Consider the following 162,613-nt stretch of genomic DNA (forward strand, 5'->3'; position numbering starts at 1 on the left):
CACCGGCATCACCGGGGTCCGGCCCGCGGTCGTCCTGTCCGACGAGGCGGGCGGCTCGGACCGGATCGCGGAGTTCTCCCGCTCCACCGAGCGGTGGATGGTCGCGGTCCGGATGGTGTCCGAGGGTGTCGACGTGCCGCGCCTGGCCGTCGGCGTCTACGCCACCAGCGCCTCCACCCCGCTGTACTTCGCCCAGGCGATCGGCCGGTTCGTGCGGTCGCGGCGGCAGGGCGAGACCGCGTCGGTGTTCGTCCCCAGCGTCCCGGTGCTGCTCGGCCTGGCCAGCGAGCTGGAGGCCCAGCGCGACCACGTCCTCGGCAAGCCGCAGCGGCCCGAGGAGGTCTGGAACGACGCCGAGCTCAACGAGGCCAACAAGGTCAAGGACGAGCCCGGCGAGCAGGAGAAGGCGTTCACCTCCCTCGGCGCCGACGCCGAGCTGGACCAGCTGATCTACGAGGGCGCCACCTACTCCGCCGACGAGGAGGACTACCTCGGGCTGCCCGGGCTGCTGGAGCCCGACCAGGTGCGCACCCTGCTGTCCCAGCGGCAGGCCGACTGGATCGCGAAGGGCTCGCCGCGCACCGGCGCCCAGGCCCGCGCCACCCCGGCGACCGAGCCCACCCCGCCGCCGGCCGCCGAGCGCGGGCAGAGCGTGCGGGAGCGGCTGCAGACGCTGCGCAAGGAGCTCAACACCCTGGTCGCGCTGCACAACCACAAGACCCGCAAGCCGCACGGGAAGATCCACAACGAGCTGCGGGCGCACTGCGGCGGCCCGCCGGTGGCGATGGCGACCATCGAGCAGCTCGAGGAACGCATCGCGACCCTGCGGTCCTGGCGCTGAGAGCCGCCGTGGCGGGCCGCCGTGTCGCCGTCGGGCCCGTTCCTGGCCCTGTCCTGCCCGGAGGCCGTCGCGGCCCGTGCGGGCGCGGCGGGGTCGGCCCGCCACCGCCGCGACGACCACGACATCGGCGTGGCGACGGCGACGACGGCGCGTCGGGCCACCCGGTGATCCGTTCCGCGCGCGCAGATCCGCTCGGCGCGCGCGTCCGGACACGCGCGCCGAGCGGATCTGCGCGCGAACTGCGGATCTGCGCGCGGACGTGGCACCGGCCGAGCGGTCAGGACGGGGCGGACCGGTCCCGGGCGGACGTGGCGGGGACGGGGACGGGTTCGTCGCCGTCGCGGGACCGCAGGGCCACCGCGGCGACGACCAGCGCGATCCCCACGGCCTCCAGCGGCCCCGGGAGCTGACCGAGCACGACGAGCCCGACCAGCGTCGCGGTGGCGGGCAGCAGCGCCAGCAGGACCGCGAACCGGGCCTGCCCGACCCGGCGCAGCACGACCTGGTCCAGCACGTAGGGGACCACCGAGCTGAGCACACCCAGCCCGACGGACAGGCCGAGCACCACCGGATCGGCGAGCGGCGCGAGGTTCGCGACGCCGAACCCGGTCGCGGCACCCGCACCCCCGGTGAACAGCAGCGGGACCAGGACGACGGCGGCCACGGTGAACCCGGTCGCCAGGTCGTCGATGCCGGAACCGGCCCGCGCGACCCGCTTGCCCAGCACGATGTAGGCCGCCCACATCGCCGCCGCGCCCAGCGCCCACAGCACCCCGGCGGGACTGCCGGACCAGCGGACGTCGGCGATGAGGAGCACGCCCGCCGCGGCCAGGCCGACCGCGCCGACGTCGCGGAACCGGCGCGAGGCGAGCGCCGCGACCAGGACCGGGCCGGTGAACTCGACCGCCACCGCGGTGCCGAGCGGCAGCCGCGCGATCGCCTCGTAGTAGGCGACGTTCATCAGCGCCGTGGCCAGCCCGAACGTCCCCGCGCGGACGAGCCGGACGCCACGCCAGGCGTCGCGGCCGGGACGGCGCCATGCCAGCAGGACCAGCGCGGCACCGATGAGGCGCAGCTCGGCGACCGCCGACGGAGCGAGCCGGTCGAACAGCCCGACGGCCAGCGCGGCCCCCACGTACATCGAGGTCCCACCGGCCAGGAACAGCAACGGAGCGGGAACACGATCGGGCGACGGGCGGGGACTCACCCGGCCAACGTAGACCGCGACACACCGTATTTACCGTGGCGCGCTTGCACGTCGGGCGAGTTGCCCGCATGATTCACACGCAGTCAACTTCATACGCAATCGGTCACCGCGGGTACATCGCGGCGCCACCGAACCGTGCGGCGCACGCCACACGTGACGGACGTCGCGACGCATCCCGGGAACACGTACAGGGGCCTCGAGCGTCTGTACAGGTGTGGGCGAGCCGCTCGTGCGGTCGTCACAGTGATACGGCGGCGAGCGCCCGAAGCCCGCCGCCGCGACGGAGGGAGACCGCTATGCAGCCCGAAACGCTGACCCGGCCCGAACTGACCCTTGCCGACCGTTGCGACCGCTGCGGTGCGGCTGCCAAGGTGCGCGCGATCCTGCCCTCCGGTGGGGAACTCCTGTTCTGCAACCACCACGGCAACGCCCACGCCGCCAAGCTGCGTGAGTCCGGGGTGCAGGTGCAGACCGGGGAGTGACACCCGGGGCGCGACCCGCGTCCCCAACTCAGACCCGCGAACGGGGCGGGGATCCGATCGGATCCCCGCCCCGTTCGGCATGTCCGGGGGTGTTCAGGACACTGGTGCGAGCGGCTCCGGGCCGGTGCCCGGGCCCCCGTGCGCCCCGGCCGGCCGCGACGGCGCCGGGTCGGCGGGCAGCGGGGTGGCGCCGGTGACGATGTCGGCGGCCCGCTCGGCCACCATCACCACCGGGCCGTAGGTGTTGGCGTTGGGCACGTCCGGGAAGATCGACGCGTCGACGACCCGCAGACCCTCGGTGCCGTGCACGCGCAGCGTCGACGGGTCCACGACGGCGTCGGCGTCGGTACCCATCCGCGCGGTGCTGGTCGGGTGCAGCCCGTTCTGGGCGCGCCGGGACACCCAGTCGAGGATCTCGGCGTCGGAGCGGACACCGTCGCCGGGGAAGGTCTCCCCGGCGTCGAGGCCCGCGAACGCCGGCTGGGTGAGGATCTCCCGGGCCAGGCCGACGGCCTCCACCCAGCGACGCCGGTCGCCGTCGGTGACCAGGTAGTTCTGCACCAGGCGCGGCGGGACGGCGGTGTCGCGGGACACCGCCCGCACCGTCCCGCGGACGTCGCCCGCCATCACCGAGACGTGCATCTCGTAGCCGTGCCCGACCGGCGGGACGTCCGGCGCGAAGCGCATCGCGACCGGCGCGAACAGCATCATCACGTCGGGGATGCCCCCGGCCATCGAGGTGGAGGCGAACCCGCCGATCTCGAAGTGGTTGCTGGCCCCGATCCCGGTGCCCGAGACGAGCCAGCGGGCCGCCGCGGCGGGCAGCCGGTGCGGGGCCCGGTGCGGGGCAAGCGAGATGGGCTGGGAGCAGGCGTGCTGCAGGTGCACCGCGAGGTGGTCCTGCAGGTTCGCGCCGACCCCCGGCAGCTCCACCCGGGTCTCGACGCCGATGCCCGCGAGGTGCTCCGGGTCGCCGAAGCCGGACACCTGGAGCAGCTGCGGGGTGGCGATGGAGCCGGCGGCCAGCAGGGTCTCGCCGGCGTCGACGTCGCGGAGGGTGCCGTCGGCGGCGCGGTAACGGACGCCGATGACCCGGGTACCGCGGGCGTCGGTGCGCAGCGCGCGGACCAGGGCGCCGGTGCGGACGGTCAGGTTGGGCCGCGACGCGGCGACCGGGTGCAGCCAGGCGTCGGTCGCCGAGAAGCGGCGCCCGCGCGAGATCGTGCGCTCGGTGCGGGAGAAGCCCTCCTGGACCGGGCCGTTCGTCGAGTCCAGCAGCGCGTGCCCGGCCTGCTGCGCCGCGGCCAGGAACGCCGCGTTCAGCGGGCCCGCGGCCGGGGCGCGCTCGAGGACCTGCGGCCCGTGGCCGCCGTCGGGCAGCGGGGTGCCGTGCTCGGACATCCGCCGCTCCAGGCGGCGGAAGTAGGGCAGCAGGTGGGCCGAGCTCCACTGTCCGCAGCCGGGCAGGCGGGACCAGCGGTCGTAGTCGCCCGGGTGGGCCCGCTGGTAGACCATCCCGTTGATGCTGCTGCTGCCGCCCAGCACCTTCCCGCGCGGGACGGCGATCCGGCGCCCGGCCAGACCGGCCTCGGGCTCGGTGACGTAGCACCAGTCGTAGCGGGGGTTGCCCCACGCCTTCGACAGCGCGGCGGGCATCCGGATGATGGGGTCCCAGCGGTGGTCGGGCCGACCCGCCTCGAGCATCAGCACCCGGCGCGTGGGATCCTCGGTGAGCCGGGCGGCCAGCACCGCCCCCGCGGATCCCCCGCCGACGATGACGACGTCGTACCGGCCCATTGCGCGCCCTCCACACCCACTGTCGGGATTGCCCTGTTCGAGGGAGCAACCCCCCTTGCGTGGATCACGGTACGCCGCGCCCACCGGCCGTCGCCGCCGCCCCCGTAGGCTCGATGGTGTGACGACGACCGAGCGGGACGCCGAGGACGGAGCGCACCTCCGCGACGCCGCCGCGGACGACGCCGACGCCGCGTTGGCCGCCCTCGCCGCCCAGCTGGAGGCGTCGGTCGCCGAGCTGTCCTCGGCCCGTGAACGGGTGGCCGAGCTGCAGGAGCTGCGGTCGCAGGGGTTGAGCTGGCGGGCGATCGTCCCGCGCGAGGCACGGCCGCTGATCGTGGAGACCCTCACCCGCACCCTCGACGGCCTGGGCGCCGTCGGTGGCCGGTTCCGCCGCGAGGAGGCCGTCGCGCTGCACGCCGAGGGCGAGACGATCGCCGGGATCGGCAGGCTGTTCGGGGTCAGCCGCCAGCGCGTGTCGGCCTACCTGCAGGAACACCAGCAGCTCCTCGAACGGTGTGCGGCCCGCCGGGACCGGCCGGAGGCCTGACCCCGGGTCAGCCCTGGTCGTGCCTGCGGTGCCGCGCCTGCCGCTGGGCGGGCACCCGCGGCGCCACCGGCACCACGGGGGAGCGGCGGGCCGCCGGGATCAGCGCGGTGCGGTCGAGCGCGTCGGGCTGTTCCGGCACCGACGGCCGCTCGGCGCGCAGCTGCAGCCGGGCCAGCTCGCGGACGTCGGTGAGCCGGGCCGCCAGCGCGGTCACCACCGGCGCCAGCGCGACGACCAGACGCTCACCGAGCGGGTCGTCGGGCCCGCCGCGGGCGAACAGCTGCAGGGCGCCCGCGGTGCGCCCGGCGACCGGGACCGGCACCGACAGCGAGCGGACCAGGCCGCAGTCGGCCGCGGCGGCGGCCAGCTCGGGCGGTCCGGACCGGGTCAGGTCCGGGGTGGTCAGCGTGCGGTCGCCGCGCTCGGCGGCGGGGCCCGGCCCGGCGTCGGCCCGGCGCTGCAGCTCACCCAGGCGCAGCGCGGCGGTGTCGGAGCCGAACACCCGCCGGGCCTCGGGGTCGCGGGGGTCGGCGGGCTCGCGCAGCAGCAGCGCCGCACCCCCGACCCGGGCGGCGGGCACCAGCGCGACACAGATCCCGGACAGCATCGCGGCGACGTCGGCGTGCGCCACGGAGGTGGCGCCGGCCTGCAACGCGACCCGCACCAGGGCGGGTGCCGGGTCGGGCGTCGGCCGCCCGGTCGTGCCGGAGGTCCAGAGCGAGGCCGCCATCTCGTCCCTTCCGCGTCAGCTCCCGCGAGCGGGTTCGTGACACAGCGTCGCGGGTGTGGTGGCGAGGATAACGATCGTGGTCGCCGCCGCGGACGGCGGCTCGCCCGGCCCGTCCCGACGATCACCGCAGGTGACGGAACCGGAGGCTTCGGTGACCGGGGGTGTCCGGTCGACCGGTGCGACGGAGGTCGCCCCGGCAGGACGGGGTGGGCCGCGTAAGGTTCGGAGGACGTACCGCGGGAGCCCGCGCACCGAGGCTGAGAGGGCGGCAGGACCGGCCGCCGACCGTTCGAACCTGATCCGGGTCACACCGGCGTAGGGAGGCCGCTCCGTGCTGTCACGTGCTCTCCGTCCGCTCGCCGTCGCGCTGGCGCTCGCGCTGGCCCTGTCCGGCTGCGCCGCGGCCGACGGCCCCGCCGGGGGCGGGCCGATCCGCGTCGCCCTGGACTGGACGCCGAACACCAACCACATCGGGCTGTTCGCCGCCCAGCAGGCGGGCTACTTCCGCGACGCCGGCCTCGACGTCGAGTTCCTGCCCTACAACCAGACCTCACCGGACACCCTGGTCGGTTCCGGCGCCGCGGACTTCGGCATCGGCTTCCAGGACTCCTTCACGTTCTCGAAGGCCGCGGGCGCCGACATCACCTCGGTGATGGCGATCCTGCAGCACTGGGCGACCGAGATCGCGGTGCGCTCCGACCGCACCGACATCCGGCGCCCGCGCGACCTCGACGGCAAGGTCTACGCCGGGTTCGGCGGGCCCGGTGAGAACCAGAAGATGCAGGCCGTGATCCGGGCCGACGGCGGTCGCGGCGACTTCCGCACCGAGGTCCTGTCCACCGCGGCCTACGAGGCGCTCTACTCCGGCCAGGCCGACTTCACCGAGCCGTTTGTCAACGTCGAGGGCATCGAGGCGCAGCTGCGGGGCGAGCCGATCCGCACCTTCCGCTACACCGACTACGGCTTCCCGGACTCCTACAACGTGCTGCTGCTGGGCAACTCGACCTGGCTGCGCGACAACCCCGACCGGGCCCGCGCGTTCGTGCAGGCCGTCCAGAAGGGCTACGCGCTGGCCGCGCAGGACCCGTCGACCGCGGCCCGGATGCTGAAGGAGGCCAACCCCGGCGCGTTCACCTCCGACGCGCTGGTCGACCGGGGCGCACAGATGCTCAGCGAGCGCTTCCTGCGCGACACGCAGGGCCGCGTCGGGTTCCAGACCCCGCAGCAGTGGGCCGGGTTCTCCGGATTCCTCTACGACACCGGCACCGTCGCGGGGCCGGACGGCGCCCCGGTGCGGCAGAAGCCGGACTTCTCGACCTGGTTCACCAACGACTACCTGGCACCGTGATCCGCCGGCTGTGGCCGGCCGCGGCGCTGGTCACCGCCCTGCTGGTCGCCTGGCAGGTCGCGGTCACCGTCGCCGGCACCCGCCCCCAGGTGCTGCCCTCGCCGCTGCGGGTGGTCGAGCAGGGCTGGGCGTTCCGGGCCGAGCTGTGGGCGAACACGCTGCCGACGGTCCAGGTGACGCTGATCGGGTTCACTGTCTCGATGGCGCTGGCCTGGGCGGCCGCGGTCGCGGTGGACTTCTCGCCGTGGCTGCGCCGGGCGCTGACCCCGCTGCTGGTGGCCTCGCAGACGCTGCCGGTGGTCGCGATCGCCCCGCTGCTCATCATCTGGTTCGGGTTCGGCCTGCTGCCGAAGGTGCTGGTCATCGCGCTGGTGACGTTCTTCCCGGTGGCGGTCGGGCTGATCGAGGGCTTCGCCGCGACCGACCGGTCCGCGACCGCGCTGCTGCGGTCGATGGGGGCCTCGCGCTGGCAGCGGTTCCGCTACGTGCGGCTGCCCGGGGCGCTGCCGTCGTTCTTCACGGCGCTGCGGATCGCGATCACCTACGCCGTCACCGGGGCGATCTTCGCCGAGTACGTCGGCGCCCGGGCCGGCCTGGGCATCTTCATGCAGCTGCAGAAGAACCAGTTCCGCACCGACCTGGTGCTCGCCGCCGTCGGCGTGACCGCGGTGCTGTCGGTGACGCTGTTCGCGCTGACCTTCCTGCTCCAGCGCCTGGTCACGCCCTGGTACGTGGCCGACCACGACGGGCACGGTGCGCGGTGAAGGTCGTGGTGCGCGATCTGTCGGTCTCCTACGGCGACCTGCCGGTGCTGTCCGGGGTGAGCCTGGACGTCGCGCCGGGGGAGTTCGTGTCGCTCGTCGGGCCGTCGGGATGCGGCAAGTCGACGCTGTTCGGGGCCCTGGCGGGCATCCTCGACGGGGCGACGGTGACCGGCGGGATCGAGGTCGACGGCGGCCCGGTGCGCGGCGCCCCGTTCGGCCTGATGCCCCAGCAGGACCTGCTGTTCCCGTGGCGCACCGTGCTCGACAACACCACCCTCGGGCTGGAGGTCGCCGGCGTGGGGCGCCGCGAGGCCCGCGAGCGTGCCCGCGCGCTGTTCGAGCCGTTCGGGCTCGCGGGCTTCGAGGACGCCCGCCCGGGTGCGCTGTCGGGCGGCATGCGCCAGCGCGCGGCGCTGCTGCGCACCGTCGTCGGGGGGCGCGAGGTGCTGCTGCTCGACGAGCCGTTCGGCGCGCTGGACGCGCTCACCCGGACCGCGATGCAGGACTGGCTGGAGTCGGTGCGCGCCCGCTACGGCTGGACGACGGTCCTGATCACCCACGACGTGCGGGAGGCGGTCCTGCTCTCGGACCGGGTGCTGGTCTTCTCGCCGCGCCCGGCGACCGTGGTGCGGGAGGTCGTCGTCGACGCCGGGCGGCCGCGCAGCCGTACCGACCCGACCCTGGCCGCGGTCGAGGCGGACCTGCTGGAGACCCTGCGCGTCTGAGGCGGGCCCGACCCGGGGGCGGGGGAGCGGTGGTCGCCGTTCGCCACGGCGCGTTCTGGTGCCGTGGCGGCCGTCCGGATCGTGCCGCAGGGCAACAAAGTCGATGTTCGTGACCGGATTGTGATGACAGAACGGGAACTGTCTCGATTCAGAAGGCTGTTGCGGAACCGGTTCCGCCCAATACGTTGGCGCTCGCAACATTCACCCGTTCGTGATCATGCGAGCGGTCCACAACGTGGTGGAGGGAGACCCCGATGGGGGCACGGAACACGGGGCGCGGTCCCCGGCTGCGTCGGGCGGTCGCGGCGGCGGGTCTCGGCCTGCTGCTGGCCGTCGCGGGCTGCGGACAGAACAGCGCCGGCGGCGGCGGGGAGGCCGCCGGCGGCGGGTCCGGCGGGTCCGGCGGCGGGGTGAAGGTCGGGGTGATCCTCCCCGAGACCGACTCCTCGGCCCGCTGGGAGGGCTTCGACAAGCCCATGCTGGACAAGGCGCTGCGCGCCCAGGGCATGGACCCCGACATCCAGAACGCCCAGGGCGACGAGCAGAAGTTCTCCACCCTGGCCGACGGCATGATCTCCAGCGGCGTCAAGGTCATGATCATCGCCTCGATCAGCAGCGACGGCGGCACCGCCGTCGCCCAGAAGGCCAAGGCCCAGGGCATTCCGGTCATCGACTACGACCGGCTCAACCTCGGCGGCGTCAGCGACTACTACGTCTCCTTCGACAACGAGAAGGTCGGCGCCCTGCAGGGCGAGGGCCTGGTCCAGGGCATCGGCGACAAGCCGGGCGCCCAGGTCATCGAGATCGAGGGCGCGCCGACCGACAACAACGCGACCCTGTTCTACAACGGCCAGCAGACCGTGCTGAAGCCCAAGTACGAGTCCGGGGCGCTGAAGCTGGTGCAGAGCCAGAAGATCGACAAGTGGGACAACCAGGTCGGTGGCACCACCTTCGAGCAGATCCTCACCGGCAACGGCGGCAAGGTCGACGGCGTCGTCGCCGCCAACGACGGCCTCGCCGGCGCCATCGTCACGGTGCTGGCCAAGTACGGCCTGAACGGCAAGGTCGTGGTCACCGGCCAGGACGCCACCGCCGACGGGCTCGCCGCGATCCTGCGCGGGGACCAGTACATGACGGTGTTCAAGCCGATCGAGCAGGAGGCCGAGGCCGCCGCGAAGCTCGCCGGTGCCCTGGCCAAGGGCGACACCGCGGCCGCCGACGGCGTCGCCACCCAGACGGTCGAGGACCCGAAGGGCAACCGGGACGTCAAGTCGGTGCTGCTCGAGCCGCAGCTCATCACCAAGGACTCGGTCAAGAAGGTCACCGACGCCGGCTACGTCAAGGCCTCGGAGATCTGCAACGCCGAGACCCAGGCCGCCTGCGGCCAGCTCGGCATCAAGTAGGACCCGCAGCCGGACCGGGCCGCGGCGGAGACCCCGCCGCGGCCCGGCCGACGCCCACGTGGAAGGTGCCCGAAGTGGCCGACCCCATCCTCTCCCTGCGCGGTGTGTCGAAGAGCTTCGGCGCCGTGCAGGTCCTGCACGACGTCGACCTGACCGTGCGCGCCGGCGAGGTCACCGCGCTCGTCGGCGACAACGGCGCGGGTAAGTCCACCCTGGTCAAGTGCGTCGCGGGTATCCACCCGATCGACTCCGGCGAGGTCCTGTTCGAAGGGGCGCCGGTGACCGTCGCCGGGCCGTCGGACGCCTCCCGGCTCGGCATCGAGGTCGTCTACCAGGACCTCGCGCTGGCCGACAACCTCGACATCGTCCAGAACATGTTCCTCGGCCGCGAGCGCGGCCGCTCCTGGATGCTCGACGAGGGCTCGATGGAGCAGGCCGCCCGCGACACCCTCGCGTCGCTCTCGGTCCGCACCGTCACCTCGGTCCGGACCCCGGTCGCGTCGCTGTCCGGCGGGCAGCGCCAGACCGTCGCCATCGCCAAGGCGGTGCTCTGGGACTCGCGCGTCGTGCTGCTCGACGAGCCGACCGCGGCGCTCGGCGTCGCCCAGACCCGCCAGGTGCTCGACCTCGTGCGACGGCTGGCCGAGCAGGGCCTCGGCGTCGTGCTCATCAGCCACAACATGGCCGACGTGTTCGAGGTGTCCGACCGGATCGCCTGCCTCTACCTCGGCCGGATGGTCGCGCAGGTCCCGACCCGCGAGGTCACCCACTCCGACGTCGTCCAGCTCATCACCGCGGGCCGCTCCGGCGAGCTCGGGCTGCCGCGGCCCGAGCAGGCGGTGACCTGATGGCCCCCCACCCCGATCCGTCCGGCCCCGCCGGCCCGGGAGGAGACACCGTGACCGAACGGACGCCCGCGCCCGAGCAGGAGCAGAGCGCGGCCCGCCGGGCGAACCCCGGTAACCGGGCCGCCGACTTCGGTATCGACACCACCGCCCGCACCACCCGCGAGGCGATCACGGCGTACCTGCGCGGCCTGCGTGGCGGTGACCTGGGCTCGCTGCCGGCGCTGCTCGGCCTGGCCGCGCTGTTCGTGCTGTTCAGCGTGCTGGACTCGGGCGGCACCTTCCCGAGCCTGCTCAACCTGGCGAACCTGCTCCAGCAGGGCGCCGGCCCGACCATCATCGCGATGGGCCTGGTGTTCGTGCTGCTCACCGGGGAGATCGACCTGGCCGCCGGTACGGCGTCCGGGCTGGCGGCGGCGCTGATGGCGCTGCACCTGATGAGCGACGGCAACGTGCTCGGCGCCACCGGCACCACCGTGTTCGTGCTGCTCGTGGCGGTGATGCTGGCCGGTGCCGTGCTCGCCGCGCTGGTCCGGGTGTGGGCCGGGTCGGTGATCAGCCTGCTCACCGCGGTCGTGCTCGTGATCGGGGTCCCGGCGAACGCGTTCACCGTGATGGGGCTCGCCGTCGGCGTCGGGGTGGTGATCGGCTGCCTCACCGGGTTCCTCGTGGCCCGGATCGGGATGCCGTCGTTCGTCGTGACGCTGGCGTTGTTCATCACGTGGCAGGGCGTGATCCTGCAGCTCATCGGCGACGGCGGCACCATCGCGCTGCGCGACCCCTTGATCAACGCCGTGGCGAACGGCAATCTCTCGGTCACGGCGTCCTGGGTGCTGTTCGTGGTCGTCGCCGGCGGCTACGCGGCCGTCCAGGTGGTGCGCCTGCGGACCCGGCTCCGCGGCGGGCTGGTCGCGCCGCCGACGGGGCTGGTCGCACTCAAGATCGGAGCGGTGGTGGTGCTCGGCGGGCTGGTGACGTTCGCACTCGTGCAGGACCGCTCGCCCGGCGTCATCGCGATCGCCGGGATCCCCTACGTCGTCCCGGTCGTGCTGGTGCTGCTCGTCGCGGGCACCTGGGTGCTCGACCGGACCCGGTTCGGCCGTCACGTCTACGCCGTCGGCGGCAACCGGGAGGCCGCGCGCCGGGCCGGCATCGACGTCGCCCGCATCCGGGCGTCGGTGTTCGTCATCTCCACCGCCTTCGCCGCGATCGGCGCGATCGTCTACTCGTCGAAGATCGGGTCGGTGAACCCGGCGGCCGGTGGCGGCAACACCCTGCTGTTCGCGGTCGGCGCCGCGGTCATCGGCGGCACGTCGCTGTTCGGCGGCCGCGGCCGCATCAGCAACGCCGTCATCGGCGGCACGGTGCTCGCCACGGTGCAGAACGGTCTGGGCCTGCTCAAGCAGCCCGCCGCCGTCGTGTTCGTGGTGACCGGCCTGGTGCTGCTGCTCGCGGCCGGTGTCGACGTGGCGTCACGGCGCCGGGCGGCGGCCAGCGGCCGGTGACATGACCCAGCCCGGATCGGGGACCCGACCCGACGACGCGCGCCGGCACAACCGGGCCGTCCTGTTGCGCCGGCTGCACGTCGAGGGTCCCTGCACCCGCGCGACGCTGGCCGGCGAGCTCGGCCTCAACCGCAGCACGATCAAGGCGGTGGTGGACGGGCTCGCCGAGGCGGGCGTCGTCACCGAGGCCGTCCCGGCCCAGCGCTCCGGCGCCGGGCGGCCGTCGCTGCTGGTGCTGCCCGACCCGCAGGCGGCGGTGGTGCTCGCCGTCGACATCCGGGTCGAGCAGGTCGCGCTGGCGATGGTCGGCATCGGCGGCCAGATCCTGGGCCGGCACAGCTGGAACCTGCACCGCACCACCCGGCTGCCCGGCGAGGTGATCACCCACCTCGCCGAGTCCGCCGCCCTGCTGCGCGACGAGCTGGGCGTGGCCGAGCAGGCGGTCGGGGTCTCGGTGCCCGGCGTCGTGCGGCGCTCCGACGGCTTCGTGCACGAGGCGCCCAACCTCGGCTGGCGCGACGTCGAGCTGGGGGCCCGGCTCGCCGCCGTCCTCGCCCGGCCGGTGCAGGTCGCCAACGACGCGGAGGCCGGCGCACTCGCCGAGCACCTGCGCGGGATCGGCCGCGACGTCGCCGACATGGTCTACCTCTCGGCCGACGTCGGCGTCGGCGGCGGCGTCGTGTCGGGCGGGCAGCCGCTGCGCGGCACCGGCGGCTACGTCGGCGAGCTCGGCCACCTCATGGTCCGCCCGGACGGGCGGGAGTGTTTCTGCGGCTCGCACGGCTGCTGGGAGACCGAGGTCGGCGAGCCCGCGCTGTGCCGCGCGCTCGGCCTGCCCGAGGACACCCCGCGCGGGGTGCTCGTCGCGGAGCTGCGCGACCTGGCCGTCGTGCCGGGCCGGGCCGACCGGCTGCTGGAGGGCTACGCCGGGTGGATGACCGCCGGGCTGGTCACCGTGGTGAACATGCTGGCCCCCGAGCTCGTCGTGCTGGGCGACCTGTTCGGCGCGCTGCCGCCCTCGGTCGTCGAGCGGATCGGGTCCGAGCTGCGCCGGCGCAGCCTGGTGAGCCGGGCCGCGGGCGGGACCCGGCTCGCGGTCTCCCCGCTCGGCCGCGACGGCGCGCTGGTCGGCGCGGCCGAGATCGCGTTCGAGCCGGTGCTGGCGGCGGTCTGACGGGAGCGGGCCGGACGGCACCGCTCCCGGCGTCCCGCGGGCTCAGGCCAGGTGGCCGGCCAGCTCGGGCAACGCGCCGACGGTGAAGGTCGGTGGGGTGAGGTACCCGGGCCAGGTGTCGCCGTGGCGGTCCAGCCAGGCCGTCGCCATTCCGGCCCGGGCGGCGCCGTGGAGGTCCCACGGGTGCACCGCGACCATCACCGACTCGGCCGCGTCGACCCCGCAGGCCCGCAGCGCGTACGCGTAGGAGGCGGGAGCCGGCTTCCAGATCCCGGCGTCCTCCACCGACAGCACCGCGTCGAACTGCTCGCGCAGGCCGTGGTCGCCGAGCAGCCGCTCGGCCACCGACGCGGCGCCGTTCGACAGCGTCACCAGCCGCAGCCCCGCGGACCGCAGTGCCGCGACCCCGCCGTGGACGTCGTCGTGCACCGGCAGCTCCAGGAACCCGTCGACGACGTGCCGCGCGCCCGCGTCGGGGTCGGCGACGCCGTGCCGGCGCAGCAGCCCGGCCGCGGTCGCCGTCGCCAGCTCGGCGAAGGGCGTCAGCTCCCCACCGGTGGCCTGCGCCATGCCCTCGCGCAGGGTCGCGGCGAACCACAGCGGCCCGAGCCACTCCGGAGCGCCCAGCGCGGCGAACCGGGCCCCCATCGGGGTCAGGTCCGACAGGGTCTCGTTGACGTCGAACACCACGGTCGTGATCGCCATCCCCCTACCCTGACGGGTGTGAGCGCTCCCCGCACGGTGCTGGTCCTCGGCGGTACGACCGAGGGCCGGGCCGCGGCCGCCGCGCTGGCCGGCCGGGACGACGTCCGGGTCGTGTCGTCGCTGGCCGGGGCGGTGCGCAGCCCGGCCCTGCCCGACGGCGAGGTCCGCATCGGCGGCTTCGGCGGTGCCGCGGGGCTGGCCGCGCACCTGCGCGCCGAGCGGGTCGCGGCGGTGCTCGACGCGACCCATCCGTTCGCCTCGACGATGACCGCGAACGCGGCCGCCGCCTGCGCGGGGACCGGGGTGCCGCTGGTCGTGCTGCGCCGGCCGGGCTGGACGCCCGGGCCGGGGGACCGGTGGCACCGGGTCGCCTCGGTCGCCGCCGCCGCGGCCGCGCTGCCCGGCCTGCTCCCCGGTCCGGCCGGGCGGGTCCTGCTGACGACCGGCCGCGGGGGACTGGCGCACTTCGCGGCTGTCGACGCGGCGTTCTGGATCCGCGCGGTCGACCCGCCCGACGGCCCGCTGCCCGCCCGGCACGAGCTGCTGCTCGACCGGGGCCCGTTCGCCCTCGACGACGAGCGCGCCCTGTTCGGGGCCGTGGTCCCGCACGTGCTGGTCACCAAGGACTCCGGCGGCGCGGCGACCGCGCCGAAGCTCACCGCGGCCCGGGAGCGCGGGGTGCCGGTCCTCGTCGTCGACCGGCCGCCGCTGCCCGGCGGGGTCGCGGTGGAGCCCACGGTGGACGCGGCGCTGGCCCGGCTGCTCGGGGACTGATCACCCGGGGACCGGCTGCACCGGGAGGGCCGAGCGGTCCGCGGCCGGGTCCCGGGGCAGGCCGACGAGGATCCCGCCCGGCTCGGGAGCCGCGGCCAGCGCCCCGGCGAGCGCGTCCAGCCCGGTCCGCCGGGTGACCAGCCGGCCCGGGTCGAGCCGCCCGTCGGCGACGAGCGCCATCAGCTCCGGGTAGTCCGCCGCGGCCATGCCGTGGCTGCCGGTGACGGTCAGCTCGTGCGCGATCATCAGCGGCACCGGCACCACCGGCTCCCGGGTGAGCAGACCGACCTGCACCAGCGTCCCGTGCCTGCGCAGCGACCGGACGCCGAGGTCCAGCGCGTCCGCGCGGCCCGCGGCCTCGACCGCGAGGCGGGCGCCGCCGTCGCCGACGGCCCCGCGCACCGCGTCCGGGCCGTCCGCGGTGTCCACCGCCGCGACCGCGCCCAGCTCGACCGCCCGGGCCCGCGCCGCGGGCGAGGGGTCCGCGACGACCGCCTCGGCGCCCAGCGCCGACGCGATCAGCACCGCGGCCAGCCCGACCCCACCCGCTCCGAGCACGAGGACCCGCTCCCCGGAGGTCAGTCCGCCGCGCCCGACGAGCGCCCGGTGCGCGGTGGCGACCCGGCAGCCGAGCAGCGCGGCGCCGGCCGCGTCGGCGTCGTCGGGGACCGGCACCAGGTTGTGGTCGGCGTGGTGCAGCGCGACGAGCTCGGCGAAGGACCCGTCGTGGGTGAACCCGGGCTGCTGCTGGTGCGGGCAGACCTGCGCGCGGCCCGCCCGGCAGTCCGGGCAGGCGCCGCAGCCGCAGACGAACGGCGTCGTCACCCGGTCACCGGCCCGGAACCGGGTGACCCCGGCGCCGGTCGCGACCACGTGCCCGACCAGCTCGTGGCCGGGCACCTGGGGGAGCGTCACGTCGCCGTCGTGCCCGGCCCAGGCGAACCGGTCGCTGGCGCACAGCCCGGTCGCCTCCACCCGCACGACCACCCCACCCACGGGCGGGGTGGGGTCCGGCAGGTCCACGACCTCGGGCGGCGCGCCGAACGCGGTGATCCGTACTGCTCGCATGGGGCGATCCTCCCAGCCGGCCTGACCGGGCTGACGGCCCTGCCGGGGCCCGCCGACGCGGTCAGACCGGTCGGGTCATGACGACCAGCCCCGGACCGGGGTCGCCGTCGGCGACGAACCCGGTGCGGAGGTAGAAGGCGATCGCCCGGGCGTTGCCCGGCTCGACCTTCAGCGACAGGGTGGCCGAGCCGAGCTCGCGCGCGGCCGCGACGACGGCGTCGACGAGCGCGTCGGCCAGCCCGGTCCCGCGCGCGTCGGGATGGACCCACATGCCGTAGAGCTGCCCGTCGCCGTCGTCACCGGTCCGCCAGCAGGCGGTGCCGACCGGCCGGTCGCCGTCGAAGGCGCCGAAGCGGACGTGCTCGGCCAGGACCGCCCGCCAGGCGGCCGGTTCCATGGAGGCCTGCTCGCGGTAGAAGTCGCTGTCCTCACCGAAGCCGTCCCGTATCGAGGCGAGCCGGGCTGCGCGGGCCGGCTCCCAGTCGTCGGGGCCGAAGCGCCGCACCTGCAGTTGCACGGCGTGACGCTAGCGCGGAACCGGCATCCGTCAGGATGTCGACAACCGGCGGATGTGGTCAGTCGGTCGTCGTGCCGCCGGGGCCGTAGTGCCGGGGCGTGAACACGACGGTCGCGCCGCCGCGCTCGACCGCCCGGGTGGTCGACGAGCCGACCACCACCAGGGTGCGCATGTCGACCTGCTCCGGGTCCAGCTCGCCCAGCGTGGTGACGACGATCCGCTGCCCGGCGCCGCCGACGTCGCGGCCCAGCACCACCGGGGTCTCCGGTGCACGGTGCTCCAGCAGCACGTCACGGGCCGCGCCGACCTGCCACGGCCGGGCCTTCGAGCGCGGGTTGTAGATCGCGATCGCCAGGTCCGCCGCGGCCACGGCACGCAGCCGATCCGCGACCACGTCCCACGGCTTGAGCCGGTCGGACAACGAGATCAGGGCGTGGTCGTGCCCCAGCGGGGCACCGACGGCGGCCGCCACGGCCTGCGCCGCGGACATGCCGGGCAGCACCCGGACCGGGACGTCGTGGTACTTCGGCTCCGCCGCCACCTCCAGCACCGCCGTCGCCATCGCGAACACCCCCGGGTCCCCGGCGGAGACGACGGCGACCCGCCGCCCCGACGCGGCCAGGTCCAGCGCGTGCGCCGCCCGCTCGGACTCGACCTTGTTGTCCGAGGCGTGCCGGACCTGACGCGGGTTCGGCGGCACCCGGTCCAGGTAGGGGCCGTAGCCGACGAGGTCGTCCACCTCCGACAGGGCGCGGGCGACCTGCGGGGTCAGCCAGTCCCGCCCGGCGGGACCGGTCCCGACCACGACGACCTCACCCGGCCCGCGCACCGACCGCTCCTCGGCCGCCGCACCTCCGGGCTCCACGACGGACGCGACGGCCTCCTCGGGCACCGAGGCGGCGACCTCACCGGGGACCAGGGCGATCGCGAAGTAGGGCACGTCCGAGGGGTCCACGTCGGACAGCGAGCCGGTCCGCTGGCCCTCCATCGTGGCCCGTTCGACGTAGCGGGCCCGGTCGAGCACGCCGGCGTCGGCCATCGCCCCGCGGACCGTGGTGAAGGTGCGCCCGAGCTTCATCACCGCCGCCGAGTCGGTGCCCGCGAGCCGCCTCGCGAGCTCCTCGCGGGGCAGCGTGCCCGGCAGCACGGTGAGCACCTCGTCGCGCTCCACCAGCGGCTGCCCGATCGCCGCGGCGGCGCCGCTGATCGAGGTGACGCCCGGGACGACCTCGGTCGGGTAGCGCCCGGCCAGCCGCTTGTGCATGTGCATGTAGGAGCCGTAGAAGAGCGGGTCGCCCTCGGCGAGCAGTACGACGTCGCGGCCCGCGTCGAGGTGCGCGGCGAGCCGGGCGGCGGCCTCGGTGTAGAACGCGTCGATCGCACCCTGGTAACCGCCGGGGTGGTCGGTGGCCTCGGTGGTGACCGGGTAGACCAGCGCCTCCTCGATCGCGGTGCCCGACAGGTGCGGTTCGGCGATCCGGCGCGCGATGGAGCGGCCGTGCCGGGCCGAGTGGTAGGCGATCACGTCGGCGTCGCGGACGAGCCGGGCGGCCTTGATCGTGGTCAGCTCGGGGTCGCCCGGGCCGAGGCCGACGCCGTAGAGGGTGCCGGTCACGCCGTGCTGCTGCGCGGCACTCGCACGCTCGTTCACGCGATGATCTCCTGCTCGTGGGCCAACGCGTTCAGCGCCGCCGCGGTGATCGCCGACCCGCCACGCCGGCCGTGGACGACGAGGTGCTCCAGGTCGGTCCGCTCGGCGAGGGCGGCCTTGGACTCGGCGGCGCCGATGAACCCCACCGGGATGCCGATGACCGCGGCCGGGCGGGGTGCGTCGCCGCGGTCGATGAGGTCCAGCACGTGGAACAGCGCGGTCGGGGCGTTCCCGATCGCGAGCACCGCGCCCTCGAAGCGGTCGGCGAGCAGCTCCAGCGCGGCCGCGGACCGGGTGTTGCCGATCCGGCGCGCGTGGTCGGGCACCCGGGCGTCGCGCAGCAGGCAGAGCACCTCGTTGTCCGCGGGCAGCCGGGCGGCGGTCACCCCGGAGGCGACCATCATCGCGTCGCACAGGATCGGGGCACCGGCCCGCAGCGCGGCGCGTGCGGCCGCGACGACGCCGTCGGAGGCGGCGATGTCGTCGACGAGGTCGACCTGGCCGCAGGCGTGGATCATGCGGACGGCGATGTCGTCGACGCCGGGCGGGAGCCCGGAGAGGTCGGTCTCCGCGCGGATCGTCGCGAACGAGCGGCGGTAGATCTCGTTGCCGTCGGTGATGTAGTCGTACCCGCTCAGCGGAGCTCCTCGGTCGTGATCGTGTGTCCGTCGATGACGTAGGTGCCCGGCCCGGTGGCCACGGCGTCGCGGTGCGCGGTGTGCGGGGCGCCGCAGCGGCGGGCGCAGCCGACGACGTGCAGCATGTCCGGCCCCGCGCCCGTCCGCGGGCCGCCTCGGCCGATCAGGTCGAGCGCATGGGCACGCACGTCGGCCAGGGACTTCGCGCAGCCCGACGACCCGGCGCAGGCGCTCACCCGCAGCGCGGGGTGCCCGGGGTCGACGACGAGTCCCGCCCCGGCCAGCCGGTCGGCGGCACCGGCTGCCGGGGCGGGCAGCACGAGGGTGCGCCACGGGGTGACCAGCAGCCCCGGGGCCTCACCGGCCAGCACGTCGAGCTGCGCGGCCGAGAGCTGCCCGAGCAGGGGCGCGACGCCCAGTGCTCCGCCGTCGGACACGCCGACGAGCACGTTCCCGCCCTCCGCACGGCGGGAACGTGCCGATCGACCACCGGTGTCGCCCGCGGACCGGGCTCCGGGTCCCGGCGCGGGCGTCGTCCTGCGGCCGGAGAGCCGGGCCGCGATCCCGGTCGCGGCTCCGGGCAGCTCCGCGGCGCGCCAGGCCCGCGCGGCCGGGTCGGCGCTGTGGGCGGCCCGCAGGTCGAGGAACGCCGCGGCCGCGTCGAGCAGGAGCACGGGGGCCTCGGCGGGGGGACAGGAGAGGCCGGTCGTCTCGCCCGCCACGACCAGCTCGCCCCCGTCGGAGCCCCGCGCCCGCCAGCACAGGTCGGGGCGCTCGGCGGCGACGTCGCCGCGGCCGTCGTCGAGGGCGAACAGGAACCGGCCGGGCAGCGCCGACAGCGTGGGGCGCGCACACAGGCCGCGGTCGAGCACGGTGGCCAGGCCGCGGACGTCGGCGAGGCCGCCGTCGATCCCCGACAAGGGGGAGGCCAGCACGTTGCGGACCCGCTCGTGGGTCCTCGACGGCAGCAGCCCGGCCGCCGTCAGCCGCTCCACCGGGCGCGGGTCGGCCGGGTCGAGGCCGCGCAGCTGCAGGTTCCCGCGCGAGGTCAGGTGGACGGCGCCGTCGCCGGCGTCGCGGGCCAGCGCCGCGACCGCACGCAGCGCCGCCGCGGTGACCGTCCCGCCGGGCAGCCGGACCCGCGCCAGGGCCCCGTCCGCCGCCGCGTGCGGCGACACGACGCCGGGGCAGGCGTCGGCGCGGGTACGGGTGGTCGGCGACGGCACGCCGGACACTGTAGGCATCCACGACCGGTGGGGGGACCCGCCCGGGGCGGCGGTCACACCTCGTCAGGTGTTCAGGTCACGGCAGGTACCGGCGGGCACCGGAGTAGGCCGCGTCGAACCGCACCGGGGTCACCCGGACCGGGGTGGCCGCGTCGAAGGCCTCGATCATCGTGCCGTCGCCGGCGTACATCGCGACGTGCGTCGCGGGGGAGTTCCAGAACAGCAGGTCACCGGGCTGCAGGTCGGCGGGGTCGTCGACCGGGCGCCCGCCGCGGGACTGGTCGGAGGCGTCCCGCCCGACGGTGATGCCGTGCAGGGCGTAGGTCAGCCCGGTCAGCCCCGAGCAGTCCGGGCCGAACCCGGAACGCCCGCCCCACAGGTAGGGGCGGTCCAGGAACAGCCGCGCCGTCGTGACCAGACCCTCCCCGGTCGGGGAGGGCGGGGCCCCTCCGCGCAGCTCACCCGCCGCCAGCCACGCCTGGTCGCCGCCGGGCAGCGCGACCCGGACCGCGTCGCCCGCCTCGCCGACGACCGGCAGCCGGGTGCCCACGCTGACCTCGCGCAGCCGTTCGGTGCGTGCCGGGTCGCGGTACAGCCAGGCCGTCGCGACCCCGTCGACGGTGCCGGTGGGCGCCCCCGCGGCGAGCGCGCCGAACGCGGGGTCGTCGACGAGCTGGGCCGCGGGGACCCAGCCGGGGTAGCCGCGGCCGTCCTTGCCCGACGGCTGGCCGGGCACGACGACCCGCGCCCACCCGTCGCGGCGCTCGGTCACGGTCACCGGGGCGCCGAGCAGCGCCTGGGTCTGGGTCCGCGAGGCGGTGGTGAGCTCGCGGCGGTCCGCGCTGCTCATCGACCCCATCCACGCGGCCGGGTCGGCCGGGGCGGCGACGGCGGCCCGGTCCCGCGGGCGCGGGCTGTCCGGTGAGGTCCACACGGTCGCGACCGACACGGCGACGAACGTGCGCCCCGGTCCGTCGGCGGCCGCGGGCAGGGCGGCCGCGGGCAGGACGGCGCAGCCGAGCACCGCGGCGAACAGGACGGACAGGACACGGGGCACGGCGGGGACTCTCGACAGCCGGATGGGCCGGGGCAAGCAGCCACACCGCCGGGTCACCACGACGGGTGGAGTGGCCCCGCCCACACGGGTGGGTTCTCATGGTGCGGTGCGCCCCCACCGGATCACCGCCGCCGTCGTGACGGTGCTGGCCCTGCTCCTGGCCGGCTGCGGTGCGGGCTCACGCACCCCGGCCGCGACGGCGACGCTCGTGCCGTGCGCGTTCCCGCCGCCCGCGCAGAGCCTCGACGTGCGGGTGCTGGCCTACAACTCCTCGGCCGTCGACCCGTTCACGAACACGATGGTCCGCAGCTGCTCCAGGGATGGCGTGACGCTGCGCCACGAGCCGATCGACTTCGCCGGGCAGACCCAGAAGACCATCGCGACGCTGTCCGGGCGCTACGGCACCTACGACATCGTCGAGACCTACGGGCTGGTCGTGCCGCAGTTCGCCTCGACCGGGAAGCTGCGACCGCTCGACGACCTCGTCGCCCGCTACCGCGAGGAGTACGGCCTGGACCGGCTGAGCCCGGAGATGCTGGCGGCGCTGTCCTACGACGGGAAGCTCTACGGGCTGCCGACCATGGCCCAGCCGTTCACGCTCGTCTACCGCCGCGACGTGTTCGACCGCCTCGGCCTGGCCCCGCCGCGGACCTTCGCCGAGCTGCGCGAGGTCGCGGCCCGGGTGCAGCGCGACGGCGGGATCCGCTACCCGCTGGCGCTGCCGCTGCTCGCGAGCGCCGACATCGCCACCGCCTACGACGCCGCGCTCGGCTCGCTCGGCACCGACTACGTCGACCGCGACACCGGCCGCCCGAACTTCACCACCCCGGCCGCGGCGCGGGCGTTCACCGAGCTGCGGTCGCTGCTGCCGTTCATGGACCCGCAGGTGACGACGTTCGCCCAGCCCGCGGTGCAGCAGCAGATGTACAACGGCTCGGCGGCGATCGCGATCATGTACAGCGGCCGGATGTTCGACCTGGTCCAGGAGCGCAACAGCCGCTTCTCCCGGGAGTTCGCGTTCGCCCCGCCGCCGTCGGTCGCCGGTGGCGACGTGCTCTACAACTCGCTGTCGGTCGACGGCTGGGCGATCCCGGCCAACACCGAGGTCGACCCGGACCTGCTGTTCCGGTTCCTGGCCGCGTCGGTGGGACCGGAGTCGGCGCGCGCGGCGGTGCCGGCGGCGTTCCCGTCGCGGCTGGGCAGCGTGACGCCGGCCAGCAGCCCGTTCGCGCCGGCACAGCTGGAGGCGCTGGGGAAGGCCCCGCCGCCCGAGCCGTTCCCGTGGACCTCGCGCATCTCGGTCGCGACGCGGCCGGTGGTGGCCGACGTGCTGGCCGGGCGGATCCCCGTGGAGCAGGGGCAGCAGCGGATGCAGGACATCGCGACGGCGATCGTCGCCGAGTACCGGGAGGTGGGCTGAGCCGCCCGGACGTCGTCCGGCCCTTGTCAGGTCCGGCCCGCGACTTCTAGTGTATGCGTATGCATCTCACTGAAGCGGACATGCGGCGGATCGGCTCGCCCGTCACCGTGGCGAAGGCGCCGGCCGTCGCCGACAGCGCGGACCTGCGCGACCCGGCCGTGGTCGCCACCGTCTCGGAGATGCTGCGCACCATCTCCGCAGGCGGGATGGACGCGGTGCTGCGCTACGCCCGTGACCTCGACGGGTTCACCGGCTCCGACCTGCTCGTCGGTCCCGCCGAGCTCGCCCGGGCCGGGGACGAGCTGCCCGCGGACCTGCGTTCGGCGCTCGACGCGGGCGCCGACCGGACCCGCCGGTTCGCCGGGATGCAGCGGGCGCGGCTGCAGGACTTCGAGTCCGAGGTGCTGCCCGGGGTCGTGTGCGGACAGCGCCTGGTCCCCGTGCAGAACGTCGGTGCCTACCTCCCCGCGGGCCGGTTCCCGCTGCTGGCCGGCGCGTTCATGACCGTCGGTGTGGCCGGGGTCGCGGGCGTGCCGAACGTCGTCGCGGCCACCCCGCCCTCGCGCGACGGCCGCCCGCACCCGGCCGTGCTGTACGCGGCGCACATCAGCGGTGCCGACGCGGTCTACGCCGTCGGCGGTGTGCAGGCGCTCGCGGCCATGGCGTTCGGGCTGCTCGACGGGACGCCCTCGGACATGATCGTCGGCGCCGGCAACGCCTACGTGGCCGAGGCCAAGCGCCAGCTCTACGGGCAGGTGGGCATCGACGTGCTGGCCGGGCCGTCGGAGGTCGCCGTGATCGCCGACGACACCGCCGACGCCGCGACCGTCGCCGCGGACCTGCTCGCCCAGGCCGAGCACGGGCCCACCTCGCCCGCATCCCTGGTCACGACCTCCGGGCGGCTGGCCGAGGAGGTGCCGCGGGAGATCGAGAAGCAGCTCGCGGGCCTGGCGACCGCCCCGATCGCCGGAGCGGCCTGGCGCGACCACGGCACGGTCTACCTGGCACCGGACCGGGAGACGGTCGCCCGGGTCATGGACGTCCTCGCTCCGGAGCACCTCGAGGTGATCGCCGAGGACCTCGACTGGTGGCTGGGCCGGCTGCGCAACTACGGATCGCTGTTCCTCGGTCCGCACTCGACGGTGGCCTACGCCGACAAGGGCATGTCCGGCACCAACCACGTGTTGCCGACGACCCGGGGCGCGCGTTACACCGGCGGGTTGTCGGTGGCCGGCTTCCTCAAGCAGCTGACCTACCAGCGGGCGACCCGCGAGGCGACGCTCGCCCAGGCCGGGCCGACGGTCACCGTCTCGGACTTCGAGCAGCTCGTCGGGCACCGCGACAGCGCCCGCATCCGACTCGACGCGCTCCGGGACTGATCGCGCATGCGTATGTACGAGCGAGCTTCTTCCGGCGGCCGCGGCGCCCGTCCGCCGATGGTGGCGGTGGTGGTCGCCGTCGTCCTGCTGCTCGCCGGGTGCGGCGCCGGGTCGCGGACACCCGCCGCCACCGCCACGCTCGTCCCGTGCGACTTCCCACCGCCACCATCGTCGGTGGACGTGAACGTCCTGGCCTACAACTCCTCGGCGATCGACCCGTTCACCAACTCGATGGTGCGCAGCTGTTCCAAGGACGGGGTGACCCTGCACCACGAGCCGGTCGACTACGCGGGCCAGTCGCAGAAGACGACGGCCACGCTGGCCGGGCGCTACGGCACCTACGACATCCTCGAGACCTACGGGTTCGTCGTCCCGCAGCAGGCCTCCACCGGCAAGCTGCACCCGCTCGACGACCTGATGAGCCGCTACGGCGCGCAGTTCGGGCTCGACCGGCTCGACCCGCAGATGCGCGCGGCGCTGTCCTACGACGGGAAGCTCTACGGCATCCCGATGCAGGCGCAGACCTTCGTCATGGCCTACCGCCGCGACGTGTTCGACCGCCTCGGCATCACCCCGCCGCGGACCTTCGCCGAGCTGCGCGAGGTCGCGGGCCGCATCCAGCGCGACGGCGGGATCCGCTACCCGCTGGCCCTGCCGCTGCTGGCGAGCTCGGACGTCGCGACGGCCTACGACGCGGCACTGGGCTCGCTGGGCACCGACTACGTCGACCGCGACACCGGCCGCCCGAACTTCGACACCCCGCAGGCCGCGCAGGCCTTCACCGAGCTGCGGTCGCTGCTGCCGTTCATGGACCCGCAGGTCACGACGTTCGCCCAGCCCGCGGTGCAGCAGCAGATGTACAACGGCTCGGCGGCGATCGCGATCATGTTCAGCGGCCGGATGCTCGACCTCACCCAGCCGGCGAACAGCCGGTTCGCGACCGACTTCGCGTTCGCCCCACCGCCGTCGGTCGCCGGCGGGGACGTCCTCTACAACGCCCTGTCGGTGGACGGCTGGGCCATCCCGGAGAACACCGAGGTGGACAAGGACCTGCTGTTCCGGCTGGTCGCCGCGTCGGTGGGGGAGGAGTCGTCGCGGGCCGCGGTACCCGCGGCGTTCCCGGCCCGCGAGGGCATGGTGACCCCGGCGAGCAGCCCGTTCGCCGCCGCCCAGCTCGACGCGATCGGCCGGGCGTCCCCGCCGGAGCCGTTCCCGTGGACCTCACGGATCAGCAACGAGACCCGCCCGGTCGTCGCCGACGTGCTGGCCGGCCGGACGACGATCCCGGACGGTCAGCAGCGGATGCAGGAGATCGCGACCGCGATCGTCGCCGAGTACCGGCGCTGACCCCCTTCCCACCACCCACGAGAGCGAGGTGAGGCGACCATGCGCAGGCGCGAGTTCCTGGGACTGGTCTCCCCGAGCCTGCTGGTGATGCTCGGCCTGCTGCTGTTCCCGCTCTACAAGACCGTGGAGTGGAGCCTGCAGCGGGTCAACTACGGCGAACCCGGCACCTTCCTCGGCCTGGACAACTACGCCCAGGCCCTGTCCGACCCGCGGCTCGGGCGGGCGGTGCTGTTCACCGTCGGCCTGACCGTCGCCGTCGTCGCCGTCCTGCTGGTCGGGGGCTACCTGCTCGCCGTGCTGGTCAACGGGCTCGGCCGGTCCCGCCCCTGGGTGCTCGGCGTGCTCCTGGTGTCCTACGTCGTGCCCAACGTCGTCGGCGCGACGATGTTCTCCTGGCTGTTCGACTCCAACTTCGGCGGCGTCGTCAACTACCTGATCACCGAGCTCACCGGGGCCGAGATCCTCTGGTTCACCGAGCCGTGGGCGAACCGGGTGATGATCGGTCTCAACACGGTCTGGTTCATGCTGCCGTTCGCCATGCTGGTGATCCTCGCCGGGCTGCAGGGCGTCCCGGGGGAGATCGTCGAGGCCGCCCGGATCGACGGCGCCACCGGCTGGCGGGTGCACTGGCACGTGATCGTGCCGAGCATCCGGGGCGTCCTCACCTTCGTCTCGATCATCTCGATCATGGACGTGCTGCGGACGTTCGACCAGCTCGTCCCGCTCTCGCCGCAGGCACCGCAGATCGGCAACGAGTCGATCATGCTCTACATCTACAACATCGCCTTCCAGGACGGCGGCCAGCAGCTGGGGCTCGGCAGCGCGATCAACGTGCTGCTCATCGTCCTGATCGTGCTGCTGCTCTCCCCGTTCATCCGGGACATGGCCAAGGAGGCCCGCCAGTGAGCAGCGTGCAGACCGCCCCGCCGGCCACCACCCCCGGCCCGTCCGACGACACCGGCCCCGCCCCGGCCCGCCGCCGCCCACGCGGGCGGACCGTCCTGGTCGGTGGCCTGCTGCTGGTGATCTGCTGGGTGATGCTGAGCCCGGTGCTGTGGACGGCCATGTCGGTCACCAAGCCGACCGACGTCGCCTTCCTCGACCCGCCGGTGTTCACCTGGGAGCCCACCTTCACCGCGTTCGTCGACCTCTGGCAGACCACCGAGTTCTACCGGTACCTGCTCAACACCCTGGTCGTCGCGCTGATCAGCACGGTCATCGCGCTGCTGATCGGCATCCCCGCCGCGTACGCGCTGTCGCGCTACCCGGGCTGGGTGTCGGTCGCGCTGCTCATCGCGGCGCTGATCTTCCGCGCGCTGCCCCGGTTCGCCGTGGTGCTGCCGATGTACGAGCTGTCGCGTTCGCTGGGGATCTACGACACGACCTTCGCCGTCGCCGCGGCGCTCGTGGCCATCAACCAGCCGTTCTCGATCTGGCTGCTGCGCAACTTCTTCGCCGAGATCCCCAAGGAGCTCGACGAGGCCGCGATGCTCGACGGTTGCAGCCGCTTCCAGATCCTGTGGCGGGTGATGGTGCCGCTGATGGGCCCGGGCATCCTCACCGCCGGGATCTTCATGTTCCTGTTCGCGTTCCAGGAGTACCTGACGGCGAACGTCCTCACCGACGTCGTCGCCCGCACCGTCCCGGTCTTCATCGCCACCCAGCTCGGGCAGACGCTGCCGATGCTGCAGCAGGCCGGCGCCGCCGCGATCCTGCTGACGCTGCCGGTGATCGGGTTCGCCTTCGTCGCCCAGCGGTACCTGGTGGCCGGTCTGGGCGCGGGCTCGGTCAAGGGCTGAGCGGTGCCCGCCGTCCCGTCGTCCCCGCCGCTGGTCCTGCTGCCGGGCATGAACTGCTCGGCCCGGCTGTGGGGCCCGGCGGGGGCCGGGGCGCTGCACCCGGTCCTCGACCGGCCGACCCTCGACGACCAGGTCGAGGCGCTGCTCGACGCGCTGCCCGACCGGTTCGCCCTCGGCGGGCTCAGCCTGGGCGGGATCGTCGCGATGGCGCTGACCCGGCGGGCCCCGGACCGGGTCGCCGGGCTGTGCCTGATGGCGACCAACGCCCGCCCGCCGACGCCCGCGCAGCGCGCCGGCTGGGACGCGGCGCTCACGCGGCTCGACGACGGCGCCCCCGCCCGCGCCCTGCAGCCCCTGGAACTGCTGCTGCACGACCGGTCGCACGACGACACCGCGTTGCGGATGGCCGACGAGGTCGGTGAGCGCCGGCTCGCGGCCCAGCTGCGGCTGCAGGACTCGCGCGTCGACGAGCGCCCGGCCCTGCCCGCCGTCGCGGTGCCGACCCTGGTGCTGGCCGGTGCGCTCGACCGGCTGTGCCCGGTCGAGCGGCACACCGAGATCGCCGGGCTGGTGCCGGACGCCCGGCTGCACGTGCTGCCGGGCGCCGGTCACCTGCTCCCGGTCGAGGTCCCGGACACCGTGGCGACGCTGGTGGCCGGGTGGACGGCCACGGTGCACGCCCGGGAGCGGGCCCGGGCGGCGGACCGGCACTGACCGGGCCGGCTGGTCCCGAGCTGGCGTCCTGATCCCGATCTCGCGTGCTGATCCGGAGCCCGCGCGGTGATCGGCTGTTCGCGCGTGTCGGGACGCGCGCGAGGACCGGCTCTGCGCGCGGACCGCGGATCACCGCGCGCGGGGGAGCCACGATGCCCGAAGGCGGGGACGTGCCGAGCCCCGGCACCGGGGCGTCGCGCCGCCGGGCCGGCCGCACCCGTCCGTGGGCCCGGCGCCGATCGGGCCCGCCACACGAACGGCACGAGCGAGGGTTCCGGTGCCGTCCGTGGCACCGCAACCCTCGCTCGTGGTGGGCATGGCCGGAGCCGCCGCTCCCGGCGACGGCGCTCACCCCGTCGCCGCGGCCAGCTCCCGGAACGACGCCATCATGACCGCGGTCAGGTTGTAGACCACCAGCTGCGCCCCACCCGCGAACGACGCCGCGGCCGCGTCCGCCGAACCCGCGAGGTCGGCCCGTACGGCGTCCCGGACCGCCGGGTCGGCGCGCACCGACTCCAGCATCCCGGCGACGGACGGGTCGGTGCCCGTGCGGGACGCACCCAGGTCCGCGACGCCGACGAGCCAGCCGTCGATCCCGTCCACGCCGACGATCTCCCCGGCGCGCGCGAGGGCGCCGGGCGACTCCAGCATCGCCACGAACAGCACGTCCTCGGCCGCCGCGCGGTGCTCCTCGGCGGTGACGCTGCCGAACCTCCCCGCCCGCGGGTAGGTCGCGAACCCCCGTGTGCCGTGCGGGGGATGACGCAGCGCCCGCACCAGTGCCGTGGCCTGTGCGGCGTCCTCCACGTGCGGGGCGACGATCCCGCGGGCGCCCTGGTCGAGCGCCCGCTGGGCGAGGTGGTGCTCGTCCTCCCCGGGGCGGACGAGGACCGGCAGGCCGTGCGCGTCGGCGAACGCGATGTGGGTGCGCAGCATCGACACGTCGGCCGGCCCGTGCTCGCAGTCGATCAGGACGAAGTCCAGACCGGCGACGGCGAGCATCTCCACGATCTCCTCGCAGGGCATCCGCACCAGCGCCCCGGCGAGCCGTTCCCCGGCGGCGACCCGCGCCCTCACGCGATCATCCCGGCGGACAGGTCGACGTCGGCGCCGGACAGCCCCGGCATGGCGAGCATCGCGACGACGGCCGCGCCCACCTCGTCGGCGGTGATCATCCGGCCGAGCGCGGCCCGCCCGACGAACGCCGCACGCGCCGCGGCGACGTCGGTGCCGGTCCGCTGCGCCTCCAGCGCGAAGTTCCGGTCCATCCGGTCGCCCTCGACGGGGCCGGGGGACAGCGCGTTGACCCGCACCCCGGCCGGGCCCGCCTCGAACGCGAGCGTCGAGGTCAGGCCGAGCACCGCGGTCTTCGACGCGCAGTAGGGCGTGCGCCGGGCCAGCGGGCGCTTCCCCGACACCGAGGCCACGTTGACCACGTCGCCGTCCCCGCGCTCGAGCATCGGCGGCAGGAACGCCCGGCACACCAGGTAGGTGCCGCGCACGTTGACCGCGAACACCTCGTCCCACTCCTGCGGGCTCACCTCGACCAGCGGGGCCACCGGACCGGCGACCCCGGCGTTGTTGACGACGATCGAGACCTCCTCGTCGGCGAGCCGGACCGCCAGGTCCGCGACGGAGTCCGGGTCGGCGACGTCGCACACCTCGGCCCGGGCGGCGGGCCCGATCCGGGCCGCGGTCGCGGTGAGGGCGTCGGCACGCCGCCCGGCCAGCACGACCCGCGCCCCGGCACGGGCCAGGTGCGACGCGATCGCCGCACCCAGCCCGCTGCCGCCGCCGGTCACCAGGGCGGTGCGTCCCGTGACCGGCGTGCTCACGACCCGGCCACCGGTGCCGTGCTCCCGAACGGCGCGATCTCGTCCAGCCAGCCGACGCGGTCCCCGCCGTGCCGCCAGGCCCGCAGGTCCCCGGAGCGGGCGTGCCCCTCGAACTGCTCCACCCGCGACGCGCGCCCGCACACCCGGCCGAGCTCGGCGCTCGTCGCGGGGTCGCGGACCTCCTGGTAGGTGCAGGTCTTGAGGTACTTCCCGACCCACAGCCCGCCCGTGTAGCGCGCGGCGCCGAGCGTGGGGAGCACGTGGTTCGTCCCGATCACCTTGTCCCCGTAGGACACGCAGGTGTTCTCCCCGAGGAACAGCGCACCGTAGTTGCGCATCCGCTCCAGGGCGTCGCGGGGCTCGGCGGTGAGGACCTGGACGTGCTCGGCGGCGAGGTCGTCGGCGACCCGCCACATCTCGTCGGCGTCGTCGCACACGACGATCCGGCCGTGGTCGTGCCACGCGGGCCCGGCCAGGTCGTTCGTGGGCAGGCCCGGCAGCAGCCGCCCGACCAGGTCGAGCACGGCCCGGCCCAGCGCCTCGGAGGTCGTGACGAGCACGGCGGGGGAGTCCGGGCCGTGCTCGGCCTGTGACAGCAGGTCGACGGCGACGGTCAGCGGGTCCGCGGTCCCGTCGGCGACGACGAGGATCTCGGTGGGGCCGGCGAACAGGTCGATGCCGACCTCCCCGAAGAGCTGCCGCTTCGCCTCCGCGACGTAGGCGTTGCCCGGCCCGGCCAGCATGTCGACCGGGGAGACCGACTCGGTGCCCAGCGCCATCGCCGCGACGGCCTGGACCCCGCCGAGGACGTGGATCTCGTCGGCGCCGGCCAGGTGCATCGCCGCCACCGTCGCCGCCGGGACCTCGCCGCGGATCGGGGGCGTGGCCGCGACCACGTGCGGCACTCCCGCGGCCTTCGCGGTCACGATCGTCATGTGCGCCGAGGCGGTCAGCGGGTACCGCCCGCCGGGTACGTACGCGCCCGCCGAGCCGACCGGCACGTGCCGGTGCCCGAGGACCACCCCGGGCAGCGTCTCGACCTCGACGTCGTGCAGGGACTCCCGCTGGACCCGCGCGAAGTTCCGGACCTGGTCCTGCACGAACCGGATGTCGTCGACGACCTGCTGCGGCAGCGACGCGACCAGCTCGTCGACCCGCGCGGGGGTCAGGCGCTCCGGTGCGCGGCCGTCGAACCGGTCCGCGTACTCCCGCACCGCCGCGTCGCCGCGCGTCCGCACGCCGTCCACGATCGCCCGCACCCGTGCGGCGACGCCCTCGTCGCTGCGGCGCGGGGCCGACCCCGTCGCGCTCTTCAGTTCCTGCGACATTCCGTCCTCCCTGGCATAACATACGTATGCGCTACGGCTCCGCAGTGAACGGCGGCGACGCGCCGCTGTCAAGGGTGCGTCCCGGGGCGCACTAGGCTCGGCGCGCGGTCGGGGGAAGGGCGGACATGGTCACCAGTCGCGACGTGGCGAGGCTCGCCGGGGTCTCGCAGCCGACGGTGTCGCGCGCGCTCACCGATCACCCGCGGGTCTCCGAGGCGACCAAGCGCAGGGTCCGTGAGGCGGCCCTGGCGCTGGGCTACTCGACCAACGCGATCGGGCGCGCGCTGTCGGTGGGCCGCTCGAACCGGATCGGGCTGGTCGTCGCCGACCTGGAGAACCAGTTCTACGCGAACATGATCGGCCCGCTGCACCACGAGCTGGAGGCACTCGGCCACGAGCTCGTGCTGATCACCGAGTCGGCCGGGACCGCGCCGCTGCCCGAGCGGGTCGCCGCGCACGGCCTGGCCGGGGTGGTGCTGTCGACGACGACGGTGGACTCCATCCAGCCCGCCCGGCTGCGTGACCGCGGCGTGCCGTTCGTCTACCTGAACCGGACCGCGCCCAGCGTGGCCGCCGACGCGGTGACCGTCGACCCCGAGCAGGGTGTGCGCGAGGTGGTCGCGGAGGCCGTCCGCCTGGGTCACACCCGGATCGGGGCCATCTTCGGGCCGCGCAACACCAGTACCGGTGAGCTGCGCGAGCAGGTCGTCCGCACGGTGCTCGACGAGCACGGGCTGGCGCTCGCCCAGCGCGACGTCCTGCACGGTCCGTTCGACTTCGCGACCGGTCGCGAGGGGTTCCGCACGCTACACGAGCGGGCCGGTGGGCCGACGCTGCTGCTGTGCGGCAACGACGTCGTCGCGCTCGGGGCGCTCGACGCGGCCGCCGAGGCCGGCGTCCCGGTGCCCGGTCACACCTCGGTGGTCGGCTTCGACGACCTGCCCACCTCGCGCTGGGCCCTGGTCCGGCTCAGCACCGTCGCCTACGACCTGGACGAGGTCGCGCGGGAGTCCGCCCGTCTGGTCGTCGCCCGGCTGACCGACCCCGGGGCCGAGCCGCGGCACGTCGTGTACCCGACGCACTACGTCGCCCGCGCCACCGTGGCCGCGCCCCGGGCGTAGCCGCTCCCGTCGCCGGAAATCCCCGCGGGGCCCTTGCCGGGCGGTTGTGCATACGCATACAGTGCGAGGCGCACGGAACCGACGAGGAAGGACCACCATGACGCTCGACCCGGTCGCGTACGAGCCCTACAACGACCCGGACGACTTCATCCGCGAGGTGACCGACCGGATCTGGGTCCAGCGGGACGTGTCCTACATCGTCGACAACTACGAGCCGGACTCGATCGTCCACGGCGGTCTCGGCACCGTGATCGGCCGCGACGGGGTGATCGAGGGCAGCCTGATGCGCATCGCGGGCACCCCGCAGCACGTCGGCCAGGCGGAGGACGTGGTGTGGGAGGCCCGCGGCGACGACGCGTTCCTGAGCTCGCACCTGGTCTTCTCGGCCGACGAGATCCTCGTCGACGGCGTCGTGAAGCGGATCCGCAAGCGCACCATCGCCAACTGCCTCTACCGGCGGGGCCGCATGGTCGAGGAGTGGGTGGTCCGCGACGAGCTCGCCGAGTGCCTGCAGCGGGGCATCGACCCGGCCGAGGCGGCCCGGGGGCAGCGTTTCCGCGGCTACCAGGGCTCGATGACCGAGCAGCCGCCGAAGGACGTGCTCGCCGTCGGCGACAGCGGGCCGCGGCCGGACGACTTCCGGCCCGAGTGCGAGATGGTGCTGGAGTTCCTCGAGGAGGTCTGGAACTCCCGGCGCTACCAGAAGGTCACCGACTACATGCACCGTGACCTGTTCCTGCACACCGTCGGGGACCGGACCGTGGTGCGTCCGGACGGCTACCAGCGCGACCTGCTCGCGCTTGTCGCACCGTTCCCGGACGCCCGGTTCGAGGTCCGCGACGTCCAGACCAACCACGCCGAGCGCTACGCCGGCCTGCGGATCGCGGTGACCTGGGTGATGCGCGGGACCTACCGCGGGACACCGGCGTTCGGTCCGCTCACCGGGGGCGAGGTGGAGTTGCTCGGCGTCTCGCAGTTCCTGGTCCAGGGCGGCCGCATCGTCAAGGAGGTCCGGGTGTTCGACGAGATCGCGCTGCGTGCGCAGATCGACGCCGGCCGGACCGAGGCGTTCACCGACACCAACATCTACTGACCGGAGCACCGACATGCACGACACGGTGGTCAGCGCGGACGAGCTCGTCCGCCGCACCGTCCGGCACGCGGACTGGGTCCCGTGCAGGGCCGCGTTCATCGACTGCCGCACCCCGGGCTCGGACCGCAAGGACAACTACTCCTTCATCGGCCCCGGGGTCACGCAGAACGCGTCCCAGCACGTCAACCTCCGCGAGCCGCACGGCTTCAACCTCGGTGCGGCGGGCATGCCGCACGGCACCACGAACAGCCTGCACCTGCACTTCACCGCCGAGGTCTTCATCAACCTCGACGGCGACTACCAGCTCCGCTGGGGCCCGGACGGCACGCAGGGCACCTACCGCAGCGTCGACGGCGACATCGTCTCGGTCCCGCCGTGGATCTTCCGCGGCTTCACCAACGTCGGCGACGACGACGGCATCCTGCTCACCGTCCTGGGCCGTGACGACACCGGCGGCATCATCTGGGGCCCCACGGTCCTGGCCGAGGCCGCCGGTCACGGCCTGCACCTCACCGCGGACAACCGGCTCATCGACACCGTCGCCGGGGACCCGCTGCCCGAGGACGTCGCGCTGATCCGGCCGATGGACCAGGCCGAGATCGACCGGCTCGACGTCTACACCGCCGAGCAGTTCCGCGGCCGCGTGGTGCACGCCGCCGACCGGCCGTGGGTCGCCGAGCCCTACCTGTGCTCGCGGCTGCCCGGCGGTGGCGCCGAGCTCGCCCCGGTCATCGGCTGGGGCACCGCGGAGAGCCGGGCCGCGGCACCGCGGCTGCTCGACCCGCACGGGTTCGCGCTGGCGTGGCTGCGCGCCCTGCCCGGGGACGGCGTGCTCACCCACCGGCACGACGCGACCCAGGTGCTGACGGTGAAGGCCGGGCACTGGGCGGTCACCCTCAACACCGGCGACGACGCGCGCACCGTCGAGCTCGGCCCGCGGGACACCCTGTCGGTGCCGCCCGGCGCCTGGCGGTCGATGACCGCGCTCGACGCCGACGGCGGCCGGACCGCCACCCCCGGCACCGGTGAGCTGCTGGTCGTCACCGGCGGCGACGGCCGGGTCCGGCACGAGTGGGCGCCCGAGGTCGTGGCCGGTGCCCGTGACCGGGGCCGGGTCCTCGACGCCGACGGCTACCTCGCCCCGGCCGCGGTGCTGGCGTTCGCGGCCGAGGACGACTGAGGCCGGGCCGATGCCGCGGACGGGACCCACGGGGCCGACGGGGGCGGCGCCCGGACCGGTGGTGCCGGGTGCCGCCGGTGCGGTGACGGTGGCGGCGTGCCGGATCCCGGCGCGGATCGACGCCCCGGACCCGGCGGTCGCCGAGGGCGCGGTGCGCGAGGCGGTCGCCGGCGGGGCCCGGCTCGTCGTCCTGCCGGAGCTCACCGTCTGCGGCTACGCCTTCGCCGACGCCGCCGAGGCGCGGGTCGCCGCCGAACCCGCCGACGGTCCCACCGTCGCCCGCTTCGCGGCCCTGTCGGCGGAGCTGCGCTGCGTCGTCGTCGCCGGGTTCGCCGAGCTCGGCGACGACGGCCGCGTGTACAACAGCGCCGTCCTCGTCGAGGACGGGGTGCGCCGCGCGGTCTACCGCAAGGTCCACCTCTGGGACCGCGAGCACACGCTGTTCACCCCCGGCCACGCCGCACCGCCGGTCGTCCCGACCGCGGCCGGCCGGATCGCCCCGATGGTCTGCTACGACCTGGAGTTCCCCGAGTGGGTGCGCCGGGCCGCGCAGGACGGCGCCGAGATCGTCGCCGCGCCGGTGAACTGGCCGTGGCGCCCGACCCCCGGCGGGCAGCACCCGCTGGAGGTGGCGAAGGTGCGCGCCGTCGCCGGGGCGTACCGGGTGCACGTGGTGGCCGCGGACCGCTGCGGCACCGAGCGCGGGGTCGCCTGGTTCGGGGCGCCGGTGATCGCCGGCGCCGACGGGGACCTGCTCGCCGGGCCCGGCGGTCCGCCGCCGGGGGAGCCCGGCGTGCTGCTGGCCACGCTCGACCCGGCCGCCGCCCGCGACAAGCGCCTCACCGCGCACAACCACGTCCTGCGCGACCGCAGGCCACCGCTGTACCGCGAGCCCGATCCCCCACCGGAAGGACCACCACCATGGCCGGCGTGACCTACGACGCGGTGACGCGGCGCTACCCCGGGTCGCCCCGGGCCGCCGTCGACGCCCTGGACCTCGAGATCGCCGACGGCGAGTTCCTCGTGCTGGTCGGGCCGTCGGGCTGCGGCAAGACCACCTCGCTGCGGATGCTCGCCGGTCTGGAGGACGTCGACGGCGGCCGCATCCGCATCGGCGAGCGCGACGTCACCGGCGTCGCCCCCAAGGAACGCGACATCGCGATGGTGTTCCAGAACTACGCCCTCTACCCGCACATGTCGGTCGCCGAGAACATGGGCTTCGCGCTGCGGATGGCGGGGACCGCGAAGGCCGAGATCGCCCACCGGGTCGCCGAGGCCGCGCGCATCCTCGAGCTGGAGGCCTACCTCGAGCGCAAGCCCAAGGCGCTGTCGGGCGGGCAGCGCCAGCGTGTCGCGATGGGACGCGCGATCGTCCGCCAGCCGCAGGTGTTCCTGATGGACGAGCCCCTGTCCAACCTCGACGCCAAGCTGCGCGTGCAGACCCGCACCCAGATCGCCTCGCTGCAGCGCCGGCTCGGGGTCACCACCGTCTACGTCACCCACGACCAGGTCGAGGCCATGACGATGGGTGACCGGGTGGCCGTGCTCAAGGACGGTCTGCTGCAGCAGTGCGCCGCCCCCGGCGAGCTCTACGCCCGCCCGGCCAACGCCTTCGTCGCCGGGTTCATCGGCTCGCCCGCGATGAACCTGCTGAGCCTGCCGGTGGCCGCGGACGGCGTCCGGCTGGGCGGTGTCGACGTCGCGGTGCCGCGCGGGGCGGGGGACACGGTCACCCTCGGGGTCCGCCCCGAGGACCTGCACCTCGCCGACGACGGCATCCCCCTGGAGGTCGACCTGGTCGAGGAGCTCGGCGCGGACGCCTACGTCTACGGCCGCACCCGCCTCGACGGCGTCGAGCACCCGATGGTCGCCCGGGTGGACGGGCGCCGGCCCCCGGCGCGGGGCACCGGGGTGCACCTGGCACCGGACCCGGCGCGTACCCACCTGTTCGCCGCGGACGGCGCCCGGCTGGGCTGACGGCCCGGGCGCCGCCGCCCGGGTCCCTCAGTCCCGGCCCCCGGCGGCGCCCACCCGCCGGTCCCAGCCGGTGCGGACGCCGTCGTCGACGGGGCGGGTCGCGAGCGAGACCGCGACGAACGCGACCAGCCCGCAGCCGAGCCCGGCGAACACCGGCTCGTTGGCGTAGAGGTCCCCCAGCACGAGCATCGTGCCCAGCGTGACCAGGGTGCCGACGCCCATCGCGGCCAGCGCCCCGGCCCGGGTCGCACGCCGCCAGAGCAGCCCGCCCAGGACCGGGACGAGCAGCCCGCCGACGAGGATCCCGTAGGCGAGGGTGAGCGCGGCGACGACGTCGCGCAGCAGGCAGGCGATCCCGATCATGACGACGCCGAACACGGCGACCGCCCACCGGTTCCCGGACAGCTCGTCGCGGGTGCCGTCGCCGTCGCCGCCCCCGTCCGGGCGGGTCGTCCCGGCGCCGCGTGCGTCGCGGCGGCGGCGCAGCGCTGCCAGCAGGTCCTGGTCGAACACGGTCGCCGTCGCCAGCAGCGCGCCGCTGGAGGTCGACATCACCGCCGACAGGGCCGCGGCCAGCACCAGCCCGGCGAGCACCGGGGGCAGCGCCGCCTCGACGACCGCGGCGAAGGCGTCGTCGCGCTCGGCCAGGCCGGGGACGACCACCTGCGCCGCCGTGCCGATCAGGGCGCCGACGACGCCGTAGGCCAGGCAGTACACGCCCGCGCCGAACCCGGCCCAGCGGGCGACGCCCGGGGAGCGCGCGGTGAACACCCGCTGCCAGATGTCCTGGCCGATGAGCAGACCGAAGCCGTAGGTCACGAAGTAGGTGACGATCGTGCCGCCGCCGATGGTGGTGAGCGACAGGGCGTCGGCGGGGACCGCGGCGACCAGCCCGTCCCAGCCCCCGGCCCGCCAGAGCACGACCGGCAGGAGCACCAGGAAGATCCCGACCGTCTTGATCAGGAACTGGACGAAGTCGGTGAGGGTCACCGACCACATCCCGCCCAGCGTCGAGTAGACGACGACGACCGCCCCGCCGATCAGGATCGACGGGATCCGGGGCAGCCCCAGCAGCACACCGAAGATCGTCGCGTAGGCGATGGTCGAGGTGACCGCGAGCATCAGGGTGTAGGCCCACATGACGATCCCGGACGGGGCGCCGAGCCCGGTGCCGTAGCGCAGCTCCAGCATCTGGCCGACGGTGAACACCCCCAACCGCTGGATCCGGCCGGAGAACGCCAGCGACAGCACCAGGATCCCGGAGCCGATCGCGACGACCAGCCACATCCCGGACAGCCCGTACTGGTAGCCGAGCCCGACGCCGCCGATCGTGGAGGCACCACCGAGGACGACGGCGGCCATCGTCCCGGAGTACAGCCACGGCCCGAGCCGGCGCCCGGCCACCAGGAAGTCGGCGCGGTCGACGGTACGGCGGCGGCCCCAGAACCCGAAGGCGATCATGGCGGCCAGGTAGAGCACGACGACGGCGACGTCCATCGCCCTCACCCCTTCCGGTTGGCGGCGAGGACCGACAACAGCTCGTAGGCCACGTGGGCCGCGGCGATCCCGGTGATCTCCGCATGGTCGTAGGCGGGGGAGACCTCGACGACGTCGGCCCCCACCACGTCGACCCCGACCAGCCCGCGCAGGCAGTGCAGCAGCTCCCGGCTGGTCAGGCCGCCCGCCTCGGGGGTCCCGGTACCGGGGGCGTGCGCGGGGTCGAGCACGTCGATGTCGACCGAGACGTAGACCGGGCCGGTCCCGAGCCGGCGCCGCATCCGCTCGACGACGGCGGGGACCCCGTCGGTCTGGAACACATCGGTCTCGATCACCTGGAAGCCGAGGACCTCGTCGTCGGCGAGGTCGTGCTCGCCGTAGAGCGGGCCGCGGATGCCGACGTGCAGGCACCGCCGCGGGTCGAGCAGTCCCTCCCGGGCGGCGTTGCGGAACGGGGTGCCGTGGGTGATGTCGGCGCCGAAGTAGGTGTCCCAGGTGTCGAGGTGGGCGTCGAAGTGGACGACCCCGACGGGCCCGTGCGTGCGCGCCACCGACCGCAGCAGCGGTAGCGCGACGGTGTGGTCACCCCCGAGTGCGAGCAGGGTCGTCCCGTCCGCACGCAGGCGGTCGGCGGCCTGCTCGACGGTGCGGATCGCCTCGTCGATGGAGAACGGGTTGATGCCGAGGTCGCCGGCGTCGGCCACCTGCTGGGCGGCGAACGGCGACACCCCCAGCGGTGGGTGGAAGGGCCGCAGCAGCTTCGACGACGCCCGCACGTGGGCCGGCCCGAACCGGGCGCCGGGACGGTAGGACACCCCGGCGTCGAAGGGGAGGCCGAGTACCGCGACGTCGGCGCGGTCGACCTCGTCGAGACGGGGCAGCCGGGCGAAGGTGGGCGGACCGGCGAAGCGGGGGACGACGGTGGCGTCGACCGGGCCGACGGGCATGGCGGGCCTCCTCGGGACGGGGTGGGCTCACGGTCGGGCACGGAACCGGCGAGGAGAAGTGACGAAACGTCGGACGAGGAGGGAGGCTGATGGACGTGATGTCCATCCCGCCCTCCGGTGTCACGCTGACGACCCTGCTCGGGGACCCCGCCCTGCGGCTCGGCCGCGCCGCGGTCGCCGACGCCGACCTGGGACTCGCGGTGACCGCGGCCGCGGTGTCGGAGCTGACCGAGCCCGGCCCCTGGCTCGAGGGCGGGGAGCTGCTGCTGACCGTCGGGTTCCTGCTGCCGTCCGACGTCGACGGGCTCACCGGCTACTGCCGGCACCTGCGCGAGCACGGGGTGGCCGCACTCGGGATCGGACTGGGGGCCGACCTGCCGCACCGGCGCACCCCCGAGGCGCTGGTCACCGCCGCCCGCCGGGCCGGGCTGGCGCTGCTGGCGGTCCCGGACGGGGTGCCCTTCGTCGCCGTCACCCGCGCGGTGTTCGCCCACCGTGACGCGGCGGAGCGGGCCCGCCTGCAGTGGGCGCTGCGCACCCAGCGGGCCCTGACCGCGGCCGCGGTGGCCCCCGGCGGGCCCGCGGCGGTGCTGACCGCACACGCCGAGGCCACCGGGCGGTCCGCGGTGGTCGTCGACCTGCTCGGGCGGGTGCTCGCCGCGGCACCGCCCGACGGCGCGGACACGCTCGCCGCCGAGCTGTCCGGCACCGTCGCCGCGGTCCGCCGGCGGGGACTGCTCGGTGCCGCGGTGGAGTCCGCCGGGGGTCGTCGGCGGGAGGTGCACCCGCTCGGCTCGCACCGGATCCGGGCGCTGCTGCTGGTGGACGGCCCGGCCCGGGGCGGGCACTCCAACCAGGTCACCGGGGACCTGGTGTCGCTGCTGTCGCTGGACCTGGAGCGCCGCGCCGGCCTCGACGCCGCCGGCCGCCGGGAGCGGGCCCGGCTGCTCACGACCCTGGAACGCGGGGTGGTCGACGACGCCGTCGCCGGGCGCAGGCTGGCCGCCGCCGGGCTCGCCGAGCAGCCGCTGCGGGCCGCGGTGGTCGCGGCGCCCCGTCCCGACGAGCTGGCCGCCGACCTCGCCGCGGTGCTGCCCGACGCCCTGGTCCGGGTGGTCCGCGACGCGCCCGGCGCCCCCGCCGGACGGGTCGAGCTGGCCGCGCCCGCGTCGGCGCCGCTGGACACCGTGCTCGCGACGCTCGCCGCGGGCCGCCCGGCCGGGGTCGGGATCGTGGTGCGGCCCGGTGCCCTGGCGGTGTCGCTGCGCCAGGCCCGGTCGGCGCTGCCGGTGGCCCGGCTGAGCGGGCGCCCCGTGCACGCCGCCGACGTCGCGTCGGCCCGGATGCTGCTCGCCCTGCTCGACCACGAGCGGCTCGGCGGGTTCGCCGACGCCGTCCTCGGCCCGTTCGACGCCGACCCGCGCGGCCCCGAGCTGCTGCGCGCGGTGGCGGCGTTCGTCGAGCACAACGGCCACTGGGAGGCGACGGCGACCGCGCTGGGCGTGCACCGGCACACCGTGCGGAACCGGATCACCGCGGCCGAGCAGGTCAGCGGACGACGCCTGTCCGCGGCCCAGGACCGCCACGAGCTGTGGCTCGCCCTGCAGGCCCGTGACCTCGGGCGGGCCGGTACGGACGGGGTCTCCCCGGGCGGGAACGGCGCCGATCGGCTCTGATGGCGGGGTGCCCACCGCCGGATCCCCCGTCCTGGACCGCTTCGACGGCTGGATCTGCGGGCTGGGCACGACCTCGGGCAGACGGATCGTGGTCGGCCACTGGCCGGACACCCCGCTGGGGTCGTTCACCGACGTCATGACCGAGTCCGCCGACGGGCACCGCACCCTGCTCGCCCCGAGCGAGGAGGTCGCGGAGTTCGTCTCGGCCACCTACACCTTCGACGAGGTCCGGGTCGTCCCGGTGACCCACACCGTCGACGACGACCGTCGCCGGGTCGTGGCGGGCCCGCTGGAGGTGAGCTGGCGGATCGGCGGCCGCCCGCTGCTCGGCAGGCTGCTGCGCGCGGTCCCGGGACCGCTCGCGGTGCACCCCTGGTGGTTGCGGGTGATCGACCCGATCGCCCGCAGGGCCGTGCCCGGGGTACGGACCGTCGGCAGTGCCGGCGGCGGCCGGCGCGAGTACTACGGGGCCCGCGACCTGCACCGGGTCGCCGCCGCCTGGGCCCGCTGGGACGACGGCGACTGCGGCGGGCTGGCCGCGGTCGTCCCGCCGGTCCGGTTCGGCTTCGGCTCGGCCCCCGCCACGCCGTCGCACGTGCGGATCACCACCCTGGTCGAGCGCTCCTTGACGTGACCCGGTGGCGCCACCGATGGTGACTCACGACAACCGAAGACGGCGAGCGGAACCCCAGGAAGCCGGTGCGAGTCCGGCGCGGTCCCGCCACTGTGACCCCTCGCCCCGGCGAGGGGGAGCCAGACACTGCGCCCGTTCGCCGCGCCACCCCACCCGGGACGAGGATCCCGAGGAAGGTACGTCGATGACGCGCGCCCACGCCGCCCCCGGAGCCGTCCGGTGATCCTGCTGCTGTCCACCTCGGACACCGACCTCCTCTCGGCCCGGTCCTCGGGTGCGGACTACCGCCTCGCGAACCCGAACCGGGTCACGCACGACGAGCTGGCGGAGATGGCCGACGCGGCCGACGTCGTCGTCGTCCGCGTCCTCGGCGGGTACCGCTACTTCGAGGAGGGGCTGGACCTGCTGCGGGCCCGCGCGACGCCGCTGGTCTGCCTGGGCGGGGAGATGGCCCCGGACGCGGAGATGATGGAGCTGTCCTCGGTGCCCGCGGGCGTCGCGGCCGAGGCCCACACCTACCTGGCGCAGGGCGGCACCGAGAACCTGGCGCAGCTGCACGCGTTCCTGTCCGACACGGTGCTGCTCACCGGCGAGGGGTTCGCGCCGCCGGTGGAGCTGCCCGAGTGGGGCGAGCTGTCCCTGCCCGGCACGGAGGTCGACGGACCGACGGTGGCGGTGCTGTTCTACCGCGCCCAGTTCCTGGCCGGGAACACCCGCTACATCGAGGCGCTCTGCGAGCAGATCGCGGCGAAGGGCGCCCGCGCGCTGCCGATCTGGTGCGCGTCGCTGCGCCAGGCCCCGGCCGCGCTGCTGGAGCGGCTGCGCGAGGCCGACGCCATGGTCGTCACCGTGCTCGCTGCGGGCGGCACCAAGCCCGCAGGCGCCCAGGCCGGCGGCGAGGACGAGGAGTGGGACGTCACCGAGCTGGCCGCGCTCGACGTCCCGATCCTGCAGGGCCTGTGCCTGACCAGCTCCCGCGCCACCTGGGAGGCCAACGACGACGGGATGTCCCCGCTCGACGTCGCCACCCAGGTCGCCGTGCCGGAGTTCGACGGCCGGCTGATCACCGTCCCGTTCTCGTTCAAGGAGACCGACGCCGACGGCCTGTCGGTCTACGTCCCCGACGACGAGCGGGCCGCCCGGGTCGCCGGGATCGCGGTGAAGCACGCGACGCTGCGCCGTGTCCCGAACGCGGACAAGAAGATCGTGCTGATGCTGTCGGCGTACCCGACCAAGCACGCGCGGATCGGCAACGCGGTCGGGCTGGACACCCCGGCGTCGACGGTGGCGCTGCTGCGGACGATGGCCGCGGCGGGCTACGCGGTCGCCACCGAGGGCGAGGCGGCGTTCCCGGGCGTCGAGGCCGGCGACGGCGACGCGCTCATGCACGCCCTGATCGAGGCCGGCGGGCAGGACCCGGACTGGCTGACCGAGGAGAAGCTGGCCGGCAACCCGGTGCGGATCTCCGCCGCGACGTACCGCAGCTGGTTCGACACGCTGCCCGAGGACTTCCGGTCCGGCGTCGAGGAGCACTGGGGCGAGGCGCCGGGCGAGCACTACGTCGACCGTTCGCAGAACCCGGACGGCGACATCGTCGTCGCGGCTCTGCGCCGCGGCAACGTCACGCTGATCGTGCAGCCGCCCCGCGGGTTCGGGGAGAACCCGGTCGCGATCTACCACGACCCGGACCTGCCGCCGTCGCACCACTACCTCGGTGCCTACCGCTGGCTGGCCGCGCCCGAGTCCGAGGGCGGGTTCGGCGCGCACGCGATCGTGCACATCGGCAAGCACGGCAACCTGGAGTGGCTGCCCGGCAAGACGCTGGGCATGTCGGCCTCCTGCGGCACCGACGCCGTCCTCGGTGACCTGCCGCTGGTCTACCCGTTCCTCGTCAACGACCCGGGGGAGGGCACCCAGGCCAAGCGCCGGGCGCACGCCACCCTGGTCGACCACCTCATCCCGCCGATGGCGCGCGCCGAGTCCTACGGCGACATCGCCCGGCTGGAGCAGCTGCTCGACGAGCACGCGAACATCTCCGCGCTCGACCCGGCGAAGCTGCCCGCGATCCGCCAGCAGATCTGGACGCTGATGACCGCGGCCCAGATGCACCAGGACCTGGGCCTGGAGCAGCGTCCCGACGAGGACGTCTTCGACGACATGCTGATGCACGTCGACGGCTGGCTGTGCGAGATCAAGGACGTCCAGATCCGCGACGGCCTGCACGTGCTGGCCCAGGCACCGGCGGGGGAGCAGCGCGTCGACCTGGTGCTCGCGGTGCTGCGCGCCCGGCAGATGTGGGGCGGCGAGCAGTCCGTGCCGGGTCTGCGCCAGGCGCTCGGGCTGGTCGAGGACGGCTCGGAGTCGAACACCCGCACCGACACCGTCGAGACCGTCGCCCGTGCCCTGTGCTCGGCGATGGAGGCCCGTTCCTGGGACCCCGCCGCCGTCCCCGCGGTGGTCGCCGAGCACCTGGCCCTCGCCCCCGGTGGCCCCCAGGGGAACTCTCGTAGCGCTCTAGGCCACGAGAGTTCCCCCGGGGGCACCGGTGGGGGGCTCCCGGGCGTCGACGTGGACGCGGTCGCGGCCGTGCTGCGCTTCGCCGCCGACGAGGTCGTGCCCCGGCTCGACGCCACCGCGCACGAGCTGGACCGGGTGCTGCACGCCCTCGACGGCGGGTTCATCCCGGCCGGCCCGTCCGGCTCGCCGCTGCGCGGGCTGGTCAACGTGCTCCCGACCGGGCGGAACTTCTACTCCGTCGACCCCAAGGCGGTCCCGTCGAAGCTGGCCTGGGAGACCGGGCAGGCGATGGCCGAGTCGCTGGTCGAGCGCTACCGGGCCGACCACGGCGAGTACCCGCGCAGCGTCGGCCTGTCGGTGTGGGGGACCAGCGCGATGCGGACCTCCGGCGACGACGTCGCCGAGGTGTTCGCCCTGCTCGGTGTCCGCCCGGTGTGGGACGACGCGAGCCGTCGCGTGCGCAGCCTGGAGGTCATCGACCTCGCGGAGCTCGGCCGCCCGCGCGTCGACGTCACGGTCCGCATCTCCGGGTTCTTCCGCGACGCGTTCCCGCACGTCCTGGCCCTGCTCGACGACGCGGTGAAGCTGGTCTCCGAGCTCGACGAGACCCCGGAGCAGAACTACGTCCGCGCCCATGTCGACGCCGACCGCGAGCGCACCGGCGACGACCGTCGCGCCCGCACCCGGATCTTCGGCTCCAAGCCGGGCACCTACGGCGCCGGGCTGCTGCAGCTCGTCGACTCCCGTGACTGGCGCGGTGACGCCGACCTCGCCGAGGTCTACTCCACCTGGGGCGGCTACGCCTACGGCCGCGGCCTCGACGGGGTCCCCGCCCGGGACGACATGGAGAACGCCTACCGGCGGATCGCGGTGGCGGCGAAGAACATCGACACCCGCGAGCACGACATCGCCGACTCCGACGACTACTACCAGTACCACGGCGGCATGGTCGCCACGGTGCGCGCGCTGACCGGTACCGCGCCGGCCGCCTACGTCGGGGACTCGACCCGTCCGGAGGCGGTGCTTACCCGCAGCCTGCACGAGGAGACCGCCCGGGTCTTCCGTGCCCGCGTGGTCAACCCGCGCTGGATCGCCGCGATGCGCCGGCACGGTTACAAGGGCGCGTTCGAGATGGCCGCGACCGTCGACTACCTGTTCGGCTGGGACGCCACCACCGGCGTCATCGCGGACTGGCAGTACGAGACGCTGACCGCCGAGTACGTGCTGGACCCGGACAACCGGAAGTTCCTCGCCGAGTCCAACCCGTGGGCGCTGCACGGCATGGCCGAGCGGCTGCTGGAGGCCGTCGACCGTGGTCTCTGGGAGAGCCCGGAGTCCGCGACGCTGGACGCGCTGCGCCAGGCCTACCTGGAGTCCGAGGGCGACATCGAGGGAGACGGCTGAGCCGCGGGACCCTCCGGCCTTGACATCGATGGTTTCCCAGGAACATATTTCCTGGGAAACCATCGGTCGACCGTCGCCGCTCCCGGAGGATCCCCGTGCCCGAGCCCATCGCCCGGCCCCGCTACGGCCGCGACGAGCCCTACGAGGTCTTCGAGATCGACGACCTCACGCTCGACTGCGGGCGGACGCTGCGCCCGGCCCGGATCGCCTACCGCACCTACGGCGAGCTGAACGCGGCGAAGGACAACGCGATCCTCTACCCGACCTGGTACTCCGGACGGCACTGGGACAACGAGTGGCTGATCGGTGAGGGGATGGCGCTCGACCCGGACCGCTGGTTCGTCATCGTGCCGAACATGCTGGGCAACGGGCTGTCCACCTCGCCGTCGAACGCCCCGGTGCCGCACGACGGCCCGTCGTTCCCACCGGTCCGGGTGCGCGACAACGTCGAGGCCCAGTACAGGCTCGTCACCGAGTGCTTCGGGATCAGCACGCTGCCGCTGGTGCTCGGGTGGTCGATGGGCGCGGGCCAGACCTACCAGTGGGCGGTCAGCCACCCCGAGATGGTGCAGCGCATCCTGCCGTTCTGCGGGTCGCCGCGGACCGCGCCGCACAACCAGGTGTTCCTCGACTCGCTGCGTGCCGCGCTCATGGCCGCGGTGGGGTTCGACGGCGGCCGCTACACGGTCCCGCCGGCGCAGGGGCTGCGCGCGTTCGCCCGGATCTACGCCGGCTGGGGCTTCTCCCAGGCGTTCTACCGCGACGAGGAGTGGCGCCGGCTGGGAAACACCTCGCTGGAGGACTTCGTCGTCGACTTCTGGGAGGGCTTCTTCCTCGACGGTCGTGACCCGAACAACCTGCTGACCATGCTCGACACCTGGTGGCACGGCGATGTCGGCGCGACCCCGGGCGCCGGCTCGACCGAGGAGGCACTGGCCTCGATCCGGGCGACGGCGATCGTCATGCCCGCGGAGAAGGACCTGTACTTCCCGCCCGAGGACGAGGCCTGGGCGGTGTCGCACATGCGGGCCGGCACCGAGCTGCGGGTCATCCCCGGGGTGTGGGGCCACTTCGCCGGCGGCGGGAGGAACCCGGTCGACACGGCCTTCATCGACGCCGCCGTGGCCGAGCTGCTCGCCCGCCCGTCCGGGATCTGAGGCTCAGGGCCCCGGTACCCGCGTCCGCGACGCGGTCAGTGCACCGGCGACCGCGGGCACCGCGACCACGACCAGCAGCACCGGCAGCGCGACGGCCGGTGACGCCAGCGCCACCAGCAGCGCGCCGCCCAGGCCGACGAACGCCGCCGTCGCCAGCTGGTCGAGCAGCTGGGCCGCCGAGGAGTGCGAGCCGACGTCGTGGGCGTCGGAGTGGGCGAGGGTCAGGTAGGCGATCGCGGAGAACGCCACACCCATCCCGAGCCCCGACACGCCCCAGAACCCGACGGCGAGCCAGCCCGGCAGCAGTCCCGCGGCGACCGGGACCAGCGCGAGCTGGCCCGCGGCGATCGTCGCGAACCCCGCGCGCAGCATCACCGAGCGGTCGCTGCCGGGCCGGCGGGCCTGCCAGGCGGCCGCCGCCGACCAGCCCAGCGAGGCGACGATCAGCGGTGTCCCGGCGGCGGTCGGCGACCAGCCGTGCGTCGCGGTGAGCACCAGCGGCAGGAACGACACGACCGGGAAGAACGCCGCGGCGACCAGGCCGCGGGCCGCGACGACCGCGGCGATGCCCGGGCGCGCGAGGACGGTCCCGCGGGGCAGCAGCCTGCGCAGCGAGGGCACCAGCGCCGCGACGGCGACGACGCCGGCCACCGCGCCGCCGGGGTCGAGGTTCTCCAACGCCCAGCTCAGCCCGGCGACGCCGACCGCGGCACCGAGCGCCGCGGGGACCAGGCCCGCCCCGTGGCCGCCCACCGCCGGTCCGGCGGGCGGTCGCAGGACGCGCACCACCGGGGTGACCAGTACCAGGGCCAGCCCCACCACCGGCAGCAGTCCCAGGAAGACCCAGTGCCAGGACAGGTGCTCGGTCACCAGCCCGGCCAGCGGGGGACCGACGAGCGCGGGCAGCACCCACGCCGAGGAGATCAGCCCGAACACCACCGGGCGCGCCCGCGTGGGGTACACCTCGGCGACGAGCACGTACACCGCGACGCCCTGGGCCCCCGCGCCCAGTCCCTGCAGGACCCGGCCGGCGAGCAGCCCGGTCATCGTCGTCGCGAACCCGGCGACCAGCAGGCCCGCCCCGAACAGGACCGGCGCGGCGACGAGCGGCACCCGCGGGCCCCGGACGTCGCACCAGCGGCCGCCGGCGACGGTGCCGAGGACCGCCGCGGCCAGGAACAGCACGAACGGCCAGGCGTAGCGGGCGACCCCGCCCAGGTCGGCGACGACCGCGGGCATCGCGGTCCCGACGCCCATCGCCTCGAACGCGGTCAGGCTGATCAGCAGCAGGATGCCGAAGGTGGTCGGGGCGCGCCCGTGGGACCAGACCCCCGTCCCGTCCGTCCGCGCCTCGACCACGGCGCCACCCTGCTCCCTGAACCCCGGTGCAGGTCAAGTCGATTCAGTGATCACCATTCGTGATCAACAACCACGCTCCGTGTTTCCGGCTCGCGCGATCGGGTATCCCGCGCTATGACCGACATCACAACGATCATCGTCGTCGCCGTGGTGGTGATCGTCGTCGCCGTACTCGCCGTGGCCGCCGCGACGATGCTGCGCCGTCGTCGCTCCGCCGAGCTCCGGGACCAGTTCGGACCCGAGTACGAGCGCACCGTGCGCGACGCGGACGACCCCCGCGACGCGGAGAAGGAACTCGCGCAGCGCCGCAAGCGCCACGACGCGCTGACCTTGCGATCCCTCGACCCGCAGGAGCGCGACGGCTACCGCCGCCGGTGGCAGCAGGTGCAGGAGGGGTTCGTCGACGACCCGTCCCGGGCGGTGCACGACGCCGACGCGCTGGTCGCCGACGTCATGGCGGCCCGCGGATACCCCGCCGAGGACGTCGACCGCCGTGAGGAGGACCTGTCCGTCGCCTACCCGGTGGTCACGCAGCGCTACCGCGAGGCGCGGGCCATCTCCCGTGAGCACTCCGCCGGGCGAGCCGGGACCGAGGACCTCCGGCACGCGGTCACGAGCTACCGCGCGCTGATCGACGCCCTGCTCGACGACGGCGACGGCACCGGTTCCGGTGGCCGTCCCGAGAACGACGGCCGCCACCGCCAGGGCGGACCGGACCAGGACACCCGACGGGAGACCACGGCATGAGCGAGCACCAGGGCAGCAGCAAGGCGGCCCGACTGGCCGACTCGATCAAGGACGCCTTCACCGGCCGCAGCGAGGACGAGCGCGACGCCGGCTGGGAGCGCCGTGAGGCGGCGGGCACCGCCGAGCAGGACGCGGGCGTCCCGGGCCGGCGCCACGGCGACCCGGACGCCCCGCCGCTGGCGGGCCCCGGGGCCGGGCCGGGCGACGCCCCCGGCGGACGACTGGCCGAGGACCGTGCGGCCGGCGGGGACCCGCGTGCCGGTGACCCCCGCGGCGCCGGCCCGCTCGGCACCGACCCGGGTGCCGGTGGGCCCCGCGGCGTGGACCCCCGGGACGGCGACCCGCGCGGCGGGGACCTCCGAGGCGGGGACCCGCGGGGCGGCGACCTGCGCGGTGGCGACCCGCGTGGCGGGGACGTACCGGGCGCGGACCCGCGCGGTGCCGACCCCCGTGGCGGGCACCTGCCCGGTGGCGACCCCCACGGTGGCCCGGGCGCACCGGCTGCCGACCCGCGCGACGCCGGCCCGGCCGGACGGCACGACACCCTCGGCGACCCCGCGGCGGCGGGCGGCCGCGGACCGGCCGACGCGGGCGGGGTCCCGCCCGGCGGCGGTGTCGGGAACGTCGCACCGGGGACGGGCGCACCGCCCCACGACGCGGCGCCCGGCTCCGCGGGCGGTGCCGGGACCGCCGCGGCCGCAGGCGGGACGGCGGCCGGCGTGGCCGCCGCGGCGTCCACCCGTGGCGCACCCGCGCGGGAGGACGGCGCGCCCGGCGGCCGTCACCACGACGCGACACCCGGCCGCGGGCACGACGACCTGCGCGACCCCGGTGACCCGCGGGGCGGCGCGACCGGACCCGGGGCCGACCCGGCGGCGACCGACCCCGCCACCGGCGGCTCGTCGCTGCTCCCGGCCGACCGGGCCCGCGAGTACCAGGACCGCTGGTCGACGCTGAAGGGCGAGTTCGTCGACGAGCCCCGCCGCGCCGTCCACGGGGCGAACGCGCTGGTGGGGGAGATCCTCGACGAGATGGAGTCGCTGTTCCGTCGTCAGCGCGACGACCTGGAGGCCCAGTTCTCCCGCGACGACGCCTCGACCGAGGACCTGCGCCAGGCGCTCACCCGCTACCGCGAGTTCTTCGACCGCCTGCTGTCCCTCTGACGCCGCGCCGCGCGGGTTCCGGGTGCGCCGGCACGGGGAAGAACCCGTGCGGCGCACCGCGGGCCCGCGCGGCGTCCGGCCGCGCGGGCCGGCGCCGACCGGCCGGACGCCGGGGCGAGCCGGACCGTGCGTCCGGCTGCGCCCTCCGGACGAGGGGGCTCAGCCCAGGGCGGGGACGATCGCCTCGACCAGGTGCGGGCCCGGCTCGGCCTGTGCCCTCCGCAGCGCGTCGAGCAGGCCCTCGGTCGTGGTGACCCGCTCGGCGGGCACCCCGAGCCCGGTCGCGAGTGCGGTGAAGTCCGGCGTCGGGTCGGACAGGTCCAGCATCCGGCCCGCCCGCCCGGAGTGCGCCGCCTCCCCGGCCCCCGTGCGGGCCAGCTCCACCCGCAGGATCGAGTACGCCGCGTTGTTGATCAGCACCACGGTGATGTCGAGCCGCTCGCGGGCCATCGTCCACAGCGCCTGGGCGGTGTAGAGCGCGCTGCCGTCGGCCTGCACCGCCACCACCGGACGGTGCGGCGCGGCGACCGCGGCACCCACCGCGGCGGGCAGCCCCATCCCGATCGCGCCACCGGTCAGCGCGATCTGGGTGTGTCGCGGCGCGGTCTGCAACGACATCGCCAGCGACGCCGCCGCCGTCAGCGCCTCGTCGACCACGATCGCGTCCTGCGGCAGCGTCGCGGCGACGGCGGCGCACAGCCCCCGCACGTCGAGCGCCCCCGGCGCGGGCTCCGGCGCCTCGTGCGGCGCGAGCGCGGGGGCCGCGTCGCCGGCGACGGCGTCGGCGAGCGACTCCAGCGCGGCCGTCGCGTCGGTGGCCGGGTCGGCCAGCCCCACCACGGCGGCCCCCTCGGGCACCAGGTCCCCGGGCACGCCCGGGTAGCCGAAGAACGACACCGGCGACCGCGCCCCGGCCAGCACCAGCGACGACGTGCCGTCCAGCTGCGCGATCGCCTGCTCGGCGAAGTAGGCGAGCTTGTCGATGCGGGTCCGGCCGGCGCCGGTCTCCCAGCACCGGGGGAAGGTCTCCACGAGCAGCCGGGCCCCGGTGGCCGCGGCGATCCGCCCGGCGGCGTCGACCCCCGCGGCGCTCAGGGCGGGCCCGCCCAGCAGCAGCGTCGCACCGGGCGCGCGGACGGCGTCGGCGGCCGCGGCGACCCGCGAGGGGTCCGGGGGGAACGGCCCGGCGGCCGGCAGCGGCGGGGCGGGCGACGCGCCCTCCGACCAGGACACGTCGGCCGGGAGCACCAGCGTCGCGACCTGCCCGCCGCGCTCGCCGGTCGCGGCGAGGGCGCGCATCGCGTCGGCGGCGACGTCGCGGACGTCGCCGCTGGTGTGCACCCACCCGGACACGGTCCGCGCCACCGCGGTGATGTCGGACTCCAGCGGCGCGTCGAAGCGGACGTGGTCGGTCGCGTGCCCGCCGACCACGCACAGCAGCGGCGTCCCGGCCCGGCGCGCGTTGTGCAGGTTCGCCAGCCCGTTGCCCAGCCCCGGCCCGAGGTGCAGCAGCACCGCCGCCGGCTTCCCCGCGATGCGCGCGTAGGCGTCGGCGGCACCGGTCGCGACGCCCTCGAACAGGGCCAGCACCCCGCGCATCTCCGGCACCGCGTCGAGCGCCTGCACGAAGTGCATCTCCGAGGTCCCCGGGTTCATGAAGCACACGTCGACCCCGGCCGCGGTGAGCGACCCGACCAGCGCCTCGGCGCCCCTCACGACCGGTTCCCGATCTCTTCGGTCCACATGCCGGTGAGTCCACACGATGTGACGCGTGTCCGCAGGACCCGCGTTCGAGTTGCGGCCCGCATCGCCAGGACGCGGAATGAGGGACTGTGAGCGACGACCGCACCGCGCCCGAGGCGTACACCCCCGACCCGCGACGCTGGCGGGCACTGTCGGTCTGCCTGGTCGCCGGGTTCATGAGCCTGCTCGACGTCAGCATCGTGAACGTCGCGCTGCCCGCCATGCAGGCCGGTCTGCGGGCCTCGGCGGCGCAGCTGTCCTGGATCGTGTCCGGCTACGCGCTGACGTTCGGCCTGGTGCTGGTCGCGTCCGGGCGTCTCGGTGACGACCGCGGCCGCCGCCGCATGTTCGTCACCGGCCTCGCCCTGTTCACCCTGACCAGCGCGGTCGCCGGGTTCGCCCCGAACCCGGAGGTGCTCGTCGCGGTCCGGCTGGTGCAGGGCGTCGCGGCCGGCCTGCTGTCCCCGCAGGTCGTCGGGTTCATCCAGGACCTGTTCCGCGGCCCGGAGCGGGGCACCGCGTTCGGCATGTTCGGCGCCGTCGTCGGGATCTCGACCGCGGTCGGCCCGCTGCTGGGCGGGCTGCTGCTGGCCTGGGCCGGCGACGCCGACGGCTGGCGCTGGGTCTTCTTCGTCAACATCCCGATCGGCGCCGCGGCGCTGGTCGCGGCGTTCCGGCTGCTGCCCGCCGACACCGTGACCACGGGGGAGCGGCGCCCGCTGGACCTGGGCGGCTCGGTGCTGCTCGGCGTCGCCGTCGTCGCGCTGATGCTGCCGCTGGTGCTCGCCGAGCGGGACCCGGCGTCGGCGCCGTGGTGGCTGGTCGCGGTCTCGGTCGCGGCGCTGGTGGCGTTCGTGGCGTGGGAGCGTCGGGCCAAGCGCGTCCACGGGCACCCGCTGATCGACTTCGCGCTGCTGCGGACCCGCAGCTACGCCGTCGGGGCCTCGCTGGGCACCGTCTACTTCGCCGGGTTCACCTCGATCTTCTTCGTGCTCACCCTCTACCTGCAGAACGGGCTGGGCTACACCCCGCTGCAGACCGGGCTGACGATGACGGCGTTCGCGCTCGGCTCGGCCGTCACCTCCGCACTCAGCGGGCGCCTGGTGGCGCGGTTCGGGCAGCCGATGATCGTCGTCGGGCTGGCGACGGTGATGGTCGGGCTCGGCGTCACCGACCTCGTCCTGGCCGCGACCGCGCACAGCCCGTGGACCGGGCTCGCGATCGCCGGGCCGCTGCTGCTCGCCGGGGCGGGCGGAGGGCTGGTGATCGCGCCGAACCAGACCCTCGCGCTGTCGGAGATCCCGCACACCTCCGGCGGCACCGCGGGCGGGGTGCTGCAGACCGGGCAGCGGATCGGGACGGCGATCGGGCTGTCCGCGGTCGGCGCGGTGTTCTTCGGCAGGCTCACCGCGTCCGGCGGGGACTGGGCGGACGCCATCTCGCACGGCCTGCTCATCACCGTCGGGCTGGTGGCGCTGGCCCTCGTGCTCGGGGTCACCGACCTGGTCGCGGCCCGGCGTGCCCGCGGACGGGGCACGCCGGTGACCGCGACCGGCGGACGGTAGGGGTCAGGTCCGGGCGACGGCGGCGGTGTCCTCGCGCAGCCCCGACCGCAGCGTCTCGGTCATCAGCCACGAGCAGACCATCGACACCAGCGCGATCCCGACGACGTAACCGGCGACGGCGTAGAGCGAACCGGTCAGCGCGACGAGCGCGGTGCAGAGCAGTGGCGCGAGACCGCCCAGGATCGACGCGATCTGGTAGGCCAGCGACGCCCCCGAGTACCGCATGCTGGTGGAGAACTGCTCGGCGAAGAACGCCGACTGCGGCCCGTACACCGCCGAGCGCGCCACCTGCACGACCAGCCCGCCCAGCAGGAACAGCCAGATGCTGCCGGTCGACACGAGCCAGAAGTACGGCACCGCGAACACCGCGAGCAGCGCCATCCCACCGACGAACATCGGACGACGCCCGATCCGGTCCGACAGCAGACCGAACGCCATGATCAGCGGGATGTCCGACAGCGACAGCACCGAGTTCGCCGCGAGGATCGTCGTGCGGTCGTAGGACAGGGACTGCGTCGCGTAGGTGACCAGCCAGACCGAGGAGACGTAGAACGTCGAGTTCGTCGCCAGGAACGACCCGGCGGCGAGCAGGATCTCCTTCGGGTAGGTGCGCAGCGCCTCCAGCACCGGCATCCGGTTCGCGGCCTTCTCGTCCATCGCCTTCCGGAACACCGGCGACTCGTGGACGCCGAGCCGGATCCACATCCCGACCCCGATCAGCGCGATGCTGGCGAGGAACGGCACCCGCCAGCCCCACGCCAGGAACTGCTCGTCGGTCAGCGTCGCGGACAGCACCGCGAACGTCGCCGTCCCCAGCACCAGGCCGAGCGGCACGCCGACCTGCGGCCAGCTGCCGTAGAACCCGCGCCGGTGCGACGGGGCGTGCTCGACGGCCATCAGCGCCGCACCGCCCCACTCGCCGCCGACGCCGAACCCCTGCAGGAACCGCAGCGTCACCAGCAGGACCGGAGCCCAGACCCCGAGCGTGTCGTAGCCGGGCAGCAGCCCCATCCCGACGGTCGCCGCGCCCATCAGGAGCAGCGAGTAGACGAGCATCGGTTTCCGGCCGACCCTGTCGCCGAAGTGCGCGAACACCGCCCCGCCGAGCGGGCGGGCGATGAACCCGACGGCGAACGCGCCGAACGCGGACAGGGTTCCGGTGACGGGGTCGACCGACGGGAAGAACACCCGGTTGAACACCAGGGCCGCGGCCGTGCCGAAGATGAAGAAGTCGTACCACTCGATGGTGGTGCCGACCAGGCTGGCGGTGGCGACCTTGCGGGAGGACCGGAGCGCGGGTCCCGGCGACGCCGGCGGGACGGTGGAGGTCATGCGCGGTGACGCTAAGGGGTCGTCCGATTCGTGTCGAGACGCACCGGAGATCCTGTCCGTTCCCGTCGTGATCGTGTCGACCGGCGCTCACATCCGGGCGCGACGACCGGCCAGCACCCCCGCGACGAGCACGACGACCAGCCCGGCCACCGGGACGACCAGCAGCCCGACCCGCAGCGACGTCGCGTCGGCGACCAGCCCGACCACCGGTGGGGACACCAGGAACCCCACCCGCATCAGCCAGGTGACGATCGTCAGCCCGGTCCCCGGGGCCAGCCCCGGCAGGTGATCGGCGGCGGTCATCGCGGCCGGGACGAGCGTCGCCACCCCGAACCCGGCGAGACCGAACCCGGCGACGGTCCCGGGCACCGTCGGGAACGCCAGCGCGAGCCCCATCCCGGCGAGCACCAGCCCACCGCCGGCGCGGGCCACCGCGCGCTGGCCGAACCGGTCGACCATCCGGTCACCGATCAGCCTGCCGACGAACTGGCAGCCCTGCAGCGCCACGAAACCGAGGCCGGCGACGGCCGCGCCGGCCCCGAGCCCCTGCAGGTACACCGCCGCCCAGGTGGCGCCGGAGTCCTCGACCAGGGTGCCGGAGATCGCGACCAGCCCGAACACGGCGAGCAGCGCCACGGTGCGGGGGCCGAGCCCGGTCCACGGCCGCCGCGGCGGTGCACCGCCGGCCGCGTCGGGGGCCGGGCGGTCGTCACCGTCGTCGCCGCGCAGCAGCAGCGGGTACACCGCGACGGCGATCACCACCGACAGCAGCGAGGACAGTCCCAGGTGCACCGGCAGCGCCAGCCCGATCCCGGCGGCGGCCGAGCCCATCAGCCCGCCCGCGACCGCCCCGACCGACCAGAGCGCGTGGAACCCGTTGAGGATCGACCGGCCGTAGCGGCGCTGCACCCGCAGGCCGTGCGCGTTCTGCGCGACGTCGACGACGGCGTCGGACGCCCCGACCAGCAGCATCGCCGTGGCGAACAGCGCCCAGGACGGCGCGAACCCCACCAGCACGACACCGAGCGCGATCACCGCCATCCCGAACGAGGCCACCCTCGCCGAGGTGAACCGGGCGATGAGCGGGCCCGCGGTCAGCCCGGCCAGCAGCGCCGCGAACGGCATCGCGGCCACCGCCAGCCCGAGCTGGGTGTTGGACAGGCCGAGATCGGCCTTGATCTGCGGGAAGCGGGGCAGCAGGTTCGCGTAGACCAGGCCGTTGGTGAGGAAGACCAGGGCCACCGCCGCCCGGGCCCGTCGTTCCGTCCGGCCCGCCTCGACTGCCACCACGGCCCCATCATGCGCCGACCGGCCGGCACCGGCGGGCCGCGGGGTCAGCTGTGGCGTTCGAGCAGACGCAGCACCGCCCGTTCGACGGCGACCCGGCTGCGGTGCTCGTCGGCGCCGCGCGGGATGCGGCGCAGCCCGGCCGCGACCGTGTGGCCCTCCTGGAAGGCCCGCACCACACGCGGGTCGACGTAGCTGCTGCGGGCGACGGCCGGGGTGTTGCCCAGTGCCCGGGCGACCTGGCGCATCGCGGCGGCCTCGGCCCGCTTCAGCGCGGTCGCGGACAGCTCGGCGCCACCGGCGGAGCCGTGCTCGGCGAACGCAACCGCGGCTACGACGGTGGCGTTCCAGGTCCGCAGGTCCTTTGCGGTGTGCGCGGCGTCGGTGAGCGACCGGAAGTGGTCGTTGACGTCGTCGGAGCGGATCTCGCGCCAGCGCCGCCCGTCGCGGTGGACAAGGAAGCGGTCGCCGTCCGGGCGGGCCCGGCGCAGCGCCTGGACCAGGCGGACCAGGCCGTCGTCGCGGATCCGGACGCGCCGGTGGATGCCGCCCTTGGCGGTGTAGGAGAACTCGCACCCGCCGCCGCGCAGCCGGACGTGCTCGCGGCGCAGCGTCGACAGCCCGAAGGTCCCGTTCTCCTCGGCGTACTGCTCGCCGCCGGTGCGGAACACCCCGAGGTCGAGGATGCGCATCGCCCCGCCGAGCACCCGGTCGCGGCCGGTCCCGCGGCCGTCGAGGGCGCGCTGCACGCGCTCACGGAAACGGGGCAGCCTGCGGGCGAGCTCCAGCACGCGGTCGTGCTTCTCGGTGTCGCGGTCGGCCTGCCAGCGCGGGTGGTAGACGTACTGGCGGCGGCCCGCGTCGTCGTAGCCGACGGCCTGGATGTGGTCGCGTTCCCGCTCGGAGATCCACACGTCCCGCCAGGCGGGCGGGATCACCAGCTCCTCGATCCGGGCCCGCACCGGCGCGGCGACGGCGGCGCCGGTCGCGTCGTGGTAGCTGAACCCCCGCCCCCGACGACGACGGGTGAGGCCGCCGCGGTACGGGATCGCCCTGGTCAGTCGCACGCCGGGGGATACCCGCCGCGCGCCGGGATCATCCCCGCAGCGAGTTGATCTTCACCGCGGTCCGCAGCGCCCCGGACATCCCCTTGTAGGCACCGTTGCGGGCGGTGTCGCGGACGTTGCGCAGCTGCGCGCGACGCTCGCGGCCCGCGCTGCTCCAGGCCAGCAGCGACCGGCCCCACGAGTCCTTCGCGAGCTCCTTCGCGCCCGCCTCGCGGGCGAGCAGCGCCCACCGGTCGCCGAAGTCGTCCAGCCCGTCGCGGTAGGCGAACACCGCGGGCCGGACGTAGGCCATGCCCGGGTGCTGGCGGCCCATCCGGGGGGCGTAGTCGGCGATGACCTTGTCCAGGCACTCGAACCGCCGCTGCCGGTTGGAGCTGATCGACCCGGTGCGCATCAGGCGCATGTCGAGCAGCCAGCGGCGGGTGCCCCACATCAGGGGGTAGTTCGAGCCGGCGGCGATCCGCAGCCACATCTCGAAGTCGACCGCGGAGGGCAGCGAGCAGTCGAAGCCGCCGACCTGGTCGAAGCAGGCCCGGCGGATCATCAGCGAGCTGCCGTTGTGCGGCGGGTTGTTCTCCACCAGCTGCTTGTCGATGTCGACCTTGCCCGACGGCTGCCAGCGCAGCGCCACGACCTGCCCGGACTCCAGCATCACGCGGGTGTGGCAGTACGCCATCCCGACCCCGGGCGGGGCGGTGTGCATGGTCTCGAGCATGTGCGACAGGAACTCGGGGTGCCAGCGGTCGTCGCCGTCCAGGAATGCGACGAAGGGGGCGGCGCTCTCGGCCAGGGCGCGGTTGCGCGCGGCACCCGAGCCGCCGTTCTCCACCTGGATCAGTCGCACCCGCGGGTCGCGCTCGGCGCGCGAGCGGACGACGTCGGCGGTGTCGTCGGTCGACCCGTCGTCGACGACGAGGTACTCGAACCGGGACTCGGTCTGCGCGAGCACCGAGTCGATGGCCTCGCCGATCCAGGGACCGACGTTGTAGGCCGGGGTGATCACGGTGACGAGAACGTGGGGGTTCCGCACGATCGGCACAGTCGCCTGCTCCTTCCGGGGTGCGCCGGTCTTCGGCGCCGTCGGCCCCGCCTTCACCGTAAGGGGTGACGCAGAGCATTCGGCACGCCCTCGACCGAGGCCGTGCTGCGGGCATTCCTCGCGAATGGCAACGAGCCTGCGCACTGTTGGTGACGTCCGTGCGGCATCCGTGGTTGCCCCGGTCGGCCGGCCACCCGGTCCGGGGCCGGTGCGCCGGGTGGTGGGAGAGGGTCGCTATCGTCCGGAGAATGTCGTTCGACGCACGGGTGATGCTGTCCCGGCGGCTCCGGTTCCTGCCGCACCGCGCCTTCGCGATCGCCCACCACGCCCTGTTCCAGGGGGAGCTGACGACGTTCCGGCGGCCGCGGACCTGGTCCCAGCTGCTCGCGAAGAAGAACCTCGACGACCAGCCCGAGCTGGTGCACGTCACCGCGGACAAGTACGCCGTCCGGGAACACGTGGCCGAGCGGATCGGGGCCGAGCACCTCATCCCGCTCATCCAGGTGGTCGAGCGGCCCGAGGACCTCGACCTGGAGGCCCCCGCGGGTCCCTACGTCGTCAAGGGCACCCACGGCTGCGACATGACGATCCTGGTGCGCCACCCGGCCGCCGCCGACCACGCGAAGATCCGGTCGACGGTCGCCCGCTGGCTGCGCACCGACTTCTTCACCCACGGCTGGCGCGAGCGCCCCTACGAGGGGCTCACCCCGCGCGCCGTCGTCGAGGAGATGATCGGCGACGGCACCAAGCCGCCCGCCGACTACAAGTTCTTCGTCTTCCACGGCGAGCCCGCGATGGTCGTCATCGACCAGGACCGCTTCGTCGCCCACACCTCGACGATGCTGCACCCGGACTGGGTGCCGTTCCGGATCTCCGGACGCTTCTCCCAGGCCGACGCGCTGCCGGAGAAGCCCGCGTCCTACGAGCGGATGCTGGAGATCGCCCGCGCGCTGGGCAAGGACTTCACCTTCGCCCGCGTCGACCTCTACGACGTCGACGGCCACGTCTACTTCGGCGAGATCACCCACAACCCGGGCGGCGGGCTCGTCCGGCTGCGGCCCCGCGCCTTCGACCGGGCGCTGGGGAACCTGTGGCGCAACGGGACCCCGATCCCGGAGAAGTTCATCCAGCGCTCCTGACCGGGCTCCCGGGCAGCCCCTGGTCCTGCGCCGCCCTCGCCGCGCCACACCCTCCACCCCACCCGTCCGCCGCGCCGAGCCCCGACGACCCCGTGGCGACCCGCCGCCGGCCGCGGCACACCACGCGACGGCCGCCGTACGTCGTCGCGGGTCGCCGCCCCATCCACACCCCTTCGCGGGCGGCCACACCCCCTGCAGCAGGTGTGACCGCCCGCGAAGGGGTGTGGCGTCGGGACGGTGTGCCGCCGACGCCGGTTTCCGAGGTGCTTGTCCTGGCGGTCGTCGGAGTGGAACCGGGATGCGAGCCGCGGAGAGCGTGCGACGACGGCGCCCGCCGCCGATCGATCAGTACCTGGGCGTTGCCGACGCCTGGTCGGACAGCGCTCACGTACTGATCGACAGGTCTGCCCCGCGCGTCGCCCGGTGGGGCGCTCGTCGGAGCGTGGGTGAGGACCACCCTCGTCGCGCGGCGTGCGATTCCGTGGGGTGCGGACGACCGCGGGGTTCGGCAGGGCGCACGCCGCATCACAGCAGCCGACGAGGTCCCCCGCGCGACCTGCCGCACCCCGCACGAGGTCGTCGCACCCCATGCGGCGGGTGCGACGACCTCGTCCGAGGTGCGACAGGACCGCCGGGCCGGGGGCAGGTGTGGGCCCGGGGCCGGCGTGCCGGGCCGGGTCGGGCCGTGCCGGGCCGGGCCGGGCCGTGCCGGGCCGTGCCGGGCCGCGGCGTCGCGGCTGTGGTCGCCCGCGAGTACGAGCGCTGGGTGGCCAGTGCGCGGGGCGGCCGGCGGACCGTGGGCCGGTCTGTCGCCCGGAAGCCCGGAGCTCGCCGGATCGGAGCTCCGGATGCCGGAAGGTCGGGTGAATCGGAGCCCCGGAAGCCGGGAGCTCGGTGGATCCGAGCCCCGGGGCCTCCGGAGCCCGGAGGCTGCGAGGCCCCTGAGCCGGAGGGAGCGCCGGAGCCCGCGGTACCGCGGGTCAGTCGCGGACGCGGGGGAACTCGTGGGTCCGTGCCTCCGGCCCGCCGATGGGCCGGGTGTCGTCGTCCCGGGCGAGGGGATCCGGGACGCCCGGGCCGGCGGGGCCGTCCGGGCCGCCGTCGCCGGGCGGGTGCGGCGGGACCGGCTGGCGCAGCCAGCGCACCACCGACGGCAGGAAGGCGATCGCCAGGACCAGCTCGCCCGCGAGCCACATCCAGCCGACGGCGTCGACCCCGAGCATCGGGGCCAGCAGCGGGATCCCGCCGAGCACGATCGCGCAGTGCACGAGCTGCTGGACGGCCAGGGGGAAGGTGCGGTTCGCCAGACGGGACTTCGTCATCCACATCGTCACGATCACGCGCGGGAACATCGAGGCCATCAGCAGCTGCAGCAGCGTCGTGGAGTTCTCGACGTACTGCGGCCCGTAGAACCACAGCAGCAGCGGCGCGGCCAGCGCGATGACCAGCGACGCGGGCCACACCAGCAGGCAGATCCGCCGCAGCACCGCCCGGGCGAACACGTGCGCGTGCGCCGGGTTCCGGGAGCCCTCCACGACCAGCGCCGAGGTGATCGCCATCGACAGCATGCTCATGGCGAGGAAGACCGTCTGGGCCGGCAGCAGGTAGGCACTGGCCGCCTGGCTGATCGTCATGACCACCAGCACCGGCAGGAACGACGACATGGCCTGGTTGAACACCTGGCCCAGGTAGTCGCCGCCCATGTAGCGGGCGAGCGTGGCGCGGTCCGGGGCGCCCGCGTCGTCGCGGTCCGCGGTCTCGGCGGTGTGCCGGGGGAGCAGCCGCCGCGAGATCAGGAGGGTGAACGGCACCAGCAGCGCGATGACCGGCGCGCTCCAGGAGGTGAACACGCCGTCGGACACCGAGGTGAACGCGACGACCACGAGCAGCCCGAGCTTCACGACGCCGTAGACGCCGTTCTCCAGCACCACCCACATCGCCGAACGCAGCCCGGTGAGGACCTGGTCCTGCAGGTTGAAGATGGACCACGCGGCGGTCGAGACCACGAACCACGCGGCGAAGCCGGGGGAGACGTGCAGCGGGTCGCCGGGGGCGTAGGCGACGTGGCAGTAGGTCATGACCGCGGCCGAGCCGACGACCGCCATGGCGGCGCTAATCCCGTACGCGAGCCGCACCAGCGACCGTGAGTCGCGTCCGGCCGTCGGGAGGAAGCGGATGAGGGCCTGACCGAAGTTCAGCGAGGTCAGGACCGAGATCAGCATCATCAGGTTGACCATGGCGTTGCCACGGCCGACGTCCTCGGTGCTGAACACGCGCGCAGCGAAGACCCAGTAGAGCAACCCGAAGCCGGAGTTGACGACGGTGTTGAGCATCAGGGCGTACGCGTTGCGGTAGAGCGGGTTGCCCATCTCCCGGCGGACCGAGCGGACCCGGCCGGCGACCATCTCCCCGACGCTCATCGCGCGCACCACCGGACGGCGGCGCGGGACGTCCCGCTGAGTGCGTGCACACCACCACGCTAACCAGGGGTCGACCACCCGGGTGCCAGGGGGAGGGGCCCCGGACGGCCCGTCACCGGCCGGGGTCGGACACCCCGGACATACACACCCCGTCGTGGCGCGCAATCGCTGCGCTACGGTGCATCCTTTCCGGTGACTTGATGAACCGAAGGGGGCTCGCGTGCGTATCGCCTGCGCGGGAGGTGGGCCGGCCGGTCTGTACCTGGCGGTCCTCGCCAGGCTCCGATCCGGTGGACGCGACGAGGTCGTCGTGCACGAACGCAACGAGGCGGGGCGGACCCACGGGTTCGCCGTCACCTACGGCGAGGACATGCTCGACGATGCGTTCCGCAACGACCCCGAGGGCGGTGAGGCCCTGCGTCGCGCGTCGCGGCTGTGGAACGCCCAGGAGATCCGGGTCGGCGACCACCGCCCGGTGCACGTCGGCGGCAAGTACGGCTACGCGATCGCCCGCGTCGACCTGCTCGACGTGCTGGCGCGCCGGGCGGAGCAGCTGGGCGTGACGATCGAGTACGGCTCCCCGGTCGACCGCGCGGACCTCGACGCCGACCTGGTCGTCGCCTGCGACGGCGTCGGCAGCCGGATCCGCACCGCGCGCGCCGAGCACTTCGGCACCACCGTCGACGAGGGGACGAACCCCTACGTCTGGCTCGGCGCCGACAGCGACTCCGACACCTTCGTCTGGGACTTCCAGCCGACCGACGCGGGCTGGATGTGGATCCACCTCTACCCCTCGTCGAACGGGGTCAGCACCTGCATCGTCGAGTGCGAGCCCGACACCTGGGAGGCGCTGGGCCTGGACCACATGTCCGGGGCCGAGGCCGTCCGGCTCGTCGAGTCGGTCTTCCACCGCACGCTGGCCGGGCGCCGGCTCATCGAGCCCCTCGGCGGGCTCGGGGACAAGCCCTGGCTGCGCTTCCGCGAGGTCCGCAACCGGACCTGGCGCGACGGCGACCTCGTGCTGGCCGGCGACGCCGCGCACACCACGCACTTCGGGATCGGCTCGGGCACCGTGCTGGCCATGCAGGACTCGATGGGTCTGGTCGATGCCCTCTACGGCGTCGCGGGCCAGACGGCTGCGGCCGACCTGACCTGCCCGAACGGCCGCGGCGCCGCGCTGTCGGCCTACGACGCCCGCCGGCGTGCGGAGATCGGCCCGATCCAGGACGCCGCCCGGCGCAATATGCAGTGGTTCGAGCAGGCCGGACGCCAGCTCGAGCAGGTCACCGACCCCGTCGAGTTCGCGTGGTCGCTCACCGACCGCCGGGGCGACATGAGCCGCATCCACCGCACCCTGCACCGCGCCACCCAGGTGCCCGCGCTGCGTCAGGTGCGGCGCGGTCTGACCACCGCCCGCCGCGTCCGGCGGTCGGCCCTGCGCGGTCGGCAGAGCTGACTTCGGTCGCGACACCGCTCGCCGCCGGCATGCGCACCGTCACCGATCGTGGTCGGACCCGGTGTCCACACAGGTCCGCCACGTTCGTAGGGTCGTTGCGTCCCAGATCGATGACATCCGATGGAGGTCCGGTGTGAAGATCGTGGTCGTCGGTGGTGGACCGGCCGGTCTGTACTTCTCGATCCTGGCCCGGCTGCGGTCGGGCGGGCAGGACGAGGTCGTTCTCGCGGAGCGCAACGGTCCCGGTACGGCCTCCGGCTTCGCGGTCACACTCGGTGAGGACATCCTCGACGAGCTCTTCCGCACCGACCCCCTCGGCGCCGAGAAGGTGCGGGCCGCGGCGCACGTGTGGGACTCCCAGGTCGTGGAGGTCTCCGGGCGCCCGGTGCACCTCGGCGGGCGCTACGGCTACTCCATCGGCCGGGCGCGACTGCTGGAGGTGCTGGCCGAGCGGGCCCGCCAGGTCGGCGTGAAGCTCATGTTCGACACCGCCGTCGCCGCCGACGGCGACACCGCACGCGACCCGCTGACCGCGGACGCGGACGTCGTCGTCGCCGCGGACGGGGTCGGGTCCGCGATCCGCGCCGCCCGGGCCGACGTCTTCGGCACGCGGGTCGCCCACGGCGCCAACCGCTACGTGTGGTTCGGGACGAGCAAGCCGTTCCGGCCGTTCACCTTCGCGTTCGAGAAGACCCACGCCGGCTGGATCTGGTTCCACGCCTACCCCGCGGCGGACTGCGTGAGCACCTGCATCGTGGAGTGCACGCCGGAGACGTGGACGGGCCTGGGGCTCGACACCATGGCGCCCGACGAGGCCATGCGGATGCTCGAGGGCGTCTTCGCCCGCTCGCTCGACGGCCACTCGCTGATCGCCCCGCCCGGCATGGGGTCCTCGCCGTGGCTGCAGTTCCGCGAGGTCCGGAACATGTCCTGGCGCGACGGCAACGTCGTCCTCGCCGGCGACGCGGCGCACACCACGCACTTCGCCATCGGCTCGGGCACCGTGCTCGCGGTCGCCGACTCGATCGCGCTGGCCGAGGAGCTGTACCCGCGGGGGACCCGCGGCACCGACGACGTCGAGGCCGCCCTCGCCGGGTACGACGCGCGCCGCCGCGCCGCGATGGCGCCCATCCAGCGGATGGCCCGGGCCAGCATGGAGTGGTTCGAGACCGTCCCGGAGCGCCTCGAGGGCGCCGACGACGCACTGGCCTTCTCCTGGTCGCTGCTCGACCGCCGGCACGACCAGGGCCGGCTCAACGAGCGTCTGCACCGCGCGACGCAGGTCGAGCCGGTCCGTCAGGTCCGTCGCAGGCTGACCGCGGCCCGCCGGGTCCGCCGCGCGCTGGCCCGCGGGGAGATCACCCCCCGCGAGGCCCTGCAGCGCTGACCCGCGGCCCGGCGGGACCGGCTCAGGCCCGGTCCCGCCCGGCCCCGGAACCCTCCCGTTCCTCGCGCGCGAGGAACGAGTGCTTCCGCCCGTAGACGGCGTAGACGACGAGGCCGAGCAGCAGCCAGCCGACGAACCGGATCCACGTGTCCAGGTTCAGGTTGAGCATCAGGTAGAGGCACGCGATCGCGGTGATCGCCGGCACCACCGGCGAGAACGGCACGGTGAACGGCCGGTCGAGGTCGGGGCGGGTCCGGCGCAGCACCGGCACCGCGATCGCCACGATGATCATCGCCGAGAGCGCGCCGATCGACACCATGTCGGCCAGTGCGGTGATCGGGGTGAACGCCGCGATCACCGCGCAGACGACACCACCGATGATCGTCATGCGGTGCGGGGTGCCCCACTTCGGGTGCGCGGTGCCGATGGCCTCCGGCAGCAGGCCGTCGCGACCCATCGCGAAGCCGATCCGGCCGATGGTCACGAGCTCCACCATCATCACCGAGGTCAGCCCGGTGACCGCGCCGAGAGCGATCAGCGCGCCCACCCACGGCAGCCCGACGCCGGCGAACGCCGACGCCAGCGGGGCGCCGGTGTCGATCTCGGTGTAGGGGACCATCCCGGTGAGCACGATCGAGACGCCGACGTAGAGCACCGCGCAGATGGCGAGCGCGCCGAGCAGGCCGATCTTCAGGTCGCGGTTGGGACGCTTCGCCTCCTCGCCGAGGTTGGCCAGCGCCTCGAACCCGGTGTAGGCGAAGAAGACCACCGCGGCCGCGGTGAGCATGCCGCCCACGCCGAACACGGTCGGTGCGAGCCCGAACACCCCGGAGATGATCGGCTGGGTGAACACCGAGCCGCCGTCCTCGGGTGCCTGCGCCGGCGGGATGAACGGCTGCAGGTTGGCCGGGTCGATGTAGAACACGCCCACGGCCAGGATCAGCACGCAGACCGCGAGCTTCACCAGGACCAGCAGGTTCGTCAGCCGCGCCGACTGCTGGATGCCCGCGACCGCGACGACCGTCAGCAGCGCGATGATCAGCACCGCGCCGACGTTGACCGTCGCGTCCTCGCCGAACCACGCCGTCGGCAGCCCGAACAGCGATGCCAGGTAGCCGGACCAGCTCCGCGAGACGACGGCGAGGCCGAGGCCGAACTCCAGCAGCAGGTCCCAGCCGATGATCCAGGCGAAGACCTCGCCGAGGGTGGCGAAGGCGTAGGTGTAGGCCGAGCCCGCCGTCGGGACCGAGGAGGCCAGCTCGGCGTAGCAGACGGCGGCGAGCCCGGCGACGACCGCACCGATCAGGAACGACAGCGTGACGGCGGGGCCCGCGTGCTGCTGGGCCTCGACCCCGGCGAGGGTGAAGATGCCGGTGCCGATGATGATGCCGACACCGAATCCGACCAGGTCACGGGCCTTCAGCGTGCGCTTGAGCGGCGTCCCGTGCCCGTCGGCACCCCCGTCCCCGTGCTCGCTCCGGGCCAGGATCCGTTCCACCGGCATCGTGCGCGTCCAGCCCACTCCGCCACCCCCACTCGTCGTCGGTCGACCGGTCGTTGCGTGACGGTATGACGCCGGGTGACGACGCGCCGCACGAGGTGCGACGACGATCCTGATAATCCCGTGTGAACGTTCTGTTCTCCCTGTCCGGGTCGGCCACGATCGGGGCACGATGTCGGTCGTGGGCAACCGACCGGGTGCCCACGACCGGAGGAGCCGTGGTGGAGCGGAGGCCGGGACGCCGACGGTCCCGGGCGGCACGGGGAGCGGTGCTCGCCGTCGTCGCCGCGCTCGTGCTGGCTCCGGCCGCCGGGGCCGCCGGGGCCTCCGGGCAGGTGTCGACGGCGCTGGCCGGCCCGGCCGAGACACCCCCGTCCGTCGCCCGGCTGCAGCACGCCCCCGCGGCCGCCGCGGAGCCGCCCGGCACCCTGCGCGAGCTCCTCGCGGCGATCACCGGGTCGGCGACGGCCGACCCGCTCGACCTCGCGCCCGGCACGCTCGCCGTCGACCGGGAGGGTGAGGAGGGGCTCGCCGTGTCCTGGGCGCTGCTGGACACCGGCGACGGCCGCTGGACCGGTTCCGCGGACGCCGCGACCCGCCGCAGCGAGGCCGAGTCGACGATCAAGGCCTGGCTGGCCCTGGACACCCTGCGGGCCGCCGCGCAGCGGGGCCGCCCGGTCCCGCCCGCCGTACGTGCCGACATCGCCGCCGCCGTCCGCGCCTCCGACGACGCCGCCGCCGAACGCCTCTACCGGGCGCTCGGCCGGGACGCGAGCACCGCGCGGCTCGGCCCGGAGTGCGGGGTGACGGTGTCGACGTCGCGGCCCGGGTGGTGGTCGTACACACAGGTCAGCGCGCTCGACGCCGCCCGCGTCCTCGCCTGCGTGCGCGAGCGCGCCCCGGCCCTGCCCGGCGGACCCGAGCTGCTCGCCGACCTCGACGCCGTCACCCCGGACGGGCGGTCCGGGATCCGGCCCGTGCTGCCCGGCGCCGTCGCGGAGAAGAACGGCTGGACCCTGCACGGCGGCGACGGCTGGAACGTGCACTGCGTGCTGGCCTGGGAGGACCGCGCGCTGGCCGTCCTCACCACCTACCCGGGCGGGCTCGGGGTCGAGCACGGCTGGCAGGTCTGCCGCGACGTCGCCGCGGACGTGCTCGCCACCTCCTGAGGCGGACGGTTTCGACGGGCCCGGCACCGGGAAAACGGTCGATCGCCCCGACCCGACGAGAGGTGGACGATGACCGGCTTCTTCGGCCCCGGCGACCCCCGCGGCCCGGTGCACCGGATCGACCTGACGCGGCTCCTGAGCGGCGGTGCCCGCGAGATCATGGCCCGGGCCGCCCAGGAGGCCGCGGAACGCGGTGACACCGACCTCGACGCCACGCACATCCTGCTGGCCTGCGCTCGCACCGACTCCACCCGCGGCTGGATCGCCCGGGCCGGCGGCGACCCGGACACGATCGCCCGCATCCTGGAGGAGCGCCTGCCACGCCCCGGCGGCGGCCACGACGCGGGGCGGCCGCCGTCGCTGACGCCGTCGGCCAAGCGCGCGCTGCTCGACGCGCACCAGATCTCCCGCTCGCTCGGGTCGAGCTACATCGGACCCGAGCACCTGCTGCTCGCGCTCGCCGCCAACGAGGACTCCGCCGCGGGCCGGCTGCTCGCCCGCTCCCGGTTCAGCCCCGGCGCGATGACCCCGCAGGCCCCCGCCGGGCCGGGCGCGACGGGCACCCCGGACCCGGGCGCGGTCGCGGACACCGGCACCCCGACCCTGGACCAGTACGGCCAGGACCTCACCGAGGCCGCCCGCGGCGGTCGGCTGGACCCGGTCATCGGCCGCGCCGACGAGATCGAGCAGACCGTCGAGGTCCTGTCCCGCCGGACCAAGAACAACCCGGTGCTGATCGGGGAGGCCGGGGTCGGGAAGACCGCCGTCGTCGAGGGGATCGCCCAGCGCATCGCCGACGGCGAGGTGCCCGACACCCTGCGCGGACGCCGTGTCGTGCAGCTGGACCTGGCCGGGGTGGTCGCCGGCACCAAGTACCGCGGCGACTTCGAGGAACGCATGCGCACGCTGATCGAGGAGATCCGGTCGCACAGCGACGCGCTGATCGTGTTCATCGACGAGCTGCACACGATGGTCGGCGCGGGCACCGGGGGAGGGGACGGCGGCGCGATGGACGCCGGGAACCTGCTCAAGCCCGCGCTGGCCCGCGGCGAGCTGCACGTCATCGGCGCCACCACGCTCGACGAGTACCGCCGCCACATCGAGTCCGACAGCGCGCTCGCCCGCCGCTTCCAGCCGGTGCTGGTGCCCGAGCCGTCGGTGGAGGACGCCGTCACGATCCTGCGCGGCCTCGCCGACCGCTACGAGGCCCACCACCAGGTCCGCTACACCCCGGACGCGCTGCGCGCGGCGGTGGAGCTGTCCGACCGCTACGTCACCGACCGGTTCCTGCCGGACAAGGCGATCGACCTGCTCGACCAGGCCGGCGCCCGGGTCCGGCTGCGCACCCGCACCCCCACCGTGGACCGGCGGGCCGTCGAGCAGCGCCTCGACGCGCTGCAGCGCGACAAGGACCAGGCCGTCGCGCACGAGGACTACGAGAAGGCCTCCCAGCTGCGCGACGAGATCACCGCCGCCCGCGAGGAGCTGGCCGCCGACCCCACCGACCCCGACGGCCGCGCACCCGTCGTCGGCGTCGAGGAGATCGCCGAGGTCGTCGCGCGCTCCACCGGCATCCCGGTCGCCCAGCTCACCGAGGCCGAGCGGGACCGGCTGCTCAAGCTGGAGGACGAGCTGCACCAGCGCGTCATCGGGCAGGACGCCGCGGTCACCGCCGTGGCCGAGGCCATCCGCCGCTCGCGCTCCGGGCTCGGCGACGAGAACCGCCCGGTGGGCAGCTTCCTGTTCCTCGGCCCCACCGGGGTCGGCAAGACCGAGCTGGCGCGCGCCCTGGCCGTCGCGCTGTTCGGCGAGGAGGACCGCATGGTCCGCCTGGACATGAGCGAGTACGGCGAGAAGCACACCGTCGCGCGGATGGTCGGCGCCCCGCCCGGCTACGTCGGCTACGGCGAGTCCGGCGAGCTGACCGAGGCGGTGCGCCGGCGGCCCTACTCGGTGCTGCTGCTCGACGAGATCGAGAAGGCGCACCCGGACGTGTTCAACACGCTGCTGCAGGTCCTCGACGACGGCCGGCTCACCGACGGCCAGGGCCGCACCGTCGACTTCCGGCACACGGTGATCATCATGACCTCCAACGTGGGGTCGGAGCTGATCACCGGGCACGGCACCACGCTCGGCTTCGGCCCGGCCGCCGGTCCGGGCACCACCCCCGCCGAGCGGGAGGACGCGGTGCTGCGCGACCGGCTGATGCCGCGGCTGCGGGAGGTCTTCCGGCCCGAGTTCCTGAACCGGATCGACGAGACCATCGTCTTCCGCCGGCTCGAGGCCGAGCAGCTCACCCGGATCACCCGGCTGCTGCTCGACGACACCCGCGACCGGCTCGGCCGGATGGACATCGGCTTCGAGATCAGCGACGACGCCGTCGCGCTGCTCGCCGAGCACGGGCACGCCCCCGAGTTCGGGGCGCGTCCGCTGCGCCGCACCATCCGCCGCGAGCTCGACAACCCGCTGTCGTCGATGCTGCTCGACGGGCGGATCGGCGCGGGCAGCACCGCCCGGGTCGGCGTCGAGGACGGGGCGTTGAGCATCGAGTCCGTGGTGGTCCCCACCGGCTGAGCCCGGGCCGCGAACGCTTCACATGCGAATGTATGCATGTATGGTGGCCGCATGGGGCACGGACACGGACACGGCGGCGGGTCGGGCCACGGGCACGCCGGGGCGGGCACCGACCGCCGCCGGCTCGCGACGGCACTGGCCGTCACCCTGGTCACGGCGGTCCTCGGCGCGGCGGGCGCGGTGTACACCGGCTCGCTCGCGCTGCTGGCAGACCTCGGCCACCTGCTGACCGACGCCGGGGCGCTGGTCGCGGCGCTGATCGCCAGCGTGCTCGCCGCCCGCCCGGCGACGACGTCGCGGACCTACGGGATGGGCCGGGCCGAGGTGCTCGTCGCCGCGCTGAACGCGCTGACCCTCGTCGCGGTCGTGGTGTGGGTGGGCGTCGAGGCGGTGCAGCGGCTGTTCGTGCCCGCGGAGATTCCGGGCCTGCCGCTGCTGGTCATCGGCGTGCTCGGCCTGGTCGGCAACCTGGTGTCGCTGGCCGTCCTGGCCGGCGGCGACCGCGGGAACATGAACATGCGCGGTGCCATGCTGCACGTCCTCGGTGACGCCCTCGGCTCGGTGGGCGTGCTCGCCGCCGCCGTCGTCCTGATGACGACCGGCTGGCCCTACGCGGACACGATCGCCTCGCTCGTCATCGTCGCGCTCATCCTCCCGCGCGCCGTGGCGCTGCTGCGCGAGGCCGCGCACGTCCTGCTGGAGGGGGCGCCCAAGGGCATCGACGCCCACGAGGTCAAGGCGGCGCTGCTGGCCGTCGAGGGAGTCGCCGACGTGCACGACCTGCACGTGTGGGCGATCAACGACCGCACCCCCGCGATGTCGGCGCACGTCGTCGTCGACGAGGAGGTCTCCGCGCACTGCGGGGACTCCTCGGTGCTCGACCGCGCCGGGCACGAACTGCGCGAGCGGTTCGGGCTCGACCACTCCACCCTGCAGGTCGAGCACGCCGCGCACACCGGGCACGAGAACCACTGCGGCTGAGCCGCGGTGATCCACCGCCGCCCGGGGTAGTCCGTGGAATGGCGCACCTGTTCAGCCCGTACACGCTCCAGGGCGTGACCCTGCGCAACCGCATCGCGATGTCGCCGATGACCATGTACCGCTCACACGACGGGCACATGGGCGACTTCCACCTCATGCACCTCGGCGCCCGGGCGGCGGGCGGGTTCGGACTCGTCTTCGGCGAGCAGATCGCCGTCTGCGCCGAGGGGCGCACCTCGGTGCACTGCGCCGGGCTCTGGCGCGACGACCAGGTCCCCGGGCACGCCCGCACCGTCGCCATGGTCGAGGCGATGGGCGGGGTCGCAGGGATCCAGCTGGCCCACACCGGCCGCAAGGGCAGCGAGCAGCTCCCCTGGGAGGGCAAGGCCCAGCTCCCGCCCGAGCATCCCGACGGCTGGCTGACCTCCGGACCGTCGCCGGTGCCGTTCGGCGGGCCGAAGCACGACCACGCCGTCCACGAGCTGACCGTCGCCGAGATCCACGGTCTGCACCGCGCGTGGGCCGACGCCGCCCGCCGTGCCGCCGAGGCGGGCTACCGGTGGATGGAGCTGCACTTCGCCCACGGCTACCTCGGGTCGAGCTTCTTCTCGCCGATCTCCAACCGCCGCACCGACGCCTACGGCGGCAGCCTGGAGAACCGCGCGCGGTTCCTGCTGGAGGCGCTCGACGCCGTCCGCGGGGCGTGGCCGGAGGAGTACCCGCTGACCATGCGGCTCGGCGCCGACGACCTGCACCCCGACGGCACCACCTTCGACGACGCCGTCACCGCGATCGGCTGGATGCGCGAGCACGGCCTGGACCTGGCCGACCTGTCCTTCGGCGGGAACACCCCCGACTCGCGCGACGCGATGCGCGGCGAGCAGGGCGCGTGGGTCGATCGGGCCCGGCGGATCCGTGCGGAGATCGGCATCCCGGTCGCGGCGAGCTGGAACCTCGGTGTACCGCAGACCGCCGACGAGGCCGTCCGGTCCGGCGCCCTGGACGTCGTGTTGCTGGGCCGTCCGGCGCTGGCCAACCCGCATTGGCCGGTGTGGGCCGCCCGCGAGCTCGGCCATGACGACCCGTTCTCACTCGTCCCCGACGACTACGCCTGGTGGCTGCGGAACATGCGTGGCCACACCCCGAGCATCGGCTGGCCCGAGCCGCGGGTGGTCCGGTGAGTGCACGGGCCGTCGCACCGGACGGGACCGGAATCGGGTTCGACGTCCGGGGGAGTGGCGAGCCGCTCGTCCTGCTGGCCGGGCAGGCCAACGCGCGGCACTGGTGGAGCTCCGTACGCGAGGGCCTCGCCGGGTACCGCACCGTCGCCGTCGACACCGCCGGCACCGGGACCAGCGACGACGCGGCCGACCACGACTGGAGCACCCGCCGCTTCGCCCGCGACGTCGTCGCCGTCCTCGACGCGGCTGGGATCGGTCGCGCCCACGTCTACGGCACGTCGATGGGCGGCCGGGTCGCGCAGTGGGTGGCCGCCGACCACCCCGACCGGGTCGGCGCGCTGGTGCTCGGCTGCACCACCGCGGGCGGACCCGGCACCGTCGCGCCCGACCCGGACGTACCGCGCCGCCTGGCCGAGCCGGCGACCCACGCCGGCGAGCTGCGCCGCCTCATGGCCGGCCCAGAGATCCTGGACCCGCTGCCCGTCCTCGGCGACGACACGATGAGTCCGGCTGCGCGGGCGGGCCACCGCCGCGCGAGCGCACGGCACGACGCGTGGGACGCGGTCGCCACGATCACCGCCCCGACCCTGGTGCTGCACGGCGGCGACGACGAGCTCACCCCGCCCGACAACGGACTCCGCCTCGCCCGGCGCATCCCCGGCGCCGAACTCGTCGTGCTGCCCGGGGCCCGGCACGCCTACTTCCTGGAGCGGCGCGCGACCGACGAGGTACTGACGTTCCTCGTCCGGCACCCGCTCCCGCCCGGCTGAGCCGGCCGGGCCCGCGGTACCGGGCTCAGCCCGCCAGGTGCGACCACCGCACCGACAGCTCGTCCCAGGTGCCCTCGTCGGCGACCCGCCCGCGGTCCAGCACGACCACCCGGTCCGCCCGGGCCAGCGCCGCCCGCTTCGTGCTCGCGCCGACCACGGTGCTGCCGCGGCGGCGCAGCGCGGCCCACAGCTCGATCTCGGTGCGGACGTCCAGCGCGGAGGACACGTCGTCGGCGACGATGAGCTCGGCGCCGGTCGCCAGCGCCCGGGCCATCGCGACCCGCTGCACCTGCCCGCCCGACAGCCGGATGCCCCGGTGTCCGACGACGGCGTCCGGCCCGCCCGCCGCGGCCACGTCCCGGTCGAGTCGGGCGTCGCCGACCGCGTCCTGCACCGGCCGGTCGTGCCCGAGGGCGATGTTGTCGCCGAACGTGCCCGAGAGCACCCGCGGGACCTGCCCGACGTAGGCGACCTGCCCGGGACGCAGGAACGTCTGCGGATCCTCGACCGCGCGCCCGTTCCACCGGATGACGCCCTCGTGCCCCACGAGCCCGGCCAGGCCCGCGAGCAGGCTGGACTTGCCCGACCCGACCTGGCCGGTGACCAGCACCAGCGAGCCCGCGTCGATGTCGAGGTCCACACCCTCGACGCCGACGGTGCCGTCGTCGTGCACGGCGGCGACCTTCTCCAGGCTCAGTCGCTGCAGCGGCTCGCGCTCCACCGGCCCCGGGGCCGGCGCGGCCCCGGTGGCCAGGTTGACCCCCGGCGGCAGCCGGGTCAGGTCCGCGGGACCCGCGAACGGGGCGACGGCCCGCAGCCAGCGCCGTGCGATCGGGGCCTCGGTGACCGCGGCCGCGCACACCTGCCCGAGGAACCCGGCCCCGTTCAGCGTGGTCGACACCAGCAGCGCCGTCGCCAGCGGCCAGGTCCCGGCCAGGTACAGCGACCAGGTGAGCACCACCGCGCCCTGCAGCAGCACACCGGGGACACCGTCGAGCAGCGTGCGCACCCGGTACTCGCGGACCGTGGCCCGGACCCGGTCGCCGTCGACGGCGCCGAGGTGGGCCCGCAGCGCGCCGGTCGCGGCGGCGAGCTTCACCGTGCGCACCGACTCCAGGACCGACCCCAGCGCGGTGCCGAACCGGGCCCGGGCGTCGGCTGCGATCCGCCCGGAGCGTCCCGCGAACGGCGCCCCGATCGCCGCGACGCCCGCGCAGACCAGCAGGAACCCGCCGATGACGGCGGCCGCCCGCACGTCGGCCGCCACCAGCCCGGCCACCACGACGACGACCACCGAGTTGGTGACGTCGACCCAGCGGTCCACGTAGAGGATCATCCGGTCCGAGTCCAGCGCCCGCGCCACGACCTCGCCCGCGGGGGAGCGCGGACCACGCCGTTGCATGGTCTGCCCGCGCAGCACCCCGAGCCGCAGCCGCAGCGTCGTCGCGGACCACCAGCGCGGGTAGGTGCGGAACGCGACGGCGATCCACACCGGGAACAGCATCAGCACCACCGTCAGCGCGACGGCGGGCCCCCACGGCGTGCCGCCGCCCTCCAGCCCCGCGACGACGAGCCCCCACAGCCAGCCGGTGAGCACACCGGTGGCCGAGCCCAGGGTGGCGAGGGTGAACATCGACCCGCCGGCCAGCCCCCAGCGCGGGTGGGCCAGCGCCAGCCGCAGCACGACCCGCCACAACGGGGGAGCGGGCACCGGGTCCACGGGCGGCACCGCACGCCGGACCGCCCGGTGCAGCAGCGGCGACCCCGGGTCGGCGACGGCGACCGCGTCGTCGCGCCGCGCCGTCGCGGGCCCGGTCCGGACGGCGCCGGCGGCGCCCGTGGCCCCGGGCAGGGACCGGTCCGCGGCGAGCAGGTCGGCGTAGCGGCCCGGCTCGGCGGCCAGCTGCTCCCGCGCACCGTGCTGGACCAGGCGGCCGTCGGACAGCACCGCGACGGCGTCGGCGCGGCGGATCGTCGACAGCCGGTGCGCCACGACGATCCCGGTGCGGCCCGCGAGCAGCGCCCGCGACGCGCGGGTCACCCGCTCCTCGGTGCGCGGGTCCATCCGCGCGGTGGCCTCGTCCAGCACGACGACGGCGACGTCGCGCACCAGCAGCCGGGCGAAGGCCACCAGCTGCTCCTCGCCGGAGGACAGGGCGATCCCGCCGGTGCCGAGGCGGGTGTCCAGGCCGTCGGGCAGGGCCTCGACCCACTCGTCGAGACCCAGCGCGGCCGTCGCGGCCTCGACCGCGCCGCGCGGGACGGCGGGGTCGAACAGGGTGACGTTCTCCGCGAGCGTCGCCGCCAGGATCTCGGTGCGCTGGGTGACGACCCCGACCGCGCGGCGCAGCCCGTCCAGGTCGAGATCGCGCACGTCGACCCCGGCCAGGAACACCTGCCCGCGCGGCGGCTCCACGGCGCGCGAGAGCACCTTGGTGACCGTCGACTTCCCCGAGCCGGTGCGGCCGAGCAGCGCGCACGTCGTCCCGGCCGGGACGGTCAGGTCGATCCCGCCCAGGCGGAACCCGTCGTCGTACCCGGCGGTCAGCCCGCGCAGCTCCACCGCCGCGGGCCCCGGCGGCAGCGGACGGCCGCCCTCGGGCTCCCGCTCGGTCTCCAGCATCGACGACACCCGGGTGAGTGCGCCCAGACCGGCCTGGATGTCGGGCATCCGGTCGACGACCGCGTCGATCTGCCCGACGAACGCGGTGACCAGCAGCCACAGCGTGACCAGCGCGGCGATCCCGCCCGGGTCGCCGGCGACCAGCCACACCCCGCCGAGCGCGAGCGCCCCGAGCAGCGCGTGCGCGACGGTGCCCGTCCGCAGCCCGAGCCGGGTCGCGATCCGGCACACCTCGTGGGTGCGTGCGACGACCGTCGCGGCCCGGCGGGCGAACCCGGCCACCACGTGCGGCTGGCCCAGCGAGGTGCGCACGTCGTCCTGCCCGGCGACCGCCTCCTCCAGCTGCGCCGCGTGGTCCGACCAGGCCGTCTCCTCGGCGACCTTGGCCCGCGCGATCTGCGGCGTCAACGGCCGCGCCACCAGCACGATCACGGCGGCGACCAGCGGGAAGACGACGAACGCCGGCCAGAACACCAGTCCGGCGACGATCCAGGCGACGACCGAACGCAGCAGCGAGCGGCCGGTCTCCCAGCCGATCCGCCGGATGAGCTGGGCGAGCTGGCGGCAGTCGTCGTCGACCCGGTCGAGGAGCTCACCGACCGCCTGGTCCTCCAGCGCGGGCAGCGGCTGCGCCAGCGCGGACCCCACGAGGTCCGACCGGAGCCTTCCCTCCGCGCGCCCGACCACCCCGGAGAACAGGACCCGGCCCAGGGTGTCCAGCAGGGCGGCGCCCAGCAGCAGCGCGGCCAGCACGGCGACCAGGGTGGCCGTCGGCCCGCTCACCACCGCCCCCACCACGGTCGCCGCCGTCGCCTCGGCCACCGCGGCCACCACCGCGGCGCCCACCGCCACGACCGACACCGGTCCACCCAGCCGACGCCAGGACAGCGCGCGCACCTTCGACACCCCCGACGAGACCGCGCTACGGGATCTCCGGCGCCGTCGGTGATCGACGTTAACCGCGACCCCCGACGGAATCGCCCGGTTTTCGGCGGCCCTGCCCCCGATCGGCCGGTCGAAACCGGATCGGGCGGTGCCCCACACGAAGCGGTCGACAACGCCCCGAGGGGGCGCGGCCGGGCCCCCGGTGTCCGCATGCTTGCCCCGCAGCGACGCGTGGAACACGAGGGGGAACCGATGGGACCGTGGTCGACCAGGTGGGCCGGGGGCGCGCTCTGCGCGGTGGCGGCACTGGCACTCACCGCGTCACCGGCGCTGGCCGAGGACGCACCCGTACCGGAGCCCCCCACGTTCACCAGCACGCTCACCGCGACCCTGACCCCGGACGCGGTCCGCGCCGACGACGGCGCACCGGTGCCCGGCCAGCAGGGCGCGAGCGGACAGTTCACCCTGCGCCTGAACAGCCAGCAGGACATCGTCTGCTACGACATCCAGATGACCGGGGTCACCCCGCCGTTCAGCAGCCCCGCGCGGACCGCCACGCACCTGCAGGAGGGGCAGCCGAACGAGTCCGGCAACCCGCGGATGGTCTTCCCGGACCCGCAGGGCCCGCCCGGCGGCCCGATGACCAGCAAGGGCTGCCTGCAGGGGCCGTTCACCACCGGTGTGGTCGTCGGCGGCGTCGACACCGGCACCGGGTTCACGGTCAAGGACCTGGAGGCCAACCCGGCGGCCTGGTTCGTGGACACCCACACCGAGCAGTACCGGACCGGCGCGGTGCGCGGGCAGCTGTCCAAGACGGGCTGACGGCGCTGCCGGGGCCGATGAGTCCGCGGCCCCGGCACGGTCGGTAGGGGGACGGACCCTCGACCCACCGCGGGAGACACCATGACCGGAGCGGCCACCACCCCGTCGCCGACCTCGAGCGGGCACCTGCCGGTCGACGGCCTGGACCTGTACCACGAGGTGTACGGCGAGCTCGGGACGTCGCCGCCGCTGCTCCTGCTGCCGGGTGCGTTCATGGCCGCCGGCTCGATGGCGGCGTGGGCGGCCGGGCTCGCCGGCGACCGCACCGTGGTCGTCGCCGACATGCAGGGCCAGGGCCGGACACCGGACGTGCCCCGTGCGCTGTCCTACGAGCAGTTCGCCGACGACGCCGCGGCGCTGCTCCGCGGCCTGGGCGTCGGCCGGGCGGACGTGATGGGCTACTCGCAGGGCGGCGGCGTGGCGCTGCAGCTCGCGCTCCGGCATCCGGACCTCGTCGGCAAGCTCGTCGTGATGGCCGCGACGTTCCGCCGCGACGGCTGGTACCCCGCCGTGCACGCCGCGATCACGGGGATGGACGCGACGACACTGGCCGGCTCGCCCGTCGAGACGGCCTTCCTGGAGCACACGCCGGACCCCGTCGCGTTCGCGGCGTGGGTGGAGAAGGTGAAGGTCCTCAACGCCGAGGACCAGGAGATCCCCGACGACCGGATGCGTGCGATCACGGCCCGGTCCATGGTGATCGTCGGCGACGCCGACGGCGTGCGGCCCGAGCACGCGGTGGAGATGTTCCGCCTGCTCGGCGGCGGTGACGAACGGGCCGCGGCGACCGGGATGCTGCAGGAGGTCCCCCGTGCGCGCCTGGTGGTGCTGCCCGCGACCTCGCACATCGGCCTGGTGGGGGAGTCGGCGACCCTCGTGCCGGCCGTCACCGCGTTCCTCGACGACGTCGCACCCGCGACGCCGGACCTGTTCTGACCGCGGACGACGAGGGCCCCGCCGGATCGTCCGGCGGGGCCCTCGTCGTGCGACGGGTGGTGCTCAGTCCAGGTAATCGCGCAGCACCTGGGACCGCGACGGGTGCCGCAGCTTCGACATCGTCTTCGACTCGATCTGGCGGATCCGCTCGCGGGTCACGCCGTAGACCTGGCCGATCTCGTCGAGCGTGCGCGGCTGGCCGTCGGTGAGACCGAAGCGCAGCCGGACGACGCCCGCCTCGCGCTCGGACAGCGTCGCCAGCACCGACTGCAGCTGGTCCTGCAGCAGGGTGAAGCTCACCGCGTCGACCGCGACGACGGCCTCGGAGTCCTCGATGAAGTCACCGAGCTGCGAGTCGCCCTCGTCGCCGATGGTCTGGTCCAGGGAGATGGGTTCCCGGGCGTACTGCTGGATCTCCAGCACCTTCTCCGGGGTGATGTCCATTTCCTTGGCGAGCTCCTCGGGAGTGGGCTCGCGCCCGAGATCCTGGAGCAGCTCACGCTGTATGCGGCCGAGCTTGTTGATGACCTCCACCATGTGCACCGGGATGCGGATGGTGCGGGCCTGGTCGGCCATCGCGCGGGTGATGGCCTGCCGGATCCACCACGTGGCGTAGGTCGAGAACTTGTAGCCCTTGGTGTAGTCGAACTTCTCGACCGCACGGATGAGGCCGAGGTTGCCCTCCTGGATCAGGTCCAGGAACGCCATGCCGCGGCCGGTGTAGCGCTTGGCCAGCGAGACCACGAGCCGGAGGTTCGCCTCGAGCAGGTGGTTCTTGGCGCGCTCGCCGTCCCGCACGATCCAGCGCAGGTCGCGCCGCAGCTGCGGGGACAGCTTCTCGTTGGACTCGAAGACCTTGCGGATGCGCTCGGCGCCGTAGAGGCCGGCCTCGATGCGCTTGGCGAGCTCGACCTCCTCCTCGGCGTTGAGGAGCGCGACCTTGCCGATCTGCTTCAAGTACGCGCGGACTGAGTCGGCCGAGGCGGTGAGCTCGGCGTCCTTGCGCGCCTGGCGCAGGGCCTCGGACTCCTCCTCGTCCCAGACGAAGTCCGCCGACTTCTGCTGCGACGCCCGGGTGGTCGGTGCCACCCGGTTCTTGCCGGTGTTGGTCTCGTCGTCGGAGTCGTCGTCATCGTCGTCGTCGGACGACTCGTCGGCGGTCTCCTCCTTCGCGGCCTCGGCCAGATCGGCCTCGATGTCCGAGGCGTCGACCTCGCCGTCCTCGAGGACGACCTCGTCGCCGTCGGCGTCCGGCTCGTCGCCGTCGGCCTTCTTGGTGGAGGCCTTCTTCGGGGCGGCCTTGCGCGGGCCGGTCTTCGGCGCGGCCTTGGTCGCCGTGCCGCCCGCCGCGGCGGGCTTGCGGGTGCGTGCGGCCGGCTTCTTGGCGGTGCCGGTCGTCGCCGACGCGGTGCTCGTGGTGCCGGAAGTACGGCGGCTGCGGGATGCGGTACCCGACGTCGGTTCGACGGTCGAGTCGCTGCGTGCTGCGGAGTCTGCGGCTGCCACCTGGGCCCTCTCGCTACGTGCGCTGGAGTCGTTACGCGGCCCGGTCGCGGCGCGCTCGTCGGGGGAGACGAGGCCACGACGGCCGGGATGTCCTGTCCTGCCACCGCCTCGGTCGCCGGCGTCGATGGTGGTCGCCGCGCGTCCCGGAGACGGGGTACGCGTTCCATTGTAACTGCGTACCGGCCGGGGGGACGCACCTCACGCCGCCCCGCGCGTCCGGGTGGCTCCGCACGTGGTCGGATGGGGTGGTGAGCCCGCACGAGAGCAGCGATCCCGCCACCCTGCGCGCCGTCGCCGAGCAGGTCGCGGCCGAGGCCGCGGAGCACCTGCGCGGCCTGCCCGCACCGCACGACGACGGCGTCACGACGAAGTCCTCGCCGACCGACGTCGTCACCGCCTCCGACGCGTCGGTGGAGCGCTTCGTGCGGGACCGGCTCGCGCAGCTGCGCCCCGGCGAGCCGGTGTACGGGGAGGAGGGCGCGGGCGACGCCGCCGCCGCCCGCTGGGTGGTCGACCCGATCGACGGCACCGTGAACTACCTCTACGGGCTGCCCTGGTACGGGATCTCGATCGCCGCCGTCCTCGACGGGGAGGGCGTCGCCGGTGCCGTGTCCGAGCCCGCCTCCGGACGGCTCTGGTCGGCCGGGCGCGGTCTCGGCGCGACCCTCGACGGGCGCCCCCTGCGCGCCGCGGCGACGACCGAGCTGGGCCAGTCCCTGGTCGGCACCGGGTTCGCCTACCGCGCCGAGCGGCGCACCCGCCAGGCCCGGATGGTCGCGGCGATGCTCCCCGAGGTCCGCGACGTGCGCCGGGCCGGCGCGGCGTCGCTGGACCTGTGCGCGGTCGCGGCCGGCTGGCTCGACGGCTACCTCGAGCACGGCTGCAACTGGTGGGACTGGGCGGCCGGTGCGCTGATCGCGACCGAGGCCGGTGCCGTCGTGCACGTCGCGGGCAGCCCCGGTGTCCGCGGTCCCGTCGACGACGACGCCCTCGGTGCCGACGTCACCCTCGCCGCCGCGCCCGGGGTCGCCGCCGACCTGGCCGCGCTGGCCCGCCGCAGCGGCGCCGACACCGTCTGAGCGGTCCGGACCCCCCGCCCGGACGGTCGCGGCTCAGCAGACCGCGGCGCGGGCCTGGGCCAGCAGGCCCGGGTCCGCCCGGGGACCGCCCTCGGTCCCCGGCGCGGACAGCTGGTCCAGCACGTCGCGGGCCGCGCGGCCCGGTGCGACGTCGGTGAACGCCGACCCGACGACGACGTCGACCACCGCGCCCTGCCGGTCGTCGCGGATCAGCTCGACGCACGGCAGCGCGAGCGCCAGCGTCGACGCGGACGCCGCACCGTCCGGGCCGAACCGCAGCTGTCCGATGCAGTCCAGGTCACCGTCGGGGAACACGGTGTCGTTGCCCGGCGTACCGGCCTCGCCGAACTGCAGGTCCTTCAGCTCGGCCGACACCAGGTTGGCCTGGCCGCGCTGCCCGCCGGCGTTGCGGACCTGGAACCGGACGTCGTCCGGCGCGGTCGGGGCGGCCGACTCCAGCTCCGTGCGGTCGACCTTCGAGCCCGCCAGGGTCCCCGACGACGGCGCCGGGCAGTTCGTCGACGCCGAGCCGTCCGAGGCGGTGCCCAGCACGACCGCCCACGTGGCCACGGCCAGCACGGCCAGCAGCGCGGTGGTGACCAGGATGGGGCGGGTCCGGCGCCGCTCGTAGGGACGGTCGCCGCGGGTACGGGTGGGAAGCATCAGAACGACCCTCCGTCCAGGACGTGGTGCCCCAGCGCGACGAGCGGGCCGACCGACCCGTCGAGGCCCTCGGCCATCTCCTCGGGTACCGACCCGGCCCGGACCCGGGCCAGGATCCCGGCGAGCACGACGGCCAGCTTGAACGCGCCGAACCCGACGTACCAGGGCAGCGGACCGGCGTCGAGGCCGGTCCGCGCGGTGTAGCCCGCGACGAGCTCGCGCCGCGTCGGGAAGCCGGGCAGGCCCGTCGGGCCCGGCAGCGGCTGGGCCGCGGACCAGACGGCGTCGTCGCCGTCCTGCTTCCAGTAGACGAGCAGCAGCCCGAGGTCGGCCAGCGGGTCGCCGAGGGTGGACATCTCCCAGTCCAGCACCGCGCGGATGCGGCCGGGGTCCTCGGCGTCGAACACGCAGTTGTCGAGCCGGTAGTCACCGTGCACGACGGTGTGCCGCTGCGCGGCGGGGACGTCGGCGGCCAGCCGCTCGGACAGCCGGGTGAGCTCGGACTCCTCGTCGGCGTCGACGGGGACCGGGTCGTCGCCGTCGCGGGCGGCGGCCCACTGCTTGCCCCAGCGCCGGATCTGGCGCTCCATGAAGCCGTCCGGGCGACCGAAGTCACCCAGCCCCGCCGCGGCCGGGTCGACGGCGTGCAGCGCGGCCAGCACGTCCACCAGCGCGTCGCCCGCGGCGCGGCGCTGCGCCTCGGTGGACGCCCAGCCCTCGGGCAGGTCGTCCAGCGGCACGACGCCGTCGACGAGCTCCATCACGAAGCAGGGGGCGCCGAGCACGTCGCCGTCGTCGGCGGCCAGCACCGCGGGGACGGGCACGGCGCTCGGCCCGAGAGCGGAGATCACGCGCTGCTCGCGGCCCATGTCGTGGGCGGTCGCGGCGACCTCGCCGACCGGCGGACGACGCAGCACGACGGCGCCGGCGGGGGAGGAGACCCGATAGGTCAGGTTGGACCGCCCGGCGCCGATCGAGGTGAGCTGCGCCTCGCGCCACCGTTCGTCGCCGAGGGCCGTGGACAGCCACGCGCCGACGGTGGCGGGGTCGGCACCGGGCGTGGGCGTGCGGGCGCTCGTCGTCACACCGGGCGACACTAGTGCGCCCGGCGGCGCCCGCGCCCGGGCGACACCCGGCGTGATCGGGGGACTCGCTGCGACGCCCGCCGGACGCTGGGCTACCCTCCCCGCCGCCGGTGCCGGACCGGCCGCGACAGGACGCACGGCGGACGAGCCACCCGGACCACCGGGGCAGGTGAGACCGGCGTCACTCCGGGAGCCGGGCACAAACCCGCTTCCCGCGACGTTCCTCAGCGGCACGCGACGACCAACCGATGCGAAGTACCGCTGTTCGAGGGCCGAATCGAGCAGCACGGACGTAAGGCAAGGGTGAGACCTGATGGCGACCGACTACGACGCCCCACGTCGCAATGAGGCCGACGAGATGGCCGAGGACTCGCTCGACGAGCTCAAGCAGCGCCGCAACGAGGCGCAGTCCGCGGTCGTCGACGTCGAGGAGACCGACACCGCGGAGAGCTACGAGCTCCCGGGCGCGGACCTGTCGGGCGAGGAGCTGACGGTGAACGTCCTGCCGAAGCAGGCGGACGAGTTCACCTGTGCGAGCTGCTTCCTGGTGCACCACCGGAGCCGTCTCGCCAGCACCTCGGGCGGGCAGTTCCTCTGCCGCGACTGCGCGGCCTGACCGGGCCCGCACTGCGGGACCACGACGACGGGCCCCGGCGGACTCCGCCGGGGCCCGTCGTGCGTCCGCGGGGTCAGCTCTGCTGCGGGTGCGGCGCCTGCGCGGCGATCGCCGCCCGCAGCGCGTCGGGACGGCGCGTGCTGAGCACCCAGTAGGGCTCGTCGCGGCCGGTCGCCTGGACCCGCACCAGCGGCCCCACCCACGCCCGGTGCAGCACGTAGGCCTGCGGGTCGAGGTCGGGGCCCATCGCCTGCTGCTTGTCGGCGCGCGCGACGGTGTCGGTGACCCCGGCCGCGGACAGCGGCAGCTCCCGGCCGTTCGAGATCAGCACGCCGTCGCGGACGGTGGTGCGGCTGCGGCCCATCCACCACAGGACGCCGACGCACAGCGGCACCATGACCAGATAGCCCAGCCACGCCCGCAGGCCGGGATAGCCCATGTGGATCTGCGCGCCCATCAGGACACCGAGCCCGACGGCGAGCAGGTACCACCACACCGGGACGGACAACCGCTCGTCGAACGCAGCAGGGCCAGCCGTCGCAGAGTCGGTCTCCGGAACCCGTTCGCTCACGGGGCCCAGGGTAGCGTCGCCCGCCGTGCCCGGTTCCGTGCCCGCTCCCCCGGACCAGCCGCCGGCAGCAGCGTCCGTCGACGTCCTGCTGACGCGGCTCGACCCCGACGTCCCCCACCCCGCGTACGCGCGGCCCGGGGACGCCGGGGCCGACCTCGTGACGACCACCGACGTGGTCCTCCAGCCCGGGCGCCGGGCGCTCGTCGGGACCGGGGTGGCGATCGCGCTGCCCGAGGGCTACGCCGGGTTCGTGCACCCGCGGTCCGGCCTCGCGGCCCGCTGCGGGCTGTCGATCGTCAACGCACCCGGCACCGTGGACGCCGGGTACCGCGGCGAGATCACGGTGTGCCTGGTCAACACCGACCCGGACACGCCGGTGGAGCTGCACCGGGGGGACCGCATCGCGCAGCTGGTGGTGCAGCGGGTCGAGACGGCCCGGTTCGTGGAGGTCACCGCGCTGCCCACGTCGGCACGCGGCGCCGCCGGTCACGGCTCGACCGGCGGGAACGCCGCGCTCGTCGCCGGGGGAGGGGACCAGTAGATGCCGGGACGCGCACGCGGTCGGATGTTCGACATCCGTCCCGAGGACGGGGTCGAGGACACCGGGACGGGTGCCTATCCGGGCTATCCCGGCTACGGCGACTCCGACATCGACGACTTCGACGACTACGCCGACCACTACGCCGAGCAGGACGCCCGTCGCGGGGCGCCGCCGGTGAACGGCGCGGCCCCGCGCAACGGCTCCGGACCCGGTGCGCCGAACGGCAGGCCGCCCGCGCCGGGGCGCAACGGCTCCGTGCCCCCCGCCGGCCCCCGCCCGGCACCGGCGAACGGCCGCCCGGCCGGCCCGCGGACCGGTGCCGTCCCCGCCCCCGACGGCCCCGCCGCGGCGACGACGGCGGTGCGCGCGGTCGGCCGCGACACCACCGGCCGTCCCCCGGCCACCGGCGCCTCCGGGCGCCTGCCCGACCCCGCACCCGCCGCGCACGACGACCGGGTCGCCCCCGACGGCCGCTGGGACGACGAGGAGCCGCCGCTGCTGTCGCACCGGGTCGAGGACGACGAGCTCGCCTACGCCCGCGACCGCACCCCGCAGGGCTTCGACGGCGGCGACCCCGACGACCCGTCCTGGGGCCGGCGCCCCTCCGCGCCGCCGTCCGACGACCTCGACGACGAGTACGACGACGACTACGACGACGAGGACGAGTACGACGAGGACGAGTACGGCGTCGGCGACGCCCCGCTCTCGGTCCCGCCGCCCGGCAGCGGCGGCCGCCCGCTGGGCCCGGCCGACGTCGAGGAGCTCGACCCGTCGATGACCGACGCGCTCGCCCGCGTCGACCTCGGTGCCCTGCAGGTCCCGGTGCCCTACGGCGCCGAGCTGAAGCTGGAGCCCGCGGGTGCCGAGCGCCCCCAGGCCGTGCACCTGCTGCTGGCCGAGGGCCGGATCGCGGTGAGCGCGCTGGCCGCGCCACGGTCGTCCGGTCTGTGGGCGGACCTGTCCGCGGAGATCGAGCAGTCCCTGCGCAAGGGCGGCGCCCGGGTGCGCAACGCCCGCGGCGACTGGGGCCGCGAGCTCCATGCCCGTACCGAGAACGCCGCCTCGGTGTTCGTCGGCTGCGACGGCCCGCGCTGGATGGTCTACGGCGTGGCGACGGCGTCGCTGGAGACCGTCGAGGCCCTCGACGTCGAGCTCCGCCGCGTGCTGCGGGGGATCATCGTCGTCCGCGGGAAGTCGCCGTACCCGCCGCGGACGGTCCTGCCGCTGGAGCTGCCCGAGCACCTGCGCGAGCAGCAGCCCGAGGTCGCGCCCCAGAAGCCCAGCATCACCGTCTCCGTCCCGGCCCCCACCGGCGCGACGGGCGCGACCCCGGTGCCGTCGGGCAGCACCGGCGCGACCCCGGTGCCGTCCGGCCCGGCGACCGGCGCCCGCCCGGTGCCTGCCGCCGCCTCCGCGGAACCGGCGACGCCGGTGGAGCCCGCCCGCCCGGCCGGTCCGCGCCGCACCGCGCCCGCCGCCCCCGCGGCCCGGGCCACGCAGCCCCCCGCGGGGCCGGTGGGCCCCCGCCCGTCGGTCGAGGACGCCGACCCGCGCACCCGCGCGCTGCCGCAGGTCCGCCGCCCCGCCGCGGCGGCTCCGGCCGAGCAGCCCGCGGAGCGCACGGAGCTCACCCCCGCCGTCCGCGCCGACGAGTCGCCCGCCGAGCGCACCGCGCTGACCGGCGGCCCGCTGGTCACCCCCGGGTCCGAGGCGCGGCCCGGCCGCCGTCGCGGACGTCCGGCCCGGCCCGACCGGACCGGCTCGAACCGGCTCGGCGGCGCCCCGGCCGGTGCCGCACCGGCCGGGAGCGTCCCCGGCAGCGCGACCCCGACCGGCGCGATCCCGACGACGGGTGGCGTCGCCCCCGCGGCCGGCCCGGTCCGGCCCGGGGCCGACACCGGTGCGCGCCCGCTGCCCGGCCGTGAGCCGATCCACGCCCCGGCGCCGCTGCACGCACCGGACCCGGCGCCGTCCGCGGCCGTCCCGGTCCGGGCGGCCGAGCCCGAGCCGGTGGAGCCTCCGGCCCGCCGGGACCCGGCGGTGACCGCGCTGTCGGTCGCCGACCTGCTCGCGGGTGCCGAGGACGACCGGTCCGCGACCCCGCTCACCGGTTTCGGCCGGGGCGCGTCGGCCGGCGACATCCTGGACACCGGCACCCCCGTGCCGGCCTCCGTCCTCGACGACGGCCCCTCCCTGTCCGGCACCGCCCTCGACGGCCGTTCGGCTCTCGACCCCGGCACGGCTCCCGGTGGCGGCCCGGCCCTCGGCGGCGGTGCCGGCACCGGGACCGGCCTCGGGACCGGTGACGCCGCGGACGGACGGGAGACCCGCGGCAGCGCGACCACCGCCGGCGGTGCCGCGGGCACGGCCGCACCGGGCACCGGTGGGGCGGGCCGTCGCTCCCGGCGTGACCGCGCCGCCGACGCCACCCGTGTCGACGCCGCGGACCTGCTCGCCGGGCGCACCCGGGACACCCCGGCCGCCACCCCCGAACCGGCGGCGCAGCCCACCGGGGCCATCGAGGACATCCCGCTGTCGGACGTGCCGCTGATGGAGGCCACGCTCGACCGGCTCCCGGCCCCGCCGGAGCCCGCCGCACCCGCGCCCACCCGTCGTCGGCGGGGCACCCGCCCCACCGCGGACGCGCCCGGCCACACGGCACCCGCCGACCCCACCCCGGACGACGACGGCTGGCTGTCCGCCGAGATCGCCGCCAGCCGCCGCTCCGGCCGGCACGGAGCGGGGGCGGGCACCTCGGTGGCCGACCTGCTCGCCGCCGTCGCCCTCGACGCCCCCGCGGGCGGCGGACGACGCCGCGAACCCGACGCCGCCCCCGACGCCGGGAGCGGCACCGCGGGTCCCACGCCCGCCGGCCCCGTGTCGGCGAGCCCCGTGTCGGCGAGCCCCGTGTCGGCGAGCCCCGTGTCGCCGAGCTCCGCGTCGCCGCGCCCGTCCGGCCGGGGAACGGACGACCCGGCGAGACCGGGCCGGCCGGAGTCGGGCCCGGCCGAGCCGGGCACGAACGGTCGGGCCGAGCCCGGCACGGACGGCAGGGCCGAGCCGGGTCCGGGCGGGGACGACCTGTTCCGGGCCGCGGGCGACGCGGGCCGACCCTGGCACGGAGGCTGTCCCACCTCGGCCGACGAGGCACGCAGCGCCCTGCAGGACCTGCTCCGCAGCGCGTCGGCCGACCGCGGACCCGACGCCGACGGGCGGGGGGCCGACCGCAGCAACGGGCACGGCGGCGTCACCGGTCTGGCCGACTACCGGGCCAGCCGGGCCGCCGCCGGACGGGCCGCGGCCCGCGCCGCCGAGGACCCCGCGGACGCGGACCCGGCCCGCACCGGCCCCGCGGACGACGAGACCGACGACGTCCCCGACGCGCTCGACGCCGGCCGTGCCGCGGGCGGGTCCGGGCTCACCGGCCAGTGGTCGTCCGGTCGGCGCGCGGGCGGCACCGGTCCCCGCGACCTCGGACGGCACCGCCGGGACTGAGCCGGAGCGCGGTGGGCGCGGGTGTCCGGTACGCCCGGCCCGCGCCCGCCCGCCGACCACCGGGCGCGGCCCGGGAACCGGTCGGCGGGGCGGTGACCGGGAGGTCAGGGCCGCCACGGGCACAAACCGGAGCGTCCGCGCGTTACGCTCTCGGCGCCACCACGACACCCTGTCGGGTCGCCACGCGAGTGCGGGTCACCGGAGGGTCCGGTGACCCCGGGCCGGTACCGGATGCGGGCCGAGGAGAGACATGGGCAGCACGGATGGCGGGGCGTTCCGCCGGATGCTCCGCAAACTCACCAGCGACGTCGACGAACTCGACGCGCGCGATCTCGCCGAGGACGTCGAGGAGACCGGGGCACGCCCGGCCCGCGACTGCGCCTGCGGCGAGGAGGTCACGATGCTCGGCCGGATCCGCAGCGTCGACCTCTGTCCGCAGAGTGCCGACGCCACGCTGAAGGCCGAGCTGTTCGACGGCACCGACGGCGTCACCCTGGTCTGGATGGGCCGGCGCAGCATTCCCGGCATCGAGGCCGGGCGCACCATGCGGGTCCGCGGCCGGATCTCGGTCCGCGACGGTCGCAAGGTGCTCTACAACCCGTACTACGAGATCTGCCAGGCGCAGTGACCCGCGGGACCCTCGCGGTCTGCTCCTGAGCCGACGGATCGGACCGGCTTGAACGACCACCACGACGCCCCGACCACCCGGATCCCGCGTGTCCCCGACGTGGACCCGCAGGACCGGACCGCGCCCCTCGGCCGGCCGGTGACGGCACCGGCGCACGCCGCCGGGCCCGAGCCGGACCGGACCGGGCCCGCGGCGGCACCGGCGACGGACGCCGGCGGCCGGGCTCCGACCCCCACCCTGCTCGAGCAGATGGGCGGGGTCACCGGGATCGTCGCCTCGACGATCCCGGTCGTGGTGTTCGTCGTCGCCAACGTCCTCGGCGACCTGCGGACCGCGCTGTACGCCGCGCTCGGCGCCGGGGTGCTGGTGCTCCTGTGGCGCCTGGTCCGGCGCGACCCGGTGATGCCGGCCATCTCCGGCCTGCTCGGCGTCGGGGTGTGCGCGCTCGTCGCGAGCCGGACCGGCGAGGCCCGCGGCTTCTACCTGCCCGGTCTGCTCTACAGCGGCGCCCTCGGGATCGTCGCGCTGGTCTCGATCGTCGCCCGCTGGCCGCTGGCCGGGGTGATCTGGCACGGCATCAACGGACACGGCACGGAGTGGCGCCGGGACCCCCACCTGGTCCGCGCCTACGGCTGGGCCACCGCGGTGTGGGCGACGACCTTCCTCGCGAAGGTCGTCGTGCAGGGCGGGCTGTACCTGGCCGACTCCGAGACCTGGCTGGGCGTCGCGCGGCTCGCGATGGGCTACCCGCTCACCGGGGTCGCGATCCTGGCCACGATCCTCATCGTGCGCCGCGCCGAACGCGCCCGCACCGCGACCGCCTGACCCGCACCGGCGCGCGAGGTCCGCGCGCCGGTCCCCGGCGGGGTCACATGAGGGCGGCGCGGATGTCCTCCTCGACCGCCGTCGTCGCCACGAACAGCAGCTCGTCGCCGCCCTCCAGGGCGTCGTCGGGCTGGGGCACGATCACCCGGCCGCCGCGCAGGATCGTCACCAGCGCCGAGTCCGTCGGCAGCTCCAGCACCCGCACCGGCCGTCCGGCCAGCGGGGTGTCCTCGGGCAGCGTCACCTCGACGAGGTTCGCCTGCCCCTGGCGCAGCGTCAGCAGCCGCACCAGGTCACCCACGGCGACGGCCTCCTCGACCAGCGCCGCCAGCAGCCGCGGCGTCGACACCGCGACGTCGACGCCCCAGTTCTCGCCGAACAGCCACTCGTTGCGCGGGTCGTTCACCCGGGCCACCACCCGGCGGACCCCGAACTCGGTCTTCGCCAGCAGCGAGACCACCAGGTTGACCTTGTCGTCGCCGGTCGCGGCGATCACGACGTCGCAACCCTCGATGCCGGCGTCCTCCAGCGAGGACAGCTCGCAGGCGTCGGCGTGCACCCACTCGGCCTCGGGGACGGCGTTCGGGTCGATGTGGGTCAGCTCGCGCTCGATCAGCATGACCCGGTGGTCGGACTCGACCAGCTCCAGCGCGATGGACCGCCCGACGGCGCCCGCCCCCGCGATCGCGACCCGCATCAGTCCTCCTCGGGCGGCGCCGCGGCGGCCGCCGTCACGTCGCTGACCGTGCCCGAGACCGCCGCCACGTAGACGGTGTCCTCGTGCTGCACGGTGGTGTCCTTGGTCGGCAGCACGCCGGTGCCGAACCGCACGATGAACGCGACCCGCGAGCTCGTCGCCCGCTCCAGGTCGCGGATCGGGCGCCCCACCCAGTCCCCGTGCAGCGGCAGCGGCAGGACGGCCACGGTGCCGGTGGGCTCGCGCCAGGCGGTGGCGACGCCGTCGGGCAGCAGCATGCGCAGCAGCCGGTCGGTCGTCCACGGGACCGTCGCGACCGTCGGGATGCCCAGGCGCTCGTACACCGCGGCGCGCTTGGCGTCGTAGATCCGGGCGACGACCTTGCCGACGCCGTAGCTCTCGCGCGCCACCCGGGCGGCGATGATGTTGGAGTTGTCCCCGGAGGAGACGGCGGCGAACGCGTCGGCCGACTCCAGCCCGGCCTCGTCGAGGACGCTGCGGTGGAAGCCGAAACCGACGACCTGGCGCCCGCGGAAGTCCGGGCCGAGCCTGCGGAAGGCCTGCGGGTCGCGGTCGATCACCGCGACCTCGTGGCCGAGCCGCTCCAGGCCCGAGGCCAGGGACGCGCCGACGCGGCCACATCCCATGATCACGACGTGCATGGCGTCAGGGGTCCTTCCGCCGGGTGGGGAGCCCGGGATGTACGATTCGTTCCTTCTGTACGCACGGCGACGCGGACGCCGACGACGCGGAGTGAACGCTATCGCGAAGCGCAACGGAGCGGGGGCATAGGCTGCGCCCCGTGTCCAAGCTCGCCGTCGCTCTCAAGCGGCTCGTGGTCGGACGACCGCAGCGCAGCGACCGCCTGACCAGCACCCTGCTCCCGAAGCGGATCGCCCTCCCGGTGTTCGCCTCCGACGCCATGTCGTCGGTCGCCTACGCCCCCGAGGAGATCTTCCTGACCCTGTCGGTCGCCGGTGTCGCCTCCTACGCGATGTCGCCGTGGATCGGTCTCGCCGTCGTCGTCGTCCTGCTGACGGTCGTCGCCAGCTACCGGCAGAACGTCCACGCCTATCCCTCCGGCGGGGGTGACTACGAGGTCGCGACGGTGAACCTCGGCAAGAACGCCGGGCTGACCGTCGCCAGCGCCCTGCTCGTCGACTACACCCTCACCGTCGCGGTCTCGATCTCCGCGGCCGCGGCCAACATCGGCGCGCTGGTGCCCTTCGTCGCCGAGCACAAGGTGCTGTTCGCCGTCTCGGCGATCGCCGTGCTCACCGCGGTCAACCTGCGCGGCATCCGCGAGTCCGGCGCGGCCTTCGCGGTCCCGGTCTACGCCTTCGTCATCGGCGTCGCGACGATGATCATCTGGGGCCTGACCCGGGTGCTGATCCTCGGCGACTCCGTGCGGGCGGAGAGCGCCGACCTGCACCTGGTCGCCGAGGGCGACGCGTTCACCGGGCTGGCGCTCGTGCTGCTCGTGCTGCGCAGCTTCACCCAGGGCGCCGCCGCGCTGACCGGTGTCGAGGCGATCTCGAACGGCGTGCCCGCCTTCCGCAAGCCGAAGTCGAGGAACGCGGCCACCACGCTGCTGCTGCTCGGCGTGATGTCGGTGTCGCTGTTCATGGGGCTGATCGCCCTGGCCCAGCTCACCCACGTCCAGATCGCCGAGGACCCGGCGCGCCAGTTCCCCGACGCGCCGCCCGGCTACGAGCAGCACACCATGATCGCCCAGCTCGCCGACGCCGTGTTCGACAACTTCCCGCCGGGCTACTTCTTCGTCATCGTCATGACGGCACTGATCCTGGTCCTCGCCGCGAACACCGCGTTCAACGGCTTCCCGGTGCTGGGCTCGATCCTGTCCCAGGACCGCTACCTGCCCCGTCAGCTGCACACCCGCGGCGACCGGCTCGCGTTCTCCAACGGCATCGTCGCGCTCGCGCTGTTCGCGATCCTGCTGGTCGTGGGGTTCCAGGCCGAGGTCACCCGGCTCATCCCGCTCTACACCGTCGGCGTGTTCGTGTCGTTCACGCTGTCCCAGGCCGGGATGGTCCGGCACTGGAACCGGGAGCTCGCGCTGGACCCCTCGGCGTCCGAACGCCGCCGGATGCGCCGCGCCCAGTCGATCAACGGGTTCGGTGCCTGCATGACCGGCGTCGTACTGGTCACGGTGCTCGTCACGAAGTTCGCCCTCGGCGCCTGGATCGCGATCGTCGCGATGGGCGGGTTCTTCGTGCTGATGCGGATGATCCAGCTCCACTACGACCGGGTCGCCGCCGCGCTGGTCGCCGACGAGTCCGACGACGTCCTGCCCTCGCGCAACCACGCCGTCGTCCTGGTCTCGACGCTGCACAAGCCGACCCTGCGGGCGCTGGCCTACGCCCGCGCGACCCGCCCGGACATCCTCGAGGCGGTCACGGTCAACGTCGACGACTCCGAGACCAAGAAGCTCGTCGAGCAGTGGCACAAGCGGAACCTGCCGGTCCCGCTGAAGGTCGTCGAGTCGCCCTACCGGGAGATCACCCGGCCCGTGCTGGACTACGTCAAGCGCATCCGCAGCGACTCCCCGCGCAACGTCGTCACCGTCTACATCCCGGAGTACGTCGTCGGGCACTGGTGGGAGCAGGTGCTGCACAACCAGAGCGCGCTGCGGCTCAAGTCGAGGCTGCTGTTCCAGCCGGGGGTGATGGTGACCAGCGTGCCGTGGCAGCTGCCGTCGTCGTCGCGCACACGGGCGCTGTCGCCGCTGCAGGCGCCGGGGGCGTCCCGGCGCGGCTACCCGGGCATGGAGCAGCTGCCCGGCGAACGCCGCGACGGCGCGGGCGTCGGGACGGGTGGCGGCACCCCGTCCGCACCCCGGGTGACGAGGAAGGAGAACCGGTGAACGCCGACACGGCGACCGACTGGACCGACCGCATGCTGGAGCTGCGGGTCGGCCCCGTCGCGCACGGCGGCCACTGCGTGGCCCGCGACGGAGACGGTGGCCGGGTCGTGTTCGTCCGGCACGCACTGCCCGGCGAGCTGGTCCGTGCGGTGGTCACCGACGACCCGGGCGGGGCGTTCTGCCGCGCCGACGCCGTCGCCGTGCTGGAGGCGTCCCCGGACCGGGTCGAGCCCGCCTGCCCGTGGGCCGGTCCCGGGGGCTGCGGCGGCTGCGACTTCCAGCACACCGACCACGCCACCCAGCGCGCCCTGAAGACGACGGTCCTGCGCGAGCAGCTGGAGCGCCTCGGCGCCGGCGCCGCGGTCGTCGCCACCGCCGACCTCGCCGCCGTCGAGGTCGAGGAGCTCCCCGGCGGTCCGCTCGGCTGGCGCACCCGGGTGCGGCTGGCCGTCGACGACGACGGCGTCCCCGGCCTGCGCGCCCACCGCAGCCACGACGTGTGCGAGATCGGCGACTGCCCGCTCGTCCCGGCCGGCGCGCTGCCGCCGGTGCTGGAGCGCCGCTTCCGGCCCGACTCCGAGCTCGACGTCACCGTCGTCGGCGACGGCGCCGCCCGGGTCGGCTCCGGCGCGACCGTGCACGCCGCGGACCGCACCTGGGAGCTGTCGGCCGGCACGTTCTGGCAGGTCCACCCGGCGCTGCCGGACACCCTCGCGTCCGTCGTGCGCGACTGGGCCGACGCCCCCACCGGCGGCGTCGCCTGGGACCTCTACGGCGGCGTCGGGCTGCTCGGCTCGGTCCTCGCCGGCCAGGTGGGGGAGTCGGGGACCGTGCTGGTCGTCGAGTCCGCCGCGTCCGCGGTCGCCGACGGTGCCTCCGCGCTCGCCGACCTGCCGCAGGTCCAGTTCGTCCGCGGCCGCGCCGAGCGTGAGATCGGCCGGCTCGGCCCCGACCCCGACGTCGTGGTCACCGATCCGCCGCGCGCCGGGCTCGGGAAGGCCGCGGTGCGCGACCTCGCCGCCCGCGCCCCGCAGCGGATCGTGCACATCGCCTGCGACCCGGCCGCGCTGGCCCGGGACCTGTCGCTGTTCGCCGCCGCCGGGTACCGCACCGCCGCGCTGCGGGCGTTCGACGCGTTCCCGATGACCCACCACATGGAGGCGGCCGCCCTGCTGGAGCGGATCCCGCGGTGACCACCGTCGTCCAGCTGTCGGACCTGCACCTCGGCCGCCCGGACACCGACGGCCGGGCCGCCCGCGCCGTCGCGGGGGTCCGTGCGCTGGACCCGGCGCCGGACGTCGTGCTCGTCACCGGCGACCTCGCCGACGACGGCGCCCCCGAGTCCTACGCCTCCGCCGCACTGCTGCTCGACGGCCTCGGTGCGCTGCACGTGCCCGGCAACCACGACGACCGCGCCGCGATGGCCGACGCCGTCGGACCGGTGGGCGACCGGCTGCACCGCACCGGCGGGACCACCGTCGCGCTGCTCGACACCCTCGTCCCCGGGGCGCCGCACGGTGCGCTGTCCGACGCCGCGGTCGCCCTGCTCGCCGAGGCCGTCCGGGACCCCGCGCCGCTGCTGGTCGCCCTGCACCACCCGCCGGTCGCGGTCGGGCACCCGGTCCTCGACGGGATGCGGCTGCTCGAGGCCGGTGTGTTCGAGGCCCTGCTCGCCGCGCGCAGCGACCCGACGCTGGTGGTGTGCGGGCACGTCCACACCCCGCTGGCGACGACGTTCGCCGGGCACCCGCTCGTCGTCGCCCCGTCGGTGGCGCCCGCCCTGCGCTGGCCGGACGTGCCCGGGACCGGGGGGAGCGACCCCGTCCCGGCGCCGGGTGGGGTGCTGCACGTGCTCGGCGACGGGCCGCCGCGCAGCCGGTTCCTGAGCTGGCCGGTGTGAGGCGGGTCGGCTGCCGCGGGTTGCCCGGAACCCGCTAGGATCGGTTCACCACAGAATGCAGTGAATTGCTTTCGCCCTCGTATTCCAACTGGCAGAGAAAGCGGTCTCAAACACCGTACAGTGTGGGTTCGAATCCCACCGGGGGCACCATTCGCCGTTCCGGCCGACGTGTCGGCCCACGGCTCCGGGCACCCGCGTCCCGGGGTGCCTTCGCCGTCTGGCCTGCATGTTCCTCCGGGTGGACGTGGTGGGCACACCCCCCGGTCCGGCTCGGTAAAGGCGGCGCCACACCGTCGACGCCCACTCCGACCGCTTCCCGCGCGGCTTGTCCCCCTTCCGACGACGGTCGCGCCACGAACCGTGTCCGGGGCCGCCGGTCCGACGGTTCCCTGTGCGAGTACGCCACTGTGCGCCGGTTCCTCGACACCACCTCCGACGACGTCGTGCGGCTCGCCGGGGCGGCGGCCCGGGACCGGCCGGGGATCGCACACCGGCCGGCGCACGCGACCTCGCCGTCGGTCGCGTGACGTGACGCCGTCGCCGCGCCGGACGCCGCGATCGGCCCGACGACGTGAGCACCGCCGCTCCTGCCCGATCGGACGGGTAATGCGGTCGGCGGATCGTGTTTCCGCACACGAAAGGCCGAAGTGGTTCGGCTGTGCACCCATACCGCCGGTAGCCTGGGCGCTCCGGACACCCCACTGACCGATGAAGGAGTTCTCCGGTGACCGACAACGTTCCCGCAGAGAAGCCGGCCGAGGACGGCCCGCAGCCCGGGTGGCGGGTGCTGGTCGTCGAGGACGAGGCGCTGATCCGCATGGACCTGGCCGAGATGCTCTCCGAGGAGGGCTACCGCATCGCCGGTGAGGCCGGCGACGGCGAGGCCGCCATCACCCAGGCCCGCGAGCTGAGGCCCGACCTGGTGATCATGGACGTCAAGATGCCCAAGAAGGACGGCATCGAGGCGGCGTCGACCATCGTCGAGGAGAAGATCGCGCCGGTGGTCATGCTGACCGCGTTCAGCCAGCGCGAGCTGATCGAGCGCGCCCGCGACGCCGGCGCCATGGCCTACCTGGTCAAGCCGTTCGCGCGGCACGAGCTGGTCCCGGCCATCGAGCTCGCCGTCTCCCGGTTCGCCGAGAAGAAGGCGCTCGAGGACGAGGTCGCCTCGCTCAACGAGCGGTTCGAGACCCGCAAGGTCGTCGACCGGGCCAAGGGCCTGCTCATGACCGCGCAGAAGATGTCCGAGCCGGAGGCCTTCCGCTGGATCCAGCGGACCGCGATGGACCGCCGGACGACCATGAAGGCCGTCGCCGAGGCGGTCGTCGAGGGGCTGGCCCCGGCCAAGTCCTCCTGAGGCGCGGGCGGCGGTCGACCACCGCCGCCCGGCACCGTCGTTCCGGCCCCGTCGCGCACCGCGCGGCGGGGCCGGCGTCGTCCGTGCCGACCGGCGGGCCACCCTGCCGGGCCCCGAGCGCCGACGGTCCGTCGACGGGACCGGCGCCCCCCGTTCCGATGCATCACGAGACAATTCCGGTCACCGAATGTGGCCGTCCGGGCACCGGAAAAGATCCACTTGTGTCACGCTGGTGTCCGCGGATCACATTCCTGTCACGAGTGGTGACGGTGTCCCCTTTCCTGGTTCGGGCGTACTACTTTTCCGCCATCCTCCCGCGCTGCTTCGGGCGGGCGGAGAACCGAAGGGGATTCGAATGACGCGAACGACGTGGCGACTCGCCGCCCTCGCCGGGGCGGCGTCGCTGGTACTGGCCGGATGCGGTGGCGGGGACACCGGTTCCGGCGGGGCCACCGGCGGCTCGGAGGAGCCCGCCGCCGCGGGGCAGGCATGCACCCCGCCGCAGGCACAGGCCACCGGCAATCCCAGCACCGCGCCGCTGAAGATCGGCTCCCTGCTGCCGGAGACCGGGAGCCTGGCGTTCCTCGGTCCGCCCGAGTTCGCGGGGGTCGACGTGGCGGTCAAGGAGATCAATGCCGCCGGGGGAGTCCTCGGCAACCCGGTCCAGCACCTGCGCGGTGACTCGGGTGACGACACCACCGACATCGCGAACCAGACCGTCGACCGGCAGCTCGGCGCCGGGACGCAGGTCATCGTCGGTGCCGCCGCCTCGGGTGTGTCGAAGCTGGTCATCGACAAGATCACCGGTGCGGGTGTCGTCCAGTTCTCGCCGGCCAACACCTCCGACGAGTTCACCTGCTGGCAGGACCGCGGCCTGTACTTCCGGACCGCGCCGCCGGACGTCCTGCAGGGGCAGGCGCTCGCGCAGCTGATCACCTCCGACGGTGGCCAGCGGGTGGCGCTGCTCGCCCGCAACGACCCGTACGGCTCGGGCCTGGCGGACAGCGCCGAGCGCAACCTGGTCTCCGCCGGCATCCCGCAGGACCAGATCACCAAGATCATCTACGACCCGAACGCGGCGTCGTTCAACCCCGAGATCGACCAGGTCGCCCAGTTCAACCCGGACTCCGTCGCGGTCATCGGCTTCGACGAGTCCAAGCGGATCCTGTCGCGCATGAGCGAGGTGCAGATCGGACCGGCCCAGAAGGCCGTGTACGGCACCGACGGCAACATGGGCAACGCCCTGGGCGAGGGACTGCCCGCGGGCCTGCTGAACGGGATGAAGGGCACCCTGCCGCTCACCGAGCTGTCGGGTGACTTCCGGCAGCGGCTCACCGCGCAGGACCCGAGCCTGACCGACTTCAACTACGCGGCCGAGTCCTACGACGCCGTCGTGGTCTCGGCGCTGGCCGCCGAGGCCGCGAAGTCGACCAACGGCGCGGACATCGCGACCCAGATCAACGGGATCACCAAGGACGGCGAGAAGTGCACCGACTTCGCCGGCTGCAAGGCGATCCTCGACCGGGGCGGTGACGTCGACTACGACGGCGCCACCGGCACGCTCGACTTCACCGACGCCGGTGAGCCGGGATCCGGGTCGTACGGGGTCCAGACCTTCAACGCCCAGAACAAGATCGACGAGGCGGCGACCACCTACGTCCGGGTCGGCGCCCAGGGCTGACACACCGCACCACACGCACCGACACGAGGGGGCGGGCCGCCACGGCCCGCCCCCTCGTCGTCCCCCGGGACCGGCCGGGCCCCACCGGGACGATGCACCGGCCCGGCACCCGGCGCGACGCAGGCCACGACGTCCGGGCGGTGACCGGAGCGCACCGGCGCGGTGGTCCCGGTGGACCGGCGCCGGGAACACGACGGCCCCGCCCCCGTGGGTGGGGGCGGGGCCGTCGCGGGGACCGGCGCGTCAGGTCACTTCTTCTCGCTGCTGCCGGCCAGCGTCCCCAGGTACAGCTCGATGACCTTCGGGTCGTTCAGCAGGTCGCGGCCGCCCGCCGTGTAGGCCGCGCGGCCCTGGTCGAGCACGTAGCCGCGGTCGCAGATCTGCAGGCAGCGACGCGCGTTCTGCTCCACCATGATGACCGAGACCCCGGCCGCGTTGATGCGCTTGCAGCGGACGAACACCTCGTCCTGGAGCATCGGGGACAGGCCCGCCGACGGCTCGTCGAGCAGCAGCACCGACGGTTCCATCATCAGGGCCCGCCCCATCGCGACCATCTGGCGCTCGCCGCCGGACAGCGACCCCGCCTTGATCTTCCGGCGCTGCCCCAGCATCGGGAACAGGTCCGCGACGACGTCGAAGCGGGTCGCGAAGGTCTTCGGCCGCAGGAACACGCCCATCTGCATGTTCTCCTCGATCGAGAGCGAGGGGAACACGTTGTCGCGCTGCGGGACGTAGCCGAGCCCCTTGGTGACCAGGGCGTGCGCCTTGGCCCCGGTGATCTCGGCGTCGCGCAGCCGGACCGTGCCGCTGCGCACGGGGATCAGCCCGAACATGGCCTTGAGCAGCGTCGACTTGCCGGCGCCGTTGGGCCCGATGATGCCGACGATCTCGCCGTCGCGGAGGAAGAAGTCGCTGCCGGTCAGGATGTCGACGCCCGGCACGTACCCGGCGACGAGGGTGTCGACCCGCAGCACGGCGCCCTCGGCGAGCTCGCGGTGGACCTCCGGGGTGGCGGCCTCCTCCGGTGTCATGGCCCGGTCGGCACCGGGTGCCTGCTCGCTCATGTGCGCTTCCCCTCCTGATCCGGGCGGGCCGGACCGGCGCCGTCGTCGGCGAGGGCGCCCTCGATCTCGGCGGCCTCCATCTCGGCGACGATCTCCGCGGTCTGCCCGACCGGGTTGCCGTGCTCGTCGAACTCGAGGACCTGGTCGTGGTGCGAACCGAGGTAGGCGTCGACGACGGCCTGGTTCGACGACAGCGCCGAGGGCGGCCCCTCCGCGATCACCTGCCCCTGGGCCATGACGACGACCCAGTCGGAGATGTCCCGGATGACGTCCATGTCGTGCTCGACGAACACGACGCTCATGCCCTCGTCGCGCAGCGACTTCACGTGCCCCAGCAGGCTCTGGGTGAGCGCCGGGTTCACCCCGGCCATCGGCTCGTCGAGCATGACGACCTTCGGGTCCATCATCAGGGCCCGCGCCATCTCGAGCAGCTTGCGCTGCCCGCCGGACAGCGACCCGGCCAGGTCCTCGGCCTTGGTGTCGAGCTTGAAGCGGGCCAGCAGCTCGCGGGCCTGCTCGGTGATCCGCCGTTCCTGCGCGCCCCAGCCGGTGAACAGCGCGCCGAGGAAGCTCTCGCCGCGCTGCCCGACCGCGCCGAGCTTCATGTTCTCCAGCACCGTCATGCCCGCGAGGGCCTTGGTGAGCTGGAACGTGCGGACGACACCCTTGCGGGCCACCCGGTGCGGCGGCAGCTTCTGCAGCGGGCTGCCCTCGTAGATCCAGGAGCCCGTGTCGGCCCGGTCGAACCCGGTCAGCAGGTTGAACAGGGTCGTCTTCCCGGCGCCGTTGGGGCCGATGAGGCCGGTGATGGCGCCGCGCTGGAACTCCAGGTGGGCGACGTCCACGGCCTTCAGGCCGCCGAACGTGCGGGTCACGCCGTCCACGGTGAGCACCGGGTCCGGCTTGGCGACGCCCGGCTCCGGGGCGACGCCGGTCAGCGTGCGGGCCGGGTCGGTCACGGTCGGGTCGGGGGTCGTGTCCTCAGCGGCCATCGCCCAGCACCTCCCTGCGGCGTCCGAAGATGCCCTGTGGTCGGAACACCATCATGAGCCCCAGGAACAGGCCGACGAGCACGAAGCGGATCGCGCCGACGTCCTGGGAGGAGATGAACGGCAGCAGCGGCGACTCCCCGGCCGTCGCCTGGCGCAGGAACGCGTCGGCGACCGACAGGAGGAACCAGAACGCCATCGCGCCGACCACCGGGCCGAAGACCCGTCCCGCGCCGCCCAGGATGAGCGCGGCGTAGGCGAAGAAGGTCTGCGGCGGCGAGTAGAAGTCCGGCGTCAGCGACTGGGTCGCCAGGGCGAACACGATGCCGCCCAGCGCACCGAACACCCCGCCGAGGGCGAGCGCCTGCATCTTGTAGGCGAAGACGTTCTTGCCCAGCGCGCGGGCGGCGTCCTCGTCCTCCCGGATCGCCTTGAGCACGCGGCCCCACGGGCTGCGCACGAGCAGCCAGGTGAGGAGCACGCACAGCCCGACGACCGTCCAGCCGACGAGGATCGACCAGAGGTCCGGCCCCCGCAGCGACAGCACCCCGAAGTCGTAGGTGCCGGTGCCGAACGGGTTGGCGCGGGCGAAGGAGTCGGCGAACCCGGTGAGGCCCTGGGTGCCGCCGGTGAACCCGGTCTGCGAGGTCGACCGGGTGATCAGGCGCAGGATCTCCGACGCCGCGATCGTGACGATGGCCAGGTAGTCCGCGCGCAGCCGCAGCGTCGGGATGCCGAGCACCAGGGCGAGCGCGACCCCGCAGGCCATGCCGATGAGGACGCCCAGCCAGAGCGGGGCGCCGTAGTTCGCGACCGAGATGCCCATGCCGTAGGCGCCGACCAGCGCGAAGCCGATCTGGCCGAAGTTGAGCAGCCCGGTGTAGCCGAAGTGGATGTTGAGGCCGAGGGCCAGCAGCGCGAAGAAGATGGCCGAGGGGCCGATCAGCTGCGAGAGCCCGACCGTGAGGAGCTGTCCGAAGTCGATCATGTCCGCCCCCTCAGCCGATCCGTGCCCGGGACCCGAGCAGGCCCTGCGGCCGGAACACGAGGATCACGATCAGCACGGCCAGCCCGCCCAGGTACTTGAGATCCAGCGGCAGCACCAGCGTCGACAGCTGCACCAGGACGCCGACGATCAGGCAGCCGAGCAGTGCGCCGTAGGCGGTGCCGAGGCCGCCGAGGATGACGCCGGCGAACATCAGCAGCAGCAGGCGGAAACCCATCTCGTACTGGACGGTGGAGGACAGCTCCGACAGCGCGAACAGCACGCCGCCGAGGGTGGCCAGCGCCCCGCCCAGCATCCAGACGAACAGCACCACGCGGTCGACGTCGATACCCGACGACGCGGCGAGGTCCCGGTTGTCGGACACCGCGCGCATGGCCTTGCCGATCCGGGTCTTCTGGAGCAGGAGCGCGACCGCGACGAGGACGACGATCGCGATCACGATGGCCGACAGGTCCTTGTCGGTCAGCGCGACCGGGCCGTAGTTGCGGACGGTCTGCCCGGTGTAGTCGGCGAAGGACTCCGACCGGCCACCGAAGATGATCAGTACGAGGTAGCGCAGCGCGATCGACAGGCCGATGGAGACGACGAGCTGGGCGATCAGCCCGGCGCCCCGCCGGCGCAGCCGCCGCCAGATGCCGAGCTCGTTCGCGGCGCCCAGCAGGGCGCCGATGAGCATCGCGACGATCGTCGCGGGGATCAGCTGCACGCCGCCGCCGACGTTGATGAACCAGGCGATGACGGCACCGATGGTGACCATCTCGCCGTGTGCGAAGTTCGTCAGGCCGGTGGTGCCGAAGATCAGCGACAAGCCGACCGCCGAGATGCCGATGACCAGACCGAACCGGATGCCGTCGACGAGCAGCCGCAGGAAGGTCGCGAACCCGCCGGTGGCGGTGCCCTCGACCTCGGCGCCGAAGCGGAACACCACGGTGTTCAGCGATCCGGCGGTCACCTCGCGGGTGGTCTCGCCCTGCAGGACCTCGGTGCCGGGCGGCAGCGAGGCCTCGTCGAGCCGGAACAGGTACGAGCCCGCGCCGGGGACCGTCAGGGTCCAGCGGCCGTTGGCCCCGGAACGGGTCTCACCGGCCGGCGCACCGTCGCGCTCGGCGGTGATCCGTACGTTCGGCAGCGGCTGACCGTTCTGGTCCCGCAGCGTGCCGCTGACGTCGATGCCGTCCGCCTGCTGGAACGGGACGACGGCACCGGGGGAGGCCGGTACGGGGCCGGCGGGAGCGGTCGCCGCGGCGGCCGTCCCGGACAGGGCGAGCGCGCCCAGCAGGGTGATGAGCAGGCCCACCAGCCACCGGGCGGTCGTGGGGATCGGGGAGGGCCGGGACGCACCGACGGGCGGGGTGGCCGCGCGGTCGGCGCGCGGTCGGCGCGGGAGCGGGGGTGGTGACAACGTTCGTCCTCGGGGGGTCGTCGGACACGACTCTGTGCGACACCCTGATGGGTGATGGGGGCGAACGTAGCCGAGGAGAGAACTGGTACGGACGTCTCGGACCAGGACGTAGCCGAGACGTAACGCGACGGTGTCGCAGGGCGAGCGTCAGGTCACCGGCGGTCGTGTGTCGCGGTGCAGGCAGGTCAGCTTCGCGGTGCAGACGCGGCGGCCGTCGTCGTCGACGAGGACGATCTCGGTGGTCGAGGTGGACCGCCCGACGTGGATCGGCCGCGCGGTCCCGGTGACCCAGCCGGACGTGGCGGAACGGTGGTGGGTGCAGGCCAGCTCCAGCCCGACCGGGAACCGCTCGGGCAGCGCGTGCATCGCGGACAGGGTCGACCCGAGGGTCTCGGCGAGGACGCCGCTGGCGCCGCCGTGCAGCAGCCCGTAGGGCTGGCGGTTGCCCGCGACCGGCATCCGGCCGACGACCTCGTCGAGGTCGGCCTTGAGGATCTCGATGCCCATCCGGTCGGTGAGCTGCTCGTCGGCGTGCTCGGAGCTCAGCTCCGGCAGCTGGTCGGGGGTGATCGGCACCCGCCGACCCTACGACGCGCCGCGGCCCGCGACGACGTGGCGCCCCGTGGTCCCGGTCGCCGGTGCCCGCCACGACCCGGCCACCGGCCGGGCGGAGTGGCTCGGGACGCTCCGGGCCGCCGGCCGTGCGGGTCTCGTCACACGGGAGGGGTGCAGCGGCGTGCATGCTTGCCCGCGCGGACCCGTTCGCCGATCTTGGTCGGTGAGAAGCCGACCGAGGGAGACCCTATGGCGAACGACAGCAGGCCGACCGCGGCCCAGGCGTGGCAGATGATGCTGGAGGGCAACGGGCGCTGGCAGCGCGACGAGCGCGAGGACCCGCGACGGTCCGCCGAGGAGCGCGCCGCCGCCGTGGCGGGGCAGACGCCGGCCGCGATGATCCTCTCCTGCTCGGACTCCCGCGTCCCGGCGGAGCTGGTGTTCGACCTGGGGCTGGGAGACCTGTTCGTGGTGCGGACGGCCGGTCAGGTCGTCGACGACGCGGTGCTCGGCACGCTGGCCTTCGGCGCCGGGGCGCTGGGCATCCCGCTGCTGGTGGTGCTCGGCCACTCCCAGTGCGGTGCGGTGAAGGCGGCCGTGTCGGTCGCCGCCGGGCAGCCCGCGCCGGCGCCGTCGACGCTGGGCGCGCTGGTCGGCGACATCGTCCCGGTGTGCGAGGGGGAGGGCGAGGGCGCCGTGGCCGGCGCGGTCGACGCCAACGTCCGCCGGGTCGTCGCGCAGCTGACCGCCGACCCGTCGCTGTCGGGGGCGGTCTGCAACAACCACCTCACGATCATCGGTGCCCGCTACGACCTGGAGACCGGCGCGGTCCTCGAGGTCTGACGGCTCAGCCCGGCCGGTGGGTCACGAGGATCGCGGTGCCGGGGAACAGCGCGCCGCGCAGCGGCGACCACTGTCCCCACACCCGCTCGTGGCCCTCCGGCCACTCCGGCTCGACCAGGTCGTCGAGCACCAGGCCGGCGGCGACGACGTCGCGCACCCGGTCGCCGAGCGTGCGGTGGTGCTCGACGTAGGTGGCCCGGCCGTCGCCGTCCACCTCCAGGTACGGGGTCCGGTCGAAGTAGGACTGGACGACGGTGAGCCCCTGCTCGCCGGGGTCGTCGGGGAAGACCCAGCGCATCGGGTGGTTCACCGCGAACACCCAGCGCCCGCCGGGACGCAGCACCCGGTGCACCTCGCGCATGACCCGACCCGGGTCGGCGACGAAGGGGATCGCCCCGAACGCCGAGCAGGCGTGGTCGAACGTGGCGTCGGCGAACGGCAGGTGCTCGGCGCCGGCCTGCACGAGCGGCACCGGCAGCCCGAGCGCGTCGTTCAGCCGGGCCGCGTGACGCAGCATCCCGCCGGAGACGTCGAGCGCGACCGGGTGCGCCCCGCGGCGGGCCAGCCACCGGCTGCACGGGGCGGAGCCCGCGCCCACCTCCAGCACCCGCTTCCCGGCGAGGTCCGCGGGCGGGCCGAGCAGGCCCGCCTCGTCCTCGTGCAGGTTCTCCGGGCACCAGACGAACGCCTCGTCGCCGATGTCGGAACCGTGCTCGGCCAGGTAGTCGTCGGCGTCGGCGTCCCACCAGCGGCGCCCGGCCGCCTCGGACTCTGCGCTGCCGACGCGGCGCCGGGCGACACCGGCGGTCCCCACGGCGTCCTCGGCGGAGAAGTACTCGTCGCGGCTGCTCATGACCACCCGATCGTCGCAAGCCCGTGCGCGCCCGCGGATGGCGGACCCGCATTGCCGGGGGGTTTGCGGGCCGCGTAGCATTCTTCCCGCACCGTGGTCAACGTGTCGGCCGACCGCGCGGCGCCACTCCAGCGCCGGTCTCGCGGACGTCCGTGCACCGATGTTCCCGACCACGGGAATCGACGCCAGAGGGTGACTGTTACAACGTCACAGCTACACGTACCAGAACCGGGGCGCACTGCTGCAGCAGAGCCGACCGGGCCGACCATGCCAGAGAAATCCATCGGAGCACCTCACTACATGTCCACCGACACCACCGCCGCCCCGACCACGCCGCAGGTCGCTATCAACGACATCGGGTCGGAGGAGGACTTCCTCGCCGCCATCGACCAGACGATCAAGTACTTCAACGATGGCGACATCGTCGAGGGCACCATCGTCAAGGTCGACCGTGACGAGGTCCTGCTCGACATCGGCTACAAGACCGAGGGCGTCATCCCCTCGCGCGAGCTGTCGATCAAGCACGACGTCGACCCCGCCGAGGTCGTCGAGGTCGGCGAGTTCGTCGAGGCCCTCGTCCTCCAGAAGGAGGACAAGGAGGGCCGGCTGATCCTGTCCAAGAAGCGCGCGCAGTACGAGCGCGCCTGGGGCACGATCGAGGCGCTCAAGGAGGCCGACGAGCCGGTCGAGGGCACCGTCATCGAGGTCGTCAAGGGCGGCCTGATCCTGGACATCGGGCTCCGCGGCTTCCTCCCGGCCTCGCTGGTCGAGATGCGCCGCGTGCGGGACCTGCAGCCGTACGTCGGCCGCAAGATCGAGGCCAAGATCATCGAGCTGGACAAGAACCGCAACAACGTGGTCCTGTCCCGCCGCGCCTGGCTCGAGCAGACCCAGTCCGAGGTCCGCAGCGAGTTCCTCAACCAGCTGCAGCGCGGTCAGGTCCGCAAGGGCGTCGTCTCCTCGGTGGTCAACTTCGGTGCGTTCGTCGACCTGGGCGGGGTCGACGGCCTGGTGCACGTCTCCGAGCTGTCCTGGAAGCACATCGACCACCCGAGCGAGGTCGTCGAGGTCGGCCAGGAGGTCACCGTCGAGGTCCTCGACGTCGACCTGGACCGCGAGCGCGTCTCCCTGTCGCTGAAGGCGACCCAGGAGGACCCGTGGCGCCTGTACGCCCGGACCCACGCGATCGGCCAGATCGTGCCGGGCAAGGTCACCAAGCTCGTCCCGTTCGGCGCGTTCGTCCGCGTCGAGGAGGGCATCGAGGGCCTGGTCCACATCTCCGAGCTGGCCGAGCGCCACGTCGAGATCCCGGAGCAGGTCGTCCAGGTCGGCGACGACGCGATGGTCAAGGTCATCGACATCGACCTCGACCGCCGTCGCATCTCGCTGTCGCTCAAGCAGGCCAACGAGGGCATGACGGTCGACACCGAGTTCGACCCGACCCGCTACGGCATGGCCGCCGAGTACGACGACCAGGGGAACTACATCTACCCCGAGGGCTTCGACGTCGACTCCGGCGACTGGAAGGAAGGCTTCGACGAGGCCCGCGCGGCCTGGGAGAAGCAGTACGCCGAGGCGCAGGCCCGCTACGACCAGCACATGGCGCAGATCCGCAAGGCCGCCGAGGCCGAGGCGGAGGGCGGCGACGACATCGCGCCGGCGAACTACTCCTCCGGCGGTGACGACGACCGTTCGACCGGCGGTGGCGGTGGCCAGGCCGAGTCGGGTGGCTCGCTCGCCAGCGACGAGCAGCTCGCCGCTCTGCGCGAGAAGCTCTCCGGCGGGGCCTGACGGTCCCGTGCCGGTCCCACGCGGACCGGCGACTGCACCACACCGGGCCCCGGTGACCGTCACGGTCACCGGGGCCCGGCCCGTTTCCGGGGCCCTACGGGTCCCGGTCGACGCCGGTTCACGTCGCCCGGCGTGTCAGAGCGGACACGCCAGGTGCAGATCACGGTTCGGCTGCGGTTGGTCACGGCGCGCGCACCGGTCCGGAGTCGATCTTCGGGTCGGCCTAGATTGGGTGCATGGCCGGCCGTACCGTCCGCCGGACGCGTTCCGGCGAGTCCCTGTCCCACGACCGCACGTTCCTGCGTCGCGGGCGGTCCGCGCTCGCGGGCGTCCTGCTCGCCGCGGTCCTCGCCGGATGCGGCACGGCGTCCGGGGACACCGGGATCGCGGTCCCGACGTTCCCGGCCGAGCAGTCCGGCGCCGCCCAGGCAGGGCGGGCACCGATCCCGATCGCGCTGCCCACCGACTGCGTGCAGCTGATGGACCCCGAGCAGGCCGGAGCGCTGTTCGGGCAGGTCCTGGGGTCGGTGTCGGTCCAGTCGGTCCGCGGCGTCCCCGAGGCGTCGGTGAACCGCACCGAGCGCACCGCCTGCACCTATCGCGCGGGCGGCCAGGCCCAGGCCTTCGGCGGGGCGCGCAACTCCGGCCCGGTGCTGTTCCAGCTCAACATCGGCCGCTACGGCGACACCGCGTCCGCGACCCGTCAGTGGCAGCTCAACACCAACGCCGAGCGCGGCTCGGCCACCGCCTCGCGTGACATCACCGTCGGCTCGGTCCCCGGCGTCCTCGTCGAACGGCCGGACGAGACCACCCTCGCCCTGGTCTACGGCGTCGACACGCTGACGTTCATCCTGCCGGTGGCCGCTCCCGGGCAGACCCGGTCCGCAGCCGAGACCCTGCCCGACCTGGCCCAGCGCATCATCCCGGCGCTGACGCCGACGCAGCCGCCGTCCGCGCGGCCGACGCCCGCCGCGCCGCCGGCGCCCGCCCCGCAGGCCGGCACCGGTGCCGCGGGCAGCGCACGCGGCACCACCTGAGCGCGGCCGGGACGCCCCGGCACGGCCCGCTACGGTGATCACGTGCTGCGGACAGGGCTGACCGGCGGGATCGGTGCGGGCAAGTCGACGGTCGCGACGCGACTGGTCGAACGCGGGGCGGTGCTGGTCGACTCCGACGTGATCGCCCGTGAGGTCGTCGAACCGGGCACCGCGGGGCTGGCGGCGATCGTCGAGGCCTTCGGCCGGGACGTCCTCGACGCCGACGGCCGGCTCGACCGGCCCGCCCTCGCCGCCGTCGTCTTCTCCGACGCCGGGGCACGGCGCACCCTCGACGGCATCGTGCACCCGCTGGTGCGGGCCCGGTCCGACGAGCTCATCGCCGCCGCCCCGGCGGACGCGATCGTCGTGCAGGACATCCCGCTGCTCGTCGAGGGCGGTATGGCTCCGGCGTTCCCGCTGGTCGTCGTGGTCGGGGTGGACGCCGAGGAGCGGGTCCGGCGGCTGGTGTCCGCACGCGGGATGAGCGAGCAGGACGCCCGGGCCCGGATCGCCGCCCAGGCCGATGACGAGCAGCGCCGCGCCGCCGCCGACGTCTGGCTGGACAACTCGGGGGAGCCGGACGACACCAGTCGCCGGGTGGACGCGTTGTGGGACGGACGGCTCGCCGGCTTCGAGGAGAACCTGCGCACGGGCCGCCCGGCCGCGGACGGGCCGCCCCGGCTCGTCGAGCACGACCCGGACTGGGCGGCGCAGGCCCACCGGCTCGCCGAGCGGGTCGCGGTCGCCGCGGGCGGTTCCGGCCGCGGGGTGGACCACGTCGGGTCGACGGCCGTCCCGGGCCTCCCCGCCCGCGACGTGCTCGACCTGCAGCTCGCGGTGGAGTCGCCCGCCGATGCCGGTGCGGTCACCGATGCCCTGGTCGCGGCCGGGTTCCCGGTCGACACCGCCGCCCCGGAGGAGACCACGGGCACGGTGCGGGTGCACCGCTCGGCCGACCCGGGGCGGGCCGCCGTGGTGGCCGTGCGGGTGCACGGCTCGCCCGCCTGGCGGCACGCGATCGAGCTGCGGGACCGGCTGCGCGCCGACGCGATCGCCCGTGCCGGCTACGCCGCGCACAAGCGTGCGGCGGCGGAACGGCACGCCGACGACCCGGACCCGCGTCACTACCGTGCGTACACGGCGGAGTGGCGATCCGACCCGAACGGCTGAGCGTCCCGGGATGCAGATCACGCGGAACGTGACGATCGGGTCGCGCCGAACCCGTTTCTGTAACGCCGCACGCTCGTTGGTCGATCAGGCGGGGCAGAGGGTGCTCCTGCCCGGATCGGCCGCGGTACCTGCGGGTACCCGTCGATCGGGCCGGTCACCGGGGTGATCGGCACCGGACCGCAGGGTCCGGTGACGGCGACGAGAGGACACGGGGTTGAGCACAGTGGCCCAGCGTTTCGGGGCGGACGGCGAGTTCGTCGAGCCCGAGCGCGCGCCCGCGTTCCCCCACACGGACGAGTACGGCGGTGCGCCGGAGCCGGGCGCGCCGGACCACGACGCGTGGACCGGCGCCGAGTACGAGGCCCCGCCGATCAGCGGCGCGGTCGTCCAGCAGCACCGCACGCTCCCGCACGGTGAGCTCCGTGCGGACTTCGGCGCACACCTCGAGACGCACTACCCGCGCCTGGTCGCGCAGCTCTACGCGATCACACTCAACCCGCACGACGCGCACGACGCCGTGCAGGACGCCTACTCGCGGGCCTGGCGGCGCTGGGCCGCGCTGCGCGCCGAGCCCGCGGGCCCGGACCACGAGGACGCGGCCGTCGGCTGGGTCCGGCGGGTCGCGATCCGCACGTCGATGCGGGGGCGGATCCTGCGCCGCCGTCGCCGGCCGTCGCCGGAGGAGACCGACCCGCGCACCGGTGCGCTCCTGGAGGCGCTCGGGAGGCTCGCACCCGTCGACCGCCGGGCCGTGGTGCTGCACCACATGGCCGGCCTGTCGACCGGCGCGGTCGCCGAGCTCGAGCGGGTCACCGAGCACGAGGTGCGGCGCCGGCTCGTCCGCGGTCGCGAGGTCGTGACCGAGGGCATGGCCGAGGTGCTGGAGGAGATCATCGGACCGGCGGGTGGCGCGGTCGGGGGACCGCCGCCGGGTCACGGGGCGCCGCTGTACGACCTGCGTGGCGGGTACCCACCCGCCACCGAGGGGGGACGGGTATGAACGGGTTCGCCGACATCGACCGGGAGTTCCACCGGCTCGACGACGTCCTGGCCGCGGCGGTGCCGCTGCCGGCCGTCGACGACGTGATCTCCCGAGCCGCCGGTGCGCGCCGGGCCACCTCGGCCGCGGCCGCGGCGGTGCTCACCGTCGGGTCGCTGGGCGGGATCACCGCCGTCGCGACCGCGGCGGCACCCGGCGGCAGCTTCGTCGGCCCGCCCTTCGCCATCGCCGCGCCGCAGGAGAGCGGCCCGACCCCGGACCCGGTCCGGACCGGCGACGCCGGTGGCGCGGCGACCGGTGGTCAGGGCGGTCTCCCGCCGGCGTTCGACCCGACCGTCGCGGCGACCCAGGGCGGCGCGCTGCCCGGTGGTGGCGGCTCGCCCGCCGCCCCCGCGCCCGGTCCGGCCCCCGCGCCCGGCACCCCCGGCGCGCCGGTGGTCCCGCCGCCGCCCACCGGCGGCGGTCAGCCGACCCCGCCGCCGCACACGACCCCGCCGCGGCCGACCGACGAGGGTTCGCCGGAGCCGACGACGCCTCCGCCGCCCACCACGACGACGCCGCCGACCACGACGAAGCCGCCGGTGACGACGACTCCACCGCCGGAGACCTCGACGCCGAAGCCGACCGACGAGGGCACCCCGGAGCCGACGACCGACCCGGTCCCGACGACGACCAACTCGGCCGCGCCGACCACGACCTCGCCCGACCCGACGACCACCACCGGGACCACGACGCCGGAGACCTCGACCAGCGCCGTCGGCCTCGGCCCGGCGCAGTCCTCCGCGCTCTGACCCACCCGGGCCGGTCCGGCCACGGCCGGACGGCGCCCCGGGCGCGCCGCACGGACCGGCCGCCGTCACCGGTCGGTGGCGACGGTCAGTCCCGAGCCTCCTCCGGCCGGTCCCGCGGGCCCAGGTCGATCCCCAGGGACGCCAGCCAGGCCACGTGGTCGTGGTCGTGGCGGACCAGCCCCTCGAGCACGGCGTGCGACCGCTCCAGGGCGTACTCGGCCAGGTCGGTCCCGACCAGCCCCTGCGCCACGGCGGCGACGAACTCGTCGACGTCGATGACGTCGGTCCCGCGGCCGCGGCGGACCACGAGGTCCAGGTAGAGGTCGGTCATGTGCAGCCGCCTGCCCTCGCGGGTGATCGCGGCGACGTCGACGTACACGTCCTGGTCGCGTTCGTGCCCCGGCCGCCACCGCCAGTCCGACAGGCACACGCCCAGTTCCGGGAGCACCCAGGTCTCGATCCACCAGGCGTTCGGCCGGGCGACGACGGGCCGGGACAGGTACAGACCCCAGCTCTCCTCGCGCAGTGTGGCGATCTCGCGGTGGGTCCCCTTGGTGTCGATCTGGACGCCCCGTCCGGGGTCGAAGGTCTGCGTCTTGGGCGGGTGCACGGTCGCCCATCCTGCCTCCTCCGGAGGATCCGGCGGGGCGCACGGCGGGAAAGTGTCGGGGGTCGCTCGTACCCTGGTGTCATGGCATTCGCGACCGAGGTCCCGGGCAGCGCGGCGGACTCCCGTGCCCGGGAGGACGAGGCACACCCGGACGCGGGCACCACCCCGGCGGACACCCCGCGTGCGCACTCCGAGCACCGCCCGGTGGGTGCGGTCGAGCGGAGCACGGCCCCGTTCCGGGTGGTCAGCGAGCACGTCCCGGCCGGTGACCAGCCGACCGCGATCGCCGAGCTGGACCGGCGCCTCCGTGCCGGCGAGCAGGACGTCGTCCTGCTGGGCGCCACCGGCACCGGCAAGTCGGCCACCACCGCGTGGCTGATCGAGCAGCAGCAGCGCCCGACGCTGGTGATGGCGCCGAACAAGACCCTGGCCGCGCAGCTGGCGAACGAGCTGCGGGAGATGCTCCCGAACAATGCGGTCGAGTACTTCGTCTCGTACTACGACTACTACCAGCCCGAGGCCTACATCGCGCAGACCGACACCTACATCGAGAAGGACAGCTCGATCAACGACGACGTCGAGCGGCTGCGGCACTCGGCGACGATGAACCTGCTGTCCCGCCGCGACGTCGTCGTGGTCGCCTCGGTGTCGTGCATCTACGGCCTCGGCACCCCGCAGTCCTACCTCGACCGGTCCGTCTCGCTGCGGGTCGGCGAGGAGGTCGAGCGGGACCGGCTGCTGCGGCTGCTGGTCGACGTGCAGTACACCCGCAACGACATGTCCTTCACCCGCGGCACGTTCCGGGTCCGGGGTGACACCGTCGAGATCATCCCCGCCTACCAGGAGCTGGCGCTGCGGATCGAGTTCTTCGGCGACGAGATCGAGGCGCTGTACTACCTCAACCCGCTGACGGGCGAGGAGGTCGAGCAGGTCGACGAGATCAAGGTCTTCCCGGCGACGCACTACGTCGCGGGCCCGGAGGCGATGGAACGCGCCGTACGCGCCATCGAGGCGGAGCTGGAGGAGCGCCTCGCACAGCTGGAGAACCAGGGCAAGCTGCTCGAGGCCCAGCGGCTGCGGATGCGGACCCAGTACGACATCGAGATGATCCGCCAGGTCGGGTTCTGCTCGGGCATCGAGAACTACTCGCGCCACATCGACGGCCGCGGCGCCGGCACCGCGCCGGCCACCCTGATCGACTACTTCCCGGACGACTTCCTGCTGGTCATCGACGAGTCCCACGTGACCGTGCCGCAGATCGGCGGCATGTACGAGGGCGACATGTCCCGCAAGCGCAACCTCGTCGAGTACGGCTTCCGCCTCCCCTCCGCGGTGGACAACCGGCCGCTCACCTGGGAGGAGTTCGCCGACCGGATCGGCCAGACCGTCTACCTGTCCGCGACCCCGGGCCCCTACGAGCTCAACCGCACCGGCGGCGAGTTCGTCGAGCAGGTCATCCGCCCCACCGGCCTGGTCGACCCCGAGGTCGTCGTGAAGCCGACCAAGGGCCAGATCGACGACCTGGTCGCCGAGATCCGGGACCGGACCGCCAAGGACGAACGGGTCCTGGTCACCACGCTGACCAAGAAGATGGCCGAGGACCTCACCGACTACCTGCTCGAGCTCGGGATCAAGGTCCGGTACCTGCACTCCGAGGTCGACACCCTGCGCCGGGTGGAGCTGCTGCGGCAGCTGCGGTCCGGCGAGTACGACGTGCTGGTCGGCATCAACCTGCTCCGCGAGGGTCTCGACCTGCCCGAGGTGTCACTGGTGGCGATCCTCGACGCGGACAAGGAGGGCTTCCTCCGCTCCGGCACGTCACTGATCCAGACCATCGGCCGCGCGGCGCGCAACGTCTCCGGCCAGGTCCACATGTACGCCGACCGGATCACCGACTCGATGCGGTACGCCATCGACGAGACCGACCGGCGCCGCGCCAAGCAGGTCGCCTACAACACCGAGCACGGCATCGACCCGCAGCCGCTGCGCAAGAAGATCGCCGACATCCTCGACCAGGTCTACCGCGAGGCCGAGGACACCGAGGCCGTCCCGGTCGGCGGGTCGGGCCGCAACGCCTCGCGCGGCAAGCGGGCGGCGGGGGAGAAGGGCCGTCCGGCCGCGGCGGGCAGCTCCGGGGTGGCGGCGAAGGACACGGCGGGCATGCCGCGTGCCGAGCTGGCCGACCTCATCCAGCAGATGAACGACCAGATGCTCACCGCCGCACGGGACCTCCAGTTCGAGCTGGCGGCCCGGCTCCGCGACGAGATCGCCGACCTCAAGAAGGAGCTGCGGGGGATGGACGCGGCCGGGGTGTCGTAGGCGGGTCCCGCGGCGGGGCGCGGGGTCGCGCCCCGCTACCGTGGTCCACCGTCGTCCCCAAGCGGCCGCCGGGCTCCGCCCGTCGCGCGGCCCGTACCCGTCCGGCCCGGCCGCACACGGAGGAGCCCGCGTGACCGTCACCCGCACCCCGCACGACCCCGACGTGCCCGCCGCTCGCGGCGGGGCCGCCGCGGTCCTCGTCGGACGGCTGCGGACGGCGGCACTCACCCCCTGGACACTCGTGGTCACGGTGCCGCTGCTGGCCGCGGCGCTGTACTGGTCCTGGTTCCGGCTGCGCGACTACGCACTCGACCTCGACGTCTACCGGATCGGCGTGCAGGTCTGGCTGGACGGCGGTGACATGTACGGTCGGCTCCCGCTGCCCCTGCACGGGCCCGAACTGCCGTTCATCTACCCGACCTTCGCGGCGATCACGATGGTGCCGCTGACCGTGGTGCCCTACGCCGTCGCGTTCACCGCCCAGTTCGTCGCCTCGGTGCTGTCGCTGGCGGTCTGCATCGCGCTCACGATCCGCGTCGCGTGGCCCGCGGGCGGGCGGCGGGCCCCGTTCGTGCTGGGCGTGCCGGTGCTGGCCGCGGCGCTGCTCATGGAGCCGGTCGCGCAGACCTTCGCCTTCGGCCAGATCAACCTCGTGCTGATGCTGCTCGTGCTGGTCGACCTGCTCGCCCCGCGGACCTGGTGGCCGCGCGGGCTGCTGCTCGGCCTGGCCGCGGCGATCAAGCTGACCCCGGGCGGGTTCGTCCTGTACTTCCTGGTGCGGCGGGACTGGAAGGCGGCGGGCGTCGCCGTCGTCACCGGCATCCTCGCGACCGGCCTCGGGTTCGTCGTCGATCTCGACTCCTCGGTGCGGTACTGGTTCGTCGGGGGACCGGCGGCCGGGGTCAGCGGCTCGACGTTCTTCTCCAACGAGACCGTGCAGGCCGTGCTCGCCCGCCAGGAGGTCCCCGACCCCTGGTTCCACATCCTGTGGCTGGGCATCGTCGCGGTCCTGCTGGCGCTGGCCGTGCCGGTCGTCCGGCGCTCCGAGCCGGTGATCGCCATGTCGGCGACGGCCGCCGTCGTGCTGATGGCGACCCCGACCGCCTGGTCGCACCACTGGGTGTGGGTCGTGCCCGCGCTGATCGGGATCGGTGCGCACGCCCTGCGGTACCGCAGCGCCGGGTGGGCCGCGGTCGGCGCGGTGATCGCCGCGATCTTCTACATCGCGCCGTTCCGCTGGATGCCCAACGTGTGGGGCGTCGAGATGAAGTGGAGCCTCTGGGAGCAGTTCCTCGGGGCCAGTTACGTCATCCCCGCCGCGCTGACCCTCGGACTGGGCTGCTGGTACGTCACCCGGGGCCCGGGCCGTCCCGGTGGTCCGCGGGCCCCGCACCCCGAGCGGCGTCACGTCGGGTCCTGACCCTCCGGCGGGGGCCGGCCCGGGCACGACCGCCCGCGACTATGGCGCGGGTCACGGACACCCGCCTACTGTGGGAGCCGGAGGTGCCGGTGGAGCCAGTCGACGACGACCGGAACCGGGCAGGCGTGTGCGCCGTCCGCCCGGGGACCGACCTCGGTCGGCACGCCCGGATGCTGTCCCGGCTGCACGACGCGGTGCTGTCCGGCGACGCGCGCCCCGACGACACGGCGCGCGGACGTCGGCTGGTCACCCGCTCCTGGGACCGGGTCCGGGCCCAGGGCGTGGACCCCGACGCCGGTGAGCCGCCCGGCCCGCTGGACGCCGCCGTCGTCGAGCAGCGTCGCGCGACGTCGCCGCTGGTGCCGGTGCTGCCCGCACTGCGTGCCGCGCTGACCTCGGTCGCCGAGGACGCCCGGCACGTGATGGTCGTCTGCGACGCCGACGGGGTCCTGCTGTGGCGGGAGGGCTCGACCGCCGTCCGCCGCCGCGCCGACGCGCTCGGGTTCACCGAGGGCGCGGAGTGGTCCGAGCAGTCGGTCGGCACCAACGCGATCGGGACCGCGCTCGCCGAGGGCGGGCCGGTGCAGATCTTCTCCGCCGAGCACTTCGTGCGCAGCCACCACGGCTGGACCTGCACCGCGGCCCCCGTGCACGACCCGCGCAGCGGTGAGCTGCTCGGCGTGGTCGACCTGTCCGGGCCCGCCGAGACCATCCACCCGACGACCGTCGCGCTCGTCGACACCGCGGTGCGGCTCGCCGAGGCCGGGCTGTGGCAGCGTCACGAGGCCCGCCTCGACGCGCTGCGCACCATCGGCGCCCCGATGCTCGCCGGCGACACCGGGCCGGGCCTGGTGGTCGACGACCACGGCTGGGTCGCCGCCGCGTCCGGGCTGCCCGGTGTCGAACGGGTCGCCGCACCGGTGCCGGAGCGCCTGATCGCCGTCCACGGGCTGGGGCCGTGCCTGCCCGAGCCGGTGCCCGGCGGCTGGCTGCTGCGCCCGGCGTCCGGCGGGAGCAGACGGATGCGGCTGCGCCTGGACCTGGACGGCCGTCCGCCGCAGGCCGTCATCGAGGGCACGACCCGCTGGGTGCACCCGCTGTCGACCCGGCACGCCGAGGTCCTGGTGCTGCTCGCCCGTGCGGGGGCGAGCGGGCTGGACGCGGCCACGCTGTCCCAGGGGCTCTACGGCGACCGGGCGCACCTGGTCACCGTCCGCGCCGAGATGTCGCGGCTGCGCCGGAACCTGGGCGGGATCCTGCTGGCCCGCCCCTACCGGATCGCCCCCGAGGTCGAGCTGGACCTGACGGGGCTGGCCGGCAGCCGGGTCGTGCGGGAGTCGACCGCGCCGGGCGTGGCCGCGCTGCGTCGCGACTGAGCGACCCCGTCGCTGCAACCCGGCTGCAACGCTGTCCGTGACCCGTGTCACCGGATGGACTGGGGTCGCGGGAACGTCCCGCCGCGGCAGGGACGCCGCCCCCGGCGGCCCGCGCGAGCGAACTGGGAGGCCGACATGGGTGTCGCCGTGGTCACCGGAGCCGGACGCGGGATCGGGCGGGGCATCGCCCTGCGCCTGTCACGGGACGGGCACGCCGTCGCCGTCAACGACCGGGACGCCCACGGCGCCACCGCGGTCGCCGAGGAGATCCGCTCGGCGGGCGGGACCGCGGTGGCCTACCCGGCCGACGTCACCGACCCCGACGCGGTCACCGCGATGGTCGGCCAGGTCGCCGAGGAGCTCGGCGGTCTGGACGTGATGGTCGCGAACGCCGGTATCGCCCAGGTCAAGCCCCTGCTCGAGGTGACACCCGACGACCTGCGCACCATCTTCGACGTCAACGTGTTCGGCGTCGTCTACTGCCTGCAGGCCGCCGCCCGCGTGATGATCGACCGGGGGACCGGCGGCAAGATCGTCAGCGCCGCGTCGATCGCCGGGCACCAGGGCTTCGACCTCCTCGGGCACTACTCGGCGACCAAGTTCGCCGTCCGTGCCCTCACCCAGGCCGCGGCCAAGGAGCTGGCGCCGCACCGGATCACCGTGAACGCGTACTGCCCGGGGATCGTCGGCACCGACATGTGGGACCTGATCGACGAGCAGATGGGCGCCCGCAGCGGCGCGGGGAAGGGCGAGACGCTCACGCAGTACGCGGCCGCCATCCCGCTGGGCCGGGTGCAGACCGCCGACGACGTCGCCGCCTTCGTCTCCTACCTCGCCGGCCCGGACTCCGACTACATGACCGGCCAGGCCGTCATGATCGACGGTGGGGTGGTCATGGTCTGAGGGTCCACCGGGTGCCGGGCCGCGCGGCCGGCCCGGCACCACGGTCAGCTGGTGATGTCCTTGGTGCGGAACCGCCACGCCGCGAGCCCCAGGAATGCGGTGGCGTAGCAGACCGCGGAGAACGTCCCGTAGGTCATGTCCGACCAGTCGACGTCGGTCGCCAGCAGCGCCGACCAGGCGTCGCCGTAGTGGGTCGGGAGGAAGTCCCGGATGATCCCCAGGTCCTCGATCTGGTCGATGATCTGGGAGACGATCGAGGCCATCACCGCGCCGCCGACCGCGCCCAGCGGGGCGTCGGTGCTCACCGACAGCAGCAGCGCCAGCCCGGCCACCCAGCTCAGCTGCACGGTCACGTACAGCGCGCCGAGCATCACCCGCCCGGCCGCGCTCCAGAACGGCAGCGACTCCCCGATCGGCGAGACCAGGTCCCCGGTGCCGTAGGCGACCGCCCCCACCACCAGCGACGCGACCGGGAGCAGCAGCAGCGCCGCCACCGACAGCACCCCCGCGACGACGGCCTTCTGCCGCAGCAGCCGCGCCCGCGGCACCGGGACGGCCAGCAGGTAGCGCAGCGACGACCACGACGCCTCCGAGGCCACCGTGTCGCCGAAGAACAGCGCGACCAGCACCACCAGCAGGAAGCTCGCCGAGGCGAACAGCGTGAACACCGCGAAGTTCGCGGCGCTGCCCGACGCCAGGTCGACCAGGCTCGGGCCACGGGCGCCGGGCTCGTCGTCGCCGAGGGAGAACGCCGCCCACAGGATGATCGGCATCGCCACCACCAGCGCGAACGCGACCTGGGTGCGACGGCGCTGGAGCTGGCGGACCAGCTCGGTGCGCAGCGGCATGGTCCGTCCCGGGACGGCGGGCGGCGCGGCCCGGCCGGTCACGAGGTCGCCGACGTGCCCGCGGCGGGTCGAGAGCTGACGGTCGTCACTCACGAGGTACCTCCGACGTCGCGCCCCTCGGGGCCCACCAGTTCCAGGAACGCGTCCTCCAGCCGCCCGCGCGGCCCGGCCGCGCTGACCGCGACCCCGCCGGACACCAGCGCGGCGACGGCGTCGGCGCGGGCGGTGCCGTCGAGATGGGCGTGCACGACGCCCGGCTGGTCCCCGGTGACGACGTCGGTGACGCCGTCGAGGGCGGCCAGCACGGCCCGGGCCCGGCCGGTGTCGTCCACGGTGAACGACGAGCCGCCCCCGGCCGCCATCAGCTCGGCGACCGTCCCCGCGGCGACGACCGTGCCGCGGTGCATGACCACGACCTCCGAGCAGGTCTGCTCCACCTCCGACAGCAGGTGGCTGGACACGAGCACGGTCCGGCCGCCCGCGGCGTAGCGGCGCAGCAGCTCGCGCATCGCGTGGATCTGGGGCGGGTCGAGCCCGTTGGTGGGCTCGTCGAGGATGAGCAGCTCGGGCAGGCCCAGCATCGCCTGCGCGATCGCGAGGCGCTGCCGCATGCCCTGGGAGTAGGTGCCGACGCGGCGGTGCACCGAGTCGCCGAGCCCGGCGATCTCCAGCGTCTCCTCCATCCGCGCCTGCTCCGGCGGGCGCCCGGTGGCCTCCCAGTAGAGCCGCAGGTTCTCCGCGCCCGACAGGTGCGGCAGGAACCCGGGTCCCTCGACGAACGCGCCGATCCGGGACAGCACCGCCGCGCCCGGACGGATGGGACGGCCGAACGCCGTCATCGTCCCGGCGGTGGGCGCGATCAGGCCCATGAGCATGCGCAGGACGGTCGTCTTGCCGGCGCCGTTCGGGCCGAGCAGGCCGAGCACCGCGCCGCGCGGCACGGTGAACGACACGTCCGACACCGCGGCGAACCCGTTGCGGTAGGTCTTCGCCAGCCCGCCGACGACCAGCGGCGGGGCGTCGCCGGGCACGTCGTCGTCGGAGGGCTCGGTCCGGCGCGACCGCAGCCGCGCCACCAGCCACACCAGGAGTGCCGCGGCCAGCACCGCGGCGATCCCGAGCACCGGCCACAACGGGACGGTCCCCGCCGACTCGGTGCGGCCGGGCACCTGGGGCACCGACAGCGCGGTGTCCCCGGCGAGCCCGACCCGCCACACGGCCGGGTCGGCGCCGGAGTCGTAGCCCTGGTCGGTCGTCGACAGCTGCACCAGCAGGCGGCTGCCCGCCTGCACCGGCGCGACGACGCCGGGCAGCGTCACCGTCGCCTCGGCGGGGGAGCCGTCGGCGGGGACGGCGATCCGCAGCGGCGCGACGGCGTTGCCCAGCAGCGTGCTGCGCCCGTCGGGGGTGAGCGTGGTGAGCGACGCGAACAGCACCGCGGTGTCCGGGGCGGGCTGTCCGGCGACCCGCGCGACGCGCACCGTCACCCGCGGCGCCCCGGAGGGCTGCATCGCGTCGGCGACGGGTGCGGTGAGGAACCGGGCGGACTGGCCCGGCGTCGTCAGGCCGGACAGGCCGCCGAGCGAGCCCAGCGACCCGAGCGCCGAGCCGAGGCCGGGCAGCGACGTGAGCGCCGACGGGTTCCCGCCCGGCGGGTGGACGACGGTCTGCTCGCCGCCGTCCAGGGGCAGCGCGGTCGTCGGAGCGGGTCCGGAGCCCGCGGTCAGACCGGGGTAGGCCCCGGCGAGGACGGTCCGGCCGGTGGGGGTGTCGCCGCGGGTGCGGACGGTGCTGCGGACCTGGTAGGCGAAGGGGGCCTCGGCGAGACCACCGGTGGTGCCCTGCGCCGCGGGCAGGCCCCGCAGGTGCTGGTCGAACCAGTCGGCGATGCGGGCGCGGACCTCGGAGTCGGGGCCGCCGCCGTCGTGGCCGCCCGCGAACCACAGCACCGACACCGGAGTGCCGTTCGCGGCGATCTGGCGGGCGTTCGCGTCGGCCTGGTCGAGGCCGAACAGGGTGTCCTGCTCGCCCTGGACCAGCAGCGTCGGTGCGGTGATCCGGTCGGTGACGGTCGCGGGGGAGGAGCGGCGGAGCAGCTCGGCCAGCTCCGGGGAGACGCGGCCGGTGCGGGCGGCCTCGCCGTAGGCGGCGCAGACGTCGCGGGCGAAGCGTCCGCAGATCGGGTCCGACGCCGGCCGCGACGCGTCCGGTGCCCGGCCGGTGGCCGCGCCGGGCGCCGTCGCGCCTCCCGGACCGGCCGCGGTGCCGGCGGCGGTGCCCGGTCCCGCGGTGCCGGCGCCGTCCGGCCCGGACGCGCCCGCGGTGCCGGTGCCGGTGCCGTCGGAGGAGGACGCCCCGCCCGAGGACGAGCCGAAACCGCCCCCACCGCCGGAGCCGCCGGAACCGGAGCCACCGAGCCCGCCGGAGGAGCCGGCGGCGGCACCCGCCGGGGAGTCCCCGCCCGCGGGCACCCGGCCACCGGAGCCGAAGAACACCCCGGCCCAGCCGCTCTTGAACACCCCGTCGCCGGCACCCGCACCGGCCGCCGGCGTGCCCGGCGGCGTCGCACCGGCCGGGACGGCGTTGTTGGGGAACAGCGACTGGCCCAGGTCGTTCCAGGTGATCACCGGCACGATCGCGTCGATCCGCCGGTCGTAGCCGGCCAGCAGCAGGGCGAGGCCACCGCCGTAGGACCCACCGGTCACACCGACGCGGGGGTCGCCGTCGGCGTCGCGCTGCACGTCGGCGCGCGCGGCGAGACGGTCCACCAGCCGCGACGCGTCGGCCACCTCGCGGTCGGGGTCGTCCAGCCCGATCGAGCCACCGGAGGCGCCGAAACCGCGCGCGGTCCAGGTCTGCACCACGTAGCCGCGGGCGGCGAGCTCGCGGGCGTCGGAGTCGACGGAGTCCTTGCTGCCGCCGAAGCCGTGCGCCACCAGCACCGCGGGCGCGGGGGAGGCCGCGGTCGCCGAGGCGGGGACGTAGAGCGAGGTGTCCAGGTCGATCGTGCCCGGCTGCCCGGGGCCGGCCGGGACGGCGACCTCCTCCTCGGTCACGGCGACCGCGCCGCCGTCGTCGGCCGCCGCCGCGGCGGGCGCCGGCGCGGCGACCGGGACACCGGGTGCGGCCGACGCGGCCGGGGCGAACGCCAGCACCAGGGCGGCAACCGTCGCCGCCACCATCGGGGTACGGACCCACCGGGTCCGGGGGAGCACGTGCACGTCATCGAAACTACGCAGATCGCCGCGACCGCGTCGCCGGTCGGCGGGTGCGTCCCGCCACGCCCGCCGCCCGGCACCGTTCCGGCACGGGAACCGGCACCGGCCCCGGCGAACCGGGCACCCGGGATGAATGCCGCACCAACGGCGCGTGACCCCGGGGTGTCGCCGGGCGTTCACCCGACGTTCCGCCGTGCAACGCCGACCGGAAGCCGCAGCCCGGCACCGTCCCCGGGTGTGAGCGTCAACCCCACCGGAGAGACCCCCGGCGTCGGTGTCCCGCGGGCACTCGCCGTCGACATGACGATCGCCGACCAGCAGGACTGGCTCGCCGCCTTCCTGCGACGCCACCCGGTCAGCCGGCGCACCGCGCTGCGCGGCGGCGCCGGAGTCCTGGCGACCCTCGCGGCGTCCGGGTCGCCGTGGGCCCGCGGGGTGGCCGCGGCCGCCGCACCCGCGCCGGTGACCGTCGTCGGACGGCACCTGGCCTACGGGCCCGACCCGGCCCGCTCGATGTCGTTCTCCGGGGAGCTGACCGCGGCCCCGCCGCCCGGCCGGATGGTCGTCGACGTCGGCACCGACTCCGGGTTCGGGCTCACGCTCCCGGTGCAGGTCCGCCCGCTGGAGAGCCTCGTCCCGCAGGTGGACGGCAGCATCCGCGGCACCCGCCAGTGGTTCGCCCACGCCCGCCCCGACGGCCTCACCCCCGGCAGCCGCTACGTCTACCGGTTCCGCATCGAGGGCCCCGGCGGAACCACGGCGACCACCGCCACCAGCACCTTCCGCACGGCCGCGCCCCGCGGCACCCGGCACCGGTTCACCTTCACCGCCTTCGCCGACCAGGGCGTGAGCACCGGTGGGGAGCCGAACCACTACAAGCCCGACGACACCCACCGCAGCCCGGCGCCCGCGGAGGCGCTGACCGCGCTCGTCGCCGCGGAGGCACCCGCGTTCCACCTGCTCGCCGGCGACATCTGCTACGCCGACCCCTCCGGCGCCGGCCGGCCGGTCCGCAACGGCGCCCCGCAGGACGACGAGGCCCACGACAGCTTCGACCCCACCGTCTGGAGCACCTACTTCGCCGCGATCGAACGCTCGGCCGCGTCGACCCCGTGGATGTTCGCCACCGGCAACCACGACATGGAGGCGCTCTACGACCTGAACCGGGCCGACGGCCCCGCGCACGGCTACGCCGGTCACGCCGCCCGGCTCGCGCTGCCCGGGACCGGCCCCCGCGGCTGCCCCTCGGTGTACGCGTTCACCCACGGCACCGTCGGGGTCGTCAGCGTGGACGCCAACGACCTCTCCACCGAGATCCCGACCAACGCCGGCTACTCCGGCGGGACCCAGCTGACCTGGCTGGAGCGGACCCTGGCCGGCTGGCGCGCCGACCCGGACGTCGAGTGGATCGTGCTGTTCTTCCACCACTGCGCGTTCGCCACCTCGGGCTCGCACGCCTCCGACGCCGGGGTGCGACGGGCGCTGGCGCCGCTGTGCGACCGCTACCGGGTCGACCTGTGCGTGCAGGGCCACAACCACCAGTACGAGCGCACCGACCCCATCCGCGACGGCCGCCCCACCCGTCCGGCGCCGGACCGCTCCACCGTCCACCCGGAGACCGACGGCACCACCTACGTGTGTGTCGGCTCCGGCGGACGGCCCCGCTACCGCTGGCAGCCCGGCGAGACCGACAGCTTCCGCGGCCACGAGACCGAGCAGGCGCCGGTCACGAGCTTCCTGGCCGGTCCCGACGACCAGAAGCAGGCCGAGACCGTCACCTGGTCGCGGACCCGCTACCTCGGCTACGCCTACCTGCGCTGCTCGGTGGTCCCCGGTTCCGGCGGCACCGACTCCCGGCTCGTCGTGCACGCGATCTCCGACCTCGGCGAGGAGATCGACATGGTCCGGCTCAGCCGTCGCGCGCGCCGCTGAACCGGACACACCGGACGACTTCCGGCCCCGACCGGGTGCCCTGGGTCACCCCGACTCGCCATGCAACGGACCAGGGAGGACACTTCACCTACCGCAGGGGAGTATCCCTACCGCGGTGGTGTCGTCAGCACGGTGTCGTCGCGAGCGTGGTTCGCGAGCGGACCCGGCACCACCGGCCACGCTCGGCAGCCGCAGCAAGGTCTGCCGTGGCGGGAGAGACCTCGGGCTGTCTGATGCTGCCCTGGTCTGGAGGAACTTCGTGAACGTACCCCTGTGGGTCTGGCTGGTCACCATCGTCGGGTTCGTGCTGGTGATCGGCGTGGACCTGTGGCTCAACGACCACAAGCCGCACGCCGTGACCCTGGGCGAGGTCACCCGCTGGGTCGTCTTCTACGTGGCGCTGGCCGTCGCGTTCGGCTGCGGGGTCTGGTTCTTCTCCGGGGGCACCTACGCCGGCGAGTTCTTCGCCGGCTACCTGACCGAGTACTCGTTGTCGGTCGACAACCTGTTCGTCTTCCTCATCATCATGTCCGCGTTCAAGGTGCCGGTCCTCCACCAGCACCGGGTGCTGCTGGTCGGCATCGTGATCGCGCTGATCATGCGGAGCATCTTCATCGCCGCGGGCGCGGCGGTCATCGACCGCTTCAGCTGGGTGTTCTTCCTCTTCGCCGCGTTCCTCATCTACACCGCCGTCTCGCTGGTCAAGCAGGCTGCCGGCGGCGACGACGAGGAGTGGAAGGAGGGCCGGGTCCTGCAGTGGGTCCGCAAGGCCTTCCCGGTCACCGACGACTACCACGGTGCCAAGACCACCGTGAAGATCGACGGCAAGCGCTGGCTGACCCCGATGCTGATCGTGATGATCGCCATCGGCGTCACCGACATCATGTTCGCCCTGGACTCGATCCCGGCGATCTTCGGCCTCACCCAGGAGCCCTACCTCGTCTTCACCGCGAACGCGTTCGCGCTGATGGGGCTGCGCCAGCTCTACTTCCTGCTCGGCGGGCTGCTCAACAAGCTGGTCTTCCTGTCCTACGGCCTCGCGGTGCTGCTCGCCTTCATCGGCGTCAAGCTCGCCCTGCACGCCCTGCACGAGAACGAGCTGCCCTTCATCAACGGCGGGGAGCCGGTCCCGGTCCCCGAGGTCGGGATCGGACTCTCGCTCGGCGTCATCGTCGGCGTCCTCGCGCTCACCACGATCGTCAGCCTCGTGGCGGTCCGGATGAAGCCTGAGCTGGCCGAGCAGGGCAGCGGGATCACCGCGCCGCCGCTGGCCCGCACCAAGGAGGAGGCCGCGCAGATCGAGGCCCAGGACGAGCAGGCCGACCATCGGGTGAGCGCGCCCCCGCGCGACTGAGGCCCCCGGCCCGTCGGATCCGCATCGGACACCGGGGCGGGGCCGTGTCGGCCCCGCCCCGCCCGGCGCGCCGCGCCTGTGACCAGGCGAAACGTCCTGCCTGGTGATTGTCAAGTGTTGCTTCGCCACGTGGTCCAGTTCACTATCGGGTGATCCTGGCGTCGTAGCGAGGGGCTGACGCATGATCCCGGTGATCGAGTTCGTCCTGGGCGTCGCCGTGCTGGTCTACAGCGCGGAGAAGCTCATCGGCTACCTGGTCGGGGTGGCGAGTCGCTGGGCGATCTCGCTGTTCCTGATCGCCGTCGTCTTCACCGGGATCGAGTTCGACGACCTCGCGTTCGGGGTCGTGCTGAACATGGAGGACCTCAGCGACGTCGCGCTCGGCACCGTCATCGGCACCACGATCGCGCTGACCGGCATCGTGCTCGCGCTCGCCGCGATCATCGCGCCGACCCGGGTCGAGGTCCCGCGCGACTACCTCGCGCTCTACGTCGCCGCCCCGGTGGTGATGTTCCTGCTCGCGCTCGGCGGGCTGCTCACCGCCGGCACCGGCGTCGTGCTGATCCTGCTGTTCGTCGCCTTCGTCGGCTGGATCGCCTACCGCGAGTACTCCGCCCGTCGGCCCGTCTGGCGCAACGCCGAGGTCTACGAGCAGCTGGAGAAGGCCGGGGTCGCCGCGGGCGGGAGCACGACGGCGACGGTCGCGCCGAACGGCCCGCCCCGGACCGACGCGGCGGCCGGCAGCCCCGGGTTCCGGCTGCCCGAGGACCTGCGCGTCGACGACGGGTTCCTCAAGGCCCGCGCCCAGCCGCCCGGGCGGACCATCCTGTTCGCCGTCATCGCGCTGATCGGGCTGGTCGTCGGCGCACTCATCGCCGGGCAGGGCACCGAGGGCATCCTCGAGACCTGGGCGATCAGCGGGACGGTCTTCGGGGTCACCATCGCGACGCTCGCGCTGTCCCTCGAGGACATCCTGATCACCGTCGAGCCGGCCCGGCGCGGCGCGCCCGAGATCGCCGTCGCGAACGTGCTCGGCAGCGTCGTGTTCTCGGTGACCGGCAAGCTCGGCGTGATCCTGCTGGTCGGCGGGGCGATCGTGGTCGACCCGACGGCCCTGGTCTGGCACCTGCCGGTGCTGCTCGGGCTCACCGTGCTCTCCGCGGTGTTCCTGGGCACCGGACGCATCCGCCGCTGGCACGGCGTGGTGCTGCTGGGGCTCTACGTCGCCTACTTCGTCCTCAGCCTGACCGTCTTCGGCGGCGTCCCCGTCGACGACTGAGCACCTGCAGGGAGACCCGATGCTCACGAAGGACCGGATGGCCGCGGCGCTCGTCGTCGTGGCCGCGCTGGTCGGCCTCGTGCTCGTGTTCGGCACGGGCGAGGGCGCCCGCGACGACGACGACGCCCCGGCGGGCGGCCCGCCGTCGGCCACCCGGGTGGACGACGACGACCGGCGGGCCCCGGCCGCTCCGGCCCCGCAGGACCGGGCGCCGGGGCAGCAGCAACAGCAGCCCGACGACGATGACGACGACGGCTGAGCGGCGTCAGAGGTGGTGCAGCACGACGTCGTCGATCCGGCCGTCGTGCAGGGTCAGCGTCATCCAGGTGTGGGTCGGCATCCGGCGCCGGTCGGTCGGCGACCCCGGGTTGAGCAGGCGCAGCCCGTCCGCCGCGGAGTCCCACGGGATGTGCGAGTGCCCGAACACCAGCAGGTCGGTGTCGGGGTGCGCGGCGAGCGCCCGGCGTTCGCGGCCCTGCTTCGGGCCGGTCTCGTGGGTCACCGCGACCCGGACCCCGTCGAGGGTCGCCCGGGCCGTCTCCGGCAGCCGGGCGCGCAGCTCGTCGCCGTCGTTGTTGCCCCAGCATGCGAGCAGCCGGGCCGCGCGGCCCTCGACCCGGTCGAGCAGCTCCACCGAGCACCAGTCACCGGCGTGCACGACGACGTCGGCGGCGTCGACGGCCTCCCACACCGGCCCGGGGAGCCCACCGGAGTGGGCGGCCCCGCGGCTCGGGTGGTGGGTGTCGGAGATCAGCAGGAGCGCGGTCAGCGCACGCCCACCAGGTCGCAGACGAAGATCAGGGTCTCGTTCGGGGCGATGACGCCGCCCGCGCCGCGGGCGCCGTAGCCCAGGTGCGGCGGGATCACGAGCCGGCGGCGGCCGCCGACCTTCATCCCGGCGACGCCGTTGTCCCAGCCGGAGATGACCTGACCGGCGCCGAGGCCGAACTGCAGCGGCTGGCCGCGGTCGTAGGAGTTGTCGAACTCGCGGCCGGTGGACTGCGAGACCCCGACGTAGTGCACGGCGACGGTGTCACCGGGCTTGGCCTCCGGGCCGTCGCCGACGGTCAGGTCCTCGGTCACGAGGTCGGTGGGCAGCGGGCCGTCGACGATCTCGACGGCGGGCTTCTGCGGTGCGGACACGGACGAGCTCCTCACGGACGGGGACGGCCCGCGGGGGGCGGGCCGTGGGGGTGCGCGACGACCCTGCCAGAACCCGCCGGCGGGTGCGTCCCGGGCCCGCCCGTCGTGGCACGCTGCACACCGTGACCGGTGACCGTGACCTCTCCGGCGGCGCCCCCGACGACGGCGTCGCGACCGACTGGCCCCGCTGGCTCGACGTGCTGGAACGGGCCGGGATCCCGGCCTCGTCCAACCTCCGCGCGCCCGCGGAGCCCGGCGCGGTGGCCGACGCCGAGGCGGTGTTCGGCCGGGAGTTCCCGGCCGCGCTGCGGGCCCTCTACGCGCTCGCCGACGGCCAGCTGGCCGACCACCCGCGCGCCCCCGGCCCGCACCCGGAGGTCGCGACGAGCCTGTTCCCCGCGACCTACCGGTTCGTGCCCCTGGCCGAGGCGACGCGGGAGTACCGCGGCTGGCTCGACGTCGTCGCCGACATGGGGCACGACCACGTGACCGTGCGCGCCGGGGACCCGGTGCTGGCCCACTACTGGGACGCGGGCTGGTGGCCGCTGGCCGTCGACGGCGGCGGGAACGCCCTGGTCGTCGACACCGTCCCGGAGCCCGGTGGCGCCGTCGGGCAGATCGTCGTCGCCGGTCCGGACGAGGACGAGCGCCGCGTGGTCGGGACCGGCGTGGGGGACTACCTGCGCCGGCTGATCGCCGCCGGACCGGAGGTCGACGACGCGGTCGTCGACCCCTCGGACCGGGCCTACCGCTTCTGGGACGCCACGCACCTGCGCTGACCGGGCGCGGCCCGCTGCCGCTCCGGCCTCAGCGGTGCGGCCGGGGCGCCAGCTCCAGGTCCACCCGCGCCGGCCGGTTCGCCTCGGACACCACGTCCTCGACGAGCCCGTGCTCGGGCGACAGGTGGCACACCGGGTCGGTGGCCGCGGCGTCGCCGGTGAGCTGGAACGCCTGGCAGCGGCACCCGCCCAGGTCGATCTCGCGACGGTCGCAGGTCCGGCACGGCTCCTGCATCCAGTCCTCGCCGCGGTAGGCGGTGAACAGCGGCGCCGAGGTCCAGATCTCCTCGAGGCCGCTGTCGCGGACCGAGGCCCGCGGCAGCGGCAGGGTCTGCGCGGCCGGGCAGGGCAGCGCGTCGCCGTTCGGGGCGACGGTGAGCTGACGCTGCGCCCAGCCCCCCATGCACGGCTTGGGGTAGCGGGAGTAGTAGTCGGGCAGCACGTGCACGACCTCCATCGACCCGGCCAGGCGCGCCCGGGCGGCGGTGACGACCTCCTCGGCCCGGTCGAGCTGCTCGCGGGTCGGGAGCAGCGACGACCGGTTGCGCCAGGCCCAGCCGTAGTACTGGGTGTTGGCGAGCTCCACCCGGTCGGCGCCGAGGCGCTCCACGAGGTCGACGATCGCGCCGATCCGCTCGATGTTCTGCCGGTGCAGCACCACGTTGACCGTCAGCGGCCAGCCCAGCTCACGGACGAGCCGGCAGGCCTCCAGCTTCTTGTCGAACGAGCGGATCCCGGCGATCCGGTCGGAGGTGGCGGGCTCGTCGGCCTGCACACTGACCTGCACGTGGTCCAGCCCCGCCGCGCGCAGCGCCTCGGCCCGCGGCCGGGACAGCCCGATCGCACTGGTCACGAGGTTGGTGTACATACCCAGGTCGCAGGCGGTGCGGACCAGCTCGGGCAGGTCCCGCCGCAGCAGCGGCTCCCCGCCGGACAGGTGGCACTGCAGCACGCCCATGGCGGCGGCCTCGCCGAACACGCGCTGCCAGTCGGCGGTGGACAGCTCGTCGTCGTAGCGGGCCAGCTCGATCGGGTTCGAGCAGTAGGCGCACGCCAGCGGGCAACGGTAGGTGAGCTCGGCGAGCAGCCCGAACGGGCGCGGGGCGCTCATCCGAGCGCCACCAGGTTCCGGGCGACGAGCCGGGTCAGGTAGTCGCGCACCTGGTCGCCGACGACCAGCGCGTCGGCCTCGTCGAAGTCCGCGACCAGCGCCGCGACGATGTCGTCGACGCTGCGCTCGCCGTCGCACAGGCGCAGCACCGCGTGCCCGGTCCGGTTCAGTACGACGACGGTCTCCGGCCCGAGCAGCACCCACCCGCCGGTCGGGCGGTCCGGCCGCATCCGCACGTGCCGGCCGAGCCGGGGCCGGGAGTCCCCGGTGACCGCGGGTGTGCGGGCGGCCCGTTCGCCGCGTCGTGGCGCCGGGACCCGTGCCGCGCCGGTGGCGGTCGACCCGTCACGCGTAGGCATGGTCGATCGCATCCATGATCGCCCAGAGCACGTCGCACTTGAACGACAGCGCGGCCTCGGCGGCGTCCTGCTCGGCGGGGGTGCGGCAGTGCGCGACGACGACCTCCAGTGCGTGCTCGGAGTCCCGCGGGGCCTGGAACAGCCGGTTGCGGAAGTACTGGAGCCCGTCCGGGTCGATCCAGGTGTAGTACTTCTCGAACGCCGCCAGCCGCTCGGCCATCAGGTCCGGGGCGAACAGCTCGGTCAGCGACGACGCGACCGCCTCGACCCACGGCCTCGTGCGGGCGAAGCCCACGTAGGCGTCGACGGCGAACCGCACCCCGGGCTGCACGTGCCGGTGGTCGGTGATCTCCGACCGGCTCAGCCCGCACGCCTCGCCGAGCCGCAGCCACGCCTCGATGCCCCCCTGTCCGGAGTTCCCGCTGCCCGCTTCCCGGCCGTCGTGGACTCCATCATGATCAGTGATCCGGCGGATCCACCGCCGCCGGACCCCGACGTCGGGGCAGTTCGACAGGATCGCCGCGTCCTTGACCGGGATGGCCTCCTGGTAGGCGAACCGGTTCGCGACCCAGCCGCGGATCTGGTCCGGGGTGAGGGTGCCGTCGTTCATGCGGACGTGGAACGGGTGCGCCGAGTGGTACTGCGCGGCGTGCGCCCGCAGCCGTCGCACCAGCGCGGTGTCCGGAGCGGTCATGTCAGACCTCCAGTTCCAGTCCGTCGAACCCGACGACGACCCCGGCGGCGGTGACCGCGGCGCGTTCGGCGGAGTCCTCCAGCAGGACGGGGTTGGTGTTGTTGACGTGCACGTAGACGATCCGGGGCACACCGAGGGCGGTGAGCACCTCCAGGCTGCCACCACGACCGCCGACGTGCAGGTGTCCCATGTCGTGCGCCGTCTTCGCGGCCAGCCCGAGCCGGACCAGCTCGTCGTCGTGCCAGGTCGTGCCGTCGACGAGCAGCAGGTCGGCGCCGTCGATCTCGTCCTGCACGGCGGGGGTCAGCTCCTGCACGCCGGGCAGGTACACCGCGTACCGGCCGGACGCGGTGTCGGTGAACCGGTACCCGACCACCCGCCCGGGCAGGCCCTCGGCGACGCCGAACCGGTCGTGCTTGCCCGTCGGCGCCTCGAACGCGCGGTAGACGAGGCCGCCGAGGTCGTGGTCGGCGCCGGGGACGACCTCGGTCCAGGTGACCGGGCAGAACCGCTCCAGGGTGGGCAGCAGCCCGGATCCCTCGCGCAGGGTCCGCTCGGTCGCCGCGGTCGCGTGCAGCGACACCCCGCGGCCCTCGCGCAGCAGCACCAGCCCCAGGGTGTGGTCGATCTCGGCGTCGGTGAGCAGCACACCCTGCAGCGGGGTCGTCCGGTCGCCGGTCGGGTGCAGCGCGGGAGCGTCGGCGAGCTGGGTGCGGACGTCGGGGGAGGCGTTGACCAGCCACCACCGCCGCCCGTCGGGGGAGACGGCGATCGAGGACTGGGTGCGCGGCGTCGCCGGTCGCGACCCGTCGCGCACCGCCCGGCAGCCCGGACAGCCGCAGTTCCACTGCGGGAAGCCACCGCCCGCCGCCGATCCGAGGATCCGGATCCTCATGACACCCCCTGTTCCACGGCGACGGCCGGGGGCGCGCTGTGCGCGCCCCCGGCCGTCGGTCACCTCACGCCTCGGTCCGGGCGATGTACATCGTCACCTCGGGCGCGCAGCCGATCTCCTCGAACTCCGGCGCCTCCCACTCGGTGGTCGACTCCATGCGATCACCTCCCTTCTCACAGCGTTCGGGTCCCCGGGGTCGGCCGGATCTACTGCTCGGGCAACGCGAAGCAGAACAACGCGTCGCCCGCGGCCGCACCGAGCAGGCCCGGCAGGAACCCCTCGACCCAGCCGCCCCACCCGGTCGGCACGGCGATGAACTGCCTGCCGTCGACCTCGAAGGTGGTCGGGCTGGAGTGGTGCCCGCTGCCGCACTGGAACGACCAGAGCTTCTCCCCGGTCGAGGCGTCGAGCGCGACGAACTCACCGGTCGGGGTCCCCTGGAAGACCAGGCCGCCCGCGGTGGTGAGCGTCGAGGCGCACATCGGGTACTCGTTGTTCCAGCGCCACTTCTCCTCGCCGGTGAGCGGGTCGATCGCGGCGACGAACCCGTAGAAGTCCTCGATGTCGACGGCGACGCCGGCGCCCCAGTAGGGGATGGACTCCTTGAACTCACGGCGACGCCGGGTGGCGGTCGCCCCGACCTCCTGGACGGGCACGTACATCAACCCGGTCTGCGGGTTGTAGGACATGTGCGTCCATTCCTTGCCGCCCGCCGGGCCCGGCCAGAAGTGCACCGGGACGCCCTCCTCGTCGGGATAGATCTTCGGCGTCACCTTGCCCTCGGGCGTGATCTCGCCCCAGGTGATCCGGTCGACGAACGGGAACACCCGCACGAGCTCGCCGTTGGTCCGGTCGAGCACGAAGAAGTAGCCGTTCTTGTCTGCGTGGGCGAGCAGCTTGCGCCCGTCCGGCGCGTCGAACAGGACGTTCTCCATCGTGGAGTCGTAGTCCCACAGGTCGTGCGGGGTGAACTGGTAGTGCCACCTGATCTCGCCGGTGTTGACGTCGACCGCGATCGTCGAGTCGGTGTAGAGGTTGTCGCCGGGGCGCACGCCGCCGTCGAAGTCCGGGGCCGGGTTGCCGGTGCCCTGGAACAGCAGCTCCAGCTCCGGGTCGTAGGTGGGCGTCACCCAGCAGTTCGCGCCGCCGCGCTGCCAGGCCTCGCCGTCGTCGGGCCAGGTCTCCGAGCCGGGCTCGCCCGGCTTCGGGACGGTGTAGCAGCGCCAGCGCCGCTCACCGGTCTCCGCGTCGAACGCGTCGAGGTGGCCGCGGACGCCGAACTCCCCGCCGGCGCTGCCGACGATCACCAGGTCCTTGACGATCAGCGGCGCGACCGAGCCGCTCTCCCCGGCGCGGACGTCGCCGTTGACGGTGTCCCACACGACCTTCCCGGTCGTGGCGTCGAGCGCGATGATGTGCGCGTTGAGCGTGTACATGTAGACCTTGCCGTGGCCCACGGCCAGCCCGCGGTTGACGTTGCCGCAGCACAGCGACACGTCGTAGGGCGAGGCGTGCTTGTAGCGCCAGAGCTCCTCGCCGGTCCTCGCGTCGATCGCCCAGGCGCGGCCGTCGGGGCCGGAGACGTACATGACGCCCTCGACGACGATCGGTGACGCCTCGAACGAGTAGGTGGACGCACCGGACTGCATCCCGACGGCGCCGGCCTGGAACACCCAGGCGGGCGACAGTCTGCGGATCGAGTCCTTGTTGATCTGGTCGAGCTCGCTGTAGCGCTGGCCGTCGTAGGTGCCGTAGTAGGTCAGCCAGTTCTGCGGCTCGGAGCGTGCGCCGCGGATCCGGTCGTAGTCCACCGCGGAGGTGGCCGGGGCCTCGCCCCGGACGTTGCTGAGCTGGACGTGCGGGATCGCTTCACCCGCGTCGACGTAGTCCGTCATCTCGGGATCCTTCCTACGGTCGCGGCTGCGGGGGACGGTCGAGCTTGGCGTGGTCGGGTACCTCGCCCCCGATGACGATGGAGCCGGTGAGACCGCGGCCCTCGTCGTTGCCGCTCGCGGAGCCGTAGTAGTACGTGCCCGGCCCGTCGAGGTTGATCTTCGCCGTGCCCTTGGAGTGGTTCACCAGCCAGATGAACTTCGGGTCGCCGTTGCTGGGCAGCACCGCGCAGTGGGTGTTCTTGTCGTCGTTGATGAGGGTCAGCTCGATGTCACCGCCGTGCGGGAGGATGAGCACCCCGGGCTCGTAGCAGATCTCGTCCTCCGGGATCCGGATGGTCGCCCGGAGCACGCCGTCGGGTCCCTCCTCGGCGTAGCCGATGGTCCCGCTGCCGAGCAGCCGACCCAGCGCGAGCCGGTTCTGCCCGTCGAGACCCGCGGCGGCCAGCTGTTCCGCGCGTTCGTCTTCGGTGGTCGTCATTGACACTTTCCTCCCGAGCGCAATTCGTCGGTGGGTACGTGATCACCTTCACACCGCACGGTGGTAAGCGTCAACCCCGTGCGTCCATCAATTCTGCGCCGACGATCATGAACGCGCGAGTTCGAATGCGGAATGATCTCCCGCGAGGGTCCCGGGCTCGGCTCGGACGATCTCCCCGCAGGTCAGGACCGGCTGTACGGGGTCGCCGCGTTGCCCGGAAACGATTTTCCGGGAACCATCGGAACACTTTCTGCGGACCGTGCCGTGGGGTCGTCCGGGAAATGGTGGGAAATGCGGGCGGGCGCCCCGGAAATCGTGGCCGCCGGAGATCGGTGACGTCGGTGCGGCGACAAGCACCGTCGCGGGGGCCGGGGCGGCCGTCCCCGCCGTGACGTGCGACGCCGCGCCCGGGTCGGCGCCGCGGGCTCCGGTGTGGACACCCGCGGTCCCCGCCCGCGGAACCGTCCGTGCCCATTCCGTGCAGGCCACACGGCCGGTCCCGGAGGAATGAAACACATGTTTCCCGAAAGGGCGGCGACCGGCGTGGGGGTGTCACCAGAACTTGATGCCCGCCGCCTTCAGCCGACGGCGGTGCTGCTTCACCGCGAGCGCGATGGCCTCGGGGGTGATGAGCCCGCCCCAGACCTTCGACGCGGTCTCACCCTGTTCGAGCAGCGCGTCGGCCTCCTCGCCACCCAGCTCGGCGCTCTGCACCACCCGCGCGCCGAAGCCGATGTGCCAGCGCTCGTCGCGCAGGACCAGCTCGGTCCCGCGGTGCACGCCCGGCAGCGGGACGGACAGCCGGTCCAGGGTCTGGAGCATCGCGTGCTGCCCGGCCAGCAGCACCACACCCTCGATGACCATGTGGTAGAGCCCGACCGCCCCGGTCAGTCCGGTGTGGTCCTCGGCGAGCCCACGGGCGGTCGCCGGCAGCCGGTGCTCGAACAGGTCGACGAGCTCGGAGCTCACCTCGCGTCGCAGCACGTCCAGCCGGTCGGCCGGGGTGTCGCCGGGGACGCCCAGCACCTGCGCGGCGACCAGGTCGAAGAACCGGGCGTGCCGCGCCTCGTCGCGGGCCTGGGCGCGGAACGCGGCCTGCATGGTGTCGTCGAGCGCCGCCGCCTGGTACGAGCCGAGCTGCCCGGCGACCGAGGCCTCGGCGATGCAGAAGCCGGCGACGAGCCCGCGCACGGTCGCCGCCTCGTCCGGCGCGAGCCGGGCCCACGCGTCGCGGTCCGGGCCCAGGTCGAGGTCGGTCTCGTCCCACTGCAGCGACTCGGCCAGCTGGACGAAGTGGTCGTATCCGGCGATCATGACCATGGTCTCGGTGTCCTCACCCCGGGAACTGTTCTCCCGGCTCCAACGGGCGGAAGTCCGACTTGGCGGCGCCGCAGATCGGGCACATCCAGTCGTCGGGGATGTCCTCGAAGGGCGTGCCAGGCTCGATGCCGCCGTCCGGGTCGCCCTCGTCCGGGTCGTAGACGAACCCGCACGGCTCGCAGATCCACAGGGACCGCGTGGCCTGGTCGGACATCGTCATGCTGCTCCCCACGGCGTCGTCGCCCACGCCCGCCGGTGGCCCGTGACCGGGTCCGGCGGAGGTGTCCCTCCGGCCCAGGGAGCCACAGTGTGAGCGGGGTCGCAAGCGGGCCCGGAGCCCCGTCGCGGGCACCGGTGACCGCCGCGCGTCCGGTCACGCACGGACGCGCGGCGCCCTCACCTGCGACGACGCGGTGTCCGTAGATCAGTTCCGGTCGGCGTCGGTGATCGTCGGAATCGGTGAAACACGTGTTCGCGCTCAGGCGCCGAGCGCGTCCCGGAGGAACCCGACCTGCAGGAGCAGCAGGTTCTCGGCGACGACCTCCTGCGGCGTCATGTGGGTGACGCCCGACAGCGGCAGCACCTGGTGGGCACGCCCGGCCGCGAGCAGCGCCGAGGACAGCCGCAGGGTGTGCGCGGCGACGACGTTGTCGTCGGCGAGGCCGTGCACGACCATCAGCGGGCGGTGCGGCCGGTCCGCGGTCGGCGGGGTCGCGGCGTCGTCGACGATCGACGAGCGGGTGTAGGGCTCGCCGCCCGGCATCCCGAGGTAGCGCTCGGTGTAGTGGGTGTCGTAGAGCGTCCAGTCGGTGACCGGCGCGCCGGCGATGCCCGCGTGGAAGACGTCGGGCCGGCGCAGCACCGCCAGCGCGGACAGGTACCCGCCGAACGACCAGCCGCGGATCCCGACCCGGCCCAGGTCCAGGTCGGGGTAGGCCCGGGCGGCCGCGTGCAGGGCCGCGATCTGGTCCTCCAGCACCGGTCCCGCCAGGTCGCCGTGGATCGCGCGGTCGAACTCCGGGCCGCGGCCGGGGGAGCCACGACCGTCGGTGACCAGCACGGCGAAACCCTGCTCGGCGAACCAGCGGCTGGTCAGGTGCGCGTTGCGGGCCTGCAGCACCCGCTGGGAGTGCGGGCCGCCGTAGGGGTCGAGCAGCACCGGCAGGCGGGTACCGGGCACGTGGCCGGACGGCAGGAACACCGCGGTGCGCAGCTCCCGCTCACCGAAGGAGTGCAGCACCGGGGCCGGGTCGAACCCGGGGTCGACGGCGTGCCCGGCGACCGGGTGCTCGGGCCCGGCGGCGGTGACGAGCACGGCGTGCGGCGCCGTCGCGAGGTCCTGGGACACGCGCACGGTGGTGCCCCCCGCTGCGGCGACGGCGTGCACCCCGGTCGTCGGCGTCACCGCGACCGGCTCGGACCCCGGGGTCACCGACCAGACGGCGACCGAGGTCGGCTCCGTCGAGGCGCGGAACAGGACGGTCTCGCCGTCGATGCCGACGACCCCGCGCACCTGCAGCTCCGGGCCGGTCAGGTAGGCGTCGCCGACGACGAGCCGGCGCGCCCCGCCGGAGTCCTCGGCCCGCACCAGCGCCCCGGACGCGGTGCGCGCCGGGACGCCCGGCACGTTCTCCACCCACACCGGGTCGGTCTGGGAGTGCAGCGTGGTGGTCCGCCCGGTCGCGGGGTCGACGGCCAGGGTGCGGACCTCGCGCTGGTCGCGCGGCTGGACCGACAGCAGCGGGCCGTGTGCGTCCCAGCCCGCGGTGGCGAGGTACTCGTAGGTCTCGTCGTCCCAGGTCACGGGGGTGCGGCTGCCGTCGAGCGCGACGACGACCAGCCCCACCCGGGCGTTCGGGGTGCCGGCGGCGGGGTAGCGGACCGTGGTCGGGACGCGGTCGGGGTGCGCCGGGTCGGCGATGTGCCAGCGTGCGACCGGCGACTCGTCGACCCGGGCGACGAGCAGCGCGCCGCCGTCGGGGGACCACCAGAACCCCCGGTGGCGGTCCATCTCCTCGGCCGCGGCGAAGTCGGGCAGGCCCCAGGAGACGTCGTCGCCGTCGGGGGTGAGCACGGCCGTCGTCGTGCCGGTCGTGAGGTCGTGCAGGTGCAGCGCGCCCGCGGCGACGAAGGCCACCCGGGTCCCGTTCGGGTCGATCCGCGGGTCCACCACGGCCTCGATCCCGCCGACGTCGAGCGGGCGCACGTCCGGCTCCCCGGTCAGCGCGACGGTGAACGGCCGCCCGGACAGTGCGAACACGGCGCGGGTGACCGCGGCGTCGGTGGTGTACCCGACGACGCCGCCCGCCTGCTCCCGGACCCGCTCGCGCCGGGCCCGCTCCGCGGCGGGCAGGTCCTCCTCGCCCGGCAGCCCGGGTACCGACGCCGGGTCCACGAGCAGCCGCTCCGCGCCGGTCGCGGCGTCGACCGACCACAGGCAGGTGACCGGGTCGGTACCGGACCGGCTGCGCAGGAACACCGCCCGCGACCCGTCCGGGGCGACGGTGAACCCGCGGGGGACCCCGAGGGTGAAGCGGCGGGTGCGGGCGTGCAGGCGGGGGAACGAGTCGGCCACGCGGCCGACGCTATCTCCCCGGCGTCACCGCGTGCGGGACGGCCGCTTCCCGGACGCCCGTCCGCCCGCCTCCTCGCAGCCGCGGGCGGCGAGCCGGTCGGCACGCTCGTTCTCCGGGTGCCCGGCGTGCCCCTTCACCCAGAACCAGGTGACGTCGTGGCGGCGGACGGCGGCGTCGAGCTCGCGCCACAGGTCGTCGTTCTTCACCGGCTCCCCGGCGGCGGTCCGCCAGCCGCGGGCCTGCCAGCGCGGCAGCCACTGGGTGATGCCGTTGCGCACGTAGGTGCTGTCGGTGTGCAGGTGGACGACGCTGCGCCGGGTCAGTGCGTCCAGCGCGCGGATCGGGGCGGTCAGCTCCATCCGGTTGTTCGTCGTGCGCTCCGGCTCGCCGCCGTGCAGCTCGCGCTCGTGGCTGCCGTACCGCAGCACCGCGCCCCACCCGCCCGGTCCCGGGTTCGGGACACAGGCTCCATCGGTGAAGATCTCGACGACGACGGACGGGTCGGCGGTGCTCACGGCCGGTGACGCTAGCGGTCGGCTCAGTAGAGCCGGTACGCCGCCCGGGCCGCGGTGAACCCGGCGCCGGTGCGGGCGTCGCGGCACTCGACGCCGGTCCGGGAGCTCACACAGGTGACGTCGCCCTCGGTGAGGTGTGTGCCGTAGTCGAGCACCGCCGCACCGGAGCCGACGGGCGCGCCGCCGCACTCGGTGCGGGCACCCGCCGGCCCGCCGGTGACCAGCGCCGCGTCCGGGCAGTCATCCGCCGACCAGGTGCGGGCGGTGACGTCGCAGCGGACGGCGCCGTCCCCGACACCGCCGGTGATCCGGCAGGAGATGTTGCCGGTCGGTGAGGTGAACGACGCCGGCGACCCGAATGCGGCCGGGTCGGCGGCGGTGGTGCCCGCGACCAGGTCCGCCGGCGCCGCCACCGGCGCAATACCGGTGCCGGACCCCTGCGGCGCACCGGGGTCGCCGGTGCGCTCGGATCCCACGTAGGCGGCGACGACCACCGCCGCGGCCAGCACGAGCGTCGCGGCCACGGCGATCGCCGCGGCCCGGTGCGGGACGGCGCCGCGCAGCCCGCCGTCGGGGAGCCGGGCCGCGGACAGCCGGTCGCGCAGGGCGTCCCAGCGGCCGGCGGGGGTCCCGGACGCGGCGTGGCCGGGCGGGTACACGAGCGGCACGGGCGCGGCGGCGCGCCCACCGCCCCGGACCGGTGCCGCCCGGGGCGCGGTGGGGAAGGGGGCGCGTCCGGGCGCCGGCACCGCGGTCCACGGCGCGTGCGGACCGGCGGCCGAACGGGGCGGGGACGGTGCGGCTCCGCCGGTCCGGTCGCTCCCGGCCCCGCCGGGACCGGTCCGCTGTGCGGGGACCCCGCCCACCGACCGCTCCTCGGCGGGCACGGCGGGCCAGGGCATCGGCGGGGTCCGCGGGCCCGGCCGGTTCCGGACGTCCACCGGCCCGGTCAGCTCGGTGGGCTCCGGTGCGGGCTCCGGCGGCGTCCCGGCGGGGTCGGTGGTCCCGTCCCCGGCGCGCGGGGCGGGGACCGGGCCGGGCGCGGGTGCGGCGGTGCCGGGGGCCGGGTCGCCGTCGGTGGGTGCGGCGCCGGTCAGCAGCGTCGTCGGATGCCCGTTGCGGCGGCCCTCCGGGCGCGCGGGGGTGCGGTCGTCGGCGTGGGGAGCGCTCATCGGTGCGGGACGCTAAGCGGGCCGACCGCCCCCGAACAGCGGCCGTTCGGAGCAGTAACGGCGGCCGGTCGCCTCGTCACGGTGACCGTCCGTGCACGACGACCGTCCGTCGCGCCCCTCCCGGCGGTCCAGCCGGACGCCGCCCGTCCCGTACCGGTCACCGCACGACATCGTTGCGATGTGCAATGGTGAGCAACGCCAACGACGGCGAGGGAGGCGGCGATGACCGAGGCACGGCCCACGACGGCCACGAGGGGACCCGCGGCAGTGCTGGAGTCGCTGCCGCTGTCGGGATGGCACCGGCGACTCGTCGTCCTGGTGGGGATCGGGTCGTTCTTCGACCTGTACGAGGTGTTCCTCGGCGGCGTGCTCGCCCCGATCCTGGCGCGCGAGTGGGCGCTCGGCCCGTTCGGCAAGGCGGCGGTGGTGTCGTCGGGCTTCCTCGGGATGTTCGTCGGCGCGGTCCTGCTGTCGATCGCGGCCGATCGGTTCGGCAGGCGCACCGTGTTCCTGCTGAACCTGCTGACCTACTCGCTGTTCTCGGTGGCGGCGGCGTTCTCGCCGAACCTGGAGACCTTCCTCGTGCTGCGCTTCCTCGCCGGACTCGGGCTGGGTGCCGAGCTGGTGCTCGTCGACACCTACCTGGCGGAGTTCCTGCCCCGGCGGGTGCGCGGCCGCTGGACGGCGTGGGCGTACACCGTCGGCTTCCTCGGGGTGCCGGTGGCCGCGCTGCTCGGCGGCCGGCTCGTCGCGGCGCAGTCGATCGCGGGCGTCGACGGGTGGCGCTGGCTGCTCGTCGCCGGGGGCCTGGGCGCGTTCTTCGTGCTGGTGCTGCGCCGCGTGCTGCCCGAGTCCCCGCGCTGGCTGGTCACCCACGGGCGGCGCGAGGAGGCCGCCGCCGTCGCGGCGGACGTGGCCCGGCGGGCCGGTGCCCCGGTCGACGGGGAGGTGTCGACGGCCGACTCCGGGGAGCCGCGCGCCGGCTCGACCCTCGCGGTGCTGCGGACCGCGTTCAGCGGGGTCCACCGCACCCGCACGGTGATGCTCCTGATCTTCCAGGTGCTCCAGACCGTCGCCTACTACGGTTTCGGCACGCTCGCGCCGCTGGTCCTGGTGGCCAAGGGCTTCGACATCACCGAGTCGCTCGGCTACGCCGCGCTCAGCTTCGCCGGGTACCCGCTCGGCTCGCTCGCCTCGGTCCCGCTGGTCGAACGGTTCGAGCGGAAGTGGCTGATCATCGCCTCGGCGCTGGCGATCGGCGTGCTCGGCATCGTGTTCGCGGCCGGGTCGACACCGCTGGTGATCGTCGGCTCCGGGTTCCTGCTGACCGCGGTGAGCAACGTGTTCTCCAACGCGTTCCACATCTACCAGGCCGAGATCTTCCCGACGACGATCCGCTCCACCGCGGGCGGGATCGCCTACTCGCTGTCCCGGGCGACGTCGGCGTTCCTCCCGTTCGTCGCCGTCCCGCTGCTGGCCACGGCCGGGCCGGTCGCGGTGTTCGGCGGCGCGGCGGGACTCATCGTGCTGCTGTGCCTCGACGTCGGCCTGCTCGGCCCGCGCTCCACCGGACTCGCGCTGGAGGAGCTGGGCTGAGAGGGCATCCTGACCGCGTGAGCCAGGCCCTGTACGAGATCACCGTCAACGCGCTGCTCGACCGCGACCGCCCGCTCACCCGGGCCGACTGGGACGCCGCCGTCGCCCGGGTCGGCGGGCACCGCGTGCCGCAGCTGCTCGCCGAGCTCACCGACGCCGGACTGGTCGGCGCGGACCTGCTGCCCGGGGCCGTCGCCGAGGCGTGGGCGTCCGCCGACCGGCCGCTGGACCGGCTCCCGGCGGCGCGCTGGCGGGAGCTGTTCGACGACGCCGGGCTGGCCCCGCCGGCCGTCACGGATGGGTCGTCGTGCCCTTGAGGACCTTGTCGACGGCGTTGCGCGGACCGTGCAGCGCCACCCCGACCAGGTCGAGCTCCTCGGCCCGGGCCGAGGCGACCACCGCACGGTTGTCGTGGTCGTTGCCGGTGGAGAACATCGCCGCGGTGAACACCGCCACCGGCAGCCCGCGGCCGACCGCCCGGGCCCGGCAGGCCGCGAGCGTCGCCGCGTCCCCGGCGCGGACGAGGACCGGCAGGCCGAGGGTCGGCAGGTAGGCGGTGCCGTCGGCGTCGGCGTAGGGCTCGCCGATCAGCTCGGGGACGCCGGCCGCGACCCCGGCGGCGAGGAACGCGGTCACGTTCGCGACCTGCCAGCCGAGCAGGTCGTCACGCAGCACGACGGCGACCTTGGTGGCGGGGCGTGCGGGGGAGGAGGGGAGCAGGGGGGAGAGGGTCACGTCGTCGATCCTCGACGGCCGGGCGCCCGCACTCTTGTACGTTCCTCACATGAACGGGGCCGGGCCGCGGGCGCCGGGCGAGGCCGTCACCGCCTGGCGGCCGCAGCGCGTGCCGGGCATCGCCGAGGTGCTGCACGCCCGCTTCGTCCGGCACCGGTACCCGCTGCACGCGCACTCCACGTGGACCGTCCTGATCGTCGACGACGGCGCCGTCCGCTACGACCTGGACCGGCGCCCGCACGGGACCGAGGAGGCCCCGGTGACGCTGCTGCCGCCCGGGGTCGCGCACGACGGACGCGCGGCGGGCGGCTCCGGCTTCCGCAAACGGGTCCTCTACCTCGACCCCGCCGCGCTCGACCCGGGGGCGGCCGGGACGGGCGGGCTGGTCGGCCCCGCGGTCGACCGGCCGGGCGTGGCCGACCCGGTCCTGCGCCGCAGGCTCGACGAGCTGCACCGCGCGCTGGTCGTGCCGGGGGAGGAGCTGCACGCCGAGAGCAGGCTCGCGCTCGTCGCCGAACGTCTCGCCCGGCACCTGGACCCGGCCGCCGGACCCGGCCGGGCACCGGCGGACGACCTGGCAGGCCGGCTGCGGGACCTGCTCGACGCCCGGCTGGTCGACGGGGTGACCCTCGCCGAGGCCGGGCGGTTGCTGCACGCCCACCCCGGCCACCTGGTCCGCACCTTCTCGCGGCGCTTCGGGCTGCCGCCGCACCGCTACCTCGACGCCCGCCGCGTCGAACGGGCGCGGTCGCTGCTGCTGGACGGGACCCCGCCGGCGGCGACGGCCGCGGCGGCGGGGTTCCACGACCAGGCACACCTGCACCGCCGGTTCGTCCGGCTGGTCGGGGTCACGCCGGGCCGCTACGCCCGCAGCGGCCCGGCGGTGCGCTGAGGGTCACCAGCCCCGCGAGCGCCACTCCGGGATGCTCGGCCGCTCGGCTCCGAGCGTCGAGTCGTCACCGTGGCCCGGGTAGAACCAGGTGTCGTCGTCGAGCCGGTCGAACACCCGCTCCTCGAGGTCGCCGATGAGCTGTGCGTTGTCCTCCGCCGACCAGGTCTTCCCCGGCCCGCCCGGGAACAGGCTGTCCCCGGTGAACAGGTGCGGCCGGTCCTCCCCGCGGTAGAGCAGCGCCAGCGAGCCCGGCGTGTGCCCGCGCAGGTGGATGACCTCAAGCTCGATCTCGCCGAAGGTGATCGTGTCGCCGTGCTCGACGAACTCGTCCATCGGGGCCGGCAGCTCCGGGGCGTCCTGCGGGTGGGCGATCAGCCGCGGCTCGAACATGCCCGCGATCGCGCCGAGCGCCTGCCAGTGGTCGGCGTGGCGGTGGGTGGTGACCAGGTGGCGCAGGTCCGGGCGCTCGTCGGCGGCGCCGACGAGGTCGGCGATGCGGGTCGGCTCGGCCGCCGCGTCGATCAGCAGCGCCTCGTTGCTCTGCTTGCACACGAGCAGGTAGGCGTTGTTGTCCATCTCGCCGACCGAGACCTTGCTGATGCTCAGGCGCTCGAGGTCGCGGCGGATGGCCGCGCCGCCCGGGTCGGTGTGACCGGTGTAGTTCTCCAGGACGTCCACGAGCGGGAGGGTAGCGGCCCGCACCGACATCCCGCGGTGGGGAGAACCCGCCGGTCGCACCCACGGGGCCGCTGACGGATCGAACGGACGTGCGAGTACCGTGCGCTGCGGACCGACCGGCGCGTCCCGGTGTGCATCCACCGCGCCGGACCGCCTGCGGAGCCGGCTCGACGGGCTCGCTGTCGGTGGGTCGACCTAGCATCGGCGGCGGACGTGGGGACGAACCTCACCGGCCACAGGTGCCCGGTCGCGGAATGTCCCCCAGCCCTGCGGGCGCTACGACGGGGTATCACCCGGACGGCACCGCCACCCCAGGAGGCGCGAAACGTGAGCGACCACAGCACCGACCGCCGCGACGCCGGCACCGCCCTGTCCCCGGGCGCGTCGCCGGTCCCGGACGGGCCGAAGCTGGTCGTGCGTGGCGCGCGCGAGCACAACCTGCAGGGCATCGACATCGACCTGCCCCGCGACAGCATGATCGTCTTCACCGGGCTGTCCGGGTCCGGCAAGTCCAGCCTGGCGTTCGACACGATCTTCGCCGAGGGTCAGCGGCGCTACGTCGAGTCCCTCTCGGCCTACGCGCGCCAGTTCCTCGGGCAGATGGACAAGCCCGACGTCGACTTCATCGAGGGACTGTCCCCGGCGGTCTCGATCGACCAGAAGTCGACCAACCGCAACCCGCGGTCGACGGTCGGCACGATCACCGAGATCCACGACTACCTGCGGCTGCTCTACGCCCGCGCCGGCATCCCGCACTGCCCGACCTGCGGCGAGCGGATCGAGAAGCAGACCCCGCAGCAGATCGTCGACCAGGTCCTGGAGATGGAGCAGGGCAGCCGCTTCCAGGTGCTCGCGCCGGTCGTGCGCACCCGCAAGGGCGAGTTCGTCGACCTGTTCGGGAACCTGCAGGCCCAGGGCTACTCCCGCGTCCTCGTCGACGGCACGGTCCACCCGCTCTCGGACCCCCCGAAGCTGAAGAAGCAGGAGAAGCACGACATCTCCGTCGTCGTCGACCGGCTCTCGGTGAAGGCGACCGCCAAGCAGCGCCTCACCGACTCGGTGGAGACCGCGCTGCGGCTGGCCGACGGCCTGGTCGTGCTGGACTTCGTGGACCTGCCCGACGACGACCCGCAGCGCGAGCGCCGCTTCTCCGAGAAGATGGCCTGCCCGAACGGGCACACCCTCGCCGTCGACGACCTCGAGCCCCGCACGTTCTCCTTCAACTCGCCCTACGGCGCCTGCCCGGCCTGCTCCGGCATCGGCATCAAGAAGGAGGTCGACCCCGAGCTGGTCGTCCCCGACCCGGACCTGTCCCTCGGCGACGGCGCGATCGCGCCCTGGTCGTCCGGGCACAACGCGGAGTACTTCGGCAGGCTGCTGTCCGGCCTGGCCGCCGCGGTCGGGTTCCGGATGGACACCCCCTGGCGCAAGCTGCCCGCCGCCGCCCAGAAGGCGGTCCTGCACGGCAGCGACGACCAGGTCCACGTGCGCTACCGCAACCGCTACGGCCGCGAGCGCTCGTACTACGCGAACTTCGAAGGCGTCATGCCGTTCCTCGAGCGCCGCCTGGAGCAGACCGAGTCCGAGTCGCAGCGGGAGCGCTACGAGGGCTACATGCGCGACATCCCCTGCCCCGCCTGCAACGGCGCCCGGCTGCGCCCCGAGGTGCTGTCGGTGACCCTGCCGCACCGCGACCTGGGGGAGCGGTCGATCGCGCAGGTGTCGAACATGTCGGTCGCCGAGTGCTCGCAGTTCCTGAACGGCATGGTCCTCGACGACCGGCAGGCCATGATCGCCGGCGCGGTGCTCAAGGAGGTGCAGGCCCGGCTGGGCTTCCTGCTCGACGTCGGGCTGGACTACCTGTCGCTGGACCGCGCCGCGGGCACGCTGTCCGGCGGCGAGGCGCAGCGCATCCGGCTGGCCACCCAGATCGGCTCCGGCCTGGTCGGGGTCCTCTACGTGCTCGACGAGCCGTCGATCGGGCTGCACCAGCGCGACAACCGGCGGCTGATCGACACGCTGACCCGGCTCAAGGAGCTGGGCAACACCCTGATCGTCGTCGAGCACGACGAGGACACCATCCGCGCCTCGGACTGGGCGGTCGACATCGGCCCCGGCGCCGGTGAGCACGGCGGGCGCGTCGTGCACTCCGGCACCATCGCCGACCTGGAGTCGCACGACACCTCGCTGACCGGTGCCTACCTGTCCGGGCGCAAGTCGATCCCGCTGCCCGAGCGCCGCGAGCTCGACCACGACCGCAGGCTGACCATCGTCGGCGCCCGCGAGCACAACCTGCGCGGCATCGACGTCGACGTGCCGCTCGGCGGCCTGGTGTCGATCACCGGGGTGTCCGGGTCCGGCAAGTCGACGCTGATCAACGACATCCTCGCCACGGTGCTGGCGAACCGGCTCAACGGCGCCCGCCAGGTGCCGGGCCGGCACACCCGGATCAACGGCATCGACGAGCTCGACAAGCTCGTCCGGGTCGACCAGTCGCCGATCGGGCGGACCCCGCGGTCCAACCCGGCGACCTACACCGGCGTGTGGGACAAGGTCCGCAAGCTGTTCGCCGCGACCACGGAGGCGAAGGTCCGCGGCTACGCCGAGGGCCGCTTCTCCTTCAACGTCAAGGGCGGCCGCTGCGAGGCGTGCACCGGCGACGGCACGATCAAGATCGAGATGAACTTCCTGCCGGACGTCTACGTTCCGTGCGAGGTCTGCAAGGGAGCCCGGTACAACCGGGAGACCCTCGAGGTCCACTACAAGGGCAAGACCGTCGCGGACGTCCTCGACATGCCGATCGAGGAGGCCGCCGAGTTCTTCGAGCCGATCACCTCGATCGCCCGCTACCTGCGGACCCTGGTCGACGTCGGCCTCGGCTACGTCCGGCTCGGGCAGCCCGCGCCGACGCTGTCCGGCGGTGAGGCCCAGCGCGTCAAGCTCGCCAGCGAGCTGCAGAAGCGCAGCAACGGCCGCACCGTCTACATCCTCGACGAGCCGACCACCGGTCTGCACTTCGAGGACATCCGCAAGCTCCTCGCCGTCATCCAGGGGCTGGCGGACAAGGGCAACACCGTGATCGTGATCGAGCACAACCTCGACGTCATCAAGACCTCGGACTGGGTCATCGACATGGGCCCGGAGGGCGGCTCGGGCGGCGGGACCGTGGTGGCCCAGGGGACACCGGAGCAGATCGCGGCACACCCCGACAGCCACACCGGCCGGTTCCTGCGCGACCTGGTCACCCCGGACGACACACCGGTCAAGCCGGTCCGGCGGCGGACCTCGTCGTCGAACGGCAACGGCACCGCGGGCGCGGGGCGGCCGGCGACCGCACGGCGCAGCCGGGCCAAGGCCGCCAGCGCGGGCTGAGCCCGGCCCCGGCCCGGAGTCCGCGCAGGTCCCGGCCCGGACCCCGCGTTCCCGGCTCACCGGCGGCCTGTTACCCTCGGGAATGCGACCACCCGGGATCGCGTTGACACGTGTGTTCCGGGCGTCAAGTGGAGCCCCGCTCCCACCCGCGCCGTGATCGTAACGGTGTCCGGGTCCATGGTCCGGCTTCGCGGCAGCATTCTGTCGCGGGCCGATCAACGGGTCTTCGCTTGTCGTCGCCGGCAGCAGGTAGTAGCGACACAGCGAGTCACACAGGAGACCCCATCAGCACAGAGCCCCGCATCAACGACCGCATCCGCGTGCCCGAGGTCCGCCTCGTGGGCCCGAACGGCGAGCAGGTCGGGATCGTGCGCATCGAGGACGCCCTCAAGCTGGCCCAGGACGCCGACCTCGACCTCGTCGAGGTCGCCGGCCAGGCCCGCCCGCCGGTCTGCAAGCTCATGGACTACGGAAAGTTCAAGTACGAGAGCGCGCAGAAGGCCCGGGAGTCCCGGCGCAACCAGCAGCTCACCGTGATCAAGGAGCAGAAGCTCCGGCCGAAGATCGACAAGCACGACTACGAGACGAAGCGCGGTCACGTCATCCGCTTCCTCGAAGGCGGCAACAAGGTCAAGGTCACGATCATGTTCCGTGGTCGCGAGCAGTCGCGTCCCGAGCTGGGCTACCGCCTGCTCCAGCGCCTGGCCGAGGACATCGGTGACATGGCCGTCGTCGAGGCCGCTCCGAAACAGGACGGCCGCAACATGACGATGGTGCTGGCACCGACCAAGAAGCCGGCGTCGCGCAAGACGACGGCGGCAGCCAGCTCCGACGCCCCGGCAGACGCCGAGGCGTGAGGTCCCGCTCCCGTGCCCGGCCGCAGCCGGGCACGGGAGGGACACGCAGTACCCGCACCGACCCCCGGAACCTCGGGGGCCGACATCGAACGGATACGTCATGCCGAAGAACAAGACGCACAAGGGGACCGCGAAGCGCGTCCGCATCACCGGTGGCGGCAAGCTCATGCGCCAGCAGGCCGGGCTGCGGCACCGTCTCGAGGTCAAGTCGCGCAAGGAGAAGCGCGACCTGTCGGGCACCGTCGAGCTCGCCAAGGCCGATGTGAAGCGCGTCAAGAAGCTGCTCGGTCACTGACCTTCCGCCCCTTTCACGAACCCCGGCACGCCGTACCCCCATCGCGGTAGCGCCGGAGAAGCCCCAGGAGATACCCCATGGCACGCGTGAAGCGCTCCGTGAACGCCCAGAAGAAGCGCCGCACCACGCTGGAGTCGGCCGCCGGCTACCGCGGGCAGCGCTCGCGGCTGTACCGCAAGGCCAAGGAGCAGATGCTCCACTCGATGAACTACGCCTACCGGGACCGTCGTGCGCGCAAGGGCGACTTCCGGCAGCTGTGGATCACTCGTATCAACGCCGCGGCCCGCGCCAACGACATGACCTACAACCGGTTCATCCAGGGCCTGAAGGCCGCCGGTGTCGAGGTCGACCGCAAGAACCTCGCCGAGATCGCCGTCAGCGACCCGGCCGCCTTCGCCGCGCTCGTCGCGGTGGCGAAGGAGAACCTGCCGGTCGGCACCGAGCAGGGCTCCGCGGCCTGAGGTGACCCGAGGCGACATCGAGTCGCGCGGCGCCGGCGAGCGCTCCGCGGACTCCACGCCCGGTACCGAACGCACTCCGCGCGTTGCCGCAGCACGCAAGCTGCTGCGGCGCGCGGGGCGCGATCGGGCCGGGCGTTTCCTCGTGGAGGGCGCCCAGGCCGTCCGCGAGGCCCTCGCCGCCGTGACGGTGCACGAGCTGTTCGTCACCGCCGTCGCCGCCGAGCGCCACCCCGAGCTGGTCGAGGCCGCGGAGCGCTCCGGCGCCCGCGTGTCCCCGGTGACGGACAAGGCCGCCGCGGGTCTGTCCGAGACGGTCACCCCGCAGGGGATCGTCGCCGTCTGCGACCTGCTCGACGTCCCGGTCGCCACCGCGCTGGCCGGGGTCCCCGGATTCGTCACGGTCTGCGACGGCATCTCCGACCCCGGCAACGTCGGCACCGTGATCAGGGTCGCCGACGCGGCGGGCTGCGACGCGGTCCTCCTGGCGGGGGACACCGTCGACCCGCACAACGGCAAGGCCGTCCGGGCCTCCACCGGCAGCGTGTTCCACCTGCCGCTGGCCCGCGACCGGGACGCGCCCGCCGTCGTCGAGATGTGCCGCGCGGCCGGGCTGACCACGCTCGTCGCCGACGGCCACGGCGAGGTCGACCTGCACGACCCCGCCGTCACCCCGACCCTCGCCGGTCCCGTCGCCTGGATCCTCGGCAGCGAGGCGCACGGCCCGTCGGCCGAGGTGCACGCCGCCGCCGACCACCGCGTCCGCGTCCCGATCCACGGCCGCGCCGAGTCGCTGAACCTCGCCACCGCCGCGGCGATCTGCCTGTACGCGACGGTCGGGGCCCGCGCGGGCGTCGCCCCGCAGCTGTCCCCGGCGCGCGACTGAAACCGCCTCGCGGCCGCCCTCTACGATCGTGGGCACCATGAGTGAGAACGACACGGCGAGCCCTCTCGACCCGGATGCACTGAAGGCCGCGGTGGAGGCCGCCCGCACGGCGTTCGACGAGGCGGGCGACCTCGACGCGCTGGCCGCGGCGAAGCCCGCGCACCTCGGCGACCGCGCCCCGATCCCGATGGCCCGCCGGTCGCTCGGGCAGCTGCCCGGCCCCGAGCGCGCCGACGCCGGCAAGCGGGTCAACGCCGCCCGCGTGGAGGCCCAGGCCGCGTTCGACGCGCGCCGCGAGGTCCTGCTCGTCGAGCGCGACGCCCGGGTGCTGGCCGAGGAGGCCGTCGACGTCACGCTGCCCTGGGACCGTCGCCCGCGCGGCGCGCGCCACCCCATCACACAGCTGTCCGAGCGGATCGCCGACATCTTCGTCGGGATGGGCTGGGAGGTCGCGGAGGGTCCCGAGGTCGAGGCGTCGTGGCTGAACTTCGACGCGCTCAACTTCGGCAAGGACCACCCCGCCCGCACCATGCAGGACACCTTCTACCTGGGTGACCCCGAGCGCGGGCAGGACTCGGGCACGGTGCTGCGCACGCACACCTCGCCGGTGCAGGTCCGGTCGCTGCTGGAGCGCGAGCTGCCGGTCTACGTGGCCTGCCCCGGCCGGACCTTCCGCACCGACGAGCTCGACGCCACCCACACCCCGGTGTTCCACCAGGTCGAGGGCCTCGCCGTCGACCGCGGGCTGACCCTGGCCCACCTCAAGGGGACGCTCGACGCGTTCGCCCGCGCGGTGTTCGGCCCGGAGGCCGGCACCCGGATGCGGCCGTCGTACTTCCCGTTCACCGAGCCGTCGGCCGAGGTGGACCTGTGGTTCCCGCAGAAGAAGGGCGGCCCCGGCTGGGTCGAGTGGGGCGGTTGCGGCATGGTCAACCCCAACGTCCTGCGCGCCTGCGGCGTCGACACCGACGTCTACTCCGGTTTCGCGTTCGGCATGGGCATCGAGCGGACCCTGATGTTCCGCAACGGCATCCCGGACATGCGGGACATGGTCGAGGGCGACGTGCGCTTCTCGACCGCGTTCGGCGTCTGACCCGGCCCACCCCGCTTCCACACGAGGAGTTCTGAGCAGTGCGAGTGTCCGCGTCCTGGCTCGCCCGGCACATCGACCCGGCGGCGCTGCCCGCCGGTCCCGAGGCGATCGGCGACGCCTTCGTCCGCGTCGGGCTGGAGGTCGAGGAGATCCACCCGGCCCCCGCGGTCACCGGGCCGGTCACGGTCGCCCGGGTGGAGGAGATCGAGGAGCTCACCGGGTTCAAGAAGCCGATCCGGTACTGCCGGGTGGGCTTCGAGGGCCAGCGCCACCGCTACGTGGTGTGCGGCGCCCGCAACTTCGCGGTCGGCGACCTCGTCGTCGTCACCGAGCCGGGTGCGGTGCTGCCCGGTGACTTCGCGATCGCCCAGCGCACGACCTACGGCAAGGTCTCCGACGGCATGATCGCCTCGGCGAAGGAGCTCGGCCTCGGCGCCGAGAGCGGCGGCATCCTCGTGCTGCCGCCCGGCACCGCCGAGCCCGGCGACGACGCCCTCGACGTCCTCGGCCTGTCCGAGCCCGTCGTCGAGCTGGCCGTCACGCCGGACCGGGGCTACTGCTTCGCCGTCCGCGGTCTCGCCCGCGAGCTCGCGACCTCGCTCGACGCCGACTACACCGACCCGGTCACCCGGGTCACCGTCCCGGACACCACCGGCGACGCGTGGCCGGTGCGGCTCGCCGACACCGATGCCTGCCCGCGGTTCGTCGCCCGCCGGGTGGACGGCGTCGACCCGGCCGCGCCCAGCCCCTGGTGGATGCAGCGCGCGCTGCTCTCGGCCGGGATGCGGCCGATCTCGCTGATCGTCGACGTCACCAACTTCGTGATGCTCGACCTCGGCCAGCCGCTGCACGCCTACGACGCCACCCGCCTGACCGGCGCCATCGAGGTCCGCCGCGCGACGACGGGGGAGAAGCTGCAGACCCTCGACGGCCACACCCGCGCCCTGGACACCGACGACCTGCTCATCACCGACGACTCCGGCCCGATCGGGCTCGCCGGCGTCATGGGCGGCGCGTCCACCGAGATCCCCGCGCCGGAGGACCTCGCCGACGGCGCCCGGGTCGACGTGCTGCTGGAGGCCGCGCACTTCTCCCCACCGGTGATCGCGCGCGCCGCGCGCCGGCACAAGCTGCCCAGCGAGGCGTCCAAGCGGTTCGAGCGGGTGGTGGATCCGGCGCTGCCGCCGGTCGCGGCCGAGCGCGCCGCGCAGCTGCTCGTCGAGCTCGGCGGCGGGACCCTCGCCGACGGCCGCACCGACGCCGGCGGGGTCCCCGCCGTCGCGAGCGTGCGGATGCCGCTGTCGATGCCCGACCGTGTCGCCGGCGTCGACTACCCGCGCGGGGCCACCGTGCGCCGCCTGACCCAGGTCGGCTGCGCCGTCTCGCTGGACACCGGTGCCGGCGGCGAGGGCGTCGTCGTCGCGACCCCGCCGACCTGGCGCCCGGATCTCACCATGGCCGCCGACCTCGTGGAGGAGGTGCTGCGCCTGGAGGGCTACGACGCCATCCCCTCCGTGCTGCCCACCGCCCCGGCCGGCCGTGGCCTGACCGCCGCCCAGCGGCGCCGCCGCGCGGTGTCGCGCGCCCTGGCCGAGGCCGGCCACGTCGAGGTGCTGCCGTTCCCGTTCGTCTCCGACGCCGTCTGGGACGACCTGGGCCTGCCCGCCGACGACGAGCGCCGCCGCACCGTGGCCGTCACCAACCCGCTCGACGCCGAGCGGTCCCGGCTCACGACGACCCTGCTCCCCGGTCTGCTGGACATGCTGGTGCGCAACCGTTCCCGCGGCGCCGAGGACCTCGCGCTGTACGCGATCGCGCAGGTCGTGCAGCCGGGGGAGAGCACCCCCGCGATGCCCGACCCGGCCGTGACCGGCCGTCCGTCCGACGCCGAGTACGCCGCCCTGCGCGCCGCGCTGCCCGACCAGCCCGTCCACGTCGGGGTCGTCCTCGCCGGGAACCGCGAGCCGCGCGGCTGGTGGGGCCGGGGCCGTCCCGCCGCCTGGTCCGACGCCGTCGAGGCGGCCCGGCTGACCGGTGCCGCCGCCGGGGTGGAGCTGCGGCCGCGTCGCGCCGAGCGGGCGCCGTGGCACCCGGGCCGGTGCGCGGAGCTCGTCGTCGTGGGCACCGACACCGTCGTCGGGTACGCCGGCGAGCTGCACCCCAAGGTCGTCGAGGCGCTGGGGCTGCCGGCCCGCACCGCCGCGGCCGAGATCGACCTCGACGCGGTCCCGCTGCGGGAGAACCTGCCCGTGCCGCGGGTGTCGGCGTTCCCGCCGGTCGCCGTGGACGTCGCGCTGGTCGCCGACGAGACGGTCCCGGCCGCAGACCTCGCCGACGCGCTCACCGCGGGCGCGGGGGAGCTGCTGGAGTCGGTGCGGCTGTTCGACGTCTACACCGGCGACCAGGTCGGACAGGGCCGCCGCTCGCTGGCGTTTTCGCTGCGCCTGCGCGCCGCGGACCGCACGCTGACCAGTGAGGAGGCGAACGCCGCGCGGGACGCGGCGGTCGCCGAGGCCACTGCCCGGCACGGAGCCGCGCTGCGCTGACCCCGGTCCGCGGCGGGCCCGCGCCGGGCCACGGCCGGCTCAGCGCGGGGCCGCCGCGACGGCGGCGACCGCGGCGGCCCGCCACCGGTCGCGGGACGGTGTCCGCCCCGCGACCGCCACCGTCACCAGGTACCGGGCGGTGGCCAGCTGCAGGGTCGGCCCGGCGACGGTGTCGAGCACCGTCGCGGAGGTCCCCGCCGGGAGCCCGGTCACCGCGCTGCCGTGCCGGGCGCCGGCGACGTAGCCGGCCGGCGTGCCCCGGTTCGTCGTGTACACGTTGACCGACACCGTCACGCCGTCGGCGAGCGCGAAGCAGGCCCGGGTGCGGGTCCCGTCGGTGCGGGTGACGACGGCGTTCGTCGCCGGCGCGACCGGCGGCCCGCCCAGCAGGCCGGTCAGCGCCGCCCGGTCGAGCAGGCACTCGTCGGCCACCACGTCCGAGGTCAGCGGGGCCGGAGCGGCCGGAGAGGCGGGCCGGGCCGTGGCGCGCGCCGTACCCGGGGAGGGCCGGACCCGGCCGTCCGGGACACGGGACGCGCCGTCCCCGACCGGCACCGGCGGCACCGTGCGCGCCACACCGGCCCCGCCGTCGGGCGGACCGGACGGGACCCCGGACGGGGGCGGCACCGGGACGGGCGGGACCGTCGCCGTCGGACGGCCGTCGGTGGTCGGGGCGGCGAGCGGCCCGCTCGACAGCGGCCCCGGCACCGTGAACGACGTCGGCGGCCGTCGCGTGGGCTCCACCGGCGCCGCCCCGGACGGCGGCAGCGCGGGTCCCTGCCCCGTCGGCCACGGCGTCCCGGACACGGTCGACGCGCAGCCGCCGAGCAGCCCCGCGAGCACCGCCGCGACGGCCGCCGTGCGCGCCACCGACCGTCCCCGTGCGGGCGCTCCCGCGCCCGGTCCCACCCCGCGTGTCACCCGTCGCCGCACCCGCGGGAAACTAGGCGTCGCACGCGGCCGCCGGGCCGGTTCCGCACCGGCCGGTCGCGATCGTGAATCCCGATTGCATGGCTTTCCGGTGGCGTGCATACTCATCCACGTGGTACGCATCGCAGTGGCGGGAGCCAGTGGCTACGCCGGGGGAGAGCTCCTCCGGCTGCTGCTCGCACATCCCGATGTGGAGATCGGCGCCCTCACGGCCGGCGGCAACGCGGGGACGCGTCTGGGCGAGCACCAGCCGCACCTGACCCCGCTCGCGGACCGCGTCCTGGGCGAGAGCACGGCGGAGAACCTCGCCGGACACGACGCGGTGTTCCTCGCACTCCCGCACGGCAGGTCCGCCGAGCTGGCGGCCCAGCTGGGGCCGGACACGCTCGTCGTGGACTGCGGGGCGGACCACCGCCTCACCGACCCGGCCGCCTGGGACCGCTGGTACGGCGGCGAGCACGCCGGGCACTGGCCCTACGGGCTGCCCGAGCTGCCCGGCGCCCGGGCCGCGCTGACCGGCACCCGTCGGGTCGCGGTGCCGGGCTGCTACCCGACGGGCACCAGCCTCGCGCTGGTCCCGGCCCTGGTCGCCGGCCTGGTCGCCCCCGAGGTCGTGATCACCGCGGTCACCGGCACCTCCGGCGCGGGCAAGTCGCCCAAGCCGCACCTGCTGGGCGCGGAGGTCATGGGGTCGCTGTCGGCGTACGGCGTCGGCGGCGTGCACCGGCACACCCCGGAGATCGCGCAGAACCTGTCCACCGCGCTCGGTTCTCCCGTGTCGGTGAGCTTCACCCCGGTGCTCGCGCCGCTGCCGCGCGGCATCCTCGCCTCCTGCTCCGCCCCGCTGGCCGACCCGGCGACCGACGCCGAGGCGGTCCGGGCGGTCTACGAGAAGGCCTACGCCGACGAGCCGTTCGTGCGGCTGCTGCCCGAGGGGCAGTGGCCCACCACAGCGCAGACCCTCGGCTCCAACATGGTCGCGCTGCAGGTCACCGTCGACGTCGACGCCGCCCGGCTGGTCGTCGTCTCCGCGATCGACAACCTCACCAAGGGCACCGCGGGCGGCGCCGTCCAGTGCATGAACCTGGCCCTCGGTCTGCCCGAGACCACCGGCCTGCCGACGACGGGAGTGGCGCCGTGAGCGTGACCGCAGCCCAGGGCTTCCGGGCCGCCGGGATCGCCGCCGGGATCAAGAAGTCCGGGAGGGCCGACCTGGCGCTCGTCGTCAACGACGGCCCGCGCGCCGAGGCCGCCGGGGTCTTCACCCGCAACAAGGTCAAGGCCGCCCCCGTCCTCTGGTCCCAGCAGGTGCTGACCACCGGCTCGCTGCGCGCGGTCGTCCTCAACTCCGGCGGGGCGAACGCCTGCACCGGCGCCGAGGGCTTCCAGGTCGCGCACGCCACCGCGGAGCAGGTCGCCGAGGTGGTCGGCTGCGGCGCGATCGACGTCGCCGTGTGCTCCACCGGCCTGATCGGTGAGCAGCTCCCGCGGGAGACCGTGCTGGCCGGGGTCCGGTCGGCCGCCGCGGAGCTGGCGTCCGGGCCCGAGGCCGGGTCCGCCGTCGCCGCCGCGATCATGACGACCGACACCGTCCCGAAGGAGTCCGCGGTGACCGACCCGGCGGGCTGGACCGTCGGGGGCACCACCAAGGGCGCCGGGATGATCTCCCCGTCGATGGCGACCATGCTCAGCGTGCTCACCACCGACGCCGTCCTCGACCGGGCGACGCTCGACGCCGCGCTGCGCGAGGCGGTCCGCTACAGCTTCGACCGGCTCGACGTCGACGGCTCGATGTCCACCAACGACACCGTGCTGGTGCTGGCCTCCGGCGCGTCCGGCGTCGAGGCCGACCAGGCGGTGTTCACCGCCGCGCTCACCCGCGTGTGCCGCGACCTCGCCGAGCAGATGCAGGCCGACGCCGAGGGCGTCACCAAGCGGATCACCGTGCGGGTCACCGGCGCCGCCTCCGAGGACGACGCGGTCACCGTCGCCCGCACGATCGCCCGCGACTCCCTGGTCAAGACCGCGATGTTCGGGTCCGACCCGAACTGGGGCCGGGTCGCGGCCTCCGCCGGGTACGCCGACGCCGAGATCGACCCCGAGCGCCTCGACGTCACGATCAACGGCGTGCTGCTGTGCAAGGGCGCCGTCGTCGCCGGGGACCGGGCCGACTGCGACCTGTCCGGGAAGGACGTGCTGATCGAGGTCGAGCTGGGCCTGTCCGGTGGGGCCGACGGGCACACCGCCGAGATCCGGACCACCGACCTGTCGCACGCCTACGTGGAGGAGAACAGTGCCTACTCCTCCTGAGCCGGTCGCCCCGGACGCGCTGCCGCAGCCGCAGATCGCGCCGTCCCCGGAGACCCCGGCGCGGCTGAAGCGGGCGGGGGAGAAGGCCGGTGTGCTCGCCGAGGCGCTGCCCTGGCTGCAGCGCTTCCACGGCCGGATCGTCGTCGTCAAGTACGGCGGCAACGCCATGATCGACGACGAGCTGAAGCAGGCCTTCGCCCGGGACATGGTGTTCCTGCGGCTCGCGGGCATCCACCCGGTCGTCGTGCACGGCGGCGGGCCGCAGATCTCGGCGATGCTGAAGCGGCTCGGCATGCCCGGCGAGTTCCGCGGCGGCCTGCGCGTCACCACCCCGGAGACGATGGAGATCGTCCGGATGGTGCTGTTCGGCCAGGTCGGGCGCGAGCTGGTCGGGCTGATCAACGCCCACGGGCCGCTCGCCGTCGGCCTGTCCGGGGAGGACGCGGGCCTGTTCACGGCCGAGAAGCGCACCGCGCTGGTCGGGGGCGAGCCCGTCGACATCGGCCTGGTCGGTGACGTCACGAAGGTCAACCCGGACGCGGTGCTGGACATCATCGCGGCGGGTCGCATCCCGGTCGTCGCCGGGATCGCGCCGGACGCCGACGGGCAGGTCCACAACATCAACGCCGACAGCGCCGCCGCGGCGCTCGCCGGCGCGCTGGACGCCGCGAAGCTCGTGGTGCTCACCGACGTCGAGGGGCTCTACGCGAACTACCCCGACCCGGAGTCGATCATCACCTCGCTGACCGCGGACCAGCTCGAGCCGATGCTGCCCCGCCTGGAGAGCGGCATGGCCCCGAAGATGGAGGCCTGCCTGCGCGCCGTGCGGTCGGGCGTCGGACAGGCCCACGTGATCGACGGGCGGGTGCCGCACTCGGTCCTGCTCGAGGTGTTCACGCACGAAGGCGTCGGCACCATGGTGCTGCCGGACGCCACAGCTGGGGGAACGACATGACCACGCACGCGCAGCGGTGGCAGGCCGCACTGATGAACAACTACGGCACCCCGCCGCTGACCCTGGTCCGCGGCGAGGGCGCCCGCGTCTGGGACGCCGAGGGTCGCGCGTACCTGGACCTCTACTCCGGGATCGCGGTCAACGCGCTCGGACACGCGCACCCGGCCGTCGTCGAGGCGGTGTCCGAGCAGGTCCGCACCCTGGGCCACACCTCGAACTTCTTCATCACCGAGCCCGCGCTGCAGCTCGCCGAGCGGCTGCAGGCACTGCTCGGCCGCGACGACGCCCGGACCCTGCTCTGCAACTCCGGCACCGAGGCCAACGAGGCCGCCTTCAAGATCGCCCGCCGGACCGGCCGGCCGGAGATCGTCGCCTGCGAGGGCGCGTTCCACGGCCGCACGATGGGTGCGCTCGCGCTGACCGGGCAGCCCGCCAAGCGGGCCCCGTTCGAGCCGATGCCCGCCGGGGTGACCCACATCCCGTTCGGTGACGCCGCCGCACTCGACGCCGCCGTCACCGAACGGACCGCCGCGGTGTTCCTGGAGCCGATCCTCGGCGAGGCCGGGGTGATCGTGCCGCCCGAGGGGTACCTGGCGCAGGCCCGTCGGATCACCGCCGAGCGCGGCGCACTGCTGGTCCTCGACGAGGTGCAGACCGGCATCGGCCGTACCGGGTACTGGTTCGCCCACCAGGCGCACGGCATCGTCCCCGACGTGATCACCCTGGCCAAGGGCCTCGGCGGCGGTCTCCCGATCGGGGCCTGCGTCGGGTTCGGCGACGCCGCAGCCCTGCTCGAGCCCGGCCAGCACGGCACCACCTTCGGCGGCAACCCGGTGTCGTGCGCCGCGGCGCTCGCCGTCCTCGACACGGTCGCCGCCGAGGGGCTGCTCGCCCACGTCGACCGGCTCGGCAAGGAGATCCGCAGCCGGATCGAGGGTCTCGGCCACCCCCTGGTCGGCGACGTCTCCGGCGCCGGTCTGCACATCGGCGTCGGCCTCACCGCGCCGGTCGCCGCCCAGGCCGCCGCGGCCGCGCGCGACGCCGGGATCCTGGTGAACAACGCCACCCCGGACCGGCTGCGGCTGGCCCCGGCCCTGACCCTGACCGACGACGAGGCCGAGGAGTTCCTGACGGCGCTGCCCGCCGTCCTCGACGCGGCCGCCGCCCAGCACGAGGGGCAGGGGAACTGATGGTCCGCCACCTGCTCCGCGACGACGACCTGACCCCGGCCGAGCAGGCCGAGGTCCTCGACCTCGCCGACCGGCTCAAGGCCGACCCGTTCGCCGAGCGCCCGCTCGCCGGGCCGCGCGCCGTGGGGGTCGTGTTCGACAAGTCCTCCACCCGCACCCGGGTGTCGTTCGAGGCCGGGATCACTCAGCTCGGCGGCACCGCGATCATCCTCGACGGCACCACCAGCCAGCTGGGGCGCGGCGAGACGATCTCCGACACCTCCCGGGTGCTGTCGCGCTACGTCGACGCGATCGTGTGGCGCACCAGCGGCCAGGAGCGGATCCGGGAGATGGCCGGCGCGGCGACCGTGCCGGTCGTCAACGCGCTCACCGACCTGTTCCACCCGTGCCAGATCCTGGCGGACCTGCAGACCGTGCGGGAGCGGTTCGGCCGCCTCGCCGGGCTCACCCTGACCTACCTCGGCGACGGCGCGAACAACATCGCCCACTCGCTGCTGCTCGGCGGGGCCACCGCCGGGCTGCACGTCCGGATCGCCGCACCCGCCGGGTTCACCCCCGACGACGACGTGCTGCGCGATGCGAAGACCCGGGCCGAGCAGACCGGGGGATCGGTCACGCTCGTCGCGGACCCGGTCGCCGCCGTCGACGGCGCCCAGGTCGTCGTCACCGACACCTGGACCTCGATGGGCCAGGAGGACGACGGGCTGGACCGGGTGGCGCCGTTCCGGCCCTACCAGGTGAACGCCGCCCTGCTGGAGCGCGCCGCACCGGACGCGATCGTGCTGCACTGCCTGCCCGCCCACCGGGGCGACGAGATCACCGACGAGGTCCTCGACGGCCCCGCCAGCGCCGTCTGGGACGAGGCCGAGAACCGGTTGCACGCGCAGAAGGCGCTGCTCACCTGGCTCCTGCGGCATGGGTGAGGCGGACCGCGACCGCAGGAACCCGGTGAGCCGGGCCAGCCGGCAGGCGGCCGTCCTCGACGTGGTCTGGAACTACGAGCTGAGCAGCCAGGTGGAGATCATGGGGTTGCTCCACGAGCGGCACGGCATCGAGACGACCCAGGCCACGCTCTCGCGAGACCTGGACGAACTGGGCGCGGTGAAGCTCCGCGGCGCGGACGGCGGGCAGCCGGTCTACCGCATCCCCGAGGACGGCAGCCCCGTGCGCGGGGTCGAGGGCGGCACCGGGCGGGTCGCCCGGTTGCTGGGGGAGCTGCTCGTGTCCGCCGACGCGAGTGGGAACCTGGCGGTCCTGCGGACCCCGCCGGGCGCGGCGCACTACCTCGCGAGCGCACTCGACCGGGCCGCACTGCACGACGTCGTCGGCACCATCGCCGGCGACGACACGGTCATCGTCGTCGCCCGCGAGCCCCTCACCGGGGCGGAGCTGGCCGAACGGCTGCAGGACCTGCCCCGGAGGGCCCACGCGGCCGCCGGGACGCACGACGAACGAGAAGGAGACCCGACATGACCGACGCGGACGCCCGACAGGGCGCGGTCGCCGGTGGCGGAGCGCTGTGGGGTGGCCGGTTCGCGTCCGGTCCGGCCGACGCGCTCGCGGCGCTGTCGAAGTCCACCCACTTCGACTGGGCACTGGCCCCCTACGACATCCGCGGCTCGAAGGCGCACGCCCGGGTCCTGCACCGCGCCGGTCTGCTGACCGACGAGGAGCTGTCGGGGATGCACAAGGCGCTCGACGAGCTCGCCGCCGACGTCGCCTCCGGGGCGTTCGGCCCCGACCCGGGCGACGAGGACGTGCACACCGCGCTGGAGCGCGGCCTCATCGAGCGGGCCGGTGCCGACCTGGGCGGCAAGCTGCGGGCCGGTCGCTCGCGCAACGACCAGGTCGCCACCCAGTTCCGGATGTGGCTGCGCGACGCCACGCGACGGGTCGGCTCCGGTGTGCTCGACGTCGTCGACGCCCTCGTCGCCCAGGCGCAGGCCCACCCCGGCACGCCGATGCCCGGCCGCACCCACCTGCAGCACGCCCAGCCGGTGCTGCTCGGCCACCAGCTGGCCGCGCACGCCCAGGCCCTGCTGCGCGACGTCGACCGGCTCGCCGACTGGGACCGGCGCAGCGCCTGGTCGCCCTACGGCTCCGGCGCGCTCGCCGGGTCCTCGCTCGGGCTCGACCCGGAGGCCGTCGCCGCCGAGCTCGGCTTCACCGGGTCCTCGGCCAACTCGATCGACGGGACCGCCTCGCGGGACTTCGCCGCCGAGGCCGCGTTCGTCCTCGCGATGATCGGCGTCGACCTGTCGCGGCTGTCGGAGGAGATCATCCTCTGGGCGACGGCCGAGTTCGGCTACGTCACCCTCGACGACGCGTTCTCCACCGGCAGCTCGATCATGCCGCAGAAGAAGAACCCCGACGTCGCCGAGCTGGCCCGCGGCAAGTCCGGCCGGCTCGTCGGCAACCTCGCCGGGCTCATGACCACCCTCAAGGGGCTCCCGCTGGCCTACAACCGGGACCTCCAGGAGGACAAGGAGCCGCTGTTCGACTCCGTCGCGCAGCTGGAGCTCCTGCTCCCCGCGGTCGCCGGGATGGTGGCCACCCTGACCTTCCACACCGGGCGGCTCGCCGAGCTGGCCCCGGCCGGGTTCACCCTCGCCACCGACGTCGCCGAGTGGCTCGTCCGGCAGGGCGTCCCGTTCCGCGTGGCGCACGAGGCCGCGGGCGGCTGCGTCCGCGCCGCCGAGGCCCGCGGCGTCGGGCTGGAGGACCTGACCGACGCCGAGCTGGCCGCCGTGCACCCGGCACTCGACCCGAGTGTCCGCGACGTACTGACCGTGGAAGGCTCCATCGCGTCGCGGAACGCGCGCGGTGGGACGGCCGGCGACCGGGTCGCCGAGCAGCTCACCGACCTGCGTACCGCGGTCGCAGCAGCGCGAGAGTTCACCGGAGGAACCGCATGACCGACCCTGCCGCAGCCTACGAGGAGCTCAAGGCCGCCGGCCTGCAGCTCGACCTGACGCGGGGCAAGCCGTCCGCGCAGCAGCTGGACCTGTCCCACGAGCTGCTCGGTCTGCCGGGTGCGGGACAGTTCCGCGCGGCCGACGGCACCGACACCCGCAACTACGGCGGCGGCCAGGGTCTGCCCGAGCTGCGGGAGATCTTCGCGCCGTCGCTGCAGGTCCCGGTCGGGCAGCTGGTGGCATCGAACAACTCCAGCCTGGAGCTGATGCACGACACGCTCGTGCACGCGTTGCTGACCGCGCTGCCCGGCGCCCCGACCCGCTGGGTCGACGCCGGCCGGGTCGCGTTCATCGCCCCGGTCCCCGGCTACGACCGCCACTACGGCGTGTGCGAGCGGCTCGGGATCGACCTGGTCACCGTCCCGATGACCGCGGACGGCCCCGACATGGACGAGGTCGAGCGGCTCGTCGCCGAGGACCCGTCGATCAAGGGCATCTGGTGCGTGCCGAAGTACTCGAACCCCGACGGGGTCGTCTACTCCGACGAGGTCGTGCGCCGGCTGGCCACCATGCCGACCGCCGCGCCGGACTTCCGGATCATGTGGGACAACGCCTACGCGGTGCACCACCTGACCACCGAGGAGGTCGAGATCGCCGACGTCCTCACCCTGGCCGCCGACGCGGGCAACGCGGACCGCCCGTTCGTCTTCGGGTCCACCTCCAAGATCACCCTCGCCGGTGCGGGCGTCGCGTTCTTCGGTGCCTCGCCGGCGAACGTCGACTGGTGGCTGAAGCTGGCGTCGAAGAAGACGATCGGCCCGGACAAGGTCAACCACCTGCGGCACGCGCTGTTCCTCAAGGACGCCGCCGGGCTGCGGGCGCACATGGCCGCCCACCGCGAGCTGATCGCGCCGAAGTTCGCCGCGGTCGACCGGCTGCTGACCGAGGCGTTCTCCGACGTCGAGGGCGTGTCCTGGACCAAGCCCCGGGGCGGCTACTTCGTGAGCCTGACCGTCCCGGACGGCCTCGCCTCGGAGGTCGTGCGGCTGGCGAAGGAGGCGGGCGTCGTCCTGACCCCGGCCGGTGCGACGCACCCCTACGGCAAGGACCCGCAGGACGCGACCATCCGCCTCGCCCCGACCCTGCCCCCGCTCGACGAGGTCGAGAAGGCCATGGCCGGTGTCGTGACCTGCGTGCAGCTGGCGCTCGCGCGCCGCTGACGGTGGACGACCACATGGCGGGGCCCGGCCGGGACGACCGGCCGGGCCCCGCCGGTCTGCTGGACCGGTCCGCCCTGGCCGTCGACGTCCTGCCCGCCGCACGACGCCTGCTCGGCTGCGTCCTCGAGGCCGACACCCCCGACGGCACGGTCGCGGTGCGCCTCGTCGAGGTGGAGGCCTACCGGGGCCGCGACGACCCCGCGTCGCACTGCTACCGCGGCCGGACCCCGCGCAACGCGGTGATGTTCGGCCCACCCGGGCACCTGTACGTCTACTTCGTCTACGGCATGCACTTCTGCGCGAACGTCTCGTGCCTGTCCGACGGCGAGCCGGGCGCGGTGCTGCTGCGCGCCGGGGAGCTGCTCACCGACCCGGGGGTGGCCCGGGAGCGCCGGCCCACCGCCCGTCGCGATGCGGACCTGGCCCGCGGGCCCGCGCGCCTCGCCGCGCTCCTCGGGCTGCGCCGTGAGGATGACGGGGCCGACGTCACCGACCCTGCCTCCCGGGTGCGGCTGCGCGCCGGGGCCCCGGTCGCCCCGGAGCTCGTCCGGACCGGCCCCCGGGTGGGCGTCGCAGCGGCGGCCGAGCTGCCGTGGCGCCACTGGGTCGACGGCTCACCGGCGGTCAGTCCGTACCGGGCCGGGACGCGCCGTCGTCGCAGCGCCTGAGGCACCCGCGTGCACGGGCCGCGGCGGCCCGACCAAGATGGGCACCGTGGGTACCGACATCCTCGACGACCTGGAGTGGCGCGGCCTGATCGCGCAGAGCACCGACCGCGACGCGCTCGCGAAGGAGCTCGCCGCCGACGACCCGGTGTCGATCTATGCGGGCTTCGACCCGACCGCGTCGAGCCTGCACGCCGGGCACCTGATCCCGATGCTGACCCTGCGTCGCTTCCAGGAGGCCGGGCACCGTCCGGTCATCCTCGCGGGCGGGGCGACCGGGATGATCGGGGACCCGCGCGACGTGGGGGAGCGGACGCTCAACGACGCCTCGACCGTCGCCGACTGGACGGTGCTCATCCGGGGCCAGCTGGAGCGGTTCGTGTCCTTCGACGACGGGCCGACCGGCGCCGTCGCCGTCAACAACCTGGACTGGACCGGGCAGCAGACGGTGCTGGAGTTCCTGCGCGATCTCGGCAAGCACTTCCCGGTCAGCACGATGATCTCGCGGGACACGGTGAAGCGCCGCCTCGCCGGCGACGGGATGTCCTACACCGAGTTCAGCTACCTGCTGCTCCAGGCCCAGGACTACCTGCACCTGTACCGCGAGCTGGGGGTGCGGCTACAGATCGGCGGCTCCGACCAGTGGGGCAACATCGTCGGCGGTGTCGACCTCGTCCGCCGGGTGACCGGCGACCACGTCCACGCGCTGACGCTGCAGCTGGTCACCGACTCCGAGGGTCGCAAGTTCGGCAAGTCCACCGGGGGCGGCAACGTCTGGCTCGACCCGGAGCGCACCTCGCCGTACGCCTGGTACCAGTACTTCGTGAACGTCGCCGACGCCGACGCGATCACCTACCTCAAGCTGTTCACCTTCCTCGACCGCGCCGAGATCGAGGCACTGGAGACAGAGCTCGCCGAGAAGCCGCATCTGCGTGGCGCGCAACGACGTCTCGCCGCCGAGCTGACGACGCTGGTGCACGGCGAGGAGCAGACGAAGCAGGTGACGACGGCGAGCCAGGCCCTGTTCGGCCGCGCGGAGCTCACCGACCTGGACGCGGCCACCCTCGGTGCTGCGCTCGCCGAGGTGCCGACGGCCGACGCCGGCCCGGGCGACACGATCGTCGACCTGCTCGTCGCCACCGGTCTGACCGACAGCAAGGGAGCCGCGCGCCGCGCCGTGAAGGAGGGCGGGGCGTACGTCAACAACGTCAAGGTCGTCGACGAGGAGTGGGTCCCGGGTGCCGGGGACGTCCTCGACGGCGGCTGGCTGGTGGTGCGGCGGGGGAAGCGCAACCTGGCCGGTGTGCGGGTCGGATCGGCGTGATCGGCCGCTGACCTGCGGGAACGCTGAACAGGTACCCCCCTGTGAATCGCCTCCGGGCCGTCCTGTAACTTTCTCGTTGTCGCCAGGACGGGACGGACGAGAGCGAGACCGGCCGAGAGGCCAGGGACGCTGATCCGGCCCGGAGGCGACGGCCCACGAACTCCACCTCGGTGGAGATCCGGCCGCCCGGAGTAAGGCTTGACGCTGCTCTCCGGTACACGTAGCATAAGAGAGTTGCCTCCTAGCGGGGCCAACTCTGACGCCCCGGGGTGACGGCCATCAGGCCCGGTCCTCGA

141 protein-coding genes, 1 tRNA gene, 1 pseudogene and 2 riboswitches (1 of these 145 only partly in view) are annotated in these 162,613 nt (G+C 74.6%); of the genes and pseudogenes, 87 read left to right on the top strand and 56 right to left on the bottom strand.

All coding sequences use genetic code 11. From position 1 onward, the window contains the following. Both ND486_RS21755 and ND486_RS21760 read left to right on the top strand, forming a co-directional pair. Nucleotides 1-841, top strand: partial view of a DEAD/DEAH box helicase gene (locus ND486_RS21755; RefSeq protein ID WP_062402543.1) — the end only. The gene continues 887 nt to the left of window position 1, outside the view; only the last 841 of its 1,728 coding nucleotides appear in the window; its start codon lies beyond the left edge, outside the window; its stop codon occupies nucleotides 839-841. Nucleotides 842-862: 21 nt separating this feature from the next. Beyond that, nucleotides 863-1,009 (top strand): hypothetical protein, encoded by a 147-nt coding sequence (locus tag ND486_RS21760; RefSeq protein ID WP_251786313.1) that lies wholly within the window; start codon nucleotides 863-865, stop codon nucleotides 1,007-1,009. Nucleotides 1,010-1,118: 109 nt separating this feature from the next. Here ND486_RS21760 and ND486_RS21765 read toward each other — a convergent pair whose 3' ends face one another. Continuing rightward, nucleotides 1,119-1,982 carry a DMT family transporter gene (locus tag ND486_RS21765; RefSeq protein WP_251786469.1) on the bottom strand — a complete coding sequence of 288 codons (864 nt, stop codon included), beginning with the start codon at nucleotides 1,980-1,982 and terminating at the stop codon, nucleotides 1,119-1,121. A 362-nt stretch (nucleotides 1,983-2,344) separates the two neighbouring features. Between ND486_RS21765 and ND486_RS21770 the strand changes: the two genes are divergently transcribed. Then, on the top strand, nucleotides 2,345-2,530 hold the full coding sequence (locus ND486_RS21770) for a hypothetical protein (RefSeq protein WP_062402550.1): 186 nt from the start codon (nucleotides 2,345-2,347) through the stop codon (nucleotides 2,528-2,530). Nucleotides 2,531-2,623: 93 nt separating this feature from the next. Here the strand turns inward: ND486_RS21770 and ND486_RS21775 are convergent, their stop codons facing one another. Beyond that, on the bottom strand, nucleotides 2,624-4,327 hold the full coding sequence (locus tag ND486_RS21775) for a choline dehydrogenase (protein WP_251786315.1): 1,704 nt from the start codon (nucleotides 4,325-4,327) through the stop codon (nucleotides 2,624-2,626). 118 nt (nucleotides 4,328-4,445) lie between these two features. Between ND486_RS21775 and ND486_RS21780 the strand changes: the two genes are divergently transcribed. Then, nucleotides 4,446-4,874, top strand: a complete 429-nt coding sequence (locus ND486_RS21780; RefSeq protein WP_251786317.1) for a hypothetical protein — start codon at nucleotides 4,446-4,448, stop codon at nucleotides 4,872-4,874. Between the two features lie 7 nt (nucleotides 4,875-4,881). Here the strand turns inward: ND486_RS21780 and ND486_RS21785 are convergent, their stop codons facing one another. Further along, a complete protein-coding gene (locus tag ND486_RS21785) occupies nucleotides 4,882-5,604 on the bottom strand; it encodes a hypothetical protein (protein WP_251786318.1) in 723 nt (240 codons plus the stop codon). 226 nt (nucleotides 5,605-5,830) lie between these two features. Beyond that, a riboswitch (TPP riboswitch) is annotated at nucleotides 5,831-5,944 on the top strand. On the opposite strand from ND486_RS21785, the gene ND486_RS21790 reads away from it, so the two are divergent. The 7 genes from ND486_RS21790 (at nucleotide 5,936) to ND486_RS21820 (ending at nucleotide 13,368) form a co-directional block, all read left to right on the top strand. Continuing rightward, complete coding sequence (locus ND486_RS21790) at nucleotides 5,936-6,952, top strand: ABC transporter substrate-binding protein (RefSeq protein WP_251786321.1); 1,017 nt, start codon at nucleotides 5,936-5,938, stop codon at nucleotides 6,950-6,952. It overlaps the preceding riboswitch by 9 nt. Then, complete coding sequence (locus ND486_RS21795; protein WP_178375118.1) at nucleotides 6,949-7,716, top strand: ABC transporter permease; 768 nt, start codon at nucleotides 6,949-6,951, stop codon at nucleotides 7,714-7,716. The genes ND486_RS21790 and ND486_RS21795 overlap by 4 nt, the downstream gene beginning before the upstream one ends. After that, a complete protein-coding gene (locus ND486_RS21800; protein WP_251786323.1) occupies nucleotides 7,713-8,441 on the top strand; it encodes an ABC transporter ATP-binding protein in 729 nt (242 codons plus the stop codon). Before ND486_RS21795 ends, ND486_RS21800 begins: the two co-directional genes overlap by 4 nt. A 254-nt stretch (nucleotides 8,442-8,695) precedes the next feature. Continuing rightward, nucleotides 8,696-9,844, top strand: a complete 1,149-nt coding sequence (locus ND486_RS21805; protein WP_208819568.1) for a sugar ABC transporter substrate-binding protein — start codon at nucleotides 8,696-8,698, stop codon at nucleotides 9,842-9,844. 74 nt (nucleotides 9,845-9,918) lie between these two features. Beyond that, nucleotides 9,919-10,692, top strand: a complete 774-nt coding sequence (locus tag ND486_RS21810; protein WP_100880336.1) for an ATP-binding cassette domain-containing protein — start codon at nucleotides 9,919-9,921, stop codon at nucleotides 10,690-10,692. After that, nucleotides 10,692-12,194, top strand: coding sequence for an ABC transporter permease (locus ND486_RS21815; RefSeq protein ID WP_208819569.1), 1,503 nt, complete (start codon nucleotides 10,692-10,694; stop codon nucleotides 12,192-12,194). The genes ND486_RS21810 and ND486_RS21815 overlap by 1 nt, the downstream gene beginning before the upstream one ends. Before the next feature lies 1 nt (nucleotide 12,195). Next, entirely contained in the window at nucleotides 12,196-13,368 is a 1,173-nt protein-coding gene (locus ND486_RS21820) for an ROK family protein (RefSeq protein WP_062404671.1), read from the top strand. 42 nt (nucleotides 13,369-13,410) lie between these two features. On the opposite strand, the gene ND486_RS21825 is transcribed toward ND486_RS21820, so the two are convergent. Continuing rightward, nucleotides 13,411-14,073 carry a haloacid dehalogenase type II gene (locus tag ND486_RS21825; RefSeq protein ID WP_251786325.1) on the bottom strand — a complete coding sequence of 221 codons (663 nt, stop codon included), beginning with the start codon at nucleotides 14,071-14,073 and terminating at the stop codon, nucleotides 13,411-13,413. 18 nt (nucleotides 14,074-14,091) lie between these two features. Here ND486_RS21825 and ND486_RS21830 point away from each other — a divergent pair, with 18 nt between their 5' ends. After that, a complete protein-coding gene (locus tag ND486_RS21830; RefSeq protein ID WP_251786327.1) occupies nucleotides 14,092-14,847 on the top strand; it encodes a cobalt-precorrin-6A reductase in 756 nt (251 codons plus the stop codon). Here ND486_RS21830 and ND486_RS21835 read toward each other — a convergent pair whose 3' ends face one another. The 6 genes from ND486_RS21835 to ND486_RS21860 all read right to left on the bottom strand — a co-directional run bounded on the left by ND486_RS21835 (nucleotide 14,848) and on the right by ND486_RS21860 (nucleotide 21,004). Further along, nucleotides 14,848-15,915 (bottom strand): alcohol dehydrogenase catalytic domain-containing protein, encoded by a 1,068-nt coding sequence (locus tag ND486_RS21835; RefSeq protein WP_251786329.1) that lies wholly within the window; start codon nucleotides 15,913-15,915, stop codon nucleotides 14,848-14,850. It lies immediately after the preceding gene. Between the two features lie 61 nt (nucleotides 15,916-15,976). Continuing rightward, the gene (locus tag ND486_RS21840) at nucleotides 15,977-16,432 is read right to left on the bottom strand and encodes a GNAT family N-acetyltransferase (protein ID WP_251786332.1); all 456 of its coding nucleotides are present in this window, start codon (nucleotides 16,430-16,432) and stop codon (nucleotides 15,977-15,979) included. A gap of 58 nt (nucleotides 16,433-16,490) precedes the next feature. After that, nucleotides 16,491-18,047 carry a precorrin-2 C(20)-methyltransferase gene (locus ND486_RS21845; protein WP_251786470.1) on the bottom strand — a complete coding sequence of 519 codons (1,557 nt, stop codon included), beginning with the start codon at nucleotides 18,045-18,047 and terminating at the stop codon, nucleotides 16,491-16,493. A gap of 32 nt (nucleotides 18,048-18,079) precedes the next feature. Then, nucleotides 18,080-18,721 (bottom strand): precorrin-8X methylmutase, encoded by a 642-nt coding sequence (locus ND486_RS21850; RefSeq protein WP_073577137.1) that lies wholly within the window; start codon nucleotides 18,719-18,721, stop codon nucleotides 18,080-18,082. Further along, complete coding sequence (locus ND486_RS21855; RefSeq protein WP_251786333.1) at nucleotides 18,718-19,947, bottom strand: precorrin-3B synthase; 1,230 nt, start codon at nucleotides 19,945-19,947, stop codon at nucleotides 18,718-18,720. The genes ND486_RS21850 and ND486_RS21855 overlap by 4 nt, the downstream gene beginning before the upstream one ends. A 76-nt stretch (nucleotides 19,948-20,023) precedes the next feature. After that, nucleotides 20,024-21,004, bottom strand: coding sequence for an NlpC/P60 family protein (locus ND486_RS21860; protein WP_251786342.1), 981 nt, complete (start codon nucleotides 21,002-21,004; stop codon nucleotides 20,024-20,026). A 106-nt stretch (nucleotides 21,005-21,110) separates the two neighbouring features. Here ND486_RS21860 and ND486_RS21865 point away from each other — a divergent pair, with 106 nt between their 5' ends. The 6 genes from ND486_RS21865 to ND486_RS21890 are packed head-to-tail and all read left to right on the top strand — an operon-like array spanning nucleotide 21,111 to nucleotide 27,663. Beyond that, the gene (locus tag ND486_RS21865; protein ID WP_251786344.1) at nucleotides 21,111-22,424 is read left to right on the top strand and encodes an extracellular solute-binding protein; all 1,314 of its coding nucleotides are present in this window, start codon (nucleotides 21,111-21,113) and stop codon (nucleotides 22,422-22,424) included. Nucleotides 22,425-22,483: 59 nt separating this feature from the next. Continuing rightward, nucleotides 22,484-23,803, top strand: coding sequence for a histidinol dehydrogenase (hisD, locus tag ND486_RS21870; protein WP_224402792.1), 1,320 nt, complete (start codon nucleotides 22,484-22,486; stop codon nucleotides 23,801-23,803). A gap of 6 nt (nucleotides 23,804-23,809) precedes the next feature. Then, complete coding sequence (locus tag ND486_RS21875; RefSeq protein WP_251786346.1) at nucleotides 23,810-25,150, top strand: ABC transporter substrate-binding protein; 1,341 nt, start codon at nucleotides 23,810-23,812, stop codon at nucleotides 25,148-25,150. 39 nt (nucleotides 25,151-25,189) lie between these two features. Then, a complete protein-coding gene (locus ND486_RS21880) occupies nucleotides 25,190-26,056 on the top strand; it encodes a carbohydrate ABC transporter permease (RefSeq protein WP_062402601.1) in 867 nt (288 codons plus the stop codon). After that, complete coding sequence (locus ND486_RS21885) at nucleotides 26,053-26,949, top strand: carbohydrate ABC transporter permease (protein WP_083658872.1); 897 nt, start codon at nucleotides 26,053-26,055, stop codon at nucleotides 26,947-26,949. Before ND486_RS21880 ends, ND486_RS21885 begins: the two co-directional genes overlap by 4 nt. Before the next feature lie 3 nt (nucleotides 26,950-26,952). After that, complete coding sequence (locus ND486_RS21890; protein WP_251786348.1) at nucleotides 26,953-27,663, top strand: alpha/beta fold hydrolase; 711 nt, start codon at nucleotides 26,953-26,955, stop codon at nucleotides 27,661-27,663. 348 nt (nucleotides 27,664-28,011) lie between these two features. Here the strand turns inward: ND486_RS21890 and ND486_RS21895 are convergent, their stop codons facing one another. From ND486_RS21895 to hisD (ND486_RS21905), 3 genes are read right to left on the bottom strand one after another with little or no spacing between them, the layout of a single operon-like run. Continuing rightward, the gene (locus ND486_RS21895; protein ID WP_251786350.1) at nucleotides 28,012-28,740 is read right to left on the bottom strand and encodes an aldolase/citrate lyase family protein; all 729 of its coding nucleotides are present in this window, start codon (nucleotides 28,738-28,740) and stop codon (nucleotides 28,012-28,014) included. Further along, nucleotides 28,737-29,498, bottom strand: a complete 762-nt coding sequence (locus tag ND486_RS21900) for an SDR family oxidoreductase (protein ID WP_251786352.1) — start codon at nucleotides 29,496-29,498, stop codon at nucleotides 28,737-28,739. Before ND486_RS21900 ends, ND486_RS21895 begins: the two co-directional genes overlap by 4 nt. Beyond that, nucleotides 29,495-30,826 (bottom strand): histidinol dehydrogenase, encoded by a 1,332-nt coding sequence (hisD, locus tag ND486_RS21905; protein ID WP_251786354.1) that lies wholly within the window; start codon nucleotides 30,824-30,826, stop codon nucleotides 29,495-29,497. Before hisD (ND486_RS21905) ends, ND486_RS21900 begins: the two co-directional genes overlap by 4 nt. Before the next feature lie 125 nt (nucleotides 30,827-30,951). Between hisD (ND486_RS21905) and ND486_RS21910 the strand changes: the two genes are divergently transcribed. The 5 genes from ND486_RS21910 to ND486_RS21930 all read left to right on the top strand — a co-directional run bounded on the left by ND486_RS21910 (nucleotide 30,952) and on the right by ND486_RS21930 (nucleotide 36,197). Continuing rightward, the gene (locus tag ND486_RS21910; protein ID WP_062402620.1) at nucleotides 30,952-31,947 is read left to right on the top strand and encodes a LacI family DNA-binding transcriptional regulator; all 996 of its coding nucleotides are present in this window, start codon (nucleotides 30,952-30,954) and stop codon (nucleotides 31,945-31,947) included. A 97-nt stretch (nucleotides 31,948-32,044) separates the two neighbouring features. Beyond that, entirely contained in the window at nucleotides 32,045-33,040 is a 996-nt protein-coding gene (locus tag ND486_RS21915; protein ID WP_251786356.1) for an ester cyclase, read from the top strand. Between the two features lie 13 nt (nucleotides 33,041-33,053). Then, nucleotides 33,054-34,220: a hypothetical protein gene (locus ND486_RS21920; protein WP_208819589.1), complete on the top strand. Its 1,167-nt coding sequence runs from the start codon at nucleotides 33,054-33,056 to the stop codon at nucleotides 34,218-34,220. A 61-nt stretch (nucleotides 34,221-34,281) separates the two neighbouring features. Then, complete coding sequence (locus ND486_RS21925) at nucleotides 34,282-35,154, top strand: nitrilase-related carbon-nitrogen hydrolase (RefSeq protein WP_251786371.1); 873 nt, start codon at nucleotides 34,282-34,284, stop codon at nucleotides 35,152-35,154. Beyond that, nucleotides 35,142-36,197, top strand: a complete 1,056-nt coding sequence (locus ND486_RS21930) for an ABC transporter ATP-binding protein (RefSeq protein WP_251786373.1) — start codon at nucleotides 35,142-35,144, stop codon at nucleotides 36,195-36,197. The genes ND486_RS21925 and ND486_RS21930 overlap by 13 nt, the downstream gene beginning before the upstream one ends. A 27-nt stretch (nucleotides 36,198-36,224) precedes the next feature. Here the strand turns inward: ND486_RS21930 and ND486_RS21935 are convergent, their stop codons facing one another. Both ND486_RS21935 and speB read right to left on the bottom strand, forming a co-directional pair. Next, the gene (locus tag ND486_RS21935) at nucleotides 36,225-37,694 is read right to left on the bottom strand and encodes a sodium:solute symporter (RefSeq protein ID WP_251786375.1); all 1,470 of its coding nucleotides are present in this window, start codon (nucleotides 37,692-37,694) and stop codon (nucleotides 36,225-36,227) included. 5 nt (nucleotides 37,695-37,699) lie between these two features. Continuing rightward, nucleotides 37,700-38,641, bottom strand: coding sequence for an agmatinase (speB, locus tag ND486_RS21940; protein WP_251786377.1), 942 nt, complete (start codon nucleotides 38,639-38,641; stop codon nucleotides 37,700-37,702). 89 nt (nucleotides 38,642-38,730) lie between these two features. On the opposite strand from speB, the gene ND486_RS21945 reads away from it, so the two are divergent. The 4 genes from ND486_RS21945 (at nucleotide 38,731) to ND486_RS21960 (ending at nucleotide 46,029) form a co-directional block, all read left to right on the top strand. After that, nucleotides 38,731-40,317, top strand: coding sequence for a PucR family transcriptional regulator (locus ND486_RS21945; RefSeq protein ID WP_251786379.1), 1,587 nt, complete (start codon nucleotides 38,731-38,733; stop codon nucleotides 40,315-40,317). Between the two features lie 7 nt (nucleotides 40,318-40,324). After that, a complete protein-coding gene (locus ND486_RS21950) occupies nucleotides 40,325-40,951 on the top strand; it encodes a hypothetical protein (RefSeq protein ID WP_251786381.1) in 627 nt (208 codons plus the stop codon). Between the two features lie 55 nt (nucleotides 40,952-41,006). Further along, a riboswitch (cobalamin riboswitch) is annotated at nucleotides 41,007-41,080 on the top strand. A 90-nt stretch (nucleotides 41,081-41,170) separates the two neighbouring features. Further along, nucleotides 41,171-44,872, top strand: a complete 3,702-nt coding sequence (gene cobN / locus ND486_RS21955) for a cobaltochelatase subunit CobN (RefSeq protein ID WP_251786382.1) — start codon at nucleotides 41,171-41,173, stop codon at nucleotides 44,870-44,872. 95 nt (nucleotides 44,873-44,967) lie between these two features. Beyond that, complete coding sequence (locus ND486_RS21960) at nucleotides 44,968-46,029, top strand: alpha/beta fold hydrolase (protein WP_251786384.1); 1,062 nt, start codon at nucleotides 44,968-44,970, stop codon at nucleotides 46,027-46,029. A 3-nt stretch (nucleotides 46,030-46,032) separates the two neighbouring features. On the opposite strand, the gene ND486_RS21965 is transcribed toward ND486_RS21960, so the two are convergent. Next, on the bottom strand, nucleotides 46,033-47,388 hold the full coding sequence (locus ND486_RS21965) for an MFS transporter (protein ID WP_251786386.1): 1,356 nt from the start codon (nucleotides 47,386-47,388) through the stop codon (nucleotides 46,033-46,035). A gap of 114 nt (nucleotides 47,389-47,502) precedes the next feature. Here ND486_RS21965 and ND486_RS21970 point away from each other — a divergent pair, with 114 nt between their 5' ends. Both ND486_RS21970 and ND486_RS21975 read left to right on the top strand, forming a co-directional pair. Beyond that, a complete protein-coding gene (locus ND486_RS21970; RefSeq protein WP_251786388.1) occupies nucleotides 47,503-48,135 on the top strand; it encodes a hypothetical protein in 633 nt (210 codons plus the stop codon). Then, nucleotides 48,132-49,298, top strand: a complete 1,167-nt coding sequence (locus tag ND486_RS21975) for a hypothetical protein (RefSeq protein WP_251786390.1) — start codon at nucleotides 48,132-48,134, stop codon at nucleotides 49,296-49,298. Before ND486_RS21970 ends, ND486_RS21975 begins: the two co-directional genes overlap by 4 nt. 159 nt (nucleotides 49,299-49,457) lie before the next feature. Here the strand turns inward: ND486_RS21975 and ND486_RS21980 are convergent, their stop codons facing one another. Continuing rightward, nucleotides 49,458-51,014, bottom strand: a complete 1,557-nt coding sequence (locus tag ND486_RS21980; RefSeq protein ID WP_251786392.1) for an acetolactate synthase large subunit — start codon at nucleotides 51,012-51,014, stop codon at nucleotides 49,458-49,460. A gap of 116 nt (nucleotides 51,015-51,130) precedes the next feature. Between ND486_RS21980 and ND486_RS21985 the strand changes: the two genes are divergently transcribed. Continuing rightward, a complete protein-coding gene (locus ND486_RS21985; RefSeq protein WP_251786393.1) occupies nucleotides 51,131-52,606 on the top strand; it encodes an MFS transporter in 1,476 nt (491 codons plus the stop codon). A gap of 3 nt (nucleotides 52,607-52,609) precedes the next feature. On the opposite strand, the gene ND486_RS21990 is transcribed toward ND486_RS21985, so the two are convergent. The 4 genes from ND486_RS21990 to ND486_RS22005 form a co-directional block, all read right to left on the bottom strand. Further along, on the bottom strand, nucleotides 52,610-53,938 hold the full coding sequence (locus tag ND486_RS21990; RefSeq protein ID WP_251786394.1) for an MFS transporter: 1,329 nt from the start codon (nucleotides 53,936-53,938) through the stop codon (nucleotides 52,610-52,612). 87 nt (nucleotides 53,939-54,025) lie between these two features. Then, a complete protein-coding gene (locus tag ND486_RS21995) occupies nucleotides 54,026-55,228 on the bottom strand; it encodes an MFS transporter (RefSeq protein ID WP_251786395.1) in 1,203 nt (400 codons plus the stop codon). Nucleotides 55,229-55,272: 44 nt separating this feature from the next. Then, nucleotides 55,273-56,292, bottom strand: a complete 1,020-nt coding sequence (locus ND486_RS22000; RefSeq protein ID WP_251786396.1) for a DNA topoisomerase IB — start codon at nucleotides 56,290-56,292, stop codon at nucleotides 55,273-55,275. 28 nt (nucleotides 56,293-56,320) lie between these two features. Continuing rightward, the gene (locus ND486_RS22005) at nucleotides 56,321-57,322 is read right to left on the bottom strand and encodes a glycosyltransferase family A protein (protein WP_168172231.1); all 1,002 of its coding nucleotides are present in this window, start codon (nucleotides 57,320-57,322) and stop codon (nucleotides 56,321-56,323) included. Nucleotides 57,323-57,579: 257 nt separating this feature from the next. On the opposite strand from ND486_RS22005, the gene ND486_RS22010 reads away from it, so the two are divergent. Continuing rightward, nucleotides 57,580-58,470 carry an ATP-grasp fold amidoligase family protein gene (locus ND486_RS22010; RefSeq protein ID WP_062402669.1) on the top strand — a complete coding sequence of 297 codons (891 nt, stop codon included), beginning with the start codon at nucleotides 57,580-57,582 and terminating at the stop codon, nucleotides 58,468-58,470. A 980-nt stretch (nucleotides 58,471-59,450) separates the two neighbouring features. On the opposite strand, the gene ND486_RS22015 is transcribed toward ND486_RS22010, so the two are convergent. Beyond that, the gene (locus ND486_RS22015) at nucleotides 59,451-60,890 is read right to left on the bottom strand and encodes a lipopolysaccharide biosynthesis protein (protein ID WP_251786397.1); all 1,440 of its coding nucleotides are present in this window, start codon (nucleotides 60,888-60,890) and stop codon (nucleotides 59,451-59,453) included. 220 nt (nucleotides 60,891-61,110) lie between these two features. On the opposite strand from ND486_RS22015, the gene ND486_RS22020 reads away from it, so the two are divergent. Next, the gene (locus tag ND486_RS22020) at nucleotides 61,111-62,346 is read left to right on the top strand and encodes an FAD-dependent monooxygenase (protein WP_251786398.1); all 1,236 of its coding nucleotides are present in this window, start codon (nucleotides 61,111-61,113) and stop codon (nucleotides 62,344-62,346) included. Nucleotides 62,347-62,479: 133 nt separating this feature from the next. Then, the gene (locus ND486_RS22025; RefSeq protein ID WP_251786399.1) at nucleotides 62,480-63,733 is read left to right on the top strand and encodes an FAD-dependent monooxygenase; all 1,254 of its coding nucleotides are present in this window, start codon (nucleotides 62,480-62,482) and stop codon (nucleotides 63,731-63,733) included. Nucleotides 63,734-63,755: 22 nt separating this feature from the next. Here the strand turns inward: ND486_RS22025 and ND486_RS22030 are convergent, their stop codons facing one another. Next, nucleotides 63,756-65,255 (bottom strand): amino acid permease, encoded by a 1,500-nt coding sequence (locus ND486_RS22030; RefSeq protein ID WP_251786400.1) that lies wholly within the window; start codon nucleotides 65,253-65,255, stop codon nucleotides 63,756-63,758. Between the two features lie 248 nt (nucleotides 65,256-65,503). Here ND486_RS22030 and ND486_RS22035 point away from each other — a divergent pair, with 248 nt between their 5' ends. The 5 genes from ND486_RS22035 (at nucleotide 65,504) to ND486_RS22055 (ending at nucleotide 71,909) form a co-directional block, all read left to right on the top strand. Beyond that, a complete protein-coding gene (locus tag ND486_RS22035; protein WP_251786401.1) occupies nucleotides 65,504-66,403 on the top strand; it encodes a hypothetical protein in 900 nt (299 codons plus the stop codon). Between the two features lie 69 nt (nucleotides 66,404-66,472). Then, a complete protein-coding gene (locus tag ND486_RS22040) occupies nucleotides 66,473-68,977 on the top strand; it encodes an ATP-dependent Clp protease ATP-binding subunit (RefSeq protein ID WP_251786402.1) in 2,505 nt (834 codons plus the stop codon). A 51-nt stretch (nucleotides 68,978-69,028) separates the two neighbouring features. Further along, complete coding sequence (locus ND486_RS22045; protein ID WP_251786403.1) at nucleotides 69,029-69,958, top strand: cation diffusion facilitator family transporter; 930 nt, start codon at nucleotides 69,029-69,031, stop codon at nucleotides 69,956-69,958. A 38-nt stretch (nucleotides 69,959-69,996) separates the two neighbouring features. After that, complete coding sequence (locus ND486_RS22050; protein WP_285899068.1) at nucleotides 69,997-71,139, top strand: NADH:flavin oxidoreductase/NADH oxidase; 1,143 nt, start codon at nucleotides 69,997-69,999, stop codon at nucleotides 71,137-71,139. Beyond that, nucleotides 71,136-71,909: an alpha/beta fold hydrolase gene (locus tag ND486_RS22055; protein WP_251786405.1), complete on the top strand. Its 774-nt coding sequence runs from the start codon at nucleotides 71,136-71,138 to the stop codon at nucleotides 71,907-71,909. The genes ND486_RS22050 and ND486_RS22055 overlap by 4 nt, the downstream gene beginning before the upstream one ends. Nucleotides 71,910-71,934: 25 nt before the next feature. Here the strand turns inward: ND486_RS22055 and ND486_RS22060 are convergent, their stop codons facing one another. Further along, complete coding sequence (locus tag ND486_RS22060; protein ID WP_251786406.1) at nucleotides 71,935-75,438, bottom strand: ABC transporter ATP-binding protein; 3,504 nt, start codon at nucleotides 75,436-75,438, stop codon at nucleotides 71,935-71,937. Nucleotides 75,439-75,669: 231 nt separating this feature from the next. Here ND486_RS22060 and ND486_RS22065 point away from each other — a divergent pair, with 231 nt between their 5' ends. After that, a complete protein-coding gene (locus ND486_RS22065; RefSeq protein ID WP_178375081.1) occupies nucleotides 75,670-76,239 on the top strand; it encodes a CHRD domain-containing protein in 570 nt (189 codons plus the stop codon). 81 nt (nucleotides 76,240-76,320) lie between these two features. Beyond that, the gene (locus tag ND486_RS22070; RefSeq protein ID WP_251786407.1) at nucleotides 76,321-77,175 is read left to right on the top strand and encodes an alpha/beta fold hydrolase; all 855 of its coding nucleotides are present in this window, start codon (nucleotides 76,321-76,323) and stop codon (nucleotides 77,173-77,175) included. Nucleotides 77,176-77,238: 63 nt separating this feature from the next. Here the strand turns inward: ND486_RS22070 and ND486_RS22075 are convergent. After that, a pseudogene (locus tag ND486_RS22075) lies at nucleotides 77,239-78,699 on the bottom strand (RNA polymerase sigma factor); the annotation flags it as partial. A 230-nt stretch (nucleotides 78,700-78,929) separates the two neighbouring features. On the opposite strand from ND486_RS22075, the gene ND486_RS22080 reads away from it, so the two are divergent. Then, nucleotides 78,930-79,760: an inositol monophosphatase family protein gene (locus ND486_RS22080; protein ID WP_251786408.1), complete on the top strand. Its 831-nt coding sequence runs from the start codon at nucleotides 78,930-78,932 to the stop codon at nucleotides 79,758-79,760. Nucleotides 79,761-79,793: 33 nt separating this feature from the next. Here the strand turns inward: ND486_RS22080 and cei are convergent, their stop codons facing one another. Both cei and ND486_RS22090 read right to left on the bottom strand, forming a co-directional pair. Further along, entirely contained in the window at nucleotides 79,794-80,423 is a 630-nt protein-coding gene (cei, locus tag ND486_RS22085) for an envelope integrity protein Cei (protein WP_224402768.1), read from the bottom strand. Then, on the bottom strand, nucleotides 80,423-81,508 hold the full coding sequence (locus ND486_RS22090) for a phosphotransferase family protein (protein WP_251786409.1): 1,086 nt from the start codon (nucleotides 81,506-81,508) through the stop codon (nucleotides 80,423-80,425). Before ND486_RS22090 ends, cei begins: the two co-directional genes overlap by 1 nt. 313 nt (nucleotides 81,509-81,821) lie before the next feature. On the opposite strand from ND486_RS22090, the gene ND486_RS22095 reads away from it, so the two are divergent. Continuing rightward, the gene (locus tag ND486_RS22095; RefSeq protein ID WP_010223990.1) at nucleotides 81,822-82,124 is read left to right on the top strand and encodes a DUF4193 domain-containing protein; all 303 of its coding nucleotides are present in this window, start codon (nucleotides 81,822-81,824) and stop codon (nucleotides 82,122-82,124) included. A gap of 73 nt (nucleotides 82,125-82,197) precedes the next feature. Here the strand turns inward: ND486_RS22095 and ND486_RS22100 are convergent, their stop codons facing one another. Next, nucleotides 82,198-82,695, bottom strand: coding sequence for a DUF3093 domain-containing protein (locus tag ND486_RS22100; protein WP_073576993.1), 498 nt, complete (start codon nucleotides 82,693-82,695; stop codon nucleotides 82,198-82,200). 25 nt (nucleotides 82,696-82,720) lie between these two features. On the opposite strand from ND486_RS22100, the gene dut reads away from it, so the two are divergent. The 4 genes from dut (at nucleotide 82,721) to ND486_RS22120 (ending at nucleotide 88,184) form a co-directional block, all read left to right on the top strand. Beyond that, the gene (gene dut / locus ND486_RS22105) at nucleotides 82,721-83,236 is read left to right on the top strand and encodes a dUTP diphosphatase (protein WP_251786410.1); all 516 of its coding nucleotides are present in this window, start codon (nucleotides 82,721-82,723) and stop codon (nucleotides 83,234-83,236) included. A gap of 24 nt (nucleotides 83,237-83,260) precedes the next feature. Beyond that, the gene (locus ND486_RS22110; protein WP_251786411.1) at nucleotides 83,261-86,731 is read left to right on the top strand and encodes a DUF3710 domain-containing protein; all 3,471 of its coding nucleotides are present in this window, start codon (nucleotides 83,261-83,263) and stop codon (nucleotides 86,729-86,731) included. Nucleotides 86,732-86,981: 250 nt separating this feature from the next. Further along, a complete protein-coding gene (locus ND486_RS22115) occupies nucleotides 86,982-87,359 on the top strand; it encodes an OB-fold nucleic acid binding domain-containing protein (RefSeq protein ID WP_020622832.1) in 378 nt (125 codons plus the stop codon). Nucleotides 87,360-87,407: 48 nt separating this feature from the next. After that, nucleotides 87,408-88,184 carry a DUF3159 domain-containing protein gene (locus tag ND486_RS22120; protein WP_251786412.1) on the top strand — a complete coding sequence of 259 codons (777 nt, stop codon included), beginning with the start codon at nucleotides 87,408-87,410 and terminating at the stop codon, nucleotides 88,182-88,184. 43 nt (nucleotides 88,185-88,227) lie between these two features. Here the strand turns inward: ND486_RS22120 and ND486_RS22125 are convergent, their stop codons facing one another. Beyond that, nucleotides 88,228-88,881 carry a TrkA family potassium uptake protein gene (locus tag ND486_RS22125; RefSeq protein ID WP_073576990.1) on the bottom strand — a complete coding sequence of 218 codons (654 nt, stop codon included), beginning with the start codon at nucleotides 88,879-88,881 and terminating at the stop codon, nucleotides 88,228-88,230. Next, nucleotides 88,881-89,543: a TrkA family potassium uptake protein gene (locus ND486_RS22130; RefSeq protein ID WP_062402712.1), complete on the bottom strand. Its 663-nt coding sequence runs from the start codon at nucleotides 89,541-89,543 to the stop codon at nucleotides 88,881-88,883. Before ND486_RS22130 ends, ND486_RS22125 begins: the two co-directional genes overlap by 1 nt. 140 nt (nucleotides 89,544-89,683) lie before the next feature. Here ND486_RS22130 and ND486_RS22135 point away from each other — a divergent pair, with 140 nt between their 5' ends. From ND486_RS22135 to ND486_RS22160, 6 genes are all read left to right on the top strand, one after another. After that, nucleotides 89,684-91,765 (top strand): APC family permease, encoded by a 2,082-nt coding sequence (locus ND486_RS22135; protein ID WP_251786413.1) that lies wholly within the window; start codon nucleotides 89,684-89,686, stop codon nucleotides 91,763-91,765. Between the two features lie 32 nt (nucleotides 91,766-91,797). Then, complete coding sequence (locus tag ND486_RS22140) at nucleotides 91,798-92,958, top strand: class I SAM-dependent RNA methyltransferase (RefSeq protein WP_251786471.1); 1,161 nt, start codon at nucleotides 91,798-91,800, stop codon at nucleotides 92,956-92,958. Continuing rightward, on the top strand, nucleotides 92,955-93,665 hold the full coding sequence (locus ND486_RS22145; RefSeq protein WP_251786414.1) for a metallophosphoesterase: 711 nt from the start codon (nucleotides 92,955-92,957) through the stop codon (nucleotides 93,663-93,665). Before ND486_RS22140 ends, ND486_RS22145 begins: the two co-directional genes overlap by 4 nt. A 73-nt stretch (nucleotides 93,666-93,738) precedes the next feature. Continuing rightward, nucleotides 93,739-93,815: transfer RNA gene (locus ND486_RS22150), tRNA-Leu, on the top strand. 574 nt (nucleotides 93,816-94,389) lie between these two features. Then, nucleotides 94,390-95,022 (top strand): ANTAR domain-containing response regulator, encoded by a 633-nt coding sequence (locus ND486_RS22155; RefSeq protein ID WP_308215872.1) that lies wholly within the window; start codon nucleotides 94,390-94,392, stop codon nucleotides 95,020-95,022. Nucleotides 95,023-95,377: 355 nt separating this feature from the next. Then, nucleotides 95,378-96,703, top strand: coding sequence for an ABC transporter substrate-binding protein (locus ND486_RS22160; RefSeq protein WP_208826450.1), 1,326 nt, complete (start codon nucleotides 95,378-95,380; stop codon nucleotides 96,701-96,703). A gap of 248 nt (nucleotides 96,704-96,951) precedes the next feature. On the opposite strand, the gene ND486_RS22165 is transcribed toward ND486_RS22160, so the two are convergent. The 5 genes from ND486_RS22165 to ND486_RS22185 all read right to left on the bottom strand — a co-directional run bounded on the left by ND486_RS22165 (nucleotide 96,952) and on the right by ND486_RS22185 (nucleotide 101,740). Beyond that, entirely contained in the window at nucleotides 96,952-97,767 is an 816-nt protein-coding gene (locus ND486_RS22165; RefSeq protein ID WP_251786415.1) for an ABC transporter ATP-binding protein, read from the bottom strand. Next, on the bottom strand, nucleotides 97,764-98,759 hold the full coding sequence (locus ND486_RS22170; protein WP_251786416.1) for an ABC transporter ATP-binding protein: 996 nt from the start codon (nucleotides 98,757-98,759) through the stop codon (nucleotides 97,764-97,766). Before ND486_RS22170 ends, ND486_RS22165 begins: the two co-directional genes overlap by 4 nt. Beyond that, nucleotides 98,749-99,744, bottom strand: coding sequence for a branched-chain amino acid ABC transporter permease (locus ND486_RS22175; protein WP_062402727.1), 996 nt, complete (start codon nucleotides 99,742-99,744; stop codon nucleotides 98,749-98,751). Before ND486_RS22175 ends, ND486_RS22170 begins: the two co-directional genes overlap by 11 nt. Before the next feature lie 10 nt (nucleotides 99,745-99,754). Beyond that, entirely contained in the window at nucleotides 99,755-101,059 is a 1,305-nt protein-coding gene (locus tag ND486_RS22180) for a branched-chain amino acid ABC transporter permease (protein WP_251786417.1), read from the bottom strand. A 252-nt stretch (nucleotides 101,060-101,311) separates the two neighbouring features. Then, nucleotides 101,312-101,740, bottom strand: coding sequence for a hotdog fold thioesterase (locus ND486_RS22185; protein WP_224402763.1), 429 nt, complete (start codon nucleotides 101,738-101,740; stop codon nucleotides 101,312-101,314). A gap of 228 nt (nucleotides 101,741-101,968) precedes the next feature. Here ND486_RS22185 and ND486_RS22190 point away from each other — a divergent pair, with 228 nt between their 5' ends. Continuing rightward, nucleotides 101,969-102,562 (top strand): carbonic anhydrase, encoded by a 594-nt coding sequence (locus ND486_RS22190; protein ID WP_251786418.1) that lies wholly within the window; start codon nucleotides 101,969-101,971, stop codon nucleotides 102,560-102,562. Nucleotides 102,563-102,566: 4 nt separating this feature from the next. Here ND486_RS22190 and ND486_RS22195 read toward each other — a convergent pair whose 3' ends face one another. Continuing rightward, nucleotides 102,567-103,415, bottom strand: coding sequence for a class I SAM-dependent methyltransferase (locus ND486_RS22195; protein WP_208826922.1), 849 nt, complete (start codon nucleotides 103,413-103,415; stop codon nucleotides 102,567-102,569). Between the two features lie 300 nt (nucleotides 103,416-103,715). Between ND486_RS22195 and rpsA the strand changes: the two genes are divergently transcribed. From rpsA to ND486_RS22220, 5 genes are all read left to right on the top strand, one after another. Further along, nucleotides 103,716-105,206, top strand: a complete 1,491-nt coding sequence (rpsA, locus tag ND486_RS22200; protein WP_208826920.1) for a 30S ribosomal protein S1 — start codon at nucleotides 103,716-103,718, stop codon at nucleotides 105,204-105,206. 236 nt (nucleotides 105,207-105,442) lie between these two features. Continuing rightward, complete coding sequence (locus tag ND486_RS22205; protein WP_251786419.1) at nucleotides 105,443-106,243, top strand: hypothetical protein; 801 nt, start codon at nucleotides 105,443-105,445, stop codon at nucleotides 106,241-106,243. Between the two features lie 42 nt (nucleotides 106,244-106,285). Then, nucleotides 106,286-107,413, top strand: coding sequence for a dephospho-CoA kinase (coaE, locus tag ND486_RS22210; protein WP_251786420.1), 1,128 nt, complete (start codon nucleotides 106,286-106,288; stop codon nucleotides 107,411-107,413). Nucleotides 107,414-107,636: 223 nt separating this feature from the next. After that, complete coding sequence (locus ND486_RS22215; protein ID WP_251786473.1) at nucleotides 107,637-108,413, top strand: sigma-70 family RNA polymerase sigma factor; 777 nt, start codon at nucleotides 107,637-107,639, stop codon at nucleotides 108,411-108,413. Further along, nucleotides 108,410-109,204: a hypothetical protein gene (locus tag ND486_RS22220; protein ID WP_251786421.1), complete on the top strand. Its 795-nt coding sequence runs from the start codon at nucleotides 108,410-108,412 to the stop codon at nucleotides 109,202-109,204. The genes ND486_RS22215 and ND486_RS22220 overlap by 4 nt, the downstream gene beginning before the upstream one ends. 85 nt (nucleotides 109,205-109,289) lie before the next feature. Here ND486_RS22220 and ND486_RS22225 read toward each other — a convergent pair whose 3' ends face one another. Continuing rightward, nucleotides 109,290-109,814, bottom strand: coding sequence for a DUF402 domain-containing protein (locus tag ND486_RS22225; RefSeq protein WP_251786422.1), 525 nt, complete (start codon nucleotides 109,812-109,814; stop codon nucleotides 109,290-109,292). A gap of 81 nt (nucleotides 109,815-109,895) precedes the next feature. Between ND486_RS22225 and uvrB the strand changes: the two genes are divergently transcribed. From uvrB to ND486_RS22245, 4 genes are all read left to right on the top strand, one after another. Beyond that, nucleotides 109,896-112,133: an excinuclease ABC subunit UvrB gene (gene uvrB, locus ND486_RS22230; RefSeq protein WP_202968142.1), complete on the top strand. Its 2,238-nt coding sequence runs from the start codon at nucleotides 109,896-109,898 to the stop codon at nucleotides 112,131-112,133. A 130-nt stretch (nucleotides 112,134-112,263) separates the two neighbouring features. Further along, the gene (locus tag ND486_RS22235) at nucleotides 112,264-113,553 is read left to right on the top strand and encodes a glycosyltransferase 87 family protein (protein WP_251786423.1); all 1,290 of its coding nucleotides are present in this window, start codon (nucleotides 112,264-112,266) and stop codon (nucleotides 113,551-113,553) included. Nucleotides 113,554-113,723: 170 nt separating this feature from the next. Continuing rightward, nucleotides 113,724-114,929 (top strand): GAF domain-containing protein, encoded by a 1,206-nt coding sequence (locus tag ND486_RS22240; RefSeq protein ID WP_255655657.1) that lies wholly within the window; start codon nucleotides 113,724-113,726, stop codon nucleotides 114,927-114,929. A 135-nt stretch (nucleotides 114,930-115,064) separates the two neighbouring features. Next, nucleotides 115,065-115,832, top strand: coding sequence for an acetoin reductase (locus ND486_RS22245; protein ID WP_251786425.1), 768 nt, complete (start codon nucleotides 115,065-115,067; stop codon nucleotides 115,830-115,832). Between the two features lie 44 nt (nucleotides 115,833-115,876). On the opposite strand, the gene ND486_RS22250 is transcribed toward ND486_RS22245, so the two are convergent. Next, a complete protein-coding gene (locus ND486_RS22250; RefSeq protein ID WP_374231592.1) occupies nucleotides 115,877-116,773 on the bottom strand; it encodes an ABC transporter permease in 897 nt (298 codons plus the stop codon). Continuing rightward, the gene (locus ND486_RS22255) at nucleotides 116,770-119,862 is read right to left on the bottom strand and encodes an alpha/beta fold hydrolase (protein ID WP_285899144.1); all 3,093 of its coding nucleotides are present in this window, start codon (nucleotides 119,860-119,862) and stop codon (nucleotides 116,770-116,772) included. Before ND486_RS22255 ends, ND486_RS22250 begins: the two co-directional genes overlap by 4 nt. A 273-nt stretch (nucleotides 119,863-120,135) precedes the next feature. Between ND486_RS22255 and ND486_RS22260 the strand changes: the two genes are divergently transcribed. The 4 genes from ND486_RS22260 (at nucleotide 120,136) to ND486_RS22275 (ending at nucleotide 124,722) form a co-directional block, all read left to right on the top strand. Next, nucleotides 120,136-121,830 (top strand): metallophosphoesterase, encoded by a 1,695-nt coding sequence (locus ND486_RS22260; protein WP_251786427.1) that lies wholly within the window; start codon nucleotides 120,136-120,138, stop codon nucleotides 121,828-121,830. A 259-nt stretch (nucleotides 121,831-122,089) separates the two neighbouring features. Continuing rightward, on the top strand, nucleotides 122,090-123,184 hold the full coding sequence (locus ND486_RS22265; RefSeq protein WP_251786428.1) for a TerC family protein: 1,095 nt from the start codon (nucleotides 122,090-122,092) through the stop codon (nucleotides 123,182-123,184). A gap of 181 nt (nucleotides 123,185-123,365) precedes the next feature. Beyond that, nucleotides 123,366-124,463 (top strand): sodium:calcium antiporter, encoded by a 1,098-nt coding sequence (locus tag ND486_RS22270; RefSeq protein ID WP_251786429.1) that lies wholly within the window; start codon nucleotides 123,366-123,368, stop codon nucleotides 124,461-124,463. Between the two features lie 19 nt (nucleotides 124,464-124,482). Beyond that, on the top strand, nucleotides 124,483-124,722 hold the full coding sequence (locus ND486_RS22275; RefSeq protein WP_251786430.1) for a hypothetical protein: 240 nt from the start codon (nucleotides 124,483-124,485) through the stop codon (nucleotides 124,720-124,722). A gap of 6 nt (nucleotides 124,723-124,728) precedes the next feature. Here the strand turns inward: ND486_RS22275 and ND486_RS22280 are convergent, their stop codons facing one another. Together ND486_RS22280 and ND486_RS22285 are read right to left on the bottom strand one after the other, a co-directional pair. Then, complete coding sequence (locus ND486_RS22280; protein ID WP_251786475.1) at nucleotides 124,729-125,232, bottom strand: metallophosphoesterase; 504 nt, start codon at nucleotides 125,230-125,232, stop codon at nucleotides 124,729-124,731. Beyond that, complete coding sequence (locus ND486_RS22285) at nucleotides 125,229-125,606, bottom strand: FKBP-type peptidyl-prolyl cis-trans isomerase (protein ID WP_226356486.1); 378 nt, start codon at nucleotides 125,604-125,606, stop codon at nucleotides 125,229-125,231. Before ND486_RS22285 ends, ND486_RS22280 begins: the two co-directional genes overlap by 4 nt. A gap of 122 nt (nucleotides 125,607-125,728) precedes the next feature. Here ND486_RS22285 and ND486_RS22290 point away from each other — a divergent pair, with 122 nt between their 5' ends. Beyond that, nucleotides 125,729-126,385, top strand: a complete 657-nt coding sequence (locus ND486_RS22290) for an SMI1/KNR4 family protein (RefSeq protein ID WP_251786431.1) — start codon at nucleotides 125,729-125,731, stop codon at nucleotides 126,383-126,385. Nucleotides 126,386-126,413: 28 nt separating this feature from the next. On the opposite strand, the gene pqqE is transcribed toward ND486_RS22290, so the two are convergent. From pqqE to ND486_RS22350, 12 genes are all read right to left on the bottom strand, one after another. Then, nucleotides 126,414-127,496, bottom strand: coding sequence for a pyrroloquinoline quinone biosynthesis protein PqqE (gene pqqE / locus ND486_RS22295; protein ID WP_251786432.1), 1,083 nt, complete (start codon nucleotides 127,494-127,496; stop codon nucleotides 126,414-126,416). Further along, nucleotides 127,493-127,855 carry a pyrroloquinoline quinone biosynthesis peptide chaperone PqqD gene (gene pqqD / locus ND486_RS22300; RefSeq protein ID WP_251786433.1) on the bottom strand — a complete coding sequence of 121 codons (363 nt, stop codon included), beginning with the start codon at nucleotides 127,853-127,855 and terminating at the stop codon, nucleotides 127,493-127,495. Before pqqD ends, pqqE begins: the two co-directional genes overlap by 4 nt. Continuing rightward, complete coding sequence (gene pqqC / locus ND486_RS22305; protein WP_251786434.1) at nucleotides 127,842-128,549, bottom strand: pyrroloquinoline-quinone synthase PqqC; 708 nt, start codon at nucleotides 128,547-128,549, stop codon at nucleotides 127,842-127,844. The genes pqqD and pqqC overlap by 14 nt, the downstream gene beginning before the upstream one ends. 1 nt (nucleotide 128,550) lies before the next feature. Further along, the gene (gene pqqB, locus ND486_RS22310; protein ID WP_251786435.1) at nucleotides 128,551-129,444 is read right to left on the bottom strand and encodes a pyrroloquinoline quinone biosynthesis protein PqqB; all 894 of its coding nucleotides are present in this window, start codon (nucleotides 129,442-129,444) and stop codon (nucleotides 128,551-128,553) included. A 64-nt stretch (nucleotides 129,445-129,508) separates the two neighbouring features. Next, the gene (pqqA, locus tag ND486_RS22315; protein ID WP_060712366.1) at nucleotides 129,509-129,601 is read right to left on the bottom strand and encodes a pyrroloquinoline quinone precursor peptide PqqA; all 93 of its coding nucleotides are present in this window, start codon (nucleotides 129,599-129,601) and stop codon (nucleotides 129,509-129,511) included. A gap of 49 nt (nucleotides 129,602-129,650) precedes the next feature. Continuing rightward, entirely contained in the window at nucleotides 129,651-131,339 is a 1,689-nt protein-coding gene (locus tag ND486_RS22320; RefSeq protein ID WP_251786436.1) for a PQQ-dependent dehydrogenase, methanol/ethanol family, read from the bottom strand. Nucleotides 131,340-131,352: 13 nt separating this feature from the next. Continuing rightward, nucleotides 131,353-131,817 (bottom strand): MSMEG_3727 family PQQ-associated protein, encoded by a 465-nt coding sequence (locus ND486_RS22325; protein ID WP_251786437.1) that lies wholly within the window; start codon nucleotides 131,815-131,817, stop codon nucleotides 131,353-131,355. Nucleotides 131,818-132,369: 552 nt separating this feature from the next. Beyond that, a complete protein-coding gene (locus ND486_RS22330) occupies nucleotides 132,370-133,131 on the bottom strand; it encodes a ribonucleotide-diphosphate reductase subunit beta (RefSeq protein WP_251786438.1) in 762 nt (253 codons plus the stop codon). A gap of 19 nt (nucleotides 133,132-133,150) precedes the next feature. Next, on the bottom strand, nucleotides 133,151-133,357 hold the full coding sequence (locus ND486_RS22335) for a rubredoxin (RefSeq protein ID WP_374231597.1): 207 nt from the start codon (nucleotides 133,355-133,357) through the stop codon (nucleotides 133,151-133,153). A gap of 258 nt (nucleotides 133,358-133,615) precedes the next feature. Then, nucleotides 133,616-135,712, bottom strand: coding sequence for a prolyl oligopeptidase family serine peptidase (locus tag ND486_RS22340; RefSeq protein ID WP_251786439.1), 2,097 nt, complete (start codon nucleotides 135,710-135,712; stop codon nucleotides 133,616-133,618). A 24-nt stretch (nucleotides 135,713-135,736) separates the two neighbouring features. Next, nucleotides 135,737-136,228: a ribonuclease HI gene (gene rnhA / locus ND486_RS22345; RefSeq protein ID WP_226356496.1), complete on the bottom strand. Its 492-nt coding sequence runs from the start codon at nucleotides 136,226-136,228 to the stop codon at nucleotides 135,737-135,739. 23 nt (nucleotides 136,229-136,251) lie between these two features. Then, nucleotides 136,252-137,400 (bottom strand): hypothetical protein, encoded by a 1,149-nt coding sequence (locus ND486_RS22350; RefSeq protein ID WP_251786440.1) that lies wholly within the window; start codon nucleotides 137,398-137,400, stop codon nucleotides 136,252-136,254. A gap of 222 nt (nucleotides 137,401-137,622) precedes the next feature. Here ND486_RS22350 and ND486_RS22355 point away from each other — a divergent pair, with 222 nt between their 5' ends. Both ND486_RS22355 and ND486_RS22360 read left to right on the top strand, forming a co-directional pair. Next, the gene (locus ND486_RS22355) at nucleotides 137,623-138,996 is read left to right on the top strand and encodes an MFS transporter (RefSeq protein ID WP_251786441.1); all 1,374 of its coding nucleotides are present in this window, start codon (nucleotides 137,623-137,625) and stop codon (nucleotides 138,994-138,996) included. Nucleotides 138,997-139,013: 17 nt separating this feature from the next. Continuing rightward, the gene (locus ND486_RS22360; protein WP_251786442.1) at nucleotides 139,014-139,313 is read left to right on the top strand and encodes a hypothetical protein; all 300 of its coding nucleotides are present in this window, start codon (nucleotides 139,014-139,016) and stop codon (nucleotides 139,311-139,313) included. On the opposite strand, the gene ND486_RS22365 is transcribed toward ND486_RS22360, so the two are convergent. After that, nucleotides 139,288-139,731, bottom strand: a complete 444-nt coding sequence (locus tag ND486_RS22365) for a DUF2000 domain-containing protein (protein ID WP_251786443.1) — start codon at nucleotides 139,729-139,731, stop codon at nucleotides 139,288-139,290. The two genes, ND486_RS22360 and ND486_RS22365, sit on opposite strands and share 26 nt — an antisense overlap. 49 nt (nucleotides 139,732-139,780) lie before the next feature. Here ND486_RS22365 and ND486_RS22370 point away from each other — a divergent pair, with 49 nt between their 5' ends. Continuing rightward, nucleotides 139,781-140,623, top strand: a complete 843-nt coding sequence (locus tag ND486_RS22370; protein WP_251786444.1) for an AraC family transcriptional regulator — start codon at nucleotides 139,781-139,783, stop codon at nucleotides 140,621-140,623. A 3-nt stretch (nucleotides 140,624-140,626) separates the two neighbouring features. On the opposite strand, the gene ND486_RS22375 is transcribed toward ND486_RS22370, so the two are convergent. After that, nucleotides 140,627-141,301 carry an MBL fold metallo-hydrolase gene (locus ND486_RS22375; protein WP_251786445.1) on the bottom strand — a complete coding sequence of 225 codons (675 nt, stop codon included), beginning with the start codon at nucleotides 141,299-141,301 and terminating at the stop codon, nucleotides 140,627-140,629. A 369-nt stretch (nucleotides 141,302-141,670) separates the two neighbouring features. Between ND486_RS22375 and uvrA the strand changes: the two genes are divergently transcribed. The 7 genes from uvrA to pheT all read left to right on the top strand — a co-directional run bounded on the left by uvrA (nucleotide 141,671) and on the right by pheT (nucleotide 150,808). Then, on the top strand, nucleotides 141,671-144,673 hold the full coding sequence (gene uvrA / locus ND486_RS22380; protein ID WP_073577119.1) for an excinuclease ABC subunit UvrA: 3,003 nt from the start codon (nucleotides 141,671-141,673) through the stop codon (nucleotides 144,671-144,673). 230 nt (nucleotides 144,674-144,903) lie between these two features. Then, nucleotides 144,904-145,530, top strand: a complete 627-nt coding sequence (gene infC / locus ND486_RS22385) for a translation initiation factor IF-3 (protein WP_073576959.1) — start codon at nucleotides 144,904-144,906, stop codon at nucleotides 145,528-145,530. Between the two features lie 100 nt (nucleotides 145,531-145,630). Further along, nucleotides 145,631-145,825: a 50S ribosomal protein L35 gene (gene rpmI / locus ND486_RS22390; RefSeq protein WP_020623393.1), complete on the top strand. Its 195-nt coding sequence runs from the start codon at nucleotides 145,631-145,633 to the stop codon at nucleotides 145,823-145,825. 77 nt (nucleotides 145,826-145,902) lie between these two features. Continuing rightward, nucleotides 145,903-146,286: a 50S ribosomal protein L20 gene (gene rplT / locus ND486_RS22395; protein ID WP_020623392.1), complete on the top strand. Its 384-nt coding sequence runs from the start codon at nucleotides 145,903-145,905 to the stop codon at nucleotides 146,284-146,286. Nucleotides 146,287-146,302: 16 nt separating this feature from the next. After that, nucleotides 146,303-147,169 (top strand): RNA methyltransferase, encoded by an 867-nt coding sequence (locus ND486_RS22400; protein ID WP_062404719.1) that lies wholly within the window; start codon nucleotides 146,303-146,305, stop codon nucleotides 147,167-147,169. A 37-nt stretch (nucleotides 147,170-147,206) separates the two neighbouring features. Continuing rightward, nucleotides 147,207-148,262 carry a phenylalanine--tRNA ligase subunit alpha gene (pheS, locus tag ND486_RS22405; RefSeq protein ID WP_251786447.1) on the top strand — a complete coding sequence of 352 codons (1,056 nt, stop codon included), beginning with the start codon at nucleotides 147,207-147,209 and terminating at the stop codon, nucleotides 148,260-148,262. Nucleotides 148,263-148,300: 38 nt separating this feature from the next. Continuing rightward, nucleotides 148,301-150,808 carry a phenylalanine--tRNA ligase subunit beta gene (gene pheT / locus ND486_RS22410; RefSeq protein ID WP_251786448.1) on the top strand — a complete coding sequence of 836 codons (2,508 nt, stop codon included), beginning with the start codon at nucleotides 148,301-148,303 and terminating at the stop codon, nucleotides 150,806-150,808. A gap of 39 nt (nucleotides 150,809-150,847) precedes the next feature. Here the strand turns inward: pheT and ND486_RS22415 are convergent, their stop codons facing one another. Then, the gene (locus tag ND486_RS22415) at nucleotides 150,848-151,678 is read right to left on the bottom strand and encodes a hypothetical protein (RefSeq protein WP_251786449.1); all 831 of its coding nucleotides are present in this window, start codon (nucleotides 151,676-151,678) and stop codon (nucleotides 150,848-150,850) included. 166 nt (nucleotides 151,679-151,844) lie between these two features. On the opposite strand from ND486_RS22415, the gene argC reads away from it, so the two are divergent. From argC to tyrS, 10 genes are read left to right on the top strand one after another with little or no spacing between them, the layout of a single operon-like run. Further along, nucleotides 151,845-152,879: an N-acetyl-gamma-glutamyl-phosphate reductase gene (gene argC / locus ND486_RS22420; RefSeq protein WP_251786477.1), complete on the top strand. Its 1,035-nt coding sequence runs from the start codon at nucleotides 151,845-151,847 to the stop codon at nucleotides 152,877-152,879. Next, on the top strand, nucleotides 152,876-154,048 hold the full coding sequence (gene argJ, locus ND486_RS22425) for a bifunctional glutamate N-acetyltransferase/amino-acid acetyltransferase ArgJ (RefSeq protein ID WP_251786450.1): 1,173 nt from the start codon (nucleotides 152,876-152,878) through the stop codon (nucleotides 154,046-154,048). The genes argC and argJ overlap by 4 nt, the downstream gene beginning before the upstream one ends. Nucleotides 154,049-154,082: 34 nt before the next feature. Beyond that, complete coding sequence (argB, locus tag ND486_RS22430; RefSeq protein ID WP_062404726.1) at nucleotides 154,083-155,003, top strand: acetylglutamate kinase; 921 nt, start codon at nucleotides 154,083-154,085, stop codon at nucleotides 155,001-155,003. Beyond that, nucleotides 155,000-156,193, top strand: coding sequence for an acetylornithine transaminase (locus ND486_RS22435; protein ID WP_251786451.1), 1,194 nt, complete (start codon nucleotides 155,000-155,002; stop codon nucleotides 156,191-156,193). Before argB ends, ND486_RS22435 begins: the two co-directional genes overlap by 4 nt. Further along, entirely contained in the window at nucleotides 156,193-157,116 is a 924-nt protein-coding gene (argF, locus tag ND486_RS22440) for an ornithine carbamoyltransferase (RefSeq protein WP_251786452.1), read from the top strand. Before ND486_RS22435 ends, argF begins: the two co-directional genes overlap by 1 nt. Further along, entirely contained in the window at nucleotides 157,109-157,666 is a 558-nt protein-coding gene (locus ND486_RS22445; RefSeq protein WP_251786453.1) for an arginine repressor, read from the top strand. Before argF ends, ND486_RS22445 begins: the two co-directional genes overlap by 8 nt. Beyond that, nucleotides 157,663-159,108: an argininosuccinate lyase gene (argH, locus tag ND486_RS22450; protein WP_251786454.1), complete on the top strand. Its 1,446-nt coding sequence runs from the start codon at nucleotides 157,663-157,665 to the stop codon at nucleotides 159,106-159,108. Before ND486_RS22445 ends, argH begins: the two co-directional genes overlap by 4 nt. Then, the gene (locus tag ND486_RS22455; protein WP_251786455.1) at nucleotides 159,105-160,328 is read left to right on the top strand and encodes an aminotransferase class I/II-fold pyridoxal phosphate-dependent enzyme; all 1,224 of its coding nucleotides are present in this window, start codon (nucleotides 159,105-159,107) and stop codon (nucleotides 160,326-160,328) included. Before argH ends, ND486_RS22455 begins: the two co-directional genes overlap by 4 nt. Before the next feature lie 14 nt (nucleotides 160,329-160,342). Continuing rightward, nucleotides 160,343-160,996 (top strand): DNA-3-methyladenine glycosylase, encoded by a 654-nt coding sequence (locus tag ND486_RS22460; protein ID WP_251786456.1) that lies wholly within the window; start codon nucleotides 160,343-160,345, stop codon nucleotides 160,994-160,996. 37 nt (nucleotides 160,997-161,033) lie between these two features. After that, complete coding sequence (gene tyrS / locus ND486_RS22465) at nucleotides 161,034-162,317, top strand: tyrosine--tRNA ligase (protein WP_285899073.1); 1,284 nt, start codon at nucleotides 161,034-161,036, stop codon at nucleotides 162,315-162,317. Nucleotides 162,318-162,613: the final 296 nt, after the last annotated feature.

It is taken from the genome of Pseudonocardia sp. DR1-2, assembly GCF_023717215.1.
In the GTDB taxonomy this organism is placed as follows: domain Bacteria; phylum Actinomycetota; class Actinomycetes; order Mycobacteriales; family Pseudonocardiaceae; genus Pseudonocardia; species Pseudonocardia alni.

What these genes read in the sequence shown, in the direction of transcription:
- ND486_RS22040 (WP_251786402.1), top strand. Translation starts at nt 66,473, where the DNA reads ATGACCGGCTTCTTCGGCCCCGGCGACCCCCGCGGCCCGGTGCACCGG.
- ND486_RS22065 (WP_178375081.1), top strand. Translation starts at nt 75,670, where the DNA reads ATGGGACCGTGGTCGACCAGGTGGGCCGGGGGCGCGCTCTGCGCGGTG.
- ND486_RS22320 (WP_251786436.1), bottom strand. Translation starts at nt 131,339, where the DNA reads ATGACGGACTACGTCGACGCGGGTGAAGCGATCCCGCACGTCCAGCTC.
- ND486_RS22325 (WP_251786437.1), bottom strand. Translation starts at nt 131,817, where the DNA reads ATGACGACCACCGAAGACGAACGCGCGGAACAGCTGGCCGCCGCGGGT.
- ND486_RS22140 (WP_251786471.1), top strand. Translation starts at nt 91,798, where the DNA reads ATGCTGGAGCTGCGGGTCGGCCCCGTCGCGCACGGCGGCCACTGCGTG.
- ND486_RS21805 (WP_208819568.1), top strand. Translation starts at nt 8,696, where the DNA reads ATGGGGGCACGGAACACGGGGCGCGGTCCCCGGCTGCGTCGGGCGGTC.
- ND486_RS21875 (WP_251786346.1), top strand. Translation starts at nt 23,810, where the DNA reads ATGCGTATGTACGAGCGAGCTTCTTCCGGCGGCCGCGGCGCCCGTCCG.
- ND486_RS21785 (WP_251786318.1), bottom strand. Translation starts at nt 5,604, where the DNA reads ATGGCGGCCTCGCTCTGGACCTCCGGCACGACCGGGCGGCCGACGCCC.
- hisD (WP_224402792.1), top strand. Translation starts at nt 22,484, where the DNA reads ATGCATCTCACTGAAGCGGACATGCGGCGGATCGGCTCGCCCGTCACC.
- ND486_RS22445 (WP_251786453.1), top strand. Translation starts at nt 157,109, where the DNA reads ATGGGTGAGGCGGACCGCGACCGCAGGAACCCGGTGAGCCGGGCCAGC.
- ND486_RS21880 (WP_062402601.1), top strand. Translation starts at nt 25,190, where the DNA reads ATGCGCAGGCGCGAGTTCCTGGGACTGGTCTCCCCGAGCCTGCTGGTG.
- ND486_RS22130 (WP_062402712.1), bottom strand. Translation starts at nt 89,543, where the DNA reads ATGCACGTCGTGATCATGGGATGTGGCCGCGTCGGCGCGTCCCTGGCC.
- ND486_RS22460 (WP_251786456.1), top strand. Translation starts at nt 160,343, where the DNA reads ATGGCGGGGCCCGGCCGGGACGACCGGCCGGGCCCCGCCGGTCTGCTG.
- ND486_RS22220 (WP_251786421.1), top strand. Translation starts at nt 108,410, where the DNA reads ATGAACGGGTTCGCCGACATCGACCGGGAGTTCCACCGGCTCGACGAC.
- ND486_RS22330 (WP_251786438.1), bottom strand. Translation starts at nt 133,131, where the DNA reads ATGATCGCCGGATACGACCACTTCGTCCAGCTGGCCGAGTCGCTGCAG.
- ND486_RS21920 (WP_208819589.1), top strand. Translation starts at nt 33,054, where the DNA reads ATGCACGACACGGTGGTCAGCGCGGACGAGCTCGTCCGCCGCACCGTC.
- ND486_RS22195 (WP_208826922.1), bottom strand. Translation starts at nt 103,415, where the DNA reads ATGAGCAGCCGCGACGAGTACTTCTCCGCCGAGGACGCCGTGGGGACC.
- pqqE (WP_251786432.1), bottom strand. Translation starts at nt 127,496, where the DNA reads ATGAGCGCCCCGCGCCCGTTCGGGCTGCTCGCCGAGCTCACCTACCGT.
- ND486_RS22095 (WP_010223990.1), top strand. Translation starts at nt 81,822, where the DNA reads ATGGCGACCGACTACGACGCCCCACGTCGCAATGAGGCCGACGAGATG.
- argH (WP_251786454.1), top strand. Translation starts at nt 157,663, where the DNA reads ATGACCGACGCGGACGCCCGACAGGGCGCGGTCGCCGGTGGCGGAGCG.
- ND486_RS22435 (WP_251786451.1), top strand. Translation starts at nt 155,000, where the DNA reads ATGACCACGCACGCGCAGCGGTGGCAGGCCGCACTGATGAACAACTAC.
- ND486_RS22190 (WP_251786418.1), top strand. Translation starts at nt 101,969, where the DNA reads ATGGCGAACGACAGCAGGCCGACCGCGGCCCAGGCGTGGCAGATGATG.
- hisD (WP_251786354.1), bottom strand. Translation starts at nt 30,826, where the DNA reads ATGTCGCAGGAACTGAAGAGCGCGACGGGGTCGGCCCCGCGCCGCAGC.
- ND486_RS22010 (WP_062402669.1), top strand. Translation starts at nt 57,580, where the DNA reads ATGTCGTTCGACGCACGGGTGATGCTGTCCCGGCGGCTCCGGTTCCTG.
- ND486_RS21820 (WP_062404671.1), top strand. Translation starts at nt 12,196, where the DNA reads ATGACCCAGCCCGGATCGGGGACCCGACCCGACGACGCGCGCCGGCAC.
- speB (WP_251786377.1), bottom strand. Translation starts at nt 38,641, where the DNA reads ATGCCCGTCGGCCCGGTCGACGCCACCGTCGTCCCCCGCTTCGCCGGT.
- ND486_RS21930 (WP_251786373.1), top strand. Translation starts at nt 35,142, where the DNA reads ATGGCCGGCGTGACCTACGACGCGGTGACGCGGCGCTACCCCGGGTCG.
- rplT (WP_020623392.1), top strand. Translation starts at nt 145,903, where the DNA reads ATGGCACGCGTGAAGCGCTCCGTGAACGCCCAGAAGAAGCGCCGCACC.
- ND486_RS21945 (WP_251786379.1), top strand. Translation starts at nt 38,731, where the DNA reads ATGGACGTGATGTCCATCCCGCCCTCCGGTGTCACGCTGACGACCCTG.
- ND486_RS21915 (WP_251786356.1), top strand. Translation starts at nt 32,045, where the DNA reads ATGACGCTCGACCCGGTCGCGTACGAGCCCTACAACGACCCGGACGAC.
- ND486_RS21775 (WP_251786315.1), bottom strand. Translation starts at nt 4,327, where the DNA reads ATGGGCCGGTACGACGTCGTCATCGTCGGCGGGGGATCCGCGGGGGCG.
- ND486_RS22350 (WP_251786440.1), bottom strand. Translation starts at nt 137,400, where the DNA reads ATGAGCGCTCCCCACGCCGACGACCGCACCCCCGCGCGCCCGGAGGGC.
- pheS (WP_251786447.1), top strand. Translation starts at nt 147,207, where the DNA reads ATGAGTGAGAACGACACGGCGAGCCCTCTCGACCCGGATGCACTGAAG.
- ND486_RS21935 (WP_251786375.1), bottom strand. Translation starts at nt 37,694, where the DNA reads ATGGACGTCGCCGTCGTCGTGCTCTACCTGGCCGCCATGATCGCCTTC.
- rpmI (WP_020623393.1), top strand. Translation starts at nt 145,631, where the DNA reads ATGCCGAAGAACAAGACGCACAAGGGGACCGCGAAGCGCGTCCGCATC.
- ND486_RS22050 (WP_285899068.1), top strand. Translation starts at nt 69,997, where the DNA reads ATGGCGCACCTGTTCAGCCCGTACACGCTCCAGGGCGTGACCCTGCGC.
- ND486_RS22255 (WP_285899144.1), bottom strand. Translation starts at nt 119,862, where the DNA reads ATGGTGGCGGCGACGGTTGCCGCCCTGGTGCTGGCGTTCGCCCCGGCC.
- ND486_RS22045 (WP_251786403.1), top strand. Translation starts at nt 69,029, where the DNA reads ATGGGGCACGGACACGGACACGGCGGCGGGTCGGGCCACGGGCACGCC.
- ND486_RS22335 (WP_374231597.1), bottom strand. Translation starts at nt 133,357, where the DNA reads ATGACGATGTCCGACCAGGCCACGCGGTCCCTGTGGATCTGCGAGCCG.
- ND486_RS21910 (WP_062402620.1), top strand. Translation starts at nt 30,952, where the DNA reads ATGGTCACCAGTCGCGACGTGGCGAGGCTCGCCGGGGTCTCGCAGCCG.
- ND486_RS22160 (WP_208826450.1), top strand. Translation starts at nt 95,378, where the DNA reads ATGACGCGAACGACGTGGCGACTCGCCGCCCTCGCCGGGGCGGCGTCG.
- ND486_RS22125 (WP_073576990.1), bottom strand. Translation starts at nt 88,881, where the DNA reads ATGCGGGTCGCGATCGCGGGGGCGGGCGCCGTCGGGCGGTCCATCGCG.
- ND486_RS21765 (WP_251786469.1), bottom strand. Translation starts at nt 1,982, where the DNA reads ATGTACGTGGGGGCCGCGCTGGCCGTCGGGCTGTTCGACCGGCTCGCT.
- ND486_RS22275 (WP_251786430.1), top strand. Translation starts at nt 124,483, where the DNA reads ATGCTCACGAAGGACCGGATGGCCGCGGCGCTCGTCGTCGTGGCCGCG.
- ND486_RS22170 (WP_251786416.1), bottom strand. Translation starts at nt 98,759, where the DNA reads ATGGCCGCTGAGGACACGACCCCCGACCCGACCGTGACCGACCCGGCC.
- ND486_RS22240 (WP_255655657.1), top strand. Translation starts at nt 113,724, where the DNA reads ATGCTGTCCCGGCTGCACGACGCGGTGCTGTCCGGCGACGCGCGCCCC.
- pqqB (WP_251786435.1), bottom strand. Translation starts at nt 129,444, where the DNA reads ATGAGGATCCGGATCCTCGGATCGGCGGCGGGCGGTGGCTTCCCGCAG.
- ND486_RS21990 (WP_251786394.1), bottom strand. Translation starts at nt 53,938, where the DNA reads ATGACCTCCACCGTCCCGCCGGCGTCGCCGGGACCCGCGCTCCGGTCC.
- ND486_RS21835 (WP_251786329.1), bottom strand. Translation starts at nt 15,915, where the DNA reads ATGCGAGCAGTACGGATCACCGCGTTCGGCGCGCCGCCCGAGGTCGTG.
- ND486_RS21970 (WP_251786388.1), top strand. Translation starts at nt 47,503, where the DNA reads ATGACCGACATCACAACGATCATCGTCGTCGCCGTGGTGGTGATCGTC.
- uvrB (WP_202968142.1), top strand. Translation starts at nt 109,896, where the DNA reads ATGGCATTCGCGACCGAGGTCCCGGGCAGCGCGGCGGACTCCCGTGCC.
- ND486_RS21825 (WP_251786325.1), bottom strand. Translation starts at nt 14,073, where the DNA reads ATGGCGATCACGACCGTGGTGTTCGACGTCAACGAGACCCTGTCGGAC.
- ND486_RS22245 (WP_251786425.1), top strand. Translation starts at nt 115,065, where the DNA reads ATGGGTGTCGCCGTGGTCACCGGAGCCGGACGCGGGATCGGGCGGGGC.
- ND486_RS22110 (WP_251786411.1), top strand. Translation starts at nt 83,261, where the DNA reads ATGTTCGACATCCGTCCCGAGGACGGGGTCGAGGACACCGGGACGGGT.
- ND486_RS22455 (WP_251786455.1), top strand. Translation starts at nt 159,105, where the DNA reads ATGACCGACCCTGCCGCAGCCTACGAGGAGCTCAAGGCCGCCGGCCTG.
- pqqD (WP_251786433.1), bottom strand. Translation starts at nt 127,855, where the DNA reads ATGCCTACGCGTGACGGGTCGACCGCCACCGGCGCGGCACGGGTCCCG.
- ND486_RS22165 (WP_251786415.1), bottom strand. Translation starts at nt 97,767, where the DNA reads ATGAGCGAGCAGGCACCCGGTGCCGACCGGGCCATGACACCGGAGGAG.
- ND486_RS21815 (WP_208819569.1), top strand. Translation starts at nt 10,692, where the DNA reads ATGGCCCCCCACCCCGATCCGTCCGGCCCCGCCGGCCCGGGAGGAGAC.
- pqqA (WP_060712366.1), bottom strand. Translation starts at nt 129,601, where the DNA reads ATGGAGTCGACCACCGAGTGGGAGGCGCCGGAGTTCGAGGAGATCGGC.
- ND486_RS22270 (WP_251786429.1), top strand. Translation starts at nt 123,366, where the DNA reads ATGATCCCGGTGATCGAGTTCGTCCTGGGCGTCGCCGTGCTGGTCTAC.
- argF (WP_251786452.1), top strand. Translation starts at nt 156,193, where the DNA reads ATGGTCCGCCACCTGCTCCGCGACGACGACCTGACCCCGGCCGAGCAG.
- ND486_RS22370 (WP_251786444.1), top strand. Translation starts at nt 139,781, where the DNA reads ATGAACGGGGCCGGGCCGCGGGCGCCGGGCGAGGCCGTCACCGCCTGG.
- tyrS (WP_285899073.1), top strand. Translation starts at nt 161,034, where the DNA reads ATGGGCACCGTGGGTACCGACATCCTCGACGACCTGGAGTGGCGCGGC.
- ND486_RS22070 (WP_251786407.1), top strand. Translation starts at nt 76,321, where the DNA reads ATGACCGGAGCGGCCACCACCCCGTCGCCGACCTCGAGCGGGCACCTG.
- ND486_RS22175 (WP_062402727.1), bottom strand. Translation starts at nt 99,744, where the DNA reads ATGATCGACTTCGGACAGCTCCTCACGGTCGGGCTCTCGCAGCTGATC.
- ND486_RS21975 (WP_251786390.1), top strand. Translation starts at nt 48,132, where the DNA reads ATGAGCGAGCACCAGGGCAGCAGCAAGGCGGCCCGACTGGCCGACTCG.
- ND486_RS22015 (WP_251786397.1), bottom strand. Translation starts at nt 60,890, where the DNA reads ATGAGCGTCGGGGAGATGGTCGCCGGCCGGGTCCGCTCGGTCCGCCGG.
- ND486_RS22205 (WP_251786419.1), top strand. Translation starts at nt 105,443, where the DNA reads ATGGCCGGCCGTACCGTCCGCCGGACGCGTTCCGGCGAGTCCCTGTCC.
- ND486_RS22115 (WP_020622832.1), top strand. Translation starts at nt 86,982, where the DNA reads ATGGGCAGCACGGATGGCGGGGCGTTCCGCCGGATGCTCCGCAAACTC.
- ND486_RS22355 (WP_251786441.1), top strand. Translation starts at nt 137,623, where the DNA reads ATGACCGAGGCACGGCCCACGACGGCCACGAGGGGACCCGCGGCAGTG.
- rpsA (WP_208826920.1), top strand. Translation starts at nt 103,716, where the DNA reads ATGTCCACCGACACCACCGCCGCCCCGACCACGCCGCAGGTCGCTATC.
- pqqC (WP_251786434.1), bottom strand. Translation starts at nt 128,549, where the DNA reads ATGACCGCTCCGGACACCGCGCTGGTGCGACGGCTGCGGGCGCACGCC.
- ND486_RS21770 (WP_062402550.1), top strand. Translation starts at nt 2,345, where the DNA reads ATGCAGCCCGAAACGCTGACCCGGCCCGAACTGACCCTTGCCGACCGT.
- cei (WP_224402768.1), bottom strand. Translation starts at nt 80,423, where the DNA reads ATGCTTCCCACCCGTACCCGCGGCGACCGTCCCTACGAGCGGCGCCGG.